The sequence below is a fragment of the Actinomyces gaoshouyii genome, from assembly GCF_002076915.1.
In the GTDB taxonomy this organism is placed as follows: domain Bacteria; phylum Actinomycetota; class Actinomycetes; order Actinomycetales; family Actinomycetaceae; genus Actinomyces; species Actinomyces gaoshouyii.
On record NZ_CP020468.1, the window covers coordinates 1,837,896 to 2,064,031 of the forward strand.

The 226,136-nt window shown below is 71.4% G+C and carries 198 protein-coding genes, 8 tRNA genes and 2 pseudogenes (2 of these 208 cut by a window edge); 60 read left to right on the top strand and 148 right to left on the bottom strand.

Annotation, left to right across the window (positions count from 1 at the left end; all coding sequences use genetic code 11):
- Both B6G06_RS07585 and B6G06_RS07590 read right to left on the bottom strand, forming a co-directional pair.
- Positions 1–2,530, bottom strand: the 5' portion of a protein-coding gene (locus tag B6G06_RS07585) for a glycosyltransferase family 2 protein (protein WP_081171789.1). Its footprint begins 1,316 nt before the window's first position; only the first 2,530 of its 3,846 coding nucleotides appear in the window; it begins with the start codon at positions 2,528–2,530; its stop codon lies beyond the left edge, outside the window.
- Positions 2,527–2,781, bottom strand: a complete 255-nt coding sequence (locus B6G06_RS07590; RefSeq protein ID WP_188640695.1) for a WhiB family transcriptional regulator — start codon at positions 2,779–2,781, stop codon at positions 2,527–2,529. Before B6G06_RS07590 ends, B6G06_RS07585 begins: the two co-directional genes overlap by 4 nt.
- A 270-nt stretch (positions 2,782–3,051) precedes the next feature.
- Between B6G06_RS07590 and B6G06_RS07595 the strand changes: the two genes are divergently transcribed.
- Positions 3,052–3,795, top strand: coding sequence for a TIGR03089 family protein (locus B6G06_RS07595; protein ID WP_080462007.1), 744 nt, complete (start codon positions 3,052–3,054; stop codon positions 3,793–3,795).
- Between the two features lie 3 nt (positions 3,796–3,798).
- Here B6G06_RS07595 and manA read toward each other — a convergent pair whose 3' ends face one another.
- On the bottom strand, positions 3,799–4,992 hold the full coding sequence (gene manA, locus B6G06_RS07600) for a mannose-6-phosphate isomerase, class I (protein WP_081171790.1): 1,194 nt from the start codon (positions 4,990–4,992) through the stop codon (positions 3,799–3,801).
- Between the two features lie 69 nt (positions 4,993–5,061).
- Here manA and rfbA point away from each other — a divergent pair, with 69 nt between their 5' ends.
- From rfbA to B6G06_RS07620, 4 genes are all read left to right on the top strand, one after another.
- Positions 5,062–5,934 carry a glucose-1-phosphate thymidylyltransferase RfbA gene (gene rfbA / locus B6G06_RS07605; RefSeq protein ID WP_081171791.1) on the top strand — a complete coding sequence of 291 codons (873 nt, stop codon included), beginning with the start codon at positions 5,062–5,064 and terminating at the stop codon, positions 5,932–5,934.
- 134 nt (positions 5,935–6,068) lie between these two features.
- Positions 6,069–7,895 (top strand): phosphotransferase, encoded by a 1,827-nt coding sequence (locus B6G06_RS07610; RefSeq protein WP_081171792.1) that lies wholly within the window; start codon positions 6,069–6,071, stop codon positions 7,893–7,895.
- Entirely contained in the window at positions 7,895–8,845 is a 951-nt protein-coding gene (locus tag B6G06_RS07615) for a DMT family transporter (RefSeq protein WP_081171793.1), read from the top strand. The genes B6G06_RS07610 and B6G06_RS07615 overlap by 1 nt, the downstream gene beginning before the upstream one ends.
- A 103-nt stretch (positions 8,846–8,948) precedes the next feature.
- Positions 8,949–9,827, top strand: a complete 879-nt coding sequence (locus B6G06_RS07620) for a LicD family protein (RefSeq protein ID WP_081171794.1) — start codon at positions 8,949–8,951, stop codon at positions 9,825–9,827.
- On the opposite strand, the gene B6G06_RS07625 is transcribed toward B6G06_RS07620, so the two are convergent.
- From B6G06_RS07625 to B6G06_RS07635, 3 genes are read right to left on the bottom strand one after another with little or no spacing between them, the layout of a single operon-like run.
- Positions 9,797–11,077 carry a lipopolysaccharide biosynthesis protein gene (locus B6G06_RS07625; RefSeq protein WP_081171795.1) on the bottom strand — a complete coding sequence of 427 codons (1,281 nt, stop codon included), beginning with the start codon at positions 11,075–11,077 and terminating at the stop codon, positions 9,797–9,799. The two genes, B6G06_RS07620 and B6G06_RS07625, sit on opposite strands and share 31 nt — an antisense overlap.
- 7 nt (positions 11,078–11,084) lie before the next feature.
- Positions 11,085–12,002 carry a glycosyltransferase family A protein gene (locus B6G06_RS07630; RefSeq protein ID WP_081171796.1) on the bottom strand — a complete coding sequence of 306 codons (918 nt, stop codon included), beginning with the start codon at positions 12,000–12,002 and terminating at the stop codon, positions 11,085–11,087.
- Positions 11,999–12,835, bottom strand: a complete 837-nt coding sequence (locus B6G06_RS07635) for a LicD family protein (RefSeq protein WP_081171797.1) — start codon at positions 12,833–12,835, stop codon at positions 11,999–12,001. The genes B6G06_RS07630 and B6G06_RS07635 overlap by 4 nt, the downstream gene beginning before the upstream one ends.
- Positions 12,836–13,045: 210 nt before the next feature.
- Here B6G06_RS07635 and B6G06_RS07640 point away from each other — a divergent pair, with 210 nt between their 5' ends.
- Positions 13,046–14,155, top strand: a complete 1,110-nt coding sequence (locus B6G06_RS07640; protein ID WP_081171798.1) for a glycosyltransferase family 4 protein — start codon at positions 13,046–13,048, stop codon at positions 14,153–14,155.
- Here the strand turns inward: B6G06_RS07640 and B6G06_RS07645 are convergent.
- From B6G06_RS07645 to B6G06_RS07660, 4 genes are read right to left on the bottom strand one after another with little or no spacing between them, the layout of a single operon-like run.
- Positions 14,143–14,604 (bottom strand): DUF2304 domain-containing protein, encoded by a 462-nt coding sequence (locus tag B6G06_RS07645; RefSeq protein WP_080462017.1) that lies wholly within the window; start codon positions 14,602–14,604, stop codon positions 14,143–14,145. The two genes, B6G06_RS07640 and B6G06_RS07645, sit on opposite strands and share 13 nt — an antisense overlap.
- Entirely contained in the window at positions 14,601–15,371 is a 771-nt protein-coding gene (locus B6G06_RS07650) for a glycosyltransferase family 2 protein (protein WP_081171799.1), read from the bottom strand. The genes B6G06_RS07645 and B6G06_RS07650 overlap by 4 nt, the downstream gene beginning before the upstream one ends.
- Positions 15,361–17,241 (bottom strand): DUF2142 domain-containing protein, encoded by a 1,881-nt coding sequence (locus tag B6G06_RS07655; RefSeq protein ID WP_081171800.1) that lies wholly within the window; start codon positions 17,239–17,241, stop codon positions 15,361–15,363. The genes B6G06_RS07650 and B6G06_RS07655 overlap by 11 nt, the downstream gene beginning before the upstream one ends.
- Entirely contained in the window at positions 17,238–18,668 is a 1,431-nt protein-coding gene (locus B6G06_RS07660) for a sugar nucleotide-binding protein (RefSeq protein ID WP_081171801.1), read from the bottom strand. Before B6G06_RS07660 ends, B6G06_RS07655 begins: the two co-directional genes overlap by 4 nt.
- Before the next feature lie 220 nt (positions 18,669–18,888).
- Here B6G06_RS07660 and B6G06_RS07665 point away from each other — a divergent pair, with 220 nt between their 5' ends.
- The 3 genes from B6G06_RS07665 (at position 18,889) to B6G06_RS07675 (ending at position 20,485) form a co-directional block, all read left to right on the top strand.
- Positions 18,889–19,806 (top strand): glycosyltransferase family 2 protein, encoded by a 918-nt coding sequence (locus B6G06_RS07665; protein WP_081171802.1) that lies wholly within the window; start codon positions 18,889–18,891, stop codon positions 19,804–19,806.
- A 185-nt stretch (positions 19,807–19,991) separates the two neighbouring features.
- Positions 19,992–20,231: a type II toxin-antitoxin system Phd/YefM family antitoxin gene (locus B6G06_RS07670; RefSeq protein ID WP_229657871.1), complete on the top strand. Its 240-nt coding sequence runs from the start codon at positions 19,992–19,994 to the stop codon at positions 20,229–20,231.
- Positions 20,228–20,485, top strand: coding sequence for a Txe/YoeB family addiction module toxin (locus B6G06_RS07675; RefSeq protein WP_080462023.1), 258 nt, complete (start codon positions 20,228–20,230; stop codon positions 20,483–20,485). The genes B6G06_RS07670 and B6G06_RS07675 overlap by 4 nt, the downstream gene beginning before the upstream one ends.
- A gap of 81 nt (positions 20,486–20,566) precedes the next feature.
- On the opposite strand, the gene B6G06_RS07680 is transcribed toward B6G06_RS07675, so the two are convergent.
- From B6G06_RS07680 to B6G06_RS10320, 6 genes are all read right to left on the bottom strand, one after another.
- Positions 20,567–22,630, bottom strand: coding sequence for a glycoside hydrolase family 99-like domain-containing protein (locus tag B6G06_RS07680; RefSeq protein WP_205635449.1), 2,064 nt, complete (start codon positions 22,628–22,630; stop codon positions 20,567–20,569).
- 16 nt (positions 22,631–22,646) lie between these two features.
- On the bottom strand, positions 22,647–23,513 hold the full coding sequence (locus tag B6G06_RS07685; RefSeq protein ID WP_080462025.1) for a rhamnan synthesis F family protein: 867 nt from the start codon (positions 23,511–23,513) through the stop codon (positions 22,647–22,649).
- A complete protein-coding gene (locus B6G06_RS07690) occupies positions 23,510–23,749 on the bottom strand; it encodes a methyltransferase (protein ID WP_080462026.1) in 240 nt (79 codons plus the stop codon). The genes B6G06_RS07685 and B6G06_RS07690 overlap by 4 nt, the downstream gene beginning before the upstream one ends.
- A complete protein-coding gene (locus B6G06_RS07695; RefSeq protein ID WP_240494040.1) occupies positions 23,746–25,101 on the bottom strand; it encodes an ABC transporter ATP-binding protein in 1,356 nt (451 codons plus the stop codon). The genes B6G06_RS07690 and B6G06_RS07695 overlap by 4 nt, the downstream gene beginning before the upstream one ends.
- Before the next feature lies 1 nt (position 25,102).
- Positions 25,103–25,936, bottom strand: coding sequence for an ABC transporter permease (locus B6G06_RS07700; RefSeq protein ID WP_080462027.1), 834 nt, complete (start codon positions 25,934–25,936; stop codon positions 25,103–25,105).
- A gap of 128 nt (positions 25,937–26,064) precedes the next feature.
- Entirely contained in the window at positions 26,065–28,008 is a 1,944-nt protein-coding gene (locus tag B6G06_RS10320; protein WP_081171803.1) for an N-acetylmuramoyl-L-alanine amidase, read from the bottom strand.
- A gap of 328 nt (positions 28,009–28,336) precedes the next feature.
- Between B6G06_RS10320 and rfbB the strand changes: the two genes are divergently transcribed.
- Positions 28,337–29,332, top strand: a complete 996-nt coding sequence (gene rfbB, locus B6G06_RS07710; protein WP_080462029.1) for a dTDP-glucose 4,6-dehydratase — start codon at positions 28,337–28,339, stop codon at positions 29,330–29,332.
- Between the two features lie 317 nt (positions 29,333–29,649).
- Here rfbB and B6G06_RS07715 read toward each other — a convergent pair whose 3' ends face one another.
- The 4 genes from B6G06_RS07715 to B6G06_RS07730 all read right to left on the bottom strand — a co-directional run bounded on the left by B6G06_RS07715 (position 29,650) and on the right by B6G06_RS07730 (position 36,639).
- Positions 29,650–30,693 carry a helix-turn-helix domain-containing protein gene (locus tag B6G06_RS07715; protein WP_081171804.1) on the bottom strand — a complete coding sequence of 348 codons (1,044 nt, stop codon included), beginning with the start codon at positions 30,691–30,693 and terminating at the stop codon, positions 29,650–29,652.
- Between the two features lie 100 nt (positions 30,694–30,793).
- The gene (locus tag B6G06_RS07720; protein WP_081171805.1) at positions 30,794–32,953 is read right to left on the bottom strand and encodes a DUF6541 family protein; all 2,160 of its coding nucleotides are present in this window, start codon (positions 32,951–32,953) and stop codon (positions 30,794–30,796) included.
- Positions 32,950–35,079: a DUF6541 family protein gene (locus B6G06_RS07725; protein ID WP_081171806.1), complete on the bottom strand. Its 2,130-nt coding sequence runs from the start codon at positions 35,077–35,079 to the stop codon at positions 32,950–32,952. Before B6G06_RS07725 ends, B6G06_RS07720 begins: the two co-directional genes overlap by 4 nt.
- Positions 35,080–35,316: 237 nt before the next feature.
- On the bottom strand, positions 35,317–36,639 hold the full coding sequence (locus tag B6G06_RS07730) for a nucleotide sugar dehydrogenase (protein ID WP_081171807.1): 1,323 nt from the start codon (positions 36,637–36,639) through the stop codon (positions 35,317–35,319).
- A gap of 142 nt (positions 36,640–36,781) precedes the next feature.
- Here B6G06_RS07730 and B6G06_RS07735 point away from each other — a divergent pair, with 142 nt between their 5' ends.
- Together B6G06_RS07735 and wecB are read left to right on the top strand one after the other, a co-directional pair.
- Positions 36,782–38,002, top strand: coding sequence for a glycosyltransferase (locus B6G06_RS07735; RefSeq protein ID WP_081171808.1), 1,221 nt, complete (start codon positions 36,782–36,784; stop codon positions 38,000–38,002).
- An 80-nt stretch (positions 38,003–38,082) separates the two neighbouring features.
- On the top strand, positions 38,083–39,150 hold the full coding sequence (gene wecB, locus B6G06_RS07740; RefSeq protein ID WP_081171809.1) for a non-hydrolyzing UDP-N-acetylglucosamine 2-epimerase: 1,068 nt from the start codon (positions 38,083–38,085) through the stop codon (positions 39,148–39,150).
- Positions 39,151–39,211: 61 nt separating this feature from the next.
- Here wecB and B6G06_RS07745 read toward each other — a convergent pair whose 3' ends face one another.
- From B6G06_RS07745 to B6G06_RS07760, 4 genes are all read right to left on the bottom strand, one after another.
- Positions 39,212–41,290 (bottom strand): DUF6541 family protein, encoded by a 2,079-nt coding sequence (locus B6G06_RS07745; RefSeq protein WP_081171810.1) that lies wholly within the window; start codon positions 41,288–41,290, stop codon positions 39,212–39,214.
- Positions 41,290–42,390, bottom strand: coding sequence for a glycosyltransferase family protein (locus tag B6G06_RS07750; RefSeq protein ID WP_240494041.1), 1,101 nt, complete (start codon positions 42,388–42,390; stop codon positions 41,290–41,292). Before B6G06_RS07750 ends, B6G06_RS07745 begins: the two co-directional genes overlap by 1 nt.
- Complete coding sequence (locus B6G06_RS07755) at positions 42,387–43,667, bottom strand: glycosyltransferase (RefSeq protein WP_080462038.1); 1,281 nt, start codon at positions 43,665–43,667, stop codon at positions 42,387–42,389. The genes B6G06_RS07750 and B6G06_RS07755 overlap by 4 nt, the downstream gene beginning before the upstream one ends.
- Positions 43,668–43,760: 93 nt before the next feature.
- A complete protein-coding gene (locus B6G06_RS07760) occupies positions 43,761–45,077 on the bottom strand; it encodes a lipopolysaccharide biosynthesis protein (protein WP_080462081.1) in 1,317 nt (438 codons plus the stop codon).
- 91 nt (positions 45,078–45,168) lie between these two features.
- Here B6G06_RS07760 and B6G06_RS07765 point away from each other — a divergent pair, with 91 nt between their 5' ends.
- Positions 45,169–46,782: an asparagine synthase-related protein gene (locus B6G06_RS07765; protein WP_081172280.1), complete on the top strand. Its 1,614-nt coding sequence runs from the start codon at positions 45,169–45,171 to the stop codon at positions 46,780–46,782.
- A gap of 81 nt (positions 46,783–46,863) precedes the next feature.
- Here the strand turns inward: B6G06_RS07765 and B6G06_RS10085 are convergent, their stop codons facing one another.
- From B6G06_RS10085 to B6G06_RS07790, 5 genes are read right to left on the bottom strand one after another with little or no spacing between them, the layout of a single operon-like run.
- Positions 46,864–47,883, bottom strand: a complete 1,020-nt coding sequence (locus tag B6G06_RS10085) for a glycosyltransferase family protein (protein WP_125898903.1) — start codon at positions 47,881–47,883, stop codon at positions 46,864–46,866.
- Positions 47,884–47,931: 48 nt separating this feature from the next.
- On the bottom strand, positions 47,932–49,221 hold the full coding sequence (locus B6G06_RS07775) for a glycosyltransferase family 4 protein (RefSeq protein ID WP_240494042.1): 1,290 nt from the start codon (positions 49,219–49,221) through the stop codon (positions 47,932–47,934).
- A complete protein-coding gene (locus B6G06_RS07780; RefSeq protein WP_080462040.1) occupies positions 49,218–50,216 on the bottom strand; it encodes a Gfo/Idh/MocA family protein in 999 nt (332 codons plus the stop codon). Before B6G06_RS07780 ends, B6G06_RS07775 begins: the two co-directional genes overlap by 4 nt.
- A gap of 1 nt (position 50,217) precedes the next feature.
- Positions 50,218–51,339 carry a DegT/DnrJ/EryC1/StrS family aminotransferase gene (locus tag B6G06_RS07785; RefSeq protein ID WP_080462041.1) on the bottom strand — a complete coding sequence of 374 codons (1,122 nt, stop codon included), beginning with the start codon at positions 51,337–51,339 and terminating at the stop codon, positions 50,218–50,220.
- Positions 51,339–51,950, bottom strand: a complete 612-nt coding sequence (locus tag B6G06_RS07790) for an acyltransferase (protein WP_081171811.1) — start codon at positions 51,948–51,950, stop codon at positions 51,339–51,341. Before B6G06_RS07790 ends, B6G06_RS07785 begins: the two co-directional genes overlap by 1 nt.
- Positions 51,951–52,153: 203 nt before the next feature.
- Between B6G06_RS07790 and B6G06_RS07795 the strand changes: the two genes are divergently transcribed.
- Together B6G06_RS07795 and B6G06_RS07800 are read left to right on the top strand one after the other, a co-directional pair.
- On the top strand, positions 52,154–52,861 hold the full coding sequence (locus B6G06_RS07795) for a glycosyltransferase family 2 protein (protein ID WP_081171812.1): 708 nt from the start codon (positions 52,154–52,156) through the stop codon (positions 52,859–52,861).
- A gap of 47 nt (positions 52,862–52,908) precedes the next feature.
- Complete coding sequence (locus tag B6G06_RS07800) at positions 52,909–53,277, top strand: DUF2304 domain-containing protein (RefSeq protein ID WP_080462044.1); 369 nt, start codon at positions 52,909–52,911, stop codon at positions 53,275–53,277.
- A gap of 79 nt (positions 53,278–53,356) precedes the next feature.
- Here B6G06_RS07800 and B6G06_RS07805 read toward each other — a convergent pair whose 3' ends face one another.
- The gene (locus B6G06_RS07805; protein WP_080462045.1) at positions 53,357–54,316 is read right to left on the bottom strand and encodes a glycosyltransferase family 2 protein; all 960 of its coding nucleotides are present in this window, start codon (positions 54,314–54,316) and stop codon (positions 53,357–53,359) included.
- A gap of 129 nt (positions 54,317–54,445) precedes the next feature.
- Here B6G06_RS07805 and B6G06_RS07810 point away from each other — a divergent pair, with 129 nt between their 5' ends.
- Together B6G06_RS07810 and B6G06_RS07815 are read left to right on the top strand one after the other, a co-directional pair.
- On the top strand, positions 54,446–55,735 hold the full coding sequence (locus tag B6G06_RS07810) for an LCP family protein (protein WP_164505210.1): 1,290 nt from the start codon (positions 54,446–54,448) through the stop codon (positions 55,733–55,735).
- Positions 55,736–55,831: 96 nt separating this feature from the next.
- On the top strand, positions 55,832–57,247 hold the full coding sequence (locus B6G06_RS07815) for an LCP family protein (protein WP_229657865.1): 1,416 nt from the start codon (positions 55,832–55,834) through the stop codon (positions 57,245–57,247).
- Between the two features lie 167 nt (positions 57,248–57,414).
- On the opposite strand, the gene galE is transcribed toward B6G06_RS07815, so the two are convergent.
- Positions 57,415–58,404: a UDP-glucose 4-epimerase GalE gene (gene galE / locus B6G06_RS07820; protein WP_081171813.1), complete on the bottom strand. Its 990-nt coding sequence runs from the start codon at positions 58,402–58,404 to the stop codon at positions 57,415–57,417.
- 77 nt (positions 58,405–58,481) lie between these two features.
- Between galE and B6G06_RS10740 the strand changes: the two genes are divergently transcribed.
- On the top strand, positions 58,482–58,955 hold the full coding sequence (locus tag B6G06_RS10740) for an Abi family protein (RefSeq protein WP_081171814.1): 474 nt from the start codon (positions 58,482–58,484) through the stop codon (positions 58,953–58,955).
- 79 nt (positions 58,956–59,034) lie between these two features.
- Here the strand turns inward: B6G06_RS10740 and purE are convergent.
- A pseudogene (gene purE / locus B6G06_RS07830) lies at positions 59,035–59,556 on the bottom strand (5-(carboxyamino)imidazole ribonucleotide mutase); the annotation flags it as partial.
- Between the two features lie 62 nt (positions 59,557–59,618).
- Positions 59,619–60,848: a 5-(carboxyamino)imidazole ribonucleotide synthase gene (locus tag B6G06_RS07835; protein ID WP_081172283.1), complete on the bottom strand. Its 1,230-nt coding sequence runs from the start codon at positions 60,846–60,848 to the stop codon at positions 59,619–59,621.
- Positions 60,849–60,905: 57 nt separating this feature from the next.
- Here B6G06_RS07835 and B6G06_RS07840 point away from each other — a divergent pair, with 57 nt between their 5' ends.
- The 4 genes from B6G06_RS07840 to B6G06_RS07855 all read left to right on the top strand — a co-directional run bounded on the left by B6G06_RS07840 (position 60,906) and on the right by B6G06_RS07855 (position 64,713).
- Positions 60,906–62,249 carry a hypothetical protein gene (locus B6G06_RS07840; RefSeq protein WP_240494044.1) on the top strand — a complete coding sequence of 448 codons (1,344 nt, stop codon included), beginning with the start codon at positions 60,906–60,908 and terminating at the stop codon, positions 62,247–62,249.
- 61 nt (positions 62,250–62,310) lie between these two features.
- Positions 62,311–62,799, top strand: coding sequence for a GtrA family protein (locus B6G06_RS07845; protein ID WP_080462087.1), 489 nt, complete (start codon positions 62,311–62,313; stop codon positions 62,797–62,799).
- A 179-nt stretch (positions 62,800–62,978) separates the two neighbouring features.
- On the top strand, positions 62,979–63,638 hold the full coding sequence (locus B6G06_RS07850) for a VTT domain-containing protein (protein ID WP_205635488.1): 660 nt from the start codon (positions 62,979–62,981) through the stop codon (positions 63,636–63,638).
- A gap of 67 nt (positions 63,639–63,705) precedes the next feature.
- Positions 63,706–64,713: an N-acetylmuramoyl-L-alanine amidase family protein gene (locus tag B6G06_RS07855; RefSeq protein WP_164505211.1), complete on the top strand. Its 1,008-nt coding sequence runs from the start codon at positions 63,706–63,708 to the stop codon at positions 64,711–64,713.
- A 142-nt stretch (positions 64,714–64,855) separates the two neighbouring features.
- On the opposite strand, the gene B6G06_RS07860 is transcribed toward B6G06_RS07855, so the two are convergent.
- The 4 genes from B6G06_RS07860 to B6G06_RS07875 form a co-directional block, all read right to left on the bottom strand.
- The gene (locus B6G06_RS07860; protein ID WP_080463490.1) at positions 64,856–65,935 is read right to left on the bottom strand and encodes a sensor histidine kinase; all 1,080 of its coding nucleotides are present in this window, start codon (positions 65,933–65,935) and stop codon (positions 64,856–64,858) included.
- Between the two features lie 24 nt (positions 65,936–65,959).
- Positions 65,960–66,625 carry a response regulator transcription factor gene (locus B6G06_RS07865; RefSeq protein WP_080463489.1) on the bottom strand — a complete coding sequence of 222 codons (666 nt, stop codon included), beginning with the start codon at positions 66,623–66,625 and terminating at the stop codon, positions 65,960–65,962.
- Between the two features lie 182 nt (positions 66,626–66,807).
- A complete protein-coding gene (locus B6G06_RS07870) occupies positions 66,808–68,019 on the bottom strand; it encodes an adenylate/guanylate cyclase domain-containing protein (RefSeq protein WP_081171819.1) in 1,212 nt (403 codons plus the stop codon).
- A 109-nt stretch (positions 68,020–68,128) separates the two neighbouring features.
- Positions 68,129–69,046 (bottom strand): biotin--[acetyl-CoA-carboxylase] ligase, encoded by a 918-nt coding sequence (locus B6G06_RS07875; RefSeq protein ID WP_081171820.1) that lies wholly within the window; start codon positions 69,044–69,046, stop codon positions 68,129–68,131.
- Positions 69,047–69,121: 75 nt separating this feature from the next.
- On the opposite strand from B6G06_RS07875, the gene B6G06_RS07880 reads away from it, so the two are divergent.
- Positions 69,122–69,805 (top strand): Maf family protein, encoded by a 684-nt coding sequence (locus B6G06_RS07880; protein ID WP_080463486.1) that lies wholly within the window; start codon positions 69,122–69,124, stop codon positions 69,803–69,805.
- Between the two features lie 32 nt (positions 69,806–69,837).
- Here the strand turns inward: B6G06_RS07880 and B6G06_RS07885 are convergent, their stop codons facing one another.
- The 6 genes from B6G06_RS07885 to B6G06_RS07910 all read right to left on the bottom strand — a co-directional run bounded on the left by B6G06_RS07885 (position 69,838) and on the right by B6G06_RS07910 (position 72,026).
- On the bottom strand, positions 69,838–70,422 hold the full coding sequence (locus B6G06_RS07885) for a MarR family winged helix-turn-helix transcriptional regulator (RefSeq protein ID WP_229657862.1): 585 nt from the start codon (positions 70,420–70,422) through the stop codon (positions 69,838–69,840).
- 157 nt (positions 70,423–70,579) lie between these two features.
- Positions 70,580–71,377, bottom strand: a complete 798-nt coding sequence (locus B6G06_RS10325) for a MaoC/PaaZ C-terminal domain-containing protein (protein ID WP_081171821.1) — start codon at positions 71,375–71,377, stop codon at positions 70,580–70,582.
- Positions 71,378–71,403: 26 nt separating this feature from the next.
- Positions 71,404–71,574, bottom strand: a complete 171-nt coding sequence (gene rpmG, locus B6G06_RS07895; RefSeq protein ID WP_017179009.1) for a 50S ribosomal protein L33 — start codon at positions 71,572–71,574, stop codon at positions 71,404–71,406.
- Between the two features lie 60 nt (positions 71,575–71,634).
- Positions 71,635–71,708, bottom strand: a tRNA-Met gene (locus B6G06_RS07900).
- A gap of 41 nt (positions 71,709–71,749) precedes the next feature.
- A tRNA-Thr gene (locus tag B6G06_RS07905) sits at positions 71,750–71,821 on the bottom strand.
- A gap of 121 nt (positions 71,822–71,942) precedes the next feature.
- Positions 71,943–72,026: transfer RNA gene (locus tag B6G06_RS07910), tRNA-Tyr, on the bottom strand.
- Positions 72,027–72,261: 235 nt separating this feature from the next.
- Here B6G06_RS07910 and B6G06_RS07915 point away from each other — a divergent pair.
- Entirely contained in the window at positions 72,262–72,759 is a 498-nt protein-coding gene (locus B6G06_RS07915) for a YajQ family cyclic di-GMP-binding protein (RefSeq protein WP_080463484.1), read from the top strand.
- A gap of 96 nt (positions 72,760–72,855) precedes the next feature.
- Here B6G06_RS07915 and htpX read toward each other — a convergent pair whose 3' ends face one another.
- The 3 genes from htpX to B6G06_RS07930 form a co-directional block, all read right to left on the bottom strand.
- Positions 72,856–73,731, bottom strand: a complete 876-nt coding sequence (gene htpX / locus B6G06_RS07920; protein WP_080463483.1) for a zinc metalloprotease HtpX — start codon at positions 73,729–73,731, stop codon at positions 72,856–72,858.
- A gap of 253 nt (positions 73,732–73,984) precedes the next feature.
- On the bottom strand, positions 73,985–75,466 hold the full coding sequence (locus tag B6G06_RS07925; RefSeq protein ID WP_081171822.1) for an FAD-dependent oxidoreductase: 1,482 nt from the start codon (positions 75,464–75,466) through the stop codon (positions 73,985–73,987).
- Between the two features lie 300 nt (positions 75,467–75,766).
- Positions 75,767–76,498 carry a metal ABC transporter ATP-binding protein gene (locus B6G06_RS07930; RefSeq protein WP_081171823.1) on the bottom strand — a complete coding sequence of 244 codons (732 nt, stop codon included), beginning with the start codon at positions 76,496–76,498 and terminating at the stop codon, positions 75,767–75,769.
- Positions 76,499–76,512: 14 nt separating this feature from the next.
- Between B6G06_RS07930 and B6G06_RS07935 the strand changes: the two genes are divergently transcribed.
- Genes B6G06_RS07935 through B6G06_RS07950 form a run of 4 tightly spaced genes read left to right on the top strand, consistent with a single transcriptional unit; the run spans position 76,513 to position 81,009 of the window.
- Positions 76,513–77,418 carry a metal ABC transporter permease gene (locus tag B6G06_RS07935; RefSeq protein WP_229657861.1) on the top strand — a complete coding sequence of 302 codons (906 nt, stop codon included), beginning with the start codon at positions 76,513–76,515 and terminating at the stop codon, positions 77,416–77,418.
- Complete coding sequence (locus B6G06_RS07940) at positions 77,415–78,725, top strand: hypothetical protein (RefSeq protein WP_081171824.1); 1,311 nt, start codon at positions 77,415–77,417, stop codon at positions 78,723–78,725. The genes B6G06_RS07935 and B6G06_RS07940 overlap by 4 nt, the downstream gene beginning before the upstream one ends.
- On the top strand, positions 78,722–79,636 hold the full coding sequence (locus B6G06_RS07945; RefSeq protein ID WP_080463478.1) for a metal ABC transporter substrate-binding protein: 915 nt from the start codon (positions 78,722–78,724) through the stop codon (positions 79,634–79,636). Before B6G06_RS07940 ends, B6G06_RS07945 begins: the two co-directional genes overlap by 4 nt.
- A 44-nt stretch (positions 79,637–79,680) precedes the next feature.
- Complete coding sequence (locus B6G06_RS07950) at positions 79,681–81,009, top strand: hypothetical protein (protein WP_205635451.1); 1,329 nt, start codon at positions 79,681–79,683, stop codon at positions 81,007–81,009.
- 103 nt (positions 81,010–81,112) lie between these two features.
- On the opposite strand, the gene B6G06_RS07955 is transcribed toward B6G06_RS07950, so the two are convergent.
- Genes B6G06_RS07955 through B6G06_RS08030 form a run of 16 tightly spaced genes read right to left on the bottom strand, consistent with a single transcriptional unit; the run spans position 81,113 to position 100,113 of the window.
- On the bottom strand, positions 81,113–82,219 hold the full coding sequence (locus B6G06_RS07955; RefSeq protein ID WP_095532534.1) for a polyprenyl synthetase family protein: 1,107 nt from the start codon (positions 82,217–82,219) through the stop codon (positions 81,113–81,115).
- Positions 82,216–83,808 (bottom strand): NADH-quinone oxidoreductase subunit NuoN, encoded by a 1,593-nt coding sequence (nuoN, locus tag B6G06_RS07960; RefSeq protein WP_081171825.1) that lies wholly within the window; start codon positions 83,806–83,808, stop codon positions 82,216–82,218. The genes B6G06_RS07955 and nuoN overlap by 4 nt, the downstream gene beginning before the upstream one ends.
- The gene (locus tag B6G06_RS07965) at positions 83,805–85,355 is read right to left on the bottom strand and encodes a complex I subunit 4 family protein (protein ID WP_081171826.1); all 1,551 of its coding nucleotides are present in this window, start codon (positions 85,353–85,355) and stop codon (positions 83,805–83,807) included. The genes nuoN and B6G06_RS07965 overlap by 4 nt, the downstream gene beginning before the upstream one ends.
- A gap of 14 nt (positions 85,356–85,369) precedes the next feature.
- Positions 85,370–87,379, bottom strand: coding sequence for an NADH-quinone oxidoreductase subunit L (gene nuoL, locus B6G06_RS07970; RefSeq protein WP_081171827.1), 2,010 nt, complete (start codon positions 87,377–87,379; stop codon positions 85,370–85,372).
- 20 nt (positions 87,380–87,399) lie between these two features.
- Entirely contained in the window at positions 87,400–87,699 is a 300-nt protein-coding gene (gene nuoK / locus B6G06_RS07975; protein WP_080463474.1) for an NADH-quinone oxidoreductase subunit NuoK, read from the bottom strand.
- Entirely contained in the window at positions 87,696–88,676 is a 981-nt protein-coding gene (locus tag B6G06_RS07980) for an NADH-quinone oxidoreductase subunit J (protein WP_081171828.1), read from the bottom strand. The genes nuoK and B6G06_RS07980 overlap by 4 nt, the downstream gene beginning before the upstream one ends.
- Positions 88,673–89,359 (bottom strand): NADH-quinone oxidoreductase subunit NuoI, encoded by a 687-nt coding sequence (gene nuoI, locus B6G06_RS07985; protein WP_080463472.1) that lies wholly within the window; start codon positions 89,357–89,359, stop codon positions 88,673–88,675. The genes B6G06_RS07980 and nuoI overlap by 4 nt, the downstream gene beginning before the upstream one ends.
- Positions 89,352–90,770 (bottom strand): NADH-quinone oxidoreductase subunit NuoH, encoded by a 1,419-nt coding sequence (gene nuoH / locus B6G06_RS07990; protein WP_081171829.1) that lies wholly within the window; start codon positions 90,768–90,770, stop codon positions 89,352–89,354. Before nuoH ends, nuoI begins: the two co-directional genes overlap by 8 nt.
- Positions 90,767–93,520, bottom strand: coding sequence for an NADH-quinone oxidoreductase subunit G (locus tag B6G06_RS07995; protein WP_125898904.1), 2,754 nt, complete (start codon positions 93,518–93,520; stop codon positions 90,767–90,769). The genes nuoH and B6G06_RS07995 overlap by 4 nt, the downstream gene beginning before the upstream one ends.
- A 3-nt stretch (positions 93,521–93,523) precedes the next feature.
- Positions 93,524–94,876: an NADH-quinone oxidoreductase subunit NuoF gene (gene nuoF / locus B6G06_RS08000; protein ID WP_081171831.1), complete on the bottom strand. Its 1,353-nt coding sequence runs from the start codon at positions 94,874–94,876 to the stop codon at positions 93,524–93,526.
- On the bottom strand, positions 94,873–95,610 hold the full coding sequence (nuoE, locus tag B6G06_RS08005; protein WP_080463468.1) for an NADH-quinone oxidoreductase subunit NuoE: 738 nt from the start codon (positions 95,608–95,610) through the stop codon (positions 94,873–94,875). The genes nuoF and nuoE overlap by 4 nt, the downstream gene beginning before the upstream one ends.
- Positions 95,610–96,998: an NADH-quinone oxidoreductase subunit D gene (locus B6G06_RS08010; RefSeq protein WP_080463467.1), complete on the bottom strand. Its 1,389-nt coding sequence runs from the start codon at positions 96,996–96,998 to the stop codon at positions 95,610–95,612. Before B6G06_RS08010 ends, nuoE begins: the two co-directional genes overlap by 1 nt.
- Positions 96,998–97,777 (bottom strand): NADH-quinone oxidoreductase subunit C, encoded by a 780-nt coding sequence (locus B6G06_RS08015; protein ID WP_081171832.1) that lies wholly within the window; start codon positions 97,775–97,777, stop codon positions 96,998–97,000. Before B6G06_RS08015 ends, B6G06_RS08010 begins: the two co-directional genes overlap by 1 nt.
- On the bottom strand, positions 97,774–98,394 hold the full coding sequence (locus B6G06_RS08020) for an NADH-quinone oxidoreductase subunit B (RefSeq protein WP_080463465.1): 621 nt from the start codon (positions 98,392–98,394) through the stop codon (positions 97,774–97,776). Before B6G06_RS08020 ends, B6G06_RS08015 begins: the two co-directional genes overlap by 4 nt.
- Before the next feature lie 31 nt (positions 98,395–98,425).
- Positions 98,426–98,785 (bottom strand): NADH-quinone oxidoreductase subunit A, encoded by a 360-nt coding sequence (gene ndhC / locus B6G06_RS08025; protein WP_080463464.1) that lies wholly within the window; start codon positions 98,783–98,785, stop codon positions 98,426–98,428.
- Positions 98,782–100,113: a geranylgeranyl reductase family protein gene (locus B6G06_RS08030; RefSeq protein WP_080463463.1), complete on the bottom strand. Its 1,332-nt coding sequence runs from the start codon at positions 100,111–100,113 to the stop codon at positions 98,782–98,784. Before B6G06_RS08030 ends, ndhC begins: the two co-directional genes overlap by 4 nt.
- A gap of 349 nt (positions 100,114–100,462) precedes the next feature.
- Here B6G06_RS08030 and B6G06_RS08035 point away from each other — a divergent pair, with 349 nt between their 5' ends.
- The gene (locus B6G06_RS08035; protein ID WP_080463462.1) at positions 100,463–101,161 is read left to right on the top strand and encodes a demethylmenaquinone methyltransferase; all 699 of its coding nucleotides are present in this window, start codon (positions 100,463–100,465) and stop codon (positions 101,159–101,161) included.
- Positions 101,158–102,573 carry an isochorismate synthase gene (locus B6G06_RS08040; protein WP_080463461.1) on the top strand — a complete coding sequence of 472 codons (1,416 nt, stop codon included), beginning with the start codon at positions 101,158–101,160 and terminating at the stop codon, positions 102,571–102,573. Before B6G06_RS08035 ends, B6G06_RS08040 begins: the two co-directional genes overlap by 4 nt.
- A 27-nt stretch (positions 102,574–102,600) precedes the next feature.
- On the opposite strand, the gene B6G06_RS08045 is transcribed toward B6G06_RS08040, so the two are convergent.
- The 4 genes from B6G06_RS08045 to B6G06_RS08060 all read right to left on the bottom strand — a co-directional run bounded on the left by B6G06_RS08045 (position 102,601) and on the right by B6G06_RS08060 (position 108,851).
- Positions 102,601–103,992, bottom strand: a complete 1,392-nt coding sequence (locus tag B6G06_RS08045) for a S1C family serine protease (protein WP_081171833.1) — start codon at positions 103,990–103,992, stop codon at positions 102,601–102,603.
- A 244-nt stretch (positions 103,993–104,236) separates the two neighbouring features.
- Positions 104,237–106,042, bottom strand: a complete 1,806-nt coding sequence (menD, locus tag B6G06_RS08050; protein ID WP_081171834.1) for a 2-succinyl-5-enolpyruvyl-6-hydroxy-3-cyclohexene-1-carboxylic-acid synthase — start codon at positions 106,040–106,042, stop codon at positions 104,237–104,239.
- Between the two features lie 37 nt (positions 106,043–106,079).
- Positions 106,080–107,195, bottom strand: coding sequence for an o-succinylbenzoate synthase (locus tag B6G06_RS08055; protein WP_080463458.1), 1,116 nt, complete (start codon positions 107,193–107,195; stop codon positions 106,080–106,082).
- Between the two features lie 276 nt (positions 107,196–107,471).
- Positions 107,472–108,851 (bottom strand): arginine deiminase, encoded by a 1,380-nt coding sequence (locus B6G06_RS08060; protein WP_229657860.1) that lies wholly within the window; start codon positions 108,849–108,851, stop codon positions 107,472–107,474.
- A gap of 49 nt (positions 108,852–108,900) precedes the next feature.
- On the opposite strand from B6G06_RS08060, the gene B6G06_RS08065 reads away from it, so the two are divergent.
- Both B6G06_RS08065 and B6G06_RS08070 read left to right on the top strand, forming a co-directional pair.
- Positions 108,901–110,025: a 1,4-dihydroxy-2-naphthoyl-CoA synthase gene (locus B6G06_RS08065; RefSeq protein ID WP_081171835.1), complete on the top strand. Its 1,125-nt coding sequence runs from the start codon at positions 108,901–108,903 to the stop codon at positions 110,023–110,025.
- 38 nt (positions 110,026–110,063) lie between these two features.
- A complete protein-coding gene (locus B6G06_RS08070; RefSeq protein ID WP_081171836.1) occupies positions 110,064–110,639 on the top strand; it encodes a YagU family protein in 576 nt (191 codons plus the stop codon).
- A gap of 76 nt (positions 110,640–110,715) precedes the next feature.
- Here B6G06_RS08070 and B6G06_RS08075 read toward each other — a convergent pair whose 3' ends face one another.
- The 3 genes from B6G06_RS08075 to B6G06_RS08085 form a co-directional block, all read right to left on the bottom strand.
- Positions 110,716–111,585, bottom strand: a complete 870-nt coding sequence (locus tag B6G06_RS08075) for an anti-sigma factor (protein ID WP_081171837.1) — start codon at positions 111,583–111,585, stop codon at positions 110,716–110,718.
- A complete protein-coding gene (locus tag B6G06_RS08080) occupies positions 111,582–112,157 on the bottom strand; it encodes a sigma-70 family RNA polymerase sigma factor (RefSeq protein ID WP_080463454.1) in 576 nt (191 codons plus the stop codon). Before B6G06_RS08080 ends, B6G06_RS08075 begins: the two co-directional genes overlap by 4 nt.
- Before the next feature lie 75 nt (positions 112,158–112,232).
- Complete coding sequence (locus tag B6G06_RS08085) at positions 112,233–113,927, bottom strand: cytochrome c biogenesis protein CcdA (RefSeq protein WP_081171838.1); 1,695 nt, start codon at positions 113,925–113,927, stop codon at positions 112,233–112,235.
- Positions 113,928–114,128: 201 nt separating this feature from the next.
- On the opposite strand from B6G06_RS08085, the gene B6G06_RS08090 reads away from it, so the two are divergent.
- Positions 114,129–114,338 carry a hypothetical protein gene (locus B6G06_RS08090; RefSeq protein ID WP_080463452.1) on the top strand — a complete coding sequence of 70 codons (210 nt, stop codon included), beginning with the start codon at positions 114,129–114,131 and terminating at the stop codon, positions 114,336–114,338.
- A gap of 166 nt (positions 114,339–114,504) precedes the next feature.
- Here the strand turns inward: B6G06_RS08090 and B6G06_RS08095 are convergent, their stop codons facing one another.
- Both B6G06_RS08095 and B6G06_RS08100 read right to left on the bottom strand, forming a co-directional pair.
- The gene (locus tag B6G06_RS08095; protein ID WP_080463451.1) at positions 114,505–115,452 is read right to left on the bottom strand and encodes a 1,4-dihydroxy-2-naphthoate polyprenyltransferase; all 948 of its coding nucleotides are present in this window, start codon (positions 115,450–115,452) and stop codon (positions 114,505–114,507) included.
- Between the two features lie 109 nt (positions 115,453–115,561).
- Positions 115,562–116,878, bottom strand: coding sequence for an AMP-binding enzyme (locus B6G06_RS08100; protein ID WP_081171839.1), 1,317 nt, complete (start codon positions 116,876–116,878; stop codon positions 115,562–115,564).
- Between the two features lie 82 nt (positions 116,879–116,960).
- Between B6G06_RS08100 and B6G06_RS08105 the strand changes: the two genes are divergently transcribed.
- A complete protein-coding gene (locus tag B6G06_RS08105; RefSeq protein ID WP_081171840.1) occupies positions 116,961–117,344 on the top strand; it encodes a PLD nuclease N-terminal domain-containing protein in 384 nt (127 codons plus the stop codon).
- 45 nt (positions 117,345–117,389) lie between these two features.
- On the opposite strand, the gene B6G06_RS10645 is transcribed toward B6G06_RS08105, so the two are convergent.
- From B6G06_RS10645 to B6G06_RS08185, 18 genes are all read right to left on the bottom strand, one after another.
- On the bottom strand, positions 117,390–118,079 hold the full coding sequence (locus B6G06_RS10645) for a zinc transporter (protein ID WP_164505212.1): 690 nt from the start codon (positions 118,077–118,079) through the stop codon (positions 117,390–117,392).
- A gap of 149 nt (positions 118,080–118,228) precedes the next feature.
- The gene (locus B6G06_RS10100) at positions 118,229–118,933 is read right to left on the bottom strand and encodes a DUF6318 family protein (protein ID WP_125898905.1); all 705 of its coding nucleotides are present in this window, start codon (positions 118,931–118,933) and stop codon (positions 118,229–118,231) included.
- A gap of 493 nt (positions 118,934–119,426) precedes the next feature.
- Positions 119,427–122,141, bottom strand: coding sequence for a pyruvate, phosphate dikinase (gene ppdK, locus B6G06_RS08115; protein ID WP_081171842.1), 2,715 nt, complete (start codon positions 122,139–122,141; stop codon positions 119,427–119,429).
- Between the two features lie 136 nt (positions 122,142–122,277).
- Positions 122,278–123,354, bottom strand: a complete 1,077-nt coding sequence (locus B6G06_RS08120; RefSeq protein WP_081171843.1) for a putative glycoside hydrolase — start codon at positions 123,352–123,354, stop codon at positions 122,278–122,280.
- A complete protein-coding gene (gene pelF / locus B6G06_RS08125) occupies positions 123,351–125,066 on the bottom strand; it encodes a GT4 family glycosyltransferase PelF (RefSeq protein ID WP_081171844.1) in 1,716 nt (571 codons plus the stop codon). The genes B6G06_RS08120 and pelF overlap by 4 nt, the downstream gene beginning before the upstream one ends.
- Complete coding sequence (locus tag B6G06_RS08130; RefSeq protein ID WP_240494045.1) at positions 125,060–126,508, bottom strand: hypothetical protein; 1,449 nt, start codon at positions 126,506–126,508, stop codon at positions 125,060–125,062. Before B6G06_RS08130 ends, pelF begins: the two co-directional genes overlap by 7 nt.
- Positions 126,509–126,801: 293 nt before the next feature.
- Positions 126,802–127,560, bottom strand: coding sequence for an MFS transporter (locus B6G06_RS10550; RefSeq protein WP_240494046.1), 759 nt, complete (start codon positions 127,558–127,560; stop codon positions 126,802–126,804).
- A gap of 20 nt (positions 127,561–127,580) precedes the next feature.
- Positions 127,581–128,411 (bottom strand): MFS transporter, encoded by an 831-nt coding sequence (locus B6G06_RS10555; protein ID WP_240494047.1) that lies wholly within the window; start codon positions 128,409–128,411, stop codon positions 127,581–127,583.
- A gap of 497 nt (positions 128,412–128,908) precedes the next feature.
- Positions 128,909–131,461 carry an ATP-dependent Clp protease ATP-binding subunit gene (locus B6G06_RS08140; RefSeq protein WP_081171845.1) on the bottom strand — a complete coding sequence of 851 codons (2,553 nt, stop codon included), beginning with the start codon at positions 131,459–131,461 and terminating at the stop codon, positions 128,909–128,911.
- A 293-nt stretch (positions 131,462–131,754) separates the two neighbouring features.
- Positions 131,755–132,654, bottom strand: coding sequence for an ABC transporter ATP-binding protein (locus B6G06_RS08145; RefSeq protein ID WP_081172285.1), 900 nt, complete (start codon positions 132,652–132,654; stop codon positions 131,755–131,757).
- A gap of 6 nt (positions 132,655–132,660) precedes the next feature.
- Positions 132,661–133,707 (bottom strand): ABC transporter permease, encoded by a 1,047-nt coding sequence (locus tag B6G06_RS08150; protein WP_081171846.1) that lies wholly within the window; start codon positions 133,705–133,707, stop codon positions 132,661–132,663.
- Positions 133,704–134,888: an ABC transporter substrate-binding protein gene (locus tag B6G06_RS08155; protein ID WP_081171847.1), complete on the bottom strand. Its 1,185-nt coding sequence runs from the start codon at positions 134,886–134,888 to the stop codon at positions 133,704–133,706. The genes B6G06_RS08150 and B6G06_RS08155 overlap by 4 nt, the downstream gene beginning before the upstream one ends.
- 435 nt (positions 134,889–135,323) lie before the next feature.
- Positions 135,324–136,103, bottom strand: a complete 780-nt coding sequence (locus tag B6G06_RS08160; protein WP_095532453.1) for a 4'-phosphopantetheinyl transferase family protein — start codon at positions 136,101–136,103, stop codon at positions 135,324–135,326.
- Positions 136,104–136,529: a D-aminoacyl-tRNA deacylase gene (gene dtd / locus B6G06_RS08165; protein ID WP_080462362.1), complete on the bottom strand. Its 426-nt coding sequence runs from the start codon at positions 136,527–136,529 to the stop codon at positions 136,104–136,106.
- Entirely contained in the window at positions 136,529–136,891 is a 363-nt protein-coding gene (locus tag B6G06_RS08170) for a DUF2516 family protein (protein ID WP_081171848.1), read from the bottom strand. The genes dtd and B6G06_RS08170 overlap by 1 nt, the downstream gene beginning before the upstream one ends.
- A 67-nt stretch (positions 136,892–136,958) precedes the next feature.
- The gene (ygfZ, locus tag B6G06_RS08175; protein WP_081171849.1) at positions 136,959–138,284 is read right to left on the bottom strand and encodes a CAF17-like 4Fe-4S cluster assembly/insertion protein YgfZ; all 1,326 of its coding nucleotides are present in this window, start codon (positions 138,282–138,284) and stop codon (positions 136,959–136,961) included.
- The gene (locus B6G06_RS08180) at positions 138,284–138,988 is read right to left on the bottom strand and encodes a heme-binding beta-barrel domain-containing protein (RefSeq protein ID WP_080462098.1); all 705 of its coding nucleotides are present in this window, start codon (positions 138,986–138,988) and stop codon (positions 138,284–138,286) included. The genes ygfZ and B6G06_RS08180 overlap by 1 nt, the downstream gene beginning before the upstream one ends.
- Before the next feature lie 111 nt (positions 138,989–139,099).
- A complete protein-coding gene (locus tag B6G06_RS08185; protein ID WP_080462099.1) occupies positions 139,100–139,906 on the bottom strand; it encodes a tellurium resistance protein TerC in 807 nt (268 codons plus the stop codon).
- Positions 139,907–140,149: 243 nt separating this feature from the next.
- On the opposite strand from B6G06_RS08185, the gene B6G06_RS08190 reads away from it, so the two are divergent.
- The 3 genes from B6G06_RS08190 (at position 140,150) to B6G06_RS08200 (ending at position 142,911) form a co-directional block, all read left to right on the top strand.
- Positions 140,150–140,821, top strand: a complete 672-nt coding sequence (locus B6G06_RS08190; RefSeq protein WP_080462100.1) for a response regulator transcription factor — start codon at positions 140,150–140,152, stop codon at positions 140,819–140,821.
- Positions 140,822–141,261: 440 nt separating this feature from the next.
- Positions 141,262–141,882: a DUF47 domain-containing protein gene (locus B6G06_RS08195; RefSeq protein WP_081171850.1), complete on the top strand. Its 621-nt coding sequence runs from the start codon at positions 141,262–141,264 to the stop codon at positions 141,880–141,882.
- Between the two features lie 15 nt (positions 141,883–141,897).
- The gene (locus tag B6G06_RS08200) at positions 141,898–142,911 is read left to right on the top strand and encodes an inorganic phosphate transporter (protein WP_080462102.1); all 1,014 of its coding nucleotides are present in this window, start codon (positions 141,898–141,900) and stop codon (positions 142,909–142,911) included.
- Between the two features lie 398 nt (positions 142,912–143,309).
- On the opposite strand, the gene B6G06_RS08205 is transcribed toward B6G06_RS08200, so the two are convergent.
- Positions 143,310–143,972: a hypothetical protein gene (locus tag B6G06_RS08205; protein ID WP_080462103.1), complete on the bottom strand. Its 663-nt coding sequence runs from the start codon at positions 143,970–143,972 to the stop codon at positions 143,310–143,312.
- Positions 143,973–144,082: 110 nt separating this feature from the next.
- On the opposite strand from B6G06_RS08205, the gene B6G06_RS08210 reads away from it, so the two are divergent.
- Positions 144,083–144,156, top strand: a tRNA-Lys gene (locus tag B6G06_RS08210).
- A gap of 71 nt (positions 144,157–144,227) precedes the next feature.
- On the opposite strand, the gene B6G06_RS08215 is transcribed toward B6G06_RS08210, so the two are convergent.
- A complete protein-coding gene (locus B6G06_RS08215) occupies positions 144,228–144,656 on the bottom strand; it encodes an organic hydroperoxide resistance protein (RefSeq protein ID WP_081171851.1) in 429 nt (142 codons plus the stop codon).
- A 125-nt stretch (positions 144,657–144,781) separates the two neighbouring features.
- Here B6G06_RS08215 and B6G06_RS08220 point away from each other — a divergent pair, with 125 nt between their 5' ends.
- Positions 144,782–145,213 carry a MarR family winged helix-turn-helix transcriptional regulator gene (locus B6G06_RS08220; protein WP_081171852.1) on the top strand — a complete coding sequence of 144 codons (432 nt, stop codon included), beginning with the start codon at positions 144,782–144,784 and terminating at the stop codon, positions 145,211–145,213.
- A 47-nt stretch (positions 145,214–145,260) separates the two neighbouring features.
- Here the strand turns inward: B6G06_RS08220 and B6G06_RS08225 are convergent, their stop codons facing one another.
- The 9 genes from B6G06_RS08225 to B6G06_RS08265 form a co-directional block, all read right to left on the bottom strand.
- Positions 145,261–146,718: a DEAD/DEAH box helicase gene (locus B6G06_RS08225; RefSeq protein ID WP_081171853.1), complete on the bottom strand. Its 1,458-nt coding sequence runs from the start codon at positions 146,716–146,718 to the stop codon at positions 145,261–145,263.
- Between the two features lie 264 nt (positions 146,719–146,982).
- Complete coding sequence (locus B6G06_RS08230) at positions 146,983–147,414, bottom strand: hypothetical protein (protein WP_205635452.1); 432 nt, start codon at positions 147,412–147,414, stop codon at positions 146,983–146,985.
- A 30-nt stretch (positions 147,415–147,444) separates the two neighbouring features.
- A complete protein-coding gene (locus B6G06_RS08235; protein ID WP_080462107.1) occupies positions 147,445–148,401 on the bottom strand; it encodes an AEC family transporter in 957 nt (318 codons plus the stop codon).
- Positions 148,402–148,430: 29 nt separating this feature from the next.
- On the bottom strand, positions 148,431–149,399 hold the full coding sequence (locus B6G06_RS08240) for an endonuclease/exonuclease/phosphatase family protein (protein WP_081171854.1): 969 nt from the start codon (positions 149,397–149,399) through the stop codon (positions 148,431–148,433).
- Positions 149,400–149,410: 11 nt separating this feature from the next.
- The gene (gene msrB, locus B6G06_RS08245; RefSeq protein WP_167370994.1) at positions 149,411–149,914 is read right to left on the bottom strand and encodes a peptide-methionine (R)-S-oxide reductase MsrB; all 504 of its coding nucleotides are present in this window, start codon (positions 149,912–149,914) and stop codon (positions 149,411–149,413) included.
- A gap of 121 nt (positions 149,915–150,035) precedes the next feature.
- Entirely contained in the window at positions 150,036–151,334 is a 1,299-nt protein-coding gene (locus B6G06_RS08250; RefSeq protein WP_081171855.1) for a mechanosensitive ion channel family protein, read from the bottom strand.
- A 173-nt stretch (positions 151,335–151,507) separates the two neighbouring features.
- Positions 151,508–151,580: transfer RNA gene (locus tag B6G06_RS08255), tRNA-Phe, on the bottom strand.
- A 53-nt stretch (positions 151,581–151,633) separates the two neighbouring features.
- Positions 151,634–151,707 (bottom strand) — tRNA-Asp (locus tag B6G06_RS08260).
- Positions 151,708–151,759: 52 nt separating this feature from the next.
- Positions 151,760–151,832: transfer RNA gene (locus B6G06_RS08265), tRNA-Glu, on the bottom strand.
- Between the two features lie 129 nt (positions 151,833–151,961).
- Between B6G06_RS08265 and B6G06_RS08270 the strand changes: the two genes are divergently transcribed.
- The 9 genes from B6G06_RS08270 (at position 151,962) to B6G06_RS08310 (ending at position 160,273) form a co-directional block, all read left to right on the top strand.
- Positions 151,962–152,351 (top strand): metallopeptidase family protein, encoded by a 390-nt coding sequence (locus B6G06_RS08270; RefSeq protein WP_081172287.1) that lies wholly within the window; start codon positions 151,962–151,964, stop codon positions 152,349–152,351.
- A 70-nt stretch (positions 152,352–152,421) separates the two neighbouring features.
- Positions 152,422–153,705 carry a glycoside hydrolase family 3 N-terminal domain-containing protein gene (locus tag B6G06_RS08275; protein WP_081171856.1) on the top strand — a complete coding sequence of 428 codons (1,284 nt, stop codon included), beginning with the start codon at positions 152,422–152,424 and terminating at the stop codon, positions 153,703–153,705.
- Between the two features lie 72 nt (positions 153,706–153,777).
- Positions 153,778–155,730 carry an ABC transporter transmembrane domain-containing protein gene (locus B6G06_RS08280; protein ID WP_081171857.1) on the top strand — a complete coding sequence of 651 codons (1,953 nt, stop codon included), beginning with the start codon at positions 153,778–153,780 and terminating at the stop codon, positions 155,728–155,730.
- Positions 155,730–157,466, top strand: a complete 1,737-nt coding sequence (locus B6G06_RS08285) for an ABC transporter ATP-binding protein (protein ID WP_081171858.1) — start codon at positions 155,730–155,732, stop codon at positions 157,464–157,466. Before B6G06_RS08280 ends, B6G06_RS08285 begins: the two co-directional genes overlap by 1 nt.
- A gap of 150 nt (positions 157,467–157,616) precedes the next feature.
- Positions 157,617–158,099 carry a phage holin family protein gene (locus tag B6G06_RS08290; protein ID WP_080462113.1) on the top strand — a complete coding sequence of 161 codons (483 nt, stop codon included), beginning with the start codon at positions 157,617–157,619 and terminating at the stop codon, positions 158,097–158,099.
- Between the two features lie 152 nt (positions 158,100–158,251).
- The gene (locus tag B6G06_RS10105) at positions 158,252–158,737 is read left to right on the top strand and encodes a hypothetical protein (protein ID WP_125898906.1); all 486 of its coding nucleotides are present in this window, start codon (positions 158,252–158,254) and stop codon (positions 158,735–158,737) included.
- An 11-nt stretch (positions 158,738–158,748) separates the two neighbouring features.
- The gene (locus tag B6G06_RS08300; RefSeq protein WP_080462115.1) at positions 158,749–159,090 is read left to right on the top strand and encodes a DUF3618 domain-containing protein; all 342 of its coding nucleotides are present in this window, start codon (positions 158,749–158,751) and stop codon (positions 159,088–159,090) included.
- Positions 159,091–159,278: 188 nt separating this feature from the next.
- The gene (locus B6G06_RS08305) at positions 159,279–159,515 is read left to right on the top strand and encodes a DUF3073 domain-containing protein (protein ID WP_080462116.1); all 237 of its coding nucleotides are present in this window, start codon (positions 159,279–159,281) and stop codon (positions 159,513–159,515) included.
- Between the two features lie 290 nt (positions 159,516–159,805).
- On the top strand, positions 159,806–160,273 hold the full coding sequence (locus B6G06_RS08310) for a DUF3806 domain-containing protein (RefSeq protein ID WP_080462117.1): 468 nt from the start codon (positions 159,806–159,808) through the stop codon (positions 160,271–160,273).
- A gap of 233 nt (positions 160,274–160,506) precedes the next feature.
- Here B6G06_RS08310 and purM read toward each other — a convergent pair whose 3' ends face one another.
- The 14 genes from purM to purL all read right to left on the bottom strand — a co-directional run bounded on the left by purM (position 160,507) and on the right by purL (position 181,637).
- Positions 160,507–161,655, bottom strand: a complete 1,149-nt coding sequence (gene purM / locus B6G06_RS08315) for a phosphoribosylformylglycinamidine cyclo-ligase (RefSeq protein WP_080462118.1) — start codon at positions 161,653–161,655, stop codon at positions 160,507–160,509.
- On the bottom strand, positions 161,652–163,586 hold the full coding sequence (gene purF, locus B6G06_RS08320) for an amidophosphoribosyltransferase (RefSeq protein WP_420807190.1): 1,935 nt from the start codon (positions 163,584–163,586) through the stop codon (positions 161,652–161,654). Before purF ends, purM begins: the two co-directional genes overlap by 4 nt.
- 30 nt (positions 163,587–163,616) lie before the next feature.
- The gene (locus tag B6G06_RS08325) at positions 163,617–165,074 is read right to left on the bottom strand and encodes a GntP family transporter (RefSeq protein ID WP_240494048.1); all 1,458 of its coding nucleotides are present in this window, start codon (positions 165,072–165,074) and stop codon (positions 163,617–163,619) included.
- Positions 165,071–165,994 carry an NAD(P)-dependent oxidoreductase gene (locus tag B6G06_RS08330; RefSeq protein WP_080462119.1) on the bottom strand — a complete coding sequence of 308 codons (924 nt, stop codon included), beginning with the start codon at positions 165,992–165,994 and terminating at the stop codon, positions 165,071–165,073. The genes B6G06_RS08325 and B6G06_RS08330 overlap by 4 nt, the downstream gene beginning before the upstream one ends.
- A gap of 33 nt (positions 165,995–166,027) precedes the next feature.
- Positions 166,028–167,452: a four-carbon acid sugar kinase family protein gene (locus B6G06_RS08335; protein ID WP_081171860.1), complete on the bottom strand. Its 1,425-nt coding sequence runs from the start codon at positions 167,450–167,452 to the stop codon at positions 166,028–166,030.
- A 75-nt stretch (positions 167,453–167,527) separates the two neighbouring features.
- The gene (locus B6G06_RS08340) at positions 167,528–168,346 is read right to left on the bottom strand and encodes a FadR/GntR family transcriptional regulator (protein ID WP_081171861.1); all 819 of its coding nucleotides are present in this window, start codon (positions 168,344–168,346) and stop codon (positions 167,528–167,530) included.
- 123 nt (positions 168,347–168,469) lie between these two features.
- Positions 168,470–170,053 carry an RNB domain-containing ribonuclease gene (locus B6G06_RS08345; protein ID WP_081171862.1) on the bottom strand — a complete coding sequence of 528 codons (1,584 nt, stop codon included), beginning with the start codon at positions 170,051–170,053 and terminating at the stop codon, positions 168,470–168,472.
- A 45-nt stretch (positions 170,054–170,098) separates the two neighbouring features.
- Positions 170,099–170,500 (bottom strand): sterol carrier family protein, encoded by a 402-nt coding sequence (locus tag B6G06_RS08350; RefSeq protein WP_081171863.1) that lies wholly within the window; start codon positions 170,498–170,500, stop codon positions 170,099–170,101.
- Positions 170,501–170,646: 146 nt separating this feature from the next.
- Entirely contained in the window at positions 170,647–172,719 is a 2,073-nt protein-coding gene (locus tag B6G06_RS08355; RefSeq protein WP_081171864.1) for a PTS fructose transporter subunit IIABC, read from the bottom strand.
- A 97-nt stretch (positions 172,720–172,816) separates the two neighbouring features.
- A complete protein-coding gene (locus B6G06_RS08360; protein ID WP_081171865.1) occupies positions 172,817–173,821 on the bottom strand; it encodes a 1-phosphofructokinase family hexose kinase in 1,005 nt (334 codons plus the stop codon).
- Positions 173,818–174,588: a DeoR/GlpR family DNA-binding transcription regulator gene (locus tag B6G06_RS08365; RefSeq protein WP_080462126.1), complete on the bottom strand. Its 771-nt coding sequence runs from the start codon at positions 174,586–174,588 to the stop codon at positions 173,818–173,820. Before B6G06_RS08365 ends, B6G06_RS08360 begins: the two co-directional genes overlap by 4 nt.
- Positions 174,589–174,834: 246 nt before the next feature.
- A complete protein-coding gene (gdhA, locus tag B6G06_RS08370) occupies positions 174,835–176,172 on the bottom strand; it encodes an NADP-specific glutamate dehydrogenase (protein ID WP_080462127.1) in 1,338 nt (445 codons plus the stop codon).
- Between the two features lie 259 nt (positions 176,173–176,431).
- Complete coding sequence (locus B6G06_RS08375) at positions 176,432–178,045, bottom strand: alpha-amylase family protein (RefSeq protein ID WP_240494049.1); 1,614 nt, start codon at positions 178,043–178,045, stop codon at positions 176,432–176,434.
- A 1,210-nt stretch (positions 178,046–179,255) separates the two neighbouring features.
- Positions 179,256–181,637, bottom strand: a complete 2,382-nt coding sequence (gene purL / locus B6G06_RS08380; protein WP_081171866.1) for a phosphoribosylformylglycinamidine synthase subunit PurL — start codon at positions 181,635–181,637, stop codon at positions 179,256–179,258.
- 175 nt (positions 181,638–181,812) lie between these two features.
- Here purL and B6G06_RS08385 point away from each other — a divergent pair, with 175 nt between their 5' ends.
- The gene (locus B6G06_RS08385; protein WP_081171867.1) at positions 181,813–183,267 is read left to right on the top strand and encodes a glycosyltransferase; all 1,455 of its coding nucleotides are present in this window, start codon (positions 181,813–181,815) and stop codon (positions 183,265–183,267) included.
- A gap of 563 nt (positions 183,268–183,830) precedes the next feature.
- Here B6G06_RS08385 and purQ read toward each other — a convergent pair.
- From purQ to B6G06_RS08420, 7 genes are all read right to left on the bottom strand, one after another.
- Positions 183,831–184,544 (bottom strand): phosphoribosylformylglycinamidine synthase subunit PurQ, encoded by a 714-nt coding sequence (gene purQ / locus B6G06_RS08390; protein ID WP_080462131.1) that lies wholly within the window; start codon positions 184,542–184,544, stop codon positions 183,831–183,833.
- A 3-nt stretch (positions 184,545–184,547) separates the two neighbouring features.
- On the bottom strand, positions 184,548–184,802 hold the full coding sequence (locus tag B6G06_RS08395) for a phosphoribosylformylglycinamidine synthase subunit PurS (protein WP_080462132.1): 255 nt from the start codon (positions 184,800–184,802) through the stop codon (positions 184,548–184,550).
- A gap of 132 nt (positions 184,803–184,934) precedes the next feature.
- Positions 184,935–185,867 (bottom strand): PsbA protein, encoded by a 933-nt coding sequence (locus tag B6G06_RS10560; protein ID WP_240494050.1) that lies wholly within the window; start codon positions 185,865–185,867, stop codon positions 184,935–184,937.
- Positions 185,868–186,539 (bottom strand): hypothetical protein, encoded by a 672-nt coding sequence (locus tag B6G06_RS08405; protein WP_420807191.1) that lies wholly within the window; start codon positions 186,537–186,539, stop codon positions 185,868–185,870. It abuts the gene before it with no gap.
- Positions 186,536–187,459, bottom strand: a complete 924-nt coding sequence (locus B6G06_RS08410) for a phosphoribosylaminoimidazolesuccinocarboxamide synthase (RefSeq protein WP_081171868.1) — start codon at positions 187,457–187,459, stop codon at positions 186,536–186,538. The genes B6G06_RS08405 and B6G06_RS08410 overlap by 4 nt, the downstream gene beginning before the upstream one ends.
- 93 nt (positions 187,460–187,552) lie before the next feature.
- Positions 187,553–188,806, bottom strand: coding sequence for a phosphoribosylamine--glycine ligase (gene purD, locus B6G06_RS08415; RefSeq protein ID WP_081171869.1), 1,254 nt, complete (start codon positions 188,804–188,806; stop codon positions 187,553–187,555).
- Positions 188,807–188,980: 174 nt separating this feature from the next.
- Positions 188,981–190,825, bottom strand: coding sequence for a phosphoenolpyruvate carboxykinase (GTP) (locus tag B6G06_RS08420; protein WP_081171870.1), 1,845 nt, complete (start codon positions 190,823–190,825; stop codon positions 188,981–188,983).
- 226 nt (positions 190,826–191,051) lie between these two features.
- Here B6G06_RS08420 and B6G06_RS08425 point away from each other — a divergent pair, with 226 nt between their 5' ends.
- The gene (locus B6G06_RS08425) at positions 191,052–191,819 is read left to right on the top strand and encodes an LppM family (lipo)protein (RefSeq protein WP_081171871.1); all 768 of its coding nucleotides are present in this window, start codon (positions 191,052–191,054) and stop codon (positions 191,817–191,819) included.
- 86 nt (positions 191,820–191,905) lie between these two features.
- Positions 191,906–192,844: an LppM family (lipo)protein gene (locus B6G06_RS08430; protein ID WP_081171872.1), complete on the top strand. Its 939-nt coding sequence runs from the start codon at positions 191,906–191,908 to the stop codon at positions 192,842–192,844.
- A 137-nt stretch (positions 192,845–192,981) separates the two neighbouring features.
- Here B6G06_RS08430 and B6G06_RS08435 read toward each other — a convergent pair whose 3' ends face one another.
- The 12 genes from B6G06_RS08435 to B6G06_RS08490 all read right to left on the bottom strand — a co-directional run bounded on the left by B6G06_RS08435 (position 192,982) and on the right by B6G06_RS08490 (position 203,929).
- Positions 192,982–194,268, bottom strand: coding sequence for an adenylosuccinate synthase (locus tag B6G06_RS08435; RefSeq protein ID WP_081171873.1), 1,287 nt, complete (start codon positions 194,266–194,268; stop codon positions 192,982–192,984).
- 90 nt (positions 194,269–194,358) lie between these two features.
- Positions 194,359–195,018, bottom strand: a complete 660-nt coding sequence (locus B6G06_RS08440; protein ID WP_080462139.1) for a MusI family membrane protein — start codon at positions 195,016–195,018, stop codon at positions 194,359–194,361.
- Position 195,019: 1 nt separating this feature from the next.
- Positions 195,020–195,928 carry a carbohydrate ABC transporter permease gene (locus B6G06_RS08445; RefSeq protein ID WP_080462140.1) on the bottom strand — a complete coding sequence of 303 codons (909 nt, stop codon included), beginning with the start codon at positions 195,926–195,928 and terminating at the stop codon, positions 195,020–195,022.
- Positions 195,925–196,764 (bottom strand): carbohydrate ABC transporter permease, encoded by an 840-nt coding sequence (locus B6G06_RS08450; protein ID WP_080462141.1) that lies wholly within the window; start codon positions 196,762–196,764, stop codon positions 195,925–195,927. The genes B6G06_RS08445 and B6G06_RS08450 overlap by 4 nt, the downstream gene beginning before the upstream one ends.
- Before the next feature lie 126 nt (positions 196,765–196,890).
- Entirely contained in the window at positions 196,891–198,222 is a 1,332-nt protein-coding gene (locus tag B6G06_RS08455) for an ABC transporter substrate-binding protein (RefSeq protein WP_080462142.1), read from the bottom strand.
- 354 nt (positions 198,223–198,576) lie between these two features.
- Positions 198,577–199,626, bottom strand: a complete 1,050-nt coding sequence (fbaA, locus tag B6G06_RS08460; protein ID WP_080462143.1) for a class II fructose-bisphosphate aldolase — start codon at positions 199,624–199,626, stop codon at positions 198,577–198,579.
- Between the two features lie 170 nt (positions 199,627–199,796).
- Positions 199,797–200,504 (bottom strand): TrmH family RNA methyltransferase, encoded by a 708-nt coding sequence (locus B6G06_RS08465; RefSeq protein WP_373284804.1) that lies wholly within the window; start codon positions 200,502–200,504, stop codon positions 199,797–199,799.
- A 136-nt stretch (positions 200,505–200,640) separates the two neighbouring features.
- On the bottom strand, positions 200,641–201,378 hold the full coding sequence (locus B6G06_RS08470; protein ID WP_158082813.1) for an ImmA/IrrE family metallo-endopeptidase: 738 nt from the start codon (positions 201,376–201,378) through the stop codon (positions 200,641–200,643).
- Positions 201,375–201,710, bottom strand: coding sequence for a helix-turn-helix transcriptional regulator (locus B6G06_RS08475; protein WP_080462146.1), 336 nt, complete (start codon positions 201,708–201,710; stop codon positions 201,375–201,377). Before B6G06_RS08475 ends, B6G06_RS08470 begins: the two co-directional genes overlap by 4 nt.
- A gap of 138 nt (positions 201,711–201,848) precedes the next feature.
- Positions 201,849–202,418 (bottom strand): orotate phosphoribosyltransferase, encoded by a 570-nt coding sequence (gene pyrE, locus B6G06_RS08480; protein ID WP_080462147.1) that lies wholly within the window; start codon positions 202,416–202,418, stop codon positions 201,849–201,851.
- 73 nt (positions 202,419–202,491) lie between these two features.
- Positions 202,492–202,989 (bottom strand): thiol peroxidase, encoded by a 498-nt coding sequence (gene tpx, locus B6G06_RS08485; protein ID WP_080462148.1) that lies wholly within the window; start codon positions 202,987–202,989, stop codon positions 202,492–202,494.
- A 115-nt stretch (positions 202,990–203,104) separates the two neighbouring features.
- Complete coding sequence (locus tag B6G06_RS08490; protein ID WP_081171874.1) at positions 203,105–203,929, bottom strand: SDR family NAD(P)-dependent oxidoreductase; 825 nt, start codon at positions 203,927–203,929, stop codon at positions 203,105–203,107.
- Positions 203,930–204,027: 98 nt separating this feature from the next.
- Here B6G06_RS08490 and B6G06_RS08495 point away from each other — a divergent pair, with 98 nt between their 5' ends.
- The 4 genes from B6G06_RS08495 to B6G06_RS08510 all read left to right on the top strand — a co-directional run bounded on the left by B6G06_RS08495 (position 204,028) and on the right by B6G06_RS08510 (position 207,455).
- Complete coding sequence (locus B6G06_RS08495) at positions 204,028–204,840, top strand: exodeoxyribonuclease III (RefSeq protein ID WP_080462150.1); 813 nt, start codon at positions 204,028–204,030, stop codon at positions 204,838–204,840.
- A 170-nt stretch (positions 204,841–205,010) separates the two neighbouring features.
- Entirely contained in the window at positions 205,011–205,775 is a 765-nt protein-coding gene (locus tag B6G06_RS08500; RefSeq protein WP_081171875.1) for a nitroreductase family protein, read from the top strand.
- 19 nt (positions 205,776–205,794) lie between these two features.
- A complete protein-coding gene (locus B6G06_RS08505; RefSeq protein WP_081171876.1) occupies positions 205,795–206,610 on the top strand; it encodes a serine hydrolase domain-containing protein in 816 nt (271 codons plus the stop codon).
- 122 nt (positions 206,611–206,732) lie between these two features.
- Entirely contained in the window at positions 206,733–207,455 is a 723-nt protein-coding gene (locus B6G06_RS08510) for a 3'-5' exonuclease (protein WP_240494051.1), read from the top strand.
- Between the two features lie 120 nt (positions 207,456–207,575).
- Here B6G06_RS08510 and B6G06_RS08515 read toward each other — a convergent pair whose 3' ends face one another.
- The 3 genes from B6G06_RS08515 to dcd all read right to left on the bottom strand — a co-directional run bounded on the left by B6G06_RS08515 (position 207,576) and on the right by dcd (position 211,663).
- Positions 207,576–209,735 carry a sialidase family protein gene (locus B6G06_RS08515; protein WP_081171878.1) on the bottom strand — a complete coding sequence of 720 codons (2,160 nt, stop codon included), beginning with the start codon at positions 209,733–209,735 and terminating at the stop codon, positions 207,576–207,578.
- Positions 209,736–209,930: 195 nt separating this feature from the next.
- Positions 209,931–211,058, bottom strand: coding sequence for a hypothetical protein (locus tag B6G06_RS08520; RefSeq protein WP_081171879.1), 1,128 nt, complete (start codon positions 211,056–211,058; stop codon positions 209,931–209,933).
- Positions 211,055–211,663 carry a dCTP deaminase gene (dcd, locus tag B6G06_RS08525; protein ID WP_080462156.1) on the bottom strand — a complete coding sequence of 203 codons (609 nt, stop codon included), beginning with the start codon at positions 211,661–211,663 and terminating at the stop codon, positions 211,055–211,057. The genes B6G06_RS08520 and dcd overlap by 4 nt, the downstream gene beginning before the upstream one ends.
- 130 nt (positions 211,664–211,793) lie before the next feature.
- On the opposite strand from dcd, the gene B6G06_RS08530 reads away from it, so the two are divergent.
- Positions 211,794–211,867, top strand: a tRNA-Gly gene (locus B6G06_RS08530).
- A gap of 11 nt (positions 211,868–211,878) precedes the next feature.
- Here B6G06_RS08530 and B6G06_RS08535 read toward each other — a convergent pair.
- Positions 211,879–212,130, bottom strand: a pseudogene (locus B6G06_RS08535) (very short patch repair endonuclease); the annotation flags it as partial.
- Positions 212,131–212,803: 673 nt separating this feature from the next.
- Here B6G06_RS08535 and B6G06_RS08540 point away from each other — a divergent pair.
- The gene (locus B6G06_RS08540; RefSeq protein WP_081171881.1) at positions 212,804–213,247 is read left to right on the top strand and encodes a nitroreductase family protein; all 444 of its coding nucleotides are present in this window, start codon (positions 212,804–212,806) and stop codon (positions 213,245–213,247) included.
- A gap of 188 nt (positions 213,248–213,435) precedes the next feature.
- Here the strand turns inward: B6G06_RS08540 and B6G06_RS08545 are convergent, their stop codons facing one another.
- Both B6G06_RS08545 and B6G06_RS08550 read right to left on the bottom strand, forming a co-directional pair.
- A complete protein-coding gene (locus B6G06_RS08545) occupies positions 213,436–213,861 on the bottom strand; it encodes a DoxX family protein (protein WP_081171882.1) in 426 nt (141 codons plus the stop codon).
- Positions 213,862–214,035: 174 nt separating this feature from the next.
- Positions 214,036–214,776 carry a M50 family metallopeptidase gene (locus B6G06_RS08550; protein WP_240494052.1) on the bottom strand — a complete coding sequence of 247 codons (741 nt, stop codon included), beginning with the start codon at positions 214,774–214,776 and terminating at the stop codon, positions 214,036–214,038.
- A gap of 78 nt (positions 214,777–214,854) precedes the next feature.
- Here B6G06_RS08550 and B6G06_RS08555 point away from each other — a divergent pair, with 78 nt between their 5' ends.
- Positions 214,855–215,367: an NUDIX domain-containing protein gene (locus B6G06_RS08555; RefSeq protein ID WP_081171883.1), complete on the top strand. Its 513-nt coding sequence runs from the start codon at positions 214,855–214,857 to the stop codon at positions 215,365–215,367.
- A gap of 131 nt (positions 215,368–215,498) precedes the next feature.
- Positions 215,499–216,194: a TetR/AcrR family transcriptional regulator gene (locus B6G06_RS08560; RefSeq protein ID WP_080462161.1), complete on the top strand. Its 696-nt coding sequence runs from the start codon at positions 215,499–215,501 to the stop codon at positions 216,192–216,194.
- Positions 216,195–216,287: 93 nt separating this feature from the next.
- Here the strand turns inward: B6G06_RS08560 and B6G06_RS08565 are convergent, their stop codons facing one another.
- The 9 genes from B6G06_RS08565 to B6G06_RS08605 all read right to left on the bottom strand — a co-directional run bounded on the left by B6G06_RS08565 (position 216,288) and on the right by B6G06_RS08605 (position 225,116).
- A complete protein-coding gene (locus tag B6G06_RS08565; protein WP_125898907.1) occupies positions 216,288–217,106 on the bottom strand; it encodes a tetratricopeptide repeat protein in 819 nt (272 codons plus the stop codon).
- A gap of 17 nt (positions 217,107–217,123) precedes the next feature.
- The gene (locus B6G06_RS08570) at positions 217,124–218,269 is read right to left on the bottom strand and encodes a VWA domain-containing protein (RefSeq protein ID WP_080462163.1); all 1,146 of its coding nucleotides are present in this window, start codon (positions 218,267–218,269) and stop codon (positions 217,124–217,126) included.
- Positions 218,266–219,324 (bottom strand): vWA domain-containing protein, encoded by a 1,059-nt coding sequence (locus tag B6G06_RS08575; protein ID WP_080462164.1) that lies wholly within the window; start codon positions 219,322–219,324, stop codon positions 218,266–218,268. Before B6G06_RS08575 ends, B6G06_RS08570 begins: the two co-directional genes overlap by 4 nt.
- Positions 219,318–219,842, bottom strand: coding sequence for an alpha-amylase (locus tag B6G06_RS08580; protein WP_188640668.1), 525 nt, complete (start codon positions 219,840–219,842; stop codon positions 219,318–219,320). Before B6G06_RS08580 ends, B6G06_RS08575 begins: the two co-directional genes overlap by 7 nt.
- On the bottom strand, positions 219,839–220,888 hold the full coding sequence (locus tag B6G06_RS08585; RefSeq protein ID WP_080462165.1) for a DUF58 domain-containing protein: 1,050 nt from the start codon (positions 220,886–220,888) through the stop codon (positions 219,839–219,841). Before B6G06_RS08585 ends, B6G06_RS08580 begins: the two co-directional genes overlap by 4 nt.
- Complete coding sequence (locus tag B6G06_RS08590; protein ID WP_081171885.1) at positions 220,885–222,117, bottom strand: AAA family ATPase; 1,233 nt, start codon at positions 222,115–222,117, stop codon at positions 220,885–220,887. Before B6G06_RS08590 ends, B6G06_RS08585 begins: the two co-directional genes overlap by 4 nt.
- A gap of 365 nt (positions 222,118–222,482) precedes the next feature.
- A complete protein-coding gene (locus B6G06_RS08595; protein WP_080462167.1) occupies positions 222,483–223,313 on the bottom strand; it encodes an LmeA family phospholipid-binding protein in 831 nt (276 codons plus the stop codon).
- Complete coding sequence (locus tag B6G06_RS08600; RefSeq protein WP_081171886.1) at positions 223,306–224,142, bottom strand: FHA domain-containing protein; 837 nt, start codon at positions 224,140–224,142, stop codon at positions 223,306–223,308. The genes B6G06_RS08595 and B6G06_RS08600 overlap by 8 nt, the downstream gene beginning before the upstream one ends.
- A 143-nt stretch (positions 224,143–224,285) precedes the next feature.
- Positions 224,286–225,116, bottom strand: a complete 831-nt coding sequence (locus tag B6G06_RS08605) for a PP2C family protein-serine/threonine phosphatase (RefSeq protein ID WP_081171887.1) — start codon at positions 225,114–225,116, stop codon at positions 224,286–224,288.
- A gap of 181 nt (positions 225,117–225,297) precedes the next feature.
- On the opposite strand from B6G06_RS08605, the gene B6G06_RS08610 reads away from it, so the two are divergent.
- Positions 225,298–226,136 carry the 5' portion of a variant leucine-rich repeat-containing protein gene (locus B6G06_RS08610; RefSeq protein WP_080462170.1) on the top strand. The gene runs 217 nt beyond the window's last position, so the window shows 839 of its 1,056 coding nt (coding positions 1–839); the start codon lies at positions 225,298–225,300; the stop codon falls past the right edge of the window.

Genomic DNA, 226,136 nt, shown 5'->3' on the forward strand with positions numbered 1-226,136 from the left:
GGATGAGCGAGGCCAGATCGATGGGCGAGCCGAGGAGCAGGTCCGTGCGGCCGGGCGCCGGGGTGACCACGGGCGCGCCGGGGTCGGTGACGAGGAGGCGGAGGGCCGCGGCCCCGTCGCCGGCCTCGCGCAGCTGCCAGGCGCGCCACCACACGGGCGCCGGGGTGATGGCGGCCGGGACGAGGGCGAGCAGGAGGCGCCGTGCCCCGCCGGAGGCACGGATGGGGCCGAGCGCTCCCTGGAGCGCCTTGACGACGATGAGCAGGAACAGCGCGGGGACGATGACGGCGGCCGTGGCGGGCACTGCCGCGGTGATGGCGGCCAGGAGCAGCCCGGCGACGGCGGCGGCCGTCGGGGAGCCGGGGCCGTAGTGCTCGACGGCGGCGGTGGCCCGGGCCTCGGTGGCCGCCTGCTGGATCCTGGCGGCCAGCCGTTCGGACAGGGGATGCCTCGGCGGGGCCTCGACGCCGTCCTCGGCACCGTCCTCCGCATCGTCCGCTGGCGGACCGGGGGCCTCGGAGGCCCCGGGCCCGTGCTGCTCGCCCGACTCCCCGAGTTCCCCGAGATCCTCGATGCGGGCGCTGCTGATGCTCTCGGCGTGGGCGAGCTCGTCGTCGGAGATACGGTGGGCACCCGCGAGGCCCGAGAGCACGCGATCGCGGCGGTCGGCGCCGACGGCGCGGGCCAGCGCCACCAGCGCCCAGGGCAGGATGAGATGGACGATGAGCGAGGCCAGGCGCCCCTGCCCGACGGCGAGCAGCAGGCTGGGCGCGGCCGTCCAGGTCAGGGCTGCCCAGGCGCGCAGGGCGATGCGGCGGGTGACCGTGCCCGCGGCGAACCAGGCGCCGGCGGCGGCCAGGGGCAGCGAGACGAGCAGGAGCAAGTGGACGAGCGCGTCCCCGCTGATCCCCACCGCGCCGGCCAGGGCCATCGGCAGGGCGAGGACCGCGAGGAAGGGCGTCATCGCGGTGGGGTAGCCGTCGGCCGAGCCCGCCCAGGTACTCCAGGCCGCCTCCCACAGGGCTCGCCAGTCCTCGCCGAGCGAGGCGAGCGCCCCGCCCATGACCGAGCGGGCGGTGAGCACATCGCTCAGGGCGGTCAGGCCGCAGATGGCGGCCAGGACCAGGACGACCCCCAGGGTCCGCCGGCGGCGGAAGGCCAGGATCGCGAGCTCGCCCAGCTCGAGCTCACTGGGCGCGGCGGCGCGGGCGAGGCGCTGGCGCTCCTGGCGACCCCGATCCCTCCTGGCCGCGCGGATCTCGGCGGGGTCGAGGTAGAGCTCGGCGAGCACGCTGCGCGGGACGGCGGTGAAGGAGGCCAGGCGCCGCCGGCCGCGCCGGATGCGGGCGGGCCGGGAGGCGACGGTGAGGGCGGCCGCCAGCTCGTCGCCCGCCAGGGCCGGGTCCTTGGTGAGCAGGCGCCAGGCCCCCCGCCCGAGGGCGAGGAGGATCATCCAGGCGAGCAGCGGGAGCAGGGGCCGGGTGGAGATCGTGGCCCAGGCGGCCAGCTGGGCGGTGCGGCGGGCCCGGAAGGAGCGGTCGAGATCCGGTGGATCCGCTGAGGCGGCGGCCTCGGGGGTCTGCCCGGCATCGGGGGACCCGGCGCGCTCTCCCGGGGAGTCCGCACCGGCGGCCTCATCAGCGTTGGTGGGAGCGCCGCCCTCCTTGGCGCCGCGCAGGCCTAGGTAGGTGGCGCGTCGGTGGCGGATGACGGCGCTCGGGACGACGACGACCCTGTGCCCGGCCAGCCGCAGGGCGTGGGAGAGCTCCAGGCCCTCGGCGAGCAGGGGCATGTCGGGCGAGGCGCCGCCGATCTCCTCCCAGGCCCGATGGGAGATGAGCGCGCCCGCGGTGCCCACGGCGAGCACATCGCTGCGGTCATCGTGCTGCCCCTGATCGATCTCACCGGGGACGATGTCGTTCGCGCGGCGCGCCGAGCCCGTGGCCCGCAGCCCGACCTCGAGGAGCAGATCGGGGTTGTCCCAGTCCACCTGCTTGGGGCCGGCCAACGCGATCGAGCGAGCGGTGGTGACGGCCTGGAGGAGCTCGGCGAGGCAGTCGGGCTCCGGGGCGGAGTCGTCGTGGAGAAGCCAGAGCCACTGGGCGTCGGAGGGGTCGAGGTCGAGGCTGAGGAGCGGGCGGCCCTCGTCCTCGTCACCGATCTGCGGGCGGGGCCGGGCCGAGGCCCGCTCCTGGGCGAGGGCGAGCCCCCGGGCGACGGCGCCGCCGAGGGTGGGCGCGGCGGGGGCGCGCAGGATGCGCACGGCGGTGACGAGGTCGAGGCCGGAGGCCTCCACGACCTCCTCGACGGGGGTGCCGTCGCCCAGGCCGTTGGCGCGCGAGGCGACGTCGACGATGAGGACGGCGGCCGGGAGGACGGTCTGCGCCGCGAGCGCGACCAGCGTCCGGGACAGGAAGGCAGTGACCCCCGCGGTCACGACGACGGCGAGGGTCTCATCCTGAGCGCGGCCGACCCCGGCGCCGGGAATGCCCTCGGCGCTCGAGCGGGCTTCGGGGCCCGGCGAGGTCATACGGCCCGGCGCTTGAGCTTGCGGCGCTCCCGCTCCGACAGGCCGCCCCAGATGCCGAAGCGCTCATCATTGGCGAGGGCATACTCAAGGCACTCCTCGCGGACCTCGCAACTGGCGCACACGCGCTTGGCCTCGCGGGTGGAGCCGCCCTTCTCCGGGAAGAAGGCCTCGGGATCGGTCTGGGCGCACAGCGCGCGCTCCTGCCACGGCAGCGGACCGGATTCGTCCCCACCCCCGAAGAGAAGGATGATCGCAGCGTCGTCAGCATCATCGGGCAGTGCCAGAGGCCCGTCGCCGAGGATGTTCCACACGATAACTTCCCTTCGAAGAGGATCAAGCAATGAAACCAAACTACACGCCTGTAAGACCAGGTATCAAGCCGGGAAAGGCCACATGATCTGCTGAGACCGAGTTGAGACGCACCACTCAAGCCCGCAGATCACCCGATGTTCTGCGGAAATCTCGTCACCCGAACCTCGCTGGCGACCCTCAGAAGTGCCTCGATCTGATTGAATCCGGCTATGAACGACCCCCTCGCCCCACTCCTCCCGACCTCCGCCGACGGCGATCGCCCCTGGCTGATCTGGTACGCGCCCGAGGAGCGCATCGAGCTGACGGGGCGCGTGCTGGCGATGTGGTCGTCGAAGACCGCCGCCTTCCTCGACGCCGAGGCGGGTCCCGCGCCCCTCGTCCACTGCGCGCTGGAGCCCCACTGGAGGACGGTGACCTGGTGGCTGGGAACCTGGCAGGTGGGGGGCGGCGTCCTAGAGGCGGGCGCCCTGGAGACCAGCACCGCCGCCGCGCCCGCCGTCAGCGTCGCCTTCTCCCCCGATCGGCTGCACCGGGACGCCGACGTCCAGGCGCTCGTGGCCCGAGCCTCGCTCGCCCTGCGCTGGCCGGACGGGCTGCCGCCCCTGGTGAGCGACGGCGTCGCCGATCTCATGGCCCATCCGGACTCCTTCCCGGCCCTCCCGGCGGCTCCCGGCGCCCCGGCACTCATCGAGGCCACCGGGACACCCGGCGAGCCCGGCGCGGAGCGGAGCCTCGACCGGGGGGCGCTGGTCGACTCGCTACCTCCCACCACGGGCTCGCCGGGCGCTCCGCCCGGGGCGCCCGGCGCGGTCCTCATCCGCCGCGAGACGATGCCGGCCGCGATGCGCACCATCCTCGCCGCCTGGAGGGATGGGCGCGCCGCAGTGCTCCTCGCTCCGGACGCCGACGACGCGCTCGCCACCGCGGCCGCCCGTCAGGAGGGGGCCGCCTGAGGGTCAGGGCACATCCGCCTGGACGACGCTCCCATCGCCCTCGACGGTGAGGACCCGCTCGTCCGCCCCGACGAACAGCGCCTGCCCCCGCTGGAGCCGCTCGCGCCCCGCCGTCGTCGAGACCTCCACTCGGCCGTCGATGCCGAGCAGGATGCGCGGACCGCGCCCGGGGACTCCCACGGCGCCATCGGCCGCCGCCACGTCGGTGACGAGCAGCTCGAAATCGTCCACCGGCGCGTAGTAGGCGCGGGTCGCCCGCGAGAGGTACTCAGGGGCGGGGCGCACCGGCGGCGCGGCCACGTAGTCGACGCAGGCGAGCATCTCCGGGATGTCGATGTGCTTGGGGGTCAGCCCGGCCCGCAGGACGTTGTCGGAGGAGGCCATGATCTCCACGCCGAGCCCGCCGATGTATGCGTGGACGGAGCCCGCGGGGACGAAGAGGGCCTCTCCCGCGCGCAGGGTCACCGGGTTGAGCAGGAGGGCGGCGGCGATCCCGGGGTCGCCGGGGAAGGCGCGGGCCATCTCCATCACGTTGGCGTCCGCGCGCCGCGACGGCGAGGCCCCTGCGGCCAGGCGGGCCGCGAGCTCGACGACGAGCTCATCGATCTCCTCGCCGCTGGGACGGCTGTCCACGGAGACGATGTCGGTGAATGCCTGGCGGATGCCGAAGCGGCCGGGCGCCAGACGCAGGGTCCGGCGCATGCGGCGGGCCAGGGGGGAGGAGAGCCCCGAGAGCACCTCCGCCGCACGGCGGGGGGCGCGGAAGCCCGCGACCGCCTCGAAATCGGTCAGGGCCAGGACCATCTCGGGCTTGTGGTTGCGATCCTTGTAGTTGCGCACGGGGTTGGCCAGGTCGATGCCGGCCCGCTCCTCGGCCTCGTAGCCCTCGATGGCCTGCCCGATGGAGGGGTGGACCTGGAGGGACAGGGGGCGCGCGGGGGCGATGATCTTGAGCAGGAAGGGCAGCCGGGGACCGAAGCAGAGCATGACGTCCTCGCCCAGGAGGCGGGCGGGCTCGGCGGCGATCCGCTGGGCGAGAGTGTCCGCCCCCTCCCCCATGGTGGCGGGCCCGAGGGGATGGGCCCCGAGCCACTGCTCGGCCCAGGGCTCGCCGTCGGGCGCCTCCCCCAGGAGCTCGGGGATGGCGGAGGCGTGCCCCCAGCCGTACCTCTGCCGGAAGCCGTGGAGTCTCTCCATGGGCACACCGTAGCGGCAGCACCGGCGCTTCCACGCGCAAGCGGGCCGGATGGTACACACTTGGGGACTATGCGAGGCATCATCCTGGCCGGCGGCTCCGGCACACGACTCAACCCGATCACCCTTGGCACCTCCAAGCAGCTGGTGCCGGTCTATGACAAGCCGATGATCTACTACCCGCTGTCCACGCTCATGCTGGCCGGCATCCAGGACGTCCTGGTCATCACCACCCCGCACGACGCCCCCAGCTTCCACCGCCTGCTGGGCGACGGCTCGCAGCTGGGAGTCAACCTGTCCTACGCGGTCCAGGAAGTGCCCAACGGGCTGGCGCAGGCCTTCGTGCTCGGCGCCGACTTCATCGGGGGCGAGAGCGCGGCCCTGATCCTGGGCGACAACATCTTCTACGGCCCCGGCATGGGCACCCAGCTGCGCCGCCACACCTGCCCCGACGGCGGCGTCGTCTACGCCTACCAGGTGGCCGATCCCACCGCCTACGGCGTCGTGGAGTTCGACGCGGGCTTCAGGGCCGTCTCCATCGAGGAGAAGCCCGCCCACCCCAAGTCCGACTACGCGGTGCCCGGCCTGTACTTCTACGACAACGACGTCGTCGCCATCGCCCGCGACCTGGCCCCCTCGGCCCGCGGCGAGTACGAGATCACCGATGTCAACCGCACCTACCTGGAGGCCGGGCGCCTCACCGTGGAGGTCCTGCCCCGCGGCACCGCCTGGCTGGACACCGGCACCTTCGACTCATTGGCGGACGCCACCTCCTTCATCCGCACCATCCAGCACCGCCAGGGCCTCAACATCGGCTGCCCGGAGGAGATCGCGTGGCGCATGGGCTTCATCGACGACGACGGCCTGCGCCGGCGCGCCGAGCCCCTGGTCAAGTCGGGCTACGGCCAGTACCTCCTCAACCTCCTGGCCCGCGAGCGCCGCTGAGAGCCGTCCGCGCCCGCCGGGCCCCGGCGCCGACGAGATGAAGGCAACACGGCCCTCCTGTTCATCTTCTGAATACATGGGACTATTCTCGAACATGCGAGGTTCCCATTCAGATCCGAACAGGAGGCCGCTTCATGCCCGGCACTCTCACCCAGCCCCAGTTCGACGCCCTGGCCGCGCTCCTGCGCGCCGACGCGGCCCTGACCCAGCGGCAGATCCAGGAGTCGACGGGCATGTCCCTGGGCAGCGTCAACGCCGCGGTGCGCGAATGCGAGGCCGCCGGCTACATCGCCGGGCGCGAGCTGACCGCCTCCGGCCGGGCCGCGCTGGAGCCCTACCGGGTGGACAACGCGATCATCCTGGCGGCGGGCCTGTCCAGTCGCTTCGCCCCGATCTCCTACGAGCGCCCCAAGGGCACCCTCAAGGTGCGCGGGGAGGTCCTCGTCGAGCGCCAGATCCGCCAGCTACACGAGGCCGGGATCACCGACATCACAATCGTCGTCGGCTACAAGAAGGAGTACTTCTTCTCCCTGGCCGAGCGCTACGGGGCGCGGATCGTGGTCAACAAGGAGTACGCGACCCGCAACAACAACGCCTCCCTGTGGCTGGTCAAGGACGACTTGGCAAATACCTACATCTGCTCCTCGGACGACTACTTCACGATCAACCCCTTCGAGTCCCACGTCTACCAGGCCTACTACTCGGCCACGTACATCGCCGGCCCCACCCGGGAGTGGTGCCTGACCACCGGCGCGGGCGGGCGGATCACCGGGGCGACCGTCGGCGGGGCGGACGCCTGGACGATGCTCGGCCACGTCTACTTCGACCGCGCCTTCTCCGCCACCTTCCGGACGATCCTGGAGTCCGTCTACGACCTGCCCGAGACCGCCCCCAAGCTGTGGGAGTCCATCTACCTCGATCACATCAAGAGCCTCGACATGGTGATCCGGAAGTACCCCGACGGCGTCATCCACGAGTTCGACTCCATCGACGAGCTGCGCTCCTTCGACCCCGCCTTCATGGAGAACATCGACTCGGAGGTCTTCGAGAACATCTCGGCCGCCCTGGGCTGCGAGCGCAGCCGGATCGGCGCCTTCTACCCCCTCAAGCAGGGCATCACGAACCTGTCGTGCCACTTCTCCGTGGGCGAGGACGAGTACGTCTACCGCCACCCCGGCGCCGGCACCAACCAGCTCATCGACCGCCGCGCGGAGATCGAGGCCCTTCGGCTCGCCGGGGAGCTGGGCCTGGACTCCACCTTCCTGGCCGGGGATCCCGAGCAGGGCTGGAAGATCTCGCGCTACGTCCCCGACTGCCGCAACCTGGACGTGTCCAATCCCGATGAGCTGGAGCGGGCCATGCGCATGGACCGCGCCCTGCACGAGTCGGGCCGCGAGCTCGCACGCAACTTCGACTTCGTGACCGAGGGGCTGCGCTACGAGTCGATCCTGGCCTCCCGCGGCCCCATCGACATCCCCGGCTACGACGAGCTGCGCGCCAAGGTGCTGCGCCTCAAGGAGTTCGCCGACGCCGACGGCTTCGATCTGGCCCCCAGCCACAACGACTTCTTCCCGCTGAACTTCCTCGTGGACGCCTCCGGCGAGCTCTCCCTCATCGACTGGGAGTACGCCGGCATGTCCGATATCGCGGCCGACTTCGGCACGATGGTGGTCTGCGCGCAGCTGGGCGCCGAGCGCGCCGAGGACGCCCTGGGCTACTACTTCGGCCGCCCCCCCACCCCCGCCGAGCGGCGCCACTTCTGGTCCTACGTCACCTTCGCCGGCTGGTGCTGGTACGTGTGGTCCCTGGTCAAGGAGGCCGAGGGCGACGACGTCGGCGAGTGGTTCCTCATCTACTACCGCCACGCCGTCGACTACGTCGACGCCCTCCTGGCCTCCTACGTCTCCGGCACGGACCTCACGGACGCCCCAGCGGCCCTGAACGCGAGGAGGGGAGCCTGATGCGCTACGGAGTCATCAGCGGGGCCACCTGGGGTCTCGACACCGTGATCCTGGCCATGGCCGTCGCCCTCGCCCCGTTCCTCGGGGCCTCGCAGGCGCCCATCGCCAGCGCCCTCATCCACGACGTCATCTCCGCGCTGCTCCTCGTGGCCTACATGGGCGCGCGCGGGCGCCTGCGGCATACGCTCGCCGCCCTGCGCACCCGCTCGGGCAGGGTCGTGGTGCTGGCCGCGATCCTCGGCGGGCCGGTGGGAATGAGCGGCTACCTCATCGCCATCAACAACATCGGTCCCTCCTACACCGCGATCATCTCCACCTTCTACCCGGCCCTGGGCACGCTCCTCGCCTTCCTCATCCTCGGTGAGCGCATGAGTCCGCGCCAGATCCTGGCCCTCCTCGTCGCCCTGGGCGCCATCATCGCGATCGGCTGGTCCTCCTCGGCCGAGTCCGGCGGCGGCAACGCGATCCTGGGCATCATCGCGGCCCTGGCCTGCGTCCTCGGCTGGGGTTCCGAGGCCGTCATCCTCACCTGGGGGATGCGCGACGACTCCGTGGACAACGAGACCGCCCTGCAGATCCGCCAGACGACCTCGGGCGTGGCCTACCTCCTCGTGGTGGCCCCGCTCGCGGGGGCCCTCGGCTTCTCCGCCGGCGCCTCCCTCACGCCGGCCACCGGCGTCATCGCCCTGGCGGCCATCGCCGGGACCGCCTCGTACCTCTTCTACTACAAGGCCCTGGGCTCGATCGGCGCCTCCCGGGGCATGGCCCTCAACATCTCCTACTCCGCGTGGGCGGTCATCCTCGCACTCGTCCTGCAGGGGACCATCCCCACGGCTCTTCAGGTGGTGTGCTGCGTCGTCATCCTCGTGGGCACGGTCCTGGCCGCCACCGCCGACTGGTCCGACCTGCGGCTCACGCGCCGTGCCCCCGTGCTCGCGGAGGAGGCCTGAGGGCGGGGCCGGCCGCGCCCGGCGTGAGCCGCTCGGCACGGCCGGCCCCGACACGTCGCCCCGCGGCTTCCCGGTCGGCTCCCCGCCGGGAGAGGATGTGCCCATGAGCACCACCGGCTACGACGACCCCGCCCTCCTCAAGCGCGTCCAGAGGGCCACCGCCCGAGCCCTGGCCGAGCTCGACCGCCTCTGCAACGAACTGGGCCTGGAGTACGCCGCCTACGGGGGCACCGCGATCGGCGCCGCTCGCCACCAGGGCTTCATCCCCTGGGACGACGACGTCGACGTCGTCATGCCGCGCCCGGACTACGAGCGCCTCCTGGCCGAGGCCGATCGCGTCATCGGCCCCGGCTTCGTGCTGCTCAGTTCCCGCAACTCCCCGGACTACCCCAAGACCTTCGGCGTGCTGGGCCTGGCCGGGACCGCCTTCATCCCCGAGATCGCGCGCGACCGCGCCTACCGGGTTCCCATCGGCGTCGATATCTTCCCCCTCGATGTCCTTCCCGACGACGAGCGCGCTTTCAAGCGGATGGCGCGACGGACCTGGGTGTGGGGGCGGCTCATGTACCTGCGTGGGACGCCCACCGCCGAGGTCCCGCTGCCCGCGCCCGCGAGGCAGGCGGCCGGGCTCGTCCTGCGCGCCGTCCACTGGGGGCTGCGGGCCGCCCGGGTCTCACCGCGCGCCCTGTACGAGCGCTGGGATCGCGCCGCGCGCTCCCACGCGGGCGAGGACTCGGTGTGGCTGGGCGATTTCTCCACCCAGGACCCCAGGCGCTGGTCCATCCGCCGCGATGAGCTGCTCCCCACCCTCGCCTTGCCCTTCGAGGGCATGACGATCCGGATGCCCCGCGCCTACGACGCGGTGCTCACCCGGGGCTATGGCGACTACATGGCGATCCCGCCGGTCTCCGAGCGGGTCAACCACAAACCCTCACTGGTGGACTTCGGGGATCACGACTTCGCCGACGACGCCGAGGACTGAGCCGGCGGCCCGCCCCGCTCCGAGCCGAGCCGGCGGTAGTCGCGGACCAGGAACAGGGACAGCAGCGCGACGGCGAGCGAGTAGGACAGCACGCCGACCCAGCTGACACCGTTCATCCCGAAGGCGTCGACGAGGACCTTCATCGAGACCAGGGAGGTCATCGCCGCGAGGGCGTTGCCCAGGAAGCCCGCCTTGAGATCGCGCACGGCGATGAGCAGGTCGTTCATGAACCAGGCGAAGGCCGTCATGACCGTGCACACGATCGCGGGCAGCAGCAGGTCCGTGTGCCCGATGATCTTATCGCCGAAGATGAGCCGCAGCACCGGATCGCCCAGGAGCAGCAGCAGGGCCGCCGCGACGGCGATGACCACGAGGATCCCGCCGATGGTCCGCCACAGGAGGGCCAGGGCCGAGCGCTTATCGGAGTGGAAGCGGTCCGCGAACTCCCCCATGAGGGGGCTGTAGACGTAGACGGCGCCCATCTGCACGATGACGACGGGCGAGGCCACGGAGTTGTAGATCCCCAGCGCCTCGCTCCCGACGGAGGACTCCAGGTACTGGCGGGGCAGCGTCAGGACGGAGGAACTGCAGACCTGGGCGATGACGAGGGGGAAGAGGGTGACCAGCAGGGACATGGCGGGGCGGAGGTCGATGACGGGGCGCAGGCGCTCGAATTGGGCCGAGCGCGGTACGTCGTAGACGACGCCCACGAGGATGGTCGCCACCGCCATGGCGACGACGGCCACCATGAGGGAGTTCGCCAGCCACAGGACGACGCAGAAGCCCGCCAGGGTGGTCACGCCCTGGAGGATGTAGGACTTGCCGATGTAGTCCATCCGGCGGTGCCGCTGGTCGATGGCGTGGAGGACCTCGATGAAGTTCGTTGCCAGGGAGTAGACCAGGTACATGGCGATGAGCGGCAGGGCGTCGAATGAGGCCGTGGCCAGGGAGTAGATGATGCCGATGAGGAAGGCCAGGGCGGTGGTCAGCACTCGCAGGCCCACGTACTCCCCGGCGCTCCGCTCGCCCTTGGTATCGGTGACCTGGATCGTGCGCAGGCGGTAGTCGGCGAAGGGGTTGATGAGGTTCGCGATCGCCATGACGAGCGCGAGCCCGCCCGCGGCGTCGAACCCGTGCGAGAGGCGCACGACGGCGACCCCCACGAGGTAGTTGCAGACGAGTCGGGTGATCGAGCCGACCGAGCTCCACAACATGTTCGTCCGGAGGGACAGGGCCTCGGGCTGTGCCATCGTTCTCCTACTTGAACAGCGTGTACCTGGCCACCAGCGCGGGCAGGTAGCAGGCCAGGGCCACTGGCTTGTTGGGCGCCATGCGCAGGGCGCCGGACTGCCCGGCCAGGCGGCAGCCCACAAGGTACAGGAGCGTCTCGCGGACGACGCCCTTGAGCGTGGTGGAGCGCTCGGCGCAGTAGCGCTTGTGCTTCCAGTAGCCGATGGGGTTCCGCTTGGCGTTGGCCGCGAAATTGCGGGTGAGCCCATCGGGCAGGTAGTGGCAGATCGTGAGAATCGTGTTATCGGCCAGCATGACGTAGCGCTCGTCGAGCCGGTAGTAGACCGAGGTCTCGGCGATGAAGATCTCCCCGGGGGCGACGTCGTAGGGGTAGTCCCGCAGGACCTCGGTGCGGTGGATGAGGGAGGTGTCCCCTCTGAATCCCATCGTCTCGAAGAGGTCCCAGTACTTCACGTCGCGCGCGCCCTCGGGCATCCACGTGTCCATGGGGGTGCGCTCATCCGTGCCGCGCAGGGCGACGATCCCGGCGTAGCGGTCCTGGCCCTTGATGGTGGCCCAGGTGGCCAGCACGTGCTCGATGGCGCCGGGGAGCAGCCAGTCGTCGGAGTCGACGACGAAGAACAGCGGGCTGGTGGCCCGCTCCACGCCGAGGTTGATGGCCCGGGGCTTGCCGCCGTTGGCGGTCTTGACGTAGTCGATCTCGATTTCGCCGCGCTCGATCCAGGAGGCGACGAGCTCCTCGGTGCCGTCGGTGGATCCGTCGTCGACGATCATCCATACGAAGTCGTGGGAGGTCTGCGCCACGAGGCTGTCGTAGAGGACGGGCAGGATGTAGGCGCGCTCGTAGGTGGGGGTGAAGACGCAGACGGTCCTGGGCGCGGGGCCCGCGTGGGTCTCGGCGATCTCAGGGCTCCCGGGCATCATGACCTGTCTCCTGCCCAGGTGACGGCGCGCAGGTGCGCGGGCGGGCGCTCCTCGGCCGGCGGGATGCGCTCCCAGTCGCCGTAGTAGTCGGTGAGCACCTGGGCCGCCTTGGCGGGGACGGGGTATGTCCCTCCCTCGAAGACCGCGCGGGCCGCGGGGAAGAGTGATCGGGGCTCCAGGGTGTTCTTATCCATGTGGTCGTCCACGAGTAGGACGTAGCGGATGTCGTCGTCCTGGGAGGAGGCGTCCTTGATATTAGCCCCCCGGGCCAGGGCATCGGCCCTGGCGGCGATCCGGTAGGGGTCGAGGCGGCGGGTGGCCGGGTGGATGACGCGCTTGACGAGCTTGGCGGCGCCGGAAGTGGCGTATCGGGGATCGGTGGCGGCCAGCGAGCGCCACCGGACGAGCCGGGCGGCCTTGGCGCGCACCCGGCGCATGCGCGGGTCGGACAGCCTCACGCGCTCCAGGGGGAAGATGTCGCTCCACAGGCCCAGGGCCCGCTCCTCGTCGATGAAGGTCTCCTCGGCGCGCGTGCGGGTGTCCACGAGCTTGAAGAAGGGGTAGATCGAGGTGCGGTCGCGGTAGGAGACCAGCTTGTAGCGGTCCGCGAGGGCTCCCGCGCAGCACAGGCGGAAGAGGGCCTCGTAGTCGTCACGGGGCATGACGACGTCGACGTCGTCGTCCCAGGGGATGAAGCCCTCGTGGCGCAGCGCGCCGATGAGAGTGCCGTAGGCCAGGAAGTAGGTGAGGCCGTGCTCCGCGCATACGCGATCCAGCTCGCGCAGGATGTCGAGCTCGATCTTCTTGATCTCCTCTTGTGAGAGCGATTCCATCGCTGGCCTTTCTCATCGCGGGCGCCGGATCGAGCGGGGCGGGCGCCCGGTCGCACAGATGGGCGCGCCGTCGATGCTACCGCTCCCTGCCCGGCCCCGGGGCCGCCCGGGCGCTCCCTGCCCGGAGCTGCGCCATCGATGGCCCCGCGTGTGAGAGCATTCCTCCTAAGGAGTGCCCTCGCCGCCCGTGTCCCACCGATGGAAGCCCGTATGAGAGTCGCCCTGGTCATCAATACCTATCCGCCCCGCCTGGGCGGCCTCGAGAACCACGTCTCCTCCCTGGCCCGGGGACTGCGCGATCTGGGGCACGAGGTGTGGGTGCTCACCCTCTCGGACGCCCCCGGGCTCCGCGATGACGACGGCGTGCGGGTCCTCACGGGGCGCGGTTATCTCCCGATCGCGGAGGTCATCAGCTTCCCGCGCGTGGGCACGACGAGGCGCATCGCCCGGTTCCTGCGCGAGAACCGGATCGACATCGTGAGCACGCACACGCGCTTCTTCCCCATGAGCCTCGTCGGATTGCGAGCGGCGCGCATGGCCGGGATCCCGGTGATCCACACCGAGCACGGCTCAGGATTCGTGGCCACCCCCTCCCCCATCATCCTCGCGGGCTCGCGGGCGGTCGACCTGGCGATGGGCCGCTACGTGCTGCGCCGCGCCGATCGAGTGCTGGCGATCTCCGCGCAGTCCGCCGCCTTCGTCAAGCGCTTGGGCGGCGTCGACGCCGAGGTCTTCCACAACGCCATCCCCGCGCCCGAGCCCCATCGAGCGCCCGAGGACAGGCCGGGCCACCTCGTGTTCGTCGGGAGGGTCGTGGCCGGCAAGGGCTGGGAGGCCTTCCTGTCCTCCGTCGCCGCTCTGCGCGGGCGCGGCATCGACGTCGACGGCGAGTTGCTGGGCGCGGGCGCCGAGCTGGAGGCGGCCCGGGCGATGGCCCGCGAGCTGGGCATCGATGACGCCGTGTCGATCCCGGGCCGCGTGCCGCCCAGTCAGGTGGGCCGGGCGCTGGCCGGGTCCACCCTCGTCAACCCGACTGTGCTCTCTGAGGGCTTCCAGACCACGCTGTTGGAGGCGATCGCCGGGAGCGGCCGCGTGGTGACCTACGAGGTCCCCGGCGCCCGGATCCTGGCCGACGAGGGGGCGCCCGTCGTGGTCACAGGGGAGCGCAGCGCCGAGAGCCTCACCGACGCCCTGGCGACGATGCTCGCCGCCCCACCGGCCCCGGCTCCCAGCGGCCTCATCGAGCAGTGGACCTGGCCCGTGCGCTCACGTCAGTACGCGGGCATCCTCGCCGAGGTCCTGCGCGATCACCGCGCCTGAGGGCCCGGCCCCTCGCCGTCCGCGAGGTCCATGGACGCCGTGCCCGCGGAGCCCGTGGGAGCCGCGGCGCCCGGGTCCCGCGCATCGATCCCCACCTCGTCGATCCGGGCGGTGAGCCGATCGACCTCGGCGCGCAGGATGGCGATCTCCTCAGCGAGGCGCCGCCGATCCTCGGCGTTGTGGGACAGGTCCACGCTGAAGCGCAGGGAGAGCAGCAGGAGGATGATCCCCGCGACGAAGAAGCCCAGGTTGAGCGGCACCTCGACGCCCAGTCGGCTGGATACCGCGCGCAGGCCGCCGGGGATGAGTGCGAAGACGAAGCAGCCGATGGCGATGATGATCCACCACGTCGCGTAGGCCTCCTTCATCCCGGAGTTGCGCATGCGCAGGAAGATGGAGACCAGCACGATCATCGCGAAGATGACGCCGAGGATATAGGTGGAGCTCATCGCTGCCCCTCCTGGTGGGCCGACGAGGGGCCGGCGTCGGGGGCGGCCCGGTTGGGGCGGCTCAGCGCGATCCCCAGAGCGAGGAAGGCTCGCAGGAGGAAGCGCGCGGCCTTGAGCGGGTTGTGGGAGGGCTCGCCGCCCGCGCGGGGGCGCATCCGCACGGCGACCTGGCGGACCAGCAGCCCGGACCGCTTGGCGACGACGAGCGCCTCGATGGTGTCCCCCAGGTACTCGGCGGGGTAGTCGCGGGAGAAGACCGCCAGGGCCCGGCTGTTGTAGAGCTTGAAGCCGCTGGTGCTGTCCGTCAGACGGGTCCCGCTGACGCGCGAGAGGATCGCGGAGAGCACCTTCATCGCCCAATGACGGGGGCCGCGCACCGAGTAATCGCCCTTGCCCGCGAAACGGGCGCCGATGACGAGGTCCGCCCCCGTGGTGCGGGCGCACTCGAGCATCACGGGGATCTCCGAGGGATCGTGCTGGCCATCGGCGTCGAGCTGAACCGCGTGGGAGTAGCCGTAGCGCACGGCGTAGACGAAGCCGGCCCGCATGGCGCCGCCGACCCCCAGGTTGATGGGCAACTCGAGGACGGTCACCCCGGCGCCGCGGGCGAGCGTGGCCGTGCGGTCCGTCGAGCCGTCCGAGACGACGACGATATCGGCAATGCCCCCGAGCCTCGACTGGACCTCGGCGATCACTCCCGGCAGGGCGATCTCCTCGTTCCAGGCGGGGATGATGACGAGGAGGTCGTGGCGGCGCTCAACGCTCATCGGAACCCTCCGCGGATGGGTCTGCCGATGGGCGGCGCGGGGGATCGATGGGGGGCCTGGTGCCCTGGGCGCCAGTGGCGACGGCGGCACCGGGCATGGCGGGGCCTGGCGGGGCAGTGGTCTCGCGCTGGTCGGCCTGGACGCGCGTGTGCCGCCCCGGCGACCTCCGGGTCACGAAGGCCTCGGCCGCCTCCCGGCACTCCGGCTCGGCCTGGGCGGTGGCGGTAGGGGCGACCGCGGGGGCGGCCGGCTCCGCGATGGGTCGCGCGGGGCGGCGCCATACCAGGAGCGCCATCGAGGCGATGGCCACGGCGTAGACGAGGACGAGCACGCGCCAGGTGTATTCCGGGGTGAGGGGGAAATCCGACCACCACCAGCGCAGGGAGAGATCGAGGCTGTAGACGGGGTGGTCGAGATCGAGGCGCCCATGGGTGTAGCGCTCCATGACCCTCCGCAGCGCGTAGGCGTTGACGATCACCGAGCCGATCCCGATCATCCAGACCTGCGCGCCGACCACATGCCCGCCCTTGACGGACATCGCGAGCCAGAGGAAGAGCAGGATCGCCAGGAGCGGCAGCATGTAGCGGGGCTGGTACTGGTAGACCCGCGAGAAGCCGGCCTGCAGGGAGACGACCAAGGGGACCCCGGCGATGGCGCCGAAGACGATGAGGGCGCTCAGCGCCTTGCGCCGCCCCACCCTCCGGGCGCCGATGAGCAGGCAGGCAACGACCAGGCCGATGGCGATGGTGGACGGGGCGCCATCGAAGGGGATGTCGAACCAGCCCGCCCCCCAGCGCTGTCCGTAGAACCCCGCGAAGTACTCGGGGAGGGAGGTGACCAAGGAGCTCAGGCGCATCACCAAGGGGATGGCCTCCTCCGAGGGGGAGACGGAGCTGAGCGCGCTGGCCTGGCCCGTGGACTGCATGATCCACACACCGACGGCGCTGGCGGTCAGGGCGAGGCAGGCCTCCGGGAGGATCCTCCTCGTCCATGGCGCGCCGACGAGCACGGCGAGCGAGATGACGAGCATGAAGAAGGCCGAGTCCCCGCGCGCGGAGCACGAGACGAGCGCTCCGATCGCCGCGAGCCCCAGGAGCGCCCAGCGGCGCCTCCCCTCCGTGCGCAGCGCGCCGAAGAGGGCGGCGGCATACGCCAACGTTCCCGATAGGGCCCAGGATGTGGGGTTGTTCGAGGCTACGAAGTAGAGCCCCATGGGCATCCATGCCACGAGGATGGTCAGGGCGAGGCTCTCCCTGTAGCGCGATGGCAGGAGCCATCCGATGGAGCCGAGCAGAACCATCGCGATGAGGATGTTGACCCCGCGCATGATGAGCACGGAGCCGGTGACGTCGTCGCTGACGAACAGGTGGTGGAACCAGTAGTAGCCGCCCGGGTAGTTGCCCGCGTCGTAGCGGCGCGAGTACGTGTACTCGTCGTCGGACAGGGCCCCCTTGCACAGCAAGGTCCCATCGCTGTCCGGGTAGGAGAAGCAGGAGGTCCGCTGCGAGACGGTCTCGGGCACGTAGACCTGGACCTCATTGTTGATGACCTTGGTCCCACAGCCCGAGGATTCCACGGGCGGGGGGCACCAGATGGAGCCCAGGTGGTAGTCGTCGTCCGGGGAGCCGCCGACCGGCGAGACCAATGCCCAGCCGAGGCCGGTTCCGAGCACCGTGAGCGCCAGGAGAGCGCCGAGGATCCAGCGGGTGGCGGGCCGGTCCAGCCAGGCGGTGCGGCGGGAGGGGGGCGTGGCCGCCGGGGAGTCGCCCCGTTCGGGGGAGTCGGGAGGATCGAGGGTCTCGTTGGGCCGGGCGGCCGCAGCGGCTGAGGGAGGGGAGTCCTCGCGGTCCCTCACAGTGCCGTGCCTCATAGGCCCGCGATGTAGGCGTCGAGGCGCTCCATCGAGTCGCCGGGGGTGAAGCCGGTGGCCTTGATCCGGGTGAGGTCCAGGGCGGACTTCAGGGGCCGGGGGGCGACATCCTGGCCCGCGAAGTACTCCTCGGTGGTGATGGGAGTGACCTCGGCGGGGTCATGGCCGAGGCGCTCGTAGACGCGCTTGGCCACATCCGCCCAGGAGACCACGGGGCCCTCGCCGGAGAGGTTGTAGGTGCCGTAGGCGGCGGAGGAGGACAGCAGGTGGATGATGCCCGCGGCCAGGTCCGTGGTGAAGGTGAGGCGGCCGGTCTGATCGTCGACCACCTTGGGGGCGATGCCGCGCTCGGCCAGCGAGGCCATGGTGCGCACGAAGTTCTTCCCGTCGCCCACCACCCAACTGGTGCGCACGAGGTAGTGGCTCGGGGCGGCGAGGACGGCGGCGTCCCCACCGGCCTTGGACTGCCCGTACACGCCCAGGGGGCTGGGAGGCTCATCCTCGGTGTGGGGCTCGGTCGCGCCGTCGAAGGTGTATTCGCTCGAAATGTGGACGAGGACGAGCCCGTGCTTGGTGGCGGCGCGGGCGAGGTTGGCCGGGCCGGTGGCATTGGCGCGCCAGGCTGCGGGCCGGCCCTCGGGGGTCTCGGCGCCGTCGACGTTCGTCCAGGCGGCGGCGTTGATGATGATGTCGTAGGCGGACCAGTCGAGCGCGTCCATGGCGGCGGCGTCGGAGATGTCGAACTCGGGCAGGTCCACGCCGGTGGCCGCGTAGCCGGCGTCGGCGAGCCGGCTCATGAGCTCACGGCCGAGCTGGCCGTTGGCGCCGGTGACGAGCACCCGGCGCCCCGGGACGGCGGTCCGGCCGACGGCGGGGAAGGGGGTGACGTCGGCCAGGCGCGGGTGGGCCCTGTCCTTGTCCGACAGGATGGCGTCGTCGAGGGGGATGGGCCAGGGCACGGCGACGGTCTCGTCGGCGAGGTTCAAGAAGGTGTACTGGGCGTCGGGCGACCAGTGATCGTTGACGAGGTAGGTGTAGGCCGTGTTCGGCTCGAGGGTCTGATAGGCGTTGCCCACCCCGCGGGGCACGAAGACGGCGACGGAGGGGTCGATCTCGCAGGTGTAGACAGTCCCGAAGCTGGGGCCCTCGCGCAGATCCACCCAGGCGCCGAAGACGCGCCCGGTGGCCACCGAGACGTACTTGTCCCAGGGCTCGGCGTGGATGCCGCGGGTCACCCCGGCCTCGTCGTTGAAGGAGATGTTGTTCTGCACCGGGCCGAAGTCGGGCAGGCCCAGCGCCACCATCTTCTCGCGCTGCCAGTTCTCCTTGAACCAGCCCCGGTTGTCCCCGTGCACGGTCAGATCGATCCGAAGGAAGCCGGGGATGGGGGTGGTCGCAACACCGAGGGGCTTCGCAGTGGTGGTCATGGGCTGGTAGTCCTCGTTCCTCGTTGCACCCAGCGCGTACCGGGCACTGATTGGGATTGGGCTGAGTCTATCCTCCGCGCGGGGTGGCGGGCACCATGATCGCCGCTACCAGCCTGGGCGCCGGGCGCGGCAGCAGCGCATTAGAGTGGCACCGCCAGGTCCACCCCCGCGCCACGCGGGCCGTCTTGGGAGAGCCCATGAACAACCCGGGATCAGCCCCATGAGCAGCGCCACAGTCGTCGCCGTCATCGTCACCTACGAGCCCGGGCCCCTGGGAGGCCTCCTGGGGGCGCTCACCCCCCAGTGCGACGCCGTTGTCGTGGTTGATAACGGATCAGCCGCTCCCGGGCTCGAGCGGGCGCGCGAGGCCTGCGCCGCTCATGGCGCCGAGCTCATCGAGCTGGGCGAGAATCTCGGGATCGCCGCCGCGCAGAACCGGGGCATCGCGGCCGCTCGGGCCAAGGGGGCACGGTACGTGCTGCTGTCGGACCAGGACTCGATCCCCTCGCCCACCATGGTGGCCCAGCTCCTCGAGGCGATCGAGGAGGACACGCGGATCGCCGCCGTCGGGCCGCTGCCGGCCGAGGAGCGCGAGGGCGCCGACGAGCTCGTCTACGTGGACCGGGGATGGAGCCCCAAGCGCGCCACCAAGGCCGAGTTGGCCAGGCCGAGGCTGGAGGTCGCCTTCCTCATCGCCTCGGGCTGCCTGGTGCGCGTCAGCGCGCTGGAGGAGATCGGGCCGATGCGCGAGGACCTGTTCATCGATCATGTGGACCTGGAGTGGGGAGTGCGCGCCCGGCGCTCGGGATGGCGGCTGGTCGCGGTGCCGGCGGCCCGGCTCACCCACTCGCTGGGCGATGAGGTGGTGCGCCTGCCGGGGCGGGACCAGCCGATCCACGTGCACGCCCCGATCCGCAACTACTACATCCTGCGCAACACGCTCGCACTGGTGGGCCGAGGCTCGCCGCTGCCGGCGCGCTGGCGCGTCCGCTACTCCTACTGGGCGGCGAAGTACGCGGTGTTCAACGCCGCCCTGCCGGATCGGCGCGCCGAGCGCCACCGGATGCTGCGCCGGGGCCTGGCCGATGGCCTGCGCGCCCGACTGGGCCCCTACGCCTCCCGCTACCCCGACCGCTGATCCCCACGAGACCGGTCGAAAACAGCATCGAAACCGGTCGATATGAGCACCGAGACCGGCCCGGAGACAACCCGCCGACATTCCGGCACCAACGGTTGCGGGAATCGGCGCTTGACTCCCCCGCGAGCGCCCGAGCAAACTTGTACTAGATGCCGTACATCTAGAGAGGTCTCACCATGTCCGTCATGACGGCGAGCCAGGCACGCGCGAATCTGTTCGGCCTCATCGAGCGGGTCAACGAGGATGCCTCCCATGTGGAGATCACCTCCCGGCGCGGAGACGCGGTACTCATCTCCCGCGATGAGTTCGATGCCCTGGAGGAGACGGCGCATCTGATGCGCTCGCCCGCCAACGCGGCACATCTACTCGCCAGCCTGGCGCAGGCCCGTCGGGGGGAGAGCGCCGAGCACGAGCTACTGCGGTGAGGATCTCGTTCACGCCCAAGGGCTGGGAGGACTACACGTCCTGGGCGGACACCGATCGACGCATGATCCCGCGCATCAACAAGCTCCTCGACGATGCGGCCCGGCATCCCTTCGAAGGGATAGGCAAGCCGGAGCCGTTGCGTCACGCGCTGGCCGGGGCCTGGTCGCGACGCATCACCGGCGAGCACCGGCTGGTCTACATCGTCGACGGGGATGACATCGTCGTCGTCCAGGCCCGCTACCACTACAAGTAAACGCCGAGACCGGTCGAAAACAGCATCGAAACCGGTCGATATGAGCACCGAGACCGGCCCGGTGCGCCGGCGGGGAGCCCCTCAGCTCCAGATGGCCTGGCGCAGGGCGAGGAGGTAGGTGCGCCCGTAGCGCGTGGTGGGCTCCAGGACAGCCGACTCGGCCCACTCGTTCCAAGCGTTGATGAACACGAGGCGGTCGGCCTCCTCGCGCCCGGCAACGGCCCGGATGAGGCCCGCCACCCAGCGGTGGAAGCTGTAGGGGTTCGAGCCGTACCAGGCATCCGCCTTCCACTGGCGGCGGGCGGTGTTGTCGAAGGTGACCATGGCGCCGGGGTACTCGTGCTCGGTCAGGCGCACCGCGTTGCGCAAGGAGGCCTTGAGAGTGGCCTGATAGCTCATGAAGTTGCCTCGCCACCGCTTGTCCAGGCCGACGTCGAGGGCCGGGCCCGCGATCCACGGCAGGTTGTGGGGGGCGAACTCCAGGGTGCCATCGAGCCCATTGGCGCGGTAGTCCTCGCCGACGCCGTCGAACTCCTTGGCCACGGACACGGCGATGACGTGGAGCTCGCCGACGCCCGCGGCTCGGGCGCGCTCGCGCCAGGCGGCTACAACCTGCGGGAAGTTCTCCATCTGGGCGGGTCGGTAGACGGCGATGAGCGCCTTGCCGTTCACGCGCATGTAGCGGGGGTCCAGGAGGAACTCCATGACGTCGTCGATGAAGTCCTCGGCGGGGACCTTGTCGTAGTCCTGGCCGATGAGGACGTCCTGGCTGCGCCCATCCCAGCGGCGCGTCCAGTTCTCGTTGGCCCACATGATGCAGTACGGGAAGTCGAGGTCCGACGCCCGGAGCTTCTCGATGGGGCGGTTGAGGATCCGCTCGCCGGAGAACCAGTAGTAGTAGTACATGAAGCCGGCCAGGCCGTGGGTGCCGGCCAGCTCGGCCTGGGCGGCGCGCACGGAGTCCATCTCCAGGTCGTAGTAGCCCAGCTCCGTGGGCTGCTTGGGCTGGTAGTGGCCTCGCCATGCGGGCACGGCGCCCACGACGTTGGACCACTCGGTGAAGCCCTTGCCCCACCACACGTTGTTCTGCGGGGAGTCGTGGAACTGGGGCAGGTAGAAGGGGATGACGGTGGCGGCCGGGACTCGCTCGGCATCGCGATCGAAGCGGCGCCAGCCCTGCCGGTCGGTGCCCGGGGCGGCGAGGAGCTCCCGGATCGCGTCGGGCTCCACGGTGCGCAGCCCGGCCTCCTTGGTGACGATGCCGATGATCCTCTCGACGGCGTGCGCGGTGGTGCCGTCCACCTGGCCGGCCTCGTGGTCGAAGTCGGCGGCCTGGAGGTTGAGGGCGCGCAGGCCCTGGAGCACCAGGCCGCGGCACCAGTACATGGAGCCGGAGGCGAACTCGAGCTCGTCGGGATCGATCCTCAGCTCGAGGCGGCGCAGGAGCTGCTCGACGATGCGCTGGTCCCCGCCCCAGAACTGCTTGCCGACGATGGAGTCGGTGGCGGTGAGCACGCCCAGGGCGGGATCGGCGGCGAAGGCGGCGAGGATGCCCTCGATCGTCTCCTGCGAGCCCGCGAGGTCATCCAGGAACTGCTGCTTCCAGGTCTCGCCGCTGCCGGCGAGCTCGGCGTGCTCCTCGCGCCACGGGCTGCGCTTGGTGTGCATCTTGAGGATGAGGTCGTAGGGGTCGAGGATCCCAGAGTTGACCAGGTTGACGGTCGGCAGGATGTCACGGCCGTGGTTGTCCACCTCGACGACGACGCTGGTCCCCAGGTGCTCCAGATCGTCCGGGACCCGGATCCCCCTGCCGGAAGCGTTGGTGATGAACAGGTCGAAGTCGACCGGCATGAGGCGCAGGTGCGTGAAGAGCTCGTCCATGAGCTCGGGGTAGAAGCAGTGGATGACGACGGCGATGCGGGCCGGCGATTCGACGCGGAAGGCGGGATCCACGCGCCACTTGTCCGGGAATCCGGAGTCCTGGCGCCCGCCGAGGCGGTCGACGAAAGCGGCGAAGTCCGCGGGGTGCTTGGGGCGGTAGCCGCGCACTGAGCCCGTGGCGATGAGGTTGGCGGCGGCGTTGCGTCCGCGGGCCGCGAAGTAGGTGGCGCGGCGGGCGGCGCCGTGCTTGGAGATGCGGGTCATGTCTCGTGCCTCTTGCTCACCACTGGTGGATGTCGATGTTGTACAGGCGCTGCAGGTGCTCGGCGCTGGCGGCCGCCTCAGCGGCCAGATCCGGATGGGTCAGGATCGTGCGCTTGAGGAAGGGGGCGCCCGAGGCGATGATCCCCTGCCAGGCGCGGATCGTGGGGTTCTCATACCCGGCCCCGATATCGGTCCCGGTCACCCATTCGTCGATGGAGTAGGCCTCGGAGAAGGCGAGCCTGGACAGGCCCAGCTCGTAGGCCATGACGACGTCCTCCTTGGTCGGCTGGACGCGGATGCCGTCGAAGAAGCGCACCCAGGCCCGCTCGGCGAGGATCCCTCCTCTGAAGGACAGGAAGTAGCTCTGCATATGCCGTCCGAACTGGTAGGAGGTCGTCAGGCAGCGGATGTCGGGGCCCGGGGGCTCGGCCGCCCACTCCAGGAGAGTGTCGATGGGGGCGAAGGGCCCGAGCATGGAGTCGTTGGTCAGCAGGACGACGGGCTTGGACCGCACGCCCGGGATCCAGCCCAGCCCGGTGGTCCAGGAGCCGAAGTCGTAGCCGAGGTTGGGGCGGCGGATGACGACGGTCCGCTCGGGGATGCCGTGCGGGAACTCGAGGGGCTCGCGGCGCTCGCATGTGGACACCACGACGGTGACGTAGCCGGAGGCGTCCAGGGCGGCGAGGTAGCGGCTCAGGGAGAGCGGCTGAACCGGGGTCGCGGAGTACTGGGCGACGATGGCGACCCGCTCGGCGGCGTCGACGGTGCTCCGCTCGCCGCGCTCGACGTGGATCCGGCCCCGCGTGACGTCGACGACGCGCGGCCCCTCATGGGAGGCCTGGCCGTGCTGGGCGCGCAGGAGGCGCCCCGGAAGGGGGCTCACCGGGGAAGCCTCATGCGGATAGCCGACTTGACGAGCCTGACCGGGGCGGTGAGGTGCCAGGAGGTGGAGTGGCGGATGTCGCTGAGCTGCTCCCAGGCGCCGTCGAGCTTGCGCTGCATGATGCGCTGCTCCTTCTCCAGGCGCTGGATTTCGGCATGGAGTTCCCCGGCCTCGGCGTGCGCGTGGCGCAGGGCGGCTCGCAGGCGGCGGATCTCGTCATCCTGACTGATGGTCATCGGTCCCCCTCGTTCAAGGACTCGGACTGTTCGGCCTGGGGCACCCCTGCGGCCTCGACGCTCAGGGCGGGGCTCCAGCGGCCCTCGGGCATGGTGATCAGACCCGGCTCGTCAATGACCCTGCCCTCGTGGATGAGGAGCTCGGTCTGGCGGTCGGAGTAGTCGTAGGTGGCGCCGTCGCGCAGGAAGCAGGTGGTCAGCCACAGGCGGCCGGGATGGAGGACGACGGGGTCCATCGCATAGTCGACGAAGCCGTCCTCGCCCGCTCTCAGGTTGTAGAGGTACCCGGCATGACGGGAGTTGGGACCGGAGATCATGACCCCGCCGTCGGTGATGAAGGCCAGGCCGAGCTCGACGTCGCGCAGGTCCTTGCGGGCGTGGACGTGGATGCGCAGGGTGGCGGGCCTCCCGGTGGTGAGGAAGGGGACCTTGTTGCCCTCGCCGTCGAAGATCTCGACGCCGGTCATGCGGCACTCCCCCGAGCCCTGGTTGAGCCGGAAATCCTTGTCCGCCTCCCGCTCGGCCTCGGTCTGCTCGGCGGCGCGCTTCTCCGCCTCCTTGGCGTTGACGGCGGCGATGTAGGCCGAGACGCCCTCGTCGGCGGGACCGATCATCTTGACGCGGCCGTGGTCGAGCCAAACGACCTCGTCGCACATCTCCTTGGCCAGGGACAGCGAGTGGGTGACCAGGGCGATCGTGGTGCCGTGGTCGCGCAGGTCGCGCATGTACTCGAAGCACTTGCGCTGGAACTCCTCGTCGCCCACGGCGATGATCTCGTCGACGATGAGGATCTTGGGGCGGATCGCCACGGCGACGGCGAAGCCCAGGCGCACGGTCATTCCCGAGGAGTAGACCTTGACGGGCTGATCGATGAAGGCGCCGATGTCGGCGAAGTCGATGATCCAGTCGATGGTGGACTCGATCTGCTTGCGGCTGCGCCCCAGGATAGCGCCGTTGAGGAAGATGTTCTCGCGCCCCGTGAGCTCGCCGTGGAAGCCGGCTCCGAGCTCGAGGAGGGCGTCGACGCTGTCCGAGACGGTGACGGTGCCGCTCGTGGGGCGGTAGACGCCTGCCAGGAGCTTGAGCATCGTGGACTTGCCCGAGCCGTTGTGGCCGACGAGCCCGAAAGTGGTTCCCTTGCGAATCTTGAAGGAGACGTCATCGAGGGCGTGGAAAACGCGCTGCTCGGAAGTGGCGCGCCCGCGCACGAAGCGCTCCTTGAAGGTGGAGCGGCGATCGGCCTGCATCTCGAAGCTCTTCGAGACGCGGTCGACGACGATGGCGTATTCCTCCGGCCCGGAGCCCCCGGGGGTGGTGTGCGCGGAGGCTGTCTCGATCATGTCAGCGCTCATCTCAGATCATCTCCCCCAGGTCGGCGCCCCACTTGCGGGCCACAATGCGCGCCCCGAGGTAGGCGAGTCCCGCCCAGGCCAGGCAGGCGGCCCAATGCGTCAGGGAACCGACCTGTCCCATGTAGACCAGGGATCGGAAGAGCTCGATGTACTCGGCGACCGGCATGTGCTTGACGACGAACTGCAAGGGGATTCCCCATTTGCTCTCCGGCACGATGGTCACCACATAAATGATGGGCGTGGCGTAGAACATGAGCTGGAGGATGACTCCGACGAGCTGGGCGAGGTCGCGCATATAGACATTGCCGATAGCCAGGATGACCGCGATCGCCTGGACGAAGACGACGATGAGCGCGAGGAGCACGGGTACCAGCAGCCATGACCAGTCCAGGAAGCCCAGGAGGGCCAGGACCACCATGAGCAGCCCCGCCTCGATGGCGCTCTGGATGCCGACGGCCAGGCCCGCGCCGAGCACGGGTGCGTAGGCCGGGAAGTAGACCTTCTGGAGCAGCCCTCCGGAGGACAGGAGCCCGTTGATGCCCGCATTGATCGAGTTCTGGAAGTAGCCCCAGATGGTCAGGCCGGCGAAGAGCCACAGGGCGAACTCGCCGATACCGCCCGTACGATTGTCCAGTGCCGGGGGGCGCATCTTGAACAGGCCGCCGAAGATGACGGCGTAGATGCCCAGGGTGACCAGGGGCACGACGAGGGACCAGAGCCAGCCCAGCAGGGTGCCGTTGAACTTGGCCTTGAGGTCCCTCTGGCCGAAGGCGTTGATGAGGCTCGCCTGCTGGCCGAGGGTCAGGGGTGCCCTCACGTCGATATGCTCCGCCATGGCCTCACTCATCCGGGTCCGGGTGCGAATCCGCCGCCCTGGGAGATGGCGACTCGAAGGCTCAGTCTAGACCAGGCTCGGTGCCGCGCGGGCAACCCGGCCTGTGCGTCCGGCTACGGCCGGCTCGGTCAGGCGATCCAGGCGCCGGAGGGCGCGAAGCGGTAGGTCCTGCCGTCGATCCGCTGCGCACCGGTGACCATGAACCCGGCATCGGGGCGCAGGTAGTACCAGCTGCCGCCGATGCGGTGCCAGCCGGTGGCCATGCCTCCCCAGTCCTCCGCCAGGTAGTACCAGCCCCCGTTGATGAACCGCCAGCCGGTGGCCATGGCCCCGTTGGAGGGATCGAGGTAGTACCAGTCGGGGCCGACCTTCTGCCAGCCAGTGGCCATGGCCCCACTGGAATGCAGGTAGTACCAGCGGCTGCCGTCCTTCTTCCAGCCGGTGGCCATGGCTCCGCTGGAGGGATCGAGGTAGTACCAGTCGGGGCCGACCTTCTGCCAACCAGTGGCCATGCGGCCGGAGCCGGGCGAGAGGTAGTACCAGGTGGAGCCCTGCTCGAGCCAACCGGTGACGAGCTCCAGGTCGTCGGTGTAGTAGTACCAGGCGCTCCCGGACCGAACCCACCCGGGCCTGGGTGCGGGGGCGCCGCCCATCTGGGTGGCGGCGATGGAGCGGATCCGGTCCATGCGGGAGTAGCCGACATCGCCCGGGCACGCGGTGTTGCCGACATCGCGGTGGGCGAGGATGCGGGGCAGGGAGACGACCTGCCCGGCGGCGTACTTCTCGGAGGAGTGGATGGTGAAGTCCGCCCAACCGTCCGCATCCGTCACCCCGCCACGGGCGAGGAACCAGCCGGCGAGCCTGCCGACGCGGTCGAGCTGGGCCTGCGTGGGGGCCACGGCCGAGTAGTCGCCCATCATGGAGATGCCCATCGTCCCGGTGTTGGCGCCGTAGGCGTGGCCGCCCACCGCCATGGTCCCGGGCGCGGAGTCGAGGGTGCCCAGGCGGCCCTCGTAGACGGTGCCGTACTTGTCGACGAGGAAGTTGTAGCCGATGTCCCCCCAGTCCAGAGTGACCGAGTGGTAGTGGTAGATGCCCTGGATGATGCCCATGGACTGGGCGGCGGTGTAGTTGTTCGTCCCCGCGGTGTGGTGGACGACGACGTGCTTCGCGCTCGCGTACTCGACGTCCCAATCGGAGCTGGAGGAGGCGCCCCAGGCCGAGCGCGGGGTGACGGCGAAGGGCAGGCCGGCGACGGCGACCGCTCCGGCGATGCCCGGGAGCGCTGCCCCCACCCCGGCGGCGCCGACGCCCGCGAGCGCGGGAGCGGGGGCCTCGATGGTCCCAGCGGCCCGGCGGGCAGTGGCGGCACGGTCGACGGGCGTGGCGGGCGCGGTGACGGACTCGAGCTCGGAGGTCTCGACGGTCTCCTCCGAGCCGCTGGGGGCGTCGGGGATGAGATGGAGGCGCAGGCCCGCGGGGATGGATCGGGTGTCGTCGATAATGAGAGCGGCCTGGACGGCGTCGGCGCCACCGGTGACGAAGGGCTCGGTGCCGGTGGATCGGGCGGGGCCCGAGTCGCGCCCCCCGGCGCTCTCGACCTCGAGGAGGTGCCAGGTGGACCACTCGCCGCCCTCGCGCACGCGCAGGTAGGCGCTCGCGCCGTCGGGCAGGCCCCCGCCGTTCCAGGTGAAGCCGGCCACCACGAAGCCGTCGACGGCGAGCGGCTCGGTCAGGAGGGCGGCGTCGCGCTCGGGGTCGATGTCGGAGGAGGGATCCGCCGTTGCCAGGGGGAAGTGGGCCGCTCCGACACCGGTGCCAGAGGCGGCGGGCGCGCTGCCGGCCGGGCCGGGGGCGGCGGGCGAGGCCTTGAGGCCCGCCCGGGCGAGGGAGGTGAGAGCGCCGTCCCCCGAGGTCAGCTCCAGCACCTTGGCGGGGGCGCCGTCGGAGGGAAGGGAGAGGGTGCGGGTCGGGGCCGCCGCGGGCGCAGTGGACGCCGCGGACTCACTGGCAAGGCCGAGGGCGATCAGGGGCAGGGTGGACATCATCGCGAAGGAGCGGCGGCTGAGCATGGGGTCCTCTCGTGTCGCGCCACCGGCACAACAGCGCCGATGTGACGATTGGGGCGAATGAGACTATTGGGATCGGCTTGACACCCTACCCGCCCCCAGCGCCCCTCTTCACTGTGAGCCTGGCGACGCTCATCGAAATGCAATGCTCCGCGACGCCTCCGCGGCTCCGACGGCCCGCGCCGCTCGCCCCACGGGGCTGCGGGCCCCACCCCGCCAAGCGCCGCGCCCGGGGCCTGTGGCATGATGGCGGGCGAAAGAATTCGGCGTTTTCACGGCATCGCACTATCCCATGCCTACTGGCCGAGCAGTGTCGACCACGGAGTCCCTCATGAACGTCCTCATCACCGGTGGCGCCGGCTTCATCGGCGCCAATTTCGTCCACCAGACCCTCTCCCGCTACCCCGACGCGCGCGTCGTCGTTCTCGACAAGCTCACTTACGCGGGCAACAAGGGCTCCCTGGCGGATGTGGCGGACCGCGTCGAGCTCGTCGTCGGCGATATCGCCGACATGGACACGGTGGACCCGCTGGTGGCGGACGCCGACGTCGTCGTCCACTTCGCCGCGGAGTCGCACAACGACAACTCCCTCAACGACCCCTCCCCCTTCATCCGCACCAACCTGGTGGGCACCTTCACCCTCCTGGAGGCCGTTCGCCGCCACGGGACGCGCTTCCACCACGTCTCCACCGACGAGGTCTACGGGGACCTGGAGCTCGACGACCCCGCCAAGTTCACCCCGGAGACGCCCTACAACCCCTCCTCGCCGTACTCGTCGTCGAAGGCGGGCTCGGATCTTCTCGTGCGCGCCTGGGTGCGCTCCTTCGGCATCGAGGCCACGATCTCCAACTGCTCGAACAACTACGGGCCGTACCAGCACATCGAGAAGTTCATCCCCCGCCAGATCACCAACCTCATCGACGGCGTCAAGCCGCGCCTGTACGGCGCCGGCGAGAACGTGCGCGACTGGATCCACGTCCTGGACCACAACGACGCCGTGTGGGACATCATCGAGAAGGGCCGCATCGGCGAGACCTACCTCATCGGTGCCGACGGCGAGAAGAACAACAAGGAGGTCGTCGAGCTCATCCTCGAGCTCATGGGCTACGACACGGACGACTACGTCCACGTCAACGACCGCCCCGGCCACGACATGCGCTACGCCATCGACAACTCCCGGCTCGTCGAGGAGCTCGGCTGGAGCCCGAGGTTCACGGACTTCCGCTCCGGCCTGCAGGCCACCATCGACTGGTACCGCGACAACGAGGCCTGGTGGCGCCCGCTCAAGGCGGAGGTCGAGGCCAAGTACGCCGCCCAGGGCCAGTGAGACCCAACCCGTAGGACGTGCAACCGCCTCCACGCTGTGAGGGTGGGCTCCCCTTCTCGGGGAGCCCACCCTCACAGCGTCAGACGCCCAGTCGGGCCCGTCCGGTGCCACCAACCCACGTCAGTCCCGGGCCAACTCCTCCTGATCAGCCGCAGGCGCCCTGAGCACCGCCCCGGCCGCACTCGCAATCGCTCGATGACGGCGCGTGCCTGGCGGGCGTCGATGATGGCGACACGCCCATCATCTTCGCCAGGGCAGCGGCCCTGTCGTGTCCCAGACGAAGATCTCCGTACTCGGCGAACTGCTCATCTCAGTGCTCACGATGACAGAACACCGAGCGTCATCTCCGCCGCGCGTCGGGGCGTGACAAGCTGACTGTCAAGGGCCCGGGCGCAGGCCCGGATCCACGCCGGCGCCAAGCCCGGCGGTACGACGTCCTCCCGGGGCCGAGCCCCGAGAACACGGTAGAAGTCCGCGTCGACGGGGGTCGTCGTCGTGTCGATCGACGCCAGATCGAGGCCCGCCCCCTCAGCGACCCTCATGAGCAGGGACCACGAGACCCGGTAGTCGCCCGCCAGGCGCACCAGCGTCTGGCGCGACGGGCTCTCGTCCCAGGCGCGGCGCACCGCGGCCTCGGGAAGGAGGAGCTCGGCGGCGAAGGCGTCGACCAGCTCCTCCGCCTCGCGCGGCGCCGCGTAGTGGCCCGAGGCCTCGTAGGTATCACCTGCGAGGTGATGGCCGATCTCATGGGCCAGTGTCGCCCGCCGACGACCGGGCTCGACGTCGGCCCCGACGAGCGCGACACCGAGACCCGGCTCCGGGGTCAACGACCTGCCGTCGATGTGCGCCGGCGTCGTCCGGGCCCACAGACCCAGCCGGGAGGCGACATCGGTCATGTCGTCCAGGAACTTGCTCCCCACCCCAAGGTACTCGCGCGCGCGACGCGCCAGGTCCTGGGCCTCCTCGCGGGAACTGAGACCGGAGCCGCCGAAATCCAGCGCCACCGGCTCGATGAGCCCCGCCTCCCGCAGCTGGCACAGGTCCCCCCACGCGCGGTCGAGGTCGATCTCCGCCTGGACCTCCTCGCGCTCGTCGGGCAGGACGGCCTCTTCGACCGGCCGGCGCGCTGCCCGGACGTCCGGAGTGGGACGCGCGACGAGGTCGATGAGGTCCACATCGAGCGCCTTGGCGATCCTCATCAGCTCGAGCGCCGAGACCTTGCGCTCACCGGACTCCGCACGGGACAGGGCCGTGCGCTCCAGACGGCACCGGTCGGCGAGCTGTCCCTGATCGAGCCCTCGGCCCCGGCGGATCCTCCGGATCTGCTCCCCGAGCTGAGTGAAGTCCGTGACCATCTCCATATGTGCGATTTTCGCACACCCCTGTTCGCCGTTCAAGGCGGAGGTCGAGGCCGAGGACGCCGCTCGGAGCCAGCAGGGCCAATGAGACCGGTGACGGGCGTCAACCGCAGGCGGTGATGCGCCAGAGCGTCGCCGTGGACCCGGCGCCCGACGGCGCGGAGTCGACCTCCTCCAGGTACTCGTGGGGCACCTGGTCCATCCGCCAGCCCCACAGCGGTTGGCGGCCGCCCCCGGTGGCGCCATCGGGATGGGCGTCGTCGGAGTAGTAGTGCGTCACCCCGCGCTCATTGAGGATCCGGCACACCTCGGGGTCGGAGCCGAGCTGGTCGAGGTGCTCCCCCAGCCACTCCAGCTCCGGGCTGATCGGCAGGAGCCGCGTGGGGTAGACCGTGCGCACACCGGCCACGCTCCACAAGTAGGCGCTCCCGTTGGACGGGTTGCCTATGACGAGCGCGTCCCCGCCGAGCTCCTGGGGAGCGCGGCGGATCATCGCCAGCTCCGCATCGGAGAGCATCGTGCCGTAGGAGATGCGCTCCGGATCGTGGACAGCCTCCATGATCTCCGCTTTCAGGCCCCACCTCCAGGCGGGCGCGAGGACGAGGGAGATCGCGAGCACGGCCAGCGCCATGCGCTGCGGGACCGATGCCAACCGCCCACGCCATCCGGTGAGCGGGCGCCAGGCGCGGACGAGGCCGCGGGCGCCGAGCGTGGCGAGCACGAGAAGCCCGATCGTCACGAGGACGATGATGCGGGCCCGTTGGGTGTACCACGGCCCGGCCAGTACGCGCAGGGGCCACTGGGGCCCTGCGGCGAGGAGCAGGATGAGCGCCGCCGCCCCGGTGCCGATGGACCATAGGCGCGCCTGCCGGGCCTCGCTGCCCCGGACGCCCCGCCATGCCCCGACCACGGCGATGAGCGCCAGGGCGAGCACCAGGGCGTTGCCCGGGATGTATGGGGAGAAGCGGGCGAGCAGGGGGTGATCGGCGGCCAGCGCGTAGACGGTCTCCGCGAGGTTGCTGGGGGGGCGCTGGTAGGAGAAGACATCCGTCAGCGAGCTCCGCACCCTCCAACCGGCCCCGACCACCAGGACCCCACTGGCGGCAACGGCGCCGATCAGAATGTTTCGGCCCCGCCCGCCGCGGCGCCAGGCCGCGGTCACCGGGCCCCAGAGGCCGCCGACCGCCAGGGGCCCGGCGAGCACGGCGAGGTTGAAGGCGCCGGCGCCGTGCGCACCGACGACGCCGACAGCGCCCAGGCCCGCCAGCACGAGGGCCCGCGCGCGCCGTCGGCCGCCCACGGCGCCGGATCCGCAGGCGCGCGTCACCAGGGCCAGGCATCCGGGCAGGAGGCACAGGGACAGCGCGTAGGGCCACACACTGGTCAGCAGGAGGAGGACGGAGACCACGGAGCCGGACAAGGCGGTCCCCAGCCCCAGGAGCGCGCCCGCACCCCGATCCTCCTCGGGGCCCGTGCGCCCGAGGGTCTCGCGCAGGAGGGCCGCCATGCTCAGTGGCCAGATGGCTGATGAGAGCACCACGACGAGCGTGTTGGAGCCCTCGATGACCCCGCCGGGCAGGAGAGCGGCAATGGCGTGCCACAGCATGGGGTAGTAGATGCGCTGGCCGTCGTAGAGCGGCCAGGTCCCTCCGAACGGGCTCGCGTCGCCCGTCAGGCGCACGAAGGCGGTGGCGGACAGGTGGTAGATGGAGTCCGAGGCCTGCATCGGGGAGTCGAGGGCCCCGGTTGAGCGGATCACTGGCACAGCGGTCATGAGCGCGGCCAGCCCCAGCCCCGCGCACAGCGCGGCCCGGCCCTGAGCATCGAGAGGGGCCGGGCCGAACGGCGGACCGGCGGTACCGGGCGCCAGGGGCGCGCGTCGCGCGAGCAGGCCCGCCGCCGCGCACGCGGCCCATAGCCAGCCGACGGGGCCGATGAGCAGGTGGGCGCGATCCCAGGGGATCCCGAGGGGTTGGGCCAGCGTGCTGCCCACGGCGAGGATCCCCGCGGTGATCGCGGGCGCGGCGCCCAGTGCTGTCACACCGCGCAGTCCCCAGGCCTGGGAGATCGACCAGCCCGGGATGATGAGCCCACCGAGGGCCGCCACCGCGATCGGCGGGGCGGCCGCCCACGAGGCTCCGGCACCGCCGCCCAGGAGGGGCATCAGGGCGAGCAGCGCGATTCCCACCAGCGGCAGGACGACCACGCGGATCGCGGTGGGCCCGATCCGAGCCGCGCGATGGGCGCGCCGGGAGCCGCTCATGGGGTCCGTCCCTCCTCGTCGCAGGCGGTGATGCGCCACAGTGTCGCACCATCGACGTCGGCGACCCTCACGAAGCCCTTCGAGGTATCGACGTGCTGGAAGCCGGGGTAGAGGGCGTAGGTCTCCGGGGGCAGACCCGGCTGCTCGTAGTACAGGGGGATTCCGCCCCGGGCCCTGATGATGCCGCAGACCCGGGCATCGGCGCGGATCTTCGAGAAGTTCTGCGCCAGGTACTGCTGCTGCCAGTTGATGGGGGCGCCGTAGTGCCGGTAGTAGGAGGTGCCGTCGGTGAGCGCCGCCGTGTAGGAGGCTCCCGACTCCGGGGAGCCGTAGACCACGGCTCCGTTGAAGGCATCGTGATCGCTGCCGCGCATGGCCCGGGCCTCCTCGGGATCGAGCCACACGTAGTGCATGAACTTCTGGAAGGAGTAGTAGCTCCAATACTCGGACGATCCGGTGCCCGCCCTGATGGCGGGAATGGCGAGGCAGATCGCCGCGCACAGGGTGAGGATGGTGGTCGCGCGCGGGGCGCGGAGGACCCGTCCGCGCCAGGAGCGCGTGGGCCGCGGTCGGATCCCCCGGATCCTATCGAGGATGATGCCGAGCTCCTGGACGCAGGCGGCGGCGAGTACGCCGTCGATGAGCACGATGAGGGTGAGAACCCTCAGCAGGTCCCGCCACCAGGCCCCGGTGAGCGCGCCGATGGCGGGGTCCGTGGAGGAGGTGGTCAGGGCGAGGACCACGAGTGTTCCCCAGACCGTCAGCATCGCCCAGCAGCCGCGCACGGCCATGAGTATGGCCCCGACCAGTGCAAGGGCGCCGACGAGCTCGAACCATCCGGTGGCCGGCTGGCCCTCGATGGGCTCGAGGAGCAGGCTCATCGAGGCGGTGCGCCCCAGGGTCCTGCTCTCCTCGGGGTAGGCCGCCATGGACTGGAGCACGGGCAGGCGCATCATGATCGCGATGGGGGCCAGGCAGGCCAGGCAGGCCGCCGCGCGCAGGAGGCGCGCCCGCAGCGCGTGGGCGGTTCCCGACTCCCCTCGGATCGCGGCGCGCGCGAGCCCGACGGCGCCGAGCACGCACAGCACGATGACGAACACCTGGCCGCCGCCGGGGTGGGCGGCGGAGATGCCGCCCAGGCAGGCCAGGCCGAGCGCGGCGCGCAGGAGCTGCTGACCGATGCCCCGGGGGCGCAGGACGGCGAGCGCGGTCACCGTCCCGATGAGCAGCTCCACCGACATCGCCGCTGCCAGTTGGGCGTTGTAGAAGACCATGTAGCCCGGCATCCACATCGTGGTGGAGGCCAGGAGGGCGGCGAGCGATGCCGCCCACCAGCGCAGTCCGGCGGATCGGGCCAGGAGCACCACCATGAGGGGCAGCAGCATGGCGCCCAGGGAGATGAGGGAGGCGCTGAGGATGAGCGCGGGGTCGGCCAGGGGGCGCAGGACCGCAGCGATGGCGTGGTAGCCGTCGGGGTAGATCGCCCCGTTGATGGCCCGCGACGCGCTGATGATCGAGGCGTTGCCGGTGCGGTGGATCTCCTCGATGAGGTTCATGTGCAGGACGGAGTCCCGATTCTGGTGGACGGCGTCCACGGCCCCCATCTGACTCGTCAGGGCGAGGATGTGCGTGATGGCGGCCGGCAGGGCGGCCAGGATCGCGGTGATGAGGAGGCGCGGGATCCCGCCTCGGCGGCGCGCGCCCCGGGCGATCCTCTCGACGGCGTCCTTCGCCCGGGGCCCATCCGGCTCCTGGGCGGCCCTGTCCCCGTCAGCGCTCTCCGACTCCCCGGGCTCGGCCTCGTCCGCCGCCTTCCCCGCGTCCGGGGCCTCCTCCTGGGAGGCTGCCCCGACCCGGCCCACGGCGGCAGCACGGGCGGCGAACCGGCGGCGCGCGCCCCGGGAGAGTGCCGGGCCGGCGAGGATGAGCGCGCCGAGCACGATCTGCGTTCCGGCGCCCCATGGCAGCACGAGGCCGATGAGGGTGACGATGAGCACGGTAACGGCGGGGCCGGAGGCGAGCGCGGCCAGCGGGGCCAGCCCCAGGGAGCGCAGGAGGATGGCGCCAGGCGCGACGATCAGCGCGGTGAGCGCGACCGCGAGAAGGACCAAGGCGCTCCAGTCCACTGGGCCTCCCTCACCGCATTCCGGGGACTCAACCCTGTCGATCATAGACGGCCGATAGCGGGGCGCGGCCCATCGACGACGAGCAGGCCCCTGATCCCACGCGCGGTGAGGAGCATCGCGGGGATGGTCACAATGGCATGATCCGCGCCTCCTGGAGGCACCAGGTCGAGACGATCTGGCGCCCCGGTCAACCCTGATCCCCGGCCCGGGCCCGGGCCCGCATGAGCGGCACCGGCCTCAGTCCAGGCGCTGGCCCCCGCCGATGGTCAGACGGGGCGTGCCCGTCCACCTCTCGGCGTCAGTGGCGCTCCGCCCGTCGAGCAGGAGGCGGATGCCGGGCAAGTCGGCGGGGGTGAGCCCGGCGTACTCGGCGTGGTCGGCCTGGACGATGGCGGCGTCGACCTCCTCGCCGAGGTGGTAGGGGACCCAGCCGAAGGCGGCGAGCTCGTCGTCGGAGTACATGGGGTCGTGGACGCTCACGACGGCGCCGCGAGCCCGCAGTGCCTCCACGGTGGGGAAGGCCCCGGAGAAGGCGGTCTCCTTGACGCCGCCCCGGTAGGAGGCTCCGAGCACCACGACGCGCAGGCCCGCCAGGTCCCCGAGAACCTCCTCGGCGCGGGTGACGACGTACTCGGGCATGGTGGCGTTGAAGGCCCGCGCGGTGCGCACGACGGAGGCGTCGGGGTCGGTGGACAGGTAGAGCCGCGGGTAGACGGGGATGCAGTGGCCGCCCACCGCGATGCCGGGGCGGTGGATGTGGGAGTAGGGCTGGGAGTTGCAGGCCTCGATGACGCGCTGGACGTCGAAGCCGCATTTGTCGGCGTAGACGGCGAACTGGTTGGCCAGGCCGATGTTGACGTCCCGGTAGGTGGTCTCGGCGAGCTTGGCCATCTCGGCGGCCTCGGCGCTGCCCATGTCCCACACGCCGTTGGGGTGCGGCAGGTCGGCGCGCTCGTCGAAGTCGAGGACCTGCTCGTAGAAGGCGATGCCGGCGCGGGTGCCGGCCTCGGTGAGCCCGCCCACGAGCTTGGGGTAGCGGCGCAGGTCGGCGAAGACCCGGCCGGTGAGGACCCGCTCGGGGCTGAAGACGAGGTGGAAGCCGTGCTCGCCGTCGCCCTCGACCAGGCCGGAGATCCTCTCGATCATGGGTTTCCAGCGCCCGCGCAGGGTGCCCACGGGCAGGGTGGTCTCGTAGGAGATGAGGGTGCCGGGGCGCAGGTGCTCGGCGAGCGAGGCGGTGGCCGCGTCCATGAGCGCGAAATCGGGCTCCCAGGTGGCGTCGTCGACGAAGAGCGGCACGACCAGCACGACCGCCTCGGCGCCGGGGATGGCCTCGGCGTAATCGGTGGTGGCCCTCAGGGCGCCATTGCCGGTGGCGGGGCTCAGGGCGGCGAGCTTGGCCGCCAGGTGGGCCTCGCCGGGGAAGGGCTCGCGCCCGGCGTTGACGGCCTCGACGGTGGCGGGATTGACGTCGACGCCAATGACCTCGTGGCCCTTCTCGGCGTACTGGGCGGCCAGGGGCAACCCGATCTTCCCCAGGGCTACGACGGCGATGCGCATGATGATCCTTCCGTGCCGGGCGGCGGCTATCACCGTATGGTAAGGCCTCCCCGCGCCGCTGCCGGCAGGCGGTTCCGCGACGTCGGGCGACGGGCCGAACCACTCCTGAGCACGGCGATCCGCTCTCACGTAGGATGATGGGGTGCCCCAGCGCCCATCGCGCCCCCCGCGCATCCTCGTCCTGTCGTTCTCCCCGATCCATCGCGACGCCCGCGTGCTCCGGGAGATCCAGGCGCTCTGCGAGGTCGGCGAGGTGACCTCCGTGGGGTACGGCCCCGCGCCGCCCCAGGTGGCCAGGCACCTGCGCGTCCCCGACTCCGCCCCCTCCCTCCCCCAGACGCCCATGGGCGTGTCGCGCCTGGCGCTGCGCCGCCTGCGGGCGAGTGAGACGGCGGCGCCGGCCGCGAGGGCCGCCCTGCGTCTGGTGCGCGAGGCCGGGCTCGGGCGCTTCGACATGGTGGTGGCCAATGACGCCCGCTCGATCCCCACGGCCTTCGCCATCGCCGATGGGGCGCCGGTGTGGGCCGACATGCACGAGTGGGCCCCGGAGGAGCGCACGCATGTGACGAGCTGGCGACTCCTGGTCGCGCCTCTCATGGACCACATCTGCCGCGCCTACCTCCCGCGCTGCGCGGCGGTGACCACCGTGGGCGACGAGATCGCCGGCCTGTACGAGCGGCGCTACGGCGTCGCGCCGCGCCTGGTGCGCAACGCCGCGGCCTTCGCGGACCTGAGCCCCAGCGAGCCGGCCCCCGGCCGCATCCGCCTCGTCCACTCCGGCGGGGCCGTGCCCGGGCGCGCCATCGAGGCGATGATCGACGCCGTCAAGGCCTGCGATGACCGCTTCACCCTCGACCTGTTCCTCGTGCCCGGCGGTGACCGGGGCGCCTACCTCGACCGGCTCAAGGACCGCGCCGCCGACTGCGAGCGGATCTCCTTCCCCGCCCCGGTGGCCCCGGGCGATCTGCCGCGCGTGCTCAACGCCTACGACGTCGGTGTCTTCTGGATCCCGCCCTTCAACACGAACGCGCGCCTGACCCTGCCCAACAAGATCTTCGATTACGTCCAAGCGAGGCTGGCGATCGCGGTGGGCCCGACCGCGGAGATGGTGCGGCTCGTGGACGAGCACGGACTTGGCGTCCACTCCCGGAGCAATGAGACCGCCGATATCACGGCCACGCTGATGGCCCTCACGGTTCAGGACGTGGCCGACTACAAGCGCGCCTCGCACGCGGCGGCGCACGCGCTCAGCTTCGAGCGCGACAAGGGGACGATCCGCACGATCGTCTCGGAACTGACAGGATCACCAGCAGCAGCGCCGGGCCCCGAGGCGCCGGGCCCCGAGGAGGACTCCCAGCGATGAGCCGACCGGACACCCCCCGCCCCTCCCGGCCCTCCCCCGCTCCCGGGGGCTCGGCTCCATCGCGGCCCCCGCTCAGGGTCATGTCGGTGGTCGGGGCGCGGCCCCAGTTCGTCAAGCTCGCCCCGATCGACCGGGCCTTCAGCGCCGCGGGCATCGATCACGTCATCGTCCACACCGGCCAGCACTACGACCCGCTCCTCTCCGACATCTTCTTCTCCGACCTGGGGATCTCGGCCCCCGATGAGCATCTGGGCATCGGCTCGGGAACGCATGGGGCGCAGACCGGGGCGATGCTCGCGGCGATGGACGAGGTCATCACCGAGCGCGCGCCGCAGTGGGTGCTGGTCTACGGGGATACGAACTCCACGCTGGCCGGCGCCCTGTCCGCCGTCAAGCTCCACGTACCGGTCGCGCACCTGGAGGCGGGCCTGCGCTCCTTCGACCGCCGCATGCCCGAGGAGATCAACCGCGTCCTCACCGATCACGCCGCGGACCTCCTGCTGCCCCCGACGGCCGTGGGAGCACGGCACCTGGCCGACGAGGGACTGGCGGCCAGGACCGTGATGGTCGGCGATGTCATGACCGACGTGCTCCTGGATGTGCGCGACAGGGTCGCGGGATCGCCCTCGCCCATCGTGGCCGGAATGGGCCTGGAACCGGGCTCGTACTCCCTGGCGACCATTCACCGCGCGGAGAACACCGACGACGCCGGGCGGCTCGGCGCCATCCTCGACTCGCTCGCGGGCCTGGGCCATCCCGTGGTCCTGCTGGCCCACCCGAGGCTCGTGGCCAAGTGCTCCGAGCACGGGATCGCACTGGCGGATCGCGGGAGCCTGAGAGTCCATTCGCCCCTGCCCTACCCCGAGCTCATCGCCTCGGCGCTGGCCGCCCGTGGCGTCATCACCGACTCCGGCGGCCTGCAGAAGGAGGCGTTCCTCCTGCGGGTGCCCTGCACAACGGTCCGCCCGGTCACCGAGTGGGTGGAGACGGTGGAGCTGGGTTGGAACGCCCTGGTCGAGCCCGGACCGGGCCTCGTGCGCGCGGCATGCCGCCCCACGCCCGACGAGCCCGCGCCCCAGGAGGCGCACCCCTACGGGGATGGGCGGGCCGCGGAGCGCGTGGCCGCGGAGCTCGCCTCCCGGGCCTGAGCCGCACAGCGGGGCTCCGCTCATCGCGCCCCGACTCGGGCGCCGTCCCCCGGGTCCCGACTCAGGGCTCCTCGGCCTCGGGTGTGGGGGGAGGATTGACGTCCAGGAGTGGCTCCTCGGCCGAGTCCAGGGTCCACAGGTAGCGGTCCGCGCTCACCGGACCGCATGCGGTGATCCGGTAGATGGTCGCCCCGCCGCCGCTGGCGACCTCCTCGAAGCCCTGGGAAACATCGACGCCGTAGAGGCCGGGGGCCCGCTCGACCGGGTCGATGCCGAGGACACGGCCGGGGGCGTCGGCGTAGTAGTAGCCGATCCCATAGTGGCGCACGATCTCGCAGACGCGGGGGTCCGTGCGGATCCGCGCGAAGTACTTCGCGAGGTAGAGCGCATCGGTGTCCAGGCCCCGGAAGGTCATATGGGGGAATACGGAGCGCTGCCCGCCCAGGGCCTGGACATACGCGGCGCCCGCCGCCGGATCGCCGAGCACCATGAGATCAGGATCGAGGCTCCCGGGCAGGGAGCGGATCATCTCCGCCTCGTCGGCGCTCAGGACCTCGACGAGGGTCGGCGCGGCGGCGCTGTACGCCGAGCGGCTGGCGAGCAGGCGCGCGGGCATGGCGCCGAGTCCACCGATGACGAGCGCGCAGATGACAGCACTCGCCATCCGCCTTCCGCTGACGCGATGGCGAGCGGCGGCGAGCCTGTCCATCAGCGCGTCGAGGGCCGCCGCGCCGAGCAGCGCGATCGCGGGGATCACGAGGGGGATGATCCTGTACGGGTCGTTGTACCACAGACCGGTGAGGGCGGTGAGGGGCCGCAGGGGGAAGTAGGCGGCCGCCAGGACGAGCATCGGGGCCGCCCAGGCCAGGACGATCCATCGCCAGTCCCGTCGGCGCGCTGTCACGACGAGCCCGAGGAGGATGAGGAGCGACTGGATGGCGAGGGTGAGGAGGAAGGGGGTCCTCCCACCACCCATGGGCCACAGGGTGATCATCGCGGCGATCCTGAGCAGGAGCCCGGAGAAGCCCGCGTAGGAGGAGCGGCCCAGGCGCCCGAGCACCGCCGGATCGAGGACGAGCGCCGCCGCCGCGGCCAGGGCCCCGATGATGGCGCCCCCCACCAGGTACCTCATCGCGCGCGGGCCGATCCGGCGTCGGATCCCCCGGCCGAGAGCGATGAGGACGCGGCCCAGCAGGGGCAGGCCGGTCAGGCAGAAGGCGAACAGCGTCGAGGGGTAGGCGGCGATGGCGCCCAGGAGCGCGACGGCGAAGATCGCCAGAGTGATGACCACGCGGCGCCGTCCCACCTCCTGCTGGTGCTCGAGGAGCCGGACCACCCGGAGCAGCATCGCGAGGATCGCCGGGAGCACGGCGTAGCCCAGGGCGTTGGGCCACAGCTGCCGGAACGCGATCATGTAGACGGGGTAAGCGGGAAGAAGGGTCGCCACCAGCGGCGCCATCACCGGTGCCCACCGCGAGGCGGGGAAGGCCTCGCGGGCCAGGACGGCGATGCCCAGCGTCCAGACGAGGGGCACGAGGACGACGAGCGTGTTGGTGGTGCCCACGATGTCCCCGCGCCCGACCCCGGCGACGACGGCGTGCCAGACGAGCGGGTAGTAGGCGGGGATCGCCCGCAGGCTGAAGGACCAGGAGGCGCCGGCCAGGAGCGAGGCGTTGCCCGTCTGCTCGATGGTCCAGGCCAGGTTGTAGTGGAAGACGGAGTCGATCTGCTGAACGGGCAGGGCGGGGTCCCACTGCAGGACGATGGGCGCGGCGATGATGAGGGCCGCGCCCAGGACGGCCGCCAGGACCGCGCGGCCGGACGACAGGCGGGGCGGGGCCAGCCCATAGGGCGATCGGGAGGGCAGCGGGCCCAGGGCCTTGCGGGTCAGCAGCACGACCAGGCCCACGATGGCGAGCGCGCCGATCCCCAGGACCCAGCCGTGGTAGCGGATGGAGAAGTGCCTGCAGACGATGCCGGTGAGCGTCACGACGCTGAGGCTGAGCGGCGGCGCGGCGCCCAGGGCGAACAGGCGCCGGTGGCCGGCGCCGCGCAGGATCACCATGCCCGGGGCGAAGAGGATGAGGAGCAGCAGCGCCGCCCTCCCGGTGTACGGCAGCCATGCGAGGATCGCGCTCATCAGCTCTCCCCGGTGAGGGCCTCGGCGACGGCGCGGGCGCGCTCGGCCCAGGTGTTCTGGGAGGCCGCGCGCCTGGCGGCCTCGGCCCGCTCGGCGATCTCCTCGGGATGGTCGCGCAGGCGGGCGAGGAGGTCCCCGATGGCGCGCGGGTCGTCGTCGACCACCCATCCGGCGCCGTTGGCCCCGATGATGCGCCCGGCCTCGGTGCCCCGGGTGACCATGACCGGGCGCCCGTAGGAGAGGTACTCGAAGAGCTTGACCGGCACCGCGATATCCCAGTACTCGGCGGGGGTGACGAGCAGGACGGCGGCGCGGGCGGAGGCGTAGAGCGGCGCGAGCTCACCCGCCGAGAGGTGATGGGCGGTGATGGCCGGGGAGCGCAGGCGCGCGTCGCCCGCCAGGGCCCGCTCCCACTGCTGGGGCCGGGTGACGAGGTCGAGTCGGACCGACGGCGTCGCACTCAGGGCGGTGAGGAAGGAGTCGAGGTCGTAGTGCCCCCCGAGCCCGCCGACGTAGATGAGCCGCAGCTCCTCACCGACCGGCGGCAGGGGCAGGAGGCGTCCGGGGTCCCCGGCCGGGGGCAGGGCGGAGAAGGAGTCGTTGGCGCCGAGGCCCACCAGGGCGGACATGGGCTCGGAGGGGAGGAAGAAGTGGACCCCGTTGCGCCTGTAGCCGGCCAGGTCGAGGCGCTGGAGGGCGTCGGAGCAGCGCCGGTAGGCCCCGCGCCTCCTCAGGGCCGGCACTCGCCAGTAGGCGTCCCTGTAGAAGACGCCCACGGGGATGCGGTGCCGACGGGCGAGCCGCATGATCGAGTAGTCGAGCAGGGGCGCCACACCCGTGCGGATGCTCGTGGCCAGCAGATTCGGCTGAGTGGAGTTCTCGCTGTAGAGGAAGTCGGGGCGCTCGCCCCCGGCCAGGGAGCGCCGCAGGGAGCGCAGCGCGGCACGGCGCTGGGTCACCGTCCCGGAGACGTCGATGACCTCGTAGCCGATCTCCTCGAAGGCCCGGCGCATCCGCAGCGGGCGCAGCCGGGAGGCGGCGATCGGGTTGGGCTCCATCGGGTAGGGGGCGTGGAAGATCATCCGCGGGCGCTCGCTCATGCCCCGCCTCCCTGGAGCCCGTCCGCCAGGGAGCGCAGGCGCTCAGCCATGCTGGCGTACTGGACGGGCGCGTTGAAGCCCTCCTGCCACGTCCGCCGGGCACCGGCGACCAGAGCGGTGTACTCAGCGGCGTCGGCATCGGCGACGCCGAGGATCGCCGAGGCGATCTCCTCCCCCGTGGCGCCGGCGCTCACGAGGCGCCCATTGACGCCGTCGCGCACGATCTCCGCCGTGCCCCCCACATCCGTGGCCACGACGGGCAGCCCGGCGGCCATCGCCTCCATGATCGAGACCGGCACCCCCTCCCCGCTGGATGTGTTGACGAGAACCGTGTAGCCCTCACCGGCGAGCATCTCGCGGGCCCGTTCGTTGGGGACGTAGCCGGGCAGGTCGATGCGGGCCCCGGGGGCGCGCTCGGCGGCGTATGCCCGCAGGGCGTCGCGGCGGGCAGCATCGCTCTCCCCCAGGTGCGTCCAGCGCACGGGGCGACCGGAGCGGGCGATGGCGCCGACGGCGTCGGCGAGGCGGTCGACGCGCTTGTAGGGGGCCAGATGGGACAGGCTGACGATGTGGAGCGGGTCCTGCCGCCCGCCATTGCCCTCGATGGGCGGCACCCCGAGGTGGTGGATCTCGATGCGGGCGGCGTCCCCTCGCGCGTAGGGCGCGAGGAAGGACTCGGCGTAGCGCGAGATCGGGTAGATCTCATCGAGCCCGCCCACGAGCCGACGTCGCCCGGGCACGTGCCGCTGGGGGGCGTCGGCCTCGTCGACGTCGTAGGCGTGGGCGCGGCTGACCGCTGCGACCGGGGCGTCGTGGCGGGCCCGCAGCATCTGCGCGACGCCTCCGGCGTGGTGGAGCCAGTAGCCGTAGGCGATGAATGGGCGGCCGGCCAGCTCCTCGCGGTAGGCGCGCGTGCGCACCAGGGCGTCGAAGCGGTCCAGGACGTCGACGGCGAAGTGGAGCTCGCGGATGGCGCGGGTGGCGCTGCGCCGGGAGCCGCCCCATTCCACCCTGCCCGGGCCGAGGGCCAGGCGGGCGGCGTGGCGGGGGGCGCGGCGCTTCCAGGCGCCCGAGGATGGCAGGGGAAGGAGGATGGCGGTCGCGCCCGGGGGCAGGCGGCGGGTTTTGACCGCGCCGATCGTGGCGCGCATGGGGACGATCCATATCCGCTCGAATTGCCCGGCGAGATAGCGGATCTCCTGCTCGAAGAATTCCTCACCGGTATCGAATGGGTACTGATCGGTGAGGACGACGAGAGGAACCTGGGATTGGCTCACAACGCGACTCCTTGGGAGGGAACAGGACGGCAGGGCCGTCGGTGCATTCTCGCATGCGACGGCTCTCAATGTTCGCCGATACCGGCGGGACCGCTATTCGGGGGTGGATCCTCGCTCGATGGCCACGGGAGTCAGGCCGCGGTCGAAGCGGCGCGCGACGGCCAGCGCCATGGTGATCATGCCCACCAGGAGGAGGGCCATGAGCGCCCCGAGGATGGTCAATGTCGTCATGAACGGCCACGGGCTCAGCCATAGCCAGGCCAGGGGCGCAACGCAGTAGACGATGGCGAAGGCGAGCAGCCGGGACTGGGTCTGCGTGACGACGAAGATGTTGGAGACCGGCGAGGTCAGAACGGTCATGAGGAGCCACGGCGTCAGCGCCCGCGCGCAATGGCCCGCGTCCACCCAGGTGGGGCCGAAGACCAGCGGGAAGAGCCAGGGCGCGAGGATGTACAGGAAGGCGAAGGGGACGGCCGCCGCCAGCAGCGCTCTTAACAGCACGTAGCGGATGAGCGGAGACATCTCGCCGGGCTCGACATCGGAGAGCTTCTTGAGGAAAACCTGGGAAACCGAACCCGCGATCAGCGCCACGGGGACCTGGAGGATGTTCCAGGCGAGCTGGAACTGGCCCAATGCCGCCACGGAGACCGCTCCGATGAGCAGGTTGATGCCGTTGTTGCGCAGGGAGTCCACCACGGCGTTGGGACCATTGAGCAGCGGCATGCGCCGGTAGCGCGAGGCCATCTCGCCCAGGCTCGGCGCGCCCGCGCCGATGGGCTCGCGCAACTCGGGCGCGCGCCGCCGCAGGCCGACATAGGTGAGGAGTTGGCCGACGATCGTGCCCAGCAGGAGGGCGGAGATGCCTCCGTGCAGGGCGAGGCCGAACACGAGTTGCAACCCGGCCACGGCCGTGGACTGGAGCACTCGGTTGCGGGCGATGGCGCCGAACCGCCCCTGGCGGGTGAGCCAGTACTGGAGGTTGGTGACCTGGGCGACGAGGAACACGGTGACGCCCGATCCCATGAGCCACCACATGAGGGGCCCGGAGTGGTGGTAATGATCGCGCAGGACTCTCGCCAGGGCGATGCAGGTCAAGGAGGTCAGCAGGGAGGTCAGGACGATGCACCGGGTGGCGAGCCCGGTGAGGACCCGTGCGGCGCGCTCGGAGGCGGGCAGGACGATGGCGAGGTCGAATCGCAGCGCGGCGAAGGTGATGACGAAACCCGTGACCGACCCGTACATGCCCAGCAGGCCCTTGTCGACGTCGGAGTAGACGCGCGCGATGAATATCTGGAGGATGAGGGTGATGCCCTGGGCGGCGGCGGTGCCCGTCATGAGGGTGAGGATCGCGCCGAGGACCGGGCTGCGCGCGACCAGGGCCTCCCATCGCCTCGCCACCGCCGCTCTCATGACGAGTATTGAATCACGGCGCGTCTTGCGATGAATCGCCGATTGGAACGGCCTGATGGCGGCCCCGCCGGGGCGCGCGGATAATGTGCGCGTGAGCGGCACTGACAGCACCGGCGCAGGCAGCACGGCGCCCGAGATCCTCCTCGCGTCCCCCGGCTGGGCATCCCAGGGCGGCACCCACCTGTGGCGCCCGCTTCGGGGGCAGGGGCCGATCCCGTCGGACCTGCCCGCCACCGCCCCGGCCTCCCGCGCCGGGCAGTGGACCCTCATCGAGCGCGACGGCGAGGACCTGCGCCTGACCACGGATCGCCCCCGTTCCCACCACCTGCTCTTCACCCGCCTGGATGGGCGCTGGATCGTCAGCGATGACCCGCGCTTCCTGCACGAGCGCCTGCCCGCGGGGACCTGGCACCGCGATCGGGGCGCCGCAGAGGCCTTCCTCCACCTGGGATTCACCCCTGGGACGAGCACCCTCATCAGCGGCGTCCATGCCACGCCGGCGGCCTCCACCACCCTCCTGCGCGCCGATGGCGCCTGGGAGTCCCGCACGTGGGAGGAGTACCGCTTCGCCCCGTCGCCGATCTCGGACGGCGAGGAGTACGCCGAGGCCTTCACCGGGGCCATGGACGCCGCCGTGTCGAGGCTCCTCGACGCCGTCGGGGAGCGCCAGCTCGTAGTGCCGCTGTCCGGGGGGCTGGACTCGCGCCTGCTGGCGACCTGGCTCACGCGCCTGGGGGCCGGCAGGATCGCCACCTTCACCTACGGCAAGGCGGATGCCCGGGAGACGGCCATATCCCGGCAGGTCGCCGGGGCCCTGGGGCTGCCCTGGTTCAGCGTTGGGCTCGACCCCGCCGAGATCGCCGGCGCGTGGGCGGGCCGGGACGGGGCGCGGTTCCGGGCGAGCACCTGGGGGGCGACGTCCCTGCCCCATCCCCAGGACTGGTACGCGCTGGAGCGGATGCGCCGCGAGGGGCTCGTGGACGGCGACGCCGTCTTCCTCCCGGGTCACACCATCGTCGGGAACATGCATGACGAGAGCCTGCTCAGCGCCTCCCCCACGCGGGCGCGGGTGCTCTCGGTGATCGCCTCGCACCACGCCATCCTCCAGGGCCGCCCGCGCGTCCACCGCCGCCTGGAGGAATTGCGCGCCGCCGTGCTCGGCGCCGCCCGCGAGCTGGGGGTGGGCGCCGAACTCGCTCCCCGGGACGCCCAGCGGCTCATCGAGTGGTTCAACCTGCGCGAGCGGCAGGCCAAGTACATCAACAACTCGATGAAGGGCTACGAGGCATTCGGCTACGACTGGGCGCTGCCCATGCTCGACCGCGAGCTCTGGGATGTCTGGCTGCGCGGTTCGGAGGGGCTCACCGCCACCCGCCAGTGGTACGCCGGGTTCACGACGAGGGTCTACGCCGAGGCCACGGGGCGGGAGACCGCCCTCTTCGCCCCTGCGCCCGCACGACTGCCGGCGCTCCCCAAGCGCGCGATCCTGGCGGGCCTGCGGGCCACCCGGGGGGATCGGGCGCTCTCGCGCTACCGCTCGGTGCGGACCATGCTCGACCATCCCATGGCCTTCGAGGCGTTCAGCGAGCCGATCCCCCGCCTTGAGCAGGTGTCGCGCATGGTCCTGGGAGCCTCCACCCTCGGGCTGTGGACCCGCCTGTTCCTCGACGGGCGCTGGGGCCCGGGCCTCGTTCCCGCGGATTGATCCCAGGGACGCTCCCCCGGTGCCCTCCGCCGGGCTCCCGCCCGCCCGGTGGGTCCACAGGGCCCGGCCGACGCGGCGGGCTCAGGCGGAGTCGACCCCGAGGCGGCCGAGGCGCTCGGCGAGGCGGGCCACGGCGCGCCGGGGCGAGTGGTTGGCGTCGACCCAGACGCGCCCGCCGATGATCCTCTCGCCGTCCAGGGCCCGGCCGACGCCGTCGACGATCGCGTCCACGAAGTCGGCCCGCGCCACGGGGCCGCCGAGGACCGGCACGTCCCGGGTGGTCTCGTGGGAGCCGTCGTACCAACGCTCGTCGAGGGCCATGATGGTGGTGACACCGGCCCCGATGGCCTCGATCTCTGAGACACCCATGCAGCCCGTCATCTGCCCGACGGCGGCCGAGGCCCCCGCCAACCAGCGGATGTAGTCCGCATGGGGCATCGGCGGGCGCAGGGTGACGCCGTGCTCCCGGGAGATCCGGTGGGCGCTGCGCCCCCAGTCCAGGCCCTCCAGGGCTATCCGATCCCCGTAGGCCCGGCGCAGGGAGGCGACGGCTCTCTCCTGCGCTTCCCCTCCCTTGGCGGCGTCCCATCGGGAGGGGAAGACCACGGTGAAGGGACGCGATCCGTCGGGGCCGGCGTCGGAGGGGGCGCTGGGCAGCTCGGCGGGGTCGACGACAACCGGTTGGAGGGTGGCGCCGGGGCTCAGGTCGAGGGTGTGCTCGGCCAGATCAGGGGTGGTGTAGTAGACGTCGAGGGCCTCCCTCACGGAGCGCTCGACCAGTGCGGCAGAGGCCTGCTCGTAGCGCCGGACGCGGATATCCGTGCCGTGCAGGTGCAGGACGTAGGGGCGTCGGGTCCAGCGGGTGTGCGCGGGCACGGTGCCGCCATGGACGTCGAGCAGGTCGGCGCGCCGGGCCCGGCGGGCCAGGCCGGCGGCCCAGAGCCCGCCCCGCAGGGCGCGGCGGGCGGCGCGGGTGGCCGGGTGCCAGGCGGGATCCGCCCGGGCGGTGTCGTACAGTTCCCAGTCCAGGCCCTCGCTCCGGGCCTGGCGCACGAGCGCGGAGCCGATGCGGGCGACCTCGTTGACGTGGAGAACCTTCACGGTGGGAAGTATCCCATGGCGCCTGAGACTACCCGGGTGGGTGGCCGGTCACCTGGGGGTGTTCGGGGCCTGGCTTGGGTCGATGCGGCTTTGCCTCCACCGGTTGCGCAGGGCGTGAGGGGAGATCTCAAGGATCTCATCCGCGGCACGGCCCATCGCCGCGCGCATCGAGCGGTTGCCGACCACCCATGCCCGGCGCCTGGCGGCCTCGCTCTCCCGCCCGGGGGCCTCGGCATCCGCGAGGGCCCGGCGCATCGCCTCGGCGACGGCGCCGACCTCGTGGTCGCAGGCGTGGCCGAGGCCATGGGCGCCGAGGTCCTCGCGCGCCGGGCCGGGACCCGCGTAGACGACGGGGGCCCCGCAGGCCAGGGCCGCGAGGATCTTCGTGGGGTAGGCGAAGTCGTAGCCCAGGCCGGGCCGGATGGACACGACCGCCGCCGCGGCGCCCCGCAGCCAGGCAGCGGCCTGATCGGGGGGCACGAGCCCGCTGAACGCGATCCGCTCGTCGCCCTGGGCTCGGGCGATGAGACTCTCCCAGTCGCTCCCCTGGCCGAGGAAGACCAGTCGCGCCTCGGGGTGGGTGCGATGGACCAGGCGCAGGGCGTCGATGAACACTCCGGCGCCCTGCCACTCCGAGGCGGTTCCCGCGTAGACGAAGTACGGGGCCGTGGGCGCATCCGGATGACGAGGCCCCTCGGCGGTGAAGACCTCGGTGTCAATGCCATTGGGAACGAGGGCCACGCGCCGCGCCCCCAGCTCGCGCACGCGCTCCGCCACGCCGTCGCTCACCGCGATGACGCTCCGCGCGCCGGCCAGGGCGAGGCGCTCGACGAGGCGCAGGGCCTCGACCACCCAGGCGGGCGCGCCGATGGACTCCGAGGCGTCGGACCACACGTCCGCCGCGTAGTAGGCGTAGGGGACGCCGCGCAGGGCGCAGATGGCTCTGACGACCGCGCCCGTGGTCGGTGGCGGCTCCGCGATGACGACCCGGGGACGGCGCTGGGCCAGGAGCCGAGCGGCCATGGGCGCGTCCACGCTCATGTAATGGGCGTAGCCGCGCACGTATCCGGACTCGTCCCGGAGCGCGGGGACGGATCTCACCTCGATGCCGGGATCCCCCGGGGGTGTCATTCCCGGCGGGGTGGAGGTGAGCACCGTGACGCGCTCACCGCGCTCGGCCAGGGCCAGGGCCAGGCCGCGCAGGCGCTGGGCGGCGGCGGCAGCCTCGGGGGCGTACAGGCGAGTCGCGATGATAACGCCCCGGGCGGGACGGGAGCGGTCCCAGACCGCCAGGGCGAGGCCGAGCGCGAGGCCCTCGCGCAGCCGCCTCGCGGTCACAAGTCGACCGTCCGGTTCTCGGCGGCGGAGGCGAGCACGGCCTCGACGACCTCGAGGGTGGCCACTCCCTCGTCCATGGTCACGATCTCGTTACCGGGGGCGCCCGCGCCGGCCACCACGGCGTCGCGGAAGCGCTCCTGCTCCAGGGCCAGGGGCTCGCGCTTCTCGATGGCGTAGCGAACGACATCCCCCTCGCTGACCCCGCGGAAGGCGGCCACCTGGTCCCAGGCGGAGGTCACGGTGCCGTTGGCATAGAAGGTGAGATCCCCGGTGAGGGTGTCGGCCACGTAGGCGCCCTTCTCCCCGGTGACGATCGTGACCCGCTCCTTGAAGGGGGTGAGCCAGTTGACGACGTGACTGACGATGACGCCATTGGCGAGCCGCCCGACTCCCACGACCATGTCCTCGTTGTCCCGCCCGGAGCGGTGGGCCACGTGGGCGCTGATGGAGGTGTAGCGGGAGTCGGCCACCCAGGCGGTCAGGTCGATGTCGTGAGTGGCCAGGTCCTTGACGACGCCGACGTCGCTGATGCGCGCGGGGAAGGGCCCCTGGCGGCGGGTGAGGACCTGGTAGACCTCCCCCAGATCCCCGGCATCGAGACGGGCGCGCAGTGCCCGCAGCGCCGGGTTGCAGCGCTCCACATAGCCGACGGCGCCCACGAGCCCGCGCGAGGAGAAGGCCTCGGCGACCCGGCGACCCGCCTCGACGCTATGGGCGATGGGCTTCTCCACCATCGCGGCCACGCCGGCCTCGGCCAGGGCGAGAGCCACCTCCTCGTGGTGGACGGTGGGCACGGCGACCATGGCGGCATCGAGGCCTGCGTCGATGAGGGCGCGGACATCGGGCAGGACCGGCAGGCCGTCGGCCACGCCGAAGCGGTCGCCGCCCGGGTCGGCCACGGCCACGAGCTCCATGCCGGGCGTGGCGCGGATGACGCGGGCGTGGTGGCGGCCCATGGAGCCCAGGCCGATGAGGCCGATGCGCAGCGCGCCCATCTCAGGCACCCGCCTTCGCCACGGCGCCGATGGCCTCGATGATCCGGTCGAGGTCCTCGGGGGCGAGCGATGGGTGGACGGGCAGGGAGAGGCACTCGCGGGCGGCCCTCTCCGTGCCGGGCAGCTCCAGGCCGGGGGCGAAGCGCTCCAGGGAGGGCAGTCGGTGGTTGGGGATCGGGTAGTAGACGCCGGTCCCGATCCGCCACTCCTCGCGCAGGACGCGGGCGATCTCGTCGCGCGCGGCGCCCTCGATGCCCTCGAAGCGGATCGTGTACTGGTGGTAGACGTGGCGGTAGCCGTCGGGCACATGCGGGGTGACGACGCCGCTCACGCCGGCCAGCCCGGCGTCGAGCGTGGCGGCGTTGGCGCGGCGCCGCTCGGTCCAGCCGCCCACCTTGCGCAGCTGGACGCGCCCGACGGCGGCGCTGACATCGGTCATGCGGTTGTTGAGGCCGATGACCTCGTTGGCGTACTGCTTCTCCATGCCCTGGTTGCGGATGAGGCGGCAGGCGCGCGCCAGGTCGGCGTCGCGGGTGGAGATGAGGCCCCCCTCCAGTGTGGTCATGTTCTTCGTGGGGTAGAAGGAGAAGGAGCCCCAGGCGCCGAAGGCGCCCACGGGCGCGCCGTCGATGGCGGCCCCGTGCGCCTGGGCGCAGTCCTCGTAGACGGCCAGGCCGTGTCGCTCGGCGATTCCCAGGATGGCGGGCATGTCGGCGGGCAGGCCGTAGAGGTGGACGACCTCGATGGCCGCGGTGCGCTCGGTGATGGCGGCCTCGACGCCGGCGGGGTCCAGGGTGAAGGTGACCGGGTCGATGTCCGCGAACACGGGGGTGGCACCGGCAGCGGCCACGGAGTTCGCGGTGGCGGCGAAGGTGAAGGAGGGGACGATGACCTCGGCACCCTCGGGCAGGCCGGCCGCGAGCGTGGCCACGTGCTGGGCGGAGGTGCCGGAGTTGACGGCCACGCAGTGGGCTCCGGCGACCATCGTGGAGGAGAACTCCTCCTCGAAGGCGGCCACCTGCGGGCCCTGGACGACCATCCCGGAGTCGATGACAGCGCCGGCCGCTTCTCGCTCCTCGGGCCCGATGATCGGCTTGGCGGCGGGGATGAAGCTGCGTTCCATCAGTGGCAGACCTCTCGGATCGTGGTGTCGGACTCTTCGTAGACGGTGCCGGTGGCGGGGCAGCGCCACCGTGGCGCGCCGGGCCCGGTCGGCGCGATGGGCTCAAGGGGCTCACCGGCGCGCCCGACCCAGCCGATGCGGCGCGCGGGCACCCCCGCGACGAGCGCGTGCGGGGGGACGTCCTTGGTGACGACGGCGCCCGCCGCGACCGTGGCCCACGCGCCGATCGTCACCGGCGCCACGCAGACGGCGCGCGCGCCGATGGAGGCGCCCTCCTCGATGGTCACCCCGACGGGATCCCAGTCGGAGGCGGACTTGAGACTGCCATCGGGATTGACGGCGCGGGGGAAGTGGTCATTGGTCAGGGTGACGGCGGGTCCGATGAAGACGCCGTCGGCGAGGCTGGCGGGCTCGTAGACGAGCGCGTAGTTCTGGACCTTGCAATTGGCCCCCATGCGCACGCCCTCGCCGATGTAGGCGCCGCGCCCGATGACGCAGCCGGCGCCGAGGACGGCGCGCTCCCGGATCTGGGCGAGGTGCCAGACACTGCTCCCCTCGCCGATCACGGCCTCGTCCGAGACGTCGGCTGACTCGGCGATCCGGACTGCCATTGCGGCTCCTTGCTGCCCGGCGGGGATCCCGGCCGGGCTCCGTCGTTCGTGCGGGGGATCAGGGGCCACGGGGGATCGCGGCGCCGGACCAGGTCGCGCCGCGACCATTGAGCCATACTACCGCCCCCGACCCCGCATCCTGCGATGATCCGCGCGCAGGAGGCCCGCCCCGGGGCCGATCGGCCCGCACGTGCGACAATGCCGTGGTGAGCACCCCCGCATCCTCCAGGCAGGACTCCTCCCCGGTGACCGATGCCTGGCTCGTCATCCCGCTGTACAATGAGGCCCAGGTCATTGGCAGCGTCATCGAGGCGGCTCGCGCCGCCTTCCCGCACGTCGTCGCCGTCGACGACGGATCGGGGGACGACTCCGCGCGGCGGGCCGAGCGCGCCGGGGCGATCGTCGTGCGCCACCCGATCAACCGCGGCCAGGGCGCCGCGCTCCAGACCGGCATCGAGTACGTCCTGGAGAGGACGAACGCGGACTACGTCGTCACCTTCGACGCCGACGGCCAGCACTCCCCCGATGACGCGAGGGCCATGGTGTCCGCCGCGCGCGAGGAGGGGCTCGGCTTCGTCCTCGGCTCCCGCTTCCTCGAGGGCCCCTCCCCCGTGGGACCGGCCAAGCGCCTCATCCTCGGGCTGGCGGCCAAGGCCTCCTCCCGATCCTCGGGGATGCGGATGACGGACGCGCACAACGGGCTGCGGGTGCTGCGGCGCGACGCCGCCGAGAAGATCAACCTGCAGCAGGACCGCATGGCCCACGCCTCGGAGATCATCCGCCAACTCGCCGGCACCGGCCTGCCCTGGCGCGAGCACCCGGTGACGATCACCTACACCGACTACTCCAAGGCCAAGGGCCAGTCCCTGTGGAACTCCATCAACATCCTCGTCGACCTGCTCTTCAGCTGAGCGAGCATCGGCGCACCGCACCCGCCGCCAGTCCATAGGAGCAGTCAGTGAGTCACCAGATCATCATCCAGGCCATCCTCGTCATCGCCGTCGTCGCGATCGGCTGGACCATGCTGCGCAGCCCGACCGGCGCGCGGCACGAGGCCAGTCGGCGCCTCCTGACACTGACCTTCGTGCTCTTCGCGGTGATCGCGATCAGCCTGCCCCGACTGACCACCCAGGCGGCCAACGCCGTCGGGGTGGGCCGCGGCGCCGACCTCCTCCTCTACGCCCTCGTCGTCGCCTTCCTCCTCAACGTCCACTCCTCCTTCCGCCGCAAGGCCTCCCTGGAGCGGCAGATCACCCGGCTGGCGCGCCGGGTCGCGATCGACGCCGCGCCGGAACCCCCTGCCGAGGCCCGCCGGGAGCGCCCCTGAGGGCGGGCGCCGACCGTCCACGGACGGTCGGGCGCGGGCCCGGGCGAGGCGCCCGGGAGACCCGGGAGCGGTCCCGGGCTCAGCCGCGCCGGGCGGCGCGCACGGCGATCTCCTCTCGCGCGCGCAGGCCGGCGGACAGCGCCCAGCGCAGCGGCGCCCGCCAGGGCGCGGGGTGGGAGGCCCGCATGTAGCGGCGCGCCGAGGCGTGGTGGGCGCGGATCATCCGCTCGGGGCGCGCCTTCCAGCTCACACCCTGCTCGTGGATGACAACCGCCTCGGGCACCTGGAGGTTGACGCGCCCGGAGGCCCCGATCCTCGCCCCGAGATCGACGTCCTCGAAGAACATGAAGTAGCCGTCGTCGAAGCCCCCGAGCTCGCGCCACACGTCGGCGGGCAGCAGGAGGCAGGCGCCCGAGAGCCAGCCCACGGCGTGGGTGACATCCTCATTGCCGCCGTGGTAGCGGGCGGAGAAGGGGTTGGAGGGCCAGACCCTCCCCAGCAGGGCGTGCCCGGTGCCCGCCGCCAGCGAGGGCAGGGCGCGCCCGGAGGGGTAGACGGTCCCGTCGGCATTGAGGAGCCTGGGGCCGAGCGCGCCCGCCTCGGGGTGGGCGATCGCGGCGTCGATGAGGACATCGAGGCTGCCGGGGCGCCACACGAGGTCGGGGTTGGCCACAACGATCCAGTCCTCATCCAGCCCCTGGGCGGCGAGGTTCGCGCCCCCGCCGTAGCCGCGGTTGACGCCGTCGCCGACGACGCGGGCGCCGTGCGCGGCGGCGAGGGCCTCGACGACGCCGTGCTCCTCGCCGTTGTCGGCGATGACGACGGTGACCTCGCGGGAGGTGGCGGCCTTGAGGGAGGAGAGGAAGCGCTCGAGCTCGTCCCCGGGGTTGTAGGCGACGGTCACCACGCGCACGCGCCCGCCGCGGGCACCCCGCCGGTCGGCCCCCGGATCGGGCGCAGCACCGGGCGACACACCGGACCGGCGGTGCTGATCGGCCGGATCCGGCCGATCGGAGGGCGTGGGGACGAGATCGGTCACGGGAAGAGCCTAGACGAGGCGGGGTCTTGCCGAGGCGCTGTGACGCCAGTCATCCAGATCTGAGGAAGATCATGTATCGACGCCGTCACGATGCTGGGTCTCGCCTCACTGATTCTCTAGACTCGACGCGTGCCCAACACCGAGAAGCCACACGCACGGCATTCGATCAAGGACCTGGAGAGGCGAACCGCCCGCCGGGTCGGCTTGGTGTTCCTGTCACTCGTCCTGTTCGTCACCTCCGCGGCCGGATTCGTCTACATGGACCTGCAGAGCCAGGTCAAGCGCTTCGACATCTCCGACTATCTGGACGGCTCCGCCACCCGCACGGACGCCATCGGCGACTCCTACGACGGCCACGCCCTCAACATCCTCGTCCTGGGCACGGACACCCGCAGCGGGGCGAACAACGTCGACGGCTCCGAGGGCAGCGAGGACACCTCCGTCGCCCGCTCGGACACGGCGATGATCATGCACGTGTCGGCGGACCGCTCCCGGGTGGAGGTAGTCTCCATCCCCCGTGACCTCCTCGTGGACATCCCCTCGTGCAAGACCTACAACGGCACCGAGTCGGCCCCCCAGCCGGAGACGATGTTCAACAGCGCCTTCGCCACCGGCGCCGGCACCGGCACCGACTCGAAGGCCCTGGGCATCGGCGCCGCCTGCGCGATCAACACCGTCGAGAAGACGACCGGCGTCAACATCGACGAGTTCATGATCGTCGACTTCCACGGCCTGAAGACGATGATCGATGCCCTGGGCGGCGTCAACCTCTACGTCTCCGAGGAGATCGACGACCCGGACTACACCCAGCTCTACCTGCCCGTGGGCTGCCAGCACCTCAACGGCACCGACGGCCTGAAGTACGCGCGCGCCCGCCACGGCTACGGCAACGGCTCGGACATCGGCCGCATCGCGCACCAGCAGAACCTCATGGCCGCCATGATCCGCACCGCCCAGAGCAAGAACATCCTCTCGGACGCCAATCAGCTCTACTCCTTCGCCCGCACGGCGCTGGGGTCGCTGACCACCTCCGAGAAGATCGGCAATCTCACCAACCTCCAGGGCCTGGCCAGCTCGATCCAGTCCATCGGCATGGACCGCATCACCTTCCTCACCGTGCCCAACGAGCCCGCCAGATGGGACGCCAACCGCGTGGTGGCCACCGATGACGCCAAGCCGATCTGGAAGGCCCTCAGGGAGGACACCCCCGTGCCCACCGGTTCGGTGAGCGGCAAGGCGGATGGCTCCACCGCGTCCCCGGCGCCCAGTTCCTCCGACGCCGCTGCGGGCTCCTCCTCGACCGATGCGGCCGAGCAGACCGATGCCCCCATCGTCGCCGATAAGCCCAGTGGGGCCCCTGCCCCCCAGGCGCCGGCGCCCGCGGCTCCCTCCACCGACCCCGCCGCCCAGTGCAAGTGAGGCGCACGCCCTATGACGTCGAATGACGGTCTTCCTCCCAGCGTCGCCCCGGGCTCTGGAGGACGGGCCCCCAGGCCCCCGAGGCCGCCACGCGCGGTGAGGCAGGGCCAGCAGCCGGACCCCCGGCCCACACCGGAGGCTCCGGCGCGCCGCAGCGTGCTCGGCGGGAACCAGGCGCAGGCGGGCCCGCAGCCCCCAACGCCGACGGCGATCCCCCGCCGGCGGCCCGCGCCGTCCTCCCGCGGCGCGGGCGGCAGCCATGTCAGGCCCGGATCATCGGCTCGCGCGCTCGGGACCGCGCCGCAGCCCCCCACCCCCGACATCACGCAGACCCTCCCCTCGGGCTACCCGCCCGCCGGGCAGGACTATGAGGACCATGGCGCTGGAGCGCCCGGCTACCCGGATGCCCTCCCCGCGTCCTACGGCCCCTCCGCGGGAGGCTGGCAGGACCGGCCCGCGCCGGGCGCGGTCCCCGCGGGCCCGAGCGGCCCGATGCGGCCCGGATCCCCCTCGGGCCCCGAGCCACTCGGGCCGGGACGCCGCGCCGCCCGGCGCCGGCGCCGGGTCCTCGGCTGGGCCACTCTGGCGGTCGTCCTCGTGCTCGGGGTCATCGTAGGCCGAGTGGCCTGGCTGGCCCACGAGGTCGATGACAAGCTCGGCCGGGTGAACGCCCTGTCCGGCGCGAAAGACACCGCCGGGCAGACCTGGCTCATCGTGGGCTCGGACGCCCGCGGTGATGGCGGTATTGCGGAGGATGGCACGGAGGGTTCCCGCGCGGACTCGATCATGCTGTTGCACAAGAACAACGGCCAGTCCTCGCTGACCACCCTGCCGCGCGACACGTATGTGGAGATCCCCGGCTATGGCGGGGACAAGATCAACGCCGCCTACTCCTACGGCGGTCCCGAGCTCCTGGTCCTCACCGTGGAAAATCTCAGCGGCCTGACGATCGACCACTACATGGAAGTCGGGATGGCCGGCGTCAAGGAGACGGTCGACGCCGTCGACGGCATCGACGTCTGCCTCGACTACGACGTGGACGACCCCGACTCCGGGCTGGTGTGGGACACCTCGAAGGGCACCTGCCAGCACGTCGACGGCGAGAAGGCCCTGGCCTATTCGCGCATGCGCAAGTCGGATCCCACGGGGGACATCGGCCGGGGCCTGCGCCAGCGCGCGGTGATCAGCGCCGTCGTCGACAGGGCCGTGTCCGCCAAGACGCTCATCAGCTGGCCGCGCCAGGACAAGCTGGTCGACGCGGGCACGAAGGTGCTCACCGCCGACGACGGCACCGGCCCGACGGATATCGGGCAGATGGTGCTCGGCTTCCGCGCAGCCTCATCCGAGGGCCTCACCGGCGCCCCGCCGATCGATTCCCTCGACTACGAGCCCGGCGGGATCGGGGCGGCCGTGCTGCTCGAGGACAGGACCGCACCGGACTTCTTCTCCAAGCTGCGCGAGGGCCGGCTGACGTCCTCCGACTTCAACAAGGTCGAGATCCCCACCTCCTAACCCCCTCCCCACCGAAACCGGTCGAAAACAGCATCGAGACCGGTCGATATCACGATCGAGACCGGTTCCGAGCGCAGGGGCCGCGGGCGCTCGGGTGGGTTCACCTGAGCACCCGCGCCCCCGTCGTCGTCAACCGGCGCGCTCCGCAGCGCCCCGCGCGCGGCCGGTCAGGCGAAGTGCGGCCGGTTCGGATCTGCTTGCCAGGCGCTGAAGGCCGAGGCGACGATGTCGTCGAGGTCGTACTCGGCCCGCCAGCCCAGGACCCGGGTGATGCGCGAGGCGTCACCAATGAGCTGCGGGGGGTCGCCCGCGCGGCGGTCGAGCTCCTCGGGCACGAGGTCCAGGCCGGTGGCCGCGATGACCTTGGCGACGACGTCGCGCACGGACGCCCCCACGCCGGTGCCGACGTTGAAGACGTGCTCGGCCATCTCCTTGCCGCTGGCGAGGTAGTCGAGAGCGGCGACGTGGGCGGTGGCGAGGTCGCGCACGTGGATGTAGTCGCGGATGCAGGTTCCATCCGGGGTGGGGTAGTCGGTGCCGAAGATCTTGGGGGTCTCGCCCTTGGCGAGGCGGTCCATGACCATGGGGATGAGGTTGAGGGTGGCCATGTCGCCCAGATCGTCCCAGCCGGCGCCGGCGACGTTGAAGTAGCGCAGCCCGGCCCAGCGCATGCCCCAGGCGGTCTCGGCGTCGGCCATCATCCACTCGCCGATGAGCTTGGTCTCCCCGTAGGGGTTGATGGGGTGGCAGTCGATGTCCTCGGGGACCACCTCGATGGGCGGCATGCCGTAGACGGCGGCGGAGGAGGAGAAGATCATCTGGTCGACGCCCGCGGCCTCCATAGCGAGCATCATGTTGGCCAGGCCGCCGACGTTCTGCTGGTAGTACCAGGCGGGACGGGCGACGGACTCGCCGACCTGCTTGCGGGCGGCGAAGTGGATGACGGCGGTGACGCCGCGCTCCCTCATGACATCGGTGAGCCGCTCAGGGGCGTCACCAGCGGCGACGTCGAGCTCAACGAGGGCCGCGCCCTCAACCCGGCTGGGGGATCCGTAGGACAGGTCATCGACGACGATCACCTCGTCCCCGCGCTCGAGCAGCAGACGGACAACGTGGGCGCCGATATAGCCGGCGCCACCTGCGACAAGAATGCTCATGCGCCCAGTCTAGACGTGTCAGCAGCCGCCGGCCGCGTGTATGATGTCCCTACACCATACCCCCAGGCCTCTGGCGCATGCTACGCCCAAATCGGGGGGTCTTCTCTTATGGTGGTGCCGTGCCCGAGCGACCGTCGCAGGCCTACGAGAAGCCCCCGCTCAACGAGAACCAGTTGCTCGACCGGGACCGGTCCTTGCGACTGTTCGTCATGGACACCCTGGAACGTGTCGAGGTCGCGGTGCGAGCCTCGATCTCGAACACCATGTCCCTCAAGGCACCGGGAGGCGCCTTCTGGTACCTCGATCCGCGAAACTTCGACGGCGAGATCCGCTTCAGTGACAGCCTCTCCACCATCTCATCTCGCGGGAGACGCGCCGGCACAAGCAGCGCACCCAGAGACAGGCACCCGAGCACGCGAACACACTCGAGCGCAAACGTCTGTATCCCGTTCTCGTGTCGCTCCAGACGATCCTGTACACCATCAGCCCGCACTCAACGTGGGCAAAGCGGCTGCATGCCCTGCTCCATCACTCCGCCTTCGTCCCTCTGACGGCACTGGGGATGGCGGAGGGCTGGGACAAGGACCCGTTCTGGGCGGGCGTCATCGTCGACGCACATTCCTGAGCGCGGCGCTCGCGCAGGGCCGCGCCCTTGGCGTGGGCGACTCGGCCGAGCTCGGCCTGGAAGGCATGCATGGCGGCACGGATGCGCCCAGCCTCCTCGCCCTGCCCCGCACCGAGGATCCGCGCCGCGAGCAGCCCGGCGTTGCGAGCCCCGCCGATGGACACCGTGGCGACGGGCACGCCCGCGGGCATCTGGACGATGGACAGCAGCGAGTCCATGCCATCGAGATGCTTGAGCGGCACCGGCACCCCGATGACGGGCAGCTCCGTGACGGCGGCGAGCATGCCGGGCAGGTGGGCGGCGCCGCCGGCACCCGCGATGATGACGCGCAGGCCCCGCGCGGCGGCGCCCTGCCCGTAATCGATCATCTCGGTGGGCATGCGGTGGGCGGAGACGACGTCGGCCTCGTAGGGGATGGCGAACTCATCGAGGGCGTCGGCGGCCGCGCTCATGGTGGGCCAGTCGGAGTCGGAGCCCATGACGAGGCCGACGAGCGGCTGGGAGGTGGTGTCGGGCGTGGCAACCATGGTGGGCCTTTCGCTGGGAGGAATGAGACGGACCGGATCGAGGGCAGCAGTGGAGGCGCGGTTCAGGCGTCCCCGCGCAGGATGGCGACGACGGTGCGGGCCCGCTCGCGCAGTCCCTCCACGTCATCGGCCGGCCCGGTGAGGTTGACATGCCCGAGCTTGCGACCAGTGCGCCAGGACTTGCCGTAGAGGTGGATGCGGGCCTCGGGATCGGCGGCCATCGCCCGGGCCAGCGCGTCCTCGCCCGGCTCGTGCCGCCCCCCGATGAGGTTGACCATGACGCAGGCGCCCGCGGTCGGCTCGGTCGAGCCCAGCGGCAGGTCGAGGACGGCCCGCAGGTGCTGGGCGAATTGGCTGGTCACAGCGCCTTCCTGCGTCCAGTGCCCCGAGTTGTGGGGACGCATGGCGAGTTCGTTGACAAACAGGCGGGTCGGCTCCCCGAAGGCCTCGACGGCGAAGAGCTCGACGGCGAGCACCCCGGTGACGTCGAAGCGCTCGGCGATCTCGCGCCCGATGCGCACGGCCTCGTCGGCGGCGGCCGGGTCCAGCCCGGGGGCGGGCGCCAGCGCCTCGGAGCACATGCCGTCGGCCTGGATCGTCTCCACGATGGGCCATGAGGCGACCTGCCCACTGGGAGAGCGAGCCTGGAGGGCGGCGAGCTCGCGTGTGAAGGGGATGGCCTGTTCGACGAGGAGGCTGGTCACGGCCCCGCCGCCGAGGCTGCCACCACCGCCGGTCGCGCCACCGGCGGCGACGGCGTCGATCCACTGGCCGGCGCGGCCGGCCTCGAGATCGCGCTCCTGGCGCACGAGGAGGACGCCATGCCCGTCGTAGCCGCCCCGAGGCGTCTTGAGGATGACGGGCCAGCCGTGCTCGGCGGCGAAGCCTCGGATGGTCGCGCGGATGGAGGCGGCGTTCCCACTGGCCGCGGTCCAGGCGGGCTGGGGCAGGCCGGCGGCGTCCATGGCGCGGCGCATGGCGATCTTGTCGCGGGCGAGCAGCAGGGCATCGGGCGAGGGCCGCACCCTGACGCCCTCGGCGGCCAGCGCGCGCAGGAGCGCGTCATCCTGGTGCTCGTGCTCGAAGGTAAGGGCCCCGGCGCCCGCCGCGAGCGCGGCCACGGCCCCGGCGTCGTCGGCGGCGCCAACAGGCGAATCGACAGTGACCAGCGCCGTCGATCCGTCCGGGGCCTCGACCAGGGCCCGTAGATGGATGCCGAGGGCGCTGGCCTCCTCCTGCATCATGCGGGCCAGTTGCCCGCCCCCGATGACGGCGACGGTGGGTGCGCTCACGGGCACAGGCTACGACAGGGTGTCGAGTCCCGCTCGATCCGCCCGTACCCTGGCCCCGTGTCTGATATCCAATCGCCGGGGAGGCCGATCCCCCGGTCCGAGCAGGCCGGCTCCGACCAGGGAGGGCCCGCGCCCTTGGCTGGCCCCGCCGGCCCGCCCGCTCACGCCCCCGGCGACGCCCGGGCCCCGCGCCCGCCCCGCGCTCTTCAGGTCCTGGCGGTCTGGGGCGCGGCGAGCCTCCTCACCCTCCTCATGCTCAGGCTCGGGGCGCAGGACACGCCGGCGACGCCGTGGGCGGGGCCCGCCCCATCATGGAGCGAGCACATGTCCTTCTGGGACGCGGGCTGGTACGAGCGCATCTTCCGCGAGGGCTACCCGGCGATCCTGCCGGAGGGCGGTGGTGGCGCCGTCGCCCAGAACTCCTGGGCGTTCATGCCGCTGCTCCCCCTGCTGGCCACCCCCTTGACCTGGCTGGGCCTGCCCTTCTATCCGGCGGCGGCCCTAGTGGCGATCATCGCCTCGGGGGTGGGCGCCGTCGTCATGGACCGCTGGCTGGCGCCGCGGGTCGGCGGGGTCCCCTCGCTGTGGGGGGTGGCGCTGACGTGGACCTCCATGTGCGCCGCCGTCCTCCAGGTCCCCTACGCCGAATCCCTGGGGCTGGTGCTGGTCGCGAGCGCGCTCATGGCGGCCGAGCGCCGGCGCTTCGCCATCTCCGCGCTGCTCATCATGGTGGGCGCCATGGCCCGGCCGATCGGCCTTCCCCTGGCGCTCGCCCTGGGCCTGTGGTGGTTGTGGGAGCTGGCGGCAGCGCGAGGGCACGAGGGGCCTGGCGATGATCACGACGGCGGCCGAGCCCGCGCCTGGGCGCGGGGCCTGGGGCCGAGCTGGGCCCAGCTGGGCGGCCGCGGACCCGCGGGGTTGGGGGCACTGGCCGCGGTGGCGCTCGTGAGCGCGCTCGCATGGCCGGTGGCGGCGTGGCTGGCGACCGGGCGCATGGACGCCTACACCGCCACGGAGACCTCATGGCGCGGGGGCGAGCTGATGCCCTTCCTGCCGTGGCTGGATCGCGGGCAGTGGTGGGTCGGGGAGCACCTGGGCTGGCTGCTGGTCGCCTGCGCCCTCGCCCTGGCGGCCCTGGGGCTGGGCTCGCGGGCGTCGCGCTCGCTCGGTCCCGCCGCCTGGTTCTGGTGCGTTGCCTACGCGCTCTACCTCCTGGCGTTCTTCGACCCGACGACGTCGCTGCTGCGCATCCTGCTCCCCCTGGCCCCGCTGGCCTGGGCAGCCGCCGCGAGCGCGGGGCGCCGGGGCCGGTGGGCGCTGGCGGTGGCGGGGGTGATGGCCCAGGCCTTCTGGATCAGCTGGGTGTGGGATCTATCATCCGCGATCACCTGGGTGCCCTGATCAGTGGCTTAGCATCTCCCCCGTGAACGACAGCGCGACCTTGACCGCCACGGCCGAGCCGATGAGCCTCTCCAGCCGGATCCGCGCCTGGGTTCATGAGTTCCTTCAGTTCGGGGTCGTCGGCGCGCTCGCCTACGTCATCGACTCCGGCCTGTTCAACCTCGTCCAGCACGGTCCCACCGGCTTCCTGTCGGGCCACCCGAACTCCGCGAACGTCTTGAGCGCAACGGTCGCCACGATCTTCTCCTGGGTGGCGAACCGCTACTGGACCTACCGGGGCCGCACGAGGGAGAACGCCTGGCACGAGGGGCTCCTCTTCGCCCTGGCGAATATCGGTGGCCTGGTCATCACCCAGTTCTGCCTGCTGTTCACTCATCATGTCCTGGGACTGACCGGGCCGCTCGCGGACAATATCGCCGCCTACGTCGTCGGATTCGGACTGGGCACCGCCTTCCGCTTCCTCTTCTACCACTACATCGTCTTCACCAACACCAGTGGAGCGCACGACGGCGCCTCCGAGCGCGCGGTCCCCTCCAACTCGGCGAAGTAACCCGAGGAGCCGTGCGGTCCACGATGCCGCAGGACGCTTCGAGCGTGATCGTGCCGGATACCACATCGGGGATGAGGGAAGGCTCACGGCCAGCACTCCGCCCCTCTCCCTAGCCTTGCCGGGTGACTGCTTCCCTCACGGCTCTCGCCGCGCTCAACGCCGTCGTCCCTGCGGCCCCGATGCCCGCCCTCGGTCCCAAATGGCTCGACGCCGGGGAGATGATCACCCAGATCGTCTCCTGGTTCGGTCCTTGGGCGATCGTCGGCGTCATGCTCGTGATCTTCGCCGAGACGGGCCTGCTCGTCGGCTTCTTCCTGCCCGGTGACTCCCTCCTGTTCACCCTCGGGCTCTTCGTGGCCACCGGCGATGTGGGCGTGCATATCTGGGTGGCCGCCCCGCTGATGTGGTTGGCGGCCATTATCGGCAACCAGACCGGTTACCTCATCGGGCGCAAGGCCGGCCCGAAGATCTTCAACCGCCCGAACTCCCGCCTCTTCAAGCAGGAGTACGTGGAGCGCACGAGCGACTTCTTCGAGCGCCATGGGGGCAAGGCCGTCACCCTGGCGCAGTTCGTGCCGATCGTGCGCACCTTCACCCCGGTGATGGCCGGTGTCGGGCGGATGCACTACCGGCACTTCGTCATCTTCAACGTCATCGGCGCCACCTTCTGGGCCTTCGGGATCACGTGGCTCGGCTACTTCCTGGGCTCCATCGAGTGGATCCAGAAGAACATCGACGTGATGATCCTCGTCATCGTCTTCGTCTCCGTGGTGCCCATGATCGTCCATGCGCTGGCCGAACGCCGCAAGAAGAGCGGGGACGGATCGGCTCGCCCCTGATCAGGCCCACTCCACCGCACAGGCCCCGCAGCGCCGCTGCCCGGTCACAACCATTCACGAGGTACTCATGAACCCGCACCGACCGATCTGCGCGCTCGGCTCCGCGACTCTTCTCGCGGGACTTGCGCTGATCGCGCCGGCGGCTCTCGCCTCGCCGGCCGACGCCGCGCTCGCCGTGGCCCCCACCGCCCATACCGCCCCCGCCGACGGGTCCGCCAATGGGGATAACGCCGCCGGGAGCATCGGCTGGGTGATGTCCCGGGCCGGGTCCTGGTCCTACATCAACCCAGCCGACGGCCGGGCCATCACTGGGTGGCTGCACACAGGAGGCTCCTGGTTCTACCTCGATGACGACGGCGCGCTCGTGACCGGATGGGCCGTCGTCGGCGGAGACTGGTACTACTTCGACGCCGAGGGCCGGATGGTCACCGACTGGAACTGGATCGACGGCGCCTGGTACTTCCTGGGCGACGAGGGAGCCATGGCGGTGGGTTGGAATCTCATCGGCGGCTCCTGGTACTACTTGGCCGGCAATGGCCAGGCCGCGATGGGGTGGCTCTTCGAGGGAGGCGCCTGGTACTTCCTGGGAAACAGTGGGCGCATGGCCGTCGGCTGGGCGAATCACCTGGGTTCCTGGTACTACTTCAATGGCTCGGGGCAGATGCTCACCGGCTGGATCGTGGACGGCTCCACCTGGTATCACCTTGACACGTCGTCGGGGCGGATGATCGCCAGCGAGCCGGTGGCGGGCGCTGCCGGCTCCTCGGGCACCTCCGCCGCTGAGGCGAAGGCCTACGCGAGCGGCCAGATGAGTGCCTGGGGCTGGGATAGCAGCGAGTTCTCCTGCCTGGTGAGCCTGTGGGATCGCGAGTCCGGCTGGAACTACCGGGCCTCCAACACCTCGGGCGCCTACGGCATCCCGCAGGCCCTGCCCGGCAGCAAGATGGCCTCGGCCGGCTCGGACTGGCAGACCAACCCCGCCACCCAGATCAACTGGGGCCTGGGCTACATCCAGGACCGCTACGGCAGCCCCTGCTCGGCCTGGGCGAGCTTCCCGTCCCAGGGCTGGTACTGACGCATCACCGAGACCGGTAGAAAACTCGCGCGAGACCGGTCGAAAATAGGAGCGAGACCGGTTCTCGGACCGGTCTCGCTCCTATTTTCGACCGGTCTCGCTCACGGGGGGGAGGGAGGAGGGTAATCGATGGACAGATGGGTCAGAAGCGGCGGCGGCGGCCGACGTTGACGATCGCCCCTTGCGGGAGGACGGTGTTCGGGTCGAGGGAGCGCGGCACGGCGGCCAGGAGCACTGAGAAGACCGGTGGACGGCGCGCGGTGAGCTCGATGCGGCCCCCGTCGGCCTCCACGAGGTCCTTGGCCAGCGCCAGCCCCACGCCGGTGGAGCCGTGCCCGGACACGGAGCGCTCGAAGATGTGCGGCGCGAGCTCGTCGTCGACCCCCTCGCCCTCGTCGGCGATGTCGATGAAAACGCCGTGCCCGCCGTTGGCGCTGCGCACGGAGACGGTCGTCGTCCCCGCCCCGTAGCGCAGGGAGTTCTCGATGACGGTGGCCAGGACCTGGGCGAGCGAGCCGGGGCTGGCGAGCACCGGCTGATCGACGTCGTCGGTCAGGACCAGCTCGCGCCCGGCCTCGGCGAAGGCCGGCCCCCATTCCTCGCACTGCTGCTCGAAGAGCTCCCCGAGGTGGAGGGCCTCCGTGGTTCCGCCACCGCTGCGGCGCGAGACCTTCAGGAGGTCGTCGACGACGCCTGTCAACCTCTCCACCTGCTCCAGGCAGGCGTGGGCGTCGGCGCGCACCTGCTCGTCGTCGGCGATGAGCTCGATCTCCTCCAAGCGCAGGCTGAGGGAGGTCAGTGGCGTGCGCAGCTGATGGGAGGCGTCGGAGGCGAACTGCCGCTCGGCCGCGAGCCTGCCGGCCACGCGCTCGGCGGAGCGCACGAGCTCGGCCTGGACGAGGTCGATCTCCTCGATCCCGGAGACCCGGATGCGGGGGCGCACCTGCCCGCTGCCCAACTGCTCGGCCTCGGCCGCCAGGTAGATGAGCGGGGCGGAGATGCGCCGCGAGACCTTCGAGGCGACGACGGACGCGGCGGCCAGGGCCACGATCGCCAGGGCGGTGCCCACCGTCACCACGGACAGGACCGTGCGCCAGCGCTCATGATCGTCCGACGCGGACCGCGCGGCGTAGAAGATCGTCGCCGCGCCCAGGGGCACCCCCAGGAGGATGACGGCGACGAGCACCGCCGCCATGGTCATCTGGAGGGTGCGGCGTCGCATCGGATCCCCTGGGCGAAAACGGCCTCAGGCCAGGCGGTAGCCCGCGCCCTCGGCGAGGAGGACGGCGGGGGCGTCGACGTCGTCGCCGAGCTTGCGGCGCAGCCAGGTGGCGTGCATGCCGAGCGTCGACTCCGAGCCGGTGGGGTCCTCGCCCCAGACCTCTCGCAGGATGTCGTCGCTGTCGACGACGGCGCCCGCGCCGCGCACGAGAACTCTCAGGAGCTCGAACTCGCGGACGGTCAGCTGCAGCTCACGACTGCCCACGAAGGCGCGGTGGGCGGCGACGTCCACGCGGATATCCCCGTGGGAGAGCTGGTCGACGGCGGCCTCGCCGGAGGCGCGGCGGACCTGGGCGCGCACGCGGGCGAGGAGCTCGGCGAGCCGGAAGGGCTTGGTGACGTAGTCGTCCGCGCCGGCGTCGAGGCCGACGACGTGGTCGGTGTCCTCGCTGCGGGCAGTGAGCATGAGGATGGGGATGGTCAGGCCCTGCGCGCGCACGGTCCGCGCGACGTCGAGACCGTCCATGTCCGGCAGGCCGAGGTCGAGTACGAGGATGTCGGCCTCGCCGATCTCCTCCAGGGCGCCCTTGCCGGTGCCGTGGGCGCGGACCTCGTAGCCCTCGCGGCCGAAGGCGCGGGCGAGGGGCTCGGAGATGGCGGGGTCGTCCTCGACGAGAAGCACGATTGTCACGATCCAGATACTAGCCGAGTTGCCCGGGGGGTGGCAGTGGCTCCGTCGCCATCGTGAGCGGCACGGGGATGCTCTCGCATGGTTTTCCGCGATATCGCGAGGAAATACCCACCCGAGCAGAACCTGGGGGCGGCCTGATCATCGCCGTCCCGGCCCGCCTAGTCCCGGACGGCCCGCGGCCCTCAGGCGCGCTCGAGCGACCAGGGGGTGACGTTGCCCATGCCCTTGGCAACGACGTCGTGGCACTGGCGCACTCGGTAGCGCAGGGCGACGGGGCTGGCCATGAGGGCGCGGGCAGTGGCCTGGTCCATGCGGATGCCCCCGGGTTCAGCGGTGTCGACCAGTCGGGAGGCGAGATTGACGGGCGGGCCGAAGACGTCGCCGGAGCGGGACACGACGCGGCCCTCGACGAGGCTGGCACGCACGAGGATCTCGTCGAGCTCCGACTGGAGCTCATCGACGAGGGAGGTGACGACATCGGCGGCGATGGTCAGGTCATCGGAGATGTACATGACGGCGTCCCCGATGGTCTTGACGACTCTCGCCCCCCGCGACGTGATGACGTCACGGGCCGTCGTCTCGAAGTCGTCGAGCATGGTGGACAGCTCCATGCGGCTCATCGTCTGGGCGCGCTGGGTGAAGGAGACGATGTCGACGAAGCCCAGGGATCTCACGAGCGGGTAGTAGTCGGGGCCCACGCGCTCGACGCCCCGCCGTGAGATCTCGGCGTCGGTGCGGTCCAGGAGCGAGGCCAGGTGACGGCGCCACACGTAGATGAGCTGGTCGGTCAGGGGGGCAGTGATCTCGTTGATGTGGTCGAGGACGACGAGCCGGGCGGAGGTGTCGTCCAGGCCGAGGCGTTGGCCGACATCCGCCACGAGGGTCTCGAGCTGCCACAGGACGAGTCGGTCCATCGTGTACGACTGGGCTCGGAGCAGTTCGAGGATCGCCGAGGTCGATAGACCGCCGGGTCCGTCCGGACCGGGGCGGCGGTCCTCCTCGGAGTCGATGAGGTCGGCGATGGCCCGCAAGGCGTCGGCGTCCTGGCGGGTGAAGCGGACCTCGTCGTCATCCACGTCCGCGAAGCCCATGGCTCGCCAGAAGCTGCGTGCGAAGAGCGGGGAGACCTCGGCCGCGCCGGCGAGCCGGAGCAGCGTCAGGTCGGGCTCGCCCCCGAGCAGCAGGCGGGAATGGGCGACGGCCGTCGCGCGATCGGTGGTCGATCCGGCCGCGCCATCGGCAGGCCCCGCGCTCCGTTCATCCTCGTCCCCGGGTACGGGGACGGCCCCCTCCGGCTGATCGGGAGGGGACTCGCCGCCTGTTCGAGGACCGGGAGCGCGGTCCCCCGCCCCGAGCCCTTCTCCGTGCGCCGGCGGTGCCTCTGGCTGATCCATCAGGACAGGGTAGCGCAGATCACAGGATTTTGTCAGAAAGACATCAGATGTCCTGTCATCCTGAGGTGATCATGCGAGAAGGCGCGAGAACGTGCGGTCCGCGTTCAGATCACGTACGCCCGTCGGGCTCTGCGGCTCGAACGCTCGCATCCCCGGCCATGATGAGCCTCTCCGGGCCGCCGCCATCCGGCCGCAGTCGGAGCTCGGGCTCAAGGCCGACGGCCGTCCCGGAGACATCGCCGCCCGGGGTGCTCACGCGGATACGGGCCCCGAGGGTCGCGCAGGCCTCGCGCAGGTCCTGGCCAAGCGTACCGGTGGCGGTCAGCGCCCCATCAGGATCCCCGCCAGCAGCCTCCCACTCCCCCAGGAGCCGGAGCAGGCGCGGGGCGACGGCCTCCAGCACGGCCCCGGGGTCCGACCGGGGCCCGCCGGCGCCCAGGCTCCGCAGCGAGGCGGCCCAGGGCACGGGGAGCGCCTCCGGCGGTTGGCCGACGTTGACTCCGATGCCCAGGATGACGACGGGCGCCTCCTCACGACGGACGGGAGCCCCGGCCCCATCCCCGCCTCCGGGCGCGGGGATGAGCTCAGCGAGGATGCCCGCGATCTTGCGGGCGCGCCCCCAGCCGGGCACCTCGCCGTCAACGCCGACCTTCCCCTCGCCAGAGGGCTCGACGACGACATCGTTGGGCCATTTCGTGCGGGCGCGCCAGGGCAGGCCTTCCAGTGCGGGTGCGAGGGCGTCGCGCACGGCCAGGCCCGCCAGCAGAGGGAGCCAGCCGAGGCGATCGCCGGGTACGAGCGGCCGAAGGACGAAGGAGACGGTCAGGGCGACACCCGGCGGGGTCACCCAGTCGCGTCCGCTCCTGCCCCGCCCGGCGGTCTGGGCGAGGGCCCGCAGCGCGGATCCGTGGGGCCAGCGGTCAGCAGCAGCCGCATCGAGGCGCCCGGCGGGGGCGAGCTCCTGGCGCAGATCATCATTGGTCGAGCCTGTGGCGTCGACGGTCACCAGCCGGGTCGTGGTGCTCATAGGGCGAAGGGTACCCGCAGGCCCCGCAACCCGGGCCTGCCGGTCCCACCGCTGGTCGCTGGGTAGTCTGGGGCGGTGATCATTCTCGCCTCGAAGTCCACGGGCCGTCTGGCCACCCTCCGCGCCGCAGGTATCGAGCCCCGGGTCGAGGTCTCCTCGGTCGACGAGGGCTCGGTCCTCGCCGCTCTCGCCGAGCGGCACGCCGCCACTGGCGAGGAGGCCCCCTCCCCCGCTGAGCAGGTGCTCGCCTTAGCCCGGGCCAAGGCGCTCGACGTCGCCGATGCGCTGAGCGGCGATCCCGCCGACGGCGCAGGCGCAGGACCGGGGCCGGCGGGATCCGGTGGGCGGGCCGGGGCGCCCATCGTCGTCGGATGCGACTCGATGCTGGAGATCGACGGCGCCGTCGTCGGCAAGCCCCGCATGCCCGAGGCGGCCCGCGAGCGCTGGCTGGCGATGCGGGGGCGCACGGGCGTACTGCGCACCGGGCACGCCCTGGTGCGCCTGACCGATGGGGCAAGAGCGGAGGGCGTCTCGTCGGCGATCGTCCACTTCGGCGAGCCCAGTGAGGCGGAGATCGACGCCTATATCGCCACCGGGGAGCCGCTGTGGTGCGCCGGGGCCTTCACGATCGACGGGCTGGGCGGCGCCTTCATCGAGGGGATCGAGGGCGACCCGCACGGCGTCGTCGGCATCTCGCTGCCCCTGCTGCGCGGGCTCCTGGCCGAGTTGGGAGTGACCTGGACGGATTTGTGGGGCTGAGCCGCCAGTCGGGGGCAGGGAGGCGGCCGGCCTCAGCCGGAGGGGTTGAGTCGGGACATGATCTCGGCGAGCGCCTCCAGGTCCCCCCGCCCGAGGCGGTCGATGACGTGCCTGCGGACGCCGTCGAGGTGCAGGGGCGCCGCTGAGCGCAGAAAGGCGAGGCCGGGGTCGGTGAGCGCGCAATTGACGCCACGCTTGTCGGAGGGGCAGGAGCGCCGCTCCACGAACCCCTCCTTCTCCAGGCGGGTGACCGTGTGGGTGAGGCGGGAGCGGGAGTGCCCGATCATCTCGGCCAGGCTCGACATCCGCAGCTCCTTGCCGGCGGCCTCGTCGAGGCGCACGAGGATCTCGTACTCGTGCAGGGACAGGCCGACGCCCGTCTCGAGCTCGTGGTTGAGCACGCCGGTGACGGCGGTGGCGGTGTGGAGGAAGGCGCGCCAGGCGCGCATCTCGAGGGCATCGAGTCGGGGCGAACCCGCGGTTCCGCAGCCACCGGCCGCCCGTATGGGGGCCTCGTCCGCTGGGCCCTGCCCGCAGGAGGGGACTGTGGGAGCGGGGGTCCGACCGCAGGCGGGTCCATCCTGCTCCGCGAGTGCCTCTCCGTCCTTCCCGGGCATATCGTTCCTCTCCGCGCTGGTCCGAGACGTCGGACAGCGCCGCGCCGATGGTGATGCGGCCTCGCGATAATCGATCGACCTATGAGATGTCGTTAAGTATTGAACAATCGGGACGGGATTACCAGCGACCATGACAGGGCCCGCCTTTTCAACGGCGTCAGCCGAGACCCGTACTCCGGCGCCGCAGCACCCTTCTGGCCCCCGCGGCCAACCAGCACGAGCCGTCATCGTCCACGATGAGGCCCGCCCCCGTGGGCCCGACGGCGAGCGCGGCCGGGAAGAGCAGATCGAGTCCCGCGGGTTCGGTGGGGGCAGGCGGAGCCACCCCGAGGCTCAGCGCGGCCAGCAGCAGGCCGTGGGCGACGACGTCAGCATCACCCGTCCCAAGGCCCGCCCGCCGGGCCGCGCCCGGGTGGAGGTGGATGGGGTTGTCATCGCCGGTCGCGCCCGCCCAGACGATCGCATCCTCTGCGCTGAGGTGGAGCCGGCGGCCGACGGCCGTGCCGCCTTCGCCGGCGGTGGCAGTGCCCGTGCTGCTCCGAGAGGCGCTGCGGGGGGCCGGGGAGAGGCGCCGGGCGAGGCCGTGATGGACCTGGAGGAGCGGGGCCCCGGCGAGCGGCGGGAGGCGCGCGGCGGCGTCGACAACCACTTCGGCGGTCACCTCGATGAGCTCCCAGCCCCCTCGGATGGTTCTTCGCGTGCGGGGCGGGGCAGGATGAGCGGCGCCTCCGGGTGCCGGAGTGATGCGGCAGCGCCGGTGGATGAGCCCCTCCCAGGGCACGATCATCCCGCGAATCAGGGTCAGGGCGACCAGTGCCGGGGCGATGGCGCCGGCGCCTTGACGGGCGTCTGCCTCGGCGTCATCGACACCGGAGCGGGTCAGGATCCCCTCGATCACCTCCTGGGCATGGCGAAGCCCCACCAGCTCGGGGCTCGTGGGGCTCGACGCGCTCATGCCCGGATCGTATCCGGGCGCGGGGCTCAGCGGGTCTCGCGGTGCTCCGTGTGCTTGCCGCAGCGCGCGCAGAACTTGGAGATCGCGAGGCGATCGGGGGTGTTCCGGCGGTTCTTCTTGGTGATGTAGTTGCGCTCCTTGCACTCCGAGCAAGCCAGAGTGATCTTGGGACGCACGTCAGCGGTCTTGGAGGCCACGTGTCTCTCCTCTGATTGATCCTCGAGCAGCCCGGGGCGGCGATGTGCTCGAACCTTGCGTAGCGGGGGAGGGACTCGAACCCTCGACCTCACGATTATGAGTCGTGCGCTCTAACCAGCTGAGCTACCTCGCCATGTCATGCGGAGGGGGCCGAACCGGCCCCCAACGCATCAGAGCCTCGAACGAGGATTGAACTCGTGACCTCTTCCTTACCAAGGAAGTGCTCTACCACTGAGCTATCGAGGCAACGAGCGGAATCCTAAGCGGAACCGTCATGCCTGGGCAATCCGGCCCCGCGTGGGCTCGCTCACTGCGGACCGCCCCACCGGAGGGGCTCTGATCATCGGGACCGAGGACCCTCCGATCATGGTGGCGGGTGAGGGATTCGAACCCCCGTAGCTTGCGCGGCTGATTTACAGTCAGCTCCCATTGGCCGCTCGGGCAACCCGCCATGCCCCGCGTCACCGAGTCCAGCAGACCCACCGCGCGGTGCCGTGGAAGAATAACAAGCCGACGGCGGAGCGCGCCAATCCCGCCCCTAGGACCCTGCTCACACGACCCTCGAGCCCGAGCAGCGCCGGGGAGGGGCGGCGCGGAGGCGTCGGCCCCCGGCAGTGGGGGCGCCCGACACCCGTGAGCGCTCCGCCCGGATGCCCGTACACGCCCATCAGTGGAAAGGGAAAGCCATGGCCGCAGACTCCTCCTTTGACATCGTCTCCAAGCTCGACCGCCAGGAGGTCGACAACGCCGTCAATCAGACCGCCAAGGAGATCGCCCAGCGCTACGACTTCCGCGGCGTCGACGCCTCCGTCACCCTGGCCGGCGACGTCATCGCCATGGAGGCCAACTCCGCCGAGCGCGTGCTGGCGATCCTCGACGTGCTGCAGTCCAAGCTGTTCCGGCGGGGCGTGTCCCTCAAGGCCCTCGACCTGGGCGACCGCGAGCCCAAGCCCTCGGGGAAGATCTACCGCTTGGCCTGCCCGCTCAAGGAGGGCATCAGCCAGGAGATCGCCAAGCGGATCACCAAGGCGATCCGGGATGAGGGACCCAAGGGCGTCAAGGCAACGATCCAGGGCGATGAGATCCGAGTGTCCTCCAAGTCCCGCGACGACCTCCAGTCGGTCATCGCTCTGCTCAAGGGCCTCGACGTCGACGCCGCCCTGCAGTTCGTCAACTACCGCTGAGACCGACGGGGCCGCAGCGGCGCCGCCCCGTCGCCCTCATGACACCATGACATCCCCTGAGCAGGCAAGAAATCCCGAGAGCGCCGGGCGAGCTGGTCAGTACCCGGCCATCTGCTCCAGGCGCCGGATGCGGTCGGCCATCGGGGGGTGCGTGGCGAAGAGGTTCTTCACGCGGCCGAAGGGGTTGGCGATCATCATCGAGCTCACCGGTTCCATACGCGGGTCTCGGGCCATGGGGGCAGCCGCGATGCCGCCGTCGAGCTTGCGCAGGGCGCTGGCCAGGGCGAGCGGATCATTGGTGAGGAGCGCTCCGTCATGGTCGGCGTCGTACTCACGGGTGCGCGAGATGGCGAACTGTGTGACGGTGGCGGCCAGTGGGGCGAGGAGCGCGAGCAGGAGGATGGCCAGGCCATTGCTCTCGCGGCGGTCGCGGCCGGCGCCGAACCACAGGGCCATGGAGCCCAGCGAGGAGATGATCCCGGCGATACCCGCGGCGATGGAGCCGGTGAGGATGTCGCGGTTGTAAACGTGGGAGAGCTCGTGGCCCAGCACGCCGCGCAGCTCGCGCTCGTCGAGGAGCTGGAGGATGCCGCGGGTGCAGCACACGGCGGCATTGGCGGGGTTGCGGCCGGTGGCGAAGGCATTGGGGCTCATCGTCGGCGCCATGTAGAGGCGCGGCATGGGCTGGCCCGAGGCCGCCGACAGCTCGGCGACCACCTTGTGCATGACGGGCTCCTGGGCAGCGGTGACCTCGATGGCGCCCATGGAGCGCACGGCGAGCTTATCCGAGTTCCAATAGGTGTACGCGGTCTGGGCCACCCCGATCAGCGGCATGATGAACAGGAAGATCGAGGAGCCGGTTCCCCGGGTGAGCAGGTAGCCGATGAGGATGAGCAGGCCCCACATGCCGCCCAGCAGGGCAGTGGTCTTCAGGCCGTTGTGGTGGTTGGTGCCTTGGTGGATCGCCGACATGGCGCCAGGGTAGCCGAGGAGTCTGTGCGCGCCCTGTGCGCCGTCAGCACCCGGGGTGAGCCTCCCCCGCTGCGCGCTTGGTCCGCAGAAACCGCCCTGCCCTGCTGTTGCGCCCTCATCCTCGCAGTTCGAGGGCGCAACAGCGGGCCGGGACGGCATGCGGAGAACGAGGGCGCAACGGCGGGAGGAGGGGGCGGCGAGGCAGCCCGGGCGGTCTCCAGAACCTCCCGACCTCCCCCTCCCCCACGCTCCTTCAGAGACGGTGGGCGACGCGCTCCGGGACACGGGAGGGGTCGGGGGCGCCGATGAGGTCGGCGGGGATCTCAGTGCCGCGCGAGACCGCGGTCATGGCCTCGCGGGACACCACCTTGACGCGCTCACGGGGCCTGGACTCCCCGCTGCTGACCGTCACCTCGCCGTAGGCCTCGCCCAGACCGCGCTCGTAGGCGTCGAGGAGCTCCCAGCCGTCCCAGGTAGTGAAGGGAACGCCGCGCTTGTTGAGCAGGAGCATGACGGCGTCGTGCCCGACCTGATTCTCATCGGCGGTGGTGGCGCGGAGCAGTCCCGCCTGGGCATCGGCCACGAGGTTGGAGATGGTCTCCTGGGCGTCGGACTTGGTCGAGCCGATGAGCCCCACGGGGCCCCGGCGGATCCAGCCGGTGGCATAGATGCCGGTCAGCGGCTCGCCGCCCTCGCCCAGGACCCGCCCGCCGGCATTGGGCAGGACGTGGCGCTCGGCATCGAAGGGCAGGCCCTCGATGGGGCTGCCGGCGTAGCCGATCGCCCGGTAGACGGCCTGGACGTCGAAGTCCCGGAACTCCCCCGTGCCCTCCACGCTCCCGTCGCCGGTCAGGCGCGTGCGCTCGACGCGCAGGCCTCTCACATGGCCGTCCTCGTCGGTGAGGACCTCGGTGGGGGCGGAGAACAGGTGGATGTGGATGCGGCGGGAGGCGGTGAGATCCTCCGGCTCGGCCATGGCGTAGCCCTCGAGGGCCTTGACCACCTGGCGCTGCTGGTTGGAGGCGGCGAGCGCCGCCTGCGAGCCCTCGTCGTACTCGAAGTCCTCCTCATCGACGAGGACGTCGACGTCCGGCTGCTTGCCGAGCTCGCGCAGCTCCAGCGGGGTGAACTTGACCTGGGCGGGGCCGCGGCGCCCGAAGACGTGCACGTCGGTGACCGGGGAGCGGCGCAGCTCGGCGGCGACGTTCTCGGGGACCTCGGTGACCATGAGGTCCTCGGCGTGCTTGGCCAGGACGCGGGCGATGTCGAGGCCCACGTTGCCCACGCCGATGACGGCGACCTCCTTGGCACTCAGGTCCCAGGTGCGCGGATGGTCTGGGTGGCCGTCGTACCAGGAGACGAAGTCGGCGCCGCCGTGGCACTCGGGGGCGTCGACCCCGGGGATGCGCAGGGGGGCGTCGGTGTCGGCGCCGGTGGAGAAGATGAGGGCGTCGTAGTGCTCGCGCAGCTCATCGACTGTGATATCGCGGCCGACCTCGACATTCCCGATGAGGCGGATGTCCCCGCGCTGGAGGATCTTGTACAGCGCGACGATGATCTGCTTGATGCGGGGGTGGTCGGGAGCGACACCGTAGCGCACCAGGCCGTAGGGGGCGGGGAGCCGCTCGAAGAGGTCGATGTTCACATCGAGACCGGACTTGGACAGGATGTCCGAGGCGTAGATGCCCGCGGGGCCTGCCCCGATGACGGCGACGGAGAGAGGGCGGGTGCTCACTGGGTCTGGCTCCTGGTGTGAGGGGTAGGCTGGGGCGATCCTGGCTCAGCGTGCCACGGAAGGCTGGGACGACGACAGGCACAGTCTAGATACTTCGGCCCCCCTCACCAGCAATGGCCCAGGTGGTGGACGCCTCTCAGGCGGCCGGGGCGCCGGTTCATCGACGCGCTCCCCGCCGTCGTCGGGGCGATGGGCTCTCGCGGGCGGGCGTCTGCGGGCGGGCGCCCTTCTACGCCGCGACGAGGTGGCGCTGAGCCCGGGAGGGGATCGGCGGCTCAGCGCGCGGGCTCCCGCTCGTCGTCAGACGACGCGGCCGGCCTCGAGGGTGAGGCAGCGGTCGGCGATCCGACGGGCCTGCTCGTCATGACTGACGAGGAGCACGAGCGCGCCCTCCCGGGCGGCCCGGGCCGCGGCGTCGTGGATGATACGGGTGGAGCGGGCATCTGCGGCCGCGGTCGGCTCGTCCATGAGCAGGATGTCGGGCTGACTGACGAGGGCCTGGGCGACGAGGACCCGCTGGCGCTGCCCGCCGGAGACCTCGGAGAGCTGGCGGTCAGCGAGGTCGGCGATGCCCAGGAGTCCCATCACCTCGCTCACGCGCCGCTTGTGGGCGCGGTTCAGGGGGCGCAGGAACCCGGCATCCCCCCAGCAACCCATGGCGACGGCGGCGCGGACCGTCAGCGGCATGCGCTCGGGGATCGGCGGGGCCTGGGGCACGAGGGCGAGCCGCGCGTCGGCGGGGCGACGCTCGATACGACCGCCCGCCAGGGGCAGGATCCCCGCGACGGCGGCCAGGAGGGTGGACTTGCCCGAGCCGTTGGGGCCGAAGAAGCAGACGACCTCGCCCGGGGCCAGGTCCAGGCTCACGCCGTTGATGGCCAGCACCTCGCCCCTGCGCACGACGACGCCGCGCAGGATGAGGCCGCGCGCGACCGCGTCGTCAGGGCGGGGCGCGGCGGTCGGGCCCCGCCCGGAGGGGGCGGGGGCGGCAAGGATGCCGGAGGAGGCCCGCTGGGGAGCATGGAGACGCATGCGACGAGCATAGCGTGACAACCGCGAACGATTATCGTTACTCTTCGTATGTGCACTACCTCCTCGACCCGCTCTCCCTGGGTTTCTTCACCAACGCCCTGACCGGAGGAGTCCTCGCGGCGCTCATCTGCTCGGTGGCGGGCACCTGGGTGGTCATCCGGGGCATGGGATTCCTCGGGGAGGCCATCGGCCACGGGATGCTGCCGGGGGTGGCGATCAGCGCCCTCATCGGACTGCCCACGCAGGCCGGCGCCGCGCTCAGCGCCACCGCCATGGGCGTGCTCGTCACCCTCCTGTCCCGGCGGGCCCGCCTCTCCCAGGACACCGCCATCGGCATCACCTTCGTCCTCATGCTGTCCGTGGGCGTCATCATCGTCTCCCGGTCCCGCTCCTTCGCCACTGATATCACCGCGATCCTCTTCGGCGACATCCTGGGGATCAGGAGCGATGAGATCACCGTGCTCATCGGCACGCTCATCGCTGTCCTCATCGTGGGCGCCGTCATGATCCGGCCCCTGACGGCGCTGTCCCTCGACCCGGGCATCGCGCTGACCCTGGGGATGCGCCCGGCGCTGGCCCAGGCCGGCCTGACCCTGCTCATCATCGCCGCCGTCGTCGCCTCCTACCGGGCGGTGGGCACCCTGCTCGTGGTGGCGCTCCTCGTCGCCCCGCCGGCCACAGCAGCGCTGTGGTCGAAGTCGATCCTCGCGATGACCGCCTGGGCCTCCATCATCTCGAGCTCCTGCGTCGTCGTGGGCCTCTACATCTCCCTGTACGCGGACACGGCCGGCGGCGCCACCATCACCGCCATGGCCGCGGGCGTCTTCCTCCTGGCCTCCGGGGTCGCCGCCCTGACCAGCGCCCGGCGGCGCTCAGGCCGCCCCCTCCCCTGCCCGGCAACCACGAAGGAGCACGTGTGAGACTCCCCCAGCGCATCCGCGCCAGCCGCACCTGCCGCCCCGACCGAGCCAAGCGGACTGGCCGAACCGGCACCGCCGTCGTCGGCGCCTCACTGGCCGCCGCCGCCGCCGTCCTCAGCGCCTGTTCGGGGGGCTCGCCCTCCGATGCCACCGCGAGCGCCACTGCCTCCGCCGCCTCGACGGGGGCCGGCGCGGCCGCCCGGGAGAGCGGCCAGGGTGATGGACACGGCCATGTCGACGGCGCCACGGAGCTCTCCGAGGCGCCCCTGTCCCTGGTGACCGCCTCCTCCGACGGTCGGGTGAGCCTCCTCGACCTCACCGCCGACGGCGCCCCGGCTCCCATCACCTCGTTGCCCGGCCTGACCGCCACCGCGTCGGACTCCCGATTCGTGGCCCTCACCGGGCCCGATGGCGCGCTCAGCCTGGTGGACTCCGGGGTGTGGACCTGGGATCACGGCGACCACCAGCACTACTACCGCGCCGCCGCCCGGGACCTCGGCGCCTTGGGAATGAGCGGTTCGGCCAGCGTGGCCTCGACGAACGCCCGCACCGTCATCGCCTCGGGAACCACCGCCACGGTCCTGGACCGCCAGGCCCTGGGGCAGGGGAGCCAGAGCCCCCTGACCACGGCCAGCATCGACGCCGGCTCCTTCGCCGCCCCGTTGGGCGAGCGGACCGTCCTGGTCTCCGGGGGCCGGGCGAGCATCATCGACGATTCCGGCCAGGCCATCGGCCAGAGCGCCTCCTGCCCCTCGGCCTCCGGTGGCACCCTCACCCGCGCGGGCATCGTCCTGGGCTGCCGGGGCGGCGTCGTCGTCGCGCCGGAGCCCTCCTCCGCAGCGACCGCCGAGCCGCCCTCCCCGGAGTGGGTCCCCCTGCCGGGCGAGGCCGCCGGCGCGAGGATCGTCTCCCTGTCCAACCGGGCCCGGCGCTCCCAGGTGGCGGCCCTGGACGATGCCGGCGGCGCCTGGCTCCTCAGCGTCAGGGACAGGAGTTGGACGCGCGTGTCCTTCGGGGCACCCGTCGTCGCCGTGTCCGCGATGGACGACACCCGCAAGCGCGTCGTGGGCGTCGACGCCGAGGGCCGGGTGCGCGTGTGGGCCGACGGCGCCGAGGCCACGGTCACCGAGCCCATCGCCGACCCCGCGCTCGCCGCCTCGGCCGGCGTGCGGACCACTCCCAAGCGCGCCTACGTCCCCGGCGCCGACGGCGCCTCCGTCCTGGAGATCGACGCCGCCGACTCCGCCCGCCTCGCCCGAACGCTCCCCGCGGTCGGCATGGTCTCCTTCGAGGTGGTCGGGGCATGAAGCGCCGGGACCTGCTCACCGTCCTCGCGCTGACGCCCCTGGGCGCCGTCGCCGCCTGCGACGGGGCCACGGGCGGCGGCGACAAGCCCTCGATCGTCGTCACCACGAACATCCTGGGCGACGTCGTCACCCAGGTGGTCGGCGATCAGGTGAGCGTCACGACCCTCATGGCGCCCAACGCGGACCCGCACTCCTTCGGCGTCTCGGCCAAGCAGACCCTCACCATGCGCGACGCCGCCCTCCTGGTCACCAATGGCCTGGGCCTGGAGGAGGGGCTGGCCAGCAACATCGAGAGCGCTAAGAGGGATGGCGTCACGCTGCTGAACGCCGGGGAGCAGTTCACTCCCATCGAGTACTCCTCCGATGACGCCTCCGGCCCCGACCCCCATTTCTGGACCGACCCCACGAGGATGATCGACGTCGTCAACGGCCTGGAGGGCGCGCTCGGGAAGGTGCCCGGGATCGACGCCTCCGCCCTGGCCGCCTCCGCTACGGCCTACCGCGACAAGCTCGCCGCGGCCGACGAGAGGATGTCGACCCGATTCAGCACCATCCCCGAGGACAAGCGCGCCCTGGTCACCAACCACCACGTGTTCGGCTACCTGGCGGCCCGCTACGGCTTCCGCCTCATCGGCGCCGTCATCCCCGGCGGCTCCACGCTCGCCGCCCCCAGCGCCTCGGACCTGGAGGAGCTCTCGACGGCGGTGCGCGAGGCCGGCGTGGGCGCGATCTTCGCCGACACCTCCCACTCCGACCAGCTCATCACCGCCCTCAAGGAGTCCACCGGGCAGGACATCCAGGTGGTCGCCCTGTACACCGAGTCCCTCTCCGCCCCCGACGGCGACGCCCCCACCTACCTGGACATGCTCTCCGTCAACACAGACCGCATCACTGCGGCCCTCACCGCGTAAGGGCCGCTCCCAGCCGATGACACGACCCCCAGAAAGGACACTTCATGTCTTCCTCCACCTCGTTGCGCCCGCGCCTGGTCGGCGCCTCGCGGCGCGCCGCCGTCGTCGCCGCCCTGAGCGCCACGGCCCTGGCCCTGGGCGCCTGCGGCTCGGCCTCGAACGACTCCTCGGCCACCACGGCCGCCTCCGCGAGCGCCTCCGGTAAGGCGCACGAGCACCAGCACGGCTCGGACCGCTTCGTCTTCGCCTACGACGGCGGGGTGAAGGTCGTGGACGGCTCCACCCTGGAGGAGGTTGCCGACTTCCCCATGGCCGGCTTCCTGCGCCTCAACCCCTTCGGCGACAACGAGCACGTCCTGATCACCACCGTGTCCGGCTTCCAGGTCCTGTCCACCGGGGCCGGCGGCGGCGAGGCGAAGCTCACCGACCTCGTCTTCCCGGCCAACAAGGGCGGGCACGTGACGCCTCATGGCGACTGGACCGGCCTGTTCGCCGACGGCAGCGGGGAGATCACCTTCGTCAAGACCGACGCCCTGGGGTACGGCGCCGATGAGACCGTCACCGCCCTGCCGGAGACGGAGAAGATCGCCTCCGAGGAGGCCCACCACGGCGTGGCCGTCAAGCTCTCCGACGGCACCGTCATCCGCACCCTGGGCAATTCCGAGTCCCGCAGGGGAGCGCTCGCCCAGGACGCCTCCGGCACGGAGCTCGCCCGAAACGAGGAGTGCCCCGGGGTCCACGGCGAGGGCGTTATGAAGGATGAGGCCGCCATGCTCGGCTGCGAGAACGGCGTCCTGCTGTACAAGGGCGGCGCCTTCACCAAGATCGCCAGCCCCGACGCCGACTACGGGCGCGTGGGCAACTCCTACGTCACCGGCTCCTCCCCCATCGCGGTCACCGACTACAAGGACGACCGCGACGCCGAGGGCGTCAACCTGCACCGCGTCGGCCTGCTCGACTCCGCCGCCGGCTCCTTCACCGTCATCGACATGCCCGCCGGCGCCGAGTACACGTGGCGCGGCATCAAACGCGACGGTGAGGACAACGCCTGGGTGCTCGGCACCGACGGGGCCCTGCACAAGCTCGACGTCGCCTCGGGGTCATTCACCGACTCGGTCCCCGTGATCGCCGCCTGGGAGCCGCCGGCCAAGTGGCAGGACGCCCACCCGGCGCTCCAGATCTCCGGCTCGACCGCCTGGGTGACCGAGCCGGCCACCAACAGCGTCCACAAGGTGGACCTCACCAACGGGGAAAAAACCTCCAAGGCCTACTCGGCGACCCCCAACGAGGTCGCCTTCGCCAAGCACACGCACGCCGATGGCTCCGAGCACCACGACGAGGAGCACGAGCACACGGCTGAGGCCGCGCACTGAGCCCATTGAAGCGGCGGGCCCCACGGCGCAGAGCCGCGGGGCCCGCCTCGCGCGCGGCAGAGGGGGCGGCGGGCCCGCCGGTCCTCCGCGCGGAGGACCGGCCTCAGGCGGCGCGGTCGACGAGCTGGTGGGCGAAGTCCTCGAGCAGCCCCCGCACCACCCGGGCGCGCTCGCGGGCGTCGGCCAGGGCCGTCCTCAGATCGTCTCCGACCACGCCGCCTGAGGCCAGGCGCTCGCGGGTCGCGGTGAGGACGGCCTCCTCCAGGCCCTCCAGACCGGCGATGGCGTCGTCGGCCCAGGATGTCGCCATCCGCCGGGTGCGCTGAAGAACGGGGTGGGCGCGCAGGCGCGCGACGACCCCGGCGAGGACCGCGCGATCGCGCAGGTCCGCGGAGGACAGGTCGGAGAGGATCGACTGGCCCGCGGCGTCGAGCTCCCCCGCGGCCAGGGCGGTGCGAAGCAGGAGGACGGGCATGGTGTCCACGCCCTCGAGCAGGTCCGTTCCGGGGGTCTTACCGGTGGTCTCGGAGTCGGAGGCCAGGTCGATGACGTCGTCGGCGAGCTGGAAGGCGATGCCGATCCGCTCGCCGAATTCCTCGACGATGGCCTCGACCTCGGCGCCCGCGCCGGTGAGCATCGCGCCGTAGCGGGCGGAGACGGCGATGAGGGAGCCGGTCTTGTCCGCGAGCACCTGGATGTAGTGGTCCACCGGGTCGGTGCCCGCGGGGCGGCCGAGGGTCTCGTGGAGCTGGCCGGTGCACAGGCGCTCGAAGGTTCGCGCGTGGGCGAGGGTCGCCTCAGGGCCGAGAGCGGCGATGAGCTGGGAGGAGCGGGCCACGAGGATGTCGCCCGCGAGGATGGCCGCCGAGTTCCCCCAGACTGTCTGGGCGCTGGGGGCGCCGCGGCGCAGCGGGGCATCGTCCATGACGTCGTCGTGGTAGAGCGTGGCGATATGGGTGAGCTCCACGGCCACGCTCGCGTCCCTCACCGCCTCACCGGTGGCGCGCTCGGGGTCGCCGAGCTGGGCGGTCAGGAGCACGAGGGTGGGGCGCAGGCGCTTGCCACCGGCCCTGGCCAGGTGGGAGGTGGGAGGGTTGATGGTCTCGTCGGCGTTGCTGACGATCGCCATGAGCCGCTCCTCCACGGCGTCGAGGGCGGGGGCCATGCGGCCCTCGAGTTCCGGGGCGCTCAGTGGCAACGGTGTGGTCACGGGATGAGCATAGCCGCGTCGCCGAGCACCGTGAGCGCGGCCTGGGGCAGGACGCCCAGGGCGATCGTGGCCAGGACGGCGAAGGTGATCGCGGCCGCGGCCGTGCCCTGGGAGTCGACGACGGTGACGCCCTCGCCCTCGGGGGCGCGGAAGTACATGAGCACGACGAGCCTGAGGTAGAAGAAGGCCGTGGCCGCCGAGCTCGCGACCGCGATGACGACGAGCCAGGTCGCCCCGCCGTCGATACCGGCGACGAAGAGCTGGAATTTCGCGATGAAACCACCGGTGAGCGGGATGCCCGCGAAGGACAGCAGGAAGAATGTCATGGCAGCGGCGAGCCAGGGGCTGCGGCGGGCAAGGCCTCGGTAGTCGTCCAGGCCGGTGGCCTCGGCGCCAGCTCCCCCGCCGTGGGACTCGCGCACGAGGGAGACGACGCCGAAGGCGCCGACCGTGGCGATGCCGTAGGCCAGGGAGTAGAAGAGGATCGCGGTGATCGCGCGCTGGTTGTAGGCGATGATGCCGATGAGCATGTAGCCGGCGTGGGCGATCGCGGAATAGGCGAGCATGCGCTTGACGTCGCGCTGGACGATGCCGACGACGGTGCCCACCACCATGGTGAGGATGGCGATGGTCCATAGGACGGGGGCGAGGTCCCAGCTCAGCCCCCCGCCGACCATGTAGAAGAACCGCACGAGGGCGAGGAAGGCAGTGGCCTTGACCCCGGCTGCCATGAAGCCGGTCACCGGGGTGGGGGCGCCCTGGTAGACGTCCGGGCTCCAAGCGTGGAAGGGCGCGGCGGCGATCTTGAACAGGAGGCCCACGAGCACGAGGGCGACGCCGGCGAGCACGAGCCAGTCGACACCCGCGATGGCGCCGTCCACGGCCGAGGCGACCCCCGGCTGAATCCGGTTCCCGTTCTGGAGGTCGTTGTAGAGCACGGAGCCGGAGGCGCCGTACAGGAGGGCGGAGCCCATGAGGAGGAAGGCCGATGCGAAGGCGCCCAGGACGAAGTACTTCATGGCGGCCTCCTGGCTGAGCAGGCGGCGGTGGCGGGCCATGGCGGCCATGACGTATAGCGGCAGCGAGACGAGCTCGAGCATGACGAACAGGGAGATGAGATCGCTGACCACCGGGAAGAGCATCATGCCGGCCAGCGAGAACAGCGTGAGGGGGAAGGCCTCGGTGGCGACCCACCCGGCGTGGATGGACTCGCTCTCCTCGGCGCTGCCGGGGCGGTCGGCGGCCTGCGCGGCGAACGCGGAGTCGCCGATCTCGGTGCGGTCCGAGATCACGAGGATGGACAGCAGGCCGATGATGAGCAGGACGCCCTGGGCGGCGATGCCGAAGTTGTCCTCGTTGAAGCCGACAACGGGGTAACCGGGCGCCCTGCCGTCGACGACGACGCTCCAGCGCCACACGATGGCGACGATCGCGCCGAGGATGGCCAGCACGGCCAGCATCGTCTGGGCGAGGTGCCGGGCGCGGCGCGGCATGAAGGCCTCGATGAGCACGCCGAGGATGGCGGCTCCCAGGATGATGAGGACCGGGACGAGGCCGGCCCACTGGATGGACGGGGCGGTGAAGCTCACTTGCTGCTCCCTTCCGTGACGGGGGCCATGGCGGCGGGCTGAGAACCCGCCCCGGTCATGGTGGCGGCGGTCTGGGCCCCGACGCCGTCGAGGATGCCGGTCAGGACGGCGGGCGCCAGGCCGAGGACCAGCATGGCGACGAGGATGGGGGCGACGACGACGCGCTCACGGCCGTCGAGATCCTGGCTGCCGACGCGCTCCGGGGCCGGTGCCCCGGTGAAGACCCTCTGGTAGGGCAGGAGCATGTAGACGGCGGCGATGATGACGCCCAGGAGCGCGAGAAGCCCGTAGACGGGCTCGGCCGAGAAGCTGCCGGTGAGGACCATCCACTCGGGGATGAAGCCGGACAGGCCCGGCAGGGCGATGGACGCCAGGCCGGAGAAGAGGAAGGTCCCGGCGACGAGCGGCATGACGCGAGCAATGCCGCCGAGCTCGCTGATGCGCACGGTCCCGGTGCGCCGGGCCATGAAACCGGTGATGAGGTAGAGGCCGGCGATCGACAGCCCGTGGGCGACCATGTAGACCATGGCGCCGACGGCGGCGATCTGGTTGCCGATGAAGATCCCCAGCACCATGAAGCCGAAGTGGCTGATGGAGGTGTAGGAGATGAGCCGGTAGAGGTGGTCCTGGCCGATGGCGGCGAGCCCGCCGTAGATGATGCCGACGATCGCCAGGGGCAGGACGACCGGCGCCGCCCAGCGGGAGGCCTCGGGGAAGAGCGGCAGGACGATGGCGATCATCCCGTAGGTGCCGATCTTGTCCAGGATGCCGATGAGCAGCACTGAGGTGCCCGGGGTGGCCTGCTCGGCGGTGTCGGGCAGCCAGGTGTGCAGAGGCACCATCGGGGCCTTGATGGCGAGGGCGATGAGGAAGGTGACGAAGATGCCCCGGGTCGCGTCCGTGGAGGAGGTGAGCCCCTGGGACAGGTTCTCGATGAGGTAGTTCCCCTCGCCGCCGGGGCCGTACACGGCCAGCGCGACGACGCCGATGAGCATGACGAGGCCACCGGCCAGGGAGTAGAGGAGGAACTTGATGGCGGCGCGGTGCCGGTCGGGCCCCCCGTAGCGGCCGATGAGGAAGTAGACGGGGATGAGCATCGCCTCGAAGACGAGATAGAAGAGGAGGACGTCGCGCGCGCTGAAGATGACGATGATGAAGGCCTCGAGGGCCAGGATGAGCCCGGCGAAGCCGGCCTGGCGGTCCGCGGGGATCTCGCCCCAGGAGGCCAGGATCACGATGGGCACGAGGAAGACGGCCAGCAGGAGCATCGCCAGGCCGAGGCCGGTGACGCCCAGCGCCCAGGAGGCGCCCATGGCCGGGATCCACTGGCGGGTCTCGGCGAGCTGGTAGGCGGTCCCCGCGCGAGGGTCGAAGAGGATGGCGGCCCAGATGCCCAGGCCGAGCTCGACGAGCGCGATGACCAGGCCGAGGCCGCGCGCCTGGCCCCGCAGGGCGGGAATGGCCAGGAGCAGCGCCCCGATGAGGGGGACCAGCACCATGAGGGAGAGCACCGGGTAGGGGCCCGTGGCGACGGTGAGTGTCTGCATGTGGCGGTGTCCTCTCAGAACCTGGTGGCCAGGACGGCGATGAGGGCCAGGACGGTGCCGGCGGCCATGTAGCCGGCGTAGGAGCGCACGTACCCGGACTCGGTGCGGCCCACGAGCCGGCCGAGCGCCGCGGTGCCGCTGGCCAGGCCCTCGACGGCGCCGTCGACGACGTAGCGGTCCGAGGCGGTGGCGGCCAGGACGAGGCCCTGACCGGGCCGCATGGCGATGGCCTCGTTGATCGCGTCCTGGTGCATGTCCTTGCGCGCCGCCTCGACGAGCGCGTTGGAGGGCTGGACGACGGTGGCCACGGGGCGGGCAGCGTACATGAGCCATGCGGCGAGCGCGCCCACGATGACCAGGGCCAGCGTGGCGCCCATGATGACGGTCGCGGGCAGCACCGGCTCGCCATGCTCGGCATGGCCGGTGACCGGCTCGAGCCAGGTGACGAAGATGTCCCCGGTCGCCAGGGCGCCGCCCAGGCCCATGGAGAATACGGACAGGATGAGCAGCGGGAGGGTCATCATCCATCCCGACTCGTGCGGGTGGACGGGGCCCTCGATGTCCTTCTCGGTGGTCCAGCGGGCCTTGCCGTGGAAGATCATGAAGAAGAGGCGGGACATGTAGAAGGCCGTGATGCCGGCGCCCACGAGAGCGATGGAGCCCAGGATCCAGGGCTTGGCGCCCTCGCCGATGAAGGCGGCCTCGATGATCTTGTCCTTGGACCAGAAGCCGCTGAAGGGCGGGATGCCGAGGATCGCGAGCCAGCCGATGCCCATCGTGGCCCAGGTGATCGTCATGGCGGTGCGCAGCGCCCCGAAGCGGCGCATGTCGACCTGGTCGCCCATGGCGTGCATGACGGAGCCGGCCCCCAGGAATAGCTGGGCCTTGAAGAAGCCATGGGTGAGAAGGTGGAGGATCGCGAAGGCGTAGCCGATGGGGCCCAGGCCCGCGCCGAGCATCATGTAGCCGATCTGGCTCATGGTGGAGGCGGCGAGCACCTTCTTCATGTCGTCCTTGGCGCAGCCGATGATCGCGCCGAGAAGGAGGGTGATGGCGCCGACGATCGCGACGGCCGTCTGCGCGGCCGGCGCGCCCTGGAAGATGGCGCCCGAGCGCACCATGAGGTAGACGCCGGCGGTGACCATCGTGGCGGCGTGGATGAGCGCGGACACCGGCGTCGGGCCGGCCATGGCGTCGCCCAGCCAGGCCTGCAGCGGGAACTGGGCGGACTTGCCGCAGGCGGCCACGAGGAGGAACAGGCCCATGGCCGTCAGCCAGCCGGTGGTGAGCCCGCCGCTGGCGGCGGCCGGCAGGACGGCGTCGAAGGCCACGGAGTGGACCTGGGAGACCATCGCCATCATGGCCGCGAGGAGGCCCATGTCCCCCACGCGGTTCATGATGAAGGCCTTCTTGGCCGCGGTGGCATTCTCCATACTCTTGTCGCGCGCGGCGCGCGGGTCGTCGGCGTCGGCGGTGTTCCAGAAGCCGATGAGGAGGTAGGAGGCCAGGCCCACGCCCTCCCAGCCGACGAACAGGGTGATGTAGGAGTCGCCGAGCACGAGGGTGAGCATCGCGGCGATGAAGAGGTTGAGGTAGGCGAAGAAGCGGCGGCGATCGCGGTCGTGGCTCATGTAGGCCACCGAGTACAGGTGGATGAGGGAGCCGACGAAGGTGACCAGGCCGACGAAGGTGAGGGACAGCGGGTCGATGCGCAGGCCGACGTCGATGCGCAGGCTCCCGGCGCTGAACCAGTGCCAGAGCTTGACGCTCATGATCCGCTGGCCCTCGGCCATGCCCGCGACCTGGGCGATGATCGTCAGCCCCAGGACGGCGGTGAAGACGGCGGCCGCCAGGCCCAGCCAGTGGCCCCAGGAGTTGGAGCGGCGGCCGGCGATCAGCAGGATCGCGGCACTGGCGGCGGGCACCGCGATGAGGAGCCAGGCCAGCGCGGCGGCGCCGGTGGCGGCGTGGGTGGCGTGCCCGGCGGAGACGGCGGGTGCCAGTGCGAGGGGAAGTGCGCCCATCATGCTCACGTCAGCCCCCTTCAGTTCTTGAGCAGGTTGATGTCGTCGACCGACACTCCCCTGCGGGTTCGGAAGATGGACACGACGATGCTCAGCCCCACGACGACCTCGGCGGCGGCCACGACGATGACGAAGAAGGCGAAGATCTGCCCCGTCAGGTTGCCGTGGACGCGTGAGAAGGTGACGAGCACGAGGTTGACGGCGTTGAGCATGAGCTCGACGCCCATGAGCTCGATGATCGCGTTGCGGCGCAGCAGCACGGTGAGCGCGCCGAGGGAGAACAGGATGATCGCCAGGATGATGTAGAGGCCGATGCTCACTTGTCCTCCTCCTTCGCCTCGGTCCGGCTGGGATCCGCGGCCGTGGCCTCGGGAGGGGCCGGGGCGGCCATGGGCTGGATGACCGCCGGGGCGGCGGCGCCGGGCATGGAGGCCATGCCGGATTGGGCGATGCGCGCCCCGGTGCGGGCGCTGATCCGGCCGGCCCGGGCGGCGGCCGCGGTCTCGGGCGAGACCTCGGCCAGCTCGTAGCCGAGCTCCCGGGCGCGCAGGACGCGGGGGATGGACTCCTCGACGGCGGTGCCATCGGCGTCCAGGGCGGGGGCGGCGGCGGAGTTGGTGGCGGCGTAGACGCCGGGCATGGGCCGCTGGCCGGGGTGAGTGCCCTTGATGGCGTAGTCGCGCAGCTTCTCCTGGGCGATCCTCGCCTGGGAGCGCTTGGGGCGGATGCGCTGGCGGTGCGTGAGGGTCAGCGCGCCCAGGGCCGCCACGATGAGGAGCATCGCGGTGAGCTCCATGGTGACCACGTGATGGCTGAACAGGGCGGTGGCGAGCTCGGCCGGATCGGCGGCGGAGCCGGAGTCGAGGCCGGCGGGGCGGGGCAGGGAGGTCTGCCAGACCGTCACGCCGAGGGCGCCGGCGAGAGCCGCCCCGATGAGGGCGATGAGCGGGACCTGGGACCTGGAGGAGGTGGCGCCCACGGGCTCCTCGCCGCCGACTCCGACGAGCATGATGACGAATAGGACGAGGGTCATGATGGCGCCGGTGTAGACCACCACCTGGGTGACGCCCAGGAAGGGGGCCTCGTTGGCGATGTAGAGGATCGCCAGGCCGATCATGATGACGATCATGTTGACCGCGGCCGCGACGGCGCGCTTGGCGGTGAGCAGGCCGACGCCGCAGGCGATGGTCACGAGGGCGACGACGCCGAAGAGGATCGTCTCGCCGAGGGTCACCGTCCCGGTGCCGCTGAGGGCCGCGGGCGCGGGCGCCAGCGGGAGGATGATGGGTGAGCTCATCGCACGGCCTCCTTCGGCCTGGCGGGGGCCGTCACGACCTTCGCGGTGGCGAGGGTCGGGTCCTCGGGTCGGTGGGCGCGCACCCAGTCGGCCTGCGCCTGGGTCGGCCCGGTGACGGCGCCGCGGTAGTAGTCGCCGTCCTCGGTGCCCTCGGCCATGGGGTGCGGGGCGTCCAGGGCGCCGTCCGGGACAGGGGCGAGGAGGTCGGTCTTCTCGTAGATGAGGCCGGTGCGGGTGGGGCCGACCAGCTCTTCGATCTCGTGGGTCATCGTCAGCGCCCGGGTGGGGCAGGCCTCGATGCACATGCCGCAGAAGATGCAGCGCAGGTAGTTGATCTGGTAGACGCGGCCGTAGCGCTCGCCGGGCGAGTACTGGGCGCCGGGGGTGTTGTCCGCGGCCTCGACGTAGATGGCGTCGGCGGGGCAGGCCCAGGCGCACAGCTCGCAGCCGATGCACTTCTCCAGGCCGTCGTCGTAGCGGTTGAGCTGGTGGCGGCCGTGGTAGCGCGGCATGAGGTTGGCCGGCTCGAAGGGGTACTGCTCGGTGACCGTGGGCCGGAACATCGAGGAGATGGTGACCCCGTACCCGGCCACGGGCGCGAAGGTCCGGGCCAAGGGGCCGGGGGCGTCGCGCAGCCACCGGTCGTGCTCGGAAGCGCGCGGGTTGGGAGTCTGGTCAGTCATCGGTCCCCTCCTGGGAGGTCGCGGCGGGCTGGGTGCCGGCGGGGCCTGCCGCGGCGCCCGCTGGGGCGAGGGCGGCGGCCACTGCCGCGCGGCGGGCCCTGGGCGTGATCGGCAGGCTCTGGCCGGGCATCGGCGGGACGGGGTAGCCGCCCGCGTAGGCGTCGAATTCCTCGCCGGGAGCCACGAGCTCGCCGGTGCCCTGGCCCGCGCGGGAAGCGGAGCCGGTCTCCTCATCGCCGGCGGGCAGGATGAGCAGGATGAGCATGGCCAGCAGGAAGACGACGGCCAGGACCATGAGCAGGCCCCGGGTGGAGCCGCCGGAGAAGGCGCGGTAGCCCTGGACGACGGCCACCAGCGCGAACCAGCCCAGGGAGACCGGGATGAGGAACTTCCAGCCGAGCTTCATGAAGTGGTCGTAGCGGATGCGCACGAGGGTCCCGCGGGTCCAGATCATGAAGAACATGACGGTCCAGACCTTGGCGATGAACCAGAGCATCGGCCACCAGCCCTTGTCCGAGCCGGCCCACAGCCATCCGAAGCCGGAGTGCCAGCCGCCCAGGAACAGGGTGACGCACACGGCGGAGACGTTGAACATGTTGATGTACTCGCCCAGGAAATACCAGGCGAACTTCATGGAGGAGTACTCCACCATGTGGCCGGCGACGAGCTCGCCCTCGGCCTCGGGCAGGTCGAAGGGCAGGCGATTGACCTCACCGACCATGGAGACGACGTAGATGAGGAAGCTGGGGATCATGGCGATGCCCCACCACATCCTGTCCTGCGCGGCGACGATCCCGGAGGTGGACATCGTGGCCGAGGCGAGGAACACCGTCAGGATCGACAGGCTCATGCTCAATTCGTAGGAGATGACCTGAGCGGCGCTGCGCACGGCGCCCAGCAGCGGGTAGGTGGAGTGGGTCGACCAGCCGCCCAGGATGATGCCGTAGACGCCGAAGGAGGTGACGGCGAGGATGTAGAGGATCGCCACCGGGAAGTCGGCCATCTGCAGGGGCGTGCGGTGCCCGAGGATAGAGACCTCGGGCCCGAAGGGGATGACCGCGTACACCATGAAAGCCGTGAAGGCTGTGAGGATCGGCGCCGCCAGGTAGAGGAGCTTCTCAGCGCCGCCGAGCCAGAAGTCCTCCTTGAGGATCAGCTTGGTGGCGTCGGCGATGGCCTGGAAGAGGCCGAAAGGGCCGTTGACGTTGGGGCCGGGACGGGTCTGCATGCGGGCCAGCCCGCGGCGCTCCACCCATAGGACCATGATGACGGACAGGATGAGGAAGGCCAGGAGGAAGACGGCCTTGAGCAGCGTGAGCCACCAGGTCTCCCCGCTGAAGTCGGCCTTGACTCCCCCACTCGTGGCGACGGGCAGCGCCGCCGGGGCGAGGATGAGTGACGCGGTGCTCATCGGATCACCTCCGCAGTGGACGTGTTTGGCTGGGCGGCGCTGCCGGAGGGCCCGGTCGCACCGCTGATGGGGAGCGACACGCGCACGGGCGAGCCGTGGTGCGCGCCGAGGCTCTGTCGCACGGTCGAACCGGCGGAGCACTCGGGGAGCCAGACGACGCCGTCTCCGACTCCCCCGATGACCGCGGGCAGGCGGATGGCGCCCGTGTCGGTGGACACCTCGACCGTCTGGCCACCGACGACGCCCAGCCGAGCGGCGAGGTCGGCGCCGAGGCGGGCGACGGGCCGCAGGGCCGTGGCGGCGAGGAAGGCCTCGCCGTCCTGGAGGCGTCCAGCATCGAGCATCGGCTTGTGAGTGGCCAGCACTGCGGACAGGCCGGAGGGGGACGACGACGGCGTGAGGGGCCCGGCAGCCGGCTGCGCGGCGGGGGCCTCGCTGAAGGTGACGGCGGGGCGGGCCCCGGCCCACAGGCCCAGGCCGGCGAGCTCGTCGTGGAGGGTCTCGAGGCTGTCCACGCCCAGGTCCGCACCCATCTCCGCAGCGAGCATGCCCAGGACCTGGCGGTCGGTGCGGGTGCGCGAGACGTGGGCCTGCCCGAAGGGGCGCACGCGCCCCTCCCAGTTGACGAAGGTGCCGTTCTTCTCCACGGGCGGCGCCACGGGGAGGACGACGTCTGCGTGCTCGGAGGCCTCGGAGCGGCGCACCTCCAGCTGCACGGTGAAGGCGGAGGCGGCCAGGGCGGCACGGGCCAGGCCCGGGTCGGGGAAGTCGCGCAGGTCGACGCCGCCGATGACGAGCCCGCCCAGCGCGCCGTCGGTCAGGGCGGTGAGGATGGCGGTGGTGTCGCGGCCGGGGGTCTCGGGAAGAGGCCGGGCGTTCTCACCGGTGGCGGGGATTCCCCAGGCGGCGGCGACCTGCTCGCGGGCGGTGGCGTCGGCGACGGGCCGCCCGCCGGGAAGGAGGAAGGGCAGGGCGCCGGCCTCGATGCCCCCGCGCTCGCCGGCGCGGCGCGGCACCCAGGCCAGGCGCGCCCCGGTGGCCGTGGCCAGGGTGTCGATGGTGGTGAGCAGGCCGGGGACGGCGGCTGCGCGCTCGCCGACGAGGATCGTGGCGCCGTCGGCCTTGAGGGCCTCGACGAGCGCCGGATGCGTCTGGGACAGGAGGGCGACGGCACGGGCCTCCTCGCCGGGGACGACGAGGATGGACTCGGCGCTCATCTTGGCCTGGCCGGGGGTGAGCACGCTGGTGAGGGAGGCGACCCTCACGCCGCCGGCGCGCACGCCCTTGCGCAGGCGCAGGAAGAGCGAACCGCACTCGTCCTCGGGCTCCAAGCCGACCAGGAGGACCTGGCCGGCGGTTTCGAGGCTGGTGTAGGTGACGGCGCTCAGGCCCGTGCCGGCCACGCGGGCGGCGAGGAAGGTGTCCTCCTCTGCGCTGTGGTCGCGCACGCGCTGGTCGATGTCATTGGTGCCCAGCACGGTCCGGGCGAAGCGGGACCAGGCACAGGCGTCCTCCAGCGTGAGGCGCGCGCCGGGCAGGAGCCCGACCCCGCCGTCGTCGGCGGCGCGGGCCAGTCCGCGGGCGGCCACGTCGAGGGCGTCGGACCAGGAGGTGGGGACCAGCTCGCCCGCCTCGTCGCGCACGAGCGGCGTGGTCAGGCGGTCGGGGGCGGTGGCCCAGGCGAAGGCGAAGCGGTCCTTGTCGGTGATCCACTCCTCGTTGACCTCGGGGTCATCGCCGGCCAGGCGGCGCAGGACGGTGCCGCGGCGCATGTCGACGCGGATGGCGGAGCCGGAGGCGTCGTGCTCGGTGACCGAGGGGGTGGAGACGAGGTCCACGGGGCGGGCGCGGAAGCGGTAGCGCGCGGAGGTGAGGGCGCCCACCGGGCAGATCTGGATGATGTTGCCCGAGAAGTAGGAGGCGAAGGGGCGCCCGGAGACGTCGAGGTCGCCGCGGCCGGGGTCGATCGGCCCGGGGGCCAGGCCGTCGGCGGCGCCGGGATCGCCGGAGGGGCCCACGAGGCCCTCGGCGGGGGTGAGGCCGTGCGCGCCGCGGATCGGCTGGGCCTCGGGGGCGGAGGGTGCGTCCGGATCGAGGAAGTCGAGGACGGTGGAGTCGAAGCGGCCGATCTGCTCGGAGTAGAGGCCCCCGCTGTGCCCATCGGCGGCGGGGTGGCCGCCGCCGCGCCCCTGGAGGGCGATGAAGGGGTCGCCGGCGATCTGGTCGGCGAAGCGCACGCAGCGCTGGCACAGGATGCAGCGATCGCGGTCGAGCAGGACGTTGCTGGTCAGGCGCAGGGGCTTGGGGAAGGTGCGCTTGACGTCGGTGAAGCGGGTAACGGACTGACCGCCGGTGCCCATGAGCTCCAGGGCCTGGTTCTGCAGGGGGCACTCCCCGGCCTTGTCGCAGATGGGGCAGTCCAGGGGGTGGTTGATGAGGAGGAACTCCATGGTGCCGGCCTGGGCCTTGGCCGCCACCACGCTGGTGGCCTGGGTGGAGATCTCCATGCCCTCGGTGGCGGTCATGGCGCAGGAGGGCTGGGGCTTGGGCATGGGCCGCACGTTGCCCTCGCGGTCCGGCATGGCGACCTCGACGAGGCACTGGCGGCAGTTGGCCGAGGGCCCGAGCAGGGGGTGGTCGCAGAAGCGCGGGATGCGCACGCCGATCCGCTCCGCGGCGCGGATGAGCAGCGTTCCCTTGGCGACCTCGACGGGGACGCCGTCGATCGTGATGTTGACCATCTCAGTCATGACTCACCTGGCGCTTTCGAGGATGGAGGAGGCGCGGTAGGGGAAGAGCTCGCGGGCGGGCGTGGTGTAGCCGGCCTCGAACTCGCCGCGGAACCGCTTGATGCCGGACAGGACCGGGGTGGCCGCGGCGTCGCCGAGGGCGCAGAAGGAGCGCCCGGCGATATTGCCGGCGATGTCCTCGAGCTTCTCGACATCGCCGGGCAGGCCCTTGCCGGCCTCGAGGCGCAGCATGATCTGGCGCATCCAGTAGGTGCCCTCGCGGCAAGGGGTGCACTTGCCGCAGGACTCGTGCTGGTAGAACTCCGTCCACCGGGCGACGACGCGCACCACGGAGACGGTGTCGTCGAAGACCTGGAGGGCGCGGGTCCCGAGCATCGAGCCGGCGCCGGCGACCGATTCGTAGTCGAGGGGGACATCGAGCTCGTCGGGGGTGAAGATCGGGGTGGAGGAGCCGCCGGGCACCCAGAACTTGAGGCTGTGGCCGGGGCGGATACCGCCGGCGAGCTCGATGAGCCGGCGCATGGTGATACCGAAGGGGGCCTCGAACTGGCCGGGGCTGGCCACATGCCCGGACAGGGAGAAGATGCCGTGTCCCTTGGAGCGCTCGGTGCCCATGGCGTTGTACCAGTCGGGGCCCTTGGCCAGGATCGCGGGCACGGAGGCGATGGTCTCCACGTTGTTGATGACCGTGGGCCGCCCGTACAGACCGGCGACGGCGGGGAAGGGCGGCTTGAGGCGGGGGTGGCCGCGGCGGCCCTCGAGGGAGTCGAGCAGCGCCGTCTCCTCTCCGCAGATGTAGGCGCCGGCGCCGGCGTGGGCGACGATCCGCAGCGGCTGGGCGCCGTCGAGCCCGAATCCGGTGGAGAGCAGGCCGGCATCGGTGGCCTCGCGCACGGCGGCCAGCAGTCGCCGGTAGACGTGGGCGACCTCGCCGCGCAGGTAGATGAAGGCGAGGTCACCGCCGATGGCGCGCGAGGTGATGGCGACCCCCTCGATGAGGGCCTGGGGGTTGGCCAGGATGGTGGGGATGTCCTTGCAGGTGCCGGGCTCGGACTCATCGGCGTTGACGACGAGGTAGCGGGGCTTGCCGTCCATGGGGGGCAGGAAGGACCACTTCAGGCCCGTGGGGAATCCGGCGCCGCCGCGGCCGCGCAGGTTGGATCCCTTGACCAGGCCGACGAGTTCCTCGGGGCTCATGGCCTTGGCGCGGGCCAGGCCCTCGTAGCCGCCCACGGAGCGGTAGTGCTCCAGGGTCCAGGAGCGGTCCTCGCCCCAGTGCTCGGTGAGGACGGGGGTGAGGGTGCCCGGTGCGGTGAAGGCGGGGCCGGCGGGCTGGGCGTCGGCGGTGGTGCTCACTTCGTGTCCTCCTTCGGGCTGGTCCAGCCATTGGCCGCGGCGATGCGCCGGCCGAGCAGGCTGGGCTCGCCGGCCGAGGGGCCCTCGTCGGCGTGACCGTCCTCGAATCCGGCCAGGACGCGCTCGTTGGCGCGGAAGGTCGGCAGGGTGTCCGGCCCGCGGGTGGGGCGCGCGCCCTCGCCGCTCTCCAGCGCGTCGATGAGGGCGACGGCGGAGGCGGGCGTCTGGTTGTCGAAGAACTCCCAGTTGACCATGACGATCGGGGCGTAGTCGCAGCCGGCGTTGCACTCGATGCGCTCCAGGCTGATGCGGCCGTCCTCGGAGGTCTCGTCGGAGCCGAGCCCGGTGCGCGCGGACACCGCCTCCCAGATCTCGTCCCCGCCCATGACGGCGCACAGGGCATTGGTGCACACACCCACGTGGTACTCACCGGCGGGGTGGCGGCGGAACTGGCTGTAGAAGGTGGCCACAGCGCTCACCTCGGAGCGGGTGAGGCCGAGCTCCTCGGCGCACAGGGCGATGCCCGCGGGCGAGACGTAGCCGTCGACGCTCTGGATGAGGTGGAGCATGGGGATGAGCGCGCTGCGCTGGTGCTCGGCGGGGTAGCGGCCCTTGATGACCTCGATGTCGGCGAGCAGCCGGGCGGCGGTGGCCTCGTCCCAGGCGGCGGTGAGGGCTGCGGGGATGGCGGCCTGGTCGGCCGCGGGCGCCGTGGTGGTCGGGTTCGTGCTCATCAGCGGTCCACGCCTCCCAGGACGGGGTCGATCGAGGCCAGAGTGGGCACGAGGTCGGCGATCATGCCGCCCTCGGCCATGAGGGCCAGGGACTGCAGGTTGGAGTAGGAGGGGTCGCGGAAGTGGACCCGGTAGGGACGGGTGCCGCCGTCGGAGACGGCGTGGATGCCCAGGAAGCCCTTGGCGTGCTCCACCTGCTGGAAGACCTGGCCCGCGGGGACGCGGAAACCCTGGGTGACCAGTTTGAAGTGGTGGATGAGGGATTCCATGGAGCTGCCCATGATCTCGCGGACGTGCTCGAAGGACTGGCCCTGGCCGTCGGTGGCGATGGCCATGCGGGCGGGCCAGGCGATGGTGGGGTCGGCCACCATGGCGGTGTTCGAGGGGTGATTGCCGCGCGCGGCAATGGCGTCGAGGCGCTCCAGGCACTGCGAGACGATCTTGAGGGACTGGTAGCACTCGTCGACGCGCAGGCGCAGGCGGTTGTAGCAGTCGGAGCGCTCGTAGGTGGGGACCTCGAAGTCGTAGGTCTCGTAGCCGCAGTAGGGGTTGGTCCTGCGCAGGTCGAGGGGGTAGCCGGTGGCGCGCAGGCAGGGGCCAGTCAGCCCCATCGCCATCGCGCCGGCCAGGGAGATCTCGCCCACTCCGATGAACCGGGACTTCAGGATCGGGTTCTCCATGAGGAAGAGCTCGAGCTCGTGGATGTCCTTCTTCATATCCGGCATGACCGAGCGCACGAAGTCCGTCAGGCCCTCGGGCAGGTCCTGGGCAAGCCCGCCGGGGCGCACGTAGGCGTGGTTCATGCGCAGGCCGGAGACCATCTCGAAGACGCGAAGGATGTTCTCGCGGCAGCGGAAGGCGATGGTCATGAGCGTGGTGCCGCCCATCTCGTTGCCGCCGGTGCCCACGGCCACGACGTGCGAGGCGATGCGGTTGAGCTCCATGAGCAGGACCCGGGTAACGGTGGCCTTCTCGGGGATGTCGTCGGTGATGCCCAGAAGCCTCTCGACGGCGAGGGCGTAGCCGACCTCCTGGAAGAAGGGGGCGACGTAGTCCATGCGGGTCACGAAGGTCTCGCCCTGCACCCAGGTGCGGTACTCCATGTTCTTCTCAATGCCCGTGTGGAGGTAGCCGGTGCCCACGCGGACCTCGGTGACGGTCTCGCCATCGATCTCCAGGACGAGGCGGAGCACGCCGTGGGTGGAAGGGTGGACGGGCCCCATGTTGACCACGATCCGGTCGTGCTTGAGGCGGTCGGCCTCGTCACGGGCGGCGATCCGGGCGACGACGTCGTCCCAGTCGCCCCCGGACAGCGTGTACTGCGGGGCGCCGTCGGCGAGGTCGTCGGTGGCGGGACCGGCGGCGGCGAAGGCTGCGGTGGTGCTCATCAGCGGTACGACCTCCGGGTGTCGGCGGGCGGGGTGGTGGCGCCCTTGTACTCGACGGGGATGCCGCCGAGCGGGTAGTCCTTGCGCTGGGGGTGCCCGACCCAGTCGTCGGGCATGGCCGAGCGGGTCAGGTGCGGGTGCCCATCGAAGACGATGCCCATGAGGTCCCATGCCTCGCGCTCATGCCAGTCGTCACCGGGGTAGAGGGAGACGATGGAGGGCACATGGGGGTCGGACTCGGGGCAGGCGACTTCCAGCCGGATCATGCGCGCGCCGTGGGTCAGGCTCATGAACTGGAAGCAGGCGTGGAGCTCGCGCCCGGCCAGCTGGGGATAGTGGACGCCGCTCACGCCCAGGCACAGCTCGAAGCGCAGGTCCTGGTCGTCCCTCAGGGGGGCGACGACGTCGAGCAGGTGCTCACGGGCGATGAACAGGGTGAGCTCGCCGTGCTCGACGACGACCTTCTCAATGGCGGCGGCCGGGTCGACGCCTGAGGCGCACAGGTCTTCGACGAGGGCGTCGACGGCGTCGTCGAACCAACCGCCGTAGGGGCGGGTGGCGGCGGGCGCCAGGGTGACGGCGGACCGGGTGAGGCCGTAACCGGTGGTGTCACCGGCATCGGCGGCGCCGAACTGCCCGCTGTGGTGGGAGATGACCTCGACTCGCAGCTCGGGGCGCACTGGGGTGCCGGCGATCTCGGGAACGGCCGGGCCCGCGGGGGCGGGGGCCTGGAGCTCCTCGGCGGGGGCGCCGTCCTTTGGCGCGGTGGTGTCACTCATGCGAGCTGGCCCTTCATCTCGGACACGGGGGTGGCGGCGAGGGCGGCGGCCTCGACGGCGCGCGCGATGTCCTCGCGGTGCTTGAGCATGGGCTTGACCTCGATCTGACGGGTGAGCTCGAGCATGGCGTTGATGAGCATCTCGGGGCGGGGCGGGCAGCCGGGCAGGTAGATGTCGACCGGGACGACGTGGTCGCAGCCCTGGACAATGGCGTAGTTGTTGAAGATGCCGCCGGAGGAGGCGCAGGCGCCCATGGAGATGACCCACTTGGGCTCGGGCATCGAGTCGTAGACGTTGCGGATGATGGGGGCCATCTTGTGGGAGAGGCGGCCCGAGACGATCATGACGTCGGCGTGGCGGGGCGAGGCGCGGAAGACCTCCCAACCGAAGCGGGCCATGTCGAAGCGGGGTGTGCCGGTGGCCATCATCTCGATGGCGCAGCAGGCCAGGCCCATGGTGACGGGCCACAGGGAGCGGGCCTGCCCCAGGTCGGCGAGCTTCTCGACACTGGTGAGCAGGAAGCCGGGGCCCTCGACCGACTCGATGGCCCGGGCCGTCAGATCATCCCGCTTGGAGGGGATGGAGTTCATCTTGTCGCGGTAGGAGTCCATATTCATCGCTGCGCGCCTCTCTTCCGTCGTGTCCCGCTCAGTCCCAGTCCAGACCGCCGCGGCGCCACTCCAGGATGTAGGGCACCGTGATGAGGGCGATGAAGACGAGCGCGGCGGACAGCCCGAAGAACCCGAGCCGGGCGAAGGCGGTGGCCCATGGGTAGAGGAAGACGACCTCGACGTCGAAGATGATGAAGGTCATGCCCACGAGGTAGAAGGAGACGGGGAATCGCCCGGTCTCGGTGTTGACGGGGGTGGGGTCGATCCCGCACTCGTAGTTGGCGACCTTGACCCTGTTGGTCCGGTTCGGGCTGATGATCGCCGACAGCGCCAGCCCACCCAGCGCGACGACGAGCGCCACCCCGGCCATGATGAGCAGTGAGACGTACGGATTCATGCTGCTGGCACCATCCTTGTCAGGAGCTGGATGAAATGGTCGACGGCGTCACCGCCGCGGCGCTCCCACCCATCGGACAGGAGCTTGGTGACGAGCCTCATGAGGCGCCTGCGGGGAAGCCCGTAGCGGGTGCAGATCCGCATGACCTCGGGGTGCTCGATGAGGGCGACGAAGAGGCGCCCGAGCGTGTAGTAGCCGCCCATCTCCGCGCTCAGGGCGGCCGGGTACTGGGCGAGCGCCTGCTCGCGGCCGGCCCGGGTGGAGCGCACGGCGGCCTGGGCGGCGGCCTGGGCGGCGAGGCGCCCGGACATGAGCGCCTGGGCGATTCCCTCGCCGTTGAAGGGGGAGACCATGCCGCCGGCGTCGCCGAGGAGCATGAGGCCATCGGCGTAGTGGGGCTTGCGGTTGAAGGCCATGGGCAGGGCGGCGGAGGCGAGGCGCCCGGTCTGGTTGTCCTGGGTGAAGCCCCACTGCGCCGGGCAGTTCGCGATCCAGCGGGCGAAGGCTCCGCGGTAGTCGATGCGGGTGGTGGCGGCCCGGGACGAGACCGAGCCGAGCCCGACGTTGACAATGCCGTCACCCACGGGCCAGATCCAGCCGTAGCCGGGCAGGAGGTCGGACTCGCCGGGCTTGCCGTCCCACAGCTCGAGCTGGGACTCCATCCACTCGTCATCACCGCGCGGAGAGCGGAAGTAGGCGCGCACGGCCACGCCCAGGGGCCTGCGCTCGTTCTTGGCGCGGCCCACGGCCGTGGCCAGGCGCGCGGAGACACCGCCGGCGTCGATGACGAGGGGGGCGCTCAGGCGCGAGGGGGCCTCGATTCCGGGCGCCTCGACGCGGGCGGTGGGCTTGGCGTCGACCCCGACGACGCGCCCGGAGGGGGTCAGGACCGGACCGGTGACGGTCACTCCGGTCAGGAGGCGGGCGCCGGCGCGCTGGGCGTGGGCGGCGAGGTCGGCATCGAGCTGGGCGCGGGGGCGGGCCATCCCGTAGGAGGGGAAGGAGGCCTGCTCGGGCCAGGGGAAGGTGAGGCGATGCCCGCCGCCGATGACGCGCAGGCCGACGTTGCGCTGCCAGCCGGTGGTGTCCACGGCCATGGAGGCGAGTTCGCGCACGGCGGAGGGGGTGAGGCCGTCGCCGCAGACCTTGTCCCGGCCGAGCTCGCCCTTCTCCACGAGCAGCACGTCCAGGCCGAGGGTGGCGAGGTGGTAAGCGGCCGATGAGCCGGCCGGGCCGGCGCCCACGACGACGGCGTCGGCGTTCAGATCACTCCCGCGCGAGGGCTGCCGCGCCGCCGGGGCGCTGCGGCTCGTGGGGGCGATCGTCATCGGCCAGTCTCCTTCGGGGATCTCGCGCCATGGCCCTGACGGGGAGTCCGCGGCACTGGCGGCGCGCGGGCAGAGGGTCATGTGACCCATCCGGCACGGCGGGCCTGGGAAGACTCTACCGAGATGACGGCGCGGTCTCGGCCCTCGACCATCCCAAGGATGCCACCTGCGGAATCGCAACGATTCGAGCACTTTCCTGTGACTGGCGACAAGTGATCAGACAAGCGAATTACGTCCGCCGCTCGTATCCAAATGCCGCTTTTCCTAGGACCAGGGTCCCCCATGGCGTCCCCGCTCGCGCCGGCCGGCGCGAGCGGGGACGCCGGCGACTTCCTGGAATGATGGGGCCATGAGCCGAGCCTCCCTCTCCAAGGACCCCCGCGAGGTCGCGGGCATGTTCGACGCGGTCGCGCACCGCTACGACCTCACCAATGACGTCATGAGCCTGTGGCAGGTGCGCATGTGGCGACGGGTCACCCGGGCCGCCGTCGCCGCCCGCCCCGGGACGCGGATCCTCGACCTCGCCGCCGGCACCGGCACCTCGGCCGCGGAGTACGCGGCCGAGGGGGCCGACGTCATCGCCTGTGACTTCTCCCCCGGGATGGTCGCCGAGGGGAGGCGCCGTCACCCAGGCATCGAATTCGTCGAGGGCGACGCGATGGACCTGCCCTTCGCCGACGGATCCTTCGACGTCGTCACGATCTCCTACGGGCTGCGCAACGTGCAGGACACCTCTACGGCCCTGCGCGAGATGGCGCGCGTGACCCGGCCGGGCGGGCGCCTGGTCATCGCCGAGTTCTCCTCGCCCGCCCGGCGGGCCTTCCGCACGGCCTACCGCTTCTACCTCGGCACGGCGCTGCCGGCCCTGGCCCGCCTCGTCTCGTCGAACACCGAGGCCTACGACTACCTGGGCGAGTCGATCCTCGCCTGGCCCGACCAGCGCGCCCTGGCGGCGCTCATGCAGGAGGCCGGGTGGCGCGGCGTGGGCTACAAGAATCTGTCGGGCGGGATTGTCGCCGTCCACCGGGCCACCAAGCCGCGGCCGTGAGCGGTGCCGCGCCCTCCCGGCGCCCCGGGGCGCCGCGGCCGCTGGTCCTCACCGCCGCCGAGGCGGCCGCGCGGCCCCCGCGCCTGTCGTTCCTGACCACCGCGCTGCCGCCCGGCGCCCTCAACGGCACGCCGCTGCTCGACCTGCTCACCGGGCGCGACGACGTCGTTTCCTGGGTTCACGAGGGACGGGGCCTCGTGGGACTCGGCCGGGCGCTGGTCCTGGGCGCGCGGGGGGCGGGACGCATCGAGGAGCTGCGCCGCGCCTGGCGGGCGACGGTCTACGCCTCCTGGTGGCGCGATCCATTGGTCCGTCCGGGCACGGGTCCGGTAGCGGCGGGGACGATCGCGTTCTCGGACCGCTCGGCGGCCGATTCCGTGCTGCTCGTGCCGGAGGTGATCGTGGGTGCCGATGAGAGCGGGGCCTGGATGACGACTGCGGTCGGCGCCCCGGGAGGCGGCGCGGACGGGGGCGGCGGAGAGCCCGCGGAGCACCCCGACCATGGCGCGCTCCTCGCGGACCTGCTGGAGGCGGCATCGGCGGCCCCCGCTGCGAGCAGTCGCGGGAGCGCCGTCGCCCAGGACTCCCTGGACGACGCGAGCTGGCGCGCGGCCGTGGCCGCCACCTGCGAGCGCATGCGCGCCGGCGAGGCCCAGAAGGTCGTCCTGGCCAGGGATGTGCTGGTCACTCCCGGTGAGCCCCTTCCCACGGGGACGATCCTGGGGAGGCTGGGGCGGACGTACCCGTCGTGCTGGACCTTCGCCGTCGATGGGATGGTCGGGGCCTCGCCGGAGATGCTGCTGCGCCTGGCCGGCCGGAGGCTGACGAGCCGGGTGCTGGCGGGCACGGCTCGGCGTCATCCGGGCGACACCCCGCGGCGCACCGCCGAGCTGGCCGCCTGGCTGGAGGGCTCGGCGAAGAACAACCGGGAGCACGCCCTGGCGCGGGCCTCGGCGATCGAGGCGCTCATGCCACTGTGCTCGGTGGTGGAGGCGCCCGAGCGCTTCCTCCTGGAGCTGCCCAATGTCCTGCACCTGGCCAGCGATATCACCGGGGTCGTCGCGGGCAACGCGGGAGCCCTGTCCCTCGTGGGGGCCCTGCACCCCACCGCCGCGGTCTGCGGGACGCCGCGCGAGGCGGCGGGCCGGATCATCGAGGAGGTCGAGGGCATGGACCGCGGGCGCTACGCGGGGCCGGTGGGCTGGGTGGACTGGCACGGCGAGGGCGAGTGGTGCATCGCGCTGCGCAGTGGCTCCATCGCCGCGCCCGGCGGACCGGTGAGGGTCTTCGGGGGCGGCGGGATCATGCCGGACTCCGATCCCGACGATGAGCTCGCCGAGACCCGCGCGAAGATGCGTCCCATGCTCGGCGCCCTCGGCGCGCTCCCTATACCCGAGACCGGTCGAGAATAGGAACGAGACCGGTCTCGGCGACGAGGGTCAGGAAGTCTTCTCGGCGAGAGTGACCTCGATCTGCTGTGACTTGCCGCTGCGGACGACCGTGAGCGTCACCTTGTCCCCCGCCGAGTACTGGCGCACGAAGCCGGTGAGCGCCGCGGCCCTGCTAGTGACCTTGTTGTTGATCCCCGTAATAACATCGCCCTGTTCAAGGCCGGCGTTGGCGGCGGGGGAACCCTGCTCGACGCTTCCGACTTTCGCGCCGGTGCGCAGGACGCCGCCGGCCTCGGCACTGCCGTCGCCGATGCTCACCCCCAGATAGGCGTGCGAGGCGCTCCCGCTGCTGATGAGCTGGTCGGCGACCTTCTGAGCGAGCTTGACCGGGATAGCGAAGCCGATGCCGATCGACCCGGCCTTCTCGCCCGCGGAGCCGGAGCCCCCCGTCGAGGCGATCGAGCTGGTGATGCCGATGACCTTGCCGCTGCCGTCGAACAGCGGCCCGCCGGAATTGCCGGGGTTGATCGCGGCATCGATCTGGATGGCGTTGGTGTAGACCTGCGACGTGGGCTTCTGATCCATATCGAGCAGGCCGCCGAGGCCTCCCTGCTGCGGGGCCTGCTGGGGCTGGTCGAAGTTCCCGAAGGAGTCGCCGGTGTCCTCCTGGGTGGTGACCACAGGGCGGTCGAGCGCCGAGATGATACCGGTGGTCACCGTGGAGGACAGGCCCAGCGGATTGCCAATCGCCATAACGCCCTGGCCGGTCACGAGGGAGTCCGAGTCACCGATCTGCGCCACGGTGAGGTCGCTCGGCGCGTCCTTGATCTTGATGACGGCCAGATCGGTACTGGCGTCAGTGCCGGCGATGTCGGCACCGTAGATGCGCCCGTCGGCAAGGGTCACCATGATCTTCGAGGCGCCCGCGACCACATGCTGGTTCGTGAGGATGTGCCCCTGGGAGTCGTAGATGACACCGGAGCCGACGGCGCCGCTCTCCCCCACGGACACCGTGATGGAGACGACCGAGTTCGACACGGCGGCGGTGACGGCCTGCCAATCGGGGATCGTCCCCTGGGAGGTGACTGTCTGCGTGGTGGAGCCGGTCGCCACGGGGATGGGGCCGTTCGAGGAGAGGGCGCCGTCGGCGCCGTAGCGGACGGCGGCGAAGGTGCCGCCGGAGGCGAGCAGGGCCGCGGCGGCGGTCATGCCGACCATGGCCCCCCAACCGGGCCCGCGCCGCTCTTTCGTCGGGGTCGCCGGAGAGACGGGGAACGCGCCGTCAGCAGCGCCCGTGGCCATGGGCGCCCCGAAAGCATCGGCAGTGGCATCGGAGCCCGGGCGGGAGTCCTGCTCGAAGTTATAGCCGGCGGGGGCGGTTGGGCCCGCGGCCCCGCTCTGGACGTGGGACTGGCCGTTCGACTCGTCGTAAGTGCTCATGCTCTCCTCCTCGGGGCTCGTCCCCATTCATCTGTGCCGGCTGCCGGACAAGCCGACAGGGCCGTGCCGCTCCTCATTCCCGCTCCTTGCGGTCGGCCCGTGCGATGAGCTCCCCGAGCGGAACCCAGCGGCGGTCGCCTGGTAGGCCGTAGCATCATATGTCATCGCATCGAGGGGTCCGGCGATCGAGGCGTCGATCGGTGCAGCAGCGGCGTTCAACGGCCATCGGGCGCAGCAGCGCCCCTCAGCGCTCATCAACAGGAGGGCACGGGACCCTGACCACGCTCGATCCGCGCACGGGCTGAGCCATGACGCGCTCGAGCGAATCCCGGTCGGGGGCCTCGATCACATCCACGCCCAACCCTCGGGCGATATTGGCCACATCCGCGCGCTGCGGGGTGGAGAACAGGCGGCTGAATCGCTTCGGCCCCGGCACCCCCGCGTACTCCAGACCCTTGAAGATGGAGCCACCGGCGTCATCGAGGACGATGACCTGGAGGTCGGGCTCGCACTCGAGCTCGCCATGGCCGAGCGACATGGCGTCGTGGAGGAAGGCCAGGTCGCCCATGAGCGCGCGCACCGGCCTTCCCGAGGCGAGCGCGAGGCCGCCGGCGGTGGCGATCGTCCCGTCAATACCGGCCAGGCCCCGGTTGGCGACGGCGGTCGGCGCGGGCGCGCCCACGGGCGCGAGCCGGTCGAGGCGGCGGATCGTCATCGATGAGCCGACGACGAGCAGAGGGGCATCGGCACCCGCATGATCGAGGGTGCAGGACTCCCAGACGGTGAGGGCGGCTTCGTCCGCCGTGAGCATCGCCCCTCGGGGATCACCGGGGGCGGCGACGGCGCCCCCCCATGGTCCAGAGAGCGGGCTGAGGGCCGCGACGGCACTCGTCCAGTCAGCCGCCCAGGATGGCCCTGCCCGGTCGAGGAGGCCCGCGATCCGCGCCGCCTGATCCTCCAGGCCGTCGGGGGTGCCGGCGGGCTCAACGTCGATAACTCGCCGCGCGGTCCCGGCGACGTCGGTGATCCTGGCCCGATCCGCCAGGATGCTGATCCGCACATCGTCGCGGGCGAGGAGGGCGCTGACGGGGCGGCTGAGGCTGGGGTGACCGACGACGAGGAGGCTGCGCGCCCGCCGCGCCAGATCGCGCCCGCCGCGAGTGGCGAGCAGCTCCGCGTAGCGGGACTGGGCGGTGGCACCGTGGCGGGCGCCTGAAGTCGGTTCGGCGAGGAGCGGCCACCCGAGGCGCTCGGCCACTCGGGCGGCGAGGGCGCCGAGAGCGGGGTCCGGGCAGTCGCCCGCGATGATGAGACCTGGGGCGCCTCCCCCCTCGTCCACGACGTTGGCTGGCGCGCCAGGAGCCTCCCAGACGAGCCGGGGCGCGGGGGCGGCGGGCTCTTTCGCGGGGCCTGCGTATGCGGCACGCGGGCGCGACTCCCCCAGGATGGTCCCGTCGCCCGGCGTGAGCGGCGGGCGGAATCGGGCGTTGATGTGGGCGGGGCCCGGGTCGCGGGTCAGCGTCCCGGCGGCGGCGAGAACGGCCCTGCGGACCTGCCCGGTGATGGCCGCCCGCCCGGCCTCCTCACCCAGTCCGGCCGGGCCGGGGGCCGTGAGATCGGCGGGGATATCGGCGGTCGCGCGCGGGGCGAGCGCGAAGATGCCCGCCTGCGCGGTGGTCTGGTTGGCGCCGGTGCCCACAAGTTCGTGTGGGCGGTCGGTGGAGATGACGACCAGCGGGATGCCGGCGGCATCGGCCTCCGCGAGTGCCGGGTGGAGGTTGGCCACTGCGGTGCCGGAGGTGGTCACGACGGCGGCGGGGGCGCGCCGGCCCTCCAGGATGGCCGCGCGGCTCATGCCCAGGGCGGTGAAGCCGGCACTGCGCTCGTCCAGGACGACCCGCAGGCCCAGGAGCCCGGCGGCCTCCGCCTCGGCCAGGGCGTAGGCCATGGGGGCGGATCGCGATCCGGGACTGAGGACCGCCCAGCGGACACCCGTGGCCACCAGGGCCTCCACGATAGCGGCGGCAGCGGTGAGTGAGGGGGGCTGCATCGGTCCTCGGCTTCGTCGTGAGCGCCGTCGGCGCCGGTCAGATCGGGAGGCCCCCGACGGCGCTCGAGGCGTCGCGCGCCTCCCGCTCCCGCCGGGCGGCCAGGGCCCCGAGCATATGGGTGAAACGGGACTGCCACTGGGAGACGGTCTTCTCGCCGGCGAGCACGGCTCCGAGGATCGCGTTGGACAGGTGGGGCGCGCGCACCGCGAGGGATCCGCCCACGGGGACGGCGGAGGGCACGGCGACGTCGCGCGAGAGCAGGCGGATCGTGCCCAGCCCGCAGGCGCGCCCGAGCACGGGCAGCGCCGCGGCCAGCCGGGCGCCCTCGGATAGGCCGATGGTCGTGTCCAGGGAGGAGGAGACGACGGCGGGCAGCCCGAGCCGCTCGGCCATCGCGAGGGCGCGGGTGACCCCGCCCAGGGGGGCGACCTTGAGGATCGCCAGGTCGGCTGCCCGCAGGCGGGCAACGGCGAGGGGGTCCGGGGACAGGCGGATGGACTCGTCGGCGGCGATCGGCACGATGAGGCGCTTGCGCAGCGCGGCGAGGTCGTGGACGTCGGCGCAGGGCTGCTCCACGTACTCCAGGCCCCCCGCGGCGCGGTCGAGGATGGGGATGTGGCGAGCGGCGGCGTCGAGGTCCCAGCAGCCGTTGGCATCGATGCGGATGCGGCCCTCGGGACCGAGGGCGTCCCGAACGGCCTCGAGCCTCTTGATGTCCTTGCGCATGGAGTCGCGCCGCCCGGCCACCTTGACCTTGGCGGTGCGGCAGCCCGAGGCGGACACCATCTCACGGGCCCGCTTCTCCCCCACCTCGGGGACGGTCACGTTGACGGGGATGTGGGTGCGCACGACGGGGTGCTGGGGGGCGGGGGCCCCTCCGGGCCCGATACCGGTGGAGGTCTCGAGGGCCGCGGCGAGCCACGGCGCGGAGGCGTCGGCGTCGTAGTCCCAGAAGGGGGCAGCCTCGCCCCAGCCCGCGGGGCCGTGGAGGAGGACACCGTCACGACGCGTCAGACCGCGGAAGCGGTTGGTCAGGGCGATATCCCAGACGACGATCCTGTCGATGTCAGCCAGGAGGCCGGTGCGGTCCTTCTGCCGGAGAGCCCCCAGGTCGAGCTCTCCGCGGATCCGCGCATGGGAAATGGGAGTCACGCCCCCAGGATAGCCAGAGCTCAGCGTTCCCAAGCTCGCCCTCCTTGCGGGAACAGGGAGGCGCAGGTCATGGAGGGCACTGCGGTGTTGCGCACCGGACCGGCTCCAGCCGGGAGCCCCACCCCCGTGCGGAGCGCGGGAACCCATGGCCTCCTTACTGCCGCTGCTGGCCGATTCCCGCAGTCCGGGCCCGGTGCCGTTGTCACCGACTGGTGCGAGCAGGACGTACCAGTCGGTGCGAACGGCGCCGCTCAGCGCGGAAGGCGCACCGCCCCATCACACGGCATCGCGGGTGAGAGGGCAGGTCATGCAGTGTCCGCCGCCGCGGCCCCGGACGAGTTCGACACCGGGGGTCTCGATCACCTCGACGCCCGCGGCGCGCAGGGCCTCATTGGCCCGCCGGTTGTGGGCATAGCCGATGACGAGGTTCGGGGCGAGGGCGACGACGTTGCAGGAGTCGCGCGCCAGCTCGCGCAGCGCCTCCGCCTCGTCGGTCATATCAGGGCTGATGATGCGGAAGGAGTCGATGCCGGCCGCCCGGGCCAGGACCTGATCCATCTCGGATCCATCGTGAATGGTGACCCTGAGCGCGGGCGTCGAGGAGCCGTGGGCAGGGCCGGGCTCGATCTCCACGGTGGTGACGTCATCGAAGCCCGCGAAACGCAGGTAGGTGTCCGGGGCGACCATCGACATGAGAGTGTCCAGATGCATGACGGCGTCGAGCTCGGTGTAGAAGGCGCGGTCGGGCATGTGGACGCCGATGACACGATCCGCGATGCCGTCGGCGAAGAGCCTGGAGGCCAGGCGCTCGACGCCCGCGGCGGTGGATCGGTGGGAGAGCCCCACGACGAGCGTCCGATTGCCCATCACCTGGATGTCACCGCCCTCGACAGTGGCGCGCGTGGCATGGTGCGGGGCGCCCCAGAGGGCCGCCCGGCCGGCGATGACCGGGTGGTAGCGGTACACCGCCTCGTAGTTGGCGGTCTCACGACGACGGGGGGCCAGGGCCATCGGGTTGAGGTGGCAGGCGCCGTACATCCACGAGGAGGCGTCGCGTGTGAACAGGTGGTTGGGCAGGGGGGTGATGACGAACTGCCCCTCGAGGGTGGACAGGAAGGTGGTGGCGAACAGGGTCCGGGCATCGGAGGCGTCGAGGCGGTCGCGCAGCTCTGCGCGGGTGAGGCCCGCGAGGAGGATCTCGGCGAGCTCGGCGTCGGGCAGGCCGGAGAGGCAGGCGGTGAGCACCTCGGAGGTGGACAGACCGACCGCCTCGGGGCCGACGGCCTGCTCCAGGACGAGGGCCCGGGCCTCGGGCACGGCGAGGGACTCGGCGAGCAGGTCGCGGAAGTCGTGGACGATGACGCCGTGCTCCCGCAGGATCGCGGTGAGGGCGTCATGCTCGGCCTGGGCGAGCTCGATGTCGAGGGCGTCGTCGAACAGGAGACTGTTCGCGTTGATGGGCGTCAGGCGGGAGGCCTCTGCGCCAGGCCGGTGGACGATCACCTCGCGCAGCCGACCGACCTCGGAGTCGACCCGCCCCCCGCCCTGGTTGGCGGGGATGGTCTGGCGACGGTGGGCGGGACCCGCCGCGGACGCACTCGCGAGCGGGGTACCCGGGGTCGCGTGAGGCGCGGCACCGGCCTGGGACTCTTTCATGACCCCAGCGTAACGGTGCCCCGCTCGGCACTCGCCTACCCTGATGCCCATGACCGCCGTATCGCCCTCACCGGACCCGTCAGCCCCCTCGGCGCCGTCGGCCTCGTCGGCCTCCGGCGCGCCCGCCCCCGTCCATCACACGCCCCGCCGCGTCTCGGAGATCTTCGATCCCCTGCGCTGGCGAGAGGTCGAGGGCTTCGGCGCGAGCGAACTCACCGACGTCACCTACCACCGCGGCTGCGAGCGGGACGCCGACGGCGCCTGGCTGCGGGATCTTCCCGTGGTGCGGGTGGCGATCGATCGCCCCGAGGTGCGCAACGCCTTCCGGCCCCGCACCGTCGACGAGCTCGCCGCAGCGCTCGACCACGCGCGCATGAGCGGCGATGTCGGCGCCGTCATCCTCACAGGCAACGGCCCCTCCCCGCGCGACGGCGGCTGGGCCTTCTCCTCGGGCGGGGATCAGCGCATCCGGGGCCGCGACGGCTACCTCTACGAGACCGATGACGGCACCGCCCACGCCAGTGGTGCCGCCGCGGCCTCCCATGGCCCATCGCCGTCGGGGGCCTATTCCCATGAGGCCGATGTGGCGGCGGCTCGGGCCCACGCGGACACGGCCCGGGCGGGGCGCCTGCATATCCTCGAGGTCCAGAGGCTCATCCGCATGATGCCCAAGGTCGTCATCGCCGCGGTGAGCGGCTGGGCCGCCGGCGGCGGGCACTCGCTCAACGTCGTATGCGACCTGTCGCTGGCCTCCCTCGAGCACGCGCGCTTCAAGCAGACCGATGCGAACGTGGGCTCCTTCGACGCCGGCTACGGCTCGGCGCTGCTGGCCCGCCAGTGCGGGGACAAGCGCGCCCGGGAGATCTTCTTCCTCGCCCGCGCCTATGACGCCCGCGACGCCGAGCGCTGGGGCGTGGTCAATGAGGCAGTGCCCCATGCCGAGCTGGAGGAGCGGGCGCTGGAGTACGCGGCCATCGTGACCTCGAAGTCGCCCCAGGCGATCCGCATGCTCAAGTACGCCTTCAACATGGCTGACGACGGCCTGGCCGGCCAGCAGGTCTTCGCCGGGGAGGCCACCCGCTTGGCCTACATGACCGATGAGGCCGTCGAGGGGCGGGATGCCTTCCTGGCGCGCCGCAAGCCGGACTGGTCCCCCTTCCCGTACTACTTCTAGGTAGATTCCGATCACACATCAACCAAGGAGATCTCCCCATGTCATCACTGCTCACAAGGACCGATCCGGCCCGTCGCCGCATCGGCACGGCGATCATCGTCGGCCTCATCGGCGGCTTCTTCTCCGCCATTGTGAAATTCGGCTGGGAGGTCCCCTTCCCTCCCCGTACCCCGGGAATTCGCTCGGAGACCAATCCCCCGCAGTCGATGCTGGAGTGGTTCGGCATGTCCCATGACACCTCGCACGCCACAGTGACCTTCAATAACAACCCGGCGCCGATCATGTCCTTCATCGTGCATTTCGGCTTCGCGATCGTGTTCGCGCTCATCTACTGCGTCATCGCCGAGTACTACCCCGGCATCAAGCTCTGGCAGGGCGCCGCCTTCGGCATCCTCGTGTACGTGGGCGCGCACGTCGTCGTCATGCCGCTGCTGGGCTGGGCGCCGAGCCCCTTCCCCTGGGTCGCCGGCGCGCAGACCTGGTCCGAGCACTTCTCGGAGTTCTTCGGGCACATCATCTGGCTGTGGAGCATCGAGGTGGTGCGCCGTGATATCCGCAACCGAATCACGCATGAGCCCGATGCCGAGGCGCCCCTGACCGAGGGCGCCCGTTGATACTCCTCCTCGCATGGGCGCGGCCCCGGTACCGGATCGGTACCGGGGCCGCGCCAGTGCTCGCGCCAGGCGCCTCTCAGGCGCGGCCGGTGGCGGACGACGACGGCGAGAAGGCCGGGCCGCTCGTCCCGGAGGACGCTCCCGCCCCATCGCCGCCCTGCCCGCCGACGGCGAGGACCACGAGCGGCGTCGCCGTCGGCTGGGAGGAGCCCCCAGCGGGCTCGGCCGTGATGAGAATGCGCTGCCCGGGCCTCGGCGTCATGGGGAGGAGGGTGAAGGTGGTGCCCTCATCGGGGGAGTAGGCGCCCAGCGAGGTGGTGCCCGAGGAGGGGTCCTCCAGCCATATCTGCAAAGTGGTCCCGCCGACGGGGGCGGGCATCGCCGCCGGGAGTGACAGGGCCGTCATGGACATGCCCTCGCTCCAGGTCAGCGTGGCCACATGCCCGTCGGGCATGGTGTCGGTGACGCGCCGGACGTCCTGGGCCTCGTTGAGGTGGGCGTAGTCGACCATCGGGGTCACGTGTTCCATGGCGGTGTCATGGCCGCCGTCGTAGCCCGACTCGTAGCCGCTGCCGTACCCAGCGCCAAAGCCCGCGGCTATGAGCACAAGGGCGGCTGCCGCCTGAGTCATGTAGCGCCAGGCGCGGCGGCGGCGCAGGGCGATGACGGGGGCGAGCGCCTCGACACCGTCGGCACCGGGACCGGGACCGGGGGAGGCGCCCGCACACCCCATTTCCGGGTGGGCACCGGGCGCCTGGGCGGACCCCTCCTGCTCGATGCCCTTGATCCGCTCCAGGAGCTCCGCGCGCATCCCGGCGGGCGGCTCGACGGGGGCCAGCGATGCGCCGAGGAGGGCGGCGGTCTCACCATCGAGGAGCGCGCGGAACTCCTCATCATCGGCATCAGGTCGTCCTACCGCGCTCATGTCCTCTCCTTCCCTGCTCATCGTGGTTCTCCTAGGTGTGTTCTCATCTTGGCCATCCCATCCCGGATGCGGCTCTTGACTGTGCCCAGCGGCACACCCATCCGCTTGGCGATCTCGGTGTGGGTGAGGCCCGTGAAGTAGGCCAGGGCGATCGTCGTGCGGTGGGGCTCCCCGACGGTGTCAAGGGCCTCGCGGACCCTTCCGGCCTCGATCCGCTCCTCGACCTCGGCGAGCGTGACATCGGCATCGGGCAGGTAGGCCTGCCAGGCATCCTCGCGATCCCTCGCGGCCTGGGCCGAGCGGACCCGGTCGATGGCCCGATGACGGGCCATGGTGACAAGCCAGGCCCTTGCCGTCCCCCTCGAGGGATCGAAGGAGGGCGCTCGGCGCCAGGCCTCGAGCATGACCTCCTGGAGGACCTCCTCGCTCTGCGCGCGGTCGATGACGATGCGCATGATGAGGGCGAGGAGGCGCCCCGCCCAGGCGTCGTACAACTCGGCGAAGGCCTGCTCTTCCCCCTGGGCAACACGTGCCAGGAGGGCGTCGACCTCGTCCCCGCGCTCAGTGTGCCGATGCTTTTCCACACTGCGCATCGTACGGGCCCGGCGGGGCGCCTCCTCATCGCTGCCCCTCCTCTCTCTCCTATTCGCAGCCGGGGACTGCACCCCTCACCCGAAGGTGAAGGAGTACAGGGAGACCCCCGGGTCAACCGTGAGCTCCAGCCGCCCCGATGAGGGCTCGGCCATGCTCACAAGCTCATTGGCGTTGGGCGTTCCGGAGATACGGATCGTCTTCTCCTCACCGCCGTCGTTCCTCCAGGTGATACTGCCCTCTCCGGAGGCCACGAGGTAGACGTGCGCGCCCTTCCAGGATAGGCGAAGGCCTCCTGGGGCGCCGTCGGGGATGATCTTCTGGCCCTCGACCACCCAGGAGCCGTCCAGGGAGAAGGTGCCGTCCTTCTGCTCGGCCGGGAAGGCGAAGGACGCTGCGCCCGGCTTGAGGGCCCCTCCGGCGAAGTACCGGGCCCGGTCCGAGCCGAGGTAGGTCTCGGGGCTGCGCGCCGTGGAGACATCGGGGGTGTTGTCCGCCGCGGTGAAGATGGGCTCGGGGAGCTGGACGGAGGGGTTGGCCTGCCTGAGCAGCTCGCGGACGAGCCTTTCGGTGGTCTCCTCACCGCCCTCGCCGAACTTCACATGACGCAGCTGCCCGGTGGCGTCCACGAGATAGTGGGCCGGCCAGTAGTGGTTGTCGAACGCGGTCCAGGTGGCCAGGTCGGAGTCGACGGCGACAGGGTAGGTGATCCCGAGTTTCCGGGCTCCTTGACGAACGTTGTCGACCTCCTTCTCGAAGGCGTACTCCGGGGAGTGGATGCCCACGACCTGTAGGCCGAAGTCCTTGTAGGTCTCGTAGAGCCGCTCGATGCCGGGGATGGAGCGCTGGCAATTGATGCAGGAGTAGGCCCAGAAGTCGTAGAGGTGCACCTTGCCCTCGCGGTCGGCGGCGGTCAGGGCCTGCTCGCCGGGGGTGTTCAACCAGGCCCTGATGCCGGTGAGCTCCGGGACAGTGCCGCAGTTCGCCAGGTGATCGGCGCCGTCGACGCAGCCCCCTCGGCCCTGGGCGACCTGGCGGGTGGAGTTGAGGGCCTTATCCGTCTTGGCCTGGAGGGAGGCGGTGTAGTCCGGCAGGGAGCGCTGGACGACGGCGGGCAGGTCGGTCACCAGGGCGACGGCCAGGAAGATCATCATGGCACCCGCGGCGATGCGCACGCCTTTCTGGCGCGTGCGGAAGGCCTTGAGGCGCTCGGTGATGCCGCGGCCGGCCAGGGCGAAGAAGAGCAGGGGGAGGGCCGTGCCCAGGCCGAAGGAGACGGCGAGGGCGACCGTGTCGGCGCCGATCCTGCCGGTGGAGCCCGCCACGGAGACGGCGGCGAGCACGGGGCCGGCGCAGGGCACGTAGGCGGTTCCCAGGACGAGTCCGAGGAGGAATCCGTTCGTGGGGCGCTTGCCGCCCCCCAGGCTCTGGAAGTGCGCGAAGGGGCGCTCGATGATCTCCATGACCTTCGGGATGATCATGGCGACGCCGATGAGGGCGAGGAGCACTACACCGGCCCAGCGCAGCGTGTCCTGCGGGAGGCCCAGCAGGTTGAGCAGCGTGGAGCCGATGAGGGTGAAGGTGGTGAAGCTCAGAACGAGGCCGCCGACGACGAGGTAGGGGTGCAGGCGCGAGGGGGCCTTCCCACCCTCGTCCTTGGCGCCCTGAGCGCCGCCGGACAGGAGGATGACGGGCAGGACCGGCAGGATGCAGGGCGATATGCCCGTGATGAGGCCTCCGAAGAAGCCGATGAGGACAAGACTGATGAGCATCTGGGCTCCTACCATGTCGATGCGGTTGATTCATCCCCTGTTCGGGGCCGGGCGGTCGGCGGATCTGTGGAATGACGATGAAGTCGACATGACGAGCATCACATCTGCCGATCCGATCCGGCAGCGCCCCGGCCCCGAACGAGGGATGACGGCTCGCCACGAGGCGAACCCAACCTTGAATCTTCGTAGAGGAGAACACTCATGCACATTCGCACCGCTCTCGCGGCCGGCCTCATCGCCGTTTCCGCCGTTGGCATCGCCGCCTGCGGCTCGTCCAGCGACTCGAAGAACACCAAGCCCGCCGCGACCGCCAGTGCCGACAAGATGAGTGACGGCAAGATGTCCGACGGCAAGATGTCCGACGGAAAAGACAAGATGAGTGACGGCAAGATGTCGGACGCGACGAAGTGACCCCCGCGATGAACGCGGAGTAGAGGCCCCCTCGGCGCTGCCCCTGAGTTGGGGAGAGGGCCGCGCCGAGGGCTCACTTACCTCACGGGCGGCCGACCGCATCACGATGCGGTCGGCCGCCTTCCTCCATGTGAAAAGGGATAAGGGCGCCGTCGTATACGGAGCCTCACGTCCCCACGATGAGGAAGGCCAGCCCGATGACAATGCCGTAGACGAGCTCGTACTGGCCCGCGGCGCGCAGGGCGCCGATGAGCTCACCCCCGGTGGCCCCGGCGCTCACAGCGGTCGTGGCGCGCCAGGAGAAGGGGAACACGACGACGAGGGGGCAGACGACATCGATGATGGCCATGGCGTCCCAGGCGCCGCCGACGGCGATATGCGCCCAGGCGAGCGATCCGCCGGCGATGAAGACCGGCATGAACACCATGACCATGTACGCGCTGCGGGCGCGGGAATCACCGAGGCGCACGGCCAGCGTCCTCTTCCCATGGGCGGGATCGGTGTTGATGTCGCGAAGGTTGTTGACCATGAGCAGGGAGCAGGCGATGAGACCGATTCCGCAGGCGGCGAGCCAGAGCCATCCGGGCACGGCCCCGCCCTGGACATAGGCGGTGCCGCAGGTGGCCACGATCCCGAAGAAGATGAAGACGAAGACCTCTCCCAGGCCGGCGTACCCGTAGGGGCGGGGGCCGCCGGTGTAGAACCAGGCGGCGGCCACGGCGGTGACGCCGATGCCGATGAGCCACCACTGCCCCGTCAGGACCACCAGGGCGAGTCCGAGAGCCGCGGCGATCCCGAAGCAGACGAAGGCGGCGAGCTTGACGGTGCGGGGCGGCACCCGCCCCGAGGCGGTCAGCCTCGGCGGCCCGGTGCGCTGATCATCCGTGCCGCGCACGCCGTCGGAGTAGTCATTGGCGAGGTTGCAGCCGATCTGGAGAGCGAGGGCGACGCCCGCTGCGAGCAGTGTGCGCAGCAGGGAGCCGGTGCCCAACGAGGTGGCGGCGCCGGCGCCCAGGAGAACGGGGGCAACGGCAGCTGGCAGGGTGCGCAGGCGCACGATCTCCGCCCAATTGGTGGCGCGGACGGGCGATGCCTGGTGGGCTGGTCTGCTCATGGGGTCCTCTCGGGGGGATGCGCCTAAGAGCCTATCGCGGGCGGCCGTCTACCCCCACGGCGGGCGGGCCGCGCGGGAGTGCCCGCCTCAGGGCCCCTGCGGATCGGGATCAGTCGCCTGGCCGGGAGGCCCCCGGCCGGCTGGGGCCGGCCAGGAGGGCGGCAACGGCGCGCCGGTCGGGCTTGCCGGGACCGCGCCGGGGCAGCTCGGGCACGACGACGACGCGCTTGGGGGCCCTGGCGCCCGGCAGGGCGGCGCGCGCGGCGGAGCGCAGGGCCTCGGCATCCAGCGCTCCGCCCCCTGTGGGCGCAGGCACGACGGCGGCCGCCACGGCGCTCCCCCACCGGGCATCGGGGATCCCGACGACGCAGGCCTCCCCGACCCCCGGCAGGCGCAGGAGAGCGGCCTCGACCTCGCGGGGGTCCACCTTGATGCCGCCACTGATGATGACGTCGTCGAGGCGCCCGAGGACTGAGAGGCGACCGTGCCCGTCGAGGCGCCCGCGATCGGAGGTGAGCAGGAGGGGCCGCCCGTCACGGGCGGTGAAGCGCGAAGAGGGCTCCTTGGCCCCGGACTCGATGGGAGGCTCGCGGTGGGCGTATCCGAGGGCGAGAACGGGGCCGGCCAGGGCGATGCGCCCCGCGCCGGTGGCGTCGGGGTCCTCGATGGTGGCGGTGACGCCGTCGAGGGGGGCGCCATCGTAGACGCAGCCGCCACCGGTCTCGCTCATCCCGTAGGTGGTGACGACAGGAATGCCGGCGCCGCGGGCCCGGGCGAGCAGGGCGGCGCTGGCGGCGGCCCCGCCGAGGAGGACGGCACTGGCTCGGGCCAGGGCGCGGGAGCAGTCGGGATCCGCCAGGGCGCGCAGGAGCTGAGTGGGCACGAGGGAGAGGTAGACAGGGCCGCCGCTGGAGGCGAGGGCGCGGGCGAGTCCGTCAGTGAGCGCGCCGGTCGTGAACCCGCCGGTGGCGTTGACGACGATGGGCTCGGTCCCGGCCACGATCGAGCGCACGAGGACTTGGAGCCCGGCGACGTGGTGCGCGGGGAGGGCGAGGATCCAGGTGCCGGGCCCGGCCAGGCGCGCGTGGGTGGCACGGGCTGAGGCGGTCAGCGCGGTGGCGCTCATGGCGATGAGGGAGCCGGTGCCCGTGGTGGAGCCGGAGGTGCGCAGGAGGACATCGGCGCGGGAGGCGGGACCGGCCGGGTCGAGACGGCGTGCGAGATCGGCGCAGACGCGGGCCTCATCCTCATGCGGGGAGATGGGGACGAGTAATGGGCGGGCGGCGCCGGGCCCTGGAGCAGTCGCGCAGGAGGCGGGACGGGAGGTTTCCAGGGCGAGCAGAGGGACCAGGGCGGCCCGGAGCCCGGCGACGGCGTCCGGGTCGGTGCCGCCGCGCAGGAGGAGGGGGGCCGGGCGCGCGCTCACGGAGGCATCCTCGCACCGCTCGCCCCGCCGCGTCGCCCGGACTCGGCCTGCCCGCGGTCGACGACTCGGATATGGTGGAGGTGTGCGCGCCGTTCTCATCGTCCTCCTGTTCGCCCTGGCGATCTACGCGGTGCTGGACTGCGCCCGCACACCGGGCGAGGACATGCCCGCGCGGCTCCCGAAGCCCATGTGGCTCCTCATCATCTTGGCCCTCACCGGCGTGGGGCCGATCGCGTGGATCATCACCTCGCGGGTGAAGGCCGCTGAGGAGCGTGGGGGTGTCGTCGAGCCCAACCTATGGTCCTCGCGCGAGGGCGTGGAGTTCCGCCGTCCTGAGAGGCCACGGCCTCTGGGCCCGGATGACGATCCGGAGTTCCTGCGAAACCTGGAGCGGGACATCCGCCGGCGCCGCCGCGATGAGGGTGAGGGCGATGACGCCTCCCCCTCTTCCTCCACCACCCCATAACCCCTCCCTATACCCGAGGTCGGTTGTTGTTGGGGGTGGGGTGGGTTAGTGGTGGTGTTGGGTGTCGTTGGTGAGGTAGGGGGTGAGGCGGTGGATGGTTAGGGGTGGGGTGGTTTGGGTGGTGGTGATGTAGCCGGTGATGGGTTTCCAGTTGGTGGTGTTGGTGGGTTTGTATCGTGCGGTCCAGGTGGTGGTCAGGGTGATGGTGGTGTTGTTGTTGGTGGTGGTGTATTGGTGGGTGATGGTGTGGTTGGGGTAGGGGTGTCCGGGGTCGGTGGTGGTTGTGGTGGTGTTGTCTCCCCAGTTCCAGGTGTAGGTGGTGGGGGTGGCTTCGATGTCGATGGTGGTGTTGGCTATGGTGGTGGTTAGTGTGCGGGTGGCGGGGTTGGTGTGGGCGATCAGGGGCATGTGGAGCAAGATGGTGTTCCCGGGTGGTTGTAGGGTGATGCCTGAGCCGTCGACGATGAGGGTGGCTATGTCGTGGGCGGTGACGATCAGTGGTGGCGGTGTCGTGGTGGCCGGGTCGGGTGCGGGTGCTGTGGGGCGTGTGGGGGTTGGTTGGAAGCGGCATGCACCGGTGTCGTTGCCTTGGGGGTCCTGCCCATCGCAGATGAAATCGCCTTCGATGGGCGCGCTCTGGGGTTGGGCGGCCGAGACCACCACCTGCCCCCCACCCCCGCCGGTCTCACTGTCCGACGAAGAGGGGTCTCCTCGAACAATCACCTCCTCTGTCATTAGCGAATGAGCAATGATAGTATTTCTAGAACCATAAATGTCGAATTCCCTTAGGGTGTCTTCGCCGCTATTTTCAGGCCCTGCACCAGCAGGAGAGCATGGGGCCAAGAATAGGTGAGAGGCCACAAGGGGTGCCATTATTTTCGCTATCATTCTGTGGCCACCTCTCCGATGTGCCAAGAATTGTCATAGTATCGCAATGCGAAGAGAATAGTATTTTCTCCTGCCGATTCTGTCGCAACTTTCCCATCCTCTTTAATGGATGTTGACTCGGTGCTCGTCACGACGGCCCTGACTCCACAGTATTCCTTGCCCGTTCCTGGGGTGATGTATTCGATGTTTGTGATTTTTTGGGTCCAGGGGTTGATCCAGCCGCCTTTGCTGTGAAGATCGGTTATCGCATTGATCACGGAGGCGCAGAATGTGCATCTGTCTTCGCTCATGGCTGCTAGGTCGGTGGTGTCGCCGGTGATGAAGGCGTAGCGGTAGAGGGCCAGGAAGTGCACGGCGGAGTAGACGGCGCCTTGTTGGGTGTTCTCGGTGGCTTCGGTGGGTTTGACTGGTTTGGGTGCGGCCAGGGCGGTGGCGCGTTGGGCTTGTAGTTCGGGGCTGAGCGAGGCCGGCGCGCTGGTGGTTGGTGCCGTGGTGGTGGTGAGGTGGGTGGGTGGGGTTCCACCGGCCTCAGGCGGGGCGGGGGTCTTGGCGCAGGCCGCCAACAGCCCCGACGCCAGGGCGCCGCACGCCAACAGGACCAGGGCGATACAGCGGCGGACGTCGCTGGGACGGCGGCGGCGCCATCGAGGCTCTGCGACGCCGGCGGCGCGGATCAGCAAGAGGCAGTGCACGGGGGTCATGGGCTCTGGGGCCTTCCAAGAGGGGACAGCAGGCGGACATGGACCAATGGACCAGGGTGGTGGTTCGAGGCCCCAGGTCGGCCCCAACGACAGCAGCATCGCCGTCGAACCCCAACCCTAAAACCCCACCCACCCCCACCACCAGAGCCCACCACCAACCTGTGGAAAACCCCCACCCATCCCACCCAGCAACCAACAACCAACCCCACCCCTCACAACAACCGGTCTCGCCCCTCACAACAACCGGTCTCGATTCAAGGGAGAGAGGGCGAGAAGCGCGGGCCGATGCAGCGGGCCAGGGCGAGCATGGTCCTGCCGGTGGCCGGGGACGTCCTCGATGAGCGGGTGCCCGCCGGTGAGGAAGGTGGCGACGGCAATGCGCACCGCATCTGAGATGCCCCGGGATGCGTGATGGTGCCCACCGCCCCATGAGGGGGCGGTGGGCACCATCACCGGTGGCCTGCGCAGGGCCGTGGATGGGTGTGGCGCGGCCCTACTGCCGGGCCGGCTCCGGGGCGAGGACGGCGGCGCGACCGGCCTCGAGGCGCGCCACGGGGACGCGGAACGGGGAGCAGGACACGTAGTCGATGCCCACGGAGTGGAAGAAGGCGATGGAATCGGGGTCTCCGCCGTGCTCGCCGCACACGCCCATCTTCATGCCGGGCTTGGTCGAACGGCCGCCCTCGACGCCCAGGCGGACCATGGCGCCCACGCCGTCGACGTCGATGGACTCGAACGGGGAGGTGCCGAAGATCGCCTCGTCGATGTAGTGGCCCACGAAGGAGGTCTCGACGTCGTCGCGGGAGAAGCCCCAGGTGGTCTGGGTCAGGTCATTGGTGCCGAAGGAGAAGAAGTCGGCCTCCTCCGCCACGTGGGAACTGGTGACGGCGGCGCGGGGCAGCTCGATCATGCAGCCGATCGGGAAGGAGAGGTCGTAGCCGGACTCGGCGCCGACCTCGGCCAGGACGGCCTCGGCGCGCTCGCGGGCGATCTGGAGCTCCCGGATGGAGCCGATGAGCGGGATCATGATCTCGGGGCGCGGGTCTCCCCCGGCGCGCAGGCGCTCGACGGCGGCCTCGGCGATGGCGCGCACCTGGAGCTCGATGAGTCCGGGCATGGTCAGCAGGAGGCGGGCACCGCGCAGGCCGAGCATGGGGTTCGCCTCGTGGCTCTTGCGCACCACGGCCAGGAGGGACTCATCCGCGGGGTCGAGGACCCCCTTCTCCCGGTCGACGGCCACCTTGACGCTGAGCTCGGTGAGGTCGGGGAGGAACTCGTGCAGGGGAGGGTCGATGAGGCGCACGGTCATGGGCTTGCCGTTCATCGTGGTCATCATCTGCGCGAAGTCGTCCTTCTGCAGGGGCAGGAGGACGGCGAGGGCCGCCTCGCGCTCGGCGTCGGTGGAGGCCAGGATGAGGTTCTGGACGAACTTCTTGCGCTCGCCGAGGAACATGTGCTCGGTGCGGCACAGGCCCACTCCCTCGGCGCCGCGGTGGATGGCGTGGCGGGCGTCGTCGGGGGTGTCGGCGTTGGCACGCACCGCCAGGCGCCGGACCTTGTCCGCATGGCGCATGAGGCGGTCGACGCTGGTGATGAGCTCGCGGTTATCAATGTCGCCGGCGCTGTCCAGGGCGGTCTCCAGACCGCGGCGCAGGTAGGTCATGACGGGCGAGTCGGCCACCTCCACCGAGCCGAGGAAGACCTCGCCGGTGGTGCCGTCGATGGCGATGATGTCCTCGCTGGTGAGAAGCTCGTCGCGTCCGGCGACCCGCACAGTCTTGGCTGCGGCGTCGACCTCGAGGGCCTCGGCGCCGCACACGCAGGTCTTGCCCATGCCGCGGGCGACGACGGCGGCATGGGAGGTCTTGCCGCCGCGCGCGGTGAGCACGCCGGAGGCGGCCACCATGCCGGGCAGGTCGTCGGGGTTGGTCTCACGGCGCACGAGGATGACGGATTCGCCGGCCTCGGCGCGGGCGATGGCCTCGGCGTTGTCGAAGGCGATGAAGCCGACGGCGGCGCCGGGCGAGGCGGGCATGGCCTTGGTGAGCAGGTCCCGCTCCCCCGTGGTGGAGAACTGCGGGAACATGAGCTGGGTGAGCTGGTCCCCGGTGACGCGGGTGAGGGCCTCATCGGTGGTGATGAGCCTTTCGTCGACGAGCTGCGTGGCCACGCGGAAGGCCGCGGCGGCGGTGCGCTTGCCCACGCGGGTCTGGAGGAGCCAGAGCTTGCCGCGCTCGATGGTGAACTCGATGTCGCACAGGTCGCGGTAGTGGGTCTCGAGCTTGCGCATGGCCGCGCGCAGGTCCTTGTAGGACTCCGGGTCGAGGGATTCCAGGTCCGCCAGGGACAGGGTGTTGCGGATGCCGGCGACGACGTCCTCGCCCTGGGCGTTGACGAGGTAGTCCCCGTAGACGCCGGAGCGGCCGGTGGAGGGGTCGCGGGTGAAGCAGACGCCGGTGCCGGAGGTCTGTCCCATGTTGCCGAAGACCATCGTGCACACGTTGACGGCCGTGCCCAGGTCGTGGGGGATCTTCTCGCGGCGCCGGTAGATGTGGGCGCGCTCGGTGTTCCAGGAGCGGAAGACGGCCTCGGTGGCCATGTCGAGCTGGCCGCGGGGGTCCTGGGGGAAGTCGATGCCGGCCTGCTCGCGCACGATGGCCTTGTACTCCTCGACGAGCTCGGTGAGGGCGTCGACGTCGAGCTCGTAGTCGAGGGCGACGCCGCGCGAGGCCTTCTTGGCGTCGAGGGCGCCGGAGAAGTGCTCGCCATCGATGTCCAGGACGGTCTTGCCGAACATCTGGATGAGGCGGCGGTAGGAGTCCCAGGCGAAGCGCGCGTCCCCGCTGACCTCGGCGAGCCCCTCGACGGAGGAGTCGTTGAGGCCGATGTTGAGGACGGTCTCCATCATGCCGGGCATGGAGAACTTGGCACCGCTGCGCACGGAGACGAGCAACGGGTCCTCGGGGGCGCCGAGCTCGCGACCGAGCTCCTCCTCGACCTCGCGCAGGGCGGTGGTCACCTGGACAGCGAGCTCATCGGGGACGGCGCCGTCGGCGAGGTAGGCACGGCAGGCGTCGGTGGTGATCGTGAAGCCGGGGGGAACGGGCAGGCCGAGACGGGTCATCTCGGCGAGGTTCGCGCCCTTGCCGCCCAGGAGGTCCTTCTGATCCTTGTCTCCCTCACTGAAGCGGTACACGTACTTGGGCATCCTCGCCCCTTTCAGTCGTCAGTCGCGCGGCATCGCGCTGGTCAGGTCGTCCCACTCTAATGTGACTTCAGTCCCAGGTTCAAACCGCGGTGATTCGGCGGAGGCGCCCCGAGGGACCCATGGCGCTCGGACGGCCTCAGGGCCGCAGGGCGATGAGCCCGGACCTCGGACCCAGGAGCGCGCGCCGGGGCAGGGGCGCGCCGTCGGGCCCGCCCCGGGGGCCCGGCTCCACGAGGCCGGCAGGCAGTCGGGGGCGGGCGCCGCGGGCGCCGTCGAGATTGACGATGGCGACGCCCCGTTCGAAATCGCGCCGCCACAGGCGGCCCCGGTGCCGGGGCGGCCCCAGGGGCGCTCCGAGGTCGGCGTCGAGGGCGGGGAGCCAGGCCAAGCGCGAGTAGTCGTCGTGGCCGGTGGAGGCGAAGGCGCCGCGCCCGCCGCCCAGCACCCAGAAGGCGGCCAGCCCGTAGAGGGCCCGGGGCGATCCCGCGCCCCCGCTGGGGGCGCGCACGATCGTCAGGCCGGGGGCGGTGAGCTCATGGGCCTGGGCGAGCGCATCGGGGGCATCGAGAAAAGAGTCGTCGCCCCAGCCGAGCCAGCACTCGTCGAATCCCCCGCCCCAGGCGCTGTGGCGCTCCCAGCGGCCGGGCTCGCGGCGGGCCTCGGCGATATTGGGGACGAGGATCCGGCCGATGCCCGCCAGGGCGGCGCCGGCCTCGTCCACCAGCATCCCGAGGGACTCGCGCAACGCGGCGGGATCGTCAGCGCCCTCGATGGGCAGGCCGAGGCCGTAGTAGTCGTCGAAGACGTCGTTGTCGGCCATAACGCCGTCGAAGGCGGTGGGGGCGATCCTCTCGCGCACGCGCTCGGCCCAGGCGCACCGGTAGTCAGGGTCCCAGACGGTGGTCTGGAAGTGCCCCGGATAACCATCCCATTCGATGAGGGAGCCGTCGCGGCGCCGGGCGTGCCAGCCGTGGCGGGCGGCCTCGGCGTGGGCTATCCCGGAGGCGAGGCGCTCGGGCGGCTCGAAGTCCCTCGTCGAGGACAGGCACTGGTAGGCCAGGACCGTCATGTGGGGCGCGAGCTCCTTGAGGCGCGCGGCGGCGGCCGTCTCCCAGGGCTGGAGGATGGCGGCCCGGTAGTGCCGGGCCGCCTCCTCCACATCCGCAGCCTTGAGGGGGCCGCCGTAGCGGATCCAGGCGCCGACGCCGGTCATGCGCCCCCTGCCAGCGGCCCGGCGGCCCTCGCGGAAGCGGCGCGGCGCTGACTCGCGAGATCGTTGTAGATCCGGTTGTAGGTGGCGTTGACCAGGCCCAGGTTGAAGGCGGTCTCGACGCGGCGCCGGGCCGCGCGGCACATGTCCTCGTACAGACCGGGGTTGGAGATGACCTGGTGGATGCGGTCGGCGAGCAGGGCGGGATCACCGGGGGTGAGCATGAGCCCGCACGGACCGATGAACCCGCCGTCGTCGGCCTTGATCGGGTCCTCCACCACCGAGCGCAGGGCGCCGACGTCGGAGGAGACGGTCGGGATCCCGGCGCCCATCGTCTCCAGGGAGACCACGGGCAGGCCCTCGTTGTAGCTCGGCAGGACGAACAGGTCGAACTCGTCGAGCAGCTCCCGCACACGCACGGTGCCGCGGATGGTGATGACGTCATGGAGGCCCAGCTCGGCGATGCGGGCCGCGCAGCGCTCGTAGTACTCGGGCACGTGCTCGGTGGGCCCGCAGACGTCGAGGTGGATGCGCATGCCGCGCTCGCGCATGATCTCGACGGCCTCGATGAGGTCGAGCAGCCCCTTGATCGGCACGATCCTCGCGATGTAGACGAGCCTCCACAGGTGGCGGTCGCCCTCGGCGTGGATGCGCCCGATCGCCTCACGGCGGGCGGTCCACGGGGTGTCGAACTCCTCGACGTCGAGCCCGTTGGGCAGGACGACGGACTTGTCCGGGATTCCGCCGAGGTCCTGGGCCTCCTCGATGGCGCGGGGATAGAGGTAGGTCATGAGGTCGGCCTGGGGGTAGCACAGGCGGCCCATCTCGATCCACCAGGCCATCCACATGCGTTCGCGCGCGGTGACGTCGAAGTCCCGGTAGTCGCTCAGGCGCACCGGCAGGTCCATGCGCCGCTCCAGGAGCGTGTTGACGGTGTCGCGCACGTAGAGGTTGTGCTCGGTGAGCAGGAAGGAGGCCCCGTGCTGGCGGGCGGCGGCCGCCGCCAGCAGGGAGGCGTAGCCGGTGGTGTGGGCGTGGTAGACGGCGGCGCGGGGCACGGGGTCGGCCAGGACGGCGTGCGCCAGGGAGAAGAAGTCGCGCAGGCACCAGAAGAGCTCGGACAGGGGCATGCCCAGGTCCGGCATCATCTCGCGGAAGGCCTCCATGAACTCCTGGGTGCCCAGCAGCGCCCACAGGGGGTAGCGGCGGGTGGCGGGGCTCATGCCCTCATCGATGAGCCGCCAGACCTCCTCGCCGTCGCCTGTGGCGGCCAGCTCGATGAGCGCGCCGAGGAGGCGACGCGACAGGGCGCGCCGCTGGGCGCGGCTCATGTGCAGGTCCCGGGGGCGGGCGGCCAGGAAGTCGTCGCGGTGCTCGGCCATCGACAGGTAGAGCACCCTCACCCAGGCCACATTGGACGGCATCCCGTACAGGTCCGTGTGCGGGGCCTCGGAGTCCCAGGCGATGTGGATGATCCCGAAGGTCTTGTCCGGGTTGCCGGAGATGATGTCATGGACAACCGCCGAGACCCCGCCCTTGAGGTAGGGGTAGGTGGACTCCATGACGATGGCGACATCAACGTCCTCGTAGCGGCCGTCGGCCGGGACGCCGTCGGGCCGGGATGCGGCGGGGGCCTGCGGCGCGAGCGGGACGGGGGCCTGCGGGGCGCGCTCGTCGAGCGCCTCCACAGCGGTATCGAGCGCGAGACTCACCATGACAGTGCCTTTCCCCAGAAGAATGCGTATTCGGGCGCGCTCCAGCGCCGGTGGTAGATGAGGGCGCCGATGACGCTCAGGCCCATCGCGGCCAGGGCGATGGGGCCGTAGGCGCCCGCGCCGTCGAAGGCCGCGAAGGAGGCGGCGATGAGGACGACGGCGATCCCTGACAGGGCCAGGGCCGCCCGGGAGCCGCCGGCATGGTCGATCTCATAGGCGAGGAGGGTGAGGACGGCCAGGAGGAGGCTGGCGGCGCTGATGGTCGTCACCGTGGCGATGTCGCCGGGGGCGAGGATCGCGGTCAGGGCGACGACGACGAGCGTCGCGGCGCTGCCCACCGAGGCCATGCGCGCCAAGGACCAGGTGACCATGCGCCGCAGCGCGGATCCCCGCCGGTGCAGGGCGCTCATGGGCTCGTTCTCCAGGGCGTCGCGGAAGCCGGTGAAAGCCTGGTTGATGCGCGGCGAGGCGACGGCGAAGTAGTAGGAGTAGGCCAGGACGGCGGGCTGGAGGCACAGGTAGACCAGCGAGACATCGAACTGCCGGCCCACGGCGACGAACAGGAGGAGCTTGTCGGCCCACAGCACGCCGCCCAGGATGAGCCCGCGCCCCATGTCGGCGATCACCGGGGCGACGGCGAAGCGCCGGGGGCGGGCCAGGGCGCGCAGGTCGGCGCCGATGGCGAGGACCTGGCTCAGCGCCCCGGCCAGCGGGGGCGCCAGCCACCAGCCGGGCGCGATGAGCAGCGCGATCGCGTAGGCGAGCCAGCCCAGCGCCCACAGGTGGCGGCGCGAGCCGAGGTCGGCCACGACGAGGGACTGCACGAACACGACGTGCGCCATGATGAGGGCGAAGTGGGCCACCAGGGCTCCTACGCCCCAGCCGGTGACGAGCCCGATGCAGGCGGTCACGGCGGTCGCCGGCACGATGGACAGGACGAGCAGAGCGGGCCAGATCTCGCAGTAGTGGCGCCTGACGGCGTCGGGCCCCTGGCCGATGGTGGAGCCGAGGAGGCGGTACACAGGGGTTCCCACCACCTGGCTGAGCCAGGGGACGGCCACCGAGGCGGACAGGATGAGGGTCTCGAGGCGGACACCCGCCACGGCGTGCGGGGCGAGGCGGTCGGCAACGAGTGGGAAGGCGCTGCCCAGGAGGATCGCCGGGGACATGACCAGGACCATGAGCCACAGCGATGATCCCCGATCACGGGGCCCGGTGGGACGACCGCCCCTGGCCGCGGCGGGCGGGGAGGTGAGCAGCGCGGCGGCCAGGAGGACCAGCGCCGCGATGAGGGCGATGGTGCTGGCGGCGGGCCAGCCGAGCAGCCAGAGGATGGAGGCGCCGAGCGCGAGCGGTATCACCAGTACGGTGAGGTCGACACGAGGGAGAGGACTGCGGCCCCCGCGCTGCGGCAGGTGGCGCTGTTCGTGTATGCGGCTCATTCTGTTGTGCTCTCACAGGGGGTCGTGAAGGCGTTTCGGGTTCGCCTCTGCGCTGATCAGGGACCAGGACCCTTCCACGATAACCGCGCCATACGCTCCACTTGAAATTACGTACGGCACTCAAAGCGATACGCAATAACTTTCAGGAAACGATCAGCGTTTTCCCAGGTCCGCGGAAGCGCTGGAATCAGGGCGCTATCCTCTCCCCCGGGCCGCCCGCGCCTGGGAGAAAGCCCGGCAACGCGCAACGCAGAAGCCGCTGCGATGTGCGCAAGACCATTTCCCCGAGTTCCTTAATTCGGGACGGGGTCGGACTCGCTCGGCGCGGGTCGGCTCCGCGCGCCCGAGGAGTCGGGGGAGGCGCTCTCGCGCTTACGGGCCTCATCGAGGGCCCTGAGGGCCTCGGTGGTGGCGCGCGTGGCGCGGTCGAGCCTGACCCGCGCCTTGTCCTCCCAGGCCTGAGCCACCTCGACCTCGGCCAGGGCCTCCTCGACGGTCGGCTCGGTGTCGACGAGGTGGGCCGGGGCGCGATCGCGAAGATCTCGGAGACATCGAGGTCGGGGTTCTCCTCCTGGGTCTCGACCAGCTCGGCGACCTCCTCCTGGCTGGCCACGGCCGGCATGGAGCCGGGCAGGGGGCGGCGGGCCGTCTCCTTGAGCCCGAAGATCGCCCCGAGGGCCGCCGCGGAGGTCCCCATCAGCCAGAAGGCGGGCGCCAGGGGGGCTGCCGGTGGAGGCCACGAGGGCCTCCAGGATGAAAGCGGCCGTGCCGCCGAAGAGGGCGACGGCGATGTTGTAGGCAATGCCCATGCCGCCGTAGCGGCAGCGGGTGGAGAAGATCGCGGGGAGGGAGGCGGCCAGGTTGCCGACGTAGGCCGTCGTCGGATAGGCCAGCAGACCCAGGCCGAACAGGATCGACCAGACCTCCTTGTGCTCCAGCAGCAGGAAGACGGGCACCGCCAGCACGATCGTGCTCACCGCCGCGGACAGGAGGACGGGCCGGCGGCCCACGTGATCCGACAGCCGGCCGCAGGCGGGCACGAGGAAGGCCACGAGGATGAGGATGGGCAGGGTCAGGAGGGGCCGTGCTCGGCGTCGAGGCCTAGGGTGGTGGTCAGGTAGGTCGGCATGTAGGAGGTGAGGGTGTAGCCCACGGTATTGGCACCGGCCACGAGGACGATCGCTACGCCCAGCTCCCGCCAGTAGGTCCGCACCATCTCCTTGAAGCCGAGGGGCCCCTCCTCCGGCTTCATGATCTCGGTCTCCACGGTCGCCAGGTCCGCGGGCTCCTCGTCCTCGGTCTCTGCCCGGGCGCCGCGGAAGGCGGGGGTGTCCTCGATGCGGGCCCTCAGGTAGAGGGCGATCGTGCCCATTGGCAGGGCGAGGAGGAAGGGGATGCGCCACCCCCAGGTGGCCATGAAGTCCCCGGGCAGGGTGAGCATGAGGACGGAGACGAAGCCCGCGCCCAGCGCATTGCCGATGTAGGAGCCCCAGTCGAGCATGGCGGCGTAGAAGCCGCGGCGCTTGTCGGGGGCGTACTCGGTGACGAAGGTCGTGGCGCCCGCGTACTCGCCACCGGTGGAGAAGCCCTGGACGAGCTTGAGGCAGATGAGCAGGATCGGCGCCCATACGCCCAGGACGCTGGCCGGCGGCAGGATGCCGATGCCGAAGGTCGCCAGCGCCATCATCATGAGGGTGAAGGCCAGGACCTCCTTGCGGCCCAGGCGGTCGCCGAGCTGGCCGAGGATGACGCCGCCCAGCGGCCGGGCGACGAAGGTGACGGCGAAGACCCCCAGTGAGAAGAGGTTCTGGGCCACGGGGGTGGCGTTGGGCAGGAAGGCCTGAACGAGCACGGCGACGTAGGCGAAGACGCCGACGTCGTACCACTCCATGATGTTGCCCACGACGGATCCGAGGATCGCCCTGCGCAGCGCCGATTCCTCGACGACGGTGACATCGTCGGCGCGCAGACGGCGCCTGCGGCGCAGGTAGGCGAGCCGGCGCTGCTCACGGCGCAGCCGCTCGGCGCGCCTCCGGTCGCCCTTCGCGCTGGCGCGGGATGCTCGTTCCTGAAGGCTCTTCTCGGTGGCAGGGACTTGTTATCCATCGACTTCCAATCGTCGTCTGGCACGGTCGGCAGACGCGCAGGACCAGCGGCCCGACCAGCCGGGTCGGGCGGAGAAGTGGGAGAGCCGGGCCGCGCCTGCCCGCGTCGCGGCGCGCAGGTCGCCGGAACGATCCAAGAGGCTATCATCCGGGCCGCGATGCCCCGTCGGGGCGACAGTCGCACCCGGTGGCTCCCCCGAACGGCGCCAGCGCGGGCCGGGAGAGAGGAGGAGCCCGTCAGATCGCCGTTTCCCCAGCGCCGACGGGCTCCTCGCGGGAGCATTCCCCTGGGGGATCAACCCACCTGGGGAGCCTCGGTGACCTCCGCTGAGCCCTGGCCCCCCTCGACGGCCCTCTCGGCGTCGGCGACGGCGGCCTCCTGCTCGGGGACGGCGGGAATGGCCTCGCCGCGGAAGGTGAACTCCCCGAGGATCCCCTCGCCCCGGGCGTCGACGATGACCCTCTGACCGCGCTCGATCTCGCCGAAGAGGATCTTCTCCGACAAGGCGTCCTCGATGTCGCGCTGGATGGCGCGACGCAGCGGGCGGGCGCCGAGGACCGGATCGAAACCTCGTTCGGCGAGCAGCTCCTTGGCGGCGTCGGTGAGTTCGATCGTCATGTCCTGCTCGCTCATGCGCTTGTCGAGGCGGGCGATCATGAGGTCGACGATCTCGCGCACCTCCGCCTTGGTCAGCTGCGGGAAGACGATGAGGTCGTCCACACGGTTGAGGAACTCGGGCCGGAACTGCTGCTTGAGCTCGCGGTTGACGTGGGCCTTCATCTCCTCGTAGTCCATGGCTCCGGACTCGGTGGACTGGAAGCCCGTGGCCACCGACTTGCCGATGTCCTTCGAACCGAGGTTGGTCGTCATGATGATGACGGTGTTCTTGAAGTCGACCTCCCGGCCCTGGGCGTCGGAGAGGTGCCCGTCCTCCAGGATCTGCAGGAGCGAGTTGAAGATGTCCGGGTGGGCCTTCTCCACCTCGTCGAAGAGCACCACGGAAAAGGGGCGGCGGCGGACCTTCTCGGTGAGCTGGCCGCCCTCGTCGTAGCCGACGTAGCCGGGAGGGGCGCCGAAGAGGCGCGAAACGGTGTGCTTCTCGGCGAACTCGGACATGTCGAGCTGGATGAGGGCGTCCTCGTCGTCGAAGAGGAACTCCGCCAGGGCCTTGGCGAGCTCGGTCTTGCCCACGCCCGTGGGGCCGGCGAAGATGAACGAGCCGCCGGGGCGCTTGGGGTCCTTCAGGCCGGCGCGGGTGCGGCGAATGGACTTGGAGATCGCCTCGATGGCCTTGTTCTGGCCGATGATGCGCTTGTGGAGCTCGGCCTCCATGTTGAGCAGCTTGGAGGACTCCGCCTCGGTCAGCTTGACCACGGGGATGCCGGTGGACATGGCCAGGACCTCGGCGATGAGGTTCTCATCGACCTCCGCCACCTGATCCAAGTCCCCATCCTTCCAGGCCTTCTCCTTGGCGGTGCGCTCCTCGGCCAGTCGGCGCTCGTCATCGCGCAGGGCGGCGGCGCGCTCGAAGTCCTGGTCGTCGATCGCGGATTCCTTTTCGCGCTTGACCTCGGCGATCCTCTCATCGATGTCGCGCAGCTCCTGAGGAGCGGTCATGCGCCGGATGCGCAGGCGGGCACCGGCCTCATCGACCAGGTCGATGGCCTTGTCCGGCAGGAAGCGGTCATTGATGTAACGGTCGGCGAGCTTGGCGGCGGCCTCGATGGCATCGTCGGTGATGACGACGCGGTGGAAGGCCTCGTAGCGGTCGCGCAGCCCGGTGAGGATGCCGATGGTCTCCTCGATACTGGGCTGGTCCACGGTCACCGGCTGGAAGCGGCGCTCCAGGGCGGCGTCCTTCTCGATCTTGCGGTACTCCTCCAGCGTGGTGGCGCCGATGGTCTGAAGCTCGCCCCGGGCGAGCATGGGCTTGAGGATGGAGGCGGCGTCGACGGCCCCCTCGGCGGCGCCGGCGCCCACGAGCGTGTGGATCTCGTCGATGAACAGGACGATGTCCCCCCGGGTGCGCACCTCCTTGAGGACCTTCTTGAGGCGCTCCTCGAAATCGCCGCGGTAGCGCGAGCCCGCCACGAGGCTGCCCATGTCCAGGGAGTAGAGCTGCTTGTCGCGCAGGGTCTCAGGGACGTCGCCGTGGACGATGGCCTGGCTCAGGCCCTCGACGACGGCGGTCTTGCCCACGCCGGGCTCCCCGATGAGGACGGGGTTGTTCTTGGTGCGCCGGGAGAGGATCTGCATGACCCTCTCCATTTCCTTGTGACGGCCGATAACCGGGTCGAGCCTGCCCTCGCGAGCGGCCGCGGTGAGATTGCGGCCGAACTGGTCGAGGATGGCGCTGCCCGACGGCGTCCCCTCCTTGGAGGGGCCGCCGGCCGTGACGGCTTCCTTGCCCTCGTAGCCCGAGAGCATCTGCATGACGGTCTGGCGCACGGAGGACAGGTCCGCGCCGAGCTTGATGACGACCTGGGCGGCCGTGCCCTCGCCCTCGCGCAGCAGGCCGAGCAGGATGTGCTCGGTGCCGATGTAGTTGTGCCCCAGCTGCAGAGCCTCGCGCAGCGAGAGCTCGAGGACCTTCTTAGCGCGGGGGGTGAAGGGGATGTGGCCGCTGGGCGCCGCCTGCCCCTCGCCGATGACCTCGACGACCTGGGCGCGCACGGCGTCCAGGGAGATCTGCATCGACTCCAGGGCCTTGGCGGCCACACCCTCGCCCTCGTGGATGAGGCCGAGAAGGAGGTGCTCCGTGCCGATGTAGTTGTGGTTGAGCGCCCGCGCCTCGTCCTGGGCAAGGACGACGACGCGGCGGGCGCGATCGGTGAAGCGTTCGAACATCGCGGGTTATCTCCTCGGCACGCGCGGTCGGTTGGGGACGCCGGACAGCCGCGTGCGCTCAATGAGCGCGAGCGGGCCCAGCGCGGGCACGTGCTGCCAAGGCTAACGGCGGCGTATGGGGCCCATGCCCCTGTTCGCGGTAGGCGTGAGCCAGGATTAAGCCCGGCGGACTCATATCTCGCCGGGATGGGGCGCGCCATCGGTGCGCCGGGAAGAGCCGTCCGCGCCCACCGGTGCGTCCCGCCCGCACCAGTGGGCGCCGACCGCACCGGTCGGACGGGCCGCCGCCCCGCCTACCGCCCCAGCAGGGAGAGGATCCGCGCCTTGAGGTCCTGGTAGTCGGCGGAGGCGGGAGCGGCGGCCAGGAGGCGCGGCACCTCGAGATCGGCCACCACATGGGCGGGCCTCTCGGACAGGACAACGACGCGCTCGGCCAACCGCAGCGCCTCGTCGACATCGTGAGTGACGAGGATCGCGGTGAAGGCCTGGGAGGCCCACAGGCGGGAGAACTCGTCCTGGAGCCCCAGGCGGGTGAGCGCGTCGAGCTTGCCGAAGGGCTCGTCGAGGAGGAAGAGCCGGGGCCGGTTGACCAGAGCCCTGGCCAGGGCTGCGCGCTGGGCCATGCCGCCGGAGAGCGTCGAGGGATAGGCACCGGCGAAGTCGCGCAGCCCCACGATCTCCAGGGCGGCGTCGATCCGCCTCTGGTCGATGGCCAGGCGCCCCCGTGCCTGCGGCCCGAGGGCCGCATTGTCCCTCACGGTCCGCCACGGCAGGAGGGTGGCCTCCTGGAAGGCCATGGCCCGCTCGGGAGCCGGGCGGGTGACCCTCTCGCCATCGACGACGACGCTGCCGCGGGTGGGCGCCTCCAGGCCGGCGAGGAGCCGCAGGATGGTGGACTTGCCGCACCCGGACTGACCGACGACGGCGACGAACTGCCCGGACGGGATCGTCAGCGCCACGTCGTCGAGCACGTGGAGGGAGGACCCCTTGGCGGCCTCGGCCTCGTGGCGGGCGCGGGCCGCGGGCGAGACGCGGCGGATCGCCCAGGGGACCCAGCCCTGGTCGAGCTCGTGGTGGAGCGGGTAGCGGTGCGAGACGCCGTCGAGGACCACCTCGGCGCCGCGGGGGCGCTCAGGGCCGATCGCGGCCCCCGGGCCGGTCGCCGCGGGGGCGCTGGTCGTGTTCTCGGTCATCATGGGTCACCACCGGACGAGGTCGTGCTGCCAGGCGAGCAGCGAGGAGCGGAGCTTGAACAGCAGGATCATGAGCGCGCGGCAGAAGACGACGAGGACGACGAGCCCCACGTACATCCGGGGGTAGTCCGCCCAGCCCTTCACCCAGTTGATGTACCAGGCCAGACCCTTGTCGACGCCCACGAGCTCGGCGGTCATCAGGGCCGCGAGCGACGTGCCCAGGCCGGTGAACAGGCCGGTGAGCATGTCGGGCAGAGCGGCGGGGACCGCCACGCGACCCACGAGGAAGCCCTCGGAGGCGCCGAGCGTGCGGGCGGCGTCGATGTAGCTGCGGGGCACGGCGCGCACGCCGGCGCGCGTCATCGTCGCCATGGGAAACCAGGCCCCGAAGGCGATGATGAGCACTGCGGAGGCGAAGGTCGACGGCGCGACGAGCAGCGCCAGCGGGAGCAGGGAGGCGGCTGGGACCGGGCCGATGCTCTGCAGGAGCGGGTGGAGCCAGTAATCGGCCCGCCGCGACCAGCCCATGAGCAGTCCCGTGGCGAAACCCATCACCGAGCCGAGCGCGTACCCCGCCAGGAAGAGCAGGGAGGAGGCGCCCAGGCTCGAGGCGAGGAGGTCGGCATCCCCGCGAAGCGCCTCGATGAGGACCTCCGGGGAGGCGAAGTAGGGCGGGGAGAGCCAATCGAGCTTCGCCGTCGTCATCTGCCACAGGATCATCCACGCCCCGCCCAGCGCGATCCACGGCAGGCGGTGGGCCAGGGCGAGGGCGGCCGATGACGCGGGCCGGGCCAGCGCCCGGGCGAACCACATCGCCAGGAGGGCGATCCAGGCCCCGACGACGATGAGGAGCGGCCGGTGGTCGGCCGTGCGCAGCGCGGTGTCCGGGACGGCGACGATGATCACCGGATGCGCCGCCCACAGGGCCAGTGCGAGGGCGCCCTGCACCAGGAGGCCACGGCTCCGGGACTCCGCCGTCGGCCCGGCGGCGCCGGCAGGGGCCGGGCCGTCCGGGCCCGCCAGCGGCTGGGGCTCCTGTTCCGCGGCGCTCATCGGCCGATCCCCAGGTCGGCGTAGACGGCGTCGGCCAGCGCGCCGGCCGCGATATCGGCGGAGATGAAGCCGGTCTTCTTGAAGCGCTCGATCCCCGGCTCGATGGCGGCGCGGAAGCGGGTCGCGGAGGCGTCGAAGTCGTAGGTGCGCAGGACCTTCTCGACGACGTCCCGCTCGGTGGCCACGTACTCGTTGTCCACCTCGAGCCCGGCGATCTCCTCGATGTGGTCGGGCACGTAGGCCGCCCCCCTGATCCACGCCTCGGTGAGCGCCTTGGCGCTCTCGGGCCGCTTGGCGATGAAATCGCCGTTGAGGACCACCGAGCAGCAGAAGTCCTCGGCATCGTTGTTGGCGATCTCGTGGCCGGTGCCGCCCAGGACGGGCAGGAGGACACCGGGATCGGAGCCCATGATGACGTCCACGTCCCCCGAGGACAGGGACTGGCCGAGGGAATCGGAGTCGACGGTGCGCCAGCTGATGTCCCCGCCCGAGGGATCGGGGTTGATCCCGGCATCGGACAGGCCGATGGAGAAGTAGGCGAAGGCGGAGGACGACAGCGAGGGGACGCCGATCGAAGCGCCCTTGAGATCGGCCAGCGAGGAGTAGGGGGAGCCCTCGGGGGCCACCACCCGCAGGCAGCCGGCGTGCAGGCCGGCGGTGAGGCGGGCGTTGAGGCCGTTGTAGATCGGCTCCAGCCAGGAGAAGAAGATCCCCGGGGCGCCGATGTACTTGCCGGCGCCCACGCCGTCCTTCGTATCCTCGGTCTGCTGGGTGCGCACGAGGGTGACGTTGAGGCCGACGTCGTCGAAGTAGCCCTGATGGTAGGCGGCGTAGAGCGGGGCGGCGCAGATATCCCCGCCGATGACCAGGGGGATATCCTCGGCCGCTCCGATGACGCCCTGGTTCGTGCGGCGCAGGGTGAGCCAGGCTCCCCCGGCCACGAGGGCCGCGGCGGCCGCCGAGCCGCCGATGAGGAGGCTCCGGCGGGAGGCGGAGCGCTTGGCGAGGGCGGCGAGTTCGTCGGGATCGTCGGCGGCGGCGAGGATGTCCGCCGCATTGCGCGGGGTGACGGACTCATCAACGCGATCCCCCGCGGTGGAGGGGCGCGCGGCGGCGGTCCCCTCGGGGCTGGGGGCGGAGGACGGCGAGGGGGCAGGCGAGGGTGATGAGGATGCGGACACGATGGTCTCCTTGTGAAAAGCGGGGCGAGGTGGGGCGAATGAGCCCGGGGGGCACCGCAGTAGCGGCGGCCGGCGACGGTGGCCCGTGGCCATGGCGCGGGCGGCGCCCCTGAGCGCTCGCCCCGGGCGCGGACCTTCTGCGCCAGGGGCTCGGCAGGGCCCGTCCGGCGCGGAGGCGGGGCCGCGAGGGGAGCGGCCCGGGGCACCCGGCCCGGAGGGGATCGGAGTGGCCCGGGGAGGGCGGCGCCGTCGACCCGCCGCCGACTCAGCCCGTCAACGGACGGCGACGGCGGTGCCCGGAATGATCAACAGGGCCGACAGCTGGGCATGGAGCGGCGACAACAGCGCATCATCCGCGCGCGGCCGATCATCGCCGACGACGCGAGGGCGTCGTGGCCGGCAAGGATGCGCGTGGTGTGTTCCATGCAACAGAGCCTACGCACCGGGCGCGGGCGATGTCATGGAGGCGCCCGGAATGCGGACGCCCGCGGGCCGCGGGTCGGGGCCGATGACGCGGGGCCGTCGAGCGAGGTCGGCCTCACCGCCCCACCGGCCCGCGGGCACGACGACAGCCGTGGCAATGGTGTCCTCGGCGAGAATCCACCTCCCCTGAAGGCGCCTCGTCCTCCCACCGGGCCGGGGATCGGTCAGATCCGCGATGAACTCGCCGTCGCCGAGGCGCACCAGGGCATCGCCGAAACCCAGCCATCGCATCTCCCGCGGGTACCAGGCCTTGTACAGGCTCTCCTTGGCGCTGAACAGGAGCCTATCGACGGCGGCGTCGGGCCTCTCGGCGGCCAGACGGCGAAGGCCATCGAGCTCCTCCGGCGCCGTCGCCACCCGCACCAGCACGCCCGCCGGGAGCGGCGCGTTGGGCTCCGCATCGATGCCCAGGCAGTCCACGTCCTCCTGGCGCGCCACTGCGGCGGCGCGGTAATGCTCGCAGTGGGTCATGGAGCCGACGACACCCGCGGGCCAGGCCGGCTCGCCCGCACTACCGGGCACCATGGGCGGACGCCGGAAGCCCAGGTCGCGCAGGGCCCGGCGAGCGCAGCCCCGGACGGTGGCGAACTCCCGGCGCCGCCGGTCGACCATGCGCTCGGCGAGGGCGGCTTCTTCGCGGTGGAGGATCTCATCGAGCTCCTCACGGGTCTCGGCGACGCTGACCGAGCCGGGCACCAGCTCCGGCAGGAGCCGCGCCGGGCCACCGATCACTCAGGCCTCCACCAGGATCGTCACCGGGCCGTCGGCCTCCATGTCGATGCGCATATCGGCGCCGAAGCGGCCCGTGGCCACCTCCAGGCCGCGCCCGCGCAGATCCTCCACGACGGCGTCGACCAGCGGCTCGGCCACGGGACCGGGGGCGGCCGCGTTCCAGGTGGGGCGCCGCCCCTTGCGCGCGTCCCCGTAGAGGGTGAACTGGGAGACGACGAGCACGGGCGCGCCGGCCTCGGTGACAGAGCGCTCGCCGGCCAGGAGGCGCAGGTCCGCGATCTTGCGGGAGATCGTGGCCACCTGCGCGGGGCCGTCGTCATGAGTGGCGCCCACGAGCACCATGAGGCCCGGACGCGCGATCTCGCCGACGACGTCGCCGTCGACCCGCACGGCCGCGCGCGTGACGCGCTGGAGGACGGCGCGCATCAGCGCCACCGGCCCTTCGAGCCCCCACCGCCCGAGCGGCGGATCCGCGAGCGCACCCGGATCGGGCGGTACACCTGGAGGGCGGGGCGCACATCGGCGAGGTAGACCGCATTGGCCACCATCCCCAGCAGGCCGAACAGGGACATCTGCCCCATGAGCAGGATCACCGCGAAACCTGCGGCGTTGAGGCCCATCCAGAAGCCCTTGCTGCGCCTGCCCGCGGCGACGTAATGATCGGCTCGGTGGATGGTGCAGTCCGCCAGCGCCCAGAGCCCGAGCGCGATGCCGACCACCTGGAAAGCGAGCTGCAGATAGCCGACAGCCTCGGCGAGGGCATGCGCGGTGCCGATCAGAATGCTCACGCCCCTACCTTAGCGGGGCGGCGGGGCGGGGCAGGGGGCCGCTGCGCCCGGGGCGAACCCGGGCGGTTCAAGCGGTTCGGGCCGTGCGGGGCCCGCCGGCCAGGCCGCCGGTCGATCCGCCGTTGCCGAGCCCGATGCTGCGGCCCGCGGCCCGCAGCCCCGCACCCGGCCGCTCGGCGGGACTGGCCTGCGCCCGCCCCTCGGGGCTGACCAGCGGCTCCTGAGCGGCATCCACCGCGCCGACGATCTCGGGGGGTGCCGCGCCATCGCCCTCCCCTGCGTCCCCGGGCTCGTCGGTCTGCCCGACATCGACGAGGAGAGGCGCATCCACGGGCACGCCCCGGCGCAGGAGCGCCAGGGCGATCGGCCCGAGCTCATGATGGCGGGCCACGCTCGTCACGGCGCCCACCACGCGCTCCCCCAGGCGTACGGGAGCGCCGGGAAGGGGCGCCTGGCCCGTCAGTCCGTCGAGCTGCAGAAGGCAGAGGCGCCGTGGGGGGCGCCCGAGGTTGAGGGTGCGGGCCACCGTCTCCTGGCCCGGGTAGCAGCCCTTGTCCAGGTGGACGGCGGTGCGCAGCCAGTCGAGCTCGTGCGGGATCGCGCGCTCGTCGGCCTCACGGGCCCGGCGGGGGCGCCCCGCCTCGACGCGCAGCGCCTCCCAGGCCAGCGCCCCGGCCATCCTCCGCCCCGCATCCCCAGCCAGGAAGGACCGGGCGATATCCGGAACCCGCCCGGCGGGGGCGAGCACCACGACCGCGCGATAGCCCTCCCCCGGATGTCGGGAGGTTTCGAGGCCGACGTCGTAGCTCGTCCCACCGTCGACGACGCCGGGCCAGGGGTCGCGCCAGGTCATCGGCGCTCCCGGGAGGAGCGTCGCGGGAGCATCCGACTCCGCGAACGGCTCATCGCCTCCGGGGAGGGCCGCGCGGACCGCCTCCTCGAGGGCGGTGGCGCCGCTCCCCAGCGCGCCCAGGGCGGCGACGTCGTCGCGCGGGGACACCTCGACGCGCAGCGTGAAGCGCATCCTCTCCAGGTGCTCGACGAGCGCCGGCCCCCCTCCCGCGTCGACGACGACCCAGGCGGTGGCGCCGTCGTCGAGGACGGCCAGCGCATGGCGGATCCGCCCCTGGGCGTCCAGGATGAGAGCCTCGGCCCCGCCGTCGCCCGGGGCCAGGGAGGTCAGGACCTGGGTGGTCAGCGTGGTGAGCCAGGAGAGGCGGTCCGGACCGCTCACCGCCACGACGTCCCTGGCCAGTGCGGCGATCGCCTGCCCGTCGGCCAGGGCCGCCTGCTCGCGCAAGGGATTGCCGTAGTGCGCGGGGACGGCGGCGTCGGGACTCGTGGCGTCCTCGGCGATCGCCTCTGGCCAGTCCAGCAGTGGTGAGCGGCGCATCACTGGGCGGCCCCGTCGTCGTCGGCCCCCTGTGCGGGGGCATCGGCCGGCTCGGAGGGCTGAGGGCCATCGGGCAGGAGCGCGCCCGGCCGGGCGGCGGGGTCCTCGGGGTCCTCGACTCGCCCGAGGCGGCCGGAGGCGTAGCTCTGCAGGTCCTGGTCGAAGGCGGCCATGTCCTGCGCCCACATGAGATCGCCGCCCACGAGCCCGAAGACGCGGGTCATCTCGGTCAGGGGAGCACTGGTGCGGGTGCGGCCCACGGCCTGGGTGCCGATCTGCGCGCGGGGGCCCTGGATCCAGCCCTCCCAGACGCCGACCTGCCCGGCCGGGTCGGCGGAGACCACCTCGAGGCGGGTGATCGGGGTGCGGGTGTCGGCGTCGTCGGCGTCGGGCCGCTCCTGGCCGACAGGGCGCCAATAGGCGGTCTCCGAGGACCAGATCCGGGCCGGGGCGATGCGCGTGGCACCCTCGAGACCGGGGACCTCGAAATCGAGGTCCTCCGATCGCGTGGCGTCCAGGGTCCACACGGTGGTGGTCTGGTGCAGGTAGGGACCGCCGTCGTGCTCGAAGACGATCTCCTGGTAAACCGCCTGCTCGGGAATGGTCTCGCCGTAGGTGAGCACGCCGTAGCCGCGCCAGGTGCCGACCAGCCAGGCGAGCGGGTAGAGCTCGGGGGCCAGGTCCTCGGGGAGGGAGAAAGTCATGCCCCCACCCTAAGCCGCCCCGCCCCCTCCATCGGGACCGGTCGAGAATTAAGGGGCGAGACCGATCCGGGAACCGGTCTCGCCCCTTATTTTCGACCGGTCCCGGCACGGCTAACCGGCAACGAAGCTGCCCATGAGGCGGGCGATGGCGTACGACGGCGCTCCGACGGCGAGGATCGGCACGATGGCGCTGGCGATCGCTGCCCGTCCACCGGGAACCCACTGGTGCGTCCACAGCACCCGGTTGGCGGCCGCCATGAGGACGCCGGCCGTGAAGCCCACGATGAGGCAGGCTCCCCCGGACTGAGCGGCCTCGCCGAGCCCCGTGTGCGCCGGCCCGAAGAACCCGATGACGGCGAGCAGACCGCCGACCGCGCCCGAGATGACCGCGGGCAGCGTCATGGTGAGCGTCTCCAGAACGCTGGCGCGCACCTCCAGCGTGGTCAGCAGCGCGCCGATGAACAGCGCCAGACTGCATGGGACGATGACGGCGGGGTCGGCCACGCCGGGCTCCAGCGCGCACCAGGCGGCGCCGGCGATCGCCACGAGACCGCCGGAGACCGTCGAGGACAGGCTCTCGAGCAATCCCCTCCGATCCCCCTTGCGGAGCATCTGGGCGACGAATGCGATGAGGACGGACAGCGCCATGACGACACCGGCGGCGCCGTAGTCCTGCCTCCAGGCCACGGCCAACGCGCCCGCGACCCCCGTCAGGGCGATCACCGCTGTCGAGCCCGTATCGTGGCGGGCCCGGACGAGGGCCGGCCACCCCTGCGCCATGGCCAGGACGAGGACGACGATGAGAACCATCCTCGCCCACACCGCCATCGGGGCCGAGGCGGCGAGGAGAACGGGGATGAGACCGGCCACCGCCAGACGGGTCCAGGCGGGGTCCACGATGCCGGGCTCCTTCGGCACGCCGCTCCCGCGCCGGGTGCCGTATCCGGGGCGGGAGGAGGCGGGAGCAGGCGCCGGGCGCCCTGGACCGCTCTGGAGATTGGCAGGGGTATCCACATCTCGTATCGTCGCACACCCCGGCACGATCGCATGACGTGTGCTTGACTTGGGCAGGCCCCCCGAGGGCGTCCGGGCACGCGCCCCGCGCCACTCGGGACGGCCTGTCCGGCAATGCCCAGGAGGGTTCCCGAGGAGAGGGATCGCATGCGCGTCGTCATGTTCACCCACGCCGCCGATCCCGCGGATGCGCTTCCCGCCGCATCGTTCCTCGACGCGACAGTCACCTGTCTGCCCCCGCTCCCCTCGAACTACGGCGCGGTCGACGACGCCGACGCGGTCCTCATCGACACCAGGGCGGACCTGACCCGGGCGCGAGCCCTGTGCCAGCTCCTGAGTGGGCCGATGGAGTGCGGACCGATCCTTCTCGTCGTCGACGACGGAGGGGCCGCGGCGCTCCAGGACGACTGGGGGGCCTCAGACTTCGTCATGGCCGGGGCCTCCCCCGCCGAACTCGCCGCGAGACTGCGGATGCTGCGCCGCGCCGCGCCTCCCTCCCAGGCCCCCCGAGAGGACCGCCTGGAGGTCGGCGACCTCGTCATCGATGTCACCGCCTACACGGCCAGGATCCACGGGGAGATCCTCGATCTCACCTACAAGGAGTTCGAGTTGCTCAAATTCATGGCGATCAACCAGGGCCGGGTCCTGACCCGGGAAACACTTCTGGACGAGGTCTGGGGCCAGGACTACATCGGCGGAGCGCGGACGGTGGACGTCCATGTGCGCCGCCTGCGCGCGAAGCTCGGCACGGAATACGACCAGTTCATCGGGACGGTCCGCAATGTGGGCTACCGTCTCGATGCCCCGGGGATCATCTAGAGGCATCCAGGGCGCGCAGCCATGCCAGGCAATGCCAGTCCGCGAGACCCCCGCCGGGGCCGCCATCATCGGCCCCACCGCCATTGCCCCCCGGCGCCTTTGGCGCACGCGCGACGCTGCTGCTACCTTGAAGCCGACGCCGGGTCGTGACGGGCCCCGGGCTCCACCTTGTGCCGCCACGAGCGGCATTCGCGCCGACTGGCGCTCTTGCGGCCCGGCGTCCTCAACCACGATTCCTTCTCGAGAACGACACCGCAGCCGAGAACCCGCACCACACCTGAGATCCCGATTACCCGTGCTCACCTGAATCGACCATCTCCCGAAGCGGCCACTATCAGCAAGCCGACCGCCTCAGGACCCCCGCCCCGGGAAGAATCCGGGGCCGCGCATTCATGACAGGAGCGGCGATCCGAGCCGCCCAGACCAGCAAGGAGCCATCCGTGCGCATCCACCCCCGCAACAATGACGAGGCCCTCTTCGACCTGCTGTCGAGATCCGCTCGCCACCTCGTCAGCGCCTGCGATGTCCTCGAGCAGATCATCAACGCCGACCGCGAGGAGCGCGCCAGCCTCCGCGAGACCCTCCACGCGGAGGAGCACGCGGCGGACAACTCGCACCACGATTTCCAGCGCCTCATCAACGCCACCTTCGTCACCCCGCTGGACCGCGAGGACCTCCACCTGCTCGGCTCCACCATGGACGACTGCATGGACCTGGTCGACGAGGCCGGCGACTGCATCGTCCTCTACCACGTCGGCGTCCTGCCCCAGGCCTGCCACGAGCTGGTCAATATCCTCAAGCAGTGCGCCGAGCTCACCTCGCAGGCCATGCCCCGCCTGAAGTCCCTCAAGGACATGGAGAGCTACTGGGTGAAGATCAACGAGCTGGAGAACCACGGGGACCAGATCTACCGCGCCGGCATCGGCAGGCTCTTCGAGGAGGAGATGGACCCCGTCAGCCTCATCAAGCGCAAGGAGATCATCGAGCGCATGGAGGCCGCGATCGACGCCTTCGAGTCTCTGGCGAACACAGTCGAGTCGATCGCCGTGCGCGAGTCCTGACGAATCGGCACCGCAATGATGACAGCACTGGTCATCGCGATCCTCGTCGTCGCGCTCATCTTCAACTTCACCAACGGCTTCCACGACGCCGCGAACGCCATCGCCACGTCGGTCTCCACACGCGCGCTGTCCATGCGCACGGCCCTGCTCATGGCTGCTGTCATGAACGTCATCGGAGCCATGCTGGGCACCTCGGTGGCCCACACGATCGGCTCGGACATCGTCTCCATCACCTATGGCTCGGATGAGGGGAACATGATCGCCCTCATCGTCGTCTTCGCCGCACTGTTCGCCGCGATCGCCTGGAACCTCATCACCTGGTGGTTCGGGCTGCCCTCCTCGTCCTCCCACGCGCTGATCGGGGGCCTGGCCGGCGGAGGCATCGCCTGCGGGCTGATGGTCCACTGGAGCTCGATTCTGGACAAGGTCGTCATCCCGATGATCGTCTCGCCTCTGGGCGGGTTCATCGTGGCCTACATCGCCATGATCATCGTGCTGCGCCTGTGCGCGGCCCTGCCCTACCACCGCACGATGCGGCGCTTCCGGTGGGCCCAGACAGTCTCGGCCGCCGCCATGGCCCTGGGCCACGGCCTCCAGGACGCCCAGAAGACGATGGGCGTCATGCTCATCGCCCTGACAGCCGGTGGGCTCCACTCCTTCGACCACGGCGTGCCCGCCTGGGTGAAGATCGCAGCGGCACTGACGATCTCCCTCGGCACCTACTTCGGCGGCACCCGCATCATGGCGACCCTCGGGTCCAAGGTCATCGATCTCGATCCCGCTCACGGGTTCGTCGCGGAGAGCGTCGCTGCGGGCTTCCTCTACGTGGCCGCCATGGGCTTCGGCGCCCCGGTGTCAACGACGCACACGATCACCACCTCCATCATGGGCGTGGGCGCCACGAAGCGCCTGAGCGCCGTGCGCTGGGGCGTGGCCGGGGACATCGTCGTGGCCTGGGTGATGACCCTTCCCGCCGCGGCGGCGATCGCCGCCGTCGTCTCCTTCATCCTCCGGGCGGCCCTCCTGTGAGAGCGGCGGTGCTCCGCGATCATCACGGGGCACCGCCGGCGGCGCCGGCATCGCCGCCAGCACGGCATCATCGGGCCCGGCCCTGCGGTTCCCCCGCGGGCCGGGCCCGACTCGTTCTCCCCACTCCGGCCGATGCCATCCACCGAGCCGGAACCGGCCGCCGCCGTGGCGGCCCCACCACCAGGCGCCGACGCTCGCCTCCTCCTCCCCGATATCACGTCCTTCTCGTCTGCGACAAGGCGGCTCCCCGCTCATCGCCCACCCCATGCCCGGCCCGGCGCCCCGCCGCCTCCCAGCGGCTCCGGGCGCCTCCCAGCGGCTCCGCGGCTCGCACCCTGCCCGCACGAGGAGGGGGCACGGACGACGGGGTGCGCGCAATACGCTGCCCCCGCGCCGAGTCAGTCCAGGAGGCCCGCCCGGGCCCTCACGGCGGCATCGGAGAGCTCGTCGGCGGTGGCCAGGAGCGCGGAGTCCCGGCGGGTGACGCGGTCGGCGAGGGGGTCGGCGTCGTCGTCGATCCACTCGGGGGCCGAGCCCGCGGCGAGCGCCGCGAGGAATCCGGAGGTGGTGGAGAGCAGTGGGGCGAGCGCGGGAACGGAGCCCTCCAGCGCGCCGGCGAGGACGGCGTCGAGGCGCGCGCGCAGCTCCTCGGGTGAGATGACCGGGCGTCCCTCGGCGAGGGCGGCGTCGAGGCGCGCTGCGAGGGCACCGTCGCCATCAGGGCCGGTGAGGTCGACGACAGTGGCGTAGCGGCGCCCGACGAGCGCGGCGTCGCGGCGGATCCACTCGCGCACGAGGAAGAGGCGCCACAGGGCCCCTGGCAGGGTGGTGGCCGGTGAGTCCGCCCAAAGCTCGGCGACGTCATCGACCCCCTGCCCGGCGACGGCGTTGATGACCGCCTCCCGGGTGATGGGGTCCTCCGGGGCGGCGGGGAAGCCGCCGACGAGCGCCTGGGCGGCGCGATGGGCGAGCTCGGAGGCGACGGCGGTGTCCGCGCCGCCCTCGATGGATTCGGCGGCCTCGGGGTCGAGCCGGGCGGGGCGGTGGAACTGGCGTGCCATGGCGTTCTCCTTCGGTGCGCAACGCGCCCATTGTCTCGCACGCCCGCCGTGGCGTGTCCTGCGCGCCCGGGTCCGGCTATGCTGCGCGTGGTGCCGGCCCCCGGCGCCGCGCCCCCTTAGCTCAGTTGGTCAGAGCTGCGGACTTTTAATCCGAAGGTCGTGGGTTCGAGCCCCACAGGGGGTACCGCCGCGCCCTCGGCCCGCTGGCCACGACGCTGCCCCTTCCTGGGATTCGACTCCGGGCACGGGGCCCGCTCAGTCGTCGACGACGACGATATCGACTCGAATGTTGCCGCGAGTGGCGTTGGAGTAGGGGCATACCCGATGCGCGGCATCAGCGAGCCCCTGGGCGACCTCGTGCGGCAAGTCCGGAATGACCACCTCGAGGGTGACGGCGAGCCCGTAGCCTTCGCCGGCCCTGCCGATGGAGACTCGCGCGCCCACCGAGGAATCGCCGAGCTCCTGCTTGGCCTGCCGCGCCACTCCCTGAAGGGCGGAGTGGAAGCAGGCGGCGTAGCCCGCGGCGAAGAGCTGCTCCGGGTTGGCGCCATCGCCACTGCCGCCCATCTCCTGCGGAATCGCAAGATCCAAGGAGACGCGGCCATCCGCGGTCTGGACGTGTCCATCACGGCCCGCGCCGGTGGCAATGGCCTCAGTGGTGTAAATGGGCTCGATCTCGTTCATGGGTTCTCCCTGCTCACTGCTCCTGCTGCCCCGGCACTCCGAGGAGGCGGCCCCTCGGCCACCAGGCCAATATAGTGCACAATTTAATTGCACACAACTCATCTGTCTGAGGTAGTTTCAACGGCATGCCCCACGATCCGCTCGCGCTCGACCGCCAGCTGTGCTTCTCGCTCTACCGCGCCAGCCGGGCCATCACCCGCGCCTACCGCCCCCTCCTGAAGGACATCGGCCTGACCTACCCCCAGTACCTCGTCATGCTCGCGCTCTGGCAGTGCGATGAGCCGATGAGCCTCAATGACATCGGCAGCAGGCTCAGCCTTGACAGCGGGACCCTCACACCACTGCTTCGCCGCCTGGAGGAGGCCGGCCTCATCACTCGCGCCAGGGATCGCACGGATGAGCGCCGCCGCCTCATCGCCCTCACCAGCGCGGGCCGCGACCTGCGAGAGCGGGCTGCCGCCATCCCCGGAAGGATGACCGCGCTCTACTCCCAGCCCCGTGCGGACCTGGAGCGCCTGAAGTCCGCGCTCGACGACATGGCCGCGCGGCTCGCCTGACCCCACAGCCCGATCGGGGCGGCCCGCGGCGGGCAGTCGCGAGGAGGTCAGCGCCCCGGGCGACGGCCCCGGTGCGAGGAATGCTTCTGTCCTTGCTGCGCCTTCTGCCCGACCCCGGTGCGACGCCCGCCATGACGCGCCCCGTGGCGGGATCCGGCGAGGGAGGACCCACCGGCCCTGCGGCCGTGCGCGCCGCGGGCCGGCGCCTGGACGCCGGCGCTGGTGGGCCGGCCTCCCTTGATGGCGACGCCGTCGGGCATGTCCTCGGCGGCCACGCGCTCGGCCCGCTCGCCAACAAGTGCGGTGACGGCGTCGTCGTCGGGGCGCACGCGCTCCATCTCGGCCTTGATATGGGCCTTCTTGAGGAGCACCTGGACATCCTTGCGCTGCTCGGGCAGGACGAGGGTGACCACGGTTCCCGAGGCGCCCGCGCGGGCGGTGCGGCCCGAGCGGTGCAGGTAGGCCTTGTGCTCGGCGGGCGGATCGACATGGACGACGAGCTCGACGCCGCTGACGTCGATGCCGCGGGCGGCGATGTCCGTGGCGACCATGACGCGCACGGCCCCGGAGGTGAAGGCCCCCATGGCCCTCTCTCGGGCGCCCTGGCTCATGTTCCCCTGCAGCTCGACGGCCGGGATGCCGGCGCTCACGAGCTTGCGGGCCAGGCGGCGGGCGAGGTGCTTGGTGCGGGTGAAGAGGATCCGCTGGCCGGTGCCGGAGGCGAGGCGGGTGACGACGCCGTCCTTGGCGGTCCTGTCCGCCAGGAGCCACACCCGGTGATCCATGTCCGTCACCGGGGAGGAGGCGGGGTCGACGGCGTGCTGGAGGGGGTCGTGGAGGAACTCGCGGACGATGGCGTCGACGCCGTTGTCGAGGGTGGCGGAGAAGAGCATCCGCTGGCCGCCGGCGGGGGTGGCGCGCAGGATGCGGCGCACGCTGGGCAGGAAGCCGAGATCGGCCATATGGTCGGCCTCGTCGATGACGGTGATGCTGACCTCATCCAAGGAGCAGCGGCCCTGGGCGATGAGGTCGAGGAGCCGCCCGGGACAGGCCACGACGATGTCCACTCCCGCGCGCAGCGCCTTGACCTGGGGGTTCTGGTTGACGCCGCCGAAGATCGTGTTGACGGTCAAGTCGAGTGCCGCGGCCAGCGGCTTGATGGTCTCGGTGATCTGGAGGGCGAGTTCACGGGTGGGCGCCAGAACGAGGCCGATGGGATGGCCGGCGCGAGCGCAGTCCTCGTCGGCCAGGCGCTGGACAAGGGGCAGCGAGAAGGCGAGGGTCTTGCCGCTGCCGGTGCGCCCCCGGCCGAGGACGTCGCGGCCGGCGAGGGTGTCGGGCAGGGTCGCGGACTGGATGGGGAAGGGGGAGGCGAAGCCGCGCGCGGCGAGGTCGGCGATGAGGTCGGGGGCGATGCCGAGGTCGGCGAAAGTAGGGGCGGGAGCCTGGCGGGAGGCCGAAGCGGAGGAGGCGGGCGCGCTGGGGCGCTTGCGGGTGGCGGGCACGGGGGTCCTGTCTGGATCGGGGCGGCGCCGCGCCGGTGGGCGGGCGCAGCGCTGCGGGGTGCCGGTATCGGGGATCGACGGCGTCGCCAGCCCTCACGGGGCGTGGGGCGCCGGGGCACCAGCCTGGCCTCGGCATGCCGCCGGGCCGAGCGCCATCATCTCAGGCCCAGGGCCCGCCCCGCCATGACCCGCGCCGCTCAGCAGCCGACGAGGCCTGTGACGCCCGTCGCGCCCGCCACGCCTCGTACAGGAGCCTCAGGACGGTCATCCGTTGCTCTCAGGACCTCCCGGCGAGGGCGACGGCGAGACTGACGAGGACGAGGCCGGGGAGTTCCCCGATATCGGGCATCTGGCGCAGCATGACGATTCCCACGCCATCGAGGTCGCCGGCATGGGGGAGGCCAGGAGGCTGAGCGTGTCAGCACTCAGGCGCCCCAGGTTGATCTGGTCGAGGGCGCAGGGGATGACCGTCGAGAGCACCGCCAGGGCCGTCCCCGCTGAGCTGTAGGCCCCAGACGCCGTCGGAGCCGCCAGGGGCGTATAGAACAGCGCGCCTGCCGCCATCCCCGCCGCGAGCGCGTCGAGCCCCGCCGCCAGGGCCAGGAGCACGCCCGCCCGATGGGCGGGATCGGAGATATCCAGGCCCGCCACGGAGATCGAGGCGTAGAAGAGGACGGTCATCGTCGCCGTGGCCACGCCGAAGGAGGCCGCCGCTCCCAGCGCCCCTCAGCCCAGGATGGACGCCGCCAGGAGGACGACCGGCGCGAATCCGGCCGTGGTCAAGAGGACCGTGTCGCGAGCGAGGTCGGTGGCGCGCTCATAGCGCGAGGCATACATGAAGATGTTCTGCGCGGTGGGCAGGCAGGCCGTGGTGACGGGCACGAGCAGCACCTGGCCCCGCAGTCCCATGAGGCCGCCGACGGCGAGAGCGAGGAGCGGCGCGACGAGCAGCTTCCAGCCCACCGCGCACCACAGCGCCGGACCAGCGGGACCGGTCACCCTCCCGAGCGGCCCCATCCGGCGCTCGCGCTGCGAGTCGGCCAGGCTCAGCCCCAGGGAGAGCATCATGAGGGGGACCGCCATGCGGCCCAGCATGCCCAGGACCTCGGCAGGGCTCCCTCCTGCGATCCCGGCCGGCTCCCAGCCGGCCAGGTTGAGGACGGTTCCCGTCACCACGCCGATGAGCAGCGGGTTTCGCAGTGGCGCGGTGGCGCGCCGCAGGGCGGTCCGGCCCGACTTGCCGGTGATGACGTCGAGGATCGCGAAGGAGCCCGGGGTCAGGACAATGAGCTGGAGCAGCAGGATCGGGGCGATCGGTGTCACGTCGCCGACGACGAGGAGCGCCACCGGGATCCCCAGGTTCGCCGCGTTGACATAGCCCGAGGCCAGCGCCCCGATGAGGGCGTCGGCGGGGTTGCGCCCCAGTACCCACCGGTGCACTGCCCAGGCACCGGCGATCGTCAGCAGCTCGGCGATGATCGCGGCCAGCGCTCTGGCCGAGACGACGGCATCCAGGTCGGCGCCCGCCAATGTCGTCAGCATGAGGGCGGGGGTGGCGGCGAAGAAGGCCAGGCGGGTGAGCACGCGATCGGATCGGGGCGGGAGCGCGCCAGTGCGCCCGAGGACCCACCCGATCGTGATGACAACGGCGAAGATCGCCAGTCCGCTGATGATCCTCAGCATCGTCTCATCACGGTCTCAGCACGGCGCGCTCACGGGACCGGCTCGAGGTCGGCCCAGGCGCCCACATGATCGGAGACGACGAAGGCGCGGGTCCCCCAGGCGACCGCGCGCAGGAGGGGCGCACTCGGGGCCTGTGAGGATGCCTGCGCGTCCATGCCCGGCATCCCGTCGGCGCTCATGGGCCAGGGATCGGTGAGGAGGTGGTCGATGCGCTCGCGCGGCGCCCAGGCGGGGAAGGTCGGTCCCTCTCCCAGGGGGCGGGCCACCCCGGTGGCGGCGACGCCGCCCGGCCCCATGTTGAGATCTCCGGCCAGCAGTCGCGGCCCGGGCAGGGTGGTCAGAGTCGCCCAGGCGGCGGCGAGCTGCCGGGCGGCCATGCCGGTGCGCGTGGCCAGATGCGTGGAGGCCAGGGTGATCGAGTCGAACCCGCCATCCCCGGGGATATCGATCCGGGCGGCGAGCATGGTGCGGGCGGTGGAGGTCTCGAGGTGGTAGGAGCGGGGGCTCCAGGCGCGCTCGCCCCGTCGGCTGAGGGTGGCCGGGCCCCTGCCGAGGCGGCGCACGTGCCAGGAGCGCACGGGCAGGCGGGACAGGATCGCGTTGCCGAATCCGGCGGGCCCGCGGCCCCTGATCAGATGGACGGGGGCGAGGACATCATCCCAGGCGCGCTCCAGGGACGAGCGCAGCGGGCGGCGCCGCATGCCGACCACGGGCCCGGCCCAGGCGGCGGCGAAGCGGTGGTGCTCCCAACCGAGAAGGTGGGCGAGCTCTCCGGCCTGGTCGATACCGCCGGAGCGCCTCTGGCGCATGTCGACCTCCTGGAGGGCGACGATGTCGGGGGCGAGCGCGGCGATCTGGCCGGCAAGCGCCTCCAGCACGGTCCGTGCGGCGGCGGGGTCGGTGATATCGGCGCCCGCCAATGAGGCGGTGCCGCTGTCGTGCTCGGCCCCGGCGCCAGGCAGGCAGTGCTGGAGGTTGAGGCTGAGCACCCGGATCACGAGGACCGACTCTATGCCCGCCCGACGCGTCGAAGCCAGTGGCGCCGTCCTGCGTCCCCGTCCGCAGCGGCCTCGGACTCGCCGTCATCGCCATCGGAGGAACCACCGTCGGCCTCGAAGGTGAGGCTCACGGAGTTCATGCAGTAGCGCTGGCCGGTGGGCGTGTGAGGGGCGTCGTCGAAGACATGGCCGAGGTGGGAGTCGCAGGCGGCGCAGCGAACCTCGGTGCGAACCATACCGTGGGAGGTGTCGCGCAGGAGGGTGACCGCCTGGGAGTCGGCGGGGTCGTAGAAGGAGGGCCAGCCGCATCCGGACTCGAACTTGGTGGTCGAGCGGAAGAGCTCTGCCCCGCAGCCCCGGCACCGGTAGATGCCGACGCGCTTCTCATCCAGGAGGGCGCCGGTGAAGGCCCGCTCGGTGCCGGCCTCGCGCAGCACGTGGTACTCCATGGGGTCCAGGAGGGCGCGCCACTGGGCGTCGGTGCGGGCGATGGCCGCCGGGTCCAGGCGGGGGATGTCGGTTCCGGCCTCCTCGGCAGGAGTGCGGTCTGGTGCTGGCGTGGTCGGATTGCTCGTGGTGCTCACGGGCCCATGGTTGCCCGCCCGCGCCGATAGCGCGAGCCCGACGGCGCTGTTTTCACGATCCGGGAACCGCGCCATCCGCGGAGGCCGTCGGCTCCGAATCATCCGATCCGCCGTCGTCCTGGCCCGGGCCCTCGACGCCGGGCCCCTCCAGGTCGGCGACGGCGGACGCGCCCTGGGCCGACTCGATGCGGATACGGGTGCGCGGCAGGGCCTCAGGGGCCTCGCGCTGCAACCAGACGAGGATCTCCTCACGCACATGGGCGCGCAGATTGGCGACGTCGGTGGGGTTGCGCCCGGAGACGGCGATGCGCAGCATGACCGTCGCGGTGGAGGTGTCGAGGACGGAGAGGGAGGCCAGGCGCCCGTCCCACAGCGGTGTCCCGGCGACGACATGCGCGAGCTGGGCCCGGATCGCCTCGATGGGCGCGCGCCAGTCGAGAGCGAGGTCCACCGAGCCCGTGTACTGGGCGGAGCGGCGCGACCAGTTCTCGAAGGGGTTCTGGGTGAAGTGCGTGGAGGGGAGGATGAGGCGGCGGTCGTCCCAGGTCCGCATGACCACGTAGGTCAGCGTGATCTCCTCGATGACGCCCTGTTGATCCTTCTGGACGACGACGGTGTCCCCCACCCTCATGGCATCGGTGCTGGCCAACTGGATGCCGGCGAAGACATTGCTGAGGGCGGACTGGGCGGCGAGACCCATGACCACCGAGAGGATGCCCGCGGAGGCCAGGAGGGATCCCATGGCGACCCGGGCGGCGGGGAAGGTCATGATGACGCCGACCAGCCCGCAGATGATGATGATGGCCTTGGCGACGCGCCGCAGGATCTGGGCCTGGGTCGTCACCCGGTTGGTGCGCCCGGGCTCGCCGCGGGCGCGCACCCCCTCGACGACGAGCGCCTCGACGGCCTTGGTCAGGGAGACGACGAGGAGGGTCGACGCCGCGATGACGCCGATGAACAGGATGTGGAGGGCATCGCCGGTCCACGCGGGCGCATCACCGTCCCCGGCGGCGAACCGGCAGCCGAAGTAGCCGCCCAGGGCGCTCCCCAGGATGACCAGCGGCGTGCGGCAGTGCTTGACGAAATGCGTGTAGTAGCTGCGGCGCCGCGCCATGATGCGCAGGGCGAAGACGATGGCGACGGCGGTGAGCGCTCCCACCAGAGCGAACAGCAGGCCGGCCCCGGCGAGGGCCGCCACATTGAAGGTGGTCTCGACGGCGGCCTCGACGGTCCCGGGGGTGGCGGTGGCGCTCGGGGTGGGTGCGGCCGAGGGGTCGAGCGGGGGCGAGGGGATGGGGGTGGCCGACGGACTGGGGACAGGGGTTGGGGAGGGAACCGGCGGCGTAGTCATGAGTACAGCGTACTGAGGAGGATCGGGGTCGCCTCATGAGAGGATCGATGGAGGATGGCCGATGGGCCCTCCGGCGTCGCACCGACTGCCGCCACCGCCCGTGGCACGGGCTCGCGAATGCATGAGAATGCGCGAAACCCCTGGAGCCTTGTGAGTTCCAGGGGCTGTCGCCGTGGCTCCGACCGGCGTCGATCCGGTGACCTTTCGATTTTCAGTCGAACGCTCTACCAACTGAGCTACAGAGCCGTCGGGATGCGATCGGCCCGATCATCATCTGATTGATCGGGCCGACCCTTCCGCGACCTCGACGGGACTTGAACCCGCGACCTCCGCCGTGACAGGGCGGCGCGCTAACCAACTGCGCCACGAGGCCTCGTGCGGCACGAAGCCGGACTCTATTCGAGTTCTTCCACTCGCACGAGCCGTACCCCCAACGGGATTCGAACCCGTGCTACCGCCGTGAAAGGGCGGGGTCCTAGGCCGCTAGACGATGGGGGCCCAGATGCCCTTGGCGTCGCCGCGCCTCGAACCAGGTAGAACCTTAGGCGGCGCCGATGAGCTCGCGCAAATCGGCTGAGCGTGAGTCGTCTCACCACGGCGGAATAGCGACATGACACCATGGGCGCCATGGCACCAGCCCACCTGACCGCCGAGGAGTTCGAGGACGCCGTCGACGCCGGACTCGGCCTCATCCCCGACGCCCTCCTCGACCAGATCGACAACGCCGCCATCATCATCGAGGCCGAACCCGACGCCGAGCTCCTCACGCACGAGGACTACGATGACGACGGCCTGCCCACGCTCCTGGGCTACTACGACGGCGTCCCCCTGACCGAGCGCGACGAGGGCTGGTCCGGGGCCCTGCCGGACCGCATCCTCATCTTCTCCGGCCCCCTGGAGCGCTGGTGCAACAGCCGCGAGGAGCTGGTCGAGGAGATCGCCGTGACCGTCATCCACGAGATCGCCCACCATTTCGGCATCTCCGACGAGCGCCTCCACGAGCTCGGCTGGCAGTGAGCCCCGCCGCGCTCCGCCGCTCGCTGCCGCCCACTGCCCCATCCCGGCGCCATCCTCTAGGGTCCTGGGCATGACGTCCCTCGACCCGCGCCCCGCCCCCGCGGCACGTACCTGCTCAGCGGGATGGAAGCGCGTGGGCCGACGCCCCATGCTCTTGGCCGCCCTGCTCGGAACAGCGGGCCTGGCCGCCTGCGGCGAGGGCCCCTCGGACCCCGCGACGGCAGCGCCCGAGCACAGCCCGCCAGACGTCTCCTCCCCCGCCGAGACGACGTCGCCCGCCCAGGAGCCGGCCGCCGCGCCGTCGGGGACGACAACCCCCGACGACCCGCTCGCGGGCTGGTCCCTGGAGGAGAAGGTCGGCCAGCTCCTCATGGTGGGCGTGAACGCCACCACCCCCTCGCAGGCCGCCGAGGACGCCGTGACCGCCCACCATGCGGGCAATATCTTCCTGTCCGGCCGCTCGTCCGCCTCAGCGACCGAGATCGGTCGGACCGTCTCAGTGTTCACCGGGCTCACCGAGTCCTCCACCCACGGCGCCGCTATGCTCGTGGCCACCGACCAGGAGGGAGGGGATGTTCAGGTCCTGTCCGGGCCCGGGTTCTCCTCCATCCCATCGGGCGCCGAGCAGGCGGGGCAGTCGCGCGAGCAACTGGTCGCCTCCGCCACGGCCTGGGGCCAGGAGCTCGCGAGCGCCGGGGTCACGATGAACCTGGCGCCGGTCGCCGACCTCGTCGACATCGCCGCCCCCACCTCCAACGCCCCCATCGGCCAGTGGCACCGCGAGTACGGCCACGACGCCGCCACGGTGAGTTCCCAGGCGAGGGCCTTCGCCGAGGGGATGCGCGCCGCCGGCGTCATCCCCACCTTCAAGCACTTCCCCGGACTGGGCCGGGTCAAGGAGAACACGGACACCGCCTCCGGTGTCACCGACTCGGTGACTACGCGCAGCGGGGACCCCGCCGTCGCGATCTTCGGGGACGCGATCGCGGGCGGCGCCGAGGTCATCATGGTCTCCTCCGCCTACTATTCGCAGATCGACGCCGGCGCGCCCGCCGTCTTCTCCTCCACGATCGTCACGGACATGCTGCGCACCGAGATGGGCTTCACCGGCGTCATCATCACCGATGACGTCTCGGCCGCCGTCCAGGTGCAGGACTGGGGAGCGGGCGAGCGCGCGGTGAAAGCCGTGAGCGCGGGCTGCGACCTCGTCCTGGCCTCAGCCGATGCCTCGGTGGCGGCCGCCATGGCGACAGCGCTCGTCTCGGCAGCGCAGTCCGATCCGGCATTGGCGGCGCGGATCGACGAGTCGGCCCGGCGGATCCTGGCACTCAAGAGCGCCAAGCAGGGCGGATGACCAGGAGCCACTATCTCGCTCTCAGGGGAGGGCGGGTCATGGGGACGGGGTGACAGCTAGGCTCGGAGGATCATGCGATTCCTGCCCGTACCGGACGCGCCGCTGGCCACACCGCCCACGCGCTCCACCCGCGCCGTCCTGGCCTGGCTGCTGCGGCGCGCCGCAGCCCCCTTCGCCGTCGCCTGCGCGGCCTCCATCGTCGCCAATGTCATCCAGGCGATCGTCCCGGCGTTCCTCGGCGCCGCCCTCGACTCGGGGATCGAGCACGGCCTGACGCCGCGCATCTGGGCCCTCGCCCTGGGCCTGCTCGCCCTGTTCTGCGTCTACGCCGTCGGGGACACGATGCTGTCCTACTTCTCCACCCTCGTGCGCCTGCGCATTTCCTTCGACATCGACCGCCTCGTCGGCCGCCAGGTGACCACGACCGGCGCCGCCCTGGACCGCCAGACCTCCTCAGGCGAGGTCTCCTCGATCGTCGCCTCGGACTCGGACTCCATCGGCACCTTCTTCCAGCGCGCGGTCCCGGTCATCGGGGCGGCGGTCTCCTTCGCGGTCGTCGCCGTGCTCATGCTGCGCACCTCCCCGCTGCTGGGCACGATCGTCATCATCGGGATGCCGTTGACGGCGTGGATCGTCACCCTCGTCATCAAGCCCCTCCAGTCGCGCCAGTCGCGCCAGCGCGAGGCGCAGTCCGAGGTCACCACGATCACCACCGACACCGTCGCCGGATTGCGGATCCTGCGCGGCATCGGCGGGGAGGAGGTCTTCGCCGACCGCTACCGGCAGGCCTCTCAGGAGCTGCGGCGCCGGGGCGTGCAGGTCGCCGGAACCCAATCGATCCTCATGAGCCTGCAGGTCCTCCTCCCAGGGCTGTTCGTGGCCGCCATCGTGTGGGCCGCGGCCAGGCTGGCCATCGAGGGGGAGATCACCGCCGGGGAGCTCATCACCTTCTACGGCTACACCGCTTACCTGTCCTGGCCCCTCATGGTTTTCTCCTCCTCCGTCCAGGAGTACACGCGCGCCGTGGTGGGCGTGCGCCGCCTGCGCCGGCTCCTCGAGACCGCCCCCACCGCCGGGACCGCCGCCGAGCGCCAGCACCTGGAGCGCGACATGCGCTCCGCCGAGCCCGTGACCGGCCAGATCCACGACACCGCCTCCGGGGCCCGCTTCGCCCCCGGGCTCATGACGGCGATCGTCGCCCCCAACCCGGATATCTCCGCCGCCCTGGCCACCCGCCTGGGGCGTTTCAACGACGGCGCCTCCCCCGTCACCCTGGACGGCGTCGACCTGCGGGAGATGGGACTGGCCCGGGCGCGCGCGAGCATCGTCGTGGCGGGGGCCGAGGCCCAGCTCTTCACCGGGACGCTGCGCCAGGCCCTTTCCGGGCGGGACGCCCCCGACCCTGTTCCCGTGGGCCCGGCCGAGCTCGCCGCGGCGGAGGCCCGGAGGGCCGGGGTGGCCGACGTCGACCAGCAGGTCCGCCCGCAACCACGCCAGGCCGATGGCGACAACCGGCTCCTGGCCGCCCTGGAGGCCGCCGACGCGAACGACATCCTCACCTCCCTGCACGCCGGCCTCGCCGGGATGATCACGGAGAAGGGGCGCTCCCTGTCCGGCGGGCAGCGCCAGAGGGTCGCCCTGGCCCGCGCCCTGCTCACCGAGGCGCCCGCCCTCGTGCTCATCTCCCCGACCTCCGCCCTCGACTCCCATACCGAGGCGCGGGTGGCCCAGCGGATCCGCTCGGCGCGCGCCGGGCGCACCACGGTGGTGGCCACCGAGTCGCCGCTGGTCCTGGCAGTCTGCGATGAGGTCGTCCTCCTGGGCGAGGATGGCCGCGAGCGCGCTCGGGCCACCCACCGCGAGATGCTCTCGCGCGCGAGGGCAGGCGATGAGTCCGCACTGGCCTACCGGCGGATCGTCGCCCGAGCCACCGGCTCTGAGGACGCTCCCGACGGCAACGACGCGGGCGGCGCGGACGCGGCTCCCGCCGCGGCGTCCGAGCCCATCAGGGGGGTCGATCGCTGATGGCGCTCCCCCTGGCTCCCGGTCGCGTCGCCATGCGCAAGGCGCTGGGCATCATCTCCGCCTACCGCTGGCGCTTCGCCGGCGTCCTGGCCCTCCAGATCGCCGCGGTCCTGGCCACGCTCGTCGCCCCGCAGCTGCTGGGCCGGCTCGTCACCCGCGTCTCGCAGGGAACCGCGAGCGCCTCCTACGCGGACGGCGTCGTGGGGGCGATCGTCGTCGTCACGCTGCTGGGGGCGCTCATCAACCGCTACGCGCAGATGCACGCGCGCACTCTGGGCGAGTCGGTGTTCGCCGACCTGCGCGAGCGGATGATGACGCGGGTGGTCCACCTGCCCCTGTCCGCCGTCGAGTCCGCGGGCACCGGGGACCTCGTGGGCCGCACCACCAACGACATCTCCCGCATCGAGTTCCTCGTGAGGGTGGGGATCCCCCAGATCATGGTGTGCGTGGTGACGATCGTCTTCACGGTCCTGGCCGCCTTCACCGCCGATTGGCTGCTCGCCCTGGCCCTGGGCGTCATCGCGCCGCCCGTGTGGCTGACGATGCGCTGGTACCTGCGCCGCGCGGTGCCGGTCTACCGGGCGGACCTGGCCGCCGTCGCGCGCCTGAATGGGACGGTCTCGGAGACCGTCGAGCACGCCGAGACCGTGGATGCCCTGGCCCTGGGGGCGCGCCGTGAGGCGGCCCTGCGGGCCGATATCGCCGAGGCCTGGAGCCTGGAGGAGCTGGCCGCGCGCCTGCGCCTGGTCATGTTCCTCATCCTCGACATCGCCTGGCGCGCCCCGGTGGTCGTAGTCCTGCTGTGGGGCGGATTCCTGGCCTCACGCGGCTGGGTGGGCCTGGGGGAGATCACCACGGTGGCGCTGTACGCCATGGAGATCCGCAAGCCGATCGGCCAGCTCATGTTCTGGATCGACCTGCTGCAGGTGACCCAGGCGGCGCTGTCGCGGATCATGGGGGTGGAGGAGGTCCCGCCGGACCGCACCCCCACCGGCGAGGTCCCCCGGGGCAAGCGGATCGTTCTCGACGACGTCCGCTTCGCCTACCGCGAGGGCGTCGAGGTGCTCCACGGCATCTGCCTGGAGCTCGTGCCCGGGGAGAGACTCGCCGTCGTCGGCCCGTCCGGATCGGGCAAGTCAACACTGGGGCGGATGCTCGCGGGCATCAACCCGCCGACCTCGGGGACAGTGACCGTCGGCGGGGTGAGCCTGACCGACCTGACCGAGACCGAGCTGCGCGGGCACGTGGCCCTCGTGACGCAGGAGCACCACGTGTTCGTCGGCTCGATCGCGGACAACCTTCGCCTGGCGCGCCCGGACGCCGACGACGACACCCTGCGCCGGGCGCTGACCTCCATCGGGGCCGATGCCTGGGTGGATTCCCTTCCCGACGGGATGGGCACGCGCGTCGGCTCGGGCAACCTGGCGCTCACGCCGGCCCAGGCCCAGGAGGTGGCCCTGGCGCGGCTGGTCCTGCTCGACCCGCACACCCTCATCCTCGATGAGGCGACCTCCCTGCTGGACCCCGGCGCGGCCCGGCGCCTGGAGCGCGCGCTGTCCACCGCACTGGCCGGGCGCACGGTCATCGAGATCGCCCACCGGCTGTCGACCGCCCACGACGCCGACCGGATCGCCGTGGTCATGGAGGGCAGGATCACCGAGCTGGGCACGCATGACGAGCTCGTGGCGCTCGGCGGGGAGTACGCCTCCCTGTGGGAGACCTGGAGCCGCTCCTGAAGGACTAAGGACGATGGACCCTTTCCCCCTCGGCGCGGCGGCGCGGCGCCCATGCGTGCACGCGTCGCGCACCGCGCCGCGCGGTATGACATCCTGTGTGGAGCATTCGCGCACCGCGCCCGACCGCGCATCCGACCAGGAGGGTCAACCATGAGCGAGACTCCCACCACGCCGCCGCCACTGCCAGGCGCCCCCGGCTCCTACAGCCAGGGCGGCGCGCGCGGCCCCCAGCCGACGATCGGCGAGCTCATCGCCCGGATCTCGGAGAACATCTCCGGCCTCATCCAGGGGGAGATCGACCTGGCCAAGGCCAAGGGCAAGCGCATGGTCACGAACCTGGGGCTCGGCGCGGCGCTTCTCGGCGCGGCGGGTGTCCTCGCGCTGTTCGCCCTCGGGATCCTCCTGGGGGGGATCGTGCACCTGCTGGCGCTCGCGCTGCCTTTGTGGGCCGGCTACCTCATCGTGGCGCTCGTCCTGTTCATCATCGTCGCGATCCTGGCGCTCCTGGGCGTCAAGCGCCTCAAGAAGGGCCGCAGTGACGTCCCGGCGCCCCAGGAGGGCCTGCGCTCCAGTGCGGAGACCGTGAAGTCCGCCGTCGCCTCCGGCCTGAGGAAGGGAGGCGAGGCGCTATGAGCGCCCAGCCCGATTACGGCATCATGCCCGGCGGCCGGTCGGAAGCCGCGGGAGCGCCGGGAGCGACCGCGCGGTCGACGTCCCCCGCACCCCCCGCAGCGCGGGTTACGGCGTCGCAGCCCGACCGGCCCATGCCCTCGGCGGTCCCGCCGATGCCGCCGCACCCCGCCGCCCCTCGGGCGCACGCGCCCTGCTCCGATGCGGCGGAGGGCGCCCCCACCCGGCCCGAGGCGCCGTCCGCGCCGTCGAGCCCCGAGGAGATCCAGGTGGCGCTCAATGCCCGCCGCGCCGCCCTGGCCGCCGACGCCGAGGCCTTGGGCGAGCGCCTGGCGCCCGCCGCCGTTAAGGCCGTCGTGAGTCGGAGGGCATCGGCCGCCGTGACCGCCGCGCGCGGCTACGCCGAGGAGGCCGGCGCCCAGGCGCGCTCCTTCGTCGCCGCCCACCGGCACGACTCCCCCACCCAGGCCGCGAAGAGCGCCGCCATGCGCGTCAAGCGCTTCCTCGATGACGCGGCCGATGGCGATCCCCTCGCCCTGGGGGTCGTCTCTCTGGCCGGTATCGCCCTGGCCGGCGGCGGCGTCGCCAGTCTTGCCAGGCTCGCCCGAGCGGACCGGCGCCAGGCCTTCCCAGCGGAGTAACAGGAGCACCTATGAGCGAGCAGAGTGGGTCGGCGGCGCCGACCCCCGAGGAGATCGAGGCCCGACTGCGCGCGCAGCGCGAGGCCCTGGCGGGCAGCGTCGACGAGTTGGCGGCCCGCGTGGACCCCAGGGTCCAGGCGCGTGCCGCGGGCGAGGAGCTCAAGGAGCGGGCGCAGGAGACCGCCTCGGGCCTGCGCGAGCGGGCCGAATCCCTGAGGGACCGCGTCTCCGGGACCCTACACCGCGCCAGGGCCGGGGACGCCGAGGCGATCCGCTCCACCGCGACCGTCGCGGCGGTGACCGGCGGCACCATCGCCGCGGCCGTTGCACTGGGGCGCCTGCTGCGCCATTGACCCGGATTCCCGGCGATCGGGCCCGCGCCGGCGGGGCCCGGAAATCCCAACAGCCACGCCAGTCCCGCCCTCCGAGCGCCGAATGGTGCTCATGCTCGGTGACGATGTACGGTTGCCTCACGACACATTAGCCCATGCACGCGCGCGCCTTGAGCGCGCTCAGAGACACGTTGGAGGGGGTCGAGCCTATGGGGCGCGGCCGTCAGAAGGCCAAGGCGACCAAGGTCGCCCGCAAGCTCAAGTACTTCAGCCCGGAGACCGATTACGCGGCGCTCGAGCGCGAGCTCTCCACCGCATCGGGTCCTGAGGCCGACGACCAGATCGATTACGAAGCGCTCGCCTCCAAGTACGACATCCCGGACGAGGACGCCGAGTGGGATGCCCCCAGCGAGACGGCGCCCACCCACGGCACTCGGCGCCGCTGAGGCCGCCGCTGGCGCCCTGCCCCGCCGCGTCCTCGCGGGCGCTCCACTGAACGGCGCGCCGCCCCCGGCAGTCCCCGGGCGGTGGCGCCGGGGCGTTCTCCCTGTCAGTGCTCACGCAGCCCCCACCGCGCTCCCAGGTTCGTCACCCTACGGTTGACCCGCTCTTGAACAGCTCAAGAGTTGTCGCCCGCTCTCATGCGGGCGCTCCGAGCCGGTGCGCCCGCGCCTCATGCCCTGCCGGACGGGCCACGTCGGCTGAGAGCTCATCTCGACGAAGGGAGACACTGTCGATGGCACGCAAGGACGAAGCTCAGCCCAGCGAGTGCGGTGCCTCCGCGCCCCAGATCAGCCCTCTCAACGAGGCTGAGACCGCGTGGATCGACATGCTCGTGTCCCAGGCCGACCAGGCCGGGCTCATGACGTCACCAGCCGCGCTCCAGGAGTTCCTTGTGGCCGAGCGCGCCGCGTGGTCGTCGGTCGCCCCCGAGGAGCGGGAGGACCCGAACCCGACCGTCTCCATGATCGGCGCCGCCCTGGGCCAGATGCTCGTCAACCAGTGCGGCCTCTCCTGGGCCCTGGTGACCGACGAGTACGGGACCGATGCCGCGGTGGTCGGCGATCCCGGCCAGATCACCCTGTTCCCCATCAACGCCGTCGCCAAGCGCTGGACGGGGCAGAGCGAGGGGGACCTGGCCGACTACGTGGAAGGCGCCCGCCGGGCCATTGAGCGGCGCCGGCGCGCCGAGGCCACCGCCTAGCCGGGGGCGCCCCGCCCCACACAGGACTCTCGACGCCGGCAGCGTCGATCCCCTGACCCTGAGCAGCCGGTCCACCTCCTTGATGCGCGCGATCCCTGATCGCGCGCAGGGCCGGGTCCCTGAGAACGGCGCCGGGCGCACCGTGGTGCGCCCGGCGCCGTCATGCTCGCGAGCCGGCGGACCAGTCCCCCGGACGGGGCGGTCCGGCGAGCCCCGGCCGCCGGCGGTGCTCGTCACGCCCGATACTGGCCGTGGATGTCGACGGAACCGCCGTCGACGCCCTTGGCGCCGGCCACGACCCGTCCACTGGGCGCGTAGCCGGCGGCGTCATGGACGGTTCCGAGCACCCAGGCCTCGATGCCCGCCGCCCGGCTGGCCGCCATGGTGGCGTCAGCGGCCTCCGGGTCCACCACCGCCACCATGCCGACTCCCAGGTTGAGGGTGGACTCGAGGTCGCCCCAGGGCACCTCCCCCAGGGCGCGGACGAGGTCGAAGACGGGCGGGACCGTCCAGGCCGAGCGGTCGACGTCGCCGACGAGGCCGGTGGGAAGGACTCGGGAGAGATTGGCGGCCAGTCCCCCGCCGGTGATGTGGGACAGCGCATGAACGCTCATCTCGCCGGAGCCGTCATCGGGGCTGACGCGCTCGAGGATGCCCAGGCAGGCGGCGGTGTAGAGGCGGGTGGGTTCGAGGAGCTCGGCGCCGAGCGCCCTGCCGAGCTCGGGGACCTCGCGGTCCAGGGACCAGCCGGCGTGCTCGATGACGCGCCGCACGAGGGAGTACCCGTTGGAGTGCAGGCCGGAGGAGGCCATGGCGATAAGCGCGTCCCCCGCGCGCACGCGCTCGGCGCCGAGGACGCGGTCGGCCTCGACGACCCCGGTGGCGGCGCCGGCGACGTCGTAGTCATCGGGGGCCATGAGGCCGGGGTGCTCGGCGGTCTCCCCGCCCAGCAGGGGCGCGCCGACGGCGGCGCAGGCCTTGGCCACGCCGCGGACGATGTCGGCGACGCGCTCGGGGACCACGCGGCCGCAGGCGATGTAGTCGGTCATGAGCAGGGGGCGGGCACCGACAACGACGATGTCATCGACGACCATGCCCACGAGATCCTGGCCGATGGTGTCGTGGACGCCGAGGGCCTGGGCGATGGCGACCTTCGTGCCGACCCCATCGGTGGAGGTGGCCAGGAGGGGGCGGCGGTAGTCGCGCAGCCCGCTGACGTCGACCATGCCGGCGAATCCTCCGACGCCGCCGACGACCGCGGGCGTCATGGTGGCGGACACAGAGGCCTTCATGAGCTCGACGGCGCGGTCCCCCGCCTCGGTATCGACGCCGGCGGAGGCGTAGGTGATGCCGGTAGATCCTGTGGTGCCTGTGGTCCTCACTGGGGGTGTCCTTCCTCGGGGGCGGCGGGCGCCGGGTCGGTGGTGGGGCCGGCGGGCGCCCCGGGGCGGGCGCCGTCGGGGACGCGGACGGTCTGCGGCTGCGGGGCCGTGCGGCGCTTGGGGGCGGTGGCCCGGGTGGAGCCGGTGGCGAGGTCCGGCATGGTGATGAGATCCGGGCTGATGTAGCGCGGCGCGCTGGGCACAGCGGGCCGGGGCTCGATGGCCTCCCGGCCCTGGTCGGCCGAGGCGGCCGAGGCGATGACGCCCTCGCGGGGCGGGGTGATGGGGTAGGAGCCGGTGAAACAGGCCAGGCAGAGCTCGTTGCCCGGCTGCCCGCTGGCCTCGATCATGCCGTCCACGGACAGGTAACCGAGCGAGTCCGCGCCGATGGAGTCGCGGATCGCGTCCACGCTCATCGAGGTGGCGATGAGCTCGTCCCGGGTGGCGAAGTCGATGCCGTAGAAGCAGGGCCAGAGCACGGGCGGGGAGGAGATGCGGATGTGGACCTCGGCGGCGCCGGCCTCGCGGAGCATGCGCACGAGGGCCCGCTGGGTGTTGCCGCGCACGATGGAGTCGTCGACGACGACGAGGCGCTTGCCCTCGATGACCTCGCGCACGGGGTTGAGCTTGAGGCGGATGCCGAGCTGGCGCAGGGTCTGGGTGGGCTGGATGAAGGTGCGGCCCACGTAGGCGTTCTTCACCAGGCCCTGGGCGTAGGGGATGCCGGAGGCCTGGGCGTAGCCGATGGCGGCGGGGGTGCCGGACTCGGGAGTGGCGATGACGAGGTCGGCGTCGACGGCGTGCTCGCGGGCGAGGATGGCACCCATGGTGTTGCGGGCGGTGATGATGGAGCGGCCCGCGATGCGCGTGTCGGGGCGGGCGAGGTAGACGTACTCGAAGACGCATCCGGCGCGGCGGGCGGCGGCGAAACGGGTGGAGCGAACGCCGCCGCCATCGATCTCGATGAGCTCTCCGGGCTCGATCTCGCGCACGAAGCGGGCGCCGACGATGTCCAGGGCGGCGGTCTCGGAGGCGACCACCCACCCGGCGTCGAGCCGGCCCAGGACGAGGGGGCGCACGCCGTGGGGGTCGCGGGCGGCGTAGAGGGTGTGCTCGTCCATGAAGACCAGCGAGTAGGCGCCGCGCAGCATGGGAAGGACGAGCCGGGCGGCGGAGGCGACGTCGGGGGCGGGGCCGCCGTTCGCGTCCCCTGCCGGGGCGCCATCGGGGGCCGGGAGGAGGCCGGGCCAGGCCTCGGCGCGGTCGGCCGCGTGGTCCCAACCCGCGGGGGCGCCCGCGATGGAGACGAGGTTCATGAGCGCGGCGATGACGGCGGTGTCGGTGGACGAGCCCCGGCCGAGCTCCCCGGTGAGGTCCTCGCCGCTGGCCGCGTGGACGGCCTCCATGAGCTCGCGCGTGTTGGTGAGGTTGCCGTTGTGGGTCAGGGCGAGGGTGGAGCCGGCCACGGGACCGAGCATCGGCTGGGCGTTCTCCCAGGTGGTGGCGCCGGTGGTGGCGTATCGGACATGGGCGACGGCCATGTGGCCGGCGAGGTTGGTCAGGACGGGGTCGTCGAAGACCTGGGAGACGAGGCCGAGGTCCTTGTAGACGCGGATGGAGGCGCCGTCGGTGGTGGCGATCCCGGCGGATTCCTGGCCGCGGTGCTGCAGGGCGTAGAGCCCGAAGTAGCACAGCCGGGAGACCTCCTCCCCGGGGGCCCAGACGCCGAAGACGCCGCACTCCTCGCGGATCCCGGGCTCGTCCTCGACCCGCGGATCAACGGTGCTCGGGCCCGGCGCCACCGCGCCGGCCCCGAGGTCCGCGGGGCGCCCGGGGCCCTCCGGGCGCCCAGGCGCGCGGTCGCCTCGGGAGGAGGCGGATGGAGTGGTGGAGCGGAAGGACGCGAGCGTGGGGATCTCACCGTGACGCACAGAGGCATCCTCCCACACCCCGTCCCCTCTTCAGACGACGAGCCACATCGCGGCGGTCAGGAGGAACCCGATCAATCCGGCGATGGTCGACAGCGCCGTCCACGTCCGCAGCCCGTCCTTGACGGACAGGCCCATGTACTTCGTGACGATCCAGAACCCGGAGTCGGAGATATGCGACAGGCCGAGCGCCCCGAAGCCGATGGCCATCTGGATGAGGACGACCTGGAGGGGCGAGTAGCCGCCGGTAGCGACGGCGTCGGCCAGCAGTCCGCCGGTGGTGAGGATCGCGACCGTGGCCGAGCCCTGCGAGGCCCGCAGCGCCAGGGAGATGACGAAGGCGGTGACCAGGATCGGCATATTGGCGTCCACGAGCACCCCGGACAGCGCCTTGCCGATCCCGCTGGCCACGAGGACGGAGGCGAAGACGCCCCCGGCGCCGGTGACGAAGACGATCGTGGCGACGTCGGGCAGGGCGGAGTCCAGGACCGTGCCGCGCTGCTCCAGGTCCCAGCGCTGCTGGTGGCCCACCACGACGTAAGCGAGCAGGACTGCGGTCAGCAGCGCCGTCGTCGAGGAGCCGATGAAGCCCAGCACCCCGTGGGCGGTGCTCCCCTTCTCGACCATCATCTGCCCGACGGTCCCCAGCATCATCTGGACGATGGGCTCGATGATGAGGAGGATGACGGTGAGCGGCCCGGTGGCGCGGGGACGGGCGATGGCCCCGCCCGGCGCGTAGGTCGACTCGGCGCTCTCCTGCGCGGAGCCCAGCGAGCTGCCGTCCAGGACGATGCTGTCCACCTTGAACAGCTTCGAGGCGTAGTAGGAGGCGACGGCGACCAGGGCGCACACGGGCAGGGAGGCCATGGTCAGCAGCCCGACATCGGCCCCCAGGGTCGCGGCGGAGGCCACCGGTCCGGGGTGGGGCGGGACGACGACGTGCAGCGCCATGAGGGTGGCGGCGACCGGCAGCCCGATCCTGAGCGGGTTGATCCTGGCGATGTGGGCGAAGCCGAAGACGATCGGCGCAAGGATGATGAAGCCGACATCGAAGAAGATCGGGATGCCCAGGATGAAGGAGGCCGCGGTCACGGCTGCGATGACGCGTTGCCTGCCCAGCATGCGGGTGAAGCGGTCGGCGAGGATCTCCGCGCCTCCGGCGGCCTCGATCACGCGCCCCAGGATCGCCCCCAGGCCCACGATCATCGCCACGGTCCCCAGGGTCTTGCCCATGCCGTTGGTCATGGTGGTCACGACGTCGCCCACGGGGATGCGGGCGGCGAGCGCCAGGCCCATGGAGACCAGGAGCATGGCGACGAAGGCGCTCATCTTGGCCTTGATGACCAGGAGGAGCAGAACGGCGATGGCCGCTGCGGCCAGGAGCAGCAGGACGGGCGCGGACAGGACGGGCTCGGGGGGTTCCTCGCCGGCCATGGGCAGTATGGAGGCGAGCACCGGGGCCAGGCCCGGGCTCAGCGCGACGGCGCTCATGCCGGCGCCTCCCCGGACCGGTCGGCCCCGCCCGCCTCTCCCCGGCTCGGCGCCACCACCGTGATGATGCTGGAGTCGTCCCGGGCGGCCAGCCCGCGCAGGGCGCCCTGGAGGTAGAGCTGCTCGGCGGCGGCCGCGACGGGGGTGGACAGGCCGGCGCCCTTGGCGGCCGCGGTGACGATGCCCATGTCCTTGACGAAGATGTCGAGGCGGGAGCGGACCTCGGCGCCCTCGGCGTCGTAGGCCTGGAGCATGCGGGGGCCGCGGTCGCCGAGCATGAAGGACTCGGCCGCGCCGGCCATGAGGGCCCGCAGGGCCGCCTCGGGGTCGAGGCCGAGTGCTCGGGCCAGGGCGAGGGCCTCGCCGGCGGCGGCGATGTGGACGCCGCACAGGAGCTGGTTGACGGTCTTCATGGACTGGCCGTAGCCGGGGGCGTCGCCCACGCGCACGAGGGTGGAGGCCATGGCGTCCAGGACGTCGTGGGCGCGCTGCCAGGCGTCGTCGTCGGCGCCGACGACGACGAGGAGGTCCCCCTGGCCGGCGCGCGCGGGGCCGCCGGAGACGGGGGCGTCGATGAGGGCGAGGCCCGCGTCGGCCAGGCGCGCGGCGACGTCCTTGACGCCCTCGCCGACGGTGGAGGTGAGCAGGACGATGGCGCCGGGGCGCATGGCGGAGGCGATCCCGGTCGGGCCGAAGAGGAGTTCGTCGAGCTGGGCCTGGTTGCGCACGGCGACGAGGACGACGTCGGCTCCGGAGGCGGCCTCGGCGGCGCCTGCCGAGGGCGCGACCCCGGCCCGGGAGGCGAGGTCCATGCGCTCGGGGGCGATGTCGAAGCCGGTGACGGTGAAGGCGGTTGCCAGGTGGGTGGCCATGGGCAGCCCCATGGCCCCCAATCCGAGGACGGCGACGGTAGTGGTCATGATGATCTCCTGATCTGGTGGGGGCGCGGCTTCTCAGGGGGTTGTGTTGAGGGTCTTGACGACGACGGCGAGGGAGTCGTCGTCGCCGACATTGCCGGCGAAGACGATGTAGGGGACCCCGGCGGCGGGCCCGTCCTGGGGCTCCCACAGCGAGACGATCCCGGGGAGCATGGGGCCGCGGACGATCGCCCGGCTGATGCCCAGGCCCTTGGAGGCGACATCGGATGAGGTGATGCCGCCCTTGGCGATGACGAAGCGGGGGCAGCGCGCCGCGACGATGCGCTGGACGACCTCGACGACGGCCGCTGAGACGCGCCGGGCGAAGTCGAGGGACTCCTCGGGGTCCTTCCCGGGCACGAAGGCCCCGCCGCGGCGCACGACGACGTTGCCGTCCTCCAGGGTGGCGGCGGCGCGGTGGGCGATATCCAGGACGTGGGCATCGCGTCGCTGCGGGTCGAGGATGGTGGGGACGTCGAGGACGAGCTCAGGGGTGGCGGTGTCCGCGTGCAGGGCGTCGACCTGCCGGCCCGTCAGGCCGACGTGGGAGCCGACGACGATGAGGCCGCCCCGGGCGTCGGTGGCCGGGGCCGTGCTCGCGGGCTGGGCCTGGTCGGGGGTGAGCGGGGGGTGGGGCCTCTGGCCGATGCGGGCGCGCACGAAGGGCGGTCCGACGCGGTAGACGAAGGTGGACCCCGACTCCTCGGCCCTCTGGAGGGCCAGGGCGAGCAGCAGGAGGTCGTTCTCCTCGGCGCAGTCCACGGCGATGGGGGCGCGGTCCCGTGCGCCGCGCAGGGCCGCGACGACGGCGTCGGGGTCGGTGCGCAGCGCAGCCAGGTCGATGACGATGACATCGCCGGCCGCCGTGGCGCCCCCGGTCTTCTCCTCGACCCAGGCGGCGAGTTCGGAGGAGCGGTAGCCGAAGGTCCTGTCCCGGGCAAACTCGGTCTGGCCGACGGGGACGTACCCGGTGGTCGGGGAACCGGCGTAATGAGTGCCGTGGACGGTGATCCGCCCCGCGTCGGCAAAGGCCGGCGACAGGATGATGCCGTCGACGCGGGCGCCGTCGGCCTCGACGAGGTCGGCGATGGTGTCGGGCTCGAGGGGGTAGTGGCCGCGCAGGGTGGAGTCCGAGCGGGAGACGAAGGCGACGGCGCGCCCGGTCGCCCGGGAGGCCTCCAGGGCGTGGGTGACGACCTCGGTGTTGACTCTGGCCGCGTCCCGGGGGTCCAGGGACCGCGAGTTGGTCATGACGTAGACGGCGGGGGCGCCGGTGCTCAGCGCCCAGGTGAGGTCGGCGACGCTCCAGCCGGTGACCACGGGCAGGTCGGCGACGGACTGGGTGCCGGTGGGGTCGTCGTCGAGGACGATGAGGACGCGGTTGAGTCCTTCGGTGATGGCGGCGCGGTCGACGCGGGGGCCCTGCGGGATCCCTGCGGTGAGCTCGTCGAGGGTGATCATGCTCGCTCCTTTGCGACAAATCCTCTGATGAATATCTGGCGAGTATGCGGGGCGCCTCGGGCGGGGTGGCGCGGTTCAGGAGCCGCGGGGAGTCGGAAGGGCCGGGAGGACCGGAGGGGCGGGGTCGGGCGGGCACGTGGGCGGCCCGCCGTCGCAGCCCTCGATCGGCCCCGATGCGACCGGAACGGTGGGGACGATCGGGGTGTGGGAGAGCAGGTCGTTGCTCGTCTGCTCCATATGCGCCCGCATGGCCGCCTTGGCGGCATCGGGCGATCCGGCGCGAAGGGCGAACAGGATACGCTCGTGCTGCTCGATGGCGTGGCTCCTGACCTCCGGGTGGGCCGAGGTCACGAGCCTGGCGCGCATGAGCTCCTCGCGCAGCGGGGCGTAGGTGCCCACGACGAGCGGGTTTCCGGCCGCGTGGATGAGCAGGTCGTGGAAGTCGAGGTCGGCCCGGGCGGCGGCCTCGACGTCGTCGCGCTGGTGGGCGCGGCGCAGGTCGCCGATGGCGCGGCCCATGGCATCGAGCTGGTCCGGGGTACGGCGAGCGGCGGCGAGACCCGCTGAACCGACCTCGAGCATGCGGCGCGCCTCGAGCAGGGCCAGGCCAACCTCGCGCTCGTCGCGGCGGGCGCGCTCAAGCATGAGCAGGCCCGCCAGGTCCGTCCAGCGGTCCGGGTCGACGACGTAGGTGCCCGAGCCCTGGCGGGAGCGCAGGACGCCGCGGGCGACGAGGACCTTGATGGCCTCGCGCACGGTGAGGCGCGAGACCTGGAGGTCCTCAGCCAGGGAGGCCTCGGCGGGCAGCGCGCCGCCCGGCCGGTAGGTGCCGGCGACGACGCGGGCGAGGAGGGTGTCGACGATGACTGCGACGATGCTGACGCGACCGCTCATGCCGCCTCCCGTCCCCTCAAGTCCTCAGATGACTTGATGTACGTTACGGCAGTCACACCTGACGCGCAAGGGCTCGCGCCCCTCCACCCGGGCTCCGCGCCGGGAGCGACCCGGCCGCCGCGCTCACCTGTCCGCTTCCAGCCGGAAGCGCGTCCTACCGGCGGCGACGTCGACCGATTCGAGCCGGACGCGCACGTCCTGACCGACGGGCAGGCTCCGGCCGACAACCGTGCCGCGCACCGCCGGATCGTCGAGCATGACCTCGCCGCGCCCGTCGCGCTCGGAGGTGATGACGGCGTCGAAGACCTCCCCCTCGTGCCCGGCCAGGACGAGGGCCTCGATGGCGTCGATGGCGCCCCTGCTGGCGGCGCTCGCCCGCCGCCCCGTCGTCGCCATCGTCTCGGGCAGGCCCGGCAGCGCCTCCACCACCCAGTCGGGCGCACCGCGCCCGTCGCAGGCGGCGAGGCAGGCCTCGAGGCCGTAGCGGTCGACGAGCCTGCGCAGCGGCGCGGTGACGTGGGCGTAGCGGGAGGCGATGGCCGCGTGCTGGGCCTCGCCGTCGGCAAGCGGCTCACCGCCGGGCAGGAGGGTGAGGTAGCCCGAGCCGCGGAAGAGGGTGAGGGCGTGATCCATGAAGGCCAGGTGCGCGGGGTCGGAGGCGTCCAGGCCGCGCACGAGCTCGGCGTAGGGGACGGTGGCGGGCCAGTCGATGCGCAGCGCCCGGGCGACGCGGCGCAGCCGGCGCCGATCCTCCTCGGCGGCGGGCGGCATGGTGCGCAGGACACCGACGCCGGCGTCCGCCATGATCCGCGCGGCGCAGATCCCGGTGAGCAGGGAGATCTGGGCGTTGAAGCCCTCGACGGCGACCGGCACGCGGAAGACGAGGCGGTAGGCCTCGCCGTCGCGCTCGATCTCGTGCTCCGGGGCGGGCAGGGACACGCCTCCGCGGGCAGCCTCGCGCTGCTGGCGCAGGGTGCCGATAGTGGCCAGCAGGGCGGGCAGTTCGGCGGGGACGGCGCCCGGGAGGGGCGTGCCGGTATCGAGCGCGGCCTGGACCTCCTGGTAGGTCAGGCGCGCGCGCGAGCGCACGAGCGCCCGCTCCACGTGGGCTGCGACGATGGCGCCGGCGGCGTCGAGGTCGATCGTCCACAGGCAGGCGGGGCGCTCCTGGTCGGGCAGGAGGGAGGCGGCGCCGTGGGCGAGCACGGGCGGGTGCAGGGGCGTGGAGGCGTCGGGCAGGTAGACGGTCTCCCCGCGGCGCGCGAGCTCGGCGTCGAGGCTCCCGCCGGGGGTCACGAAGGTGGCCAGGGAGGCGATGGCGTAGGAGATCCGGTAGGCGGCCCTCCCCGCGCCGGGGTCGGAGGCGGCGCCGCGCGGCCCGGGGGCTCCCCCACTCGCCGCGGCGGGCCCCGGGAGCGCGTCGGCATCGAGGCGCTCCAGGGCGACGGCCTGGTCGAGGTCCATGGAGCCGGGCGGATCGATGGTCACCAGGGGCAGGTCACGGGCGTCGCGGGCTCCCGCGGCCAGGAGGCGCGCCGGGCCGCCGGCCCGCCATGCGGCGGCGGCCGCCTCCGCCTCGGCGAGCGCGTCGGCGGGGAATCCCTCGGCCCCGGAATCGGGGATCTCGTAGCGCTCGCGCAGGGCGGCGAGCGCGGCGACGACGGGTCCGGGCGGTGCGGTGAAGCTGCTGAGGCGGGCGCGGCTCATGGGGCGAACCTACCGCGTCGGCGGCACGCACTGGTGGAGGCGGGATCAGGCGGGCATGAGGGGCAGGTAGGGGCTGAGGTCGCAGCGCTCCCCCGAGGCCATCAGGGCCCCCGAATCCGTGGCGTCCTCCCAGGCCAGGCGGCCGGTGGCCAGGGCGAGCCAGGTGTCGGCATCGGTCTCGACGACGCTGGACGGGGTGCCGCGCCGGTGGGTGGTCCCGGCAACGGCCTGAGTGGCTCCGTAGGGCGGGACGCGGACCTCGACGCTGCGGCCCGGCGCGCAGGCGGCGAGCTCCTCGAGCATGTAGCGAACGGCGGTGGCGAGCACCCGGCGATCGACGGCGGCCGACCGCGCCTGGGCCCCCTCCCTCGCGCCGGCTCCGGCGACGGCCCAGGCGCGAACGGCGGAGGCGCCGTCGGAGGGGTCGATGCGTCGTCGTGCCGGCATGGGCTGAAGATACCCGAGCGCCCAGGACACGCGGAATGCGCGAACCGACCCGCAGTAGTGCCGCGATGGCGCCCAGCCGATGCGAAATGTCCCGGGCCCCGCTCGCGACGGCGAACGGGGCCCGGGACGTCGGCGCGGCGCGGGGATCAGGCTGCGGCCGCAGCCGCCTTGCGGTGCCCGAGGCCCTTGAGGGCCACCACGAGCGCTGAGGTCACCGCCACGCCGGCGAGAATCGCCAGGAGGAAGCCCACCACGTTGGTGATGGCGAAGGCCACGAAGAGGCCGCCGTGGGGGGCACGGGAACCCACGTGCAGGGCCATGGTCAGCGCACCGGTGACGGCACCGCCGGCCATGGTGGCCGGGATGATGCGCAGCGGGTCGGCGGCGGCGAAGGGGATGGCCCCCTCGGAGATGAAGGACAGGCCGAGCAGCCAGGCGCTGCGGCCGTTCTCGACCTCGGCCTTGGTGAACAGGCGGGGGCGCAGGAAGGTCGCCACGGAGACGGCCAGCGGCGGCACCATGCCGGCGGCCATGACGGCCGCCATGATCTCGAAGGAGGCGGTTGTCTGCGCGGATAGGCCGGCCGTGGCGAAGAGGTAGGCCGCCTTGTTGACGGGTCCGCCCAGGTCGAAGCACATCATGAGACCGAGGATGACGCCCAGGAGAATGGCCGAGCTGCCACCGGACATCGAGGTCAGCCCGTCCTGGAGGGAGGTCATGAGTGCCGCGAGCGGCCGGCCGAGCACGAGGTACATGAGCCCGCCCACGACCAGCGTGGTCCCCAGCGGGATGACGACGACGGGCATGAGCCCGCGCAGCCAGCGGGGCACTGCGAGACCCGCGAGCCAGGCGGCGACGTAGCCGGCGAGGATGCCTCCCACAAGGCCGCCGATGAAGCCGGAACCGACCGCGGTGGCCACGACGCCCATGGCGAAGCCGGGGGCGATGCCGGGGCGACCGGCCAGTCCGAAGGCGATGTAGCCGGCGAGCGCCGGGACGAGGAAGCCCATGGCGGCCTGACCGAGCATGAACAGCACGGAGCCGAGGTAGAGGAGCATCCCCGAGTGGATGCCCTCGCCGACAATGGCCGTCGGCGGGTTGGTGAGCGAGTAGTCCTTGACCACCGAGGCCGCGATGGACTCGCTGGCGCCGTCGGGGGTGAGGGCGACGCCGTATCCGCCGAGCAGGAACCCCAGGGCGATGAGCAGACCGCCCGCCGCGACGAAGGGGATCATGTAGGACACGCCGGTCATGACGGCGCGCTGGAGGCGCCGGGCCCAGTGGACGGAGCCCTGGTCCTCCTCCGCGGCGTCCTGGCCGCCTGCGGCGTCGGCGGGGACGCGCTGGGCGGCGGGATCGTCGATGGCGGCGAGGGCCTGGTCGATGAGGCTCCCGGCATCGTTGACAGCGGCCTTGACGCCGACGTCGATGACCGGCTTGCCGGCGAAGCGCTCGCGCCCCTTGATGGGCAGGTCGTGGGCGAAGACGACGGCGTCGGCGCGCTTGATGAGCTCGGAGTCGAGGGCGTCGATCTTGCCCGAGCCCTGGCCCTCGATGCGCACGGTGATGCCGCGCTCGGTGCCCGCCTGCTCGAGGGCCTCGGCAGCCATGAAGGTGTGGGCGATGCCGGTGGGGCAGGAGGTGGCGCCGACGATGATGCGCTCGCCGGCGGGGGCAGCGGGAGCGGCGTGGGCGGGAGCGCTCGCCTCCTCGGCGCTGGCGCCGCCCTCGAGCAGCTCGGGCTGGACCTGTTCGGTGACCATGCGGACGACCTCCTCGGCGCTGCCCGCGCTGCGCAGGGCGTCGGTGAAGTCGGTGCGCATGAGGCCGCGGGCGAGCTTGGCGAGGAGCTTGAGGTGCATGTCATCGGCGCCCGCGGGAGCGGCGATCATGAAGATGAGGTCGGCGGCCCGGCCGTCGGCGGCGCCGAAGTCCACCGGCTCGGCGAGGCGGGCGAATCCGAGGCTGGCGGCGAGCACGTGCTCGGAGCGGCAGTGCGGGATGGCGATGCCGCCGGGGATACCGGTGGGGGCGGTGGCCTCTCGGGCCAGGGCGTCGGATGCCAGGCCCTCGGGGGCGTCGGCCCGCCCGGCCCCCGCGACAACCCCGGCCAGGTAGGTGATGACGTCGCTCTTGTCGGCGCCGGGGCTGGCGTCGAGCGCGACGAGCTCGGGGACGATGAGCGGCGCGGTGCCGCCGGTGTCGATGGTCTCGGTCATAGTGCTTCCTTGGATCGGTCGGTGCCGGGGATGCCGGCGGATCGGGTCATCGGGTCGTGGGGCGCCGGTGGTCGGGCTCGGTCTCGCAGCCGAACGCTCAGGCGAGCCGGGTGACGGCTGGCGGGGCTCCCGGCAGATCGGCGGGGGTGGGCAGGGTGGTTCCGGGCAGGGAGGCGGCGGCGGAGCCGTAGAGCATGGCGGTGGCCAGGCGCTCGGCGGGGCCGTCCCCGCGGGTGTCGGCCAGGACGTAACCGGCGACGGAGGAGTCGCCCGCGCCGACGGTGGAGACGACGTCGATGGCCGGAGCCGGGCAGTGCCAGGCGCCCTCGGCGGTCACGAGGACCCCCCCGGCGGGCCCGAGGGTGGCCATGACGGCGGTGACACCGCGGTCGACGAGGACGCGGGCGGCGTCGACGACGGGGGCGAGATCCCCGGCGAGGGCGCCGTCCTCCAGGGCCATGGCGCGCTCGGCAGGCAGTCCGGCGAGCTGGCCGAGCTCCTCGCCGTTGGGCTTGATGAGGTCGGGGGCGGCCTCCGGCAGGGCGGCTGCCAGGGCGGCGAGCGGGGCGTCCGAGGTGTCGACGGCGATGCTCACCCCCGTGGGGCGCAGCAGCGCGACGAGGCGGGCGTACCAGTCGGTGGGGGCGCCGGGCGGCAAGGAGCCCGACAGGATCGCCCATTGGGAGCCGTCGTCCCCGACCGAGCCGCCCCCGGCCCTGACGGCCGCGAGCAGAGCCTCCTCGATGGCGGCGCGCTCGGGCCAGCCCAGCTCGGCGCCGGGCTCGTTGATCTTGGTGGTGGTGCCGTCGGGCTCGGTGACGGCGGTGTTGACGCGCGCGGCGCCCGGCACGGTGACGGGGGCGACGGTCAGGCCGGGCTGTGCGACGGCCTCGAGGGCGACCCGCAGGGGGTCGTGCTCGGCGGCGGGCAGGACCGTGGTGGCCTCCAGGCCGGAGGAGACCAGGACGCGGGCGACGTTGACGCCCTTGCCACCGGGGTCGGTGACGACGCTGGTCAGACGGTTGACGCCGCCGCGCACGAGAGGCCCGGGCAGGGCGACGGTGCGGTCGAGCGAGGGATTGGGCGTGAGCGTGACGATCATGCGATGCGGACCTCGGTTCCTGTGGTGGACAGATGACTGGCCAGAGAGTCGGGCAGGGGGGCGTTGGTGATGAGGAGGTCGACGTCGGCGGTGTCGGCGAAGGAGACGAGGTGCTCCTGCCCGATCTTGGAGGCGTCCGCCAGGGCGAGGACGCGGCGCCCGGCTCCCACCATGGCACGCTTGACGGCCGCTTCGTCCGGGTCGGGCGTGGACAGCCCGTGCTCGGCGCTGATCCCATTGGCGCCCAGGACGGTGGCGTCGGCCCTCAGGTGGGCGAGGGCGTCGAGAGCCTCCGGGCCGACGGCGGCCTGCGTCATGCCGCGGACCTGCCCCCCCAGGACGCGCACACTGATGCCCTCCCGGGGGGCGAGGAGGGAGGCGATGAGCAGGGAGTCGGTGATGACGCGCAGGTCGAGGCCCGTGGGCAGGAGGCGGGCGAGCGCGGCGGTGGTGGTCCCGGCGTCGAGGAGGAGGCTCATCCCCCTGCCCGGCTCCAGGGCATCGAGGGCCGCCGCAGCGATGGCGGCCTTGGCGGGGGCGTCCGCGAGCTCGCGCTCGGCGACGCCGGTCTCGGGGGAGGCGCTGACGGGGGCCGGGACAGCACCGCCGTGGACCTTGCGCAGGGCCCCGGCGCGGTCGAGGGCGCCGAGATCGCGGCGAATGGTCTCGACGGTCACGCCGTAGCGGGTGGCGAGCTCGGTGACGTGGACGCGGCCCTCGCGCGCGACGGCCGCGACGATGCCCGCTTGGCGTTGCTCGACGTTCACGCTGCCCTCCTCGACGACACTGTCCCGGATGCCCTGGAGCCCATATCAATGCCCGAACGGGCATGGATATGGGCTCAATAAGCCCTAACAAGCACAATCGTACGCCCGTTCGGGCGTCGCGTCACGTGATCTACACCACATCCTAGCCGAGCCCGCGCGGCGGCGCCCGCCACCGGCGGGCAGGTGGCGGGCGCCGTCAAGAGTCGGAGCCGGCAGCGCGGGGCCGCCGATCCAGCGGGGCGGGACTCAGACGACCCCGTGGGCGATCATGACGTCGGCGACGCGGGTGAAGCCGGCGGCGTTGGCCCCCAGGACGTAGTCGCCGGGGCGGCCGTACTCCTCAGCGGCGGCCACGCAGGAGTCGTGAATGTCGGCCATGATGGCGGTGAGCTTGGCCTCGGCGGTCTCGAAGCTCCAGCGGGTGCGACCGGCGTTCTGCTCCATCTCGAGGGCGGAGGTCGCCACGCCACCGGCGTTGGCGGCCTTGCCGGGGGCGTAGAGGATGCCGGCGGCCTGGAAGGCCTCGATGGCCTCGGGGGTGGAGGGCATGTTGGCGCCCTCGGCGACGACGGCGCAGCCGCCTCGCAGCAGCGTGGCGGCGCTGGAGCCGTCGAGCTCGTTCTGGGTGGCGCAGGGCAGGGCGACATCGACCGGGACGTCCCAGACGCGCCCCTCGGTCACGAGGCGGGCACCGGGGCGGCGGGAGACGTAGTCGGCGACACGGCCGCGCTCGACCTCCTTGACCTGCTTGAGGAGGTCGAGATCCACGCCGGCCTCGTCGACGACGTAGCCGGAGGAGTCGGAGAAGGTGATCGGGGTGGCGCCGAGCTGCTGGGCCTTCTCGATGGCGTAGATGGCGACGTTCCCGGAACCGGAGACCGCGACCCTCTTGCCCTCCAGGCTCTGGCCCCTGGTGGCGAGCATGGACTGGGCGAACAGGACGGTGCCGTAGCCGGTGGCCTCGGTGCGCACGAGGGAGCCGCCCCACGCCAGGCCCTTGCCGGTGAGGACTCCGGCGTCGTAGGAGTTGCGCAGGCGCTTGTACTGGCCGAAGAGGAAACCGATCTCGCGACCGCCCACGCCGATGTCGCCGGCGGGCACGTCCGTGCTCGGGCCGATGTGGCGGGAGAGCTCGGTCATGAAGGACTGGCAGAAGCGCATGACCTCGGCGTCGGAGCGGCCGTGGGGATCGAAGTCGCTTCCGCCCTTGCCACCGCCGATGGCCTGGTTGGTCAGGGCGTTCTTGAAGATCTGCTCGAAGCCGAGGAACTTGATGATGCCGGCGTTGACGCTGGGGTGGAAGCGCAGGCCGCCCTTGTAGGGGCCGAGGGCGGAGTTGAACTCGATGCGGAAGCCGCGGTTGACCTGGACGTTGCCGGCGTCATCGACCCACGGGATCCGGAAGATGACCTGGCGCTCGGGCTCGACGATGCGCTCGAGGAGCGCGCCCTCGGCGTAGTGCGGGTGCTTGGCGATGACGGGGGCGAGGGAGTCCAGCACCTCCCGGACGGCCTGGTGGAACTCGGTCTCCCCGCGGTTGCGGGCGACCACCTGCTCATAGACCTTTTCAACGACTTCAGCCATGACGGACTCCTTCGCGTGCTCGCGTCCTCATAAAAGGCACCGTGCTTCTGCCCCGGTGCCGGATTCAAGCGTCCCATCGCCACATTTCGCTGAGATGAATGATCTCACTCAGTGACTTCTCTGCGGCGCGGGCCACAGTCCTCGCGTCGGGGCGCCCCCGCCAGGGGCAGTCGGCGCGCTGTCCCGGGGCCTCGATGGAAAGAGAGGCGGCCCCACCACCGCGGCCCCCGGACCCGCCCGGGATCATGCGCCGGTCGGCTCAGGCCTTGGCTGCGTGGACGACGACCACCGACCAGGGCGCGACGACGACCTCGCCGTCGAGCACCTGCCCGGTCCCCTCGAGCCAGTAGTTGCACTCGGGCTCGGCCCAGGCGGCGGTGTCGGCGATCCGCCGCCACTGGGCGCCTCCCTCGTCGCCGGGCACCTCGAAGACAACGGCGTCGCCGGCCATGTTGATCATGGCGCAGAAGGCCTCGTCGGGGGCGTCGATGACGACTCGCAGGGCGCGGTCGCCCTCCTGCGGGGAGCCGGCTCCGGCCGGGGCGCGGAAGAGGTAGGAGACGTCGTCGCCGCCGACCTGGTCATCGCCCCAGGAGGCCTGGCGCAGGGCGGGGTGGTCATGGCGCAGGCCCATGAGGAAGCACGCGAAGCGGAAGAGCGGATTGACATTCTCGCTGGGCGCGTCGAAAGTGCCGAGGTTGTCGTGGTACGAAGCCTCGACGTCGGCCTCGACGGGGACGCCCTGGGGGGCGCTCGTGGACACCATCGCGTAGTTGGTGCGCATGGCGACGGTGTCGATGGCCCACGGGTTGTTGTTGCCGTTCTGGGTGCGGCCCATCTCGTCGCCGGCCACGACCATGGGCACGCCGCGCGAGAGCATGAGGATCGCCCAGAAGTTGCGCAGGCGCTGGCGGCGCAGGACATGGTCGCCGCCGGAGTCCCAGGACATGTTGTCGTCGTTGCCGCCGTCGGAGGGGCCGAAGGGGGCGGGCAGGGCGTTGTTCTTGGCGGGGTAGCTCACGAGGTCGGCGAGGTTGAAGCCGTCGTGGGCCACGACGAAGTTGACGGACTTCTGGGGACCGCCATTGTCGTCGAAGTGGTGGTAGTCGCCATTGACGACATCGATGAAGGCCCCGGTATTGCCGTCCCCCTTGGCGAAGCGGCGCACGGCGTCGCGGTAGCGGCCGTTCCATTCGCCCCAGCCGCGCGGGAAGTTGCCGACCTCGTAGCCCCACAGGTCCCAGGCCTCGGCGATGACCTCGATGTCCTGCTCGGAGGCGAGGTCGGCGATGCCGGTGAGCAGCGGGGGCTCGTTGAAGAAGCGCTTGAGACTGCCCCAGTCGTCGGCGGCGGCCTCAGCGGGCATGCGGCCCAGCACGGTGGCCAGGTCGAAGCGGAAGCCGTCCACTCCCATCGTCGTGCACCAGTAGCGCAGCGAGTCCAGCACGAGTTGGCGGGCCACCGGGGAGGAGTAGTTGATCTGGTTGGAGGTGCCGGTGGCGCCGTCGACGAGGATCTTGTCGGTCGTCATCTGGTAGTACTCGGCGGTCGCGAAGCCGCCCAGGCTGGTGAAGCCGACGGTGTTCACGTCGCCGCCCCAGTTGCCGCCCTCGGCGGTATGGTTGTAGACGACGTCGAGGTAGACCTCGATGCCGGCGGCGTGGAAGGCGTCGACCATCTCGGTGAACTCACGGGTGGGGCCGCCCCAGCCCTTGTCCGCGGAGTACTGGCGGTTGGGGGCGAAGAAGGACAGGGTCATGTAGCCCCAGGCGTTGGTCTTGCCCTCGCGCCCGGACTCCGAGGCGTTGGTCTCGTGGACGGGAAGGAGCTCGACGGCGGTGAAGCCGGCGGCCTTGAGGTAGGGGGCGAGCATGCCGGCCCCCTTATAGGTGCCCTGGTACTCGGCGGGGATATCCGCGACGTCCTCGAAGCCGGACTCGCCGGCGAGTAGGTCGCGCAGGCGCGCGGCGGAGGGATGCCCGGTCAGCTGCTTGACGCTGGCCTCGTAGACGATGGCCTGCTCGGCGGGCAGGTGGGGTTTGGGGGCGGTGGCGGCATGGGCGGCGTCCTCGGGCAGGACGACACCCTTGGGGGCGTAGGGGGCGGTGTCGATCTGGCGACGCGGGACGGTGGCGCCGGCAATCTCGATCTCGTCGCCGCCGGTGCCGAAGACGCCGTCGTTGACGCCGTAATCGTCCAGGCGATCGGTGTAGACGGTATGGGTGATCTCATGGGAGTAGGGGTCGAAGAGGACCTTGTTGGGGTTGAAGCGGTTGCCCTGCTCATCGAGGTCGGCGAGGAAGCCAATGGCGGAGCCGGGCGTCCAGGCGGGGTCGTAGGGCCAGTTGGGCCCCCAGGCGCGCCAGCCGAGGAGGGCACCGGCCTCGAGGCCGGCGATCTGGGCGCGCCAGACGCCATCCTCGCCGCGCGCGGGCAGGAAGGTGCTCGACGCCGTCGCCCCGAGGGCCTCGGGGTAGACCTCGAGTTGGAGCCGGGTGGCGGCGGGGCGTGGACGGCCACCGTGACCCCATCGGGGCCGAGGTGGGTTCCGAGCGGCCAGGTTGCACTCGCCCAGGCGGGTTCATTGACGGCAATGGTGAGACATGAGGTCGAGTCCGCCATCACCGCCTGGGAGCCCGCTGTGGGGGGCGGCGCCGGTCCAGCCCGAACCGGGCAGGCCCAGACCGCACCTGCACCCAGAAGAGCCTGAAGACCACCTACACCGTCATGAATATGATGGCGGAAACGATGATGGCGACCGCAAAGGTCGCGGCATAAACGAACAATCGCCGGGACCTCTTCCACCGCCCCCTGCCAGCACCGCCCACCATCATCCTTGATGAATAACTCGGAAAAGGCCAGTATCACCAGAAAGGAGAGAATCCACGCCCACCACGGAATGCCGCGATTGAAGAGCATCGCAACCGCAGTGATGGACGCAGCCAGCAGTGCGTTATACCCATGGTTCACACGAGGTTGGGACATAATTTGGGCCCTTAACAAGAAATTGCGGTCACAAGAGCTCCCCCTGCGGCCTCACAGGCGGAAGCCGTAGCAATGCCCGCATCGGGGTGGCGAGTCCACTAGAAGAGCGCGGGGAGGGTAGCCTCCACACCGTCACGCAGCTCGGCGAGATCGAGCATGAGCGGGCGACCGGCACCGCCGTCGGTCAGCAGGTCCGTGCCGGTGACGACGAGCATGTCCCCGCCGGTGGTGCCGATGCGCGCCCACGGCACGCCCTCGGCGCCCGCGGCGGCCTCCACCACCGGCACGGCGGCCTCGTGGACGGCCACGAGCGCGCGCGCCCCGGACTCGGAGAACAGGGCGGTGACGTCGTCGACGCCGTCGCGACTCGCGATGGGGGCCAGATCCACGCTGGCCCCCACGCCGAATCGCAGCGCCGAGTCGACCAGGGTCTGGATGAGACCACCCGTCGAGCAGTCGTGGGCGGCGCGCACCAGCCGAGAGCCGTCGGGCAGGTCCGCCTTGCTCAGCGCGAGGAGCACCCGCCCCAGGGCCATCTCCGCCTCGAGGTCCACCTTCGGGGGCAGCCCGCCGAGGTGGTCGTGGACGACGCGCGTCCAGGCCGAGCCGTCGAGCTCGTCGGCGGTGGCGCCCAGGGCGATGATCGCCAGGCCCTCCTCGTGCCAGCCCGAGGGGTTGGCACGGCGCACGTCGTCCATGACGCCCAGGACGCCGACGACGGGCGTGGGGTTGATGGAGGAGTCGATGAGCCCCTTGACCTTGCCGTGAGAGTTGTACAGCGAGACGTTGCCGCCGGTGACGGGCACGCCCATCTGCCGGCAGGCGTCGGCCAGGCCGGTAATGGCCTCGACGAGCTGCCACATGGCGTCGGGGTCCTCCGGGGAGCCGAAGTTGAGGCAGTCGGTGACGGCCCGCGGGGTGGCGCCCACCGTGCACACGTTGCGGTAGGACTCGGCCAGCGCCTGGGCCGCGCCGGTGGCCGGGTCGAGCTTGGTGAAGCGCCCGTTGGCGTCGGTGGCGATGGCCACGCCCCGGCCAGTGGCCTCGTCGACGCGGACGACGCCGGCGTCGTCGGGCTGGGCCAGGGCGGTGTTGCCCCGCACGAAGCGGTCGTACTGGTCGGTGACCCAGGCGGTGGAGGCCTGGTTGACATCGGTGACGACGGCGAGCACCTGCTCGGTGAGCTCGGCCGCCGTGGCCGGGCGCGCCAGGCGGTCGGAGGAGTCCGCGTTGAGGCCGTCCTGCCAGGCAGGGCGGGAGTAGGGGCGGTCGTAGGTGGGGCCCTCGTGGGCGACGGTGCGCGGGTCGACGTCGACGATGCGCTCACCGAAGTGGTCGATGGTCAGGCGGCCGGAGCCATTGACCTCGCCGATGACGGCGGCCTCGACGTCCCACTTGTCGATGACGGCCATGAAGTCGTCGAGCCGCTCGGGGGCGACGACGGCCATCATGCGCTCCTGGGACTCGCTCATGAGGATCTCGCCGGCGGTGAGCGACGGGTCGCGCAGGAGGACCTTCTCGAGGTCGACGTGCATGCCGCCGTCGCCGTTGGAGGCCAGCTCGCTCGTGGCGCAGGAGATGCCGGCGGCGCCCAGGTCCTGGATGCCAAGGACGAGGTCGGCGTCGAACAGGTCGAGGCAGCACTCGATGAGGACCTTCTCCATGAAGGGGTCGCCCACCTGGACGCTGGGGCGCTTGGCCGGCATGCCGTCCTCGAAGGACTCGCTGGCCAGGATGGAGGCGCCGCCGATGCCGTCGCCGCCGGTGCGCGCGCCGAAGAGGATGACCTTGTTGCCCGCGCCGGAGGCGTTGGCCAGGTGGATGTCCTCGTGGCGCAGGACCCCCACGCACAGGGCGTTGACGAGGGGGTTCTCCTGGTAGGAGGGGTCGAACTCGGTCTCGCCGCCGATGTTGGGCAGGCCCAGGCAGTTGCCGTACCCGCCCACACCTGCCACGACGCCGTGCACGACGCGGGCGGTGTCGGGGTGGTCCGCGGCACCGAAGCGCAGCTGGTCCATGACGGCCACGGGCCGCGCGCCCATGGAGATGATGTCGCGGACGATCCCGCCCACGCCGGTCGCGGCGCCCTGGTAGGGCTCGACGAAGCTCGGGTGGTTGTGGGACTCGACCTTGTAGGTCACGGCCCAGCCGTCGCCGATGTCGACGACGCCGGCGTTCTCCCCCATGCCGACCAGCAGGTGCTCGCGCATCTCGGGGGTGACCTTGGCGCCGAACTGCTTGAGGTGGATCTTGGAGGACTTGTAGGAGCAGTGCTCGGACCACATGACGGAGTACATGGCGAGCTCGGCGGCCGTGGGGCGGCGACCGAGGAGGCGCTTGATGCCCTCGTACTCGTCGGCCTTGAGGCCGAGCTCGGCCCAGGGCATCGCCTGATCGGGCGTTGCCGCGGCGTCGGCGACGGTGTCGGGGTGCTCGACGGGACGGGGGGCGGTCTCGGCGGTGCGGGCTGTGTGAGCCATGCGACTGCTCCTGGGGGTGGGCGGGAGGGTGCCGCGCCTGAGGATACTCGGCGGGTGGGGGCGAGCGGCCATGAGTCCCCCAGGTGAGCCGGCCGGCGAGCACGATCCGCGATTCGAGACGAAGACGCGCCCCAAAGGTGCGGCCTCTCACACGCGGAGAGGGCAAGATCGTGCCATGAGAACCATCGACGTCGCACCGCTGCCCCTGTCAGAGCTCGAGCCCCATCTCGATGAGATCGCCGCGCACCGGCTCCGCGACGGCGTGGCAGCCGCGCAGGCGCTCCTGGAGGGACGCGTCCTATGGACCGTGACTCCCACGGACCAGGCGGGCGCCGGCCCCGTGGAGACCGTGGCCCCCCTGGTGGGCTACGCCCGTGGCCTGGGCGTCGACGCCCGGTGGCTGTGCCTGGACGCTCCGGCGGAGTTCATCGCCCTCAGCGGGCGCCTGCACTCGTGGATCCATGGGGACATCGGGGACCGAGGCCGCCTGGGGGACAAGGAGCGCGACCTCTACGAGCACACACTGGCGTCCAACGCGGAGAACGTCGCCGGGGACATCTGCGAGGGTGACATCGTCATCCTCCATGATCCGGCGACCGCCGGCCTGGCGCGCCCCCTCAAGGCGGCGGGCGCCGTCGTCGTGTGGCGCTGCCACGCGGGCGCGGATCTGGCCACCGCCGACCCCGAGGGCGTGGAGGACGCCCAGCGCGCCTGGGCCTTCCTGGACCGCTATCTGGAGGACGCCGACTACGTGATCGTCTCCTGCGAGGAGTACCGGCCCCCCTTCACCGAGCCCGAGGCCTGCGCAGTCATCCCGCCCTCCATCAACCCCGACAGCCCCAAGAACCGGGTTCTCGACATGGATGAGGCCTGGTCGATCGCGCGCCTGGCGGGGATCTTCGACGGCGAGCCCCCCTTCGACGCCTTCCCCTTCATCCGCGGCGACGGACGGACGGACGCGCTGCGCTCCGCGGCGGCCGAGAACGGCGAGAGCGGCGTCATGCGCGCCGGGGGCCCGGTACCGCTGGGGGCGCGGACGATCACGCAGGTCTCGCGCTGGGACCGGCTCAAGGGCATGAGGGAGTTGGCGATCGCCTTCGCGGAGAACCTCGGGGCCCTCCCCGACGACGCGCACCTGCTGCTGGTGGGGCCTCGCCCCGGGAGCGGCACCGCTGCGGCGCGGGTGCTGGACGAGGTCGTCGAGGCCGTTGAGCTCCTCCCCGCGGCGGCCCGTTCGCGCATCCACATCGCGGCGGTGCCCGCCCAGGACCGGGAGGTCAACGCCCTCGTGGTCAACGCCGCGCAGCGGGTGAGCTCGGTGGTCACCCAGCGCTCGATCGTCGAGGCCTTCGGGCTGACGGTGGCCGAGGCGATGTGGAAGAAGACCCCCGTGGTGGCCTCCGGCGTCGGGGGGATCCGCACGCAGGTGACCGACGGCGTCGACGGCGTCCTCGTGGACCCGCATGACGGCGCCGCCTGGGCTCAGGCCGTGGCGGACCTGCTGCTCTTCCCCGAGCGGGCGGCGGAGATGGGGGCGACGGCGCACGAGTCGGTGCGCCGATCCTTCCTACCGGACCGGCATCTCCTGCAGGTCGTCGACGCCCTCGCGGCGGCCCTTGAGAGGTCCTGAGGTCCGGCCCCGGCGGTCGGGCGCGCGCCTCCCCCCAGAGTTTTCCACAGGCTTCCTCCACAGGCATGTGCGCAGCGGGGGACGAGCCGCGAGATAGCGGGCCTCCGCCTGTGAAGGCGACCTCACATCCACGATTGTGCCCCCGTATGTACCACACACGGGGGCACAAGTCTCTTTTCAGGGTGCGTACAGGGTCTTGCCAGGATTGGTCAAATCCCCGAGATTATGCGGTTTTCCTCACGTTTTGAGCTCCTGGAGCCCCGTTTCCCGCAGCAGGCCGCCATTCCGGGAGGAGGCCCGGGAAGCCGGCCCGGCATGGGGGCGCCCCTGCCCGATCACGATGCCGACACGATTCCGGCGCTTCGGTCTCAGAGCGATCAACACAGGCTTGTCCACAGCCCGCCGGGCGGCCTTGTGGATAACTCCCAGGCTTCTCGCAGGTTCCCGATCGTGCCCCACGCGCGCAGCCGGGCGCCCGCTGCCCGGCCCCCGTCATGCCGGGCACGCGATCCGCCCCGGTGGGCGCGCGGCGCGCCCACCGGGGCGGATCGATGAGAAGCGGCTCAGGCGGCCACGAGGGAGCTGATGACCGACTGGAAGATGCGCAGGCCGTCAATGCCGGTCCGGGGGCCGGCGGGCGAGTCGGGACCGAAACCCGGCTCCACCGCGTGCTCGGGGTGGGGCATGAGGCCGACGACATTCCCGCGCTCGTTCCTCACCCCGGCGATGTCCCTCGCCGAGCCGTTGGGGTTGTCGATGTAGCGGAAGACGACGAGGCCCTCGCCCTCGAGGCGGTCGAGCTCCTCGGGGGAGGCGATGAAGTTTCCCTCGCCGTTCTTGAGCGGGACGACGATCTCCTCGCCGTCGTCCATGGACGCCGTCCAGGCGGTCGTCGTCGACTCCACGCGCAGGCGCTGCTCGCGGCAGTAGAACTTCTGGTGGTCATTGCGAATGAGGGCGCCGGGCAGCAGATGGGCCTCGGCGAGGATCTGGAAGCCGTTGCAGATGCCCAAGACCGGCATCCCGGCGCCGGCCGCGTTGATGACCTCGCCCATGACGGGCGCGAAGCGGGCGATGGCGCCGCAGCGCAGGTAATCGCCGTAGGAGAAGCCGCCGGGGACGACAACAGCGTCCACGCCCCTCAGATCGGCGTCCTTGTGCCACAGGCTCACGGCCTCGCCGCCGGCCAGGCGGATGGCTCGGGCGGCATCGACGTCGTCGAGAGTGCCGGGGAAGGTGATGACTCCGATGCGGGCGCCGACGGGGCTGTCACTCACGGCTCAATCCTCCTCGAGCGGGCAGATGGAGACGACGTCCTCGATGATGGGGTTGGACAGCAGAGTGCTGGCGGCCTGCGCGGCGGCGTCGAGGTGCTCCTGAGTGACGGGCCCCTCGACGGCGAGCTCGAAGCGGCGGCCCTGCCGCACTGCGGTGAATCCGGTCAGGCCGATCCTGGGCAGGCTCCCCATGACGGCCTTGCCCTGCGGGTCGAGGATCTCCGGCTTGGGCATGACTTCAACGACGATGCGTCCCAATGTGCTCTCCTGGGAGTTGGGGGAAGTGCGGCGCGACCAGTGTAACCAGTGCGCGCCCGCGCCTCCGAGGCCGTCCACCGCCACCGACGCGCCCTCCGAGCCTGGGACAGCCCGCGCGAGGCGCCGCAGGGCCTAGATGCGGCCGAGCCAGTCCCCGGCGAGCCTGAGGGCGAGGATGCCACCGATGGCCAGAGCGCAGGTGCCGATGAGCCAGGCGGGCCCCAATATGAGGGCGATGACGGCGCAGACCACGGCGGCGGCGAGCATGAAGCCGCCGACGGCGCCCGCCACACCCGCGGGGGCCTGGCTCGACTGATCCACCGTGGAGGTCCCCATGAGGGGCCTCGGACCCGAGCCGACGGCGACACGCGGCCCTGCCCCGGTGGGGGCGAGCCCGGCGGGATCGTTCTCGGCGCCTGAGGTGAGCAGGTGCTGGGGGTCGGCGACATCGACATCGCCATTGGTCAGCCCGGCGGCCACATCCACCAGGCTGGGCTCCCAGCGCTCGGCCTCGCCGCGCACCGGCGTGCCGCCGGCCCAGGCGAGGTACCCGGCGGCGGATACGAGTCCCGCGCCTCCCAGGACGACGACGAGCCAGGGCGGCACCCAGGGATGCCCGGCATTGGCGGCGGTGGCCAGGCGCATCGCCGAGGTGGTGGCCAGGACGAGGCCGACGAGGGCGCATGCGATACCCGCCAGGCGCTGGCGCACGAGCGAGGCCGGCCAGGGGGTACGGGCCCTTTGCAGCGGCGTCGGCTCCGTGGAGCGGCCGCGCCCAACGCCCCAGTCGGTGCCCCGGGGATTGCGGGGTCCCCCGGATGGGGCAGGGCCATCCGGGCCGGGGGCACCGGGCCCATTGGACTCCGAGGGGCCGTCGTCCGAGGCGGGGTAGGAGGGGCGTCCGAGGACATCGGGGCCCAGGTCCACGTCGGCGTCGATGATCTCGGCCTCGGACCAGGTGGTGCGCTGCCTCCTGCCGGATCCTCTCGAGGGGCCCGATTGGCCCCAGTTGACGGGCCCCCGATCGGACGCGGGCCGGCGATCCCGGCCGATCGGCGGGCTCACTCAGATCACCTGCCCGAGGATGGAGGCCAGCCCGAGGGAGATGAGGAGGAAGCCGAAGGCTGCCACGAGGATCTGGCCGAGGCGCAGCAGGGACTCGCCCATCGTGGTACCGGAGAGGCGCTCATCGACGGCGCGGCCCAGCGAAGTCGAGACCAGGGCGGTGGACACGGGGCCGGAGACGACGTCGAGGGCGGTGAGCTCGCGACGGACACTGGGCTCGGGCAGCGCGATGGCGGTCGAGCCGCCCGAGGCAATGACGGTCAGCTCGGCGCCGGGGGCGGCGGACCGCCCGAGACGCCCATGAGAGCTCGCCCCACCGGTGCGGGCCGATTCGGCCGTGGCGCGCTTGCGGGCGGCTGCGGCGCGGTTGCGATCCAGCCGCAGGCGCGGGGCGTTGACGACGAGCGAGCGCGCGGGGACCCGCAGGGCGGCGATGAGCCCGAGGCCGACGACGAGCAGGGCGATCCCGCCGAGGATCGCGGAGGTCCCCCGGGCTCCCAGGGCGCTGGCGAGCGCGGCGGCCAGGGCGAGGATGACGACGAGCATCGCCGCGACGACGAGCACGGCGAAGCCCCGCCCGGGACTGAAACTGCGGGCCACGCGGGGCGCAGGGCCCCCGGGCGCGCCTGAGGCGGGACCGCCGGGCACGGCGCCCGGACCGGCCGTCGTCACTGGGCCTCCCCGAGGTCGAGGGGCGCCCCGGTGAGGCGCTCGTAGGCCTCGAGATAGCGCGCGCGGGTGCGCTCGACGACGTCATCGGGCAGAGCGGGGGGCCTCTCGCCGGAGGCGCGGTCCCAGCCGGAGGCCGGGGAGACGAGCCAGTCGCGCACATACTGCTTGTCGAAGGAGGGGGTGGGCCTTCCCTCCTGCCACTCCTCGGCGGGCCAGAACCGGGAGGAGTCGGGGGTGAGGACCTCGTCGCCCAGGACGAGGGAGCCGTCGGGGCCGGCGCCGAGCTCGAACTTGGTGTCGGCGATGACGATGCCGCGCCGGGCGGCGATGTCGACGGCGCGCGTGTAGAGGGCGAGGGTGACGTAGCGGAGCTTGGCGGCGGTGGCCTCCCCCACCATCTCGACGACGCGCTCGTAGGAGATGTTCTCGTCGTGCTCACCGACCTCGGCCTTGGCGGCGGGAGTGAAGATCGGCTGGGGCAGGAGGGAGGCCTCGGTCAGGCCGTAGGGCAGTGGCAGGCCGCAGACGGTCTTGTTGAGGCGGTACTCGATGAGGCCGGAGCCGGTGAGGTAGCCGCGGGCGACGCACTCGACGGGGTACATGTCGAGGCGGCGGCAGATCATGGCGCGCCCGATGACCTCCTCGGGCACGTCAAGAGTGACGAGGTGGTTGGGGACCACGTCGGCGAGCTGCTCGAACCACCAGGCGGACATGGCGGTGAGGATGCGGCCCTTGTCCGGGATGGTGGTGTTCAGGACGTGGTCGTAGGCGCTGATGCGGTCCGAGGCGACGATGAGGAGGACGTCCTGGCCCGCCCAGGGGCTGGTGGCATCGGGGGTGTAGACATCGCGGACCTTGCCGCTGGAGCGGTGAGCCCAACCCGGGACTGTCAGGGGGGCGGGGCCTGGCGTGGTGCTCATGCGCCCATCCTGCCACCCTGACCTGCCCGCGCGCAGCGAAGATCTGCCCAAAGGCCCCATAGCGCGCGGTAGCGCGGGGCGAACGAACGGGGCTCAGCGCCCGGCGGCTATGTCAGTGCGGTACTGGGCGCCGTCGAGATGGATGCGGCTGATCGCCTGGTAAGCACGTTCCCTCGCGTCGGAGACCGACTCGCCGAGGGCCACGATGGACAGGACCCGCCCGCCGGTGGCGATGAGGGCGCCGTCGTCATCCCGCCCGGTACCGGCGTGAAGGACATGGACGCCGTCGATGCTCTCGGCCTCCTCTATACCGGTGATGGCCCCGCCGGTGGTGATGGTGCCGGGGTAGCCGGGGGCGGCGAGGACGACGTCCACGGCGGCCCGGGCACTCCAGGTGGGCTCGGGGGCCTCGGCGAGGCGGCCGGTGGCGGCTGCCAGGAGGAGCTCGGGAAGGGAGGAGGTCAGGCGCGCGAGGACGGCCTGGGTCTCGGGGTCGCCGAATCGCGCGTTGAACTCGACGACGCGCAGGCCCCTGGAGGTCAGGGCGAGGCCGCAGTAGAGGAGCCCGATGAAGGCGGTGCCGCGACGGGCGAGCTCATCGATGACGGGCTGGGCGACGGTGTCGACGACTTGCTCGGCGAGGTCGGCGGGCGCCCAGGTCAGCGGCGTGTAGGAGCCCATGCCGCCGGTGTTGGGGCCGGTGTCCCCGTCCCCGAGGCGCTTGAAATCCTGGGCGGGGGCGAGGGCGCGGACGGTGGCGCCGTCGCAGACGCAGAAGACGGAGGCCTCAGGACCATCGAGGTAATCCTCGACAACGACGCGCCCGCCCTGCTTGGCCAGGCAGGCGAGACCGTGGTCGAGGGCCGTGGCGCGATCGGGGGTGACGACGACGCCCTTGCCGGCGGCCAGGCCATCGTCCTTGACGACGTGCGGAGCGCCGAAGCGGTCGAGGGCTGCCTCGAGCTCAGCGGGGGTGTCGCAGACGGCGGCCTCGGCGGTGGGGACCCCGGCGGAGGCCATGACCTCCTTGGCGAAGGCCTTGGAGCCCTCCAGGCGGGCGGCCCCGGCTCCGGGGCCGAAGCAGGCGATGCCCGCGGCGCGGACGGCGTCGGCGACTCCGGCGACGAGAGGCGCCTCGGGGCCGATGACAACGAGGTCGGCACCCATCTGCCGGGCGAGCGCGACGACGGCCTCGGGGTCGTTGGCATCGGCGCTGATGTTGGTGGCGATGGCAGCCGTGCCCGGGTTCCCGGGGGCGACGACGAGCTCTGTGGTGGCGGGGTCGGATGCGAGGGCGCGGGCCAGGGCGTGCTCGCGCGCGCCGGAGCCCAGGAGCAGGATCTTCACGTGGCCAGCGTAGCCGGGTGACCGGCACCGTGGCACCCGGCCGGGCAGGAGGCACGAGCACCGTCCCGGCGCCCGTAGAGCGCGGGCGGCAGCGAACGGGGGCCCGGACCGTCGGCACGGTCCGGGCCCCCGTCGGAGCCCGCCTCACTCAGGACGGCGAGGCGATGTCAGCACTCAGGCCTTGGCGGCGGCGATGCGCTCGCGGAACTTCGCCAGCTCCTCGCGGATGGCCGCGGGGACCTTGTCGCCGAACTGGGAGAAGTACTGCTCGGTGTCATCCATCTCGGCGGCCCAGGCGTCGGGGTCGATGGCGTACATCTTGTCCCAGTCGGCCTCGCTCACGCCGGCGCCCTCGAGGTTGAAGTCCTCGCGCTTGGGGTAGATGCCCGTGACACCTTCGATGCCCTCGACCTCGCCGGAGGCGCGGCGCACGATCCAGTCCAGGACGCGGCTGTTGTCGCCGTAGCCCGGCCAGAGGAACTTGCCGTCCTCGTCCTTGCGGAACCAGTTGACCTGGTAGACCTTCGGGAAGCTCTCGCCCAGCTGCTCCTGGAGCTCGAGCCAGTGGCCCCAGTAGTCGGCCATGTTGTAGCCGCAGAAGGGCAGCATGGCGAAGGGGTCGTGGCGCAGGGAGCCGGCCTTGACGTCCGTGGCGGCAGCGGTGACCTCGGAGGCCACCGAGGCGCCGATGAACACGCCGTGGGCGGGCGAGTACTGCTCGGCGACGAGCGGCACGTTGGAGGCGCGGCGGCCACCGAAGAGGATCGCGTCGATGGCGACGCCCTCAGGAGCCTCCCAGTCCGGGCAGATGATCGGGCACTGCGAGGCCGGGGTGGTGAAGCGCGAGTTCGGGTGCGCGGCCTTCTTGCCCTCGGCGGCGTCGGCCGGGGTGAAGTCGTTGCCGAGCCAGTCGATGAGGTGCTCGGGCATCTCGGCGTCGATGCCCTCCCACCACACGTCGCCGTCGTCCGTGAGGGCGACGTTCGTGAAGATGGTGTTGGCCTTCATGGTCTCCATGGCCATCGGGTTCGTCTTGTAGGACGTGCCCGGGGCGACGCCGAAGAAGCCGGCCTCCGGGTTGATGGCGCGCAGGCGGCCGTCCTCACCCTGACGCATCCAGGCGATGTCGTCACCGACGGTCTCGACCTTGTAGCCCTCGATGGTGGGCTGGAGCATGGCGAGGTTCGTCTTGCCGCAGGCCGAGGGGAAGGCGGCGGTGACGTGGTACTGCTTGCCGGACTTCTCGTCGGTCAGGCGCAGGATGAGCATGTGCTCGGCCATCCAGCTGTCGCGGCGGGCCATCGTCGAGGCGATGCGCAGCGCGTAGCACTTCTTGCCCAGCAGGGCGTTGCCGCCGTAGCCGGAGCCGTAGGACCAGATCTCGTTGGTCTCGGGGAAGTGGGTGATGTACTTCTCCTCGTTGCACGGCCAGGTGGTGTCCTCCTGACCGGGGGCGAGGGGGGCGCCGACGGAGTGGACGGCGGGAACCCACGTGCGGCCCTCGTTGATGAGGTCCATCGCCTTGGTGCCGATGCGCGCCATGATGCGCATGTTGACGACGACGTAGGGGGAGTCGGTGATCTCGATGCCCAGCTGGGAGATCGGGCCGCCCAGGGGGCCCATGGAGAAGGGGATGACGTACATCGTACGGCCGGCGTAGGTGCCGTCGAACTTCTCGTTGAGGATGGCCTTCATCTCGGCCGGGTCGTACCAGTTGTTCGTGGGACCCGCGTCCTCCTCCTTCTCGGAGCAGATGTAGGTGCGGGACTCCACGCGGGCGACGTCGCTCGGCAGGGAGCGGGCCAGGAAGGAGTTCGGACGCTTCTCGGGGTTGAGGCGGGTGAACATGCCCGACTCCACCATCTCGGTGGTGAGGCGGTCCCACTCCTCGTCGGAGCCGTCGGCGAAGTAGACCTTCTCCGGCTTGCCGAGCTCGGCGATGCGGATCGCGAACTCGACGACGTCCTCGGGAGCGTTGGCGGGCGCCGCAGCGCGAACGTCCTGGGCGGTCACAGTCATGTGTGAGTCCCTTCCTTGGGTTGGTTGACTCTCAATACGGTCGAGGCCAATCCTCCCCCACAACGCCCTGGGAGTCACGCGCACCTTGGTCCTATCGGAGCTCTTTCACCAGAAGCGCAGAGGTGACAGAGGTGACATGGACCCATGGCCTGCGCCACATCCAGGTCATCCTCATCGCGCCCACCACCAGCCCCGACATCCTTGCCAGCCGGGGTACAGTCGCGCTGTGACGACCACCGGCCCCGACCGAATCGCCAGCATCGCGCGAGCCCTGCGCCGACGGGGCCGCTCGGCCGTGCTCGCCGCGCCCCTGGCCGTGGCGCTGAGCGCCTGCACGGCCAACCTCGAGATGGAGATCGGCGATGACGGCCGCTACAGCGCCGCCATCGAGATGCGGGACTCCACGGGCAGAGTGCTCAAGTCCAAGGAGGACTGCCAGAGCCTGGCGGATAAGGCCGTCGCAGGCACCTCCGCGAGTTCACAGGCCGAGGTCCTCGAAGCCGACGGCACTGAGGTCGCCTGCAAGATCACCGTGAGCGGCGTGGAGATCCCCGCGTCCGACCAGGGCGCCCCGAATGCGCTCGTCGTGCGCAAGGGCGATCTGTACGTGGTCGATCTGACGGCGCTCACCGATGGCCTCACGGCCCCGGCGGGCGCCGCGGTCCCCTCGGGGGGCGACGGCTCGCAGGGACTCCGGGGCTCCGCGTCCACCGGCGCCGCGGTCGGGCCGACCGCGGCGCCGCTCAACTCGAGGATTTCGGTGACCTTCCCGGGCGCAGTCGTCGACGGCGGCGGCGGCAGTATCGACGGCAGGACCGTCACCTGGAGGAGCACGGACACGATCCTCGCGGGGATCCATGCCACCGGGTACACGAGGGCGAACGCCGGCCTGGGCTTCTGGGACCGCTACTCCTGGTGGGTTATCGGCGGAACTGCCGCACTGGCTGCGGCCGTGGCGGCGGCGGCCCTCAAGCGCCGCCGAGCGCGGACTTGACGGCCCCGCAGCGCTGTCCATGCCACGGCGCCATGAGACGTGCTCCCCGCAGCGCGCCGGGGCTCTCTCATCCGTATGCTAGGCCCATGGCTACCTCCCCGCAGCGCCGCAAGCTCACAGCGGCCCTCCTCCTACCTACCGCCGCTCTCGCCCTCGCCGCCTGCGGCGGAGACGTCGACTTCGTCATCCACGACAACGACACCTTCGACCTGACGATGGTCGCATGGGACAGCACGAACTCCGGTCTCCTGACAAAGCAAACCTGCACGGAGGAGACAATGGCCGGCCAGGGATTCAGCAGCTCGAATCTCCCGGATGGGGCTCAACCGACCTACACCTTCGGGGACAAGGACGGCAGTCCTTCGTGCACCCTGGAGATGAAGGGGATCAAGCTGAGCGACACGAACTCAAGTGGCAGCAACGGCATCAAGCACGAAGGCGACACTTACGTCTTCAACTGGGACGCATCCGACATGCAGGACAGCTCGCAGGGCGCGCTTCCCGGGGTCGCCGTCTCACTCAATGTCACCTTCCCCGGCGAGGTGATCGAGCACAATGGCAGTTCCACGGTTGATAGCACGAAAGTGACCTGGAAGAACATCATCACCGAGTCCGAGTCCACTCTGCACGCCGTTGGCAAGGACAAGGGCTCCGATTCGTCCCCAGGCTCCTCCGACTCGAAGCTCCCCCTCATCCTGGGCATCGGCGCAGTCGTGGCCCTGCTCGTCATCGGGGGCATCGTGGCGGCGGTCATCACCTCCAAGAAGAAGGCCGCCGCCTCCGCGCTGCCCTACGGCGCGCCCGCGGCTCCCGGCCAGCCGATGCAGCCCGGTTACGCCCCCACCGTCGATTACGGCGCAGCACTGCCCGGGCAGCAGCAGTACGGCCAGGTCGGCTACCCGCAGCAGTACGGCCAGCCCGGACAACAGCCGTACGGCCAGGTCGGCTACCCGCAGCAGAACAGCCAGGTCGGACAGCAGGACGGCCAGCAACCGCCCCAGCAGCCCTACGGCGGTCAGCACTGAGACCAGTTGAACGCGGCTCCGGCCCTTGGGGCCGGTCACGCGATAGGAGTCCCCGGCATCGACGGATGCCGGGGACTCCTGCCGTCTCGATCGGCCTCGCCCCGCGCAGCCGACGCCGCGCGAGCGGGCGGGCGCCGTCAGCCGAGGAGCCGGTGGCGCACGATCGTCGCCTCGCGCCCGGCGCCCACACCGATGGCCGAGACGCGGCAGCGCGACAGCTCCTCGATCCGCTCCACATAATCCCGCGCAGCCCGGGGCAGATCGGAGAAGTCCCGGGCGCCCGTGATGTCCTCGCTCCAGCCGGGCATGATCTCGTAGATGGGCGTGGCGTGGTGGAAGCCGGTCTGGGTCAACGGCATCTCATCGGTCCGCTCACCATCGACGTCGTAGGCCACGCAGATGGGGATCTCCTCGTGCCCGGTGAGGACGTCGAGCTTGGTGAGGACGAGATCAGTCAGTCCGTTGACGCGCGCGGCATACCGGGTGACGACGGCGTCGTGCCATCCGCAGCGGCGCGGGCGGCCCGTGGTCACGCCGAACTCCCCCCCCTCGGCGCGAAGGCGCTCGCCCATGGCATCGGTGAGCTCGGTCGGGAAGGGGCCCTCCCCCACGCGCGTGGTGTAGGCCTTGGCCACGCCGATGACGGAGTCGATGCGCGTGGGGCCGACCCCTGTGCCGGTGCAGGCGCCGCCGGCGGTGGGGTTGGAGGAGGTGACGAAGGGGTAGGTGCCATGGTCGATGTCGAGCATGGTGGCCTGGCCCGCCTCGAAGAGGACGGTCTTGCCCGCATCGAGGGCGTTGTTGAGCTCCAGGCCGCAGTCGATCACCATGGGCCGCACGCGGTCGGCGTAGGACAGCAGCTCGTCGGCGACGGCGACAGGGTCGATCGCGGGCCGGTTGAAGAGCTTGGTGAGCAATCCGTTCTTCTGCTCCAGGGCGGAGGAGACCTTCTGACGCAGGATCGAGGGATCGAAGAGGTCCTGGATGCGGATGCCGATGCGGTTCATCTTGTCCGCGTAAGTGGGGCCGATCCCCCGCCCGGTAGTACCCAACTGGCGGGCGCCGAGAAAGCGCTCGGTGGTGCGGTCCATGATCCGGTTGTAGGAGGGGATGATGTGGGCGTCTGAGGAGATGCGCAGGCAGGAGGCGTCTTTTCCACGCGCCTCGATCTCCGCGATCTCCGCGAAGAGGACCTCGAGGTCCACGACGACGCCGTTGCCGATGATCGGGATGACCCCCGGGGTGAGAACGCCGGCCGGCAGGAGGTGGAAGGCGAACTTCTCGCCATCGATCACGACGGTGTGGCCGGCATTGTTGCCGCCATTGAACTTGACGACGTAGTCGACGTCCTGGCCGAACTGGTCGGTCGCCTTGCCCTTCCCCTCGTCTCCCCACTGGGCTCCGACGACGACAATGCCTGGCATGTCTCTCTCCTGGTGCTCTTGGGGCCCGCCGATGCGCGCGCCTTCCTCCAGGCTACCCGAGGGCCGGGGCGCCACGGCCCCGGTCTGCGCTCAGACGGCGTCGGGCGCGCTGGCGGCCCGGCGGAGGCGGTCGATGATGCCGCGCTGCACGACGGCGATGAGGTAGGCCTGGAAGCCGACGCCGATGATGACCATGAACCAGGCGACCGGGCCCACCGCGCCCGGCAGGACGAGGACGAGCGCTGCCGGGGCCGCCACGATGGCCAGGCAGAGGGCGGTTCGGCCGAGCGCCCCGACGGCCAGTCGCATCGCATTGCCCATGTGCCTCACCGCGGAGTTGTCGAAGAAGGCCACCAGGGGCAGGAGCCAGCAGCCCACGCCTGTCAGGATCAGGGAGCAGGCCAGCACCAGGCCCGACGCTCCGGAGCTCAGGCGGGCGCCGGCCGCGCCGTCGGCATGTGAGAACAGGAGGAGCTCAGCGCCCATGAGGGCGTTGAGCGCGAGCGCGGGCAGCCACCACACCAGCGAGCCGCGCAGATTGGATCTGAAGGAGCGCCACCAGGAGCGCACCGTGTAGACGTCCTCGTCGCGCGCCATCTCCATGGCGACGCGGTGGCAGGCGACGAGGGCGGACCCCGCCGTCAGCACGGGCAGGCACCCCAGGAGGGTGAGCCCGTTGATGACGACGAGATCCGCCGCTGCCGACCACGCCCTGTGGAAGGGCGAGTCGATCCGGAGGAGTCCGGCCATGTCAGCCCTTGACGGCGCCTGCGGCGACGCCCTCGATGATGTGCTTCTGGCTCACGAGGTAGAAGGCGACGATCGGGATGATCGCCAGGACCAGCATGGCCATCTGCGCGCCCAGGTCCTTATTGCCGTTGGATCCGGTGAGCGCCTGGATGACGATGGGGATGGTCTTGTAGTTCTCATCGTGACCGATGACCAGGTAGGGCAGGAGGTAGTCGTTCCACACCCACATGGTGTTGAGGATGGCGACCGTGACCGCCGTCGGCTTGAGCAGGGGCATGACCACCCGGAAGTAGGTCTGCAGCGGCGAGCAGCCATCCATGTATGCCGCCTCCTCGATCTCCATGGGGATCGACTTGATGAAGCCGGCGAAGAGGAACACCGACAGCGCCCCGCCGAAGCCGAGGTAGAGCACGATCATGCCCCACGGGGAGGCCAGTCCGAGCATGTCGGCCACCTTGGAGGTGGGGAACATGACGAGCTGGAACGGGGCGATCATCGAAAAGGCGAAGACGTAGTAGATGACGGATGTCCACCAGGTCTTCACACGGGTGATGTAGTAGGCGGTCATAGCCGTCAGCAGGAGGATCACCGCCACGGAGCCCACCGTGATGAACAGCGACCAGCCGATGGCTTGCGCGAAGCCGTTGAGCTTGAGGCCGGAGGCGTAGTTGGTGAATCCGGAGAAGCGCTCCCCCACGGGCAGGGAGAAGGGGCTGTCAGAGATGTAGAAGCGGCCCTTGAAGGAGTTGATCAGAATGAACACCAGCGGAACCAGCCACACGAGCGACAGGATCGCGAGGATCCCCGAGGTGATCATCCTCCCGGGGCGCCTCTCGCGGAGAGGAGCGGCGGCGGCCGTGCTGGCGGCGCTGGCCGTGCTAGCGGTGCTGGTCATACTGGCGGCGCTCATGCGTCGACCTCCTTGGCACGGGTGGCGCGCAGCTGGATGAGCGCGATCGCGGCCACGATGAGGAAGAAGATCACCGCGGCGGCCTGCGCCTGGCCCATCTGGTTGCGGGCGTGGTACATGGTGTTGTAGATGTTCAGGGCCGCCATCTCGGTCTGCTTGAGCGGGGCGCCGTTGGTCAGCGCCAGGTTCTGGTCGAACATCTTGAAGGTGTTCGCCAGGGTGAGGAACAGGCAGATGGTGATCGAGGGCATGACCATCGGGATGGTGACATTGCGCAACGTCATCCAGCCATTCGCGCCGTCGATCTGGGCGGCCTCGATGAGCTCGGGCGGGACGTTCTGCAGGCCCGCGATGTAGATGATCATCATGTAGCCCATGAGCTGCCAGTTCACCAGCAGAATGAGGCCGAGGAGGCCGAGGTGCCAGTCATTGACGATGGTCTGGCCCCAGTGCTTGAGGATCGCGTTGAGCATGACCTGCCAAGTGAAGCCCAGGACGATGCCGCCGATGAGGTTGGGCATGAAGAACACCGAGCGGAAGAAGTTGGTGCCCTTGAGCTTGCGGGTGAGCAGGTAGGCCAGGGTGAAGGCCCCGAGGTTGACGGTGATGATGGAGATCACCGAGACGATGACGGTGAACCACAGCGCTGAGCCGAAGTCCGACTCCAGGACCTTGGAGTAGTTCTCCAGGCCCACCCAAGTGGCGTTCGTCAGGGTCTTGAACTTGGTGAACGACAGGTAGAGCCCCATGAAGAACGGGACGAGGAAGGCGATGAGGAAGGCCAGGAGCGTGGGCCCGGCGAATATCGGGAAGTACTTCTTGAGTGCGCTGTTCATGATTCCTCTTGCGGCGCCCGGCGTCTCTGCCGGGCCGATTGGAGGCGGGAGGCGGATGGCTCGGCCGACGGCGTCCAGTCGGGTGACCGGGCGCCGTCGGCGGAGCCTTGTCGCGAGAGCGGAGGATCAGGCCTTGCCCTTGCCCTCGGCCCAGCCCTTGACGAAGTAGTCCTTGACCGCAGTCCAGTCCTCCTTGCCGGAGGCGTACTGGGACAGGTGCTGGCCGAGCTGATCCTTGAACTCCTGGCTCGGGAAGGTCTGGAACACCCAGTTGACGGGGGAGAGCGCCTCGTTGTTGAGGTAGGAGACGATCTCCTTGCCCAACGGGTCGGCCGGGGTGAGGCTGGAGAACGCCGAGTAGGGGGACACGGAGACGACGGACTTTTCGACGAGCATCTTGGCGGCCTCGGCGTCGGTGAGGAGCCAGTTGAGGAAGGCCTGCGTGGCCTCCTTGGCGGCGTCGGAGGCCTCGGCGTTGATCGTCAGGTAGTTCTCGGTGCCCAGGGCGATGCCGCACTTCTCCTCGCCCTCGACGCCCACGTAGATGGGCAGGAAGTGGATGTCCTCCTCCTTGACGGTGTTGCCCCCGACCTCGGAGATCTGAGACCAGGCCCAGTTGCCGTTCTGCACGAAGGCGCACTGGCCGAGCGCGAACTCGGCCATGGAGTCGGTGACGGCCTTGGCGGAGGCCTCCGTGGGGGCGATAGTGGAGTTGTTGAGGTAGAGGTCGAAGATCTGCTTGTAGTTCTCCGAGTAGGTGAGCTTGAGGTCGTTGGAGTCGGTGACACCCAGATCGCGCAGCTCGTAGAAGACGGGGTAGTTCGCCAGGTGGGTCTGGAAGCGCCAGTCCTCGCCCGGGGAGAGCGAGGTGGCGGCGAAGGCGCCGCTGATGCCGAGATCGTCCTTCTTGGCCTGGATGTCCTCGACCACCTCCTTGAGCTTGGCGAAGCCCTTGATCTCGTCCACGCTCGCGGCCTTAGCGCCGTCCATGGCGAAGTACTTATCGAGGATGGCCTTGTTGTAGATGATGCCGTAGCCCTCGGTGGCCAGCGGAACGCCATAGATCTTGCCGTCGTCGCCCTTGAGGGCGAGCGAGCTGTCCGTGAGGGCCTTGGCGGCGGCGGTGTCGCTCAGGTCGGTCGCGTAGTCCTTCCAGTTGGCCAGGCCGACGGGGCCGTTGATGTTGAACAGGGTGGGCGGGGCGGACTTGGCGACCTCGGAGGTCAGGGTCTCCTCATACTTGCCGGCGGCGGCGGTGACGACCTTGACCTCGACGCCGGTCTTGGTCTTGTAGGCCTCGGCGATGGCCTTGAAGGCCTCCTCGGCCTCGGGCTTGAAATTGAGGAAGTAGACACCACCCTCACCAGAGGATGCGGACTCACCGCAGGCTGCCAGGGTTGCAGCAACAGCGAGTGCGGCGGAGCCGCCGAGCACAGAGCGGCGGGAAACGAGTCGCATGAGGTCCTCCTTTGGACAAGACAACCGCGAAGGCGAGGAAAGCCCCGCGTGAGCGACTGCCCGCTCGACGAGCCAGGGGTAGGTCCGATGTCGCGGGCGACGCCCCATCATTGCACAACCCGCCCCCCTTGCTGCAAATCTTGCAGGCCACGCGCCGCCTCGCTGCGGCGAAGCATGGCGCCTGGGCCCCTGGCCTGCGGCGGGGCAGCGCGACCCCATCCCGATGGCGTTCCGGAGTCCCGGACACGCCGGTGGCCCCGATGCCGCATGGGCATCGGGGCCACCTGTCATCCGGATGGCGGACGGGAGCGTCAGGCGGGTGACGGAGTCACATCCGACGCTCCGCGCGACTGGTCAGCGCTTGGCGGAGCCGACGGAGCCGAGGCGCTCGCAGGCCTCGACGACGCGGGCGGCCATGCCGTTCTCAGCGGCCTTGCCCCAGGCGCGCGGGTCGTAGGTCTTCTTGTTGCCGACCTCGCCGTCAATCTTGAGGACGCCGTCGTAGTTCTTGAGCATCCAGTCGGCCACGGGACGGGTGTAGGCGTACTGGGTGTCGGTGTCGACGTTCATCTTGATGACGCCGTTGCGCACCGCGGTGGCGATCTCCTCGTCGGTGGAGCCGGAGCCGCCGTGCATGACGAGGTCGAAGGGGGAGTCCTGGGTGCCGACCTTGGTGGACAGGCGGTCGCCGAGGCGCGCCGCGACGTCGTCCTGGATCTCGCCGAGGATCTCCGGGCGGAGCTTGACGTGACCGGGCTTGTAGGCGCCGTGGACGTTGCCGAAGGTGAGAGCGGTGATGTAGCGGCCGTTCTCACCCAGGCCCAGGGCCTCGACGGCGCGCCAGGCGTCGTCGGCCGTGGTGTAGAGGTTGGCGTTCTCCTCGCCCTTGATGCCGTCCTCCTCGCCGCCGACAGCGCCGATCTCGATCTCGAGGACGACGTTGGCCGCCTTGGCGCGGGCGAGCATGTCGACGGCGATGTCGATGTTGTCGTCGAGGGACTCGGCGGATCCGTCCCACATGTGGGAGTTGAACATCGGGAGCTCACCGCGCTTGACCTGCTCGGCCTCGATCTCGAGGAGCGGGAGGACCCAGGGCTCGAGCATCGACTTGGGGCAGTGGTCGGTGTGCAGGCCGATCTGGACCGGGTAGAGGTCGCCGACGGCGCGGGCGTAAGCGGCGAAGGCGATGGAGCCCTTCACCTTGTCGGCGCGGGAGGAGCCGGACCAGTAGGCGGCGCCGCCGTTGGAGATCTGAACGATGCCGTCCGACTCAGCGTCGGCAAAACCCTTGAGGGCGGCGGAGAGAGTCTGGGAGGAGGTGACGTTGATGGCGGGGATGGCGTACTTGCCAGCCTTCGCGCGATCGAGCATGTCCGCGTACGACTCCGGGGTTGCGATGGCCACTGGGTGCCTCCTGGGTGAGATGTGGCAATGGTGCGTCACCGATTCTTCCACGGATCGAGTCGATCGGGTACCGGGCGATGGTCCCGGGACTCCGGCTCACTCCGACTCCGACGCGGCAGGGCGGTGCGGCGGCGCAGCAGGATGACCCGGCAGCGCTGGCAGCTGTGCGGTCAGTCGGGCGCGGGGCCGCCGTGCTGGCGGATCCAGGCGTGCATGGCCACGGCGGCGGCCGCGGCCACGTTGATGGATCGGGTGGAGCCGTACTGGCCGATCCGGTGGAGGCGGGAGCAGCCTGCGAGGAGCTCCTCGCTGATGCCCTGGCCTTCGGAGCCGAAGATCATGAGGCAGCGCTCGGGGAGGCCCGCCTGTTCCAGCGGCGTCGAGCCGGGACCGTTGTCGATGGCGATCGGCTCATAGCCCTCGGCGATCGCCCAGGCGAGGAGGCCTTCCGGGCCGGGATGGTGGCGCACGTCGAGGTAGCGGTCGGTCACCATGGCGCCGCGACGGTTCCAGCGGCGCCGCCCCACGATATGGATGCCGGAGACGTTGAAGGCGTTGGCGCTGCGCACGATGGACCCGATATTGAGGTCCTGGCTGACGTTCTCGATGGCCACCTGGAGCGGGTGGGCGCGAGAGGCGAGGTCGGCGCGGATGGCTTCCACGCTCCAGTACCGGTAGCGGTCGACGACGTTGCGCCGGTCCCCGCCGGAGAGCAGCTCGGGATCGTAGCGGGGATCATCCGGCCAGGCCTCGGGTCCGCCCGGCCACGGCCCCACCCCGACCTCGCGGACGTCAGTGGGACGGTCCTCCTCCGCAGGCAGGCCGGCCCAGTAGTCGCACTCGCCGGGACCGTATGACTCGTGAGCAGCGTCAGCCACGGCGTCGCGTCCCTCGTTGTTGGCGCTTCTTCCGCAGCCCATCGACGATCTGGTCGTAACCCGTCGGGTCGGAAGGACGGACATGACGGTCGCGCTCCTTGTTGCCAGGAAAGAAGAAGGGGCGAGGAGACACAGATCAGACCAGCCCGTCCAACAGCTCGATGTCGAGCTCGTGAGGGTCGACCACCTCATCGTCATCGTCGCGCTCGCCCTGCGCAGGCAGGCCGAGCACCCAGGAGAGCGATGCCTGAGGAGCCTTTCCGTCCGCAATTGCACGACGCAGCCCTGTGACGACCCGTTCAGGGAACCGACGGCGAGCGGAGTACTGCACACGCGCCGACACATCGGCGGGCGTCGCCACCGATGATGGGAGCGAGGTTCCCAGCAGCGCCTCCGTCGAGCGGGCCAACGCCGAGCGCGCTTCGTCGCCGGGCCTCGCGCGCAGGTACCTCAGCCTGACCTCCAGGGCTTGGGTGGACACGCCGAGCTCCCAGGACACCTGGGCGACGGTCGCGGCCGTCGCCCGCTCCCAGTCAACGGAGCGGACGCGCTCCACGGGCATGAGCAGGTCGGCGGCGAAGGCATTCGCCATGTTCTCGGCCGCCTGATCGTCGTGTGAGGACTCGCCCCCGACGAGGAAGTGCCCGAGCTCATGGGCGAGGGTGAAGTTGCTTCGGTACCAGCGCCTCGTCGCTCCCACAACGACGACCTTGTGCCCCCCGAGAGTCAGTGAGTAGCCGTCCCCGGACAGCGGGACGACGATCACCTCGACTCCGAGGGCGTCCTCGACCCTGTCGTAGAAGCAGGAGACGAAGTCCTCCCCCAGGGCGGAGCGAGCATCTGCCGCGACCTGCTGGACCCTCAGGTTCCTCACGTCAGCTGCACCTGCCGGTAGACCAGGGCGATGTCCTCGAGCACCTGCAGGTCGGCGGAGGAATCGCACGAATAGGTTCCCGTGGGTCGGTCATAGCTGTGCCGCGCAGCCACGCGGACCTCGAAAGGATCTGCCTCACCGGTGACGAGCCAGTGCATCGTGACACCAAGATGCTCGGCGATGAGTGCGGCCTCGATGGACGACAAGGAGCGGGTCCCGGCGAGAGCCTTGGACATCGCCGACTCGCTCAGGCCGACGGCGGCAGCCAGAGCCGCCTGAGTCTGATCGCGCTCGACCAACGCCTCTTTGATGCGCGTACCGATGGAGCACATGGCCTCAAGCGTACAGGCCAGTTTCGATTATCGAAAGATGGGCGACCGCAGAGTACGCCACACCGCCCTGGCGGACCCGGCCGTCTATTCCACGAGCAGAGCACAGGATGACGAGCCCTCACGGACTGGACCGCGGGCTCAGTCCAGCCCGAGGTCGGTCAGGCCCAGAGCGGCGCAGTACGGCACGCCGGCAGCCTCGATGCGCTCGCGGGCACCGGTGGCTCGGTCGACGACGACGGCCACGGCCAGGACCGTCGCACCGGCCTCGCGCAGGGCCTCGACAGCCTCGAGCGGGGAGCCGCCGGTCGTCGAGGTGTCCTCGAGGACGACGACACGGCGCCCCTCGACGGACGGGCCCTCGATGCGGCGCTTCATGCCGTGGTCCTTGGCCGCCTTGCGCACGACGAAGGCGTCCAGATCGAGCCCCCGGGCGGCCGCCGCGTGCAGCATGGCGGTGGCCACCGGGTCCGCGCCCATCGTGAGCCCGCCGACAGCGTCGTAGTCCTCGGTGCTCAGGCCCGCCTCCTCGAGCATGTCGAGCATGACGTGGCCGATGAGGGGCGCGGCCTCGTGGTGGAGAGTGGCGCGACGCATATCCACGTAGAAGTCGGAGGTCAGGCCGGAGGCCAGGGTGACGGTGCCGCGCACGACGGCGAGCTCGCCGACGAGCGCGGCCAGCCGTGCGCGCTGGGGATCATTGGTGCTCACGGGCTCAAGGCTAGACGATCCGGGCCCTGGGCTCCCGCTTGGGGAGTCCAGGGCCCGGCTGGGAGCGGGCGACTCAGGAGAGCGCGGCGATGGCGGCCTCGTAGTCGGGCTCCTGCGAGATGTCGGGGACCTGCTCGGTGTAGAGCACTGTGCCCTGCGCGTCGAGGACGACAACGGCGCGCGAGAGCAGCCCCGCCATCGGAGTATCGGTAATGGTCACGCCGTAGTCCGTCCCGAAAGTGGAGCGGAAGCTCGAGGCGGTCAGGACGCCGTCGATGCCCTCGGCGCCGCAGAAGCGGGCGTGCGCGAAGGGGAGATCCGCCGAGACGCACAGGACGGTGGTGTTCTCCAAGGAGGCGGCGCGCTTGTTGAACTCGCGCACGCTGGTGGCGCACACACCCGTGTCGATGGACGGGAAGATGTTGAGCACGAGGCGCTCGCCGCGCAGCGACTCGCTCGTCACCGGCGCAAGGTCGGCTCCGGCGAGCTCGAAGGCGGGCGCCTCGACTCCGACGGCGGGCAGGGTTCCGATAGTCGTGATGGGGTCTCCATGACGGGTGATCTCAGCCATGACGCCATCATGGCAGGACTATCGTCCTCCATCGACTGCAGTCCGCCTGCCGCGAACCGGAGCGCTTCGGCCCCCGTCGGTGCCCAGCCGCCCACCGGGGCGCGGGCCGTGAGCGTCAGTACTGCGTGCTGGCCGAGGCGTGCCCGGCGACACGGCGCACGAACCATCTCGGCGCCAGCCTCAGCGCCGCATTGCCCACCTGGTAGCGGGCCGACGGCGTGCAGATGACCTGGCCCCGGCGCACCGCCGCGAGCGCGGCGCGGGCGACATCGGCGGCGTCGAGCCACATGACCGCGGGCCACTGGGAGCCATCCATGCCGGCTCGGTCGTGGAACTCGGTACGGGTCAGACCGGGATTGACGACGGTGGCGGTCACCCCGGTGCCCGCCAGCTCGGAGGCGATCCCCTCGGTGAAGGTCCGCACCCAGGCCTTGTGAGCGGCGTAGGTGCCCATGGCGGTCAGCGCGGTCATGCTGGCGATGTTGAGGATGGCGCCGTGCCCACGACTCACCATGCCGGGAAGGGCCCGGTGGGTGAGGGTCATGACGGCGCCGACCATGACGTCGAGGGCGCGCCTCTCCTGGCCCAGGTCGCCGCCGATGAAGGCCTGACCAACGGCGAACCCGGCGTTGTTGACGAGCAGGTCGATGGGGCGGGCCGCCACCTGCTCGGCGCTGTGCACGCCCTGCGCCCCGGCGACGGCGCCGGTCACGCCGCCCCGCAGGCGGGAGGCCACGCGCTCGAGGTCGTCGGGGACGGAGAGGTCGGCGTCGATCACCTGAACACCGACGCCCGCTGTCTGGTGGATCTCCTCGGCGACGGCGGCGAGCCGTGCCGCGTCCCTGGCCACGAGCACGAGGTCGTGGTGGGTCTCGGCGAGCTGCCAGGCGAGTTCCAGGCCGATGCCCGATGTGCCTCCGGTGATGAGCGCTGTTCCCATGCCCTCAGGCTAGCGCCAGGGCCCATCGCCCCCCGGGAAGGGGGCGCCGCGCGCTCCTCCCGGGGGCGGGGTCGCGCTCCGGCCGGTAGCCTCCTGCCATGCGCATCGCCACATGGAACGTCAACTCGATCCGCACCCGAGTCGATCGGGTCGTGGACGTCCTGGAGCGCCACGGCGTCGACGCCCTCGCCATGCAGGAGATCAAGTGCCGCCCGGACCAGTTCCCGCGCGAGCCCTTCGAGGCGGCGGGCTACGAGCTCGCCATTCACGGCCTGGACCAGTGGAACGGGGTGGCGATCGCCTCGCGCGTGGGCCTGACCGACGTCGCCACATCCTTCGCCGGGCAACCCGCCTGGGCGGCCAAGGAGGGCACTGCGGCGGTCGTGGAGGCGCGCGCCGTCGGGGCAACCGTCGGCGGGGCGCTGGAGGGTGAGGCGCCGGTGCGCCTATGGAGCCTGTACGTGCCCAACGGGCGCGAGCTGGACCACCCGCACTACGCCTACAAACTCGCCTGGTTGTCAGCGCTGAAGGACGACGCCGCCTCCTGGCTCTGCGTCGATGCCTCCCTCCCACTGGCACTCGTGGGCGATTGGAATGTGGCGCCCCGTGACGAGGACGTGTGGGATATGGCCGCCTTCGAGGGCGCCACGCATGTCTCGACCCCCGAGCGGGAGGCCTTCCGCGCCTTCGAGGCGCTCGGGATGGTGGAGGCCACGCGCGGGCGCGTCACGAACTACACCTACTGGGACTACCAGAAGTTGCGATTCCCCAGGAACGAGGGGATGCGCATCGATTTCGTCTACGGCTCGCCGGCCTTCGAGGCGCGGGTGTCGGGCGCGCTCATCGACCGCGATGAGCGCAAGGGCAAGGGCGCCTCCGACCACGTGCCGGTCATCGTGGACCTGGATTGACCGGGGAGGCCGGGCGCCCTGGCATGCCGGCCCAGGCATCGCGGCCCACGAGCGCCGCCCTATCGGATTAGGCTCGTGACATGAGCCCCGCGACGCCCCTTCCAGCCGAGTCATCAGTCCCCTCCGCTGCGCCCTCGGCATCCACCGCGCCGCGGGCGCTGCGCGAGCCGATGACGGCGCCGGTACGCAGCGCGACCATCGACGCGCTCCTGGCGCACCGCACGATCCGCGCCTTCACGGACGAACCGGTGGGCGAGGAGGTCATGCGGACCCTGCTGACCGTCGCTCGGGCCTCGGCCACGTCCTCCTACTTCCAGCAGGCGACGATCATCCGCGTGCGCGACGCCGCCGTGCGCGAGGCCGTCCACGCCGCCTCCGGGCAGCCCTACGTGGGTGGGGATCGCGGTGAGTTGCTGATCCTCGTCGTCGACCTGCACCGCAACGCCGTCATCCGCGAGCGCGCGGGGGCCCCGCTCGAGCCCCTGGAGCGCACCTACGCCTTCCTCCAGGGATGCCAGGACGCGCTCATCGCCGGGCAATCCATGGTGGCCGCCGCGGAGTCGCTGGGCCTGGGCACGTGCTACCTCGGCTCGATCCTCGGCGATCCCGCCGGTCTCATCACTGCCCTGGGGCTGCCCGAGCGGACCTTCCCCCTCCTCGGGCTCCTCGTGGGCCACCCGGCGCAGGAGCCGCAGTACAAGCCGCGCCTGCCGGAGCAGATCACCGTCGGCGTCGACTCCTATCCCCCACTGGAGGAGCACGACGCCGAGCTGGCCGCCTACGACGAGCGCGTCACCGAGTACTACGACCTGCGGGACGCCTCGCGCCGCGTGGACAGCTTCACCGAGCAGATCGCGCGGATGGTCGGGCAGGGACGGGCCGCACAGGCACCCGTCCTCGACGTCCTGCACCGCCAGCGGCTCTGCCTCCGCTGATGCCGGCGAGGAGGCGCAGATGACCAGCGACGCGCTCCCGGCACTGGGGCTGTTCGACTTCCCGACGGCGCTCGTCGTCACCGAGGGCGGCCGGATCATCGCCGAGGCGGGCGGGGTCGACACTGTCTTCCCCTTCGCCTCCGTGACCAAGCCGATCGTCGCCTGGGCGGCGCTCATCGCCGTCGAGCGCGGCATGCTCGGCCTTGACGACCCCGCCGGCGAGGGGCTGGACGGCGCGACGATCCGCCACCTGCTCGCCCACGCCAGCGGTATCGCCCCCGACTCCGGCGAGCCGCTCGCCGAGCCGGGCACGCGGCGCATCTACTCCAACCGCGGCATCGAGATCCTGGGACGGCGTCTCACCGAGGCCACAGCCACGAATCTGGAGGCCTGGGTGGAGACCACCGTCCTGGAGCCCTTGGGCATGTCCAGCGTGCTCATCCCCGGCTCACCGGCGCACTCGGGGCAGGGCAGCGCCCGCGACCTGTCGATCTTCGCCCGCGAGCTCGCCGCTCCCCGCCTGCTCGGGGCCGAGCTCGCCGAGCGGGCATGTGCCCCCGTCTATCCCGGCCTGGCCGGCGTCCTCCCCGGCTACGGGAAGCAGAACCCCAATCTCTTCGGCCTGGGGGTGGAGATCCGGGGCAACAAGCAGCCGCACTGGACCGGCACCGGCAACTCGCCCGCGACCTTCGGGCACTTCGGCCAGTCCGGCTGCTTCCTCTGGGTGGACCCGGTGGCCGGGCGCCAGGCGGTCTTCCTCGGCGAGCGCCCTTTCGGTCAGACGCACCGGCGCGCCTGGGCCGCGCTGAACGACCAGATCCTCGCCCTCCCATAGATGCCGAGACCGGTCGAAAATAGGAGCGAGACCGGTCCGGGGACCGGTCTCGCTCCTATTTTCGACCGGTCTCGATGAAGGAAGATGAAGGAAGCGGGGAGGGGGCGGATACGATGCGGGGGATGCCCAGTTCCGCCTCCGCCCGACCGCTGGCGCCGGGCTATGCCGTCGTGGACCTGGAGACCACGGGGCTGTCCCCCGGCGCTGACGCGATCCTCGAGATCGGCCTCGTTCACCTCGACGCGCGCGGCGAGATCGAGGGCAGTTGGACCTCCCTGGTGGACCCCGGCCCGGGCCCCGACGGGGCCCGCGAGGTCGGCCCCACATTCATCCACGGACTGACTCCCGCCGACGTCACCGGAGCGCCCCGGATCGCCGATCTGGCCGACCTCATCGCCCGGGACCTGGCCGGGAGGGTCGTCGTGGCGCACAACGCCCGCTTCGACCTCGGTTTCCTCGGTCATGCGCTGAGCGGCCTCGGCATCCTCGACGCCGACGTCCCGATCCCCCAGGTCTGCACCATGCGCCGGGCCCGGGACTACCTCACGACGCCGTCGCGCCGCCTCACCGCCTGCTGCGAAGCGGCCGGCATCCCCCTCGCGGCGCACCACACGGCGCTCGACGACGCCATGGCCTGCGCCGGCCTGCTGCGCCACTACCTGGCCACAGGCCGCGAGCGCGGACAGGATCGACCGGCCTGGGGCGATGCCCTGGACGCGGCCGCGGTCTTCGCCGGCCTGCGCTGGGATGACCAGCGAGCCGACGCCGCCCGCTCGCACCTGATGATGCGACGCTGGTCGGGGGCGGCCCCGCCTCGTTCCACTGGCGCCGGTCGCACCCACTAGCACGGGCAGGACGCACCAGTGGGTGCGACCGGCGCCACTCGGCGTCACGCATCGGGGCCCGCGCGGAAACTGGGAGTCCCCAGCCCCGCGCGGGCCCCGACCAGACACCGCCGGAGACGCTCAGCCGCGCCAGCCCCCCGTGACGGGATCCATGTAATAGCGGCTCGGGCCGACCGCGACCCAACCAGTGGCCATGGCGCCATTGTCCCGCAGGTAGTACCAGGAGCCGCCCTCCTGAAGCCAGCCGGTGGTCATCGCCCCACTGGCCCCCAGGTGGTACCAGGTGCCGGCCAGGCGGATCCAGCCGGTGGTCATCGCCCCACTGGCAGCGAAGTGGTACCACTTCCCGCCGTCCTTGGCCCAGCCGGTGGCCATGGCGCCGTTGTCCTGGAGGAGGTACCAGGCGTCGCCATCCTTGACCCACCCCGTGGCCATCGTCCCGTCGGCTCGCAGGTAGTACCAGGCGTCTCCATCCTTGAGCCACCCGGTGGCGAGACCGCCGTCAGCATTGCGGTAGCGCCAAGCGTCACCATCCTTCTCCCAACCAGCCTTCGGGGCGGGGGCAGGAGGCTCCTCGGGCTTGGGCTCAGGGCTCGGGTCGTCCTTGAGGGCGGGGCACTCACTGCCCAGCCAGGCCAGGGAGAAGTTGCGGTAGACGATCTGCCGATCGTTCCCGTCCTCGCTGAGCAGGCCCAGCGAGCCATCGGACTGAACGGCCAGCGTCGTGTAGCCGACACGCTCAGCGCGGAAGACCTTGCCCGTCCAGGTGGCGCCGTCGTCACAGGACAGCGAGATCGTGCCGCGGTCACGCGACCATGCCTTGGGGTTCGGCGAGTGGCTCAGCAGGAGGACCTTGGCGCGGTCCGTGCCCGGAGCGGCGTTGGGGAAGGCCCGGATGATCTGGGCGTTGTTCACTGAATCGGGCAGGTTCTTGTCCGAGATCGGCTTTGACCAGGTCTGGCCGCCGTCGGTAGAGGTCGCGATCTTCCGGTAGCGGGAGCCGTCGGAGACGCGCGAGTTCATCATGAGGCGACCGTCGGAGAGCTCCACGACCTTGTTCTCATCCATGCCGGTACCGGCCGGAGTCCCAGCCTTCCAGGTAGCGCCGTGGTCATCGGAGTAGACGGACACGGCCTGAAAGGCCCCGCTGGCGAGCTTGATGGTGAACTGCTGGACGAGGCGTCCCTTGTACTGGCCGTGCTGGATCTGAATTCCCTGGCCGGAGGCGGCGAAGCGGGAGATCCATGAGGGATCATTCGTGATGTCCGGGGTGATGACGCGGTGAGTCCAGCTGTGGCCGTTATCCGTGGAGGTGGAGACCTCGGCATGGATGACATTGCGGGCCTGCGCGTCCTTACCGGGCTGAGACGCCGCAAAACCGACGTCATAGGACTTCACGTGGAAGTTGAAGATCGTGCCCGTGGCGGAGTCGACGACGTAGGAGGGGTCGGAGTAGCCCTCCTTGGTCCCGGTCTCGACGCCCTTGTGGATGTAGGTGGGCGCGCCCCAGGTCTTCCCGCCGTCGGTGGAGCGGCGCTGGACGATGTGGTTCGGGTTGGGCGAGTCGCCTCCCTTATTACCGTTGTCCGTGGGCCGCACGTCATACGCCACGAGAAGGTCGCCATTGGGCGCGGTGGTGATGGCAGGAATGCGGACATTGTCCGTGGCGGTGCCGGTGGCCACCGCGGTGCCGTCACTCATCGAGGCCGGCAACGACACCGAGGCGTCCGGCAGGGGCGCGGGCTCGGCCTTGGGGAAGTCGCCCTTCTCCTCCTCGGGCTCCTGCGGGTCCTTGGGCGCGTCCTGTCCAGGAGGGGCGGCCTTGATCGGCACAGCCTCGCCGCGGACCGTCTCAGGAGTGTTGAGGGCATCGCCTTTGTACTCGGGGGCGCGGACAGTGTAAGAGATCTCCGGGGTGAAGGAGCCCGCATCGAGGTCAGCCTGGGTGATGGTGTGAGTGGCGTAACCCGTGCAGTCGGTCTTAGTGGCCTTGGCAGCGATGTTGCGCCACTTGCAAGCGGTGACTCGGCCTCCGAGATTGGTCTGAGCGACCTCGAAGGAGCGCGCCTCTGCGTCCAGGTTGGTGACGTTGATGTTGAAGGCCAGTGTGTCCCCAACGGCGTAGACGCCGTCATTGGCATCAGCGACCTTGGTGATGCCGATGTCCATGCGGCCATCGGTGGTCTTGGCCGCCTGCGCCGTCGGGGCGATGGTGAGCCCGGTGAGCGCGATGGCACCGGCTCCCAGGATCGCTGGGATACGGGGGTGGTGAGTTCTCATAAGAGGATCCGTTCAGTGCTCGGCAACGTTGCCTGGGGTCTTAGCGGACGGGAAGCGTCAGATGTCTGACGATTAAAACGATAATGCCCGCATGCGGATCGGTGTCAAATCAGCATCACCTATGGCAACAGTACAGGTCAACCTGTATCAGGAATAACCGTCTCGTGTGGACGATCGGGCACGGCGTCGGCTCCCTCAGAGAATATCGAGGCCGACGAGGAAACCGTCCTCGTCGACGATGACGCCTCCCGACTCGCGGGCGATCGTGGCGGCCACGTGCTCGATGAGCTCCCGTGCTGCGGCGCGCTCGCGGCGGCGCGTGCGGCTGGGGGCGAGGGCGTGGGCGTGGGCGATATCGACCGGCCGCCAGACCACCGAGGTGACGACGACGCCGTCGGCGGCCCAGGGCTCTCCGCGCACGGCGATCGGCAGCTCGTTCGTCCCCTCGACGCGGACCTCGATGCCGCCCCAACCGGGGGTCTCCGCGTCGATCGGGGCAACGACGGCGTAGCCCTCGCGGTATTCGACGAGCTCCTCGCCGGCGGCCAGGGCCTCGGCCTCCTCGCGCTCGGCCTGGGCCCGCTCGCGCTCCGTGCGCCGCCAGACCGCATCGAGGACGTCGGCGCCGATGGTCTCGGTGAGGCGCTCCAGGTCGTCGTGGGAGAGGGCGTCGAAGCCGACCGCGCCGCGCGGGGCTGAGGTCTCCAGAGCGGGCACAGCGCCCGGGGCGATGGGGGCGAGGAGAGCGGCCAGCGCGTCGGGGGCGATCCACACCGGCGCGTAGATGGCGAGCATGACCGAGGACTCCGGGTCCGGAACCACCAGGGTGATGCGAGCCTCACCGTCGTCGGGAGAGGTGTCGACCAGGCGGATGGCGCCGGCGAGGCGGCGGGCGATGGCGCGCAGGTGGATGAGGGCGACGAGCTCGGCGCCGGTGGGCATGGCCGTGGGAAAGGCGTCGGCCATCGGGTCCACGCCGGCCAGCTCGGGAGGCAGCGCGCCGGCGCGCTGGGGGACGCACTCCAGGAGCATGACCTGGGCGACCCAGTCGGGCAGGCCCAGCATCCGGCGCATGTCATCGTCGAGGGCCCACGGGCCGTGGAGCTCGGCGCCCGGGAAGAGCTGGAGGCGGGAGGCCCCCACCCAGCCGGCGCGCTCGTCCAGGGACAGGGCGAGGGCCTCGATCTCCTCCACGGCGACGTCGTCGGCCAGGACGAGCAGGTGACGGGAGTCCACGAGGCCGACCGGCAGCATGGAGGTGGCCGTGAAGGTAGTGGTATCGACGGGCAGGGAGACCGCCAGGTCCCCGGAGGAGGCGCTCATTCGGACTCCTCGACGGGAAGGCCGGCATCCTCGATGCGCAGGCGGTCGAAGCTCAGATGCGAGCGGGAGGCCGTGGGGCCGCGCTGGCCCTGGTAGCGCGAACCGCGCGCACCCGAGCCATAGGGGGCCTCGGCGGGACTGGAGAGTCGGAAGAAGCAGAGCTGGCCGATCTTCATCCCGGGCCAGAGCTTGATCGGCATGGTGGCCGTGTTACTGAGCTCCAATGTGACGTGACCGGTGAAGCCGGGGTCGATGAAGCCGGCGGTGGAGTGCGTGAGCAGCCCGAGGCGCCCGAGGCTGGACTTGCCCTCCAGGCGGGCGGCGACGTCGTCGGGCAGGGTGACGCGCTCGTAGGTGGCGCCCAGGACGAACTCGCCGGGATGCAGGACGAAGGGCTCGTCGGGACCGACGTCGATGAGGTGGGTGAGCCCATCCTGCTCGATAGCAGGGTCGATGACCGGGTAGCGGTGGTTGTCGAAAAGCCGGAAGGAGCGATCCAGCCGGACGTCGATGGACGCGGGCTGGATCAGCTCCGGGTCGCAGGGGTCGAGGACCACGCGACCGGCGTCGAGCTGGGCACGGATGTCACGGTCGGAGAGGAGCACGGGACGATTGTGCCAGGCGCGGCGACCGCCAGGGGCCTGCCGGACGCCAGGCGCAGCCGCCGGGCCCGGCGATTCCACATGCGCGCCGCGGTGGGGTATGCTGTTTGCGCGCACCTCGTGGTGAGCATCTGCGGATGTAGTTCAATGGTAGAACCTCAGCTTCCCAAGCTGATAGCGCGGGTTCGATTCCCGTCATCCGCTCCACATGAGGGAACTCACGGTGCCGTGAGTTTTTCCTGCTTCCGCCCGACCGCCTCCTCCGGTGAAACGTGCGCACAGATGCGCAGCACCTTCCACCCCTCGGCCTGCGCCATGGCGTTCGTCTCGCGGTCCCGCTCGATGTTCCCGGCGAGTTTCGGCCGCCAGTAGTCGGTGTTCGTCGCCGGCGTGGTCACGCGCTCGGGGCAGCCGTGCCAGAAGCAGCCATCGATGAAGACGGCGAGGCGCTGCCGCGTGAACACGATGTCCGCGCGCCGTCATCAGTCACGAAGGCCTCCGTGGACCGCATGTGAGCCCGACGACCCACGTACTGCCCAGGAGCCTTCACCTTGACCAACCCGTTCACAACCTCCGGGGGAAGGACACCTAGGCCGGTGCGGCGGAGGCCCGCCAGCGCCACGCGCCTACTACGACGCCTCCGGGCGTGCCCCGGGGTTGCCGACGCGCTCCCGGGACGCGCCCACAACCCCGGGGCACGTTCACAACCCCCACGCACGGCGTCAACCAGTCGACGGCAGATCCGGCCAGACACCCACGACCAACAGAAACACTCCCCAACGAGCCCGGGCCGCAGGCATTCGCGGGGGCAGGCCACCGTCCGCGCGACGATGGCGAGCGCGAGGCCCGCAGGGGCGCAGGGGTTCGCCGAAACGCGCCCTGGACGCCTCCAGGCCGTTGACAACACCCTGATACGTCGTGCTTTCAACGGTCTGGCGGCCCTCACGACGGCTCACAGGTGCTTTCGTCAGCGCGGAACACGGAGCGAGGCGATCCTCGCGGGCAGAGGGCCTCATCACCGGCGCCCCGAGGAAGGCCGCCCCGTGCGGCCTCGTCGTCGGGCGACACGCGCCTTCTCATCCGCTCCAACCGGGCGGCGACCAACCAGGCGCGACGCCCGCGTTCTCCTAGCACCATGGGCGCATGAGTGATGACACCAGCCCCGCCCTTGGCACCGCCCCCCCCCGGGCGACCCCGCCCGCCGCGCCCAATACCTGTCCAACCGCTACGGCGCCCAGCCCCGAGGACCTGGAGTGGACCCCTGCCGTCGAGACGGTGCTGACGCACCGCTCCGTGCGGGCCTTCGCCCCGGAGCCCCTCACCGAGCGCCAGCTGGCCACGATCATCGCCGCCGCGCAGTCCGCGCCCACCTCCTCCAACCTGCACCTGTGGAGCGTCATCGTCGTCAATGACGCCGTGCTGCGCGACCGGATTGGGCCTGGCCGACTCCTCAACCAGTCGGAGAACTTCGTGTTCATCCAGCAGGCCCCCACCATCCTGCTGTTGGTGGCCGCCGCCTCCCGCAATGAGGACATCATGACGGCCGCCGGAGCCAGCACCGGCAGCCTGGACTACCTCGACTCCTGACCTCACCGTCTCCATCGATGCCGCCATGGCGGCGCAGAACGCAGTGGTCGCGGCGGAATCCATGGGCTTGGCGCCTGTTACCCGGGATCGATGCGCAATCTGGAGACCGCGCTCTGCGAGCTGCTCGCCCTCCCCCGCCGCTCCTACGAGGTGGTCGGCATGGCCAGTGGCCCGACCGAGAGTGCCGATCAGCGCCGACGGCGGGCGCCCCGCAGCACCAGGAGCGCCAGCCCGGCGACGAGCGCGCCGTTGGTGAGCGCCCCCTGGAGCTTCTGGGAGCGTTTGAAGCCCTCCTCCTTCCAGAAGGCCTGGCCCTGAATGGTGGTGGGGATGAGGGACAGGATGAGGCCGCCCGCGGCGCAGCGCGTCCCCACGCCCGCCACCAGCGCGGCACCGCCCACCATCATCGCCCCGCCGTTGAGCAGGACGAGGTCCTTCCCCGTGACCTCGCGGCCCAGGAGGGCCTGAGCTGTCGGCCCGGCGGAGGTGTTGAGGGCCTCGGCAATCGGCTCGGCCTGGCGGGCCAGGGCGTCCGCGCCGCCGACCTGGGTCCAGCCCCCGTGGATGAAGGGCCCGGCGAGGAGGGCGCGGATGGCAAGCGGTGCGCGGGACATGGTCGGGACTCCTTTCAACGGGCCGATCAGGGAAAATAGATCAGCAGGGTCAAGTGTGCCACCACCCGGCGGCCCGTGCGGCTCCGCCGAGTCGCTGCGGCCCGCACCCCGGGGACCGCTCTTCGGCGCCCGCGCTCCGGGGACCAAGCCGGCGGGCCGGGGCGAGCGGGACGCTTATGCCCATCCGGCGCTGCGCGCCAGGCTCCAGGCGGACCACGCCGTGGCGCCGGCGATCACCAGCCACCAGGTGCCCAGCCAGAACCAGCCCGGCAGGCGGGTGAGCCCGGCCAGCGAGCCGTGGTCCTGGTTCGGGTCGTGGCTGGCGGCGACGTCGCGCAGCGCGTCCCAGGCGCCCAGGAGGAGTGCCAGACCGGCCCCTGCTGTCAGGGCCTCGCGGGGCGCGAGGGTCAGCGGACCCGCCCGCACGACGCTGGAGCCCGCCCACCACAGGGCGGTGGTGGCGGCGATCACGAGGAGGACGAGGCAGAGAGTGCGCGCCGAGCGGGACTTGATGAACAGCACGAGCTCGGCGATGAGGGCGAGGGTGAGGATCGGGCCGGCCCAGCCGCCCAGTGCCGCCTGCACGAGGAGGCAGCCGATGAGCGCGGGCATGGGGTAGCCCGCCCACACGGTGGCGATCCTGCCCGGCCCCCGGCTGCGCCCGCTGGTGATCGCCCGGCCCCCGAGCCCGGCGTCCACGGTGAAGCCCTCGAAGCGACGGCCGACGAGGAGTCCGACGCCGGCGTGCCCGGCCTCGTGGATGACGGTCACCGCCGCGCGCCCCCAGCGCCGCGCCGTCGGCATGGCCAGGACGAGGACAAGCAGGAGGATCCCCGGTCGCGCCGCTGCCGGGTCCGGCGCGGTGGACGGGAGGATGCGGTCGACGGCCTCCAGGAGGAACCCACTGAGAGTCACGGTGGGATTGTGCCCCATGGGCCTATGCGCGCCCCGTGCACTCCGGGAAGTGCGCGGCCAGGGCTCTACAGTCAGCGCATGAGCGCTCCGGTCCGCCCCGTTCCGCCCTCCTCCGGCCGCCTCGTCGTCGCCGCCGCAATCCTGGATTCCCTGGCCCGCCCGACGGCGATGCTCTGCGCCGCCCGCTCCTACCCTCCCCAGCACGCGGGCCAGTACGAACTGCCGGGCGGCAAGGTCGAGAACGGGGAGGAGCCGGTGACCGCGCTGGCGCGCGAGCTCGCCGAGGAGATCGGGGCGTCGGTGCGACTGGGCGCCGAGGTGGTGCCGCCCGCCGCCCTGGCGGTTCCTCCTCCCCCGACGCGGCGCGAGCAGCCGGGCGACGACGCCCCGGCCTGGGCGGCGATGAACGGGCACCGGATGAGGGTCTGGCTCGCCGAGCCCGACGGCGATCGCCCGCCCCGATGCGGGAAGGCGCATCAGTCGCTGGACTGGGTGCGGCTGGGGGAGCTCGACGCCCTTCCCTGGCTGGAGGCGGACGTGCCCATCCTTCGCGCGATCCGGTCGGCCCTCGCGCAGGGAGCGCACTCCTGATAGCGAGGATCAACATCCTCAGCGTGATTTCCCGCACAACCGCGGCTTCCGCCCAGGCCGCGACCCGCAACGATATCCGTACTTGCTGACACCGAGAACTACAACGTCACGTCGTGAGTTAGGCTAGCCTCATGCCGAAGATCATGGGTAGCTCCCTCGCCGAGCACCGCGAGCGCACGCGCAACGCGCTGTTCGAGTCCTTGTCCCTTCTCATGAGCCAGCGCTCCTTCGACAAGATCACGCTCTCCGACGTCGCCGCGCGCGCCGGCGTGGGCCGAACCGCCGTCTACAACCATTTCGCCGATAAGGAGGACCTGCTCCTGGCCTTCATGGAGCACGAGGTCGTCCGCTACTCCGAGGAACTGTCCATCGCGCTGGCAGGTATCGAGGACCCCATCGACCGCCTGCGCGTGTACATGCGCCAGCAGGCCCTCCTCAAGCGCCACTTCCACTTCCCGACCACCGGGCCGCTGGCCAGCTCGGTCTCGCGCAGCACGGCGGGACGGCTGCGCGCCCACGGCGGGCTCATCAGCCAGATGCTCGCCTCGATCCTCACCGACGCCATGGATGAGGGCCTCATCCCCCGGCAGGACCCGGCGATGCTCATCCCCCTGCTCAACGCCTGCGTCATGGGCGGGCGGCCCACCCCTCAGGACCCCGCAGCGCGGGCAGCCTACCTCGACGCCCTGGACACCTTCGTGCTGCGAGCCGTCGGCGCGCGACTCCCGGACCACGCGGTGCCCGCGATCCGCCGCACCCACGCCGCGGAAGACGTGTCGCCCCAGAGGACCCAGGAGGCGCCGCACGAGCGGGCCGCCGTCGGCTGAGCCGACGGAGCCGGCCCGAGGTGACCCGGACCCGGCCCGAGGCGACCCGCCTCGCGGCCTCGTTCCGGCGCCGCGCCGCTGGGCACCGCCCGTTCACCAGCGGCGCTTGGCGCCGTCGTTCGGCCCCGCCGTGCGCCCCTCGCGCCCCTGGTTGCGGCGCTGGAGCCTCTTCTCCTTCTCCTGGCCCTCCGTGGGCGTCGGGCCGGCCGAGCCGCTCTTGCCCGGAGTGGGCGCGCTCGGCCCGGAGGAGGTCGGCTCCGCGGTCGGCAAGGAGGATCCCGAGGCGCTCGGATTCGTTGACGGATCACTGCTGGGACTCTGGGACGCATCCGGGGAGGGGGACCCGGAGGCGCTCGGGGTCTGGGTGGGCGGGGCGGTCGGCGTCGGGGTCTGGGTGGGAGGCGTCGTCGGCTGGGACTGCGGGGACTGCACGGGAGGCACCTCGCAGTCGCCCGCGGCCTCCTTCGCGGCGTCGACCTGGGCCTGCGCCGCCGTCATGTCCCCCGACTCCTGGGCCTGCCCCGCCAGGGCCATATGCGCCACGAAGAGGTTGATGCGGGTCATGCACACGCCGGTGCGCTGCCGGATGACATTGCCCTCGGTGTCGTAGGCGATGTCGATGACCTCCTGGGGGGCGTCGGGCAGGGAGGACTCCAGGTCGGCGATCGAGCGGTCGTAGTCCCCCGCCAGGACCTCGGCGGTGCCCAGGTTGTAGCGCACCCGCCACTTGTGCAGCCATGGGTTGATCGTGCGCACCATGCGGTAGCGGTCCACCGCAGCGGAGTAGTCGCCCACGTACAGGGAGCGGTTCGCCAGAGTGGTGCCCGTGGACACCGCCGCGAACCACAGGCCCACGACGAGCAGCATCGAGGTCAGGCCGAGCCCGATCAGCAGGCGGCGGCGCCTCGGCATCGGCTTGCGCGCTCCCATCACCGACCCCCTGCCCGCACCAGGCGGCGCACCTCGATATCGGAGCGCACGAGCGCCGCCGCCTCCCAGGTCATGAGCGCGAAGGCCAGGAGCGCCAGGGGCCACGTGAGATAGCGGCTGGAGCGCTTGCCGTGATGCCCGTCGGACAGGATCTGCTCGACGTCGACGCTCGTGAAGGCGCTTGTCGGGTCATCGCCCTCGCCGTCGCGCTGGTAGTAGGGCAGGCCGAGGTCGGTCGCCACCGTCTGCAGCTCCTGGGCATCCGGAATGGAGACGGCGTCGGCGGTCTGCCCCTCCTCCTTGATGTAGGGCATCTGGTCGGCGGGGGTGGTGCCGCCGTCGTACTCGCGCATCCTCCCTCCCTGGGCGGTGCCGTAGCCCAGCACCGCGCCGCCGTCGACGAGGGGGGCGAGGTCCTTCCAGGCCACGCCCTGAGAGGCGGCGTCCTTGGCCCCGGCGCCGTCGTCGGTGGTCTCGCCGTCGGAGAGGATGTAGACGAGGCGGGCGTCCTGGGGGGCCACCTGCTCGGCCTCGGTGAGGGTGGCGTTCAGAAGCGGGAGCATGCGCGCGAGCGAGGAGCCCGTGGATCGGCTCGTCACCTCCTGCCGGAGTGTCTTGATCCACGAGTCGACGGCGTTGATGTCGGTGCTCAGCGGCATCTCCCTGGCCGCCGTGGAGTCCAGGGCGAGGATGGAGAAGCGGGCTTCGGGCAGGGCCTTGCGGATTGCCTCCAGGTCCGCGCGGACGCCGTCGAGCCGGGTCCCGGCGCCGCCGGCCCAGTCCTCAGCGGCCATGGAGCCCGTGCGATCGACGACGAGGTAGACCTCCACGGTGGAGGTGACCCGCTGATCGTACTGGTAGGTGCTGGGGCCGGCGAGCATGAGCACGAGTGTGACCACCAGCGCGGTCCGACGGGCGACGACGAGGCGCGCCGAGCGCGACAGCGGGCGGCGGGCGGGCAGCGGGCGATCAGCCTCTCCTCCCGGCGGGGTCGGACCCGCGTCCCGTCGGCCGTGGGGGACGGGGGCCGCCCGGGGGCGCGGCCGCACCGGACGCAAGCGCCACCAGTTCAGGACGACGGCGCCGATGCCGATGAGGGCGACAAGGATGGCGAGGGGCCATCCGAGCAGCGGATGGAATGTCATGCGCGCCTCCAGGCGGCGATGAGCAACAGGGAGCCTGCGGCCAGCACCAGCCAGATGGCGCCCGCCCTGGGGGTGTCCGTCAGCCGCACCTCATTGTCGGCGCTGTACTCCTGGACCTGGGTCTTCTCCAACTCCTCGACGATGCGCCCAGCCGTGCCGCTGTCCCCCACCTCGTAGAACTTGCCGCCGTTGTCCTGGGTGGCCGTCTCCAGCTCCTGACGGGCCGACTCGACCTGGGCGGCGAGATCGCCGTAGTCGAGCTCGTCGTCGAAGCCGTAGATGGAGAACAGGCGGATCTTCTTGCTCGTGGCGAGCTCGGCGGCCTCGGGCAGGGAGTAGAGCTGGACGTGCGAGTCGTCGAAGACGAGGTTGTCGGTGGCCAGGATGATGGAGCGGGGGCGCTCGTCGGCGCTGGCGGCGCCGGAGTTGTCGAAGGCCTGCGTGCAGGAGGCCAGGCCATCGCCGGCCAGCGAGGAGGCGTCGAGTTCCTCCGCCATCGTGCCGGAGAACATCCGCAAATAGCGGCTGCGCGCCAAGGACGGGCTGGTGAACACGGAGCCCAGGAGATCGGTGATCTTGCCCATCTCGGTCTTGAGGGTCTCGTAGTCGTCGGTGAGGGGCACCATCGTCTGCGCCGTCGTGTTCCAGGCGATCAGCGCCACCCGCTCCCCGTTGAAGGAGTCGATGAGCTCGGTGTAGGTCTCCAGCACCTGGGAGTCCAGGCCGAGCATGGAGCCGGAGACGTCCAAGCACAGCACGATGTCGCGGCTGGCCAGGGCATCGTTGCGCACGTCCTTGCTCACGGGGCGGCCGGCGAGCAGCGCCGAGGAGACCATGGCCGCGATGATGAGCGCGCCCAGGAGCGCGTGGAGTGCGCGGCGGCGGCGCAGGCGGCGCAGGACGGCGGGCGAGCGCAGGAGGGGCATCGCGTTGGCGACGCGGCGCGTCGGGACGAACGGGGCCCGCTCGCCCCTGCGGGCGGCGCGCAGCGCGGCGATGCCGATGATCAGCGCGGCGGCGGCGATGAGGAACCAGGGGAGCCAGGGCATCACCATCTCGAGACCACCTCCCTGGCGTGCTCGATGGCCTGGGCGGCGGCGGCGTCGGAGTCACGGTCGAAGGAAGGCTGCTCCCAGATCGCCAGGAGCTCCCCAACGTGCCCCAGGGGGTCGGTGTCCAGGGGCTGCGAGGCGGTCCTGGCGCGCTTGAGGCGGGTCTCGATGTCCTCGGACTCGGTGGACGCGGACATATCCATGATCTCCGTGACGGTCGCGGTCGTCAGGTCCTCACCGCTGCGCTCGGATCCGAAGCCCCGCAGAGCGGAGGCCAGCTCGAGGTGCAGGACGCGCAGGTCGATCTGCCCGGCGTCGTACTCCTTCGCGGCGCGCTCGACGAGCCTCATCCAGCGGCGGCGCTCCCCGGGGGCCATGGGAATATCGCTGATGAAGCCGTCCCGGACCCGGTGGCTCAGGAACGACCAGAGCAGTCCGGCGACGGCGAGCAGGAGGATGACGACAGCGGTGACCGCCATCCAGGTGGGCATGAGCTGCGGGGGGCTGAGCTCCACGGTCATCGCCTCCTTCGGGCGGTGGCGAGGCGCTGGCGACCGAGCACCTCGGCGATGGAGTCCACGAGTCCCTCGTCGGAGGCGACGACGGCATGCTCAATGCGCCGCGAGTCCAGCAGCGCGGTGACGCTGGCCCGCCGGGCGGCGTCGATCCGGGCGAGCTGGGCGCCCAGGGCCGTGTCGTAGCGCAGGAACACCGGCAGGTCCTCCGCCATCTCCACATCGCGGACCGCGCCGGGATCACCGGTGATGGGGGCGTCGTCGGCGATCTGGATGACGACGAGCTCGTGCTGCGCCGACAGCCTGCGGAGCTGATCGTGGGCGGCGGCGTCCGGATGGGAGGTGTCGGTCAGGAGCACCACGAGGCTGCGACGGCTGTGAAGGCTGATGACCTTGCCGAGCAGGCCGGGAAGATCGGAGGCGGGCGCACCGGGGACCAGCTCGCCGATGGCGGCGCCGCTGTCCCGCCGGGACGAGACCTGCCCGACCCGCACTTGAGCGCTCGCCGGGGCGCCCCGCGGGGACTCTGTGAGGGCGGAGTACTGCCGGGCGATGAGCCACAGGATCATCTCGGCGTGCTCGGCGCCCGACCGGGGCGGACGGGAGAGCATCCGGGAGGCGTCCCCGGCCACGAGTGCCACGGAGTCGCCGCGCAGGCGGGCCAGGTAGGCCATGACCTCGGCGGCGGCGAGGGCGAGCTCGCGCTTGTCCTCACCGCTGGGGGCCTGGGCGGCCATGGTCCGGCCGGTGTCGATGGCCAGGACGAGGGGCAGGTTGGACTCGCGCTGGTAGCGCTTGATGACGGGCTGGCCGAGGCGCGCGGAGGCCTTCCAGTCGATATCGCCCACGTCGTCGCCGGGGCGGTAGACGGACAGATCGTCGAAATCCTGCCCGTGTCCCAGGAGCACCGACCTGTGCCGCCCGTCGAGCAGCCCGGTGGCGCGGCGCAGGGCGGGCAGGGCCAGGCGCCCCCGCACGCGGGCCAGGCGCGACCCGCGCTGCGTTGGCTCGGCCGGCAGCTCGATGGCGCCCGCCGTGGAATGACGGCTCACGGTGTGGGGACCGCCGCGAAGACCGCGTCGATGATGGCCTCGGGGGCGATGCCGTCGGCGAGGGCGTCGTAGGTCAGCACCAGGCGGTGGCGCATGACGGCGTGGCGCAGCAGGCCGACGTCGTCGGGGGTGACGTAGGTGCGACCGACCTGCAGCGCGAGGGCCTGGGAGACTCGCATGAGGGCGATCGAGCCTCGCGGCGAGCCGCCGACGCGCACATGGCGCTCCAGGCCGGGCACGGGGCGCGGGCCGCCGCCGCGGGAGGTGTTGATGATGGCGACGATGTACTGCTTGATGACCGGGTCCACGTAGACGCGCTCGACGGCGCCCTGGAGCCATTCGACGTCATCGGTGCTGATGGGCTGGACGCGCAGGGGCTCCTCGAAGGCGCCCGAGGAGATTTTGTCCAGGACGTCGACCTCCTCCATGGGCTTGGGGTAGCTCAGCACCTCCTTCATGAGGAAGCGGTCCATCTGCGCCTCGGGCAGGACGTAGGTGCCCTCCTCCTCAATGGGGTTCTGGGTGGCGAGCACCATGAAGGGGCGCGGCAACGGGTAGACGACGCCGCCGATGGAGGTCTGGCGCTCCTGCATGGCCTCGAGCATGGCGGACTGAGTCTTGGCACTGGAGCGGTTGATCTCGTCGAGCAGGACGATATTGGCATGCACCGGGCCGAGCTGAGTGGTCATCTCCCCGGTGGCGTAGTGGAGGACCTGGGTACCGACGATGTCATTGGGCATGAGGTCCGGGGTGCACTGGATGCGGGTGAAGGAGCCGGAGACGGCTGAGGCGAGTGTCTGGGCGGCAGTTGTCTTGGCCAGGCCCGGGACCGATTCCAAGAGGATGTGGCCACCGGCGATGAGCGTGGTTATGAGCGCCAGGCGCAGCTGCTCCTGGCCCACCAGGCGCTGCTCGAAGACCTGGTGGATGCGTTTGATGAGGGCGTCGGCGCGCTCCACGTCCTCCTCGGGTTGGCGGGAGCGGGAGGAACGGGCGGCCTCGGCGCGCAGGGTCTCGCGCGTGGGCAGGAGGCCGGTCGGCGCGGGGTAGGCGTGCTCGCGGGGGACAGTGAGGACGGTTCCCGACTGCGGGGCCTCTCCCGGGGCGGGGCTGGCAGCGCGCCGCGCGCCGGGGGCGATCGACGGCGGGACGGCGGGCACCGCGCCCCTGAGGGGCCCAACCGCGGTCGGTTCGGCGGGCTGCCGGTGCGGCGCGGGGTCGGTGCTCATACGTCTCCTCATGAGGTGCGGTCGGCGCTCTGCCGCACGCAGGCTATAACGGAGCCCTGCTGAAGCGATACCTCCGGCGATGGGTATCCTCACCCACATTCCCGCTCCGTCCGGGCGATTCTCCGCCCTGCTCGCGAGACCGAGACCGGTCGAAATCATGATCGAGACCGGTTCGAGAACCGGTCTCGATCATGATTTCGACCGGTCTCGCAGATAAAGAGGGATTATGAGGCTGTGGGGCCGGCAGATCGGCGTCCGAAGCCTCGACCCCCGCCAGCGCCGTCCTGCCGGCAATCGGCCATGCTCCGAGCCGCGGAGACGCGCCCCACCCACGAAGCGCTTCACGGTCGGGCTCACGCCGCGCCTCACTCGCTCAAGGTCACGTCGCTGCCGGCGAGGCATATCGCCAGGCCGTTGTCGGTGACCCTGACCTGGCTGATCCGCAAGCCCCGGGGAAGCTGATCGGGCGTGATCTCCACACCGCCGATCGGGATGCCCAGCAGCGCGAGAATCCTGCCGCCCTCGGAATCGGGGCCGTCAATGGGCACCTCGACCCCGTCGGCCTTCGCCGAGCTGACGGTGATGCTCAGGCCGCCGTCGTCCGTGACCCGCGGCTCGAACACGAACTCGACGGCGGAACCGTAGCCGACGCCGGAGGCGCGGGCACTGCCGGGATCCGTGTCCGTGCCCGGACGCACCACGTCCACCGTCACGTAGTTGGGATTGATATCAGCGGTGGTCACCAGGTCGCTGGCCCCCCGCCAGTCGATGAGCCCCGTGGCGCGCGCGCTGCTCGCGCGATGCGGCCCGGAGGTACTCACACCGGTCAGCTCCACGTGGACGTCACCGATACTCAGGGTGCTGGCCGTGTCCGCCCTCACGGGCAGGTCGAGTCGGGAGGCGTCGATGCCGATCGAGTCGACGCGGCCGTGGAGGAGTTGGAGGATGAGGTCGTCACTCGTAGTGATGGAGGCGTTCTCGTCGAGGCCGGGGAGCGCCTGGCGGATGGCGGAGGCCACGCGCCCGGAGAGATAGGAGTCCAGGGCCGGGCGCACCACGAAATTGCCCACGACGAGCAGAGCAACGGCGCAGACGGCGGTGATGACCAGAGCCCGCCGACGGCGCGGGGCGGGGCTGGGAGCGGACGGGGCGGAGGAGGGAGTCAGGGAGGACGCGAGCGAGGAGGTCTCAGACACGGTCGGCTCCCGCCCCCTTCGCGGCGGCGCCCACCTTGGTCGGGGCGGTGATCACGGGCGCGGCGGCCGCCCGGTTGGCGGCCAGCTCGTCATCGAGCATGGGCAGATCCTCGGCGGTGACCATGAGCGTGAAAACGGCGTGCTCGACGAGCGCCGTGCGGCGGTTGGAGGCGGCGCCCTCGGCGCGGCCCCTGCACAGCCCCCGCACGCCGACGCGGTCGAGCTTGCCGCAGACGTCGTCGAGCTTGCGGTTGAACTTGGTGATCGGCCAGCCCAGGCGCGCGGCGGCGGCCTGCGAGGAGGGGATCTCCGCGGCGCCGGTGCCAGCGCGGCGCAGCACCGGCTCGGACAGGGCGAGGATGAGCAGGAGCTGGGACCGGGTCATCGGGGTGACGCCGATCGTCGTCCGACCGGTGGACTGCCTGACGCCGTCGATCCCGGCGAAGTGATCCTCTCCGGCGCCTATGAGGTCGATCTCATAGGCGGTGGAACCGGCTGAGAAAGTGAGGATGACCCGCGGAAAGACCAGGGGCATGCGCGCGCCCGGGGCGAGGCGGGACTGGACGAGCCCATCGCCGTCGGTGAGAGTGGCCGACAGGCGCGAGCCCTCGTTGGCGATCCACCACAGGCCGTTCTCACGGGCGAGCACGATGAAGCGACGGTGCAGGTAGGGGTTGTCGTCGATGTCGAGATCCCCGCCGCGGCCGATGACGAAGGTCTCGTTCGGGGCGATCCTGTGCACCTCGCCGGAGAAGTCGAGCACGAGCTCCTCGGGGCGGTCAGGATCGACGGAGGGCGGCGATTCCGTCCACGTTGCGTCGCTGGTCATGAGGAGAATCCTTTGTTTACGGCTGGTAGTGCTGGGATGGGCGGATCGAGGGCGGCGAAGGCTGCGACGGGACCCATGGGTCGGGGTTGACGAGGATACAAGGCGGCGTGGCCCGCGCCCGGCCCTCGGGGGCGCGACCCTCATCATCCGGGGCCATCCAACGCACCTCCCCCTGACCGCTCGGGAGCCGTGACGACGCCGACCATCGACGGGCGCTCCACGAGATCGACGACCATCGCCGTGGCGTTGTCATGCCCGCCGTTCTCCAACGCGGCGGCGACGAGGGCCTCGGCGGTGCGCTGCGGGGTGAGGCCGGCGCCCAGGATGAGGGCGAGCTCGTCGTCGTCGAGCTCATCGCTCAAACCATCGGAGCACACGAGGAAGCGCTCGCCCCCCGTGGCGGGCAAGAGGCGCGCGCTCGGGGTGAAGGGGCCCGCCAGTCCCCCGCCCAGGGCGCGGGTGACAATGTTCTTGCGGAAGTCGTCGCGGGCCTCGGCCCGACTGAGCTCACCGGACTCGATGAGCTCCTGGACCTTGGAGTGATCGGTGGTGACCTGGTGGAGCTCGCCATCGCGCAGGAGGTAGACGCGCGCGTCACCCAGGTTGAAGACCAGCCAGGCGGGGACGCCGTCGAGGTGGAGCAGGGCGATGCCGGCGATAGTCGCGCCGGGCCGGTGCGAACCGGAGGAGGGCAGCGCGTCGACCTCCTCCCCGGCCTCCTCGATCGCCTCGATGACCTGGGCGGCGTCGCTGATGACGCTCCCGGCCAGGGCGGAGATCCTCTCCAGGGCGGTGCGGGCGGCCAGGCGCCCGGAGGAGTGCCCTCCCATGCCGTCGACGACGACGTACACGGGCTCCAGGGCCAGGTAGCCATCCTCATTGGCGGTGCGCATGCGACCGACATCGGTGGCGGCACCGACGATGGGGGCCTGGGACGCGGACGCGTCGGCGACCGGCTCAGTGGTCTCGCTCATTGGTTGGTCCCGCCCTCCTTGTTGCCGCATTGGGGGTGACCATACCGTTCCTTCCGCCTCCCTATGGTCATCAGGGCTCCCTCAGGTAGGCTCGCAGCCGCTAGTGCCCCCCGGCACTCCGGGATCCTCGCCTCCTCCCCCCGGCGCATCCCGGCCCCCCGATCGCCGCTGAAGGACCGTCATGTCTCAAGCTCAGGACGAGCTCATCGCACGCGCTCAGGACCCCACGACCCCCTGGGCGGAGCTGCACGAGCTCGCTCAGAACTACCCGGGACTGCGCCCGTACGTCGCGCGCAATCCGAATACCTACCCGGACCTGCTGAGCTGGTTGGGATCCCTGGGGGACGCCGCCGTCGACGCCGCGCTGGCGTCCCGCCCCGATGCGATCAGCCCCATCAGCCCGATCGATCCCGCCGCCATGAGCGGCCCCAGCACGAGAACCATGCCCGGCGCGATCTCGGTCCCGCCCGCGACCCAGGGCGCGTCGGTGCAGCCGATGGACCCCGCATGGGCCGCGCAGCAGGCCGGTCCCCAGGCGTTCCAGCCCGCCTACCAGCCGGGCGCCTACGCGGCGGGCCAGCAGCCCTACGCGCAGGGCTACGACCAGCAGCCGCTCCTTCCCGGAGTCGGCGAGCCCGTGCCTCCGAAGAAGGAGAGCCATCAGCGCTCCAACCTGTTCCTGTGGTTCCTGGCCCTGGTGGTCCTGTCCCTCGTCGGGGGGATCGTCTTCTGGGTCCTCGCCGAGGACGACGACGCCACCAAGGCCAGCCGGGCGAGCACGGACCAGACGAGCCAGGCCTCCTCCCCCGCCCAGGGCGGCGAGGCGCCGGCCCCCTCGGCCAGCGCCTCGCCCAGCGCCTCGGCGAGCCCGACGGGCAAGAAGGCCTTCCCGGCGCCGTCGGACGCCGCCGAGCTCGGGGCCTTCACAGCGCCGTCGGGCAATATCTCCTGCACGCTGACCGACTCGGGCGCAACCTGCATCATCAAGGAGCACTCCTTCTCCCGGGACGGTTGCACATC

What these genes read in the sequence shown, in the direction of transcription:
- B6G06_RS07595 (WP_080462007.1), top strand. Translation starts at nt 3,052, where the DNA reads ATGAACGACCCCCTCGCCCCACTCCTCCCGACCTCCGCCGACGGCGAT.
- manA (WP_081171790.1), bottom strand. Translation starts at nt 4,992, where the DNA reads ATGGAGAGACTCCACGGCTTCCGGCAGAGGTACGGCTGGGGGCACGCC.
- rfbA (WP_081171791.1), top strand. Translation starts at nt 5,062, where the DNA reads ATGCGAGGCATCATCCTGGCCGGCGGCTCCGGCACACGACTCAACCCG.
- B6G06_RS07610 (WP_081171792.1), top strand. Translation starts at nt 6,069, where the DNA reads ATGCCCGGCACTCTCACCCAGCCCCAGTTCGACGCCCTGGCCGCGCTC.
- B6G06_RS07615 (WP_081171793.1), top strand. Translation starts at nt 7,895, where the DNA reads ATGCGCTACGGAGTCATCAGCGGGGCCACCTGGGGTCTCGACACCGTG.
- B6G06_RS07620 (WP_081171794.1), top strand. Translation starts at nt 8,949, where the DNA reads ATGAGCACCACCGGCTACGACGACCCCGCCCTCCTCAAGCGCGTCCAG.
- B6G06_RS07625 (WP_081171795.1), bottom strand. Translation starts at nt 11,077, where the DNA reads ATGGCACAGCCCGAGGCCCTGTCCCTCCGGACGAACATGTTGTGGAGC.
- B6G06_RS07630 (WP_081171796.1), bottom strand. Translation starts at nt 12,002, where the DNA reads ATGATGCCCGGGAGCCCTGAGATCGCCGAGACCCACGCGGGCCCCGCG.
- B6G06_RS07635 (WP_081171797.1), bottom strand. Translation starts at nt 12,835, where the DNA reads ATGGAATCGCTCTCACAAGAGGAGATCAAGAAGATCGAGCTCGACATC.
- B6G06_RS07640 (WP_081171798.1), top strand. Translation starts at nt 13,046, where the DNA reads ATGAGAGTCGCCCTGGTCATCAATACCTATCCGCCCCGCCTGGGCGGC.
- B6G06_RS07645 (WP_080462017.1), bottom strand. Translation starts at nt 14,604, where the DNA reads ATGAGCTCCACCTATATCCTCGGCGTCATCTTCGCGATGATCGTGCTG.
- B6G06_RS07650 (WP_081171799.1), bottom strand. Translation starts at nt 15,371, where the DNA reads ATGAGCGTTGAGCGCCGCCACGACCTCCTCGTCATCATCCCCGCCTGG.
- B6G06_RS07655 (WP_081171800.1), bottom strand. Translation starts at nt 17,241, where the DNA reads ATGAGGCACGGCACTGTGAGGGACCGCGAGGACTCCCCTCCCTCAGCC.
- B6G06_RS07660 (WP_081171801.1), bottom strand. Translation starts at nt 18,668, where the DNA reads ATGACCACCACTGCGAAGCCCCTCGGTGTTGCGACCACCCCCATCCCC.
- B6G06_RS07665 (WP_081171802.1), top strand. Translation starts at nt 18,889, where the DNA reads ATGAGCAGCGCCACAGTCGTCGCCGTCATCGTCACCTACGAGCCCGGG.
- B6G06_RS07670 (WP_229657871.1), top strand. Translation starts at nt 19,992, where the DNA reads ATGACGGCGAGCCAGGCACGCGCGAATCTGTTCGGCCTCATCGAGCGG.
- B6G06_RS07680 (WP_205635449.1), bottom strand. Translation starts at nt 22,630, where the DNA reads ATGACCCGCATCTCCAAGCACGGCGCCGCCCGCCGCGCCACCTACTTC.
- B6G06_RS07690 (WP_080462026.1), bottom strand. Translation starts at nt 23,749, where the DNA reads ATGACCATCAGTCAGGATGACGAGATCCGCCGCCTGCGAGCCGCCCTG.
- B6G06_RS07695 (WP_240494040.1), bottom strand. Translation starts at nt 25,101, where the DNA reads ATGAGCGCTGACATGATCGAGACAGCCTCCGCGCACACCACCCCCGGG.
- B6G06_RS07700 (WP_080462027.1), bottom strand. Translation starts at nt 25,936, where the DNA reads ATGGCGGAGCATATCGACGTGAGGGCACCCCTGACCCTCGGCCAGCAG.
- B6G06_RS10320 (WP_081171803.1), bottom strand. Translation starts at nt 28,008, where the DNA reads ATGCTCAGCCGCCGCTCCTTCGCGATGATGTCCACCCTGCCCCTGATC.
- rfbB (WP_080462029.1), top strand. Translation starts at nt 28,337, where the DNA reads ATGAACGTCCTCATCACCGGTGGCGCCGGCTTCATCGGCGCCAATTTC.
- B6G06_RS07715 (WP_081171804.1), bottom strand. Translation starts at nt 30,693, where the DNA reads ATGGAGATGGTCACGGACTTCACTCAGCTCGGGGAGCAGATCCGGAGG.
- B6G06_RS07720 (WP_081171805.1), bottom strand. Translation starts at nt 32,953, where the DNA reads ATGAGCGGCTCCCGGCGCGCCCATCGCGCGGCTCGGATCGGGCCCACC.
- B6G06_RS07730 (WP_081171807.1), bottom strand. Translation starts at nt 36,639, where the DNA reads ATGCGCATCGCCGTCGTAGCCCTGGGGAAGATCGGGTTGCCCCTGGCC.
- wecB (WP_081171809.1), top strand. Translation starts at nt 38,083, where the DNA reads ATGTCGGTGGTCGGGGCGCGGCCCCAGTTCGTCAAGCTCGCCCCGATC.
- B6G06_RS07745 (WP_081171810.1), bottom strand. Translation starts at nt 41,290, where the DNA reads ATGAGCGCGATCCTCGCATGGCTGCCGTACACCGGGAGGGCGGCGCTG.
- B6G06_RS07750 (WP_240494041.1), bottom strand. Translation starts at nt 42,390, where the DNA reads ATGAGCGAGCGCCCGCGGATGATCTTCCACGCCCCCTACCCGATGGAG.
- B6G06_RS07760 (WP_080462081.1), bottom strand. Translation starts at nt 45,077, where the DNA reads ATGAGAGCGGCGGTGGCGAGGCGATGGGAGGCCCTGGTCGCGCGCAGC.
- B6G06_RS07780 (WP_080462040.1), bottom strand. Translation starts at nt 50,216, where the DNA reads ATGGGCGCGCTGCGCATCGGCCTCATCGGCCTGGGCTCCATGGGCCGC.
- B6G06_RS07785 (WP_080462041.1), bottom strand. Translation starts at nt 51,339, where the DNA reads ATGGAACGCAGCTTCATCCCCGCCGCCAAGCCGATCATCGGGCCCGAG.
- B6G06_RS07790 (WP_081171811.1), bottom strand. Translation starts at nt 51,950, where the DNA reads ATGGCAGTCCGGATCGCCGAGTCAGCCGACGTCTCGGACGAGGCCGTG.
- galE (WP_081171813.1), bottom strand. Translation starts at nt 58,404, where the DNA reads ATGAGCATTCTTGTCGCAGGTGGCGCCGGCTATATCGGCGCCCACGTT.
- B6G06_RS10740 (WP_081171814.1), top strand. Translation starts at nt 58,482, where the DNA reads ATGCTACGCCCAAATCGGGGGGTCTTCTCTTATGGTGGTGCCGTGCCC.
- B6G06_RS07845 (WP_080462087.1), top strand. Translation starts at nt 62,311, where the DNA reads ATGAGCCTCTCCAGCCGGATCCGCGCCTGGGTTCATGAGTTCCTTCAG.
- B6G06_RS07850 (WP_205635488.1), top strand. Translation starts at nt 62,979, where the DNA reads ATGCCCGCCCTCGGTCCCAAATGGCTCGACGCCGGGGAGATGATCACC.
- B6G06_RS07855 (WP_164505211.1), top strand. Translation starts at nt 63,706, where the DNA reads ATGAACCCGCACCGACCGATCTGCGCGCTCGGCTCCGCGACTCTTCTC.
- B6G06_RS07860 (WP_080463490.1), bottom strand. Translation starts at nt 65,935, where the DNA reads ATGCGACGCCGCACCCTCCAGATGACCATGGCGGCGGTGCTCGTCGCC.
- B6G06_RS07870 (WP_081171819.1), bottom strand. Translation starts at nt 68,019, where the DNA reads ATGGATCAGCCAGAGGCACCGCCGGCGCACGGAGAAGGGCTCGGGGCG.
- B6G06_RS07875 (WP_081171820.1), bottom strand. Translation starts at nt 69,046, where the DNA reads ATGAGCACCACGACCCGGCTGGTGACCGTCGACGCCACAGGCTCGACC.
- B6G06_RS07885 (WP_229657862.1), bottom strand. Translation starts at nt 70,422, where the DNA reads ATGCCCGGGAAGGACGGAGAGGCACTCGCGGAGCAGGATGGACCCGCC.
- B6G06_RS10325 (WP_081171821.1), bottom strand. Translation starts at nt 71,377, where the DNA reads ATGAGCGCGTCGAGCCCCACGAGCCCCGAGCTGGTGGGGCTTCGCCAT.
- B6G06_RS07915 (WP_080463484.1), top strand. Translation starts at nt 72,262, where the DNA reads ATGGCCGCAGACTCCTCCTTTGACATCGTCTCCAAGCTCGACCGCCAG.
- htpX (WP_080463483.1), bottom strand. Translation starts at nt 73,731, where the DNA reads ATGTCGGCGATCCACCAAGGCACCAACCACCACAACGGCCTGAAGACC.
- B6G06_RS07930 (WP_081171823.1), bottom strand. Translation starts at nt 76,498, where the DNA reads ATGCGTCTCCATGCTCCCCAGCGGGCCTCCTCCGGCATCCTTGCCGCC.
- B6G06_RS07945 (WP_080463478.1), top strand. Translation starts at nt 78,722, where the DNA reads ATGAAGCGCCGGGACCTGCTCACCGTCCTCGCGCTGACGCCCCTGGGC.
- B6G06_RS07950 (WP_205635451.1), top strand. Translation starts at nt 79,681, where the DNA reads ATGTCTTCCTCCACCTCGTTGCGCCCGCGCCTGGTCGGCGCCTCGCGG.
- B6G06_RS07965 (WP_081171826.1), bottom strand. Translation starts at nt 85,355, where the DNA reads ATGCAGACACTCACCGTCGCCACGGGCCCCTACCCGGTGCTCTCCCTC.
- nuoL (WP_081171827.1), bottom strand. Translation starts at nt 87,379, where the DNA reads ATGGGCGCACTTCCCCTCGCACTGGCACCCGCCGTCTCCGCCGGGCAC.
- B6G06_RS07980 (WP_081171828.1), bottom strand. Translation starts at nt 88,676, where the DNA reads ATGAGCTCACCCATCATCCTCCCGCTGGCGCCCGCGCCCGCGGCCCTC.
- nuoI (WP_080463472.1), bottom strand. Translation starts at nt 89,359, where the DNA reads ATGACTGACCAGACTCCCAACCCGCGCGCTTCCGAGCACGACCGGTGG.
- nuoH (WP_081171829.1), bottom strand. Translation starts at nt 90,770, where the DNA reads ATGAGCACCGCGTCACTCATCCTCGCCCCGGCGGCGCTGCCCGTCGCC.
- B6G06_RS07995 (WP_125898904.1), bottom strand. Translation starts at nt 93,520, where the DNA reads ATGACTGAGATGGTCAACATCACGATCGACGGCGTCCCCGTCGAGGTC.
- nuoE (WP_080463468.1), bottom strand. Translation starts at nt 95,610, where the DNA reads ATGAGCACGAACCCGACCACCACGGCGCCCGCGGCCGACCAGGCCGCC.
- B6G06_RS08010 (WP_080463467.1), bottom strand. Translation starts at nt 96,998, where the DNA reads ATGAGCACCACCGCAGCCTTCGCCGCCGCCGGTCCCGCCACCGACGAC.
- B6G06_RS08015 (WP_081171832.1), bottom strand. Translation starts at nt 97,777, where the DNA reads ATGAGTGACACCACCGCGCCAAAGGACGGCGCCCCCGCCGAGGAGCTC.
- B6G06_RS08020 (WP_080463465.1), bottom strand. Translation starts at nt 98,394, where the DNA reads ATGAATATGGACTCCTACCGCGACAAGATGAACTCCATCCCCTCCAAG.
- ndhC (WP_080463464.1), bottom strand. Translation starts at nt 98,785, where the DNA reads ATGAATCCGTACGTCTCACTGCTCATCATGGCCGGGGTGGCGCTCGTC.
- B6G06_RS08030 (WP_080463463.1), bottom strand. Translation starts at nt 100,113, where the DNA reads ATGACGATCGCCCCCACGAGCCGCAGCGCCCCGGCGGCGCGGCAGCCC.
- B6G06_RS08035 (WP_080463462.1), top strand. Translation starts at nt 100,463, where the DNA reads ATGAGCCGAGCCTCCCTCTCCAAGGACCCCCGCGAGGTCGCGGGCATG.
- B6G06_RS08045 (WP_081171833.1), bottom strand. Translation starts at nt 103,992, where the DNA reads ATGAGCACTTACGACGAGTCGAACGGCCAGTCCCACGTCCAGAGCGGG.
- menD (WP_081171834.1), bottom strand. Translation starts at nt 106,042, where the DNA reads ATGCAGCCCCCCTCACTCACCGCTGCCGCCGCTATCGTGGAGGCCCTG.
- B6G06_RS08060 (WP_229657860.1), bottom strand. Translation starts at nt 108,851, where the DNA reads ATGAAAGAGTCCCAGGCCGGTGCCGCGCCTCACGCGACCCCGGGTACC.
- B6G06_RS08065 (WP_081171835.1), top strand. Translation starts at nt 108,901, where the DNA reads ATGACCGCCGTATCGCCCTCACCGGACCCGTCAGCCCCCTCGGCGCCG.
- B6G06_RS08070 (WP_081171836.1), top strand. Translation starts at nt 110,064, where the DNA reads ATGTCATCACTGCTCACAAGGACCGATCCGGCCCGTCGCCGCATCGGC.
- B6G06_RS08075 (WP_081171837.1), bottom strand. Translation starts at nt 111,585, where the DNA reads ATGAGCAGGGAAGGAGAGGACATGAGCGCGGTAGGACGACCTGATGCC.
- B6G06_RS08080 (WP_080463454.1), bottom strand. Translation starts at nt 112,157, where the DNA reads ATGCGCAGTGTGGAAAAGCATCGGCACACTGAGCGCGGGGACGAGGTC.
- B6G06_RS08085 (WP_081171838.1), bottom strand. Translation starts at nt 113,927, where the DNA reads ATGCTCATCAGTCTTGTCCTCATCGGCTTCTTCGGAGGCCTCATCACG.
- B6G06_RS08090 (WP_080463452.1), top strand. Translation starts at nt 114,129, where the DNA reads ATGCACATTCGCACCGCTCTCGCGGCCGGCCTCATCGCCGTTTCCGCC.
- B6G06_RS08095 (WP_080463451.1), bottom strand. Translation starts at nt 115,452, where the DNA reads ATGAGCAGACCAGCCCACCAGGCATCGCCCGTCCGCGCCACCAATTGG.
- B6G06_RS10645 (WP_164505212.1), bottom strand. Translation starts at nt 118,079, where the DNA reads ATGACAGAGGAGGTGATTGTTCGAGGAGACCCCTCTTCGTCGGACAGT.
- B6G06_RS10100 (WP_125898905.1), bottom strand. Translation starts at nt 118,933, where the DNA reads ATGACCCCCGTGCACTGCCTCTTGCTGATCCGCGCCGCCGGCGTCGCA.
- ppdK (WP_081171842.1), bottom strand. Translation starts at nt 122,141, where the DNA reads ATGCCCAAGTACGTGTACCGCTTCAGTGAGGGAGACAAGGATCAGAAG.
- B6G06_RS08120 (WP_081171843.1), bottom strand. Translation starts at nt 123,354, where the DNA reads ATGACCGGCGTCGGCGCCTGGATCCGCTACGGCGGCCCCCTCAAGGCT.
- pelF (WP_081171844.1), bottom strand. Translation starts at nt 125,066, where the DNA reads ATGGTGAGTCTCGCGCTCGATACCGCTGTGGAGGCGCTCGACGAGCGC.
- B6G06_RS08130 (WP_240494045.1), bottom strand. Translation starts at nt 126,508, where the DNA reads ATGAGCCGCATACACGAACAGCGCCACCTGCCGCAGCGCGGGGGCCGC.
- B6G06_RS08140 (WP_081171845.1), bottom strand. Translation starts at nt 131,461, where the DNA reads ATGTTCGAACGCTTCACCGATCGCGCCCGCCGCGTCGTCGTCCTTGCC.
- B6G06_RS08145 (WP_081172285.1), bottom strand. Translation starts at nt 132,654, where the DNA reads ATGACCGAGAACACGACCAGCGCCCCCGCGGCGACCGGCCCGGGGGCC.
- B6G06_RS08150 (WP_081171846.1), bottom strand. Translation starts at nt 133,707, where the DNA reads ATGAGCGCCGCGGAACAGGAGCCCCAGCCGCTGGCGGGCCCGGACGGC.
- dtd (WP_080462362.1), bottom strand. Translation starts at nt 136,529, where the DNA reads ATGCGCGCCGTCCTCCAGCGCGTCACGCGCGCGGCCGTGCGGGTCGAC.
- ygfZ (WP_081171849.1), bottom strand. Translation starts at nt 138,284, where the DNA reads ATGCGCCGCTCACCACTGCTGGACTGGCCAGAGGCGATCGCCGAGGAC.
- B6G06_RS08180 (WP_080462098.1), bottom strand. Translation starts at nt 138,988, where the DNA reads ATGACTTTCTCCCTCCCCGAGGACCTGGCCCCCGAGCTCTACCCGCTC.
- B6G06_RS08190 (WP_080462100.1), top strand. Translation starts at nt 140,150, where the DNA reads ATGCGCGTCGTCATGTTCACCCACGCCGCCGATCCCGCGGATGCGCTT.
- B6G06_RS08200 (WP_080462102.1), top strand. Translation starts at nt 141,898, where the DNA reads ATGATGACAGCACTGGTCATCGCGATCCTCGTCGTCGCGCTCATCTTC.
- B6G06_RS08205 (WP_080462103.1), bottom strand. Translation starts at nt 143,972, where the DNA reads ATGGCACGCCAGTTCCACCGCCCCGCCCGGCTCGACCCCGAGGCCGCC.
- B6G06_RS08215 (WP_081171851.1), bottom strand. Translation starts at nt 144,656, where the DNA reads ATGAACGAGATCGAGCCCATTTACACCACTGAGGCCATTGCCACCGGC.
- B6G06_RS08220 (WP_081171852.1), top strand. Translation starts at nt 144,782, where the DNA reads ATGCCCCACGATCCGCTCGCGCTCGACCGCCAGCTGTGCTTCTCGCTC.
- B6G06_RS08235 (WP_080462107.1), bottom strand. Translation starts at nt 148,401, where the DNA reads ATGCTGAGGATCATCAGCGGACTGGCGATCTTCGCCGTTGTCATCACG.
- B6G06_RS08250 (WP_081171855.1), bottom strand. Translation starts at nt 151,334, where the DNA reads ATGACTACGCCGCCGGTTCCCTCCCCAACCCCTGTCCCCAGTCCGTCG.
- B6G06_RS08270 (WP_081172287.1), top strand. Translation starts at nt 151,962, where the DNA reads ATGGCACCAGCCCACCTGACCGCCGAGGAGTTCGAGGACGCCGTCGAC.
- B6G06_RS08275 (WP_081171856.1), top strand. Translation starts at nt 152,422, where the DNA reads ATGACGTCCCTCGACCCGCGCCCCGCCCCCGCGGCACGTACCTGCTCA.
- B6G06_RS08280 (WP_081171857.1), top strand. Translation starts at nt 153,778, where the DNA reads ATGCGATTCCTGCCCGTACCGGACGCGCCGCTGGCCACACCGCCCACG.
- B6G06_RS08285 (WP_081171858.1), top strand. Translation starts at nt 155,730, where the DNA reads ATGGCGCTCCCCCTGGCTCCCGGTCGCGTCGCCATGCGCAAGGCGCTG.
- B6G06_RS08290 (WP_080462113.1), top strand. Translation starts at nt 157,617, where the DNA reads ATGAGCGAGACTCCCACCACGCCGCCGCCACTGCCAGGCGCCCCCGGC.
- B6G06_RS10105 (WP_125898906.1), top strand. Translation starts at nt 158,252, where the DNA reads ATGCCGCCGCACCCCGCCGCCCCTCGGGCGCACGCGCCCTGCTCCGAT.
- B6G06_RS08300 (WP_080462115.1), top strand. Translation starts at nt 158,749, where the DNA reads ATGAGCGAGCAGAGTGGGTCGGCGGCGCCGACCCCCGAGGAGATCGAG.
- B6G06_RS08305 (WP_080462116.1), top strand. Translation starts at nt 159,279, where the DNA reads ATGGGGCGCGGCCGTCAGAAGGCCAAGGCGACCAAGGTCGCCCGCAAG.
- B6G06_RS08310 (WP_080462117.1), top strand. Translation starts at nt 159,806, where the DNA reads ATGGCACGCAAGGACGAAGCTCAGCCCAGCGAGTGCGGTGCCTCCGCG.
- B6G06_RS08325 (WP_240494048.1), bottom strand. Translation starts at nt 165,074, where the DNA reads ATGAGCGCCGTCGCGCTGAGCCCGGGCCTGGCCCCGGTGCTCGCCTCC.
- B6G06_RS08330 (WP_080462119.1), bottom strand. Translation starts at nt 165,994, where the DNA reads ATGACCACTACCGTCGCCGTCCTCGGATTGGGGGCCATGGGGCTGCCC.
- B6G06_RS08335 (WP_081171860.1), bottom strand. Translation starts at nt 167,452, where the DNA reads ATGATCACCCTCGACGAGCTCACCGCAGGGATCCCGCAGGGCCCCCGC.
- B6G06_RS08340 (WP_081171861.1), bottom strand. Translation starts at nt 168,346, where the DNA reads ATGAGCGGTCGCGTCAGCATCGTCGCAGTCATCGTCGACACCCTCCTC.
- B6G06_RS08345 (WP_081171862.1), bottom strand. Translation starts at nt 170,053, where the DNA reads ATGAGCCGCGCCCGCCTCAGCAGCTTCACCGCACCGCCCGGACCCGTC.
- B6G06_RS08350 (WP_081171863.1), bottom strand. Translation starts at nt 170,500, where the DNA reads ATGCCGGCACGACGACGCATCGACCCCTCCGACGGCGCCTCCGCCGTT.
- B6G06_RS08355 (WP_081171864.1), bottom strand. Translation starts at nt 172,719, where the DNA reads ATGACCGAGACCATCGACACCGGCGGCACCGCGCCGCTCATCGTCCCC.
- B6G06_RS08360 (WP_081171865.1), bottom strand. Translation starts at nt 173,821, where the DNA reads ATGATCGTCACGCTCACGCCCAATCCCTCGCTCGACCGCACCGTCGCC.
- gdhA (WP_080462127.1), bottom strand. Translation starts at nt 176,172, where the DNA reads ATGGCTGAAGTCGTTGAAAAGGTCTATGAGCAGGTGGTCGCCCGCAAC.
- B6G06_RS08375 (WP_240494049.1), bottom strand. Translation starts at nt 178,045, where the DNA reads ATGCTCGCCCCCTACCTCAAGGCCGCCGGCTTCACCGCCGTCGAGCTC.
- purL (WP_081171866.1), bottom strand. Translation starts at nt 181,637, where the DNA reads ATGGCTCACACAGCCCGCACCGCCGAGACCGCCCCCCGTCCCGTCGAG.
- B6G06_RS08385 (WP_081171867.1), top strand. Translation starts at nt 181,813, where the DNA reads ATGAGAACCATCGACGTCGCACCGCTGCCCCTGTCAGAGCTCGAGCCC.
- B6G06_RS08410 (WP_081171868.1), bottom strand. Translation starts at nt 187,459, where the DNA reads ATGAGCACCACGCCAGGCCCCGCCCCCCTGACAGTCCCGGGTTGGGCT.
- B6G06_RS08420 (WP_081171870.1), bottom strand. Translation starts at nt 190,825, where the DNA reads ATGACTGTGACCGCCCAGGACGTTCGCGCTGCGGCGCCCGCCAACGCT.
- B6G06_RS08430 (WP_081171872.1), top strand. Translation starts at nt 191,906, where the DNA reads ATGGCTACCTCCCCGCAGCGCCGCAAGCTCACAGCGGCCCTCCTCCTA.
- B6G06_RS08435 (WP_081171873.1), bottom strand. Translation starts at nt 194,268, where the DNA reads ATGCCAGGCATTGTCGTCGTCGGAGCCCAGTGGGGAGACGAGGGGAAG.
- B6G06_RS08440 (WP_080462139.1), bottom strand. Translation starts at nt 195,018, where the DNA reads ATGGCCGGACTCCTCCGGATCGACTCGCCCTTCCACAGGGCGTGGTCG.
- B6G06_RS08445 (WP_080462140.1), bottom strand. Translation starts at nt 195,928, where the DNA reads ATGAGCGCCGCCAGTATGACCAGCACCGCTAGCACGGCCAGCGCCGCC.
- B6G06_RS08450 (WP_080462141.1), bottom strand. Translation starts at nt 196,764, where the DNA reads ATGAACAGCGCACTCAAGAAGTACTTCCCGATATTCGCCGGGCCCACG.
- B6G06_RS08455 (WP_080462142.1), bottom strand. Translation starts at nt 198,222, where the DNA reads ATGCGACTCGTTTCCCGCCGCTCTGTGCTCGGCGGCTCCGCCGCACTC.
- B6G06_RS08475 (WP_080462146.1), bottom strand. Translation starts at nt 201,710, where the DNA reads ATGTGCTCCATCGGTACGCGCATCAAAGAGGCGTTGGTCGAGCGCGAT.
- tpx (WP_080462148.1), bottom strand. Translation starts at nt 202,989, where the DNA reads ATGGCTGAGATCACCCGTCATGGAGACCCCATCACGACTATCGGAACC.
- B6G06_RS08490 (WP_081171874.1), bottom strand. Translation starts at nt 203,929, where the DNA reads ATGGGAACAGCGCTCATCACCGGAGGCACATCGGGCATCGGCCTGGAA.
- B6G06_RS08495 (WP_080462150.1), top strand. Translation starts at nt 204,028, where the DNA reads ATGCGCATCGCCACATGGAACGTCAACTCGATCCGCACCCGAGTCGAT.
- B6G06_RS08500 (WP_081171875.1), top strand. Translation starts at nt 205,011, where the DNA reads ATGACGGCGCCGGTACGCAGCGCGACCATCGACGCGCTCCTGGCGCAC.
- B6G06_RS08505 (WP_081171876.1), top strand. Translation starts at nt 205,795, where the DNA reads ATGACCAGCGACGCGCTCCCGGCACTGGGGCTGTTCGACTTCCCGACG.
- B6G06_RS08510 (WP_240494051.1), top strand. Translation starts at nt 206,733, where the DNA reads ATGCCCAGTTCCGCCTCCGCCCGACCGCTGGCGCCGGGCTATGCCGTC.
- B6G06_RS08515 (WP_081171878.1), bottom strand. Translation starts at nt 209,735, where the DNA reads ATGAGAACTCACCACCCCCGTATCCCAGCGATCCTGGGAGCCGGTGCC.
- B6G06_RS08520 (WP_081171879.1), bottom strand. Translation starts at nt 211,058, where the DNA reads ATGAGCGCCTCCTCCGGGGACCTGGCGGTCTCCCTGCCCGTCGATACC.
- B6G06_RS08540 (WP_081171881.1), top strand. Translation starts at nt 212,804, where the DNA reads ATGAGTGATGACACCAGCCCCGCCCTTGGCACCGCCCCCCCCCGGGCG.
- B6G06_RS08545 (WP_081171882.1), bottom strand. Translation starts at nt 213,861, where the DNA reads ATGTCCCGCGCACCGCTTGCCATCCGCGCCCTCCTCGCCGGGCCCTTC.
- B6G06_RS08555 (WP_081171883.1), top strand. Translation starts at nt 214,855, where the DNA reads ATGAGCGCTCCGGTCCGCCCCGTTCCGCCCTCCTCCGGCCGCCTCGTC.
- B6G06_RS08560 (WP_080462161.1), top strand. Translation starts at nt 215,499, where the DNA reads ATGCCGAAGATCATGGGTAGCTCCCTCGCCGAGCACCGCGAGCGCACG.
- B6G06_RS08565 (WP_125898907.1), bottom strand. Translation starts at nt 217,106, where the DNA reads ATGCCGAGGCGCCGCCGCCTGCTGATCGGGCTCGGCCTGACCTCGATG.
- B6G06_RS08570 (WP_080462163.1), bottom strand. Translation starts at nt 218,269, where the DNA reads ATGACATTCCATCCGCTGCTCGGATGGCCCCTCGCCATCCTTGTCGCC.
- B6G06_RS08575 (WP_080462164.1), bottom strand. Translation starts at nt 219,324, where the DNA reads ATGGTGATGCCCTGGCTCCCCTGGTTCCTCATCGCCGCCGCCGCGCTG.
- B6G06_RS08580 (WP_188640668.1), bottom strand. Translation starts at nt 219,842, where the DNA reads ATGACCGTGGAGCTCAGCCCCCCGCAGCTCATGCCCACCTGGATGGCG.
- B6G06_RS08590 (WP_081171885.1), bottom strand. Translation starts at nt 222,117, where the DNA reads ATGAGCACCGACCCCGCGCCGCACCGGCAGCCCGCCGAACCGACCGCG.
- B6G06_RS08600 (WP_081171886.1), bottom strand. Translation starts at nt 224,142, where the DNA reads ATGACCAGCGACGCAACGTGGACGGAATCGCCGCCCTCCGTCGATCCT.
- B6G06_RS08605 (WP_081171887.1), bottom strand. Translation starts at nt 225,116, where the DNA reads ATGAGCGAGACCACTGAGCCGGTCGCCGACGCGTCCGCGTCCCAGGCC.